The sequence below is a fragment of the Sphingomonas yantingensis genome (assembly GCF_014199325.1).
GTDB lineage: Bacteria > Pseudomonadota > Alphaproteobacteria > Sphingomonadales > Sphingomonadaceae > Sphingomonas > Sphingomonas yantingensis.
In genome coordinates this window covers 113774-338006 of record NZ_JACIJJ010000002.1, presented here as the reverse complement: position 1 = coordinate 338006, position 224233 = coordinate 113774, and the positions used below count along the sequence as shown (strand labels likewise).

Below are 224233 nucleotides of genomic sequence, written 5' to 3'. Positions count from 1 at the left end.
CGCCCGCGCACTGGCTTCTGGGAAGCCAACGACCTGTATTTCGTGATCTTCGCCGCGCCGTCGATCACGCTGCTCGTCGGCGGCACCTATGCCGGTTGGCATCCGGCGACGATCTGGATCGGCGCGGGGATCGCGGCGTACGGCGCGATCTATCTCGGCTTTCACGACATCATCGTCCACCGCCGGGTGCCGTCGCGCTACCTGCCCAAGTCGCGCTACATGAAGCGGATCGTCTCCGCCCACCGCCTGCATCACGCGGTCGAGACGAAGGACGGGACGGTCAGCTTCGGCTTCCTGATCGCACCCAAGCCCGAGGAGCTGAAGGCCGAATTGAAGCGCCGCGGGAATGCGGGCGTGCGCGCCCCGCGCGAGATGGCTTGAGCGTCGGCCGATCGATCGGCCGGATCGCGCTGCTCGTTCTGAGCGGGAGCGCGACGCTGAGCCTGATCGGCGCGATTGCGGAGACCGCAAATACCGGCCCGACCCCGCAGATCGCAGGCGTCACTCGGCCCGGCCCGGTCGTCGAGGTCGCGCCGGGTGAAGTCGTCCCCGCGCGAACCAGCCGGCAAGTTGCGACCGCGCCCGCCCCTGCCCGCGATCGCGACTTCGAACGCTGGCTGCGCGCGATCAGCTATGCGCTGACGGCGCTGGCGGGGTTCGCCGCGGCGGGGCTCGTCGTGCTGCTGCGTATCGCCTCGGCGCTGTCCAAAATCGCCGACCGCGATTGAGCCCGGAAGCCGCGCCGATCGTTGTCCCTTCCCAAGGAGAACCGATCATGGCGCAGCATCCCGAACAGGAAGATCCCGGTTTCGAGCACGACGTGAACGAACTCGATCCGACAAAGACGAACACATCCGAGCACACGACCGAGGAGGACGCCGGAGAAGGCGAGCTTGAGGAGGCGCAGGAAGAGGCTGCGCACGAGCGCGAGGAAGAGGGCGGGTATCAATAAGGCGGCCCCCGAACACGAGCGTCGCCCCAGCGAACGCTGGGGCCGCTTTCGGCTCTAGTCGCGAGCGATCCCAGCTTTCGCTGGGATGACGCCCCTCAGTCGAACAGGCTCGACACCGATGCCTCGTCGGCGATCCGCTTGATCGCTTCGGCGACGAGCGGCGCGATCGTCAGGTGGCGGATGCGCTTCGCCTCCGCGATCACGTCGTGGTTGCCGATCGAATCGGTGATGACCAGCTCCTCGAGCGCCGATGCCTCCACGCGGGCCACTGCGCCGCCCGACAGGACGCCATGCGTGCAATAGGCGACGACGCCCTCGGCCCCCGCCGACTTGAGCGCGGCGGCCGCGTTGCAGAGCGTGCCGGCCGAATCGACGATATCGTCGATGAGGATGCAGAAACGGCCCTCGACCTCGCCGATGATGTTCATCACTTCCGATTCGCCCGGCCGCTCGCGCCGCTTGTCGACGATGGCAAGCGGCGCGTTGTCGAGCCGCTTGGCGAGCGAACGGGCGCGCACCACGCCGCCGACGTCGGGCGACACGACCATCAGGTTGCGGTCGCCGAACCGCGTCAGGATGTCGGTCGACATGACCGGCGCGGCATAGAGATTGTCGGTCGGGATATCGAAGAAGCCCTGGATCTGCCCGGCGTGCAGATCGACCGACAGCACCCGGTCGGCACCCGCGGTGGTGATGAGGTTGGCGACCAGCTTCGCCGAGATCGGCGTGCGCGGGCCCGGCTTCCGATCCTGGCGGGCATAGCCGAAATAGGGGAGCACCGCGGTGATCCGCTTGGCCGACGCGCGCTTCAGCGCGTCGATCATGATGAGCAGTTCCATGAGGTTGTCGTTGGCGGGGAACGCCGTCGACTGGATCACGAACACGTCCTCGCCGCGGACATTCTCCAGCACCTCGACGAAGATCTCCTCGTCGGCGAAGCGGCGCACATTCGCCTTGGTCAGCGGGATTTCGAGATAATCGCCGATCGCGCGCGACAGCGGATGGTTCGAATTGCCCGCGAGGAGTTTCATGCGATCGCCTGTCGATGATGGATGCTCGCGCGCCCTTTAGAGCGGCATCGCGGAATGTGAAAGACGTGTGACGCGATGGACGATCGTCCGCTTACCGCATAGAGCGCGCGGATGACCGTCGTTACCCGTTTCGCGCCGAGCCCCACCGGGCTGCTCCATGTCGGCAACCTGCGCACCGCGATCCTCAACTGGTTGCTCGCGCGGGGCGCGGGCGGGCGGTTCCTGCTGCGCCTCGACGATACCGATACGGCGCGCAGCGAAGAACGGTTCGTCGAGGCGATCCGCCGCGACCTCGCCTGGCTGGGCCTCGATCCCGATGGCGAGGAACGGCAATCGGCGCGGCTGGATGCATATGAGGCGCGGTTCGAGGCATTGGTCGCGGCGGAGCGGCTTTATCCCTGTTACGAGACGCCCGAGGAACTCGACCTTCGCCGCAAGATCCTGCTGGGGCGCGGGTTGCCGCCGATCTATGACCGCGCCGCGCTGGCGCTAACCGATGCAGAGCGCGCGGCGTTCAAGGCGGAGGGGCGGCGGCCGCACTGGCGGTTCCGGCTCGATCACGACGCAGCGATCGAGTGGGACGACGCGATCCGCGGGGCCCAGCGGTTTGATCCAGCGGCAATCAGCGATCCCGTCGTGCGGCGTGCGGACGGGAGCTGGCTCTACCTCCTTCCCAGCGTCATCGACGATATCGACATGGGCGTGACCCATGTGGTGCGCGGCGAGGACCATGTGTCGAACACCGCGACACAGGTGCAGATGTTCGCCGCGCTCGGCGCGACGCCGCCAACCTTCGCGCACGCCGCGCTGCTGACCGGCAGCGAGGGCAAGCTGTCGAAGCGGCTCGGCTCGCTGGGTGTCGAACATTTCCGCGACGAGGGCATCGAGCCGCAGGCGCTGATCGCGCTGCTCGCGCGGATCGGGACCAGCGATCCGGTGGAGCCGGTGGTCGATCCGCTGACGCTTGCCGCGGCGTTCGATTTTTCACGCTTCGGCCGGGCACCCGCGCGGTTCGACGAAGGGGAACTGGCGGCGGTCAATGCGCGGATCGTGCACCAACTGGATCACGCAGCGGTGGCGGATCACCTGCCCGCCGGTATGGGCGCGGAGGCTTGGGAAGCGGCGCGCCCCAACCTGTCGCGTGTCGCCGAGGCGAAGGACTGGTGGCAGGTGATCGAGGGGCCGATCGACGCGCCCGCGATCGAAGAAGGCGACCGCGCCTATCTGGCCGAGGCGGCGCGCGTCGCGGGCGAAATCGACTGGACCGGCGATCCTTGGCACGCGCTAACCGGGACGCTCAAGGAGGCGACGGGGCGCAAGGGCAAGTCGCTGTTCCTGCCACTGCGCCTCGCGCTGACCGGACAGGCGCACGGTCCCGACATGGCGACGCTGCTGCCGCTGATCGGCCGCGACCGCGCCGCCGTGCGGCTTCAGGCGGCGGGCGGGTAGCGCAGGCGACCGACGAAGCGCGACAGGCTGAGCCGCGGGGTGCCGCCGGTCCACTTCGCCTTCGCCGTCTCGAACCGCATCACGTCGTCGATCCGGCGGGCGAGGAACGCGCGCGTGTCCGCCTGCGCCTCGCTCTCGTCGTCGAGGAACACCGTCACCGCCGCGGCATAGATACCCGCGAGCAGCGTGCGCTTGGTATAGTGGTTATAGTCGGTCGCAGTGTCGCCCGCCGCGCGCCACATCACGTCGGCGGCGCGCCAGCCGAGCTTCACGCCCCGCGCGACATTCTGCGGCCGCGCGAGGACGGCGAGCGCGCGGCGCAGCGCCTCCCGATCCGGGGCGACGATATCCAGTCGCGCCTCGACCAGGGCGGCGATCTTCTGGCGGATCTTCATCGCGCCGAGCACCTCGGGCGGCAGGCGGCGCAGCATTTCGGCATCGACATGCGCGAACCAGGCGTCGATCATGTCGACCGGCCCGCCCGGAAAGGCGATGCGCGCCACGTCGCGATCGATGCCCAGCGCATCGGCGGCGGCATCAACCGCGGCCGGTTTCCACCCGTCAAACGCCGCGTTGCTCGCCACCAGCGGGGCCAGCGCCTCACGCATCTCGTCGAGGGTCGGATCGGGCGGCAGGTCGGTCATCGCATCGGCTCCAGTCTCACGCCACCGATCTAGGGTCCGCAGGGTCAGGCGCAAGCGCCTTCGTATCGGGCTTTCGGACCAGGACCAGCGCCGCGGCGATCAGCACCGCGCCGGCGATATCGGGCAGCCCCAGCCGCTCGTCGAACCAGACCCAACCGATCGCCGCCGAAACCACCGGCTGGATGAGCAGCGCAAGGCCGACGACGAGCGGCGTCAGGTGGCCGATCGCATAGATCATCAGCCCCTGCCCGATCAGTTGGCTGCACACCGTCAGCAGGATCAGCGGCGTCCAGTCGCCCGGCATCACCCGCTCGCCCAGCAGCAGCGCGAGGGCTAGCAGCGGCAGCACGCTCGCCGCGGTCGAGAGGCCGAGGGCGGACATCGGCGCCATCGTGGACCGCACGCGCGCCATCAGGATGAAATAGGCGGCATAGAGCACGCCCGCGAGCAGGCAGAACAGATCGCCGACGACATTCTGCGGCGACAGCTCCGCCGACCGGCCGAGCAGCAGCCCGCCGCCCAGTGCCGCCAGCGCCAGCGCCCCCCCTTGCGTCCGCGTCGGCCATGCGCGCGCGACGATGAAGCCGTAGATGGGATAGATCAGCGTCGCCGAATTGCCGAACAGCGTCGAGTTGGCGAGCGTCGTCCCGCGGATGCCGATATGCCAGCTCCCCAGATCGGCGGCGAAGGCGAGGCCGGCGAGCGCGATGACGCCCCACAGCCCCCTCGCCGCGCGCACCGGCCACTCGCCCAATGCCGCCGCGACGGTCAGCAAGACCGGCGCGGCGAGCGCGATCCGCCAGAACGCTGCCGCGACCGGCCCGGTATCGGCCAGCCGCACGAACAGCGGCCCGGTGGCCAGGAACACGTTGGCGGCGATCACCGCGGCGACGGGGACCCAGCTTGGGGGCGGCGTAGTTATCCTTTGGGGCAGGGGGCGATGCATGGCGCCCCTTAGCGCCCTACCTTCCGCCTGTCCTGCCAACAATGGAGTTCCACGAATGGCATCGCTTTACGACCCGATCCGCCTCGGCGCGATCGAGGCGCCGAACCGCATCCTCATGTCCCCCCTGACCCGCGGCCGCGCGACCGAGGGGCACGTCCCGACCGCGATCATGGGCGACTATTACGCCCAGCGCGCGACCGCCGGCCTCATCATCACCGAGGCGACGGGCATCAGCCGCGAGGGTCTGGGCTGGGCCTATGCCCCCGGCCTCTGGACCGACGAGCAGGTCGAGGGGTGGAAGCCCGTGGTCGAGCGCGTGCATCAGGCGGGCGGGCGCATCGTCGCCCAGCTCTGGCACATGGGCCGGATCGTCCATCCCGACTTCCTGGGCGGCGAGGCGCCCCTCTCCTCCTCGGCCACGACCGCGCCGGGCAGCGTGCGGACCTATCTCTCGAACGGCGAGAAGAAGCCCTATGAACAGGCGCGCGCCGCGACGATCGACGATATCAAGCGCGTGCTCGACGATTACGAGACGGCGACGCGCAACGCGCTGGCCGCCGGGTTCGACGGCGTGCAGCTTCATGCCGCCAATGGCTACCTGATCGACCAGTTCCTGCGCGATGGCGCCAACCACCGCGACGACGATTACGGCGGCAGCCCGGAAAATCGCGGCCGCCTGCTGCGCGAGGCGATCGACCGGATCGTCGAGGTGGCGGGTGGCGACCGCACCGGCGTGCGCTTCTCGCCCAACGGCGACACGCAGGGCGTGATCGATGCGAATCCGGAAGCGGTGTTCCTGCCGATCGCCGATTATCTGGAGGGCAAGAAGATCGCCTTTGTCGAACTGCGCGAGCCCGGGCCGGACGGCACCTTCGGATCGACGACGCAGGCCGCGATCTCGCCCGCGTTCCGCAAGCACTGGACCGGCCCGCTGATCCTCAACCAGGATTACGACAAGGCCAAGGCAGAGGCGGCGGTGGCAGAGGGGCACGCCGACGGCATCGCGTTCGGCCGGCCCTACATCGCCAATCCCGATCTGGTGGAGCGTCTGCGCACGGGCGCGCCGCTGGCGAAGGACGACATGGCGACGTGGTACAGCCGCGGGCCGGAGGGGTATACCGACTATCCGGCATTGGAGCGCGCGGACGCCTGACCGACGAGTTATCCTCCCCCGCCCGCGCGGGGGAGGCGCTCACGCAGCCAGTGCGTCGGCCTTGGTGTCGGCGAGGCTGGTGCCGTCGAGGATGCGTGCGGTCTCGTCGCGGACGCGCGCCATCGCGATGCGGATCGAGCACGACGCCTCGTCCTTGCAGTCGGTGCAGGGGCGATAGGCGGTGCGGCTGACGCAGGGGACGAGCGCCAGCGGCCCCTCGATCGTACGGATGATCTCGCCGAGCGAGATGAGATGCGCGGGGCGCGCGAGGCGATAGCCCCCGGCCTTGCCGCGGGTCGAGAAGAGGAAACCCGATTCGCGCAGATCCGCCAGGATCAGCTCGAGGAACTTGCGCGGCACGTTCGCCTCACCCGCGATGCGGGTCATCGGCACGGGGGCGCCGTTGATCGGCTGGCCAGCCAGAAAGATCATCGCGCGGAGCGCGTACCGCGAACGCTGCGTTAACATGATCGATTTCCCATGCCACCGCTTGGGCTTCGGGGAAAGACCCTATTTCCGATCGGAGTTTGCCTGTCGGTCGGGGCTTTTCTTTATTTCCCGGCGGCCTATATCGATCGGTGCCGGCTTGTCCGGCTATGGCGATAAAATGTAGCGTGTCATAGGCGCAGCGGACCCGGGGGCAGTACCCGGCGGCTCCACCAGAAATGGTGGTGTATCTGGACACCGTTTCTGACGGGGCCGAACCAGGATCGACGTGTGTTGAAAAGCGCTGCTTTCGCCCGGAATGGGACCACCGCAACGGCCCATCTCACAAGTGCCAACGATAACGAGGCGCTCGCGATTGCGGCCTAACCCAAGACCTCACGGTCTAGGTTAGATTGACAAAAGCGCGGTTGGACGCACCGGGCAACAGAAGCGTTACGGCGGCCGCCGGGGGGGCCGAGCAACAGAATCCCCCCGGACTTTCCCCGATCTGGGCGCGAGATCGCGTCATCGTCACCCCCGGACTTGTTCCGGGGTCCACCGTGCCACGCGACAAGCGGCCGATGATTGCGAACGGCGGTGAACCCCGGAACAAGTCCGGGGTGGGAGGTACCGGTGCCCCCCCCAAACTGGACCCAAGCCTTCGCCGGTGCACGGCACAGGCGGGCGCGCTTGGCCTTAACCACGTACCCCGGCGACGGCCGGGGTCCAGTCGTGCGACCCTCGCGACTCCGGCCCCGACCGACGCCGCCCTACCCCAGCCAGCCCCCCTTGAACCCCGCCCGCTCCAGCCCGCGACGGATGTACGGGTTCTTGCGCATCGTCTTCCACACGAGCCCCGTGCGGTGATTCTCGATCATCGCGACGATCGGTCCCTGATCGATGCCCAGCCAATCCTTGTCGACCCAGCCCGTCCCTGGCCGTAGTTCGCCATGCTTGAACGGTTCGGGCGGGCGCGACCGGATCGTGGGGTTGAACGAATCGAGGAAACCGTATTTTCCGTACGTACCCGTCCCGAACCGGCGATAGATCGCGCTCACCGCCGGCTCGACGATTTCGGGCGCGAAGGGATAGCTGCCAAGCAAGGCGGTCGGCGCCAGCGTACCGTCGTCGCGCTCGCCCGGCCCGCGCGCGGAATAGCTAAAATAATCGCGCCCGTTCAGCTTGAAATCGCCCGGCCCGTCGCACGCGGTCAGGCCCCACACATTGGCGCCGTACCCCGCCCAGCCGCCGGCATTCTCGATCGCGTACTGCCGCTGGGCATAGGTCGCGCGGCGGCTGTTCTCGAAATAGTCGATGCCCTTCTCGGCCATCAGGGGATCGCGGATGCCTTTGAAATCGATCCAGACATGGCTGTACTGATGTCCGAACATCGGCGCGAAGTGCAGATACTCCTGCCCCCAATGCGTGCCCCAGCTTGCCTCGAAGCGGTCGGTCAGCGCGGCCCACGTTCCGTCCGCCAGCGGGTGCGTCGGCGAACCGAGGCCGAGCACGTAGAGGATCATCCCCTCGTTATAGATGTTCCAGTCGCTGGGGATGAAGCCGCTCTCGGGATGCCAGCCCATCGACACGAAAGGCGGGCGCGGGGTGATCCAGTCCCATTCGATCGCACGATAGAGCCGGTCGGCCAGCGCGCGCACCTCCGCCTCGCCCGGGTCGTCGCGGTCGTACCAGCTTTGCGCGAAGAGGACGCCGCCCATCAGCAGCGCGGTGTCGATCGTCGACAGTTCGCAGCGTGCGAACCGCCACCCCTCGGTCACGCCGAGGAAGTGGTAGAAGAAGCCCTTGTGCCCGCTTCGGCGCGTCGGCTCCGGCCCCATCGGTGCGCCGGTGAGGAACCGCAGCATCGCCAACGTGCGCTGGAGCCCCGCGGCGCGCGTCACCCAGCCATGGCTCTCGCCGATCGGGAAGGCGGTGAGCGCGAAGCCCATCGCCGCGATCGACGCGAAACTGGGCGTCGGCCAGCGATCGGGCGCAAGACCGCGCTCGGTCTCGGTGGTGTCCCAAAAGAAGCGGAACGCACGCTGTTGGATGTCGTCGATCAGCGGCGCGGTCGCGGTATCGGCGCGCGGCGGGTGGCTGGCGATCAGCGGGTCCTCGCCCCGCCGGGGCGCGGCGCAGGCGCCGACCGTCGCCGCGAGCCCGGTGCCCGCGGCGTGGAAGAAACGGCGTCGGTCGAGCAAGGCGACCTCCTCTTGATTACGCGTACGATGTTGCCGGGGCGGACATCAGGGGGGAGAGGGGACCGCCCCGGCAAGGACCGGCATCAGAAGCGATAGCCGACCCTGAACTGGACACGGCGCGGGAGCGTCAGCAGCGCGTTGCCGATCCCGGCGGGATCGAGCGGATCGGTGGCGCTGAAGAACTCGTCGAAGCCGCTGAAGTTCTTGTTGTTGAAGGCGTTGAGCAGGTCCACCGCGACCTCCAGCTCGTGTTTGTCGCCGAACAGCTTGAGCTTGTTCGCCAGCGTCAGATTGACTTCGCAGAAGGCGAAGACGCCCTTGATGCAGTTCTTTTCCGGGTATGCGGCGGTGAACCGCAGCGCGCCGGTGTCGAACCCGTTGGTGGCGTCGGTCACCTGATAGGCGGCGCCCGAGCCGAAGGTGCTCAGCGTCGACAGCTGGAACCCGGCCGGCAGGTCGGCGATCCCTGAGAAGGTGATGCGGTGACGCTCGTCGCCGCGCGTCGGACGCCAGCCATAGGCGTCGGGCGTCAGCCCGTCGAGGCTGAACAGGTCGCCGCCATTCTGCTCGGCCTTGCCGAAGGTATAGGCGATGTTGACGCCCCAGCCCGAGGTCTTGGTGTAATCCTTGTCGAGCGTGAAGAAGAGCGCCTTGTATCGGGTGTCGAGCCCGTCATAGCCGATCAGGATGTTCGAATAGCCGTTGGCGCGCGCCGCATCGGTATTGCAGCAATTGCCTAGGCCGTTGTTCTGCCGCGTCGCGAACAGGTTGGTATAGCCGTTGCGCCCCCGCTGGTACGAGGCGCTGAGCGAGGCGCGGAAGATGCCGATCCGCTGGCGCACGCCGAGCGAGATCTGGTCGTTGACCGGCGGCTTGGCATCGTTCTTGACCGCGAACAGCTCCGGCAGGCCGGTCTCGGGATTGGTGTTGAGCAGCGTCAACAGCCCGTCGCGCGTCAGATAGGCCGGGTCCCACCGCGTCGTCGGCAGGCCCGAGCGCGGCGCACCGTCGGCCGAGAAGCGGAACACGCCAATCGGGTTGATCCGGCGCGACAGCTCGTCGACGGTGTTGTTGAAGTTGTTGCGGTCGTAATAGCGGCCCGCCCCGCCGAAGATCACCGTCGATTCGTCGCCGTTGATATCCCACGAGAAGCCGAGGCGCGGTGCGATCGCGCCGGTGAACGGCTTGCGGTTGTTGCCCGTCGAGATGTAGTTCTCGGGATCGAAATAGTCGGTCTTGGGATAGGCTCGCAGCGCCGCCGCGGCATTGGCGGGCGTCACGTAGTTGTTGTTGACCGCATTGGTTTCGTAATCCCAGCGGACGCCGAGATTGAGCTGGAGCCGGTCGGTCACGTCCCAGTCGTCCTGCGCGTAGACGCCGAACTGCGTGTTCGAACCAAGCACGAGCCCGCTGCCGAGGCCCAGGCGCGCTTCGGCCGGGAAGCTGAAGTTGAGGTTGTTCTGCGCCTCGCGACGGAAGGTGTAGCGCGGCTGGATATAGGCCTGGTTGTCGAAGCTGATGTCGGTGACCTCGACGCGCACGCCCCATTTGAAGACGTGGTTCTCGAGCCCGCTGAACGTCGTATCGTTGCGGATCGTGTAGCCCGACTGAAGCTCGCGCCGGGTCGAATCCTTGCCGCCGAACAGGATCACCGAATCATAGTCGAACGCCGGCAGGTCGGGATTGAGCGACGAGGGATTGAACTCGTAGTTCAGATAGTTGGCGTTGAACTCGTTGATGAAGTTCTCGCCGTTATAGGTCCATTTGAAGAGGTAGGTGTCGACCTTGTTCCGCTTGTTCTCGGCATAGCTGTAGGCGGTGTTACCGCCGAAGCCCTGGATGTCGGTTTCCTGACGGCGGCTGAACGACAGGTCGAACGTCTGGTTGTCGTCCGGAGTCAGCGTCAACTTGCCGAAGTAGAAGTCGCCGCGGAACGGGCTGACGAACGCGCCCTCGAACTCCGACAGGCGGCGGCCGGAGAACTGCTCGAACTCCTGGATCGCGGCGGCCGAACCGGTCGAATCAACGTTGAACGCGCGATCCTGGTCATTGCCCTCATAGGCGAGGAAGAAGAACAGCCGGTCCTTGATGATCGGGCCGCCCAGCGACACGCCGTACTGCTTGCGCTCGAACGCGGGCTCCGGGTTGCCGTTGCGGACATCGAGATAGCTCTTCTGTGTCAGCGACTTGTCGGTATACTGGCCGAACGCTTCGCCGTGGAACTCGTTGGTGCCCGACTTGGTGACCGAGGTGATGATGGCGCTGCCCGCCTGCTCGTACTCGGCCTTGTAGTTCTGCGTCAGGACGCGGAACTCCTGCACGGCGAGCTGGCCGAAGGGATTGCCGCGGCTGTTCTGCTGGCCGGCGACGCCGCCCTCGCGCAGCTTGTTCTTCAGGCTGACGCCGTCGATGAAGACGTTGACCTGGCTGGCGGTCGATGCGCCCGAGCGGAAGCCCTTGTCGGTTTCGCTATCGACATAGCGCACGCCCGGCGCGAGCGCGGCGAAGCTCAGGAAGTTGCGGTCGGTCTGCGGCAGGATGCGGATCTGCGCCTGGCTGACGTTAGTGGCGACTTCGCTGGTCTTGACCTCGCGAAGGGCCGAGCCGGTGACGACGATATCCTCGCCCGAGCTTTCGGTCGTGCCGCCGACGACCTCACCCTCGGCCGGTGCCTCGCCAGGTGCGGGGGCGGCCCCTTCCGCCGGGGCCGGGACGGCGGCGCCGAGCGCCACGTCGAACGTCGCCGACTGGCCGATCGCGACGGTCACGACGCGCTCGAACCGCTGGCCGTTCGCCTCGACCGTCAGCGTGTAGCTGCCGGGGCGCAGGCCGTTGAGGACATAGGCGCCGTTGGCCGCGGTGGTTGTCGTCTGCGTCCGGTTCGTCGCCTGTGCGACGACGGTCACGGTCGCCCCGCCGACGGGGGCGCCGCCCGAACGGACGATGCCGCGCAGGCTCGCGGTGGTGGTCTGCGCCGCGGCGGGCGCGACGAGGACGGCGGTGCTGGCGAGCGCGGTCGCGCTGCCGAGCAGGATGCGGAATGCCCGATGATTCATCATGATGTCGTTTCCCCTGAACCTTGCCCCTCTTGATGGAGGCGTTTCACGTTTCTTGACTTGGCGGTGCTTTCGCGGACCACCAATCGCGGAACCATTTCTTCGACGGAATGATCCTCGACCCCGTCGATCAGGTCGGCGAGCCGGACGATCGCCCGCGCGCCCACTTCGGCGATGCCGATGCGCAGCGTCGTCAGCGCCGGGCTGACCAGGCCGGCGAGCGGAACGTCGTCGAAACCGGCAAGCGCGATTTCGCCCGGCACGTCGATCCCGGTTTCGCGAAGCGCGACCAGCGCGCCGATCGCCATCATGTCGTTGCCGGCAAAGATCGCGTCGCACCGATCGCCCTGCCCCAGCAGCGTCTGGACCGCGGCGGCACCCGACGGCTGCTCGAACGTCCCTTCGACCACCCGCGGCTCGAGCCCGGCGCGCGCCATCGCCTCGACATAGCCGCGGCGGCGCCCCTCGGCGTCGATGTTGCCGCCGGGGCCGGCGATATGGACGATCGCGCGGCGGCCGCCGGCCACCAGATGCTCGACCATCGCCGCCGCGCCCGCGGCATTGTCGACGCGCAGTTCGGCACGCTGCTGTTGATTAGGCGCGCAGTTGACGAGGATCGCGGGCACGCTGGCGGGCAGGTGACTGCCCAGCGCATCGGCATCGACCTGCGGCGCCATGACGACGAGGCCGTCGACCCGGCCGCGCATCGCACGGAGCGCCTCGATCCCCTGCTGCGGATCGGCGTGCATGTTTGAGAGCAGCAGGTGCAGCCCGCGCGACGACACCTCGCGGTCCATGCCGCGCACGAACTCGGAAAAGAACTCGCCGTGAAGATCGGGAAGGACGACGCCGATCGTGCCGGTCCGCGACAGGCTAAGGCTGCGCGCGCCGGCATGGGGGACGTAGCCGAGCTGCGCGGCAGCAGCCTCGACACGGGCACGCAATTCGGGGCGGACATTGTCGCGGCCGTTCAACGCACGCGACGCCGAGGCCACCGACACATCGGCGACCCGCGCGACATCGCGGATGGTGGCGTTGGCCATTTCGGCGGCGATCCTCTTCCCGAACCCTTGTTTGGCATTTGGACGCGGACCCGTTCGTCCGCCCCTCTTGCTGAAACCGGTTACAAGACTCTAAGAGCCGGTGCAAGATTGATTCAGCGGGCGCGCTATCCTGTGTTAGCGGCCGCCCGAAACGAGAGGAGATGCGCCTTGCGCCAAGCACTTACCCTGTCCCGCCGCACCCTGATGATCGGCGCGGGCGCGGCGGCGGCATGGGCGTCCTCGCCCGCGCGCGCATTGATGATGCAGGCGACCGAGGGCGGCATTTCCGCGCGCGTCCGCGACCTGATCGAGAAGATGACGGTCGAGGAAAAGGCGGGTCAGGTGACGCTGATGGCCGCCGCCTGGGCCGGCGGTGCGGCGACGACGCTCAACCCCGCGGGTGCCAGCAGCAACTTCGAGGGCCAGCTCGAAGAGACGCGCAAGGGCCGGCTGGGCGGCGTGTTCAACGGCAACGGCGCGACGATGGCGAAGCGGATGCAGACCGCGGCGGTGCGCGAATCACGGCTCAAGGTGCCGCTGATCTTTGCCGCCGACGTGATCCACGGCTTTCGCACCGTCTTCCCCATGCCGCTGGCCGAGGCGGGCAGCTTCGACCCCGACCTCGCCCGCCGTACCGCGCGCGCGGCGGCGGTCGAGGCGTCGGCGGCGGGCATCGACTGGAACTTCGCGCCGATGGTCGACATCGCCCGCGACCAGCGCTGGGGCCGGGGTATCGAGGGCGCGGGCGAGGACGTTCTGCTCGGCCGGCTGATGGCCGCCGCGCGGGTGCGCGGGTTCCAGGGGGACAGGGGCCTCACCGCCGACGATGCGATGGCCGCCTGTGCCAAGCATTTCGCCGCCTACGGCGCGGCGGAGTCCGGCCTCGACTATAACAGCGTCGACGTGTCCGAACGGACGCTACGCGACATCTATTTCCCCCCGTTCGAGGCGGCGTTCGCTGCCGGCGCGGCGACGACGATGGCGAGCTTCAACGAACTGTCGGGCGTGCCCGCCACCGCCAACAAGTGGCTGCTGACCGACCTGCTCCGCCGCGAGTGGAACTGGGGCGGGCTCGTCGTCTCCGACTATACCGGCGACATGGAGCTGATCGACCACGGCTATGCCGCGGACGAGCGGGAAGCGGCGAAGCTCGCCTTCCTTGCCGGGGTCGACATGTCGATGCAGTCGGGCTTCTACATCCGCCACCTGCCCGACCTGGTGGCCAAGGGCGAGGTGCCGATGACGCGGCTGGACGAGGCGGCGGGCCGGGTGCTGGCGCTCAAGGAAAAGCTTGGCCTGTTCGACGACCCCTTCCGCCGCATCGACCCGCGGCGCGAGAAGACGCGCATCCGCACGAAAGCGCATCTGGCGCTGGCGCGCGAGGCGGCGGCGAAGTCGATCGTCCTTCTGAAGAACGACGGCGACCTCCTGCCCCTCCCCCGCAGCGGCAAGCGGATCGCGCTGATCGGCCCGTTCGTACAGGGCCAGCGCGAGCTGATCGGCCCGTGGAACGTCTATGGCACCGATGCCGAGGCGACCGACCTGCTGACCGGCGTGCGCGCGTCGGTTTCGGACGCGTCGCTCGTCACCGCGGTCGACGGCTCGGGAATCACCGAGCCGCTGCCCGGCGGGATCGAGGCGGCGGTCGCGGCGGCCAATGCGGCCGACGTGGTCGTGCTAGCCGTGGGAGAGGCGCAAAACATGTCGGGCGAGGCGCAGTCGCGTACCGATATCGTCGTACCGCCCGCGCAGATGGCGCTCGCCGAAGCCGTCGCGAAGACGGGCAAGCCGATCGTCGTCGTCCTGCGTCACGGCCGCGGCCTGGCGCTGCACGGCGCGGTGCTCGACGCGCCGGCGATCCTGGCGGCGTGGTTCCTCGGCTCCGAAAGCGGGTCGGCGACCGCCGACATCCTGTTCGGGGTGCAAAGCCCGTCGGCGCGCCTGCCCGTCAGCTTCCCGGTCGAGAGCGGCCAGTCGCCCTATTATTACGCGCACAAGTCGACCGGCCGCCCCAATCCCGGCGACAAGCCCGAGCCGTACAAGGCGCATTTCCGCGAGACGCTGAACCGCGCGCGCTTCCCGTTCGGGCACGGGCTCACCTATGGAAAGATCGCCTATGCGGGGCTGGAGGGCCGCGGTACGACGCTGAGCGCCGGCGGCCAGATCGAGGTCGCGGCGACGATCACCAATTCGGGGACGCGCGAGGCCGAGGAGGTCGTCCAGCTCTATATCCGCGACGTCACCGCCAGCATCACCCGGCCGGTGCGGCAGCTCAAGGCGTTCCGCAAGGTCCGCCTCGCCCCCGGCGCCTCGCAGCGCGTGGCCTTCACCCTGAAACGCGCCGACCTGACCTTCATCGGCACCGACCTGAAACCCATAGTCGAGCCGGGCAGGTTCCGCGTGTGGATCGCCCCCTCTGCCGAGACGGAGGGCGTGTCGGGCGAGTTTACTTTGGCCTAGAATCCTCCCCCGTCAGGGGGAGGGGGACCGCCGTAGGCGGTGGAGGGGGAATTGCACCAGGCGCCGCGCTCGCGGCCCGCCCCCTCTGTCAGCCTGCGGCTGCCACCTCCCCGTAGCCGGGAGGATCAGAGGCTCAACACTCCACCACATTCGCCGCGAGCCCGCCCTGCGCAGTCTCCTTGTACTTCTCGCCCATGTCGAGGCCGGTCTTGCGCATCGTCTCGATCACTTCGTCCAGGCTGACGCGATGGGTGCCGTCGCCGAGCAGCGCGAGCCGCGCCGCCTCGATCGCCTTGATCGCGCCGACCGCGTTGCGTTCGATGCACGGCACCTGCACCAGCCCGCCGACGGGGTCGCAGGTGAGGCCGAGATTATGCTCCATGCCGATCTCGGCCGCATTCTCGACCTGCTCGGGCGTGCCGCCGAGCACCGCGCAAAGGCCCGCGGCGGCCATCGAACAGGCGACGCCGACCTCGCCCTGACAGCCGACTTCCGCGCCGGAGATCGAGGCGTTTTCCTTGAACAGGCTGCCGATGGCAGAGGCGGTGAGGAGGAAATCCTCGGTTCCGCGTGGGCTCGCGCCGGGCACCATCCGCTCATAATAGCGCAGCACCGCGGGCACGATCCCCGCCGCGCCGTTGGTGGGCGCGGTGACGACGCGGCCGCCCGCGGCATTCTCCTCGTTCACCGCCAGCGCCCAGAGGTTGACCCAGTCGATGACCGACAGCGGATCGGCGAGCATCATCTCGCGCCGCGCCATCAGCCGCTCGAACCCCGCCGCCGCGCGCCGCTTGACCTTGAGGCCACCGGGCAGGATGCCGTGCGTGCGCATCCCCCGGTCGATGCAGTCGCGCATCGCCTGCGCGATCCGGTCCAGCCGTTCGGACAGTTCATCCTCACCGATCGCCGCCAGTTCGTTGGCGCGCTGCACCTCGGCGATCGAACCCAGTTCCTTTGCGCGCACGAGCAGTTCGACGCCCGAGCAATAGGGGTGCGGCGGGTCGTCCATCATCGCGGGCGCCGCATTGCCGCGCACCGCATCCGCCTCGATCACCGCGCCGCCGCCGATCGAATAGACGGTGCGCTCCTCGATCAGCGCGCCTTCGGCGTCATAGGCGGCAAGGCGCATTGCGTTGGAATGGAAGTCCAGCCGCTCGAACATCCGCCAGCCGAGGTCGCTCGCCGGATCGAACGCCGCCACGCGGCCATCGGGCAGGACGATCGTCCGATCGACCTCGACCTTTGCCACGATGCCGTCGATCGCGTCGGGATCGACCGTCGCGGGACGACAGCCCGACAGCCCCAGCATTACCGCGCGGTCGGTCGCGTGCCCCCGCCCCGTCAGCGCGAGCGAGCCGTAGAGATCGACCACCAGCCGCGTGACCGGCGCGCCATCCAGCGCCTCGACGAAATCGCATGCCGCGGTCATCGGCCCCATCGTGTGCGAGGAGGACGGCCCGACGCCAATCTTGAACAGGTCGAAAACGCTCGCGACCAATGCCGCCTCCCTCTCCCGCGCCGCTTGGGCGGCAGGGGGAGGATAACCGTATCAACTGTTACTGTCGATCAGGCGAGCGATACCGCACGCTTCTCCCGCATCGAACGATAGATTGCCTCGATGATGCGGATATCGCGAAGCCCCTCCTCGCCGGGTACGATCGGCATGCGGTTGTCGCGGACGCATCGCGCGAAATGGTCGAGCTGGCCCGCGAACTGGTCGGGGCCGCTGGTGTCGATATTGGGAGTGCTAGTCTCCCCGCCCTTGCGGACGCGCATCGCCTGCCCGCGATAGGCGGTGGCGGGTTCGAGCTCGACCCAGCCCTCGCTTCCGATCGCGCGATATTCGTTGTGGTTCGAATTGTAGCTGGAGATGCAGCTCGCCAGCAGGCCCGAGGGGAAGCGGAGCGTGAAGTCCACCCGATCCTCGACCGTGGCGAAACGGGGATCGCGGCGATCGGTGCTTTCCACCGCCGTCACCTCGACGGGCTCGGCCCCCGCCAGATAGCGCGCGGCCTGAAGGCTGTAGATGCCGATATCCATCATCGACCCGCCGCCCGACATCTTCCGGTCGAGCCGCCACTGGTTCGGCTGGATCGGAAAGCCGTGGGCGGTGCGGATCATCCGGAGGTCGCCGATCGCCTTCGTCCGGCACAAGTCGATCGCGGCGACGTTGTGCGGCTGGAAGCGGCTGCGATAGCCGATCATCAGCTTCCTGCCCGCCTTTGCCGCCGCGGCGATCATCGCTTCGCACTCGCGCGACGTGGGCGCCATCGGCTTCTCGCACATGACGTGCTTGCCGGCGCGACTTGCGCGGATCGAGTATTCGGGATGCATCGCGACCGGCAGGATGACGTAGACCACGTCGACGTCCGGGTTGTCTGCGATCCGGTCGAAGGTGGCGTAGCTGTAGCGGTTCTTGTCGGGCACGCCGTACTGCGCGCCGTACTTCGCCAGCTTTTCGGGCGTGCCGCTGACCAGCGCGGTGATCCGCGCGTCTTTGCAGTTGGCGAAGGCGGGCATGATCTGGTTGGTGGCGTAATTGCCGAGGCCGACGATCGCATAGCCGATCTTGCGCGCCGGCTGCGCACATGCGGCCTGCGGCAGCAGCGCGAGGCCCGCGGCGGCGCCGATGCCGATCAGCGCCTCGCGCCGGGTGGTGTCGTTCGTCATGGCGTCGCTCCCAACTCGATCTCGAACGGCACGACGGGCAAGGGCGCCTCGTCGAAGGTGTTGACGACGGGCGCGTCGGCAAAGGCGTAGCGGACCTTCGTCACTGGCTTGCCGTCGCCCCGCAGGATGACGCGGTCGCCCTCGACTCGGCCCTCAGCGAAGCGACAGGCGCCGCCGCCGCACAGCTCGAACCCGATCGGCCCCGCCGCGCTCCACGCATGAAGGCCGCCAGTGACGCCGGTGAAGCGGACGACCACATCGCTGCCCTGCATCGCCGCGCTTTCGATCAGCGGGCCGGACGCCGCGCCCTTGTCGCCGTACGCCACGACATTGGCGGCGCGGACCAGGCGCTGCGCGAGCGTGTTCTTGTTCGCCGGGTGGATGTCGGTCCGCTCGCCGATGTCGATCGCGGTGACGATCGCGGCGTGCGCGTCGTTCTTCGCCGCCAGCCGCTGCTCGTTGCGCACGACGCCCCAGCCGCTGTCGGCGGGGGCAAGCCGCGGTGCGCCATAGTCGGCGAGGCCGACGATCAGGAACGGCAGGTCGGGCGAGGCGAACTGGCGCCGCCACCCCGCCATCAGCGCGGCCATGCGCTTGTCGTAGCCGGGTTTGCCCACGTCGCTCTCGCCCTGGTACCAGGCGACGCCCTTCAATGCGATCGGGCCGAGCGGCGCGATCATGCCGTTGTAGAGTGTGGCGAGGCCAGCATGGCTTTCCCAAGGGGTGCGCGGCGGACTGCCCGCCCCGGGCTCGGTCGCGATGCTATAGCGCCAGCCACTGCCGATCGGGATCGCCGCGCCGCCCGCGGGGGTCAGCGTCATCGCCGCGGCCGGGCCGTTCATGCCGCCGGGGCCATAGGTGTCGGTGACCGCGACGACGATCTCGTTCCGCCCCGCCTTCAGCGCCCGCGCCGGAACCGGATAGCGTCGCGGGCTGCCCCAGCCGAAGCTCGATCCCACCGCCACGCCGTTGACCCAGACGGTATCGAGCTCGTCGATTCCGCCAAGGTCGAGCACCGCGTCGCCGCCCACCGCGGGCAGGTCGACGGTCTTCCGGAACCAGACGGTGCCGTTGAAGCTTGCGAGGTCGGGCACGCCCCACTCCTCCCAGAAGCTTGCCTTTGGCACCGGCTTCCACTGGCGGCGGTCGGGGGCGTTCCACGGCTCCTGCCCCGCCGCGTCGCCGCTCAGCCCACGCCACCACGTCCCCCAACGTTCGGCGAAGTGCCCCGCCCCCGCCGCCGGATCGCGCTGGTAAAGCTCGAGCAGCGCGGCATCCTCGGCATTGCCGGGCAGCGGGGCGGCATCGGCGCTGGCGATCCACGGGCGGATCTGCGTCCCGCCCCAGCTCGAATCGATCGCGCCCATCGGCACCTTGCGATCGGCGGCGAGCTGCTTGACCATCAGGTAGCAGGCGGCGGAGAAGTCCCTGACGCTGTCGGGCGCCGCCGCGACCCAGGCGGGGCGCGGGGTCAGCGACGTGTCGGGCGAGAACGCGACTTTGTGCTCCATCGACAACAGGCGGATGCGGTCGTCGGCCGAGCCGCCGATGATGCCGTCGCCGTTCAGCGTCTTGTGGGTCTCGAACTCCATGTTCGACTGGCCCGAGCAGAGCCAGACGTCGCCGATCAGCAGGTCGGCCATGGTGGCGGTAGTCACCTTGCCCGTCGCGGTCAGCGTGTAGGGCCCGCCCGCCTTCATCGCCGGCAGCACCGCGCGCCACTGGCCGTCGCGGCCCGCCTTCGCGAACGCGCGGGCATTGCCCAGCCGCACGGTGATCGCCTCGCCCGGGTCGGCGCGGCCGGTGACGGTGATCGGCGCGCCGCGCTGAAGGACGGCGTGATCGCTCATCGGCGTGAGGATGACGGGATCGGCCCATGCCGCCCCCGCGCCCGCCAGCAGCACCGCCGCAACGCCCGTCCGCGCCAGGAACCTCTTCATCCCTCACCCTCTCTTCTTTTAAGTTCTGATATCGCTATCATGGCCCCAGGGCGCCAACAAGCGCCGGGGAGAGGACGAAAATGGCGAAGGACGCGCAAGGCTTTACCCGGCGCGGCGCGCTCGGGCTGACCGCGACCGCCACGACGGCGCTCGCGCTGCCGGCGGCGGCGCAGCGGCCGGCAAAACCGAACCCGCGCGAGCTCTGGTACACCGCCCCGGCGACGAAATGGACCGAGGCGCTGCCAGTCGGCAACGGCCGGCTCGGCGCGATGGTGTTCGGCGGGACCGCGAGCGAGCGGCTGCAACTGAACGAGGACACCATCTGGGCCGGCGCGGCACAGGACCCGGTCAATCCGCGCGCGAAAGGGGCGCTGCCAAAGGTCCGCGAACTCATCTTCGCGGGCAAGTACGCCGAGGCGGAAAAGCTTGCCTCCGCCGACGTGATGGCGATCCCGCTCAAGCAGCCGCCCTATCAGACCGCGGGCAGCCTGATGATCGACATGGCCGGCGCCGACACGCAGGTGACCGGCTATCGCCGCAGCCTCGACCTCGGCACAGCGGTGGCGGAGACGCGCTGGACCGCGGGCGGCGTGACCTATCGCCGCCGCGTGCTCGCCTCTCCGATCGATCAGGTGATCGCGGTGCGGATCGAGGCCGACCTGCCCGGCGCGATCGCCGCGCGGCTGGGCTTCACCTGCCCGCTCAAGACGTGGAGGGTCGCGGCGGAGGGGCGCGACACGCTAGTCCTGTCGGGCACCGGCGACCCGCATGACGGGAGGCCGGGCGCGATCCGGTTCGAGGCGCGGCTGCATGTCCTGAACGAGGGCGGACGGGTCGAGGCGGCGGGCGACGCGCTGATGCTGTCGGGCGCGAATGCGGTCACGCTGCTGATCGCGATCGCCACCAATTTCCGCCGCTTCGACGACCTCACGGCCGATCCCACCGCGCTCACCAAGGCCCAGATTGCGAGCGCCGCCGCCAAGCCCTTCGCCGCGATCGAGCGTGCCTCGACCACCGAGCATCGCCGGCTGTTCGACCGCGTGCGCCTCGACCTCGGCGATGGCCCCGCCCTGCCCACCGACAAGCGGATTGAGGCGATGCGGACGGGGGACGACCCGGCGCTCGCCGCGCTCTATTTCGATTACGCCCGCTACCTGCTGATCGGCTCATCGCGGCCGGGGACGCAGCCTGCGAACCTTCAGGGCATCTGGAACGACCTGCCCACCCCGCCGTGGGAGAGCAAATACACCGTCAACATCAATACCGAGATGAACTACTGGCCGGCCGAGCCCACGGGCCTGCCCGAACTAACCGAACCCCTGATCCGGATGGTCGAGGAACTCGCCGTGACGGGCGCTCGGACGGCGCGCGAGATGTACGGCGCGCGCGGATGGGTCTGTCACCACAATACCGACATCTGGCGGGCGTCGGCGCCGATCGACGGGCCGCAATGGGGGCTGTGGCCGACCGGCGGCGCGTGGCTGTCGATGCACCTCTGGTATCGCTGGGAATATGGGCAGGACCGTGCGTATCTGGCGCGCGTTTATCCGGTCATCCACGGCGCGGCGCTGTTCTTCCTCGACACGCTCCAGCGCGATCCGAAGTTGGGGCACCTCGTGACCAATCCGTCGATGAGCCCGGAGAACCAGCACCCGTTTGGCGCCGCGGTCTGCGCCGGGCCGGCGATGGACAACCAACTGCTGCGCGACCTGTTCGACCATGTCGGCGAGGCCGCGCGCATCCTCGGCCGCGAGGACGAGAGCACCCGGGCGATGGCGGCGGCACGCGCGCGCCTCTCGCCCGACAAGGTGGGCAAGGCCGGGCAGTTGCAGGAATGGGCGGAAGATTGGGACATGGAGGTGCCCGAGCCCAAGCACCGCCATCACTCGCACCTCTACGCGCTCTATCCCAGCCACCAGATCGCGCCCGACACCACGCCCGCCCTCGCCGCGGCGGCCAAGCGGACGCTCGAACTGCGCGGGGACGAGGCGACGGGGTGGGCGACGGCGTGGCGCATCAACCTGTGGGCGCGGCTGCGCGACGGCGACCATGCGCATCGCATCCTGCGCTTCCTGCTAGGGCCGGACCGGACATACCCGAATATGTTCGACGCGCACCCGCCGTTCCAGATCGACGGCAATTTCGGCGGCGCGTCGGGGATGCTCGAAATGCTGGTGCAGGATCGCGGCGACACGCTGTTCCTGCTCCCCGCATTGCCGAGTGCGTGGCCGCAGGGTTCGGTCAGCGGCGTGCGGCTGAAGGGCCGCGGGATACTCGACCTCACCTGGCGCGGCGGCCGGCTAGCGAGCGCCTTGCTGCGCAGCGAAATCGCGGGCGAGCGGCGGGTGATGTTGGGCGACAAGGCGAAGACGGTGCGCCTGACGCCGGGGCGTGCGGTGCGACTGACGGCGCGGGATTTCGCTTAAGGCCGCCGCGCCGCACCCCGGCGAAGGCCGGGGTACGGCGCTATTAGATCATATCGCGCTCAGCCCCTGCGCCTTGATCCGGTCGATCAGGTCGCGATGCCGCGGTAGGCCGGCGCGCAGCCTTTCGGTCTGCACGCGATTCTCGCGCCGCGCGCGTTCGGCCAGCCGCGCGTCGGTGCCCAGCGTCACCGGCTCGACCTCGGTCCGGAAACCCATGCCGTACAGGACGTATTGATAGCTCGCCGCGGGAAACACCTCGTCCACCCGGTCGAACTCGTCGTTGAACCAGGGCGACTGCCAGCGCCACAGCTCGAGCAGGTGCGCCAACCGGTCGGGAATACTCTCGCTGCGCACATTGTCGCGCCAGAAGTCGGTGTCGGTCCGCTTGGTCAGCACGTAATGCAGCTTGAGGAAATCGACGATCCGGCCCCAGCGATAGCTCGTCGTCTCGTTGAAGCGGCGGGCGATCGTGTCCATCACCTCGCGCCGCGCGGGCATCTGTTCCGCGATCAGCTTGGCCGACAATTCGATCAGCACGATCGCCGATGCCTCGAGCGGTTCGAGAAATCCCGCCGCCAGCCCGACGGCGACGACGTTGCGCTTCCAGAACACCTCGCGGTGCCCCGCGCGGATCGGGATTTTGCGCACCGACAGCCCGTCGGCAGCGGACCCGAGATAGGCGCGAAGCTCCCGCTCCGCCGTCTCGTCGTCGACATGCGCGCTCGAATAGACATGGCCGGTGCCGCGCCGCGTCGGCAGGCCGATATCCCAGATCCAGCCCGCTGACTGCGCGGTGGAGACGGTATGCGAGGCGATCGGCGCATCGGGCGTCTCGTGCGGCACCTGCACCGCCATCGCGGTGTCGCAGAACAACACGTCCTTCAGCGGCCGGAACGGCACGCCCATCGCCTCTCCGATCAACAGCGCCTTGAACCCGGTGCAATCGACGAACAGATTGCCCTCGATCGTCCCCGCCTGTTCGGTGACGAGGTGCGTGACGTCGCCATCCTCGGCCTGAACCACCTGTTGCACGTCGGCGAGCACATGGCGCACGCCCAGCTTGCCGGTGCAGTGCCGCGTCAGGAAATCGGCGAACTTCCCCGCATCGAGGTGATAGGCGTAATTGGCGACCGCATCCCATTCGCGCGTCGTAATCGTCTTGGGCGCGAGGCCGTCGTCGCAGATTCGCCCCTGCGGACAGACCGCGTCGCAGAAACTCTCGTCGTCATTCGCCGCCAGCCAGTGCGGCACGAGATTGAGATGCTGGAAATTGGTCGGCAGCATCAGCGGGTGGTAATAGGCGTCGCCCTCCGCACCCGTCGTCCACCGCTGGAACTTCGCGCCCTGCTTGAAGGCGGCGTCGCATTCGCGGAAGAAGTCGGTTTCGCTCACGCCCATCTTGGCGAGCGTCGAGCGCAGCGTCGGCCACGTCCCCTCGCCCACGCCGATGATCGGCACGTTGGGCGATTCGACCAGCGTCACGCTGAACGTCCCCGCTTCGATGCGTGGCCGGTGCCGCGCGGCGATCACGCCCGCGGTCAGCCATCCGGCAGTGCCGCCGCCGACGATGACGATGTTTCGGATCGGTCCGGCCATGACCCATTCTCTGGAAAAAGATGGGGCCGGGCAAGCCGTGATGCCCGGCCCCAGTAGGGGATCAGAAGCGGAAGCGGACGCCCCCGGTGAAGCGGCGGCCATAGGCGAACACGTCGAGGAGCTGGTTCGAGAACCGGCCGTGCGTGCTCTGCACCTCGTCGAACACGTTCAGCGCCTCGACGAACACGCTGTAGTTCTTCGTGATATCCCAGCTCGACGACAGGTCGACCTGGATCGCCTCGTTGACGAAGGTGGGCTCCGCGCCGAAGGCCGAGTTGTTTTGCGCCTGGCCGAACTGCGACAGATACTTGTCGCGCCAGTTGACCGCGGCGCGGATCTGGAACCCGTTCTTGTCGTAGAAGCCGACGAAGTTGGCCGAGTTGGCAAGGCCCGTCACGGCGAAACCGGTCGTCGATAGGTCGGTCTCGTCATACGGCTTGTTCGTGTCGACGAAGGTCGCGTTGGCGTTGAAGCCGAAGCCCGAATCGCCGAACACCTGCTGCCACGCGATTTCGACGCCGCGCACCGTCGCGCTCGGTCCGTTGACGCGCTGCGACACGACGAACACCGCCGGGTTGCCGGTGGTCGGGTCGATCACGCCGTTGATCGTCTGCTGCTGCGCGCCGGCGACGTTGAAGTTCGACACGTCCTTGATGAAGCCGTTGACCGCGAAGTACGAGTTGCGGGCGTAATACCATTCGACCGCGGCATCGTAGTTCCACGACAGGAACGGCTGGAGCGCCGGGTTGCCGCCCGTCGCGGTCAGCGCGCCGCGGCGCTGGCCGACACCGATGTTGAGCACCGGGGTCAGCACGTTGAGCGAGGGCCGCGTCAGCGTCCGCGACACGTCGCCGCGGATGTGCAGCGTGTCGGTCAGTTCCAGCTTCGCATCGAGGCTCGGCAGGAAATAGTCGTAGCTGCTGTTGGTCGTCACCGACTGTTCCGGCGTGAAGATCACCGTCAGCAGCGTCGGATCGGTCGTGCTGGTGACGATCGAAGTCGGCAAGCGACCGAAGCCCGACGAGGCAATGTCGGTCTTTTCATAGCGCAGACCCGCATTCAGGCGGAACGCCATCCCACCCAGATCGCCCTTCAGATCGCCGCGGATATAGGCCGCATAGGTCTTTTCCTGGATGTTCTGCCGGCCCGGGTCGAGTGCAAGGTCGAACGTTCCCGTGAACGGCGGCGTGCAGCAGCCGTTGTTGAAGCCCGGAATATTCTGCGTCTGCGGATTGCCGAGCCCTTCCAGATACTTCTGGTAGAGGAACGGGTTGATCGCGATCAGCTCGGGCGGCAGCGAGCCTTCGAAACCGGGGATCCAGTTGCCCGTGGGGATGCGGTTCGCCAGCAGATTGGCCGGGATCAGCACACCGCCGCCCTGACCCGAAGGCGCGCCGTAGCCGGCATAAGCCTGCCAATAGTTGTTCACGAACGTGTTGCGACCGGCGAGGCTGTACTGATCCTCGAGGTACATGCCGCCTGCCTTCAGGCTAAACTGGTCGCGATCCCAGACGACGTTGGCGCGGAACTGTACCACCTCGTCGCGGTTCTGCTGCGCCGTGCGGACGGTGACGTGGCTCCCGATCACCGACGTGTCGGTCCAGCGCGCGGTATTGCCGCTGGGGCCGAAGGTGTTGAGCACCGGGAAGCTGTTCTTGCTGTCCCCCGTCACCGCGACGCCCAGCGTCGTGCCGAGCAGGCCACCATAGCCCACATCGGCATTGTCGCTGCTGATCCGGCCATCGGGGTTGAGCTTCGACAGCGAGTAGCTGGCGTCGAATTCGAAGCGCAGGCTGGGCGTCGCCTGAAGCTTCAGGTTGGCGCCGACCTGGTTGGTCTCGAGCAGCGAGCTGTCGATCGCGCCGGTGAAGTCGGTCGGCGTCCCCGCCTGACGGAAGTCGACCGTCGTGCCGTTCTCGTCGAGCGTGACGTTGCGCAGCTGGTCCTGGTTGAACCACATGCCGAACCCGGCGATGTTCGTGTTGACCGTCTGCCGCGAATAGTTGTCGTCGATCGTCAGCAGCACCGCATCCGACGGCTGCCACTGGAGCGCGAGACGCCCGTCGAGCCGCTCGTCCTTCGTGTAGCGCTGGTCGGCGCCGTATTGCTGCTGATACCAGCCGGTGATGTTGCGGCGGTTGGTCGGGGTCGCCCATGCGGCCGAGTTCTGGTCGGCGGTCGGCTGACACACCGCGGCGGTCGATCCGGCCAACTGGCACGGCGCGTAGAAGCCGCCCTGCCAACCCGACACGAACACGCGGTTCGTCTCGGTATCGCGGCGGGTGTAGATCGCGCTGCCGAGGATGCCGATCGTGTCGTTGGCGAACGTCTTGCTGAACAGCGCGCCGACGGTGGGGACGAAGGTGCCCGCCTTGTCCTGAAGCGAGCCGCCCGCGGTGATCGCGATGCGCTCACCCATCTTGTCGAACGGCTTGGGGTAGCTGATGTTGACGGTCGCGCCGATCGAGCTCGACGACACGGTGACGTCGGGCGTCTTGTAGACCGCGAGCTGGCCGACGAAGTCCGCGCCGACCGTGGTGAAGTCGACCGAGCGACCGCCCGATGCGGTCGACAGGCGGCGGCCGTCGATCAGCGTTTCGTTGAAATCGCCGCCGAAGCCGCGAACGGTGATGCCCTGAGGCTCGCCGCGATTGCCCGAACGGTTGATCGACACGCCCGGCAGACGCTGTAGCGAAGCGGCGACGTTCGAATCCGGGAACTTGCCGATATCCTCGGCCGAGATCACGTCGACGACGCCTGGCGACGTCCGCTTGATGTCGAGGTTGCGCTGGAGCGAACCGCGGATACCGGTAACAATGATGTCCTCGGCATTGGCGTCCGCGTCGGGCACGGCCTCACCCTGGGCGGGGGCCGTCGTCTCGCTGCCAACCTGCTGATCCTGCGCCCAAAGCGGCGTCGCGCACGCGATCGCGGCGATGCTGGCGCCGCCGGTGAGCAGGCGGCGCATCGCGCCGCCACTGATACCGGTAACAAACGCCGACTCGGCAAATCCCTTCATGCTGTCCTCTCCCGTCGCGCATCTATCTAGCGGGGCCGTCCGCTCGTTCACCGGATCGGACCCACGGCCCGACATGAGGGTCGGACAACGCGATCCTATAGGCTTTTTTGGCTGGCGACAATCGCAATTGTCGGTCTAAATCATCGCCGCCGATCCGAAGGACGGCGGGGGAGAGGGATTGGAATGACCGCGCAGCGTCTGGAACTGCTCAATGCCAACGACCATGCCGGGCTGCACCTGGGGCCGGTCGAGGGGGCACCGCCGCCCTTCGTTCAGATCGTGCTGGACGAGTTCGCCAGCGCCGCGACGCTGGCCCCGATCTTCGTCACTCGCGCCGAATCGACCGGCGAATTTTATGCCGGCGCGATCCTGGGGCTGAAGCCGGAGGAGCCGCCGCTCGTCACCCGCGACGACCTGGCCGGCCTGTTCGAGCCGCTCGACTGGAAGCGCCGCGGCTTTCACGTGGTGGACGAACAGGTGGCGATCGACCCCGCCGATCCGCGCTTCGCAGACGCCGCCGGCGAGCCGATGTTCGGCAGCGACGGCGCCCCCTCCCCCGCGCTGGCCGGCATGGCGCAGTCGCTCGGCCGGCTGAAGGTGGGGCTCGATGCGACTCGCGCGTTCATCGACGCCTGCCTGTCGCACAAGCTTATCGAGCCCATCGACGTCGACCTGAAGTTCGACGATGGCGAGCGGCTGACGCTGGCCGGGCTCTATACCGTCAGCCTCGATGCGATCGGCGAGCTGGACGATGCCGCGGCGCTGTCGCTGCTGCGCGCCGGGCACCTTCAGGCCGCCTTCACTATGGCGCAATCGGTGCGCCAGCTCGGCCGCCTCGCGCGCATCCGCAACGCCCGACTGACGGCGGGATGAGCGAGGGAGTCGCCGCGATCGACGCGGGGACGCTGGCCGATCGGGCCGCGTTCGAGGCGGCGGTCGTCGCTCCGTGTCGCCCGGTCGTGCTGCGCGGCGCGGTTGCCGACGGGCCGGTGCTGAAGGCATCCGCAGCGGGTAATTCGGCGTTGATCGAGGCACTTGCGGAATTCGCCGCGCCGGTCTCCGCCGAGCTTTTCGTGGGCACGCCCGAGATCGCCGGCCGCTATTTCTACGCCCCCGGCCTCGACGGCTTCAATTTCGAGCGCCGCTCGATGCCGCTGCCGCAGGCCATCGCCGCGATCGGCAGCGAGGCGGTGGATGGTACCAGTTTCTACCTCGGCTCCATCCCGGCAGAGGTCGGCTTCCCCGCCTTCGCCGCCGCGCATCCGATGCCTTGGCTGCCCGAGCGGGCCGGTCCGCGCCTCTGGCTCGGCACCGCCTCGACCGTCGCCTGTCATCACGATCGCCTGGACAATCTGGCGGTCTGCGTCGCCGGGCGCCGACGCTTCACGCTGTTCCCGCCGGAGGCGATCGGCGACCTCTATGTCGGGCCGATCGACAACACGATGGCGGGCCAGCCGGTGGGTCTGGCGGTCGGCTCCTCGCCCGGCGATCCGCAATGGCCGCGGTTCGAGGCTTGGCGGGATCGCGCGCTGGTGGCCGAACTCAAACCCGGCGATGCGCTCTACCTGCCCAAGCTCTGGTGGCATCAGGTGGAGGCGACGGGCGACCTCAACCTGCTGGTCAATTACTGGTGGGATGCGCATCCGTCCGGCCCCGACGATCCGTTCACCGCAATGCTGCTGGCGATGACGACGATCGCCGAGCGCCCATTGCCGGAGCGGGAGGCGTGGCGGGCGTTCTTCGACCATTATATCTTTCGGCCCGACCGCCATCCGCTCGACCACCTGCCGCCCGAACGACACGGCATCCTGGGCCCGCTCGCCGAAAATCGCGGCCGCATCCGCGCGATGGTGATGCAATGGCTGCGTCGTTGACGGCGGCAATTGTCGGACTAGAGTGACGATCCTATCGAATATCGGGGGAGAGGTCCGAATGTCCGTCCGCGTCGCGATCGCCGCGCTTGCCTGCCTGACGACGCCGCTCCTTGCGCAGGACCGGATGGGCACCGTGCCGGGATCGAACCCGCTGTTTCGCACGGTCTTCACCGCCGATCCCGCGCCGCTGGTCGTCGGCGACACGCTCTATCTTTATACCGGCCACGACGTCGCCCAGCGCGACGAGATGTTCAACATGCAGGAATGGCTCGTCTGGTCCACCAAGGACATGAAAACGTGGCAGGCGCATCCCGCGATCATGAACGTCAAGGACTTCAAATGGGCCAAGAAGGACGCCTGGGCCGCGCAGACCATCCAAAAGCACGGCAAGTTCTGGTTCTATGCCGCGGTCGAGCATGACGACACGGCGCCGGGCAAGGCGATCGCGGTCGCCGTGTCCGACAGGCCGACCGGCCCGTTCAGCGATGCCAAGGGATCGGCGCTTATCACCAATCAGATGACGCCCAAGGGCACACATAGCTGGGAGGATATCGACCCCACCGTCTTCACCGACGACGACGGCGCGACCTACATCGCCTGGGGCAACCGCCAGGCCTATATCGCGAAGCTCAAGCCCAACATGATCGAGATCGACGGCGAGATCACAGAGATCACGCCCCCGCATTTCGAGGAAGGGCCGTGGCTGCATAAGCGCGGCAAGCTCTACTACCTGACCTATGCCTCGCTCGACCGGTCGAAGCATCGGGACGAGCGCATCTCCTATTCGACCGCGCCGTCGATCAAGGGGCCATGGACCTATCGCGGCGAGCTCGCCGATTCGGGCAAGTACAGCTTCACGATCCATCCGGGCATCACCGCGTTCAAGGGGAACTGGTATATCTTCATGCACAACGCCGCGCTCGCGATCGGCGATCAGAACGGCTCGATCGGTCGGCGCGCAGTGACCGCCGAGTACCTGCGCTACAACGCGGACGGTACGTTGAAGCGGGTACCGCACACCGTCGCGGGCGTGACCGCCCCTGCCCCGGCGGACGCCAGGGTTCGTTGAGCCGCCACCGAAACGCACTGGCGCGACGCCCATGTTAGCGCTATCGATGGCGCGATGCGGCAGCGACCGCAAGACAGGAGAGGATGAATGATGCGAGCCCCCCTTAGCCTTGCCGTGAGCGCCGTCGCGCTTGCCCTCGTCGCCTGCTCGGGCGCCGCGCCGCAAGCGGGCAACGACACCGCCGCCGCCGACAATGCCGCCGCGGGCGAGGTGCCGACGACCAACGCCAGCGCCGACGCGACCGGCCCCGATGGCCGCAAATATCTGTCGCAGCCGCTGACGACCGAGATCTTCACCGCCGACCCCTCCGCCCATGTCTGGGGGGACGGCAAGCTCTACGTCTATGGCAGCCACGACATTGACGGTCCGGCCAAAGAGGACGACCTCGGCAGCCATTTCGAGATGCGCGACTATCGTGTGCTGAGCATGGACGAGCCGGGCGGCAAGACCACCGTCCACCCCGTCGCGCTCGACGTGAAGGACGTGCCCTGGGCCAGCCAGCAGATGTGGGCGCCGGACGCCGCATTCAAGAACGGCACCTATTACCTCTATTTCCCGGCCAAGGATAAGGAGGGCGCATTCCGCATCGGCGTCGCGACGTCGAAGTCGCCCGTCGGCCCGTTCAAGGCGAACCCCGAGCCCATCAAGGGCAGCTTCTCGATGGACCCGACGCTGTTCATGGATCAGGGCGGCGAAAGCTATCTGATCTTCGGCGGCATCTGGGGCGGACAGCTTCAGCGCAACGTCACGGGCAAATACGATCCGAATGGATCGAAGACCGACCTCGAAAAGCCGAACGAGCCCGCGCTTTCGCCGAAGATCGCGAAGATGAACGGCGACCTCATGGAATTCGCCGAGGCCCCGCGCGACGTGAAGATCGTCGACGAGGCGGGCAAGCCACTGCTCGGCGGCGATACGCAGCGCCGCTTCTTCGAGGGGTCGTGGCTGCACAAGTACAACGGCAAATATTATCTGAGCTATTCGACCGGCGACACGCACAACATCGTCTATGCGACCAGCGACAACGTCTATGGCCCCTACACCTATCGCGGCGTGGTGCTGAAGCCCGTCAACGGCTGGACCAGCCACCATTCGATCGTCGAATGGAAGGGCAAGTGGTGGCTGTTCTACCACGACGTCCAATTGTCGGGCGACACGCGGCTGCGCAACGTCAAGATGACCGAGCTCAAATACAATCCCGACGGGTCGATCCAGACCATCGACCCGTTCGTGAAGTAAGGGCACCCATGTTCCTCGGCATCGATATCGGCACCTCGGGGGTCAAGGCCGTCGCGCTCGACGAGCGCGGCGGCGTCGTGGCGACCGGGGTGGCGGCGCTCACCGTCCAGCGCCCGCATCCCCTGTGGTCGGAGCAGCATCCTGACGCCTGGTGGGACGCGACGCAGGCGGCGGTGCGCGCGATCGATCCCGCCGTCCGCCGCGCGGTTCGCGGCATCGGCATCGCTGGCCAGATGCACGGCGCGACGCTGCTGGGCGAGGACGACCGCCCGCTCCGCCCCGCGATCCTGTGGAACGACGGGCGCAGCGAGGCGGAGTGCAAGGCGCTGGAGGCCGCAGTCCCGAACCTGCACGCCATCGCCGGCAACCTCGCCATGCCGGGCTTCACCGCGCCCAAGCTGATGTGGGTGCGCGATCACGAGCCGGAGACGTTCGCCGCGACCCGCACCGTCCTGTTGCCGAAGGACGACGTGCGTCTGCGCATGACCGGCGAGAAGGTGTCGGACATGTCCGATTCAGCCGGCACGCTGTGGCTCGACGTGGCCGCGCGCGACTGGTCCGACGCCATCCTCGCGGCCACCGGCCTCACCCGCGACCACATGCCGCGGCTGGTCGAGGGGTCCGAGGTCTCGGGCACCCTGCGCGCCGAGGTGGCCGAGGCTTGGGGCATGGAGCGCGTGCCCGTCGCGGGCGGCGGTGGCGACAATGCCGCGGGCGCGGCGGGCGTCGGCGTGGTCGAGGATGGCGATGCGCTGCTCTCGCTCGGCACCTCGGGCGTCATCTTCGTCGCAACGAAGGACTTCCGCCCCAACCCGGCGCGTGCGGTCCACGCCTTTTGTCACTGTCTGCCCGGCATGTGGCACCAGATGGCGGTGCACCTGTCGGCGGCCGCGTGCATCGACTGGGTCGCGCGCCTGACCGGCACGTCGGGCGCGGCCGAGCTGTTCGCGCGCGCCGAGAGCGTTGGCCCCGCCAGCGGCCCCGAACTCTTCCTCCCCTATCTGTCGGGCGAGCGGACGCCGCACAACGATGCGGAGGTTCGCGGCGGCTTCCTCGGCCTCGACCACGACACCACGCCCGAGCGGCTGGCGCAGGCGGTGCTCGAGGGTGTCGCTTTCGCGCTCGCCGATGGTGTCGAGGTGCTGCGCGAGGCGGGCACCGACCTCACCCGCCTGTCGGTGATCGGCGGCGGTGCGCGCTCGCGCTACTGGGGCCAGACGCTGGCCGCGGCGCTCAATGTCGAGCTGGTCTATGCGCAGGGCGGCGAGGTCGGTCCCGCGCTCGGTGCGGCACGGCTCGCGCAGCTTGCGGTCGACGGCGGCGATCCGGCGAGCGTCTGCACCAAGCTGACCACCAGCCACAGCATCGCGCCCGACCCGACCCTCGTCGAGCGCTTCGCCCCCAAGCTCGCGGCCTTCCGCGCCGCCTATCCCCGCATCACGCCCAGGAGCAGCTAATGGCCACCGACTTCTTCGCCGACATTCCGACGATCAAATATGAAGGCCCGGACAGCGACAACGAACTCGCCTTCCGCTTCTACGACAAGGACCGCGTCGTCCTCGGCAAGCGGATGGAGGACCATCTCCGCTTCGCGCTGTGCTTCTGGCACACTTTCTGCTGGCCGGGCAGCGACGTGTTCGGCGGCGGCACCTTCAATCGCCCTTGGCATGCCGGCGCCAACGACAGCGCAGCGGCGGCGATGAAGCGTGAAGCGGCGTTCGACTTCTTCACGAAGATGGACGTGCCCTATTACTGCTTCCACGACGTCGACGTGATGGCCGACGCACACGACGTGACCAGCCACCGCCGCCACCTCGCCGAGGCAGTCGACCACCTGGAGCAGCTTCAGGGATCGAGCGGGCGCAAGCTGCTGTGGGGCACCGCCAACCTGTTCAGCCACCCGCGCTTCGCCGCGGGCGCCGCGACCAGCCCCGACCCGGAGGTCTACGCCTTCGCCGCGATGCAGGTCCGCGACGTGCTTGAGGCGACGCATCGCCTCGGCGGCGAGAACTACGTCCTGTGGGGCGGGCGTGAGGGGTATGAGACGCTGCTCAACACCGACCTCAAGCGCGAAATGGACAATTTCGGCCGCTTCCTGACCCTCGTGGTCGAGCACAAGCACAAGATCGGCTTCAAGGGCACGATCCTGATCGAACCCAAGCCGCACGAGCCGACCAAGCACCAGTACGACTTCGACACCGCCACCGTGTACGGCTTCCTGAAGCGCTTCGGCCTCGAGAACGAAGTGGCCGTGAATATCGAGGCCAACCACGCGACGCTGTCGGGCCACACGTTCGAGCATGAGTTGGCGATGGCGTCGGCGCTCGGCATCTTCGGGTCGATCGACGCCAATCGCGGCGACCATCAGAATGGCTGGGACACCGACCAGTTTCCCAACTCGGTCGAGGAACTGACGCTGGCGATGCTCGAAGTGATCCGCGCGGGCGGCTTCACGACGGGCGGCTTCAACTTCGATGCCAAGGTGCGCCGCCAGTCGGTCGATGCGGTCGACCTGTTCTACGGCCATATCGGCGGCATCGACACCGTGGCGAAGGGCCTGCTCAACGCAGCCGCGATCATTGAGGACGGCCGCATCGACGGCATCAAGGCCAAGCGCTATGCCGGCTGGACCGATGGCCTTGGCGGCGAGATCGCCAATCTCGACCTCGCCGGCATCGCCGATCTGGCCGTGGAACGCGACCTGAAGCCCGCGCACAAGTCGGGCCAGCAGGAGCGGCTGGAAAACCTCATCAACCGCTTCGTCTGAGGCGTTCGGGGCCGCGGTAACCACCGCGGCCCCTTTTCATTTGCCGAAAGGATCGCCGATGCGCGCCCGCGCTCTTTTGCTTGCCGCGCTCGTCGGCGCCACCCCCGCCGCCGCGCAGGAAGCGCGCTTCGCCGACTTCCGCTACGAAGGCCGCTCGATCGAGCGCGCGGTGCCGAAGGCCGGCGAGTATCGCAATCCGATCCTGTCGGGCTACTACCCCGACCCCTCGATCACGCGGGTGGGCGAGGATTACTACCTCGTCCTGTCGTCCTTCACCCACTATCCGGGCCTGCCGATCTTCAAGTCGCGCGACCTCGTCAACTGGACCCAGATCGGCAACGCGATCGACCGGCCGGGGCAGCTCGACTTTTCGGGGCTGGCGGTCTCCCGCGGCGTGTTCGCGCCCGACATCTCGTACCACGCGGGGACGTTCTACATCGTCAACACCTGCGTCGACTGTAAGGGCAATTTCGTCATCACGGCAAAGGACCCGGCGGGGCCGTGGTCCGATCCTATCTGGCTGCCGTTCGAGGGGATCGACCCGTCGATCACCTGGGAGGGCGACCGCGCGTATATCGTCAACAACCGCGCGCCGAGCGAACCCGCGCGCTACGACGGCCACCGCGCGATCTGGATCCAGGAATATGACTGGCGCGCGGGCAAGATGGTCGGCCCGTCGACCGAGCTCGTCAACGGCGGCGTCGATCTCTCCAAGAAGCCCGTCTGGATCGAGGGGCCGCACATTTTCAAAAAGGATGGCTGGTACTATCTGACCGCGGCGGAGGGCGGAACCAGCGTCAATCACTCGCAGGTGGTTTTCCGATCGAAGTCGCTGACCGGCCCCTACACGCCGTGGGACAAGAACCCGATCCTGACGCAGCGCGATCTCGACCCCGCGCGGCCCGATCCAATCACCTCGGCGGGGCATGCGACGCTCGTCCAGACGCAGGCCGGCGACTGGTGGGCAACGTTCCTCGCGACGCGGCCCTATGAGGGCGATTTCTACAATATCGGGCGCGAGACGTTTCTCCTGCCGGTGACGTGGAAGGACGGCGGGCCCGTCATCCTCGATCCCGGCAAGCCGATCCCGCATGTCGGGGTGAAGCCACGCTTGCCCGCCGGTCCCGCGCCGAAGCTGCCGACCAGCGGCGACTTCGGCTATGTCGACAGCTTCAATGCGCCGAAGCTCGGGATGCAGTGGATCGGCGTGCGGACGCCGAACGCAAAGTTCTGGCGGCTGGACGGCGGCGATCTGGTCCTCAAGGGCGGCGCGGCGCTCGGCGACCAGAAGGGCGTCCCCGCGTTTCTCGGCCGCCGGCAGCAGCATCACGTCGCGACCGTCACGACGACCGTCGCCTTCACGCCGACGAAGGATGGCGACCGCGCCGGGCTTGCCGCGATCCAGAGCGACCAGTCCAACCTATTCTTCGGGGTGACGCGCATCGCCGGCAAGCCGCAGGTCGCGCTCTATACCCGCGACAAGGGCGACGAGACGCTGGTCGCCGCCACCCCCGTCGATCCGCGCAAGCCCGTCACGCTGACGATCCGCGCGAACGGCGGCACGATGGCGTTCGATTATGGCACCGGGTCGGCGAAGCGGACGCTGAAAGACGACCTAAACGCGCGCTTCCTCAGCACCAACCGCGCGGGCGGGTTCGTCGGCACCGTCGTCGGGCCGTTCGCCTACACACGCTGATTGCGGGAAGCGCTTGCCCGATCTATTGTCCGACTTATAAGCTAAGGTACGGCGTTCGCCGCGCGGGAGGGAAACGAACATGATGATCCGTCTGGGAGTCGCGCTCCTGCTCACCGCCGCGGCGGTGCCCGCCCTTGCCGCCGATGCCGAGCGCAAGCCCTTCGGCAAGCTTGCCGACGGCAGCGCGGTCGAGATCGTGTCGCTGAAGAACAAGCGCGGGGTGGAGGCAAGGATCATCACCTATGGCGCGACGCTCCAGGCGCTGATCGGCCCCGACCGCGCGGGCAAGCGGGCCGACGTGACGCTCGGCTACGACACCGCCGAAATGTACGAGCAGAAGCCCAATTATTTCGGGGTGACGGTCGGCCGCTATGCCAATCGCATCAAGGGCGGGCAGTTCGCGCTCGACGGCAAGCGTTACCAGCTCACGCTCAACGACAAGACCAATTCGCTGCACGGCGGGACCAAGGGGTTCGACAAGCGTAATTGGCGGATCGTGTCGGTCGCGAGCGGCCCGACCGCCAAGCTCGTCCTGGCGCTCACCAGCCCCGACGGCGACCAGGGCTATCCGGGCAAGGCGGACGTGACCGTCACCTACACGCTGGACGAGGCGAGCAACCTGACGATCGCCTACGACCTCGCCACGACCAAGCCCACCATCGCCAACATGACCAACCACGCGCTGTTCAACCTGGCGGGCGAAGGCGCGGCGCAGGGTACGTCGGACCATGTGCTGACGATCCCGGCCAAAGCGTACACGCCGGTCGATGCGACGCTGATCCCGGCGGGCGAGCGGCGCGCGGTTGCCGGCGGCGTGTTCGACTTCACCCGCCCGCGCCTGATCGCCGAGGGGCTTCGCGACATGCGCGACGAGCAGATCCGCCTCGGCACCGGCTACGACCATAATTTCGCGCTCGATGCCGGCCTGACGCCAACGCCCAAGCTCGCCGCCCGGCTGGAGGATCCGAAATCGGGCCGCGTGCTGGAGGTGCTGACGACCGAACCGGGCGTTCAGTTCTACACCGGCAATTTCCTCGACGGGTCCGTCGCAGGCAAGAACGGCCACGCCTATCGCCAGGGCGACGGCATCGCGCTGGAGCCGCAGAAGTTTCCCGATGCGCCGAACAAGCCCGATTTCGCCTCGCCGCGCGTCGATCCGGGCAAGCCCTATCGCCACGTGATGATCTATCGCCTGACCACCCGGAAGTGACAGCCAGACCCATGACCGATCCCAACACCCGCAAGCTGCGCTCGCGCGCCTGGTTCGACAATCCCGAGAATGTCGACATGACCGCGCTCTATCTGGAGCGGTACCTCAACTACGGGCTGAGCCTCGAGGAACTGCGGTCGGGCAAGCCGATCATCGGCATCGCGCAGACGGGCAGCGACCTCAGCCCGTGCAACCGCCACCACCTCGTCCTCGCCGAGCGGGTGCGGGCGGGCATCATCGAGATGGGCGGCATCCCGCTCGAGTTTCCCGTCCACCCGATCCAAGAAACGGGCAAGCGGCCGACGCCGGGCCTCGACCGCAACCTTGCCTATCTGGGCATGGTCGAGGCGATCTACGGCTATCCGATGGACGGCGTCGTGCTGACGATCGGCTGCGACAAGACGACGCCCGCCGCGCTGATGGCCGCCGCCACCGTCAACATCCCGGCGATCGCGCTGTCGGTCGGCCCGATGCTCAACGGCTGGTTCAAGGGCGAGCGCACCGGCTCCGGCACGATTGTCTGGAAGGCGCGCCAGCTGCTCGCGGCGGGCGAGATCGACGACGAGCAGTTCATCAAGCTGGTGGCGTCGTCGGCCCCCTCGACCGGCTATTGCAACACGATGGGCACGGCGACGACGATGAACTCGCTGACCGAGGCGCTGGGCATGTCGCTGCCCGGTTCGGCGGCGATCCCCGCCCCTTATCGCGACCGGCAGGAATGCGCGTGGCGCACCGGCCGCCGCATCGTCGAGATGGTCAATGAGGACCTCAAGCCCTCCGACATCCTCACCAAGGAAGCCTTCGTCAACGCGATCCGCGTCAACACCGCGATCGGCGGCTCGACCAACGCGCCGATCCACTTGGCGGCGATCGCGCGGCATATCGGCGTCGACCTGCCGATCGAGGATTGGCAGGCTTACGGCCTCGACCTGCCGCTGCTCGTCAACCTCCAGCCCGCGGGCGAATATCTGGGCGAGGATTATTACCGTGCGGGCGGCGTCCCCGCGGTGGTCGCGCAGCTGATGGGCCAGGGCCTGATCGAAGAGGGCGCGCTGACCGTCAACGGCAAGTCGATCGGCGACAATTGCCGCGATGCGGTGATCGAGGACGACAAGGTCATCCGCCGCTTCGACGCGCCGCTGCTCGAAAAGGCCGGGTTCGCGGTGCTCAGCGGCAACCTGTTCGACGCGGCGATCATGAAGCTCAGCGTCATCTCCGACGAGTTCCGCCAGCGTTACCTCTCCAACCCCGACGATCCCGACGCATTCGAAGGCCCGGTCGTCGTGTTCGACGGGCCGGAGCAGTACCACCACTCGATCGACGACCCCGCGCTCGGCATCACGCCCGAGACCTTGCTCATCATGCGCGGCGCCGGCCCGATCGGCTATCCCGGCGCGGCGGAGGTCGTGAATATGCGTCCGCCCGCTTATTTGATCGCCGACGGGGTCAACAGCCTGCCCTGCATCGGTGACGGGCGTCAGTCGGGGACGAGCGGCAGCCCCTCGATCCTCAACGCCAGCCCCGAGGCGGCGGCGATGGGCGGCCTTGCCCTGCTGCGCACCGGCGACCGGGTGCGGATCGACCTTCGCAAGTTCACCGCCGACATCCTGCTGCCCGCCGAGGAACTCGCCGAGCGCCGCCGCGCGCTGGAGGCCGAGGGTGGCTACCAGTACCCGGCGTCGCAGACGCCGTGGCAGGCAATCCAGCGCGATCTGGTCGGCCAGCTATCCACCGGCGCGATCCTCGAAGGGGCGGAACAGTTCCAGCGGATCGCCCAGACCAAGGGACTGCCGCGCGACAGCCATTGACCTTCGTCGCGGTGCGCGTCCCGGCGGGGGTTGGGATGCGCGCCGCGCCGGCTTGCCACGGCGGGCCGTAAAGGGAGAGCGACGATGACCAAGGCAATGTTGCGCGCGGGCCTTGCCGCCTGCGCGATGGTGTGTGCGTGGCCGCTCGCGGCGCAGGAAGCGGCGGTCCCCGTCACCGTCCAGGCCGACCGGCCCGGCGCGAAGATCGAGCGCGACGTGTTCGGCCAGTTCGCCGAGCATCTGGGCACCGGCATCTATGGCGGCATCTGGGTCGGCGGCAATTCCAAGATCCCGAATGTGCGCGGCATCCGGAGCGACGTGGTTGCCGCACTGAAGGCGATCCGCGTGCCCAATGTCCGCTGGCCGGGCGGCTGCTATGCCGACGAATATCACTGGCGCGACGGCATCGGCCCGCAGGCCAAGCGCACGCGCAAGGTCAACGCCGCCTGGGGCAATGCGCCCGAACCCAATGCCTTCGGCACGCACGAGTTCATGGACTTCGCGCAGCAGGTGGGGGCGGAGGCCTATGTCTCGGTCAACATCGGCTCTGGTACCGTCAAGGAAGCGGTCGATTGGGTCGAATACATGACCGGCGACGCCGCGACGACCAGTGCCGGTGCAGAGCGTGCCGCCAACGGCCGCAAGGCGCCGTGGAAAGTCAAGTTCCTCGGCATCGGCAACGAAAGCTGGTCGTGCGGCGGCGCGATGACGCCCGATTTCTACACCGACCAGATGAAGCTCTACGCCCGCTTCATCCGCAACTATCACCCCGACCAGCGCGAGAAAATGCCGGGCGCGATGCGGCGCATCGCCGTCGGCCCCGGCACCGGCGACACCGCCTATACCGAGGCAGTGATGAAGGCGTGGAAGACCCACGACTGGGCGTGGAACATCGAGGGGCTGTCGCTCCACAACTATACGACGGGCGGCTGGCCGGTCAGCTATTCCTCAACCGATTTCGGCGAGAAGGAATATGCGACCCTCGTCAAGGAAACGCTCGGCATGGACGGGCTGATTGCCAAGCACAGCGAGGTGATGGACCGCTACGATCCCAAAAAGGAGGTCGCACTCGTCGTCGACGAATGGGGCGTGTGGGCCGCGCCGATGCCGGGAACCAATCCCGGCTTCCTCCAGCAGCAGAACACGGTGCGCGACGCGGTGATCGCCGCGCTCAACTTCAACATCTTCGCGCGCCATGCCGACCGGGTGCGCGTCGCCAACATCGCGCAGATGGTCAACGTGCTCCAGTCGATGATCCTCACCGACGGCGCGAAGATGGTGCTGACGCCCACCTACTGGGTCCACAAGCTGTACCTGCCGTTCCAGGACGCGACGGTCGTGCCGGTGGACGTGGGCGCGGGCGTCTATCGCTACGGCGACCTCGCCATGCCGCGGGTCGATGCGGTGGCGGCGCGGGCGACCGACGGGAAGCTCTATCTGTCGCTCGTCAATCTCGATCCCACCCGGCCAGCGACGATCGAGGCGAAGGTGGCGGGCGTGTCGCCCACCCGCGCGGCGGGCGAGGTCTTGACGGGGCCGGCGGTCAACAGCCTGAACAGCTTCGCCGCGCCTGACGTGGTGAAGCCGCGGGCGATCGCGGCGACCGTCGCGAACGGTGCGATCACGGTGACGCTGCCGCCCGCGTCCGTAACGATGCTGGCGGTCGAGTAAGCTCTAATCGTTACCCCGGCCTCGTGCCGGGGTGACGGCCCGAGGCGTCAGAGAACCTTCACCCCCGTCCCCCCCTCCCCCCCCGCCGCGCGTGCGAGCGGGTTGGCGAGCGGCAGCGCGAACGGCGCCGCCTCGATCTCGAACACGTCACCCTCCTGCGTCGTAAAGCCGTCGCTGAACGACAGGGTGGCGGTGCCGAAGAAGTGGACGTGGATATCGCCCGGCCGGCGGAACAGGTCGTATTTGAAGTGGTGGTGCTCGAGATTGGCGAGCGTGTGCGACATGTTCGCCTCGCCCGACAGGAACGGCTTTTCCCACACCGTCTCACCGTCGCGGCGGATGCGGCTGGTCCCGCGCACGTCGGCGGGGGGCGTGCCGGTCAGGATCTCCGGCCCCAGCGCCGCCTGGCGCAGCTTGGAGTGCGCAAGCCACAGGTAATTGTGCCGCTCGGTCACATGGTCGCTGAACTCGTTGGCAAGGGCGATGCCGATCCGGTGCGGCGTCCCGTCCGGCCCGATCAGATAGATGCCCGCGAGCTCCGGCTCCTCGCCGCCGTCCTTTGCAAAGCCCGGCATCGACAGCGCCTCGCCGGGCCCGACGAGCTGGCTGCCGTCACCCTTGTAGAACCATTCGGGCTGCTGCCCCGCAGTGCCGGCGGCGGGCTTCCCGCCCTCGACCCCTTCGAGGAACATCCGCATCGAGTCGGTCTGATGCGCCGCCTCCGCCGCCGCGCGGTGCATCTTGTCGCGTCCCTCGGCCGAGCCGAGATGCGTGAGGCCGGTGCCCGACAGGATCAGGTGTGCGGGATCGTCATGGTCGATCGGCGCAAGCAGCCGGCCTTCGCTGGCCGCAGCCGCCAGATCGACCGCCGCGCCGCGCCCCGCCGCCTCGACCGCCGCGGCCAGCGACTGGCCCGCCGCGATCGCCCTGCCGGCAAGCACGCGCACGCTTGCCACGCCCGTCACCACGAAGGCGCCGCCCTCGTCCGCCGCCACGACCTGTCGCCCCTGGTCCCCGCGAATCTGCACCAATCGCATCTTGAGCCTCTCGATTTATTTACTCCGACTTATTACGCTACCCCGGATTTGGCAACGTTGGATTTGCCCGCCGCCGCGCGGACGATTACCGTCAAGCCTGAAACGAGGGGACCGAACGGGTGGAAGAACAGGCCAGAAAGCCACGCGGCACCGGGCGCCGGCTGCGCGGGGCGGTGGCGAACTATCTCGGCACCGCGATCGTCACGGGCGAGATCGCGCCTGGCGAGCGGCTGTCGGGCGAGGTCGCGAATGCCGAGGCGCTCGACGTATCGCGCAGCGCATACCGCGAGGCGGTGCAGGTGCTGACCGCCAAGGGCCTGGTCGAAAGCCGGCCCAAGGCGGGCACCCGCGTCCTGCCGCGCAGCCGCTGGAACCTGCTCGATCCCGAAGTGCTGGCCTGGGCGTTCGCAAAGGAGCCCGACATGAACGTCGTGCGCGACCTGTTCGAGCTGCGCGCGATCGTCGAGCCCGCCGCCGCACGGCTTGCCGCGGAGCGGCGCGAGAAGGCGGACGTGAAGGCGATGCGCGACGCGCTGGCGGCGATGCGCCGCTTCACGCTGGCGACCGAACCCGGCCGCATCGCCGACCGCGAGTTCCACGACGCGATCCTTCGCGCGACCCGCAACGACGCGCTGGTGGCGCTGAGCGCTGGCATCGGCGCCGCGGTCAACTGGACGACGCAATACAAGCAGCGCGCCCGCGCCCTCCCCCGCGACCCCGTCCCCGACCACATCCGCGTCGCCGACGCGATCGCCGCGGGCGATGTCGAGGCGGCGGACAAGGCAATGCGCGTGCTGGTCGAGATGGCGTTCGACGACACGCGCGCCGCGATGGTGCGCGACTAGCCTCGGCCGCTCAGGATCGTCAGCAGATAGTGGCGCATCCGCTCGGTCCGCTCGGTCCCGGGCGGCCCCATCACGCCCCTCGCATGCTCGGGCAGGTGCGCTGCGGCGTCGGCGGTATCGTCGCCGAAAACTAGATGATCGAACCACGCGCGCCAGGCCCGCTTCTGCGCCGAAGGCAAATCACGCACGCTCATCATCGCGTGGATAAGCGCGGTAAAGGGCGTGCCCGACCGGTCATAGGCCCACCAGTAGTTGACGAGGACGTTCAGCCGATCGAACGCCCGGACATGATGCCACCAGAGCGCCGGGATGAAGAGCGCATCGCCCGGTGCCAACTCGGCCACCTGCGCATGTGGTATCGCGTCGGTGAAGCGCGGATAGCGGGCCAGATCGGGCGCGTCGGGGTCGACCATCGAACTGGGGGGGCCGGCCAGCGTGTTGTCGAGCGGGCCCAGATAGAGATTGGCGACCTGCTCCGGCGGAAACAGTGTGAATCGCCGCCGCCCCGCAACGCACACGGCCAGATTGGGCGAGGCGTCGAAATGCGTCGCCACCTGCGTCGCGTTGCCGATCCACAATCGGGGCACGGCGTCTGCCGGCGCCAGGTCCATCGGATTGGCCCGGTCCCAGCCCGGCAGGTGATCCGGAGCGGCGGCGGCGCTGGCATAGAGGGCTGGCGGTGCCTCGACCCGCTCCTCGGCAAACTTGAGCAGCAGTCCGAGCAGATTGCCGAGTGGCACCCGCTCGCGGCGAAAATTCATGCCACTCAGGTCGTCGCGATAAAAGAACCTACCCCCAATCTGTGGCAGCCCGACCAAGACGTCCAGCGGCTTCCCTCCGCCGAACCGCGACAGGTAAGTCGCGATCGCGCGATCACCCTGCCGGGCCTGTTCGACGGCCTGCCAGCTAGACGCCTGTCCACGCAGAATGACCGGCGCTTCCGCGGCCGCGATCTGATCGGCAAAGACGCCAGCATCGACCGCAGACCGCTCTTCCACGCGTCGATCGGCAAGCGCAGGGAAATCCATCGACATCACACGCAAGGATAGCCGTGTAAGCGCTCCCGATCTACGCCAAACCCCTGTAAGGGCTAATAATCCATAGTCGGATCAACAACGTGGATCGCGATCAGCGTAAATCCCGCCCGATCGCCGCCTTCGCCCGCTCCGCCAGCCTCGCCACCGCCGCTGCGTAGATCGCGGGCGCGGTCGCCAGCACGCCGAACGCCTCGGCCCGCGGGGTGTTGAAAGAGAGCGGCTGGCCGAGCGCGTCGCTGACCGCCGCGCCGCCTTCGCGTGCAATGAGCACGGCGGCGGCGATGTCCCATTCGTGGCCCCAGCGCAGCGTGGCGATCAGGTCGGCCTCGCCCGCCGCGACCATCGCCATTCGCAGCGCGATCGAGTTAGGCTTGGCCACGGTCACGAAATCGCGGTCCGCCTTGGCGAGCGCATCGGCGGGGACGCGCGCGCCGGCCAGCTCGTTGCGGTCGCTCGCATGCAGACGTTCGGTGCCGCGAAACGCGCCCTCGCCCACGACCGCGCGCCAATGCTCGCCGCGCGCGGGGGCGTCGAGTACGGCGATCACCGGCTGCCCGTCCTCGACCAGCGCGATCGACACTGCCCAGCCGGGCCGCCCGCGCAGATAGTCGCGCGTGCCGTCGATCGGATCGACCACCCAGACGCGCCGGCCGCCCAGGCGTTCGCGGCTGTCCACCGTCTCCTCCGACAGCCAGCCCGCGTCGGGCAGCAGCACCGACAATCGATCGCGCAGCAGGGCGTCGACCGCGAGATCGACCTCGCACACCGGATGCCCTGGTGCCTTCTCCCACCGCTTCACGTCCCCGCCGAAGCGCGCCATGGCGAGCGCGCCCGCCTCCGCCGCAATGGCGCTCACCCGGTCGGCGAGAGCGTCAGCCACCGGCGACGGTCATCCCGTCGATGCGGATGGTGGGCGCATTGGTGCCGTACCGGAACTCGAGATCGCTGGCGGGCACCAGCGCCCGGTACATGTCGATGAGGTTGCCCGCGATGGTGATCCCCGCGACCGGGCGGACAAGCTCGCCATTCTCGATCAGGAAGCCGGCCGCCCCGCGGCTGTAGTCGCCGGTCACGCCGTTCACCCCCTGCCCGATCAGCTCGGTGACGTAGATGCCGCGCGTCACCTCGCCAAGCAGCGTTTCGAACGGCACGTTGCCCGCGGCCATGTGGACGTTGGTCGTCGCCGTCCCGCCGCCGCGCGCGGCGTGACCGGTGGGCTCCAGATGCAGCTGCCGCGCCGCCGCGCTGTCGAGCAGCCAGGTCTGGAGCACGCCATGCTCGACCAGATCGACCGGGGAGACCGGCAGCCCCTCCCCATCGAACGGCCGCGAGCGCAGCCCGCGCGGCCGGTGAGGATCGTCGGTGATCGTCACGCCCTCGGCAAATACGGGCTTGCCGAGCCTGTCCTTGAGAAAGCTCGTCCCGCGCGCGACGGCGCCGCCGGCGATCGCGGCGGTGAAATGGCCGATCAGGCTGGCGCTGACCCGCCGGTCGAAGACGATCGGCATCGTCCCGCTTTCGACCTGGACAGGATCGAGCCGCTCGACCGCCCGCTCACCCGCGCGGCGGCCGATCGCTTCTGCGGCCTCCAGCTGGGCGAAGTAGCGCGCCGAGTGGCTGGCGTCGCCGCCCTGCATCCGCTCGCCCGTGCCGGCGATGACGCTGGCGGACAGGCTGTAGCTAGTCGTCTCATAGCCGCCGGCGAAGCCATGGCTGGTGGCGAGCGCCGACACCGCCGCACGCGCCGACGCGCCCGCGCCGTCACTGTTGGTGATCCCCTCGACCCCGCGCGCCGCATCCTCGCACGCCATGGCGAGGTCGCGCAGGCGATCGGGCTCGACCGCGGCATCGTCATGCAGGTCGAGATCGGGCGCAGTGCCGTGCATCAGCCGGTGTTCGGGCGCGAGGCCGGCATAGAGGTCCTCGGGCGCGGCCTTCGCCATCGCCACCACGCGCTCGGCGAGGCGATCGAGGTCGGCGGGCGCGAAGCGCGAGCTGGTCACGCTCGCCACGCGGCGGCCGACGAACGCGCGCAGGGCCAGCGACTCGCCCTCCGACCGGTCGATCTCTTCCAGATGGCCGAGGCGCACGCCGACGCCCGTCGACTGGTCGGCACTGACGCTGGCATCGACCGCATCGGCCCCGGCGGCGCGCGCCCTGTCGACGGCGGCCTGGGCGATGGCGACGGCTTCGGAAACGCTGAGCATCATCCGCAGTTAGGGTGCGGGATGCCCCCCGTCAAAGGGCGGCGGCGGTCCCGACGACGGCGCAGGCGAGGAACATGAGGAACCCCGCCATCCGGTTCGACCGGAACCGCGCCAGCGCACCCTCGCCGTCGGCGGGCTTCAACGTCGCCACCTGCCACGCGAAATGCCCCGCGACGGGCGCGAGCGCCAGCAGCGCCAGCGGATCGGCGAACGTCCGCCAGAACGCCGCCGCCCAGCATCCGACCGCGATCGCATAGAAGATCGCCGTCCCCGCCCGCACATGCCGGCCCATCGCCCGCGCGGAGGATTTGACGCCGACCATCGCGTCGTCCTCGATATCCTGGAGCGCGTAGATCGTGTCGTAGCCGATCACCCACGCGATCGACCCGGCATAGAGCAGCGCGAAGGTCCAGGACGCTGCCCCCGTCACCTCGACCCAGCCGACCGGCGCAGCCCAAGAAAAGACCATGCCGAGCCACGCCTGCGGCCACCAGGTGATCCGCTTCATGAACGGATAGGCGGCGACGAGTGCCAGGCTCGCGAGTGCGACGACCTGTGCCTCGACCCGCAGTTGCAGGAGCACGACGAGGCCGATCAGCGACAGCGCGACCAGCCACACCCATGCCGCCTTCAAACTGACGATGCCGCTGGGCAACGGGCGGCTGCGCGTCCGCTCGACCGCGGCGTCGAGGTCGCGGTCGACGATGTCGTTATAGACACACCCCGCCCCGCGCATCGCGATGCTGCCGAGGAGGAACCAGAGAAGCAGGTCCCAGCGCGCGGGCAATCCGCCGGACAGCGCGATCGCCCAGGCGCCGGGCCAGAACAGCAACCACCAGCCGATCGGCCGGTCGAAGCGGGCAAGGAGCGCGAATGCCCGCGCCTTTGTCGGCAGGCGCGCGACGAGGCCCTTGTGCTCGCTGTCGGGGACGATCGGCTGTGCGGTCATCCCGCCCCCATGCCATCGGCGCGGTGGCGGTGAAAGGGCCTCAGGGCGCGAGCGGGCGCGGTGCCTCGAACCGGGTGCCGCGGCCGCCCGACGTCATCGACACGCCGACCATCCCGCACTCGACCGCCATCAGCTTCATTTCGGCGCAGTTGTTGGGCCGGGCGATCAGCTTCGATCGCTCGGTCGGCACGTCGTCGGGGTCGATCGCGCCGGGATCGGGGGTGACGAAGGGGACGCGCCATTTGTCGGCATCGCGGCGGGCACAGACGGTGATCGCATCCGCGGCCCGCTCCTGCCGGCATTCGACCGTCGCGCGGGTCAGCGCGCCGACGTCGGCCACCAGCCGCGCGGCATCGATCGGCACCGCCTGCATCATCAGCCACAACGCCAGCATCGCGCTTCTCCCGGTCGCCCGGCCGCGATCCAATCACGTCCGGCGCGGTTCGTCCATTGCCCAAACGCCCCCGCCCGCCTATCGCCCGCCCAAAGCAAAATCGACCAAGGGGATTTCGACGTGACGCAATCGGCCAGCCAGAATCTCGACCGCGTGCTTGTCCTCGAAATGGTCCGCGTGACCGAAGCGGCGGCGATCGCCGCCTCGACGCTGGTCGGGCGCGGCGACGAAAAGGCCGCCGATGCCGCCGCGGTCGAGGCGATGCGCGCCGCGCTCAACGAACTCTACATGGACGGCACCGTCGTCATCGGCGAGGGCGAGCGTGACGAGGCGCCGATGCTCTATATCGGCGAGAAGGTCGGCTCGGCACCCGGCAAGGGGCCGAAGATCGACATCGCGCTCGACCCGCTGGAAGGGACGACGATCACGGCCAAGGCCGGCCCCAACGCGCTGGCGGTGCTGGCGATCGCCGAGGAAGGGTGTCTGCTCAACGCGCCCGACGTCTACATGGACAAGATCGCGGTCGGCCCCGGCTATCCGGCGGGCGTCATCGACCTCGAAAAGTCGGCCACCGAAAACGTCCGCGCGGTCGCCGCGGCCAAGGGCGTCGAACCGCACGAGATCATCGCCTGTGTCCTCGACCGTCCGCGCCACGAAAAGCTGATCGCCGAGCTGCGGTCGATCGGCTGCGGCGTCATGCTGATCGGCGACGGCGACGTGGCGGGCGTGATCGCGACCACCGATCCCGACACGACGATCGATATCTACATGGGCTCGGGCGGCGCGCCGGAGGGTGTGCTCGCCTGCGCGGCGCTGCGCTGCGTCGGCGGCCAGTTCCAGGGGCGCCTCCTGTTCCGCAACGACGACGAGAGGGCACGCGCGCACCGCTGGGGGATCGAGGATCTCGACAAGGTCTATACCCTCGACGAACTCGCGAGCGGCGACTGCATCTTCGCTGCGACCGGCGTCACCGACGGCTCGCTGCTCGCGGGCGTCAAGCGAAAGGGGCGGATCATGACGACCGAGAGCGTGGTGATGCGCGCGAGCTCCGGCACGGTGCGCTGGGTCAAGGGCGAGCACCGGATCTGAGGTTCACGTCTCCCCGGACTTGATCCGGGGTTCCGCTGCCTTCTCGACGGTCGAGAACAAGAAGCGGGATCCCGGATCAAGTCCGGGATGACGGCGGCGTTGGGGCAGCCGACGTCACAAGTGCCGCTTCTCCAGCTTCCGTGCGAGCGTGCGCCGGTGCATCCCGAGCCGCCGCGCGGCTTCGGACACGTTGAAGCCGGTGTCGGCGAGCACCTGATGGATATGCTCCCATTCGAGCGTGCGCAGCGACGTGGGCGCGGCAGTGAGATCCGCCTCCGCGTCGCCCTCCACCCGCTCGAAGGCTGCCTCGATATCGTCGGTGTTGGCGGGCTTGGTGAGGTAGTTGGTGGCGCCGAGCTTGATCGCCTCGACCGCGGTCGCGATGCTGGCGAAGCCGGTCAGCACGACGATCCGCATCGCCGGATTGAGCGCGTGCAGTTCCTCGACACAGGCAAGCCCCGACGCGCCGCCCAGCCTGAGGTCGACGACCGCGTGGGTCGCACCATGCTCGCGCGCCGCGGCCTTCAGCCCCTCCGGCCCGTTCAGCACGCGCACCGCATCGCCGCGGCGCTCGAACGAGCGGGCGAGCGTGCGCGCGAACACCGCGTCGTCCTCGACGATCAGGAGCCGCCGTCCGATCATCGCGCGTCCTCCAGCGTGAGCGCCGCGAGCGGCAGGCGGAACACGACCTCCGCCCCCTCCAGCTTGCGGTTGGCGACCGACAGCGTGCCGCCAAGGACGCGCAGCACGTTGACCGCGAGAAACAGCCCAAGCCCCGCGCCGCGCCGATTCTTGCTCGACTGATAGGGTTTTCCCAGATGCGCGAGGATGCCCGGGGGCACCCCGCGCCCGTCGTCGATCACGCTCAGGACGAGCTCCCCGTCCTTGACCGTCGCCGTCACCTCGATCGCGCGCGCGCCCGCTTCGGCGGCGTTGTCGAGGACGTTGACCAGCGCCTGCGACAGCGCGCGGTCGGCGACGATCGCACGGTCGGGGCCGAGGCGATCCTCGAACCGGACGAGGCCCGGATGCCCCTCGTCCCAGCGCGCGACGATGCCGGCCAGGAAGCGGCGCAGCGTCGTCCGCTCGGGCGCGTCGCCCGTCACCTCGCCCGCGGCCAGAAGGATGCCGGACAGGATCGCCTTGCACCGCGCGATCTCCGCGGTCATGTCGGCGAGTTCCTCGGCCCGCGCGGGGTCGCCGGCGATCGCCGGATCGCGTGCCCAGTCGCCCAGCGCCACCGCGACGGTCGAGAGCGGCGTGCCGAGCTCGTGCGCCGCGCCGCTGGCGAGCAGGCCCATGCGGACGATATGCTCGGTCTCCGCCGATTGCTGGCGCAGCGCCGCCAGCCGCGCGTCGCGTTCGGACAGGTTGCGCGCAATCCGTGTAACGAACAGCACGATCAGCACGGCGGCCAGCGTGAAGTTGAACCAGTTGCCGATGAGGTACGGCAGCGAATGGTTGCTCGCCATCATCGGCGGCAGGTCGAGGCGGTGATAATCGACCGTCAGCCCCGCAAACGCCCCGCTCGTCACCGCCACCATCGCCCAGCTGGTAATCGGCTTCAACAGGATCGCGCCGAGCACGACCTGGAGCAAGAACAGGCCGACGAACGGATTGGTCGCGCCGCCCGACAGATAGAGCTGGATGGTCAGTGCGCCTACGTCGATCAGCAGCGCTGCGAACAACTGGTTGTTGGTGACCGCCCGCCGGCGCTCCGACAGGAGCTGTACGAGGTTGAGGCCGATCAGCAGGCCCAATGTCGCGAACATCGGCAGGATCGGCAGCGCGACCCCCAGCCCGAACTGCACGCCCAGGATCGTCGCCATCTGGCCCGCCACCGCCAGCCAGCGCAGCTGAACGAGGAGCAGCAGGTTGCGGCGGCCCGCATCTTCCGGCGACAGCGTGGTCATCGCCGGATCGTAACGCGCCACGCGAGGAAGGCGAGCAGCCCCGCCATCGCGAACCAGGTCAGCGCATATTGCAGGTGAGCGTTGCGGAACGTCACGACCGTCAGCCCGCCGCGTGGCCAGCCGTCGCCGTTCGCGCCGGCATCGAGGAACCAGGGCAGCACTGGCCCCAGCCGCCGCGCCGCCGCGATCGCCGCCACGTCGCGCGAATACCAGCGATCGGCTGCAGGGTCGTTGGCGCGCAGGAAGCCGCCCCCTGGCTCGGTCAGGCGCAGCAGCCCCTCGACCCGCACCGGCCCGGCGGGCGGCGGCGTCCGTCCGCGCCGCGCCGCCGTGACGAACCCGCGATTGACGAGTAGCCGGCCTTGCGGCGTGTCGAGCGGCGTCATCACCCAGAAGCCGCCGCCAAGCTCCGTCACCGCCTGCGTATAGGTATCGCGCCCCTGCACCCAGCGGCCCGTCGCCGCGACGCGGGTATATTCCTCACCCCGCGACGGCGGGGGCACCGGCGGCGCCTTCAGCCGTGCCTCGACCCGCGCGATCAGGTCGAGCTTCCACGCCCGCCGCTCGAGCTGCCAGATCCCCAGCCCGACGAACAGGACGATGAGGGAAAGGACGCCGATCCGGGCGGCGGCGCGCTTCACATGCCGCTCATGTCCGACATCGGCGCCGCGGCGGACGCGGGCGGCATCGGCGGCATCATGTAGCGGTTCATGTTGACCATTACCCACAGCGAGCCGGCAATGGTGATAACCACGATGACCGCGGTGAAGATCAGCGCCATCAGCGTCCAGCCGCCCTCCGACTTGGTATCCATGTGGAGGAAGTAGATCATGTGGACGACGATCTGGACGATCGCGAGCGCCATGACGATGCCCGCGGTGATCCGCATGTCGTCGATGACCCCGCCCATCACCAGCCCGAACGGGATCGCGGTGAGCACGACCGACAGGAGAAAGCCGGTGACATAACCCTTGCGCGTGGCGTGCGCCGCCCCGCCCTCGCCATGATGGCCGTCATGCGCGGCGTGTGCGTCGTGGCTCATTGCATCGACCCCAGCAGGTACACGAAGGTGAAGACGCCGATCCACACGACGTCGAGGAAGTGCCAGAACAGGCTGAGGCAAGCGAGCCGGCGGGTGTTCGCCGCGATCAGGCCCTTCTTCGCCACCTGCACCATCAGCACGGTCAGCCAGATCATGCCGAAGAAGACGTGCAGCCCGTGGGTGCCGACCAGCGCAAAGAAGCTCGACAGGAACGCCGACCGCTGCGGCCCCGCGCCCTCGTGGATCAGGTGCGCGAACTCGTACATCTCGATGCCGAGGAACGCAGCGCCGAACAGGCCGGTGACGGCCAGCCAGCCGAGTGTCGCACGCTTATTGTCCTCCTGCGCCGCGATCATCGCGAAGCCGTAGGTGATCGAGCTGAACAACAGCATCGCGGTGTTGAGCGCGACGAGCTTCAAGTCGAACAGTTCGGGTGCGGTGGGGCCGCCCGCGGCGCTCTGGCCATAGACGCCCCAGCCCGCGAACAGCATCGCGAAGATGAGGCAGTCGCTCATCAGATAGAGCCAGAAGCCGAGCATCGTGCTCGACCCCGCCTCGTGATGATGCGGCTCCGTCTCCCAGAAATGGGGCGCGTCAGCGGTGGTTGCGGTGTGGTTCGCCATCGCCTCAGGCCCCTGCCATCACGCGCCCGGCGCGTTCGGTTTCGGCGACTTCGTCCGCGGTGACGTAGTAATCGCGGTCATAGTCGAAGCTGTGCCAGATCGCGTAGCCCACCACGCCGAGCAGCGCACCGCCCGCCATCCACCAGATGTGCCAGACCAGGCCGAAGCCGGAGACCAGCGACAGGCCGGCGAGGATGACGCCCGCACCCGTGTACCGGGGCATGTGGATGTCCATGTAGCCCTCGGCCGGAACCTTGCCGCCGCGCGACTTCATGTCGTGCCACGCGTCAAGGTCGTGGACCACCGGGGTGAACGCGAAATTATAGTGCGGCGGCGGCGAGGTGGTCGCCCATTCGAGCGTGCGGCCACCCCACGGATCGCCGGTCTCGTCGCGCAGCTTGTCGCGGTTTAGGATGCTGACCGCGATCTGGATCAGGAAGGCGGCGATGCCCACCGCGACGATCGCCGCGCCGATCCCGGCGATGACGAACCAGATCTGCAGGCTGGGATCGTCGAAGGTGCGCAGGCGCCGGGTGACGCCCATCAGGCCGAGCACATAGAGCGGGGTGAACGCGGTCCAGAAGCCGACGACCCACGCCCAGAAGCTGACGAGCCCCCACTTCCTGTCGAGCTTGAACCCGAACGCCTTGGGCCACCAGTAGTTGATGCCCGCGAACATCCCGAACAGCACGCCGCCGATGATGACGTTGTGGAAGTGCGCGACAAGGAACAGCGAGTTGTGGAGGACGAAGTCCGCCGGCGGGACCGCCAGCAGCACGCCCGTCATGCCACCCACGGTAAAGGTCAGCATGAACGCGATCGCCCACATCATCGGCAGTTCGTAGCGGATGCGCCCCTTGTACATCGTGAACAGCCAGTTGAAGATCTTCGCACCCGTCGGGATCGAGATGATCATCGTCGTGATGCCGAAGAAGCTGTTGACGCTCGCCCCCGACCCCATCGTGAAGAAGTGGTGCAGCCAGACGAGATAGGCGAGGATGCAGATGACGATCAGCGCGTAGATCATCGAGGTGTAGCCGAACAGACGCTTGCCCGAGAAGGTCGACACGACCTCGCTGAACACACCGAACGCGGGCAGGATCAGGATGTAGACTTCCGGGTGGCCCCAGATCCAGATCATGTTCACGTACATCATCGGGTTGCCGCCCAGCGTGTTCGTGAAGAAGTTGGTGCCGACATAACGGTCGAGGCTGAGGAAGGCGAGCACCGCGGTCAGCACGGGGAAGGCCGCGACGATCAGCACGTTGGTGACGAGCGCCGACCAGGTGAACACCGGCATCTTCATCAGGCTCATGCCCGGCGCGCGCATCTTGACGATGGTCGCGATCAGGTTGACGCCGGATAGCAACGTACCGACGCCGGCGATCTGCAACGCCCAGATATAATAGTCGACACCGACATCGGGCGAGTAATCGAGCCCCGAGAGCGGCGCCATCGCCAGCCAGCCGGTCTTGGCGAACTCGCCCACGAACAGGCTCGCCATGACGAGGCCGGCGCCCGCGGCGGTCATCCAGAAGCTGAAATTGTTGAGGAACGGGAAGCTCACGTCGCGCGCGCCGATCTGGAGCGGGACGACATAGTTCATCAGCCCCGTGACGAACGGCATCGCCACGAAGAAGATCATGATGACGCCGTGCGCGGTGAAGATCTGGTCGTAATGGTGGGCGTCCAGATACCCTTCGGACCCGTTGAAGGCCATCGCCTGCTGCAACCGCATCATGATCGCGTCGGCAAACCCGCGCAGCAGCATGACGGTGCCGAGGATCATGTACATGATCCCGATCTTCTTGTGATCGACCGTGGTGAACCACTCGCTCCAGAGATAGCCCCAGAGCTTGTACTTGGTGATAAGGCCGAGGAGCGCGAGGCCGCCCAGCGCCACGACGCCGAACGTCGCGACGACGATCGGTTCGTGCAGCGGCAGCGCGTCGAGCGTCAGGCGACCGAAGATCATCTGATAGACTGCGTCGGACATGACTTCCTCACTCACCCTTCTGCGTGGGTGTTTCGCGATTGGCGGCGGCACCGCTGCCGGTGCGGGCGGGCGAGCTCGCGCCCTTGCCCGCCGCGTCGGTGCGCGGGCTCGGCACGTCCTCACCCGGCGCGCGGTCGAAGGCCGGCGGGGTGCGCGGACGAACCGCGTTGTTGGTCGGCTGCGGCAGGCCCGAATTGGCGTGCATGCCGTGCATCGATTCGGTCATGCACGGCTGGTTGGGACGCACGCACATGTTGACGATGCGGCTGAAGATGCCCTGCTCGACCCCGGCGAACTGGCGCGGCGTATCGTCCTCGCTCGGCTGTTCGAGCTGGAGATAGGTCTTGGCATCGAGCCGACCCTGCGCGCCCTTGGCCCTGGAGACCCACTTCTCGAACCCGGCCTCGTCCACCGAATAGGTGCGGAAGCGCATCTTCGAGAAGCCCGCGCCGCTGTAATGCGCGGACATGCCCTCGAAATCGCCGGTCTTGTTGAGGACGGCATGGAGCTTCGTCTCCATGCCTGGCATCGTATAGATCATGCCCGCCATCGCCGGGACGTAGAAGGTGTTCATCACGCTCGACGAGGAGAGGCGGAAGCGGACCTGACGGTCGACGGGGACGACCAGCTCGTTGACGCTCGCCACGCCCTGCTCGGGATAGATGAACAGCCATTTCCAGTCGAGCGAGACGACCTGCACCTCCAGCGGGCGCTGCGTCGCGGGGACGGGCTTGCCCGCCGCGATCCGGCCGATCGGGCGATAGGGGTCGAGCGTGTGCGTCGCGACCCAAGTGAGCGCGCCGAGCGCGATGACGATCAAGAGCGGCGCGGACCAGATGATGAGTTCGAGGCCCGTCGAGTGGTTCCACTCGGGCGCATATTCGGCCTCCTCGTTGCTCGCGCGGTATCGCCACGCGAACACGACCGTCAGCACCATCACGGGGACGATGATGAGCAACATCAGGCCCGTCGACCACAGGATCAGGTCGGCCTGCTGACGCGCGACGTCGCCCGAGGGGTTCATGACGACCATGTCGCAGCCGCCGAGCGCCAGCGAGGCGGCAGCGAGGGTCGCGAGACGGGTGGCCGGGGCGCACGGACAAGTCAGCATGGGATGGAGCTAGGCTTGCGCGGGCCCGCGCGAAATAGGACAAAATGTCCTATGCCGCGCAAGGCACGAAGCGCGTAAGGGACCGGAATCGCGGCTCGCGGGTTGCTCGCCCAAAGGCCCCGCCCAAAGGATATGCCCGTCATGGCCGAAGCCGTCGCCGATTCCAGTTCGCTCGAGCGCGATGCCCGCGCCCTCCATGCCGACGAACATGTCCGGCCGGGTGAGATCGCGATCGGCGTCATCATCGGGCGCACCTCCGAATTCTTCGATTTCTTCGTCTATGCGATCGCCAGCGTGATCGTGTTTCCCGAGCTGATCTTTCCGTTCGCGGATCGCGTGACCGCGACGCTTCTGTCCTTCGCTTTGTTCCCGCTCGCGTTCGTCGCACGGCCGATCGGCACGCAGATCTTCATGGCGATCGACCGGCGGCATGGCCGCGGGACCAAGCTCACCATCGCGCTGTTCCTGCTCGGCACCTCGACGGTGTCGGTGGGCTTCCTGCCGAGCTATCAGGCGGCGGGGATCTGGGCTGCGGTGATCCTCGCCATCCTGCGCATCGGTCAGGGTATTGCGCTGGGCGGCGCATGGGACGGCCTTTCCTCGCTCCTCGCGCTCAACGCGCCCGACGGCAAGCGCGGCTGGTGGGCGATGGTGCCGCAGCTCGGCGCGCCGCTCGGCCTGCTCGTGGCGAGCGGCCTGTTCGCCTTCCTGCTCGGCACGATCGGGGCGAAGGACTTCTTCGCCTGGGGCTGGCGCTATCCGTTCTTCGTCGCCTTCGCGCTCAATGTCGTCGCGCTGTTCGCGCGGCTGCGGATGGTCGTGACCGCGGAATATGCCGACCTGTTCAAGACCCGCGAGCTCACCCCCTCGCGCGTCGCCCCGACGATCAAGGCGCAGTGGCGCAACATCGTCATCGGCGCCTTCGCCCCGCTCGCCAGCTTCGCGCTGTTCCACATGGTGACGGTGTTCCCGCTCTCCTGGGTCTATGTCTACACCGGCGAGAGCATCACCCGCTTCCTCGTGATCGAGATGGTGGGCGCGGGCTTCGGCCTCGCCTCGATCGTCGCGTCGGGGTGGCTGGCGGATCGGATCGGCCGCCGTTCGGTGCTGGGCTATACCGCCGCGGCGATCGCGGTGTTCTCGGGCTTCGCGCCGCAGCTGCTGCGCGGCGGCGCGGTCGGCGAATCGGTTTTCATGATCTCGGGCTTCATCCTGCTCGGCCTGTCGTTCGGCCAGTCGTCGGGTGCCGTCACCAGCAACTTTCCGAAGCGCGCGCGCTATACCGGCGCGGCGCTCACCAGCGACCTGGCCTGGCTGTTCGGCGCGGGCTTCGCCCCGCTCGCGGCGCTGGCGCTCACCCATTATTTCGGGCTCGCGGCGGCGGGCGGTTACCTTTTGTCCGGCGCGATCGGCACGCTGGTGGCGCTCGGCCTCAACAAGGAACTGGCGCGCCGCCTCGACTAACCCGGCTGGATTGATCGGGCGGGGATCGTTACATCCCCGCCCATGATCCTGCTTGTCGAAGACGATCCGGCGCTGCGCGTCCTTACCGCCCGCGCGCTTCAGGAAAACGGCTATCAGGTGCGCGCCTGCGCAGCCGCGCCCGAATTCTGGCAGGCGTTCGAGGGCGGCGATGTCGAGCTCGTCCTGCTCGACATCATGCTGCCGGGCACCAGCGGCATCGACCTGTGCCGCCGCATCCGCCAGCAAAGCGACGTCCCCATCATCTTCATCAGCGCCAAGGGCAGTGAGGTCGACCGCGTCATCGGCCTCGAACTCGGTGCCGACGACTACCTGCCCAAGCCGTTCGGCACGCGCGAGCTGATCGCCCGCGTCCGCGCCGTCCTGCGCCGCTGGGAATCGCGCGGCGGCGGCGGCGAGGACGAGCGGTCGAAGGGAATCGCGACGTTCGAGGGATGGACGATCGACCTGCCCCGCCGTGAACTCCGCTCCCCGACCGACGCGGTGGTTGACCTGACCGGGGCCGAGTTCGACCTGCTCGCCGTCCTCGTCGACCATGCGCAGCGCGTGATCGCGCGCGAGCGGCTGATCGAATTGTCTCGTACGCGCATCGGCGATTCATCGGATCGCTCGATCGACGTGCTCATCAGCCGCCTGCGCCGCAAGCTGTCGACCGAGGAGCGGCCCGCGCCGATCGTCACCGTGCGCGGCGTCGGCTATATGCTGAGTGCGCCGGTCACGCGCGAATGATGCGCCCGCACTGGCCGGCGATGGGCCTGATCGGGCGGCTGGTCGCGATCCTGCTCTTCGCGCTCGCGCTCGAGTTTGTCGCCAGCACGCTGCTTTACGAACGCGCCACCGAATTCTCGGTCCGCGATGACGAGGCGCGGCGGCTGGCCGAGCATCTGGTCATCGTTCGCCGGCTGGTCGGCCAGTCGCCGCCGCCCGCCCGCGCGCGCTATGCCGACGAACTGACCACCGACCGCTACATCGTCCGCTGGAGCGCGGCCGAACCGACGCTGCCGCAGAACGGCCCCGCCCCGAACCAGATCCGCGATCAGGTCATCGCCTGGGAACCCGGCCTCGAGAACCAGCAGGTACGGCTAGCGCTGCTGCGCGTCGGGACCAAGTCGGTCATCACCGGCACGATGCGGCTGCCCGATCGAAGCTGGGTCTATTTCCGCACGGTCGAGCCCGTCCGCTCCGCGGGGGTGCCGGTCGAGCGGATGATCGCCGCGCTGATCCCGGTGTTCGTGGTGATGCTGCTCGGCGGCCTGCTCATCCGCCGCACGCTGAAACCCATTCGCGGCCTGACCGGCGCGGTCGAGCGCTATACGCCGGGCGAGGCGCTGCCCGAACTGGACGAGGCGGGGCCGGTCGAAATCCGCCGGTTGATCGCCGCATTCAACACGATGCAGGCGCGCATCCGCCGGCTGATCGACGAGCGGACACGCGCGCTTGCCGCGGTCGGCCACGACCTGCGCACGCCCCTCGCGCGGCTGCAACTGCGGACCGAAGCGATCCCCGACGAGGGGCTGCGGCGGGAGGTCGCCGCCGATATCGAGGGGATGGAGGCGATGGTGAACTCGCTCCTCGCTTTCTTGGGCGGCGAGGCCGATCCGGAGAAGCCGCGCCGCGTCGATATCGCCGTCCTCTGCGCCAGCCTCGCCGACGATGCGAGCGACCACGGCCACGCCGTGCGCTACGAGGGGCCGTCGCACCTCGAACATTCCGTCCGACCGTCGAGTTTCCGGCGTGCGGTCACCAATCTCGTCGACAATGGCGTGCATTACGGGCGGGAAGTGGTGGTGCGGCTCGAAAAGCGGCCCGGCCATGTCTGTCTGCATGTCGAGGATGACGGGCCGGGCATTCCCGAGGAGTCGCTGGCGCTCGTCCTTGAGCCGTTCGTCCGGCTCGACAATGCGCGCGGGCGCGACACCGCGGGCTTCGGCCTCGGCCTGTCGATCGTCGCCCGGGCAGCGGCGGCGGAGGGCGGTACCCTCGACCTCACCAACCGCGCCGAAGGCGGCCTGCGCGCCACGATCGCGTTGCCGGGGTGAGCCGTTGAGCCCCTCCCTGACAAGGGAGGGGTTGGGGTGGGTTGGCCTGCTCGAGGCCACCCGACCGCGACGAACGGGCCAACCCACCCCCAGCCCCCCCTTCCAGGGAGAGGAGGCGTCACCCCCACCCAGCAATCATTCGTTACACGGCGTCCCCAACGGGAAAGATGCGCGCGGCTATTCCGACAGGTGCGGTGCGCCGGTTGCGCCCGCGTCGTGGGAGGGTGTCATGCGGGCAAGCGTCGAAATCGAAAGCGGAGGCGCGGCATGAACGCCCACGCCGCGATCGCCGCCCCGCCGCCCGCCGCCGCGAAAGCCGGCCTGATGCCCAGCTTTGCCACGTGGAAGCAGGACCTGCCCGCCTCGATCGTCGTTGCGCTGGTCGCGCTGCCGCTCTGCCTCGGCGTGGCGCTCGCGTCGGGCGCGCCGCTCTTTTCGGGGCTTATCGCGGGGATCGTCGGCGGGATCGTCATCGGCGCACTGTCCAAGTCGCCCCTATCGGTCAGCGGACCGGCCGCGGGCCTGACCGTCATCGTCTTCGACGCGATCCAGTCGCTGCCGAGTTTCCAGGCGTTCACGCTCGCCGTCGTGCTGGCGGGCGCGATGCAGATGATCTTCTCGTTCAGCCGCTCGGGTGTGCTCGCCGAGTTCGTGCCGAGTTCGGTCATCACCGGCATGCTCGCCGCGATCGGCCTCATTCTCATCCTGAAGCAGGTACCGCACGCAGTCGGCTATGACGGCGACCCCTCGGGCGAGTTTGCCTTTACCCAGACTGACGGCATGAACACGCTGTCGACGCTGTGGTTCTCTTTCACCGACAAGCTGACGATGGGCGCCGTCGTCATCTCCGTCGTCTCGATCGCTTTCCTGTTCTGGTGGGACGCCAACCGGCCGAAGGAAGGCGCGCTCAAGCTGCTGCCCGGCCCGCTCGTCGTCGTTGCGGGCGCGGTGGGCATGAACGCGCTGTTCGGCGTGATCGCCCCCGCGCTCCAGCTTCAGCGCGAGCATCTGGTCTCCGTACCGATCGCCGACGGCTTCTCGGGCTTCGTCGGTCTGTTCTCGCTTCCGGACTTCGGCCAGGTCGGCAATGCGACCGTCTGGACCGTGGCGATCACGCTGGCGATCGTCGCCAGCCTCGAATCGCTGCTCAGCGTCACCGCGGTCGACGACCTCGATCCCCAGCGTCGCACGACCGACAAGAATCACGAGCTGTTCGCGCAAGGGGGCGGCAACCTGATCTCGGGCCTGATCGGCGGCTTGCCCGTCACCTCGGTCATCGTGCGGTCGTCGGCGAACGTCGATTCGGGCGCGTCAAGCAAGCTGTCGACGATCATGCACGGCAGCTGGCTGTTGCTCAGCGTCGTGCTGATGCCCGCGATCCTCAACCTGATCCCGCTCGCCGCGCTCGCCGCGGTCCTCATCCAGACCGGCTACAAGCTCACCAAGCCCGCGCTGTTCGTGAAGCGCTGGAAGCAGGGCTATACGCAGTTCGTGCCGTTCGTCGCAACGATCGCGGCGATCCTGTTCACCGACCTGCTCAAGGGGATTGCGATCGGGCTGGTCATCGGCTTCGTCTTTGTCGTCGCGCGCAACTTCCGCCCCGCGGTCAGCTTCGTGTGCGACGGCAACAGCTGCATGATCCGCGCGCGCCGCAACCTCTACTTCATTCACAAGTACGAGCTGCAGAAAGCGCTCAATCGCGTGCCGAACGGCGCCGACCTGCTCGTCGACCTGTCGTCCACGTCATACGTCGATCTCGACAATATCGACGTCCTCAACGCCTTCGTCCGCGGGGCGCCGTTCCGCGACATCCGCGTCTCCGTCCGCGGCGACATCGCCGAAAAGAGCGCGCCGCTGGTCAACGCGCCGCGCCGGGAGCTCGTCCACCTATGAACGACACCAAGATGCTGCTCCTCGCCAACAAGGCTTGGGCCGAACAGCTTCGCGAGGAGCGCCCCGACTATTTCGCGCGCCAGGCGGAGGAGCAGAAGCCGAACTTCCTCTGGATCGGCTGTTCGGACAGCCGCGTGGCGCCCGATCAGATCACCAACTCGCCCCCCGGCGTGATGTCGATCCACCGCAACGTCGCCAATCTGGTCTACGAGGACGATCTCAACCTGATGGCGGTGCTCCAGACCGCGGTCGAGCGGACGCGCGTGCGCCACATCATCCTGTGCGGCCATTATGGCTGCGGCGGGGTGGCGCAGGGATGGAAGCGCGAGGGGACCGGCGCGGTCGGCGAGTGGGTGGCGGGCGTCCACGACGTCTATGCCGAGCATGCCGAAGAGGTCGACGCCCTGCCCGAGGGGCAGCGGCTCAACCGCATGGTCGAGCTCAACGTCCGCGACCAGCTCGTCCGCCTTGCCCGCGTGCCGCTGGTGCAGGCGGCGTTCGAGCGGGGGCAGGAATTGATGCTGCACGGCTGGGTCTATGACCTGCGCGACGGGGTGCTGAAGCCGCTGATGACGATCGACGCGGCGACGCGGCTCGACGCGGTGGAGCGGCCGGAGCCCGTGCTGGTCTGACAGGGTCGGGATTTAGAGATCGGACAGGGTGGCGGCGGTAGCTCCAACGCCGGCGTCGCCCTCACCCGGACCGGAGCGCCGCGGTCCCCTCCCCGCTGGCGCTCCGGTCGAACCTTTACCAGTCGCCCGCGGCGGCCATCCATACGGCCGTTGCCGCCGCCGCCGCGGTCTCGGCGCGCAGGATGCGGGGGCCGAGGGTGATCCCGACTGCCGCCGGACACGCCCGGATCACCTCGCGCTCGGCGGGGGTGAAGCCGCCCTCCGGCCCCACCAGGATCGCCGCCGGGCCGGGCCGCGCGCGCATCGCCTCCGCCGCGGGCACGCCGCCGCTCTCGTCGGCGAAGAACAGCGCCCGTTCGGCAGGCCAGTCGGCGAGCAGCGCCGCCAGCTTCACCGGCTCGGCGAGCGAGGGGAGCGCGGTGCGCCCGCATTGCTCCGCCGCCTCGATCATGTGCGCGCGCAGGCGGTCGAGGTTCGGGCGGTCGACGATCGTCCGCTGCGTCAGCACCGGCACCAGCCGGTCGACGCCCAGCTCGCACGCCTTTTCCGCGACCCAGTCGATCCGCCCCTTCTTGATCGGCGCGGCGCACAGCCACAGGTCGGGCACCGCCTCGCGCTCGCGCATCCGGTGCGCGACGGTCAGGGTGAGGTCGCGTTTGCGCACCTCGCTCGCCTCGGCCAGCCACTCGCCGGTTTTGTCGTCGAAGAGCAGGACGGGATCACCGACCTTCAGCCGCATGACCCCGGCCAGATAATGCGCCTGCCCGCCGTCGATCGCCACCGCCGCAGCGTCGGACAACGGCGTCTCGACGAACAGGCGGGGCGTGGAGTCGGGCGGCCAGGCGGGCGTCGCCGCCATCAGCGGCGGCGCTTCGGCACGGGGCGGGCGGTGTCGGCGACGCGCGTCCAGCGCTGTTCGCGGCAGCCGAAATTACCGAACAGGCAACCGCGCCCGACCAGCGTGTTGCGCCCCTCCATCCAGATCGAGCCCGAAAAGCTCTTAGCAAGGTCGGGGACATAGACTTCGCCCACCCACTCGCCATCCTCGGGCGTGAACCCGTCGAAGATGCGCGTGCCGACCAGCCGGTCGGTGCCGCCGGCCGCGGCATCAGCCTTGGCCTGCTCGCTCGCCCAGATGACGGTGCCGCACATCGCGGGGCCGCATCGGCTGGCGCGGATATGGACGCTGTTCGATCCGTTGCGCCACACGCCCGTCCAGTCGGGGGCGTTCTGTGCCGGCGCGGGCGCTGCGGCGAGCATCGTGCTCGCGATCAGGGACATGAGCATAAGCAACCTCGTGAACGAAACGGTCGCTCACATAGGAAGTCAGGCGGGCTTTATCGAGTCGGCGGCTTTTGCCTTGGGCGGCGGCGTCTTGGGCTTGTAGCGGCAGAGGTCCGCGACCGGACATTTCCAGCAGTCGGGCGTCCGCGCCTTGCACACATAGCGCCCGTGCAGGATCAGCCAGTGATGCGCGTGCAGGCGAAAGGGCTGCGGCACGGCCTTCTCGAGCTTCAATTCGACCGCCAGCGGCGTCTTGCCGGGGGCAAGGCCCGTGCGATTGCCAACCCGGAACAGGTGCGTGTCGACCGCGAACGTCTCATGCCCGAAAGCGACATTCATCACGACGTTGGCGGTCTTTCGCCCTACCCCGGGCAGCGCCTCCAGCGCGGCGCGGTCGGCGGGGACCTCGCCGCCATGCTGGTCGATCAGCGCCTGACTGAGCGCGATGACGTTCTTGGCCTTGGTGTTGAACAGCCCGATCGTCTTGATGTGCCGCTTCAGCCCCGCTTCGCCCAGCGCCACCATCTTCTCGGGGGTGTCGACCTCGGCGAACAGCGCGCGGGTGGCGCGGTTGACGCCCGCATCGGTGGCCTGCGCCGACAGGACGACGGCGACGAGCAGCGTATAGACGTTGACCGATTCAAGTTCGGTCTCGGGCGCCGGATTGGCCTCGGCCAGCCGGCGGAAGAACTCGAAAATATCGGCCTTCTTCAAAGACCGAGCACCTGGTCCATCCGGTAGCGGCCCGGCGCGCGGCCCGCGAGCCACAGCGCCGCCCTGACCGCGCCGGCGGCGAAGATCGCGCGATCCTGTGCGTAATGGCCGATCTCGATCCGCTCGCCATTGCCGGCAAAGACGACATTATGATCGCCGACGACGGTGCCGCCGCGAAGGCTGGAAAAACCGATCGTCCCGCGCGCCCGCGCCCCGACGAGCCCCGCGCGACCCTGCACGCCGGTCTCGGCGATCGTCGTCTCGCGCCCCGCCGCCGCCGCCTCTCCCAGCATCAACGCGGTGCCCGAGGGGGCATCGACCTTGTCTCGATGATGCATCTCGACGATCTCGATGTCCCACTCCTGCCCCAGCTTGCGCGCCGCATCGCGGACGAGTGCCATGAGCAGGCCGACGCCGACCGAGGTGTTGCCGGTCTGAAGCACCGCGATCCGCTCCGCCGCTTCATCGATCGCGTCGTGGTGATGCGGCGACAGGCCGGTGGTGCCGATGACGATCGGCGTGCCCGCCGCGATCGCCGCCGCCAGATGCGCGTCGAGCGCGGCGGGGGCGGAGAAATCGACCAGCACGTCGCACTGGCCGGCGAGCGGGCCGGGATCCTCGCCCGCATCGACGCCGCCGGCGTGCACCGCGTCCAGCGCCGGCATCGCCGCGACGATCGCCTGCCCCATCCGCCCCAGGCTGCCGTAGATGCCGATCCGGTTCATGCGCGTCCTCGCTGGTTACGAGCGGCCTTTGCCATGCCCGGAGAGACGGTGACAGGGGTTAAGTGCGGTATTCCGAGACGCTGGATCGTTATCGGTCGCCGCTGTTGCGAAACCAAAGCCACAGTTCGTTCGCGATCCACACGATCGCGAAACCGGCCGGATAGATCAGCCACACCATCCAGCCTTGATCGGGCGGACAATCCGCCGCCCCCGCCGACCGGCAACTCCCAGCCGCGCATGACTGAGCCGTCAAACTGGCAAAGGCGACGAACGCGAAGATCACCGCGCAGCCGCAGCCGACCTTCGCGCCCGTTCGCGAGGGGCGTTGGTACGACAGCTTACCCGTTGCTCGCCTGTGCCGGCGTGTTGACTCCCATCGACTGGAGGTAGCGCTTCACGTTGCGCGCCGCCTGGCGCAGCCGCTGCTCGTTCTCGACCATCGCGATGCGGACATAGCCTTCGCCGTCCTCGCCGTAGCCGACGCCCGGCGCCACCGCGACCTTGGCGTGGGTGAGAAGCTGCTTGGAGAATTCGAGGCTGCCCAGATGCTTGAGCGCGGGGGGCAGCGGTGCCCAGGCGAACATCGACGCCTTGGGCGCGGGGATATCCCAGCCCGCGCGGCCGAACGCCTCGACCATCACGTCGCGGCGCTTGTGGTAGAGCTGGCGGTTGCGCTCGACGATATCCTGCGGGCCGTTGAGCGCCGCGCACGCCGCCGCCTGAATCGGCGTGAACGCGCCATAGTCGAGATACGACTTCACCCGCGTCATCGCCGCGATCAGCTTCTTGTTGCCGACCGCGAAGCCCATCCGCCAGCCAGCCATCGAATAGGTCTTGGACAGCGAGGTGAACTCGATCGCCACATCCTTGGCCCCCGGCACCTCGAGGATCGAGCGCGTCGGCTGGCCGTCGAAATACAACTCCGAATAGGCAAGATCGGACAGCACCCAGACCTGGTTCGCCTTCGCCCAGGCGACCAGCCGCTCATAGAAAGCGAGATCGACGGTCTCGGCGGTCGGGTTCGACGGATAGTTGACGACGAGGATGCTCGGTCGCGGCACGGTGAACGCCATCGCGCGGTCGAGGCTGGCCCAATATTCCTCATTCGGGGTCGTCGGCACGCTGCGGATCGTCGCCCCCGCGATGATGAAGCCGAAGGTGTGGATCGGATAGCTGGGGTTGGGCGCCAGCACCACGTCGCCGGGCGCGGTGATCGCGGTGGCGAGGCTGGCCAGCCCCTCCTTCGATCCCATCGTTACCACGACCTCGGTCTCGGGATCGACATCGACGCCGAAGCGGCGGCCATAGTAATTGGCCTGCGCGCGGCGAAGGCCGGGGATACCCTTCGACTGCGAATAGCCGTGCGCGTCAGGCTTCATCGCCACTTCGCACAGCTTCTCGAGCACGTGCGGCGGCGGCGGCAGGTCGGGATTGCCCATGCCGAGGTCGATAATGTCCTCTCCCGCCGCACGCGCCGCTGCCCGCATCGCGTTCACTTCGGCGATGACATAGGGGGGCAAGCGCTTGATGCGGTAGAATTCGTCGGACATTGCCGTTGCTCCTGAGTGGCCGCGGGCGATTTCGCCGATGCGGCAACCCCGCTATACGGGCGCGGACAGGCGACTGCCAGAGGAGAGGACCATGGCCGACCAACCCGACGGCGCGACCGCGACGCCCACGCCCGACCTGAAGGATATCCAGCACTGGACCTGGGTGATGGGCCGGATGCAGCAGATGATGATGGAGCACGGCCTCGACCTGATCGACGCCGCGCCGCAGCCCTTGAGCGGCTCGCCGTTCGATCCGACGCCCGTCATCCGTGCGCAGGCCGAATTCTGGGGCGACACAATGAAGCTGTGGCAGCGCTTCCTCGACCCCGCGAACGCCGCCCCGCCCGAGGAGACGCCCGAACAGGCGCGCGACAAGCGGTTCAAGGCGCCGCAATGGCGCGAGGACCCGGTCTTCGACTTCATCCGCCAGAGCTATTTCCTGATCGCCGAGCACCTGGTGAAGGGCGTCGACGCGATCGAGGGGGTGGACCCCAAGCAGAAGGAGCAGATCCGCTTCGCCACGCGCGGCTTCATCGACGCGATGAGCCCGACCAACTTCCCAGCGACCAACCCGGTCGTGCTCGAAAAAGCGATCGAGACGCGCGGCGAGAGCCTGCTCAAGGGCCTTCAGAACATGCTCGCCGACATGGCCAAGGGCCAGATGACGCAGACGAGCGAGGGGGCGTTCGAGCTCGGCCGCAACATCGCGGTGACGCCGGGCAAGGTGGTCAAGCGGACGCCGATGTACGAGTTGATCCACTATGCGCCGACGACCGAAAGCGTGTCGAAGATCCCGCTCCTGATCTTTCCGCCGTGGATCAACCGCTTCTACATCCTCGACCTGACGCCCGAAAAGAGCTTCATCCGCTGGGCGGTCGAACAGGGGCTGAGCGTATTCGTCGTCTCCTGGAAATCGGCGGACGCGTCGATGAAGGACGTGGTCTGGGACGATTTCATCGAGCGCGGACAGATCGACGCGATCGACACGGTGCGCGAGCTGCTGGACGTGCCCGCGTTGCACACGATCGGCTATTGCGTGGCGGGCACGACGCTCGCCGCGACGCTGGCGCTGCTGACCGCGAGAGGGCAGGCGGACAAGGTCGCCTCGGCCACTTTCTTCACCGCGCAGGTCGATTTCACCCAGGCCGGCGACCTTCAGATGTTCGTCGATGATGAGCAGATGAAGCTGATCGAGGCGCTGTCGCCCGACGGCTTCCTCGACGGGCGGTACATGGCCGCGACGTTCAACCTGCTGCGCGGGCGCGACCTCATCTGGAACTATGTCGCCAACAACTATCTGATGGGCGCCGAATATACGCCGTTCGACCTGCTCCATTGGAACAGCGACGTCACCAACCTGCCCGCCAAGTGGCACCAGAGCTATCTCGCCGACCTGTATCGCGACAACAAGCTGGTGACGCCCGGCGCGATCGCGGTGGCGGGGACGCCGATCGACCTCACGCGCGTGGCCACGCCCACCTATGTCCAGGCGGGGCGCGAGGATCACATTGCTCCGGCCGAAAGCGTGTGGAAGATCACGCATTACTTCACCGGGCCGCTGCGATTCGTCCTCGCCGGGTCGGGGCATATCGCGGGCGTCGTCAACCCGCCCTCGGCCGGCAAATACCAGTACTGGATCAACGAGGACGGCGCGGACAGCCTGGCCGCCTTTGTTGCCGGGGCGCGCGAGGTAAAGGGAAGCTGGTGGCCCGACTGGCGCCAGTGGATCGCCGCGCTCGACGGCGAAACGGTGCCGGCCAAGGGTGCGCGAATTCCCGGCGAAGGTGCGCTTCCGGCGCTCGAAGATGCGCCCGGGGCGTACGTTCGAACCCGTTGAGAACGCTAACAAGTTTCGCCGCATCGTGACTTTGTTGCACCGCAACATTTCCCTTGCGGCGACTTGCCGAATCGAGTAATCGCTGCACCGCAACATCTTTTGCGAGAGGCGAGTGATGGCGATCAAGGGTCCGAAGTCCAGCACGCCGCGCGGCACCGCGCCGCGCGCCAAGGCCGTCCCCCCCAAGCCCGCGATTCCGGCATCGGCGATTGTCGCCGCGCCGGTCGAGGCTGCGCCCGCGTCAAAGCCGCCTGTCCTGAAACCCCCCGTTCTCAAACCCGTGGTCGAGGCCGCCGAAAAGGTCGCCGACACCGCCAAGGCGACCGCCCAGAATGTCGCCGCCCCGGTCGCCAAGGCCGCCGAGACGATCGTCGAGGCCGCGACCAAGACCGCCAAGGCCGTTGCGGCTGCGGCGGCGCCCACCGCCCAGACCGTGCAGAAGGAAACCGCTCCGATGACCGACCTCAAAACCGCTGCCGACACCGCGACCCACAAGGCGCAGGCCATGTTCGGCGACATGAACGATCGCGCCAAGGCCGCGATGGAAAAGAGCAGCAAGATGGCCGAAGAGATGAACGACTTCGCCAAGGGCAACCTCGAGGCGATGGTCGAGAGCGGCCGCATCGCCGCCAAGGGCGTCGAGACGCTGGGCCAGGAAGCCGCCGAGTACGGCCGCAAGTCGTTCGAGCACGCGACCGCCGCGATGAAGAGCATGGCGTCGGTCAAGTCGCCGACCGAGCTGTTCAAGCTCCAGAGCGACTATGTCCGCTCGGCGTTCGACGCCTATGTCGCCGAAGCGTCGAAGGCGACCGAGCACATGCTGAAGCTGTCGAGCGACGCGATGCAGCCGCTGTCGAACCGCATGGCCGTCGCCGCCGAGAAGGTGAAGGTCGTGGCGTAATCCGCGCCCCGCTCCGGCGGGAACGGATCGAACCAAGGGGGCGGTCGCGATGCGGCCGCCCCTTTTCGTTGGGCCTACGGCCAAACGGCCCTTGCCCCGATGGGGGGGCATCCCCTATTTTCAGCGGCGATGCAGCGTTTCAGCCCCCACATGACCGACGAAGACGAGCAGGGCGGGACCGGCGGCAATGGCACGTCGGTCGGCATCGCCACGCGCACCCGCGCCAAGACGAAGAAGCCCACGCCCTATCGCGTGCTGATGCTCAACGACGACTATACGCCGATGGAGTTCGTCGTCCTCGTCCTCCAGCGCTTCTTCCGCATGAACATGGAGCAGGCGACGCAGGTGATGCTGCACGTCCACCAGAAGGGCGTGGGCGTCTGCGGCGTGTTCAGCTACGAAGTCGCCGAGACCAAGGTCAGCCAGGTCATGGACTTCGCACGCGAGAACCAGCACCCGCTCCAATGCACGCTGGAAAAGGCGTAGGGCCCGGCCACCGATCGTCGTCACCCGGCCTTGAGCCGGACTGACGAGCCTGCAAAGGTCAGTTCGCCGCGGCGATTTCGACCAACACCCGGTCCATGGTCGGCGTGACCGGCGGCGCGGCGCTGGCCATGTCGTTGGCGAAGAACGCGAAGGTCAGCGTCCGCCCGCTCCTGGCGGTCAGATAGCCCGACAGCGCCGACGCCCCGCTCAGCGAGCCGGTCTTTGCGAACAACCTGCCCTCCAGCGCCGTCCCCTTGAACCGCGCGGCGAGCGTGCCGTCGACGCCCGCGATCGGCAGCGACGCCCGGAACGTCGCGGCAAAGGGCTGGCTCGCCGCCCAGCGGAGCAGCGCGACCGAGGCACGCGGGGACAGCCGGTTGTAGCTCGACATGCCCGACCCGTCGGCGAAGTCCCATCCGCGGCGAGGTGCCCCCGCCCCCGCGAACAGCGCGTCGTAGCGGGCGAGCCCCGCCGCCGCCGTTCCCTCGGCCATGTCGCGGCGCAGCAGCATTTCGGCGAACAGGTTCTGGCTCGCCTTCAGCGTCCGCGCCCAGGTCTCGATCAGCGGCCGCGGCGTCAGCCGGGCAATGGCTTGTGGCAGCACGGCCGCAGCCTCCCCCGGCCGACGATGCCGCGCCTTCGCCTCGCCGCCCACCTTTACCCCGCGCGCGCGCAGCATCGCGGCGAAGCGGTGCGCGGCATAGGCGGCGGGATCGTCGACGGGATGCGCGATCGTCACCGACACTGGCCCCGCAATCGTTCCGCGCACGACCAGTGTCCGCTCACCGGGCAGACGCTCGACGCCGAGCGAGGTCGCCGCGCCCGGTTCGACACGATCCTCGATCCGGTACCAGCCGGTCGGTTCGGCGACCGCGCCATCGGGCGTCACAGTCACCGTAACGACATTCTCGTCGAGGCTGAGCGCCGACACCGCCGCACCCGATCGCGTCGGCAGGTTGTTCCAGCTCCACCCCTGTCCCCAGCGCTCGTCGACCCAGCGCCGGTCGTCGCCGATCACGTCGCGCACGCGCTTTGTGCGAGCGGCAACGGCGTCGGCGAGCGTCGACAGGCAATCGCGCGCGCAGTCGCTCGCTCCCGACAGCCACGGATCGCCCGCCCCGATGAGCACCACGTCCTCGCCCTCAATCGCGACGCCCGTCCCCTCGACCGGCGTGGGCGCGGCCATGTCGGCCAGCACGCTCGGCAGCTTGCTGTTCGAGGCGGGGAGGAAGCGCGCGTCCGGGTCGATCGCCACCACCTGACGCCCGGCATCGTCCACGACGAGCAGCCCCCATCGCGTGCCGGCAAGATCGGGCGCCGACAGGATCGCACGCACCCGATCGGCCAGCACCGGCCCATCGGCGCGGGCCGGTACGGCGATAGCGACCAGCAGGAGGACGGCACGCTTCATTCCCGACGCTCCAGCCGATCGACGCACGCCGCCACGGTGAGGTTGGCCGACGCGCTCGGCACGGTCCGCGTCATGTCGAGCAGGCGGTCGAAGGGCAAGACCAGCCCGACGATCAGCGCGGTATCGCCCGGCCCCACGCCCACTGCCGCCAGCACCGCCGCCAGCATGAACAGCGAGGCCGAGGGCACCGGCGCGGTCCCGAACGCCGCAAGCGCACCGGTCGCAAGGATGACCCCCCATTCGGCAAGCGCGATCGGGTGGCCGAGCGCCTGAAGGCTGAAAACACTGAGCAAGCCGACATACATCGCCGTCCCGTCCTTGCCGATCGACGCACCGAGCGGCAGCACCGTCTGCGCGACGTGGCGCGCGATCCGGTGCCGCGTCTCCGCCAGCCGGATCGCAACGGGCAGCACCGCCGAACTCGACGCGGTGGAAAAGGCGATCGCCAGCGCCTCGACACTATCCTTCCAGAAGCGGAGCGGCGATCGGCGCGCGATGATAACCAGCAGCGGCGCATGGACCAGCGCCATCTGCGCCGCCGACCCGATGACGACGGCGAGCGCAAGCCAGCCGATGCGCGCGAAGACCTCGACTCCGCTCGACGCCACGGCATTGGCGATCAGCGCGAACACGCCGAACGGCGTCGCCTCCATCACCAGCCGTACGACCGACAGCAGCACCGCCGACAGGGACTGGAGCCCGCGCGCGAACGGCCGCCCCGCCTCGCCCGCCGCCACCGTACCGACGCCGATCAGGATCGCGGTGAAGATGAGCGCGAGCATGTCGCCCTTGCCCAGCGCCTCGACGATGTTGAGCGGGACGATCCCCGCGACGGTGTCGTAGAGGCTGCGCGGTTCGCCCAGCGCCTGTGCCGCCACGCCCGCCAGCGGCGCGCCGGCGCCCGGCTGCACCAACGCCGCCACGGCCATGCCGATCGCGACCGCCGCCAGCGTCGTTGCAGCGAACAGGCCGATTGTGCGCAGGCCCAGCCATCCGAGCTTCGAGGGTTCGGCCATGCCGGCGATGCCCGCGGCGATCGTCACCAGCACGATCGGCGCGACGAGCATCCGGATCGCTCGCACGAACCACTCGCCGACCAGCGCGACCTTCGCCGCACCGGCGGGCCAGACCAGACCCAGCAACACCCCGAGCGCCAGCCCGCCGAGCACGCGCACCCAGAGCGGAATGGCGAGCCAGCGCGCGATCATGCCGGGCACATGCCCTTGGCCGGCACGCGTGGCAGGGCGCGCCCCGCCGCCGCGCCGGTCAGCCGCCCGCCCTCGACCGCGATCCGCCCGTTAACGAGCACCATCCGCACCCCCGCCGCCGTCCGCTCGGGATCAGAGTAGGTCGCGCGCGCGGCATAGGTGGTGGGATCGAACAACACGAGGTCGGCGAACGCCCCCGGCGCGATCCGCCCGCGATCCGTCAGGCCGAAGGTGTCGGCGGGCAGCGTCGCGCTGCGAGAAACGAACGTCGGCAGGTCGAGCACGTGCCGCTCGCGCACATAGACCGCATATTTGCGCGCGAAGCTGCCGAAGCTGCGCGGGTGCCCAGTCGAGGCGTCGCTGCCCGTCATCACCCAGGGGCGGGTCATGAAGGCGCGGATGTCGCGCTCCGACTGGTTGAAGTTCGCGACGGCGGGGTCCTCGCCCTGGATGACCCGGATCGCAGCGGCCACTGGATCGCCGCCCGCCGCAACCTGCGCCAGCGTTTGCCCGCGAAACGGCCCGCTGGTGAGGAGCAGTTTCTCCGCGCCGCCCCGCCGCCGCAGATTTTCGCGCATCTCTGTAACCGCGTGCGCATCGCCCAGCCGCGCGATCATCGCCGCGCGGCCGTCCGCCTGCGCCCACCCCGGCACCAGCGCGGCGACGAGGCTGGTGCCGGAGGCGTCCCACGGATACTGATCGGCGGTCACGCGCTGACCCTTCGCCCGCGCTGCCTCGATCCGGGCGATCACGGCGGGTGCGCGCCCTTCGACATCGGCACCGAGCGCCTTGATATGCGCGATGTGCACCGCCGCACCCGATGCGCGGCCGATCGCCAGCGCTTCCTCGACCGCCGCCTCGAGCCCGATCGAATAGGAGGATTCGTCGCGCAGATGCGTGTCATAGAAGCCGCCGCGCCGGCCCGCCTCCGCCGCGATGGCCGCGACCTCCTCTGTCTTCGCGAACCGCTGCGGCGCGTAGAACAGCCCGCTGGACACGCCGAGCGCACCGTCGCACATCGCACGGGCGGCGAGCGCCTTCATCCGCGCGAGCTCGGCGGGCGTGGGCACGCGATCGGTCTCGCCCAGCACCGCGCCGCGGATGCTGCCGAAGCCGACATAAGCGGCATAGTTGATCCCGACCGGCCGCGTCGCCGCGCTCGCCAGCACTGCCTTCACGTCGATCGCGCCACCGCCGTCATTGCCGATGAAGGCGGTCGTCACCCCCTGCATCAGGAACCGCTCGACCCGCCGCGCGCGTGCATTGGGGCCGAGCAGCAGCGTCTCGACATGGCTATGCGGGTCGATGAAGCCGGGGGCGACGACCAGCCCCTTCGCCTCGACCGTGCGCGTCGCACGCATCGACAGGCGCGGGCCGACCGCGACGATTCGGTCGCCGCGCACCGCCACGTCGCCAACGAACGGCGCGCGCTGGCCGGTGACGATGGTGCCGCCGCGGATCAGCAGGTCGGCTGGCACCGGCGCGGCGCCGAGCAGCGCCAGCGCGGCAAGGATCGCGGCCCTCATGCCCAGAAGCCCGGCTCGGGCGGGGTCATCACGCCCTGCTCGATCCGCACCCCGCCCGCGCGATCTGCCGCCAGCCACCACGGCCCGTCGAGGTCGACGAACGACGCCCGCCCCGCCAGCCGCAGCGCCGGCGCGATGCCGAGCGAGCTCGCCACCATACAGCCGAGCATCACCCCCACCCCCGCGCGTTCGGCCGCATCGGCGAGCGCCAGCGCCGCAGTCAGCCCGCCGGTCTTGTCCAGCTTGATGTTAATGTGGCTGTAGCGCCCGCGTAGCCGGTCGATGTCGTCGATTCCGTGCGCCGATTCGTCCGCGGCGATCGCGAACGGCGCCTCGAACCCGACCAGAGCATCGTCGGCATCGACGGGTAATGGCTGTTCGACCAGTTCGACGCGCGCCTCGACCAGCGCGGGCGTCACGGCGCGCAGCGTGCCCAGCGTCCAGCTTTCGTTTGCATCGACGATCATTCGCGCGGCGGGGAGCGCGCGGCGGACGGCGCCGACCCGATCCGCCACCGCCTCGCTATCGACCTTGACCTTGACCAGCGGCACCGGACCGAGCGCGAGTGCGGCCGCATGCATCGCGGCCAGCGTGTCGATGCCCACCGTCACCGCTGTCTCGGTCGGCACCGCGCGGGGCAGCGACACGCTACCGAGCTTTACGTCAAGATCCCACAGCGCCGCATCCACCGCGTTTCGCGCCGCGCCCGCGGGCATCAGCGACAGGAGATCATGGCGATCCGCCCCCGCCTCCACCGCGCCGCGCACCGCCTCGACCGCCGCCAGGGCGCCCGCGACGCTCTCGCCGTAGCGTGGATAGGGCACGCCCTCCCCGCGGCCGACGATGCCAGCTTCGACGAGACGTACCTCGACCACCTCGGCCACCGTCTTCACGCCGCGCGCGATGCGGAACGGCGCGCTCAGGGGAAAGGCGCGCGCTTCGGCGGTCAGGCGGCGAAGCAGCGTTCGATCTCCGCGACGATCGGGGCCGCGCCGAAGCGATAGGGGTCGGTCACGGGTAGGCCGAGTTCCCCCTCGACCGCCGCACACGCCGCCCGCGCCGCCGCTTCGTCGAGCGACGCGGTGTTGAGGCACACGCCGACCGCGCGCACATCGGGCGAGGTCAGCCGGGCGGCGCGCAGATTCGCGTCGAGACACTCGGCCAGCCCCGGCACGCGGGAGTGGGAAAGCCCGCGCAGGGTCTCGCGCCCCACCTCATGGCACAGCACCAGCGCATCGGCTTGCGCGCCGTGGAGAAGGCCCGTCGACACGCCCGCGAAGCTCGGATGGAAGAGCGAACCCTGCCCCTCGATCAGGTCCCAGCCGCCATCCTCGCGCGGTGGCGACAGCGTCTCGACCGCGCCGGCGATGAAGTCGGCGACCACCGCATCGATCGCGATTCCCGAGCCGGCGACGAGGATGCCCGTCTGTCCCGTGGCGCGAAAATCGGCCGCGTGGCCGCGCGCCTGCATCGCGCGGGTCAGCGCCAGCGCCGCGTACATTTTGCCCACCGAACAATCGGTGCCGACCGTCAGCAACCTGCGCCCGGCGCGCGGGCGGCCGTTGCCGACAGGCAGATCGGCGGGCGGATCGCGCACGTCGAACAACTGCACCCCCGCCGCTTCCGCTGCAGCGACCAGATCGGGCTCACCGCGCAGCCGCTGGTGCAGCCCGGCGGCGACGTTCAAGCCCGCGCGCGCCGCTGCCACCGCATCGGCGACCACGCGCGCGTCCATCCGACCGCCGGGATTGGCGATGCCGATGACAAGCGTGCGCGCGCCCCGCACGACCCCCTCGTCCAGCGTCACCCGGTCGAGGCCGACCGAGTAGGGGCAGTCATCGTGCCGCCACTCGCCGACGCACTTCTCGGGCGCGAACGTCGCCAGCCCGCGCGCGGTCTTGAGCCCCAGAAAGTCGGTCGCCGCGCCGAGGTAGAGCAGGTACGGCGTCGGGATCGCGCTCATTTGCCGCGCGCCAGTCGTTCCTCGATCGCCGAATAGCCCGAGGTGCCGAGGGGCGCGTCCTGCGCCACCCCCGTCGCCCAATAGGCGGTGACCCCGCCGCCCGGCTCGACCCACAGGCCCGAGCGCAGGCGATAGGCCTCCCCCGCATGGCCGATGCGCGAACGACCGTCGCCGAAGAGGTCGTCGGGGCAGCCGGCGATCCCGCTTCCCGTGAACATGACGGCAAGGCCGTAGCGGCAGTAGAGCCCGCCTTCGGTCTCGCCATTCTTGCCGTCGAAGGTCCAGGCGGGCGTCGTCATCGCACGTACCGACGCGGGCGAGAGCAGCCGTACGCCGTCGACGCTGCCGCCGCCGACGATCAGCCGCCCGATCTTAGCCAGCCCCTGTGCCGAGATGCGCAGCCCGCCTTGTGGGGAGAAGATCGCGCCGTTGCGCCCCGCTTCCCAGCCGGTGAGCGCGCACGATCCGTTGCGCGCGGGCGTGACCGAACAGGCGGGCTTGGTGCCGCGATTGTCGTCGCGGACGGGCGTGCCATCGGGCTCGACCAGCACCACTGCGCGCGCCGCGGTCGCGGCATCGCACGCTTCCCACTGATAGCAGCCGGCGATGCCGAGCGGCTTCAGCACCAGCCGGTCCATCAGCCGGTCGAACCGCTCGCCCGTCGCCCGCTCCATCACCGACGCGATGACCGGGAAGCCGATATTGGCGTAGCGGAAGTAGCCGCCCGGCGCATGAGCTCCCCACGCCTTCGGATCGGCGAGCGCGGTGCGCAGGTCGGCGTCGAGCGGCAACACATAGTCGATCCCGTCGGCGAGGCCCGATCGGTGCGACAGCAGCAGCCGGAGCGTGATCGGCGTGTCCAGGAATTGCGGATGCCGCAGCCGCCAGCCGAGCAGCGTGGATACGTCCGCATCGAGGTCGAGCTTCCCCGCCTCGACCAGCCGCATCACCCCGATCGCGACGACCAGCTTCGAGATCGACGCGACGCGGACCGGATCGTCGGGGGTCGCCCGGCGCCCGGCCGCCGGGTCGGCAAACCCCGCCGCCTGTGCCGCGACGACCTTGTCCCCCGCGACCACGACGCGTGCACCGGCGACGGGTTCGGCGGGCGGCGGTGCGGCTTCCTGTGACAGGGCAAGCGCGAGCAGGAGGGGCAACGGCATCGCCCGAGGCTAATCGAGCGCCGGGGCCGCGTCCACCGGCACGCCGCCAGGTCGGTCGCTACCATGCTCCCCCTGCAAAGATACCAGGAACGGTGGGGCGGTAACATGGGTTAGGCCGGCCGCAATCTTCGATGCCCGCCAAGCGGGCGGAAACGGAGGAAATGGATGGCAAGCGAACTCAACCCGCGCCCCCGCCCGATCGCGGCGGCACGGCGACTGGCGGCAGAGGCGACGGGCGCGTTCTGGCTGGTGCTGGGCGGCTGCGGTGCCGCGGTACTGGCGGCGGGCGCCGACGTGCCGGGGTCGATCGGGCTGGTCGGCGTGTCGCTCGCCTTCGGTCTTACCGTGTTCACGATGGCGTTCGCGGTCGGCTTCATCTCGGGCGGGCATTTCAACCCGGCGGTCAGCATCGGCCTGGCCGTCGCCGGCCGCTTCCCGGCGCGCGACGTGCCCGGCTATGTCGCCGCGCAGCTGGTCGGCGCGACCGCGGGTGCGGGCGTGCTGGCTGTGATCGCGGGCGGGCATCCGGGGTTCGAGCTCGTCGCCAGCGGCTTTGCCGCCAACGGCTATGGCGCGCACTCGCCCGGCGGCTATTCGCTGGCGGCAAGCTTCGTGACCGAGGCGCTGCTGACCGCCGGGTTCCTGATCGTCATCCTCGGCGCCACCGACGAGCGGTCGCCGATGCCGTTCGCGCCGCTGGCGATCGGGCTGGCACTGGCGCTCATTCACCTCGTCTCGATTCCGGTCACCAACACCTCGGTCAACCCGGCGCGCAGCACCGGGCCGGCGCTGTTCGTCGGCGGCTGGGCGCTGCAGCAGCTCTGGCTGTTCTGGGTCGCGCCGATCGCGGGTGCGGTGGTGGCGGGCCTTGCCGGTCGCTGGCTGTTCGCGCACCGCGACGCCGACGTCTCGCCCGGGCCGATCGGCGACATGCCGATCGAGCGGATGGCCGACGAGCGTCGATAGGCTTCGATACGCGGAATTAACCATGCGCCCCTTACCCGGGGGCGCATGGATACACCGGCGCCGATCGCGCGCGACCTGACGTGGGCGAGCGGGCTGGCGGGCGTGATGACGCTCGGCTGGTGGTGGGTGCGCCGCGCCGATCTGTCGCGGCTCGCGCTGCCCGATGGCGACGACGCGGTACGGTTGCAGCAGATCCGCGACTGGCTGGCCGGACAGGCGTTCGGCGATTTGAGTCAGTACCGGATCGGCGTCGACGGCGTCGCGATGCACTGGTCGCGGCTGCCCGACCTGATCCCCGCGGCGATGTTGCGGGCGGGGATGGGCGAGGCGGTCATGCTGGTCCTCTGGCCCGCGCTCCTGTTCGCCGGCTTCCTGTTCGTCACTGCCCGGCTGGCGCGCGCGGTCGGGGCGCGGCCTGTGGATGCCGCGATTATTGCCGCGCTCGCCTATCCGGCGACGACGCTATTCTCGCCGGGGCGGATCGATCATCACGGGCTTCAGATGGTGCTGCTGGCGCTGTTCGCACTCGGTCTCGTCACGCGGCGGGAGCGAGCGGGCGGCATCGTCGCGGGCGTGGCGGCGGCGCTGTCGCTCGGCATCGGCATGGAAACCGCGCCCGTTCTGGCGGTCGGGATCGGCGTCGCGGTGCTGCACTGGACGCGCGCGCCCGGCCCACAGCTTCCTGCGCTGGCGGTCGCACTGTTCCTCGGCCTCGCGCTGCTGGCGATGGTCGTCGCGCCCGGCGACTGGGCCAGCGCGCCGTGCGACGGCTTTGCGCGCGCAAGTTGGCGGGCGGGGTCGATCGGCGCGGCGGCGCTGCTGCTACTTGCGCTTTGCAAGACAGGCCTGCCCACGCCGCAAGCGCGCATCATCGCCGCGCTGGCAGCAGGCAGCGCGGCGGTGGCCGGCATCGCTTGGCTCGTGCCCGCCTGCCTCTCGCCCTATGGCGCGGTCGATCCGGCGCTGGCGAGGGTCTGGCTGACTGAGGTGGGAGAGGCGCAGCCGATGCTCGCCACCGACCCGCGCTGGGCGATCGGCTATGTCGGGATCGGGGTCGTAGGCCTGATCGCCGCCGCCCTGACCGCGCGCCACCGCCCGGCGCTGACGATCGCGGCGCTGGTCGCCGCGGGCCTTGGCATCGCGTTTTTGCAGCTGCGCGGCGCCTATACCGCGGCGGCGCTGGCGCCCCCACTGATCGCATTGGCGCTCGATCGCGCGCGGGGTGTGTCGCCGCTGGCCGCGCTGCCGATCTGGGTGGCGGGGGCGGGTATCGTCTGGCCGATCGCCGCCGCCGCGCTGCCCGTGGCGCAAGCGCCCGCCGCCGGCCCGCCCTGCGACAGGATCGAACCGGCGCGCGCGATGGCTGCGCTGGCACCGGGCCGCGTGCTGGGCCCGGTCGACCTCGGCCCGTGGCTGCTCGTTGCGACGCGCCATCACGCGATCGCCGCGCCCTATCACCGCAATGCCGCGGGTAATCTCGCCAGCTATCGCCTGTTCGCGGGTAGCGAAAGCGAGGCGCGGGCGACCGTCCAAGACCTGCGCGTCGATTATGTCGTCGCCTGTCCCGCTGCCCTTTCGTCGATGCGGATCGATCATGGCTTCGGTCCGGCGCTGGTCGGGGGGAATACGCCAGCATGGCTGTGGCCGACCGGCGTGGCGAACGTCTGGCGGGTCCGGTGACAGACATACCGACCCGGCGGATCGCGTTCCTGCTGCTCGCATGCGCGGTCGCGCCGTTGCTCTGGCCGGCGATCCCGCCGCTCAACGACCTGCCCGGCCATATCGGGCGCTATCACATCGCCGCCACGCTCGCCCAGTCGCCCGCGCTTCAGGCGCACTGGCGCTACGAATGGGCGCTGGTAGGCAATCTCGGCGTCGACCTGCCTGCGATCGCGCTGGCGCGCGTGATCGGGGCGGAGGCAGCGGCGAAGGCGATCGTCATCCTGATCCCCGCGCTGTTCGTCGGCGGGCTGATGATGCTCACGCGAGCCCGCCGGTTGCGCGTGCCGCCGCTGATCGGGTTTGCCGCGACGCTGGCGTACGGACAGGCGTTCCAGCTCGGCTTCGTCAACTTCGCGCTCGCCGCGGCGCTCGCGCTGTGGGCGCTGGCGACGTGGATCGCGCTGGCGCCGCGGCCGACGCTCCGTCTGATGCTGCTGACTCCCGCGGCCTGTGCCCTGTGGGTCGCGCACAGCTTCGGATGGGGGCTGTTCGGGCTCGCCGCCTTTGCCGCCGACACCGCGCTGCGGCGCGAACGGGGGCGCCCATGGCCGCGTGCGCTGATCGAGGCGGGCATGAGCTGCCTGCCCCTCGCGCTCCCGATCCTCGCAATGGTGAGCGGCCATGGCGGGGAGGCGCAGCCGCTGGCCTGGGACTGGCGGGCAAAGGCGGTCTGGGTCGCCGGGCTGCTGCGCGACCGGTGGAAATGGTTCGACGTCGCCAGCGCGATCCTGATCGCCGGGCTGCTCTGGACGGCGATCCGCCACCGCGCGTTCCGCTTCGATCCGGTGCTGGGCGCGGTCGCGGCGATCCTCGTCGCGGCGTTCGCCATGCTGCCGCGGCTCGCGCTCGGCGGGGCCTATGTAGACATGCGGATGCTGGCGCCGGCGCTTGCCGTAGCGCTGATCGCGGTGCGCGTGGCCGAGCCGCGGCTCACCGCCCGGCTGCTGCTATTCGGGCTCGCCTTCCTCATCGTCCGCACGGGTGCGACGACCGCGAGCTTCGCGATCGTGGCACAACGGCAGCAGGCGGCACTCCATATTGTCCCCGCCATTCCGCGCGGCGCGGCGGTGCTCGTGCTGGTGAACGAACCCTGCGCGTCCGATTGGTCGTCCGACCGGCTGGGTCATCTGGCGGGCATCGCGGAGGTGCGGCGCGACATCTTTGACAACGGCCAGTGGACGATCGCCGGGCAGCAATTGCTCGCCCACCGCCATCCGCTTGCCGCCCCTTATGACCGCGACCCGTCGCAGCTCGTCTATCGGAAGGCGTGCGAATATGCGCCCACGGACTTTGCCGCGGCGGTGCGCGATGCCGATCGCCGCGTGTTCACGCACGTCTGGACCATCGGGTTTCCCGCCCGCCCAAGCCTTGCCCCCAACGTGATCCGGGTGGCGAGCGACGGCCCGTCAACGCTTTACCGCATTGCGACAGGGCGTGCGGTGAACCGCTTGTCGCACCCCGCCCCCACCCGCTAAGGACGCGCGATGCAGGGGCACGGTGAGGGCGCGGGGCAGGAACCGCTTCGGTGGTGGCAGACGCGCTGGTTCGTGGCGGCGATGGCGCTGCTGGCGGCAGTGCCGCTGATCTGGCCAGACATCCCGCCGCTGGTCGACCTCCCCGGCCATATGGGCCGGTACCGCGTTCAGCTCGCGCACGGACAGGTGCCGTGGCTGGGCGACTGGTATAATTTCGACTGGCAGCTGATCGGCAATCTGGGCATCGACCTGCTGATCGTCCCGCTCGAGCCGATCATGGGGCTCGAGCTCGCGGTCAAGCTGATCGTGCTGATGACGCCGGTGCTGACCGCGACCGGCCTGCTCTGGATCGCGCGCGAGGTGCATGGCCGCATCCCCGCGACCGCGCTGTTCGCGCTCCCGATCGTCTACAGCTTCCCCTTCCATTTCGGCTTCGTTAATTTCGCGCTGGCGATGGCGTTGGCGCTCAACGCCTTCGCGCTGTGGCTGCGGCTCGCGCGGCTGGGCCGGTTGAAGCTGCGCGCCGTCCTCTTCGTGCCGATCGGGCTGATCCTGTGGGTCTGCCATACCTATGGCTGGGGGCTGCTCGGCGTGCTCGCCTTTGCCGGCGAGCTGATCCGGCAATGGGACCGCCACCCCGGCTGGTCGGAAAAGTGGAAGGCGCCGTTCTGGGCGGGTATCCACTGCCTTTCGCTGTTCCCGCCCGCAGTGCTGATGCTCGCTTGGCGATCGGGGGGGCACGTCGGCGGCCAGACCGCCGACTGGTTCAACTGGCGCGCGAAGATGCAGTGGGTCACGATGATCTTTCGCGATCGCTGGGAATTGTTCGACATGGCGACGCTCGCCACGCTGTTCCTGGTGCTGCTGAAGGGACTGCGCGACCCCAATATCCAGTATTCGCGGCACCTCAGCATCTCGGCGCTCTTCCTCGTCGCGGTCTATGTGCTGCTGCCGCGCATCGTCTTCGGCTCGGCCTATGCCGACATGCGGCTGGCGCCCTTCGCGCTCGGCATCGCGCTGCTGGCGCTCCGGCCCAAGCCCGGCATCCCGATGCGCAATGCCGCGCTCTTGGCGGCGGCGGGCCTCGCCTTTTTCGGGGTACGGATCGCCGCCACCACCTACAGCTTCTGGCTCTATGACAAGAGCTACGACCGCGAACTGGCCGCGCTCGACAAGCTGCCCCAGGGCGCGCGCCTCATCACCTTCATCGGTGAGACGTGCCGCTACGAATGGAAGATGTCGCGGCTGGAGCATCTCCCCGGCATCGCGCTCGAGCGCAAGCTTGCCTATGCCAACGACCAGTGGTCGATGGCGGGGGCGCAGCTTCTCACCGTCAAGCTGCAGGGCGCGCGCGGGTTCAACCACGACCCGTCGCAGATCGTGACCGACGTCAAATGCGCGCGCGAATGGTGGCGACCGATCGCCGTCAGCCTCGCCCGCTTCCCGCGCCAGACCTACGACTATGTCTGGATCGTCCAGCCGCCGAAATACGACCGCCGGCTGGAGGCGGGGCTGATCCCCGTCTGGCGGAACGGCACCAGTGCACTGTTCCGCGTCGACGACGCCGCGCGGGCGCCGCAACTGATGATGCAGGACCTCGGCCCCTACGGGCCGGAGATGAAGACGCGGATGGAAGCGATCAACCGGGCGAACCGGGCTTCCTGAACGGCGTGAGCTCGCCGAGATATTCGGCCTCGCGCTCCACCGCCAGCCGTTCCCGCTCGACGAAATCGGCGACCGCGCGGCGGAACGACGGATCGGGGATGTAGTGCGCGGACCACGTGGCGACGGGCGCATAGCCGCGCGCCAGCTTGTGCTCCCCCTGCGCCCCCGCCTCGACCCGAGCGAGGCCGCGCGCGATCGCCGCATCGATCGCCTGATAGTAGCAAAGCTCGAAATGGAGGAACGGCACGTCCTCGCTGCACCCCCAGTAGCGGCCGTAGAGCGCGTCGGCGCCGATCAGGTTGAGCGCCCCGGCTACGGCCATCCCGTCCCGCTCGGCCAGGATCAGCAGCACCCGGTCGCCCATCGCCTCGCCCAGCATCGAGAAGAAGGCGCGGGTCAGGTATGGCCGCCCCCATTTGCGGCTGCCCGTATCCTGATAGAAGAGCCAAAACGCATCCCAGTGCGACTCGGTGATCTCCGCCCCGGTCAGGTGCCGGATCGTCAGGCCCTCAGTGGCGGCGGCGCGCTCCTTGCGCAGGTTCTTGCGCTTGCGGCTGGCGAGGTCGGCGAGGAAATCGTCGAAGCTCGAATAATCGCGATTGGCCCAGTGGAACTGCACCCCCTCGCGCACCAGCCACCCCGCCGCCTCGAACGCGGGGATTTGTTCGGCCTCAACGAAGGTCGCGTGCGCCGACGACAGGCCGTTCTGGTCCACAACCGCCTCGATCGCGGCGATCAGCGGTGCGGGCTCGGCCCCCTCACGCAGGAGCAGGCGCGGGCCGGGCACCGGCGTGAACGGGACGGCGACCTGAAGCTTGGGATAGTAGCTCCCCCCCGCCCGCTCCCACGCATCGGCCCAGCCATGGTCGAACACATATTCGCCCTGGCTGTGCGTCTTGGCATAGGCGGGGGCGATCGCCGCGGGCCGTCCGTCCGCCCCGTCGACCACGATCGGCAGCGGCGTCCAGCCGCTCCGCCCGCCGACCGAACCCGAGCGTTCGAGCAGCGACAGGAACGCGTGGCTGAGAAACGGATTGTCGCCCCCCGCGCACGCATCCCAGTCGGCGGCGGCGATCTCGCCCACCCCGCGTGCGATCCGCGCCGTTACAGCCACTTGAGCGCCTTGAATCGCAGATAGAGGATCGTGCACAGAGTCGCGATGACGCCGAGCACGACGAAATAGGCGCCCTTCACCTTCAGCTCGGGCATGTAGTCGAAGTTCATGCCATAGATGCCGGCGATCGCGGTCGGCACCGCCAGGATCGCCGCCCATGCCGCCAGCTGCCGCGTGATCGCGCCCGTCCGCTGCTGTTCGAGCAGGTTGGAGACTTCGAACACCTGCCCCAGCACTTCGCGCAGCGTCGCCGTCGTCGATTCGGTGCGGCGCAGATGGTCGAGCACGTCCTTGAAATAGGGTCGGATGTCGCGGTCGATGCAGGGCACGTCGAGGTTGACGAGCTTGGCGACCAGCTCGCTCATCGTCACCGTCACCCGCTGGAACCGGATCAGCTGTCGGCGGAACGTGAACAGCCGCGCGGTCTGTTCGCGGGTCAGGAAGCTGTCGAGCGTCGACTGCTCGATCTCGAGAACCTGTTCCTCGATCTGGTCGATGATCGGCTGATACCCGTCGACGATGAAGTCGAGGATCGCGTGGAGCACATAATCGGTCCCGCGCCTGAGCAGCGCGGGCGAGGTTTCGAGCTCCTTACGCAACTCGGTGTGCGCGCGCGCCGATCCGTGGCGGACGGTCACGACGTGATGCTTGCCGACGAAGATCGCCGTCTCGCCATAGCGGATGTGATCGCCGTCGAGATGCGCGGTGCGCGCGACGACGAACAGCTGCTCGCCGTAAATGTCGAGCTTGGGCAATTGCTTGCCGTTGATCGCATCCTCCACCGCCAGCGGGTGCAGGTGATAGCGATCGGCGATCGTGCGCAATTCCTCCTCGCTCGGCTCATAGAGGCCGATCCACACGAACTCGTCGTCGCCGTGGCATTCGGGCATCGCGTCGATCGAGACGGGACCGACGCATTTGCCGGCGCGATAGAGGGTGGCGGCGACGACGGTCATGCGCGCGCTATCTGGGCGGGCGCGCGACGGTTCGCAATGGCTTCAGGCGCCGGGTACGACCATCAGCCGTACCGATGCGTCGGGGCTGCCCGACAACTGGATCAGATGGCGGCCGGCGGGCAGCTCGAAATCGACGATCTTGCGCATCCCCGAACAGCGCGGGCCATGGCCGTGTCCGATCGAGGCGACGGCCTTGCCGCCCGAAACCAGCTCGATCCACGCGGGCGCCGACAGCGCCACGCGGACCTTGCCCGCGCGGGCCGTGTCGAAGGCGACGAGGCCGCCATGGCTGTCCGCCGCCGCTGCCTTTTGCGGCGGCGCGGGCAGCTTCAGGTGCGCGGCGGGATGCAGCGCCACCTCGACAGGCGTGCCGATAGCGATCGTCGGCGCGTTCGCGTCGGCGGCGGCCGAAACCGGCGCCCCCTGCCCCCATGCGGACAGCGCGGCCGGAACCGGCTCCGCCCCGGCGGGACAGGCGGCGGTCTGGAGCATCAACAGCGCGGCGAGCATCGGCATCGGGGTTCCTCCGGGATCGCCGTCACGCTAGCGTGCGCCATGACACTCGCCAAACTTGCGGCGACAGGTGTATTGATTATCTAATACGGTTGAAGCCGGTGCCGATCGCGGCCATCGTCGCGGGCACCGGACGGAGGATGGAATGGCGACCGAGACGACGACTGCCGAACCCGCACTGAAGCTGACCCCGCCCGATCCCGTGCCCGCGGTCGCACCGACGCAGGCCGCCGGCCTCGTCCCCGTCGATGCGGCCAAGAAGTCCGAGCTCGAACAGCGCGTCGATGCTTTCATCGACGATCTGGTGGCACAGGACGTGAACTCGCCCGAGTTCGGCAAGCGCGTCGATGCGATCAGCGCGATGGGGAACAAGGAAATCCGCGACGCGGCGGGCCAGTCGAACCGCTTCCTCGACCGCCCGGTCCGCGCGATGGACCAGGAAAGCGGCGTCGGCGCCGACCTCCTGGCGCTCCGCCGCACGGTCGAGGATCTCGATCCCGGCAAGAAGGGCGACCTGTTCACCAAGAAGAAACTGTTCGGCATCCTGCCCTTCGGCGACAAGATGCGCGACTATTTCGACGGCTATCAGTCCGCGCAGAGCCATATCGCCGCGATCCTGAAGCGCCTTGCCTCCGGCAAGGACGAGCTCTTGATGGACAATGCCGCGATCGACACCGAGCGCGCAAACCTGTGGGCGGCGATGGGCCGGCTCGAACAGATGATCCACCTGTCCAAGGCGATGGACGCCCGGCTGGAGGACAAGGCCAACGAGCTCGACCACAGCGATCCGGCCAAAGCCAAGGCGATCCGCGAGACCGCGCTCTTCTACACGCGCCAGCGCACGCAGGACCTGCTGACCCAGATGGCGGTGACGGTGCAGGGCTATCTCGCGCTCGACCTGGTCAAGAAGAACAACGTCGAGCTGGTGAAGGGCGTCGATCGCGCGAGCACCACCACCGTCTCGGCGCTGCGCACCGCCGTTACCGTGGCGCAGGCGCTGACCAACCAGAAGCTGGTGCTCGAACAGATCACGGCGCTCAACACCACGACCGCGGGCCTGATCGATTCGACCGGCGCGCTCCTCAAGTCGCAGACCGCGCGGATCCACGAGCAGTCGGCGTCCTCGACCATCCCGCTCGAGACGCTCCAACGCGCGTTCCAGAACATCTACGACACGATGGACGCGATCGACACGTTCAAGCTGAAGGCCCTCGACAGCATGAAGACGACGGTGACGACGCTGGGCAACGAGGTCGAGAAGTCGAAGGGCTATATCGCCCGCGCCGAGGGCGCCGCGCAGAATGGCGCAAGCGGCGGCCAGACCTTCAAGCTGGAGGCGCTGTGAGCGAGGTCGACGCCCAGATCGCGCGCGCGAGCGAAGCGCTGGAGCGCGCGCGGGAGCGCCGGTCCAGCCTGTCGCGTCGAGCGGGTCGGCGGCGCGAGGGCACGGTCATCCGCCGCGTTGGCGCGATCGCGCTGGCGGACGGGCTCATCATCGCGATCGCGCTGATGATTGGCATGGTAACGCCGCTCGGCACGCTGGGCGCGATGATCGTCATGGGCCTGTTGATCGCGACGACGCTCGTCATCGCCTTCGCCCGCACCGACGCCGCGCCGACGCCGGAGAAGCTGGCCGAAACCCCGCTGAAGGCATTGCCGCTCCAGACCGAGCAATGGCTGGAGGGCCAGCGCCTCGCCCTGCCCGCCCCCGCGCGCACGCTGGTCGATTCGATCGGCGTGAAGCTGGAGACGCTCTCGCCCCAGCTCGCCCGCCTCGACGAGCGCGAGCCCGCCGCCGCCGAGGTACGCAAGCTCGTCGCCGAGCAGCTCCCCGAACTGGTGAAGAGCTATCAGCAGGTCCCCGAACCCCTCCGCCGCACCGAGCGCAACGGCGCGACGCCCGACGCGCAGCTGGTCGAGGGGCTGAAGGTGATCGACCAGGAAATCGCCACCATGACCGCCCAACTCGCGCAGGGCGACCTCGACCTGCTCGCGACGCGCGGGCGGTATCTCCAGATCCGCTATCAGGGCGACGAGGCGCTCTGACCGACGTCGCGATCGACCGGCTGGCCCGCGCGGACCTGCCCGCGGCGCTTACGATCCAGGCCGCGGCCTATCCGCCGTTCCTGATTGAGCCCGCCGACGCGTTCGTCAGCCGGATCGACCATCCGGCCGGCTATTGCCTCGCCGCGCGGCGGGCGGGCGAACTGATCGGCTACATCCTCGCCCATGGCTGGCCGCGCGGATCGCCGCCCGCGGTCGGCACGATCCTCGATCCGGGCGCAGCGCGCGAAGTGCTGTTCCTCCACGACCTCGCGCTCGCCCCCGCCGCCCGCGGCCTGCGCGTCGGCGAGCGGCTGGTCGCGGCGGCGCTGGAAGCGGCGCGGCGGGACGGGTTGACCGAAGCCGAACTCATCGCGGTCGAGGGCGCGGCCGGTTACTGGCAACTGCTCGGATTCGTGGAAGCAACCACGACGCCCGCGCTTTCCGCCAAGGTCGCCGGCTATGGCAAGGCGGCGCGGTGGATGCGCCGCCCCCTCGCCGCCGCCTAGCCCGCGCCCAGTTCCGCCTTCACCTCTAGCGCCCGTGCGAACACCGCTTCGAACATCTCGGGCGTCAGGCGGCCGGTGTTCTGGTTGTAGCGCGAGCAGTGATAGCTATCGATCAGCACCTGCCCGCCCGGCATCCGGTGCTCGGCCAGATGCCCGAACTTGGCCTTGGGCAGCTTGCCGCCCAGCACCTTGACCGCCGACTGATGCGCGATCTGGCCTAGCGCCACGAACACGCGGGGAGCAGGAAGTGCGGCGATCTGTCCCTCGAGGAACGGGCGACAGGTGCGGATTTCCTCGGGCGTCGGCTTGTTCTCGGGCGGCAGGCACTTGACCGCATTGATGATGATCGCGCCCTTGAGCGCGAGCGTATCGTCGGGCTTCGCCTCGTACGTCCCCTCGGCCAGCCCGTACTTGCCGAGCGTGTCGAACAGCAGCACACCGGCATGGTCGCCGGTAAAGGGCCGGCCGGTGCGGTTGGCGCCATGCTTGCCGGGGGCGAGGCCGACGATCGCCAGCCACGCATCGGGATCGCCGAACGCATTGACCGGCGAATTCCACCAGTCCGGGTATTCGACCCGTAACGCCTCGCGGAATGCGACCAGGCGGGGGCAGCGCGGGCAGTCGCGCGGGGGTTCGGTATCGGGCAGGGGGCTTGGCGCGAACATCGGCCCGGCATAGGCGGGGGATCGTGGCGACGGCAACAACCTATCTGATCGCGCTCGGATCGAACCGGCCGTCTCGTCATGGCGGCCCGGCGGCGACGCTGGCGGCGGCGTTCGCGGCGCTGCCCGGCCAGGTGGCCGCGCGATCGCCGGTCCTGCCGAGCGCCCCTATCGGCCCGTCGCTGCGCCGCTACGCCAATGCCGCCGCGCTCCTCGACAGCGAGCTGTCGCCCCCGGCGATGCTGGCCGCGCTCAAGGCGATCGAGCGCGATTTCGGGCGGCGGCGTGGACGACGCTGGGGCGCGCGGACGCTCGACCTCGACATCATTCTCTGGGGCGGCGGCCGCTGGCGAACGCGCCCGCTGACGATCCCGCATGCCGCGTTCCGCACGCGCGATTTCGTGCTGACCCCCGCCGTCGCCATCGCCCCCGACTGGCGCGATCCGGTCACCGGCCTCACGCTTCGCCAGCTTCGCACCCGGTTGACCGCGCGCTGCTCCATCCCTAGGTCCGCGCATCGATGGTAGGGGTCCGTAGCTCAGTTGGTAGAGCAAGCGACTTTTAATCGAGAGGTCCCGGGTTCGAGCCCCGGCGGACCCACCATCGTCCCGCCCCCCTCAGTCGACGAAACCGCCGGCGGAGCCGCCACGCGGATATTGACGATCGGCGCGGCGCTGCGCATCGCGGGCCGATGACCGACTGGCACTTCTATCGCCCGGCGGAGGGCCATCGGCTACCGCATGATCCGCTGAACGCGATCGTCGCACCGCGGCCGATCGGCTGGATCAGCACCGTATCAGCGGACGGCACGCGCAACCTGGCGCCGTACAGCTTCTTCAACCTAATCAACTACCAGCCGCCGCTGATCGCCTTTTCCTCGGTCGGGCGAAAGGACAGCGTCGCCAATGCGCAGGCGACGGGCGACTTCGTCTGGAACCTCGTGACCCGCGCGCTCGCCGAGCAGATGAACGCAACGTCGGCGATGGTGGCCAGCGACGTCGACGAGTTCGCGCTCGCCGGGATCGACGCCCTGCCCTCCCGCCTCGTCCGGCCCGATCGCGTGGCGGCCAGCCCCGTGTCGTTCGAATGCATCGTCACGCAGGTGGTGCAGCTTCAGACGAAGGAGCATCGCGCGCTCGACCAGTGGCTGGTGATCGGCGAGGCGGTCGGCATCCATATCGACCGCGCGATGCTGGAGGACGGCGTCTACCAGACGGCACGCGCGCGACCGATCACGCGCGGCGGCGGGCCGGGCGACTATTTCGAGATCCGCGAGGACGCGCTCTTCCGGATGATGCGCCCGCGCTGACCGCAGAACCCGGCAGCCATTTCAAGTAGTGCCGACACTGACCCTTAATAACGATCTAAGATCGACGACCTCGGTATGCCGCCTTAACTTTGGCTTATCGAACGGCGCGTAGATATCGGCGAATGAAAGGGGCGGGCCTCGACCTACGGCGATGGTTGCGATCGGGGTCGGCACCCGACGCCGACGTGTCGGCCACTATCACGGCCCTGCTCTACGCCCTCATCGCCCTCGCCATCGTCACCGCGGTGATCGCCACGACCTTCCTCACTTGGCAGGCGGATCGCGACGCCAACCGGATCGCCGCCGCGACGGTCGCCGGCGCGATCGATCGCGAGCGGTCGCGGATCAGCAACGAGACCTATATTAACGCCGTCTGGGACGACGCGGCCGACCACGCTTACGGCGCGATGGACGCGCGCTGGGTCCAGTCGCAATGGGGCACGCCGATCGGGCGCGGCTATGTCATCGACGCCGCCGGGCGAACGCTGTTCGGCCATATCCCGGAAGGCCCCGCCCCGCCCCTCGACCGGATGATTGAGCCGGCGATGCTGAAGACGCTGCTCGCGCGGCTGCCTGCGACCGAGGCGGAGGTGCGGGCGCGGCGCGATGCACAGGTGCTGATCGGGCGCTTCGGCGGCCGGCCGGCGCTGATCGGCTTCTCGCCGATCGTGCGCGAGAAGGGCCCCGTCCGCCTCGACCGTCGAATCTACCGGATCTTCGTCGACGTCCGCGCGCTCGACGACGCGGTGCTGGCCGAATGGTCGCAGGGTTTCGGGCTGAAGGGACTCGGCTGGCGTGAGGCCGGGGCGTCGGCGGACGACGATGCCTCGACGCTGATCCGCGATTGGCGGGGCCGGCTGCTGGGCGTCATCGTTTGGCAGCGGCTGGTGCCCGCGATCATCGCGCTTCGCTCGATGCTGCCGGTGCTGGCGCTTTGCCTGTTCGCCTTCGTGGCGATCGGCGCGGCTGTGATCCGCCGCGTGCGCCGGCTCAACGATCGGCTGGCCGAACGGACCGCCGCCGCGCTTGCCGCCGCCGACGGGGAGCAGGCCGCGCGCGTCGCGGCCGAGGCGGCGCAGGATGCGGCCGAACGGGCGCTGCACGCGGCCGAGGCCGCCCGGCGAGCGGGTGAGCGGGAGGCCGAGCGCCGCCTCGCCGACGCACTTCGCCACCGCAGCGAGCTTGCGCGATCGACCACGCTGATCGCCGACCAGCTCGAACGTACGATCGGCGCGCTGATCGGCTCCCTGCGCGAAGTCGCCGACGCGCTCGACGACAGTGCCGACCAGACGCTGCTCACCGTGGTCGACCAGCAGCAGCGGGCCGAGGCCGCGGATGCCGTTGCCGCCGACGCCTCCGAAGCCACCGCGTCGCTGCTCGACGGGATGCGCATCCTGGCCGCCGATGCCGAACTGATCGCCAGTGAGGCCGAACGCTCGGCAGAGGCGACGATTGAGGCGGCGGGCCATTCCGCCACCGTCCAGAGCGCCAACGCGGCGCTGGTGCGGACGGTCGCGCTGATCGAGGAGTCGTCGGACCGGATCGCGACGCTCAGCCAGGCGACGAACCTGCTCGCCCTGAATGCCGCGCTCGAGGCGGCGCGCGCGGGCGAGAACGGGCGCGGCTTCGCCGTGGTCGCGCAGGAAGTCCGCAATTTCTCGCAGGCGACCGCCGTCACGACGCGAGAGATCGCCGCACGCGTGGCCGAGATCGGTACCGCGACGCATGCCGCCGTGCGGATGAGCGATGCGCTGAACGCCGCACTCGACACGCTCGCGGCCTCCGCCTCGCAAACCGTCCACTCGGCGACGCAGCAGCATCGCACCAGCGCCGACATCCGCGGCACGATCGGCGCGATCGAGACGAGCACCACGTCGCTGCGCCAGACGTTCCGCGCACTAATCGACACGTTCGAGCGGACCGAAGCCGCCGCGCGGGAAACGCGATCGATCAGCGCGGCGGTCCGCTCGCGCACGCAGGCGCTCCAGAGTGAATGCGACCGCGTCGTCGCCCTATTGCGCGGCGCTGCCTGATCGATCGCCACGGCGGGTGCGCTATCCGCGTGTCAAATCATCGCGATCAATGCGGGTATGCATACGCCGCCGAGAGATGGATGCCCCGCGTGGATTCGAACCACGATTGACGGAGTCAGAGTCCGTAGTCTTACCATTAGACGACAGGGCAATGTCGGCAAGGCGCGCCACATAAGATGCGGTTTCGGGGCGGTCAACCCACGAAAGTGCGGCCCTTGTCGCAAGGGGCGCGCTGCGTTAGCTTGGCACCCAAGCACCGGCGGCAATCTTTGCCGTGACGGATAGAACATAAAGCGAGATACGGCATGGGGGATCCATCCGCCCAGTCGCCGAAGCGGCGCCGACCCGGACCGGCGCCTGCCCGTTCGGCCGACCCGCCCGGCAAGCGTCGCCATCATGGCGGCGAGGCGCGGCATTATGCCGCGCTCGACCTTGGCACCAACAATTGCCGGCTCCTGATCGCGCGGCCGCAAGGGGGCGGGTTCGCGGTCATCGACGCGTTCTCGCGCATCGTCCGGCTGGGCGAGGGGCTGGCGGCCAGCGGCCGGCTATCCGATGCCGCGATCGAGCGGACGATCGCGGCGCTTCGCATCTGTGCCGACAAGCTGAAGCGCCGCAACGTCACGCTTGCCCGGTCGGTCGCGACCGAGGCGTGCCGAAGGGCCAGCAACGGGCCGGAGTTCATTGCGCGCGTCCGCGCCGAAACGGGGATCATGCTCGATATCATTTCCGCCGAAGAGGAAGCGCGGCTCGCCGTGCTCGGCTGTCATGCGCTGCTGGAGCCGGGCGACGGGCCGGCGCTGGTCTTCGACATCGGCGGGGGGTCGACCGAACTTGTCCTCGTCAACAATTCCGAACCCGCGCCGCGCGTGCTCGACTGGCACAGCGCGCCCTGGGGCGTCGTCTCGTTGACCGAGGGGGTGGCCGCGCGCCCCGACGAGCCCCTGCTCGATCATTATGCGCGGATGAAAGGCGCAGTCGCGACCGCCTTTGCGCCATTCGCCGGCCGCGTCGGGCGGCCCACGGGAACGCCGCGCCTGCTCGGCACCAGCGGCACGGTGACGACGCTGGCCAGCGTGCATCTGGGCCTTTCTGCCTATGACCGCTCGGCGATCGATGGCCTGATCGTGCCGGCCGCGGCGATGCGCGAGGTGAGCGGACGGCTCGCCGGCCTCGACCTGGCGCAGCGTTCGAAGGTGCCGTGCATCGGCAGCGAGCGGGCCGATCTGGTGGTCGCGGGCTGCGCGATCCTCGAGGCGATCCTCGACCTGTGGCCGGCCGAACGCCTCGGCATCGCCGATCGCGGCATCCGCGAGGGGATCCTCCGCCGCCTGATGGCGAGCGCGGCATGAGCCGCGGTCCCGGCGGGCGAGTCCGCGTCAAGACCGCGCGCAACCGCACCGCGCAATCGACGCGGTGGCTGGAGCGCCAGCTCAACGATCCGTACGTCAAACGCGCCAAGGCCGAAGGGTATCGCAGCCGCGCGGCCTACAAGCTGATCGAGCTCGACGAGAAGTTCGCGTTCCTGCGCGGGGCGAAGCGCGTGGTCGACCTCGGCCTCGCGCCCGGCGGCTGGAGCCAGGTGGTCAAGCGCCGCCTGCCGAACGCCAGCGTCGTCGGCATCGACCTGCTCCCCGTCGATCCGATCGAGGGGGTGACGATCCTCCAGATGGATTTCCTGTCCGACGCCGCCCCCGACCGGCTGCGCGAGGAACTGGGCGGCGAGGCCGACCTCGTCCTGTCCGACATGGCCGCCAACACCGTCGGTCACCCGCAGACCGATGCGCTGCGCACCGCCGCGCTGGTCGAGGCGGCGCACCTGTTTGCCTGCGAAATACTGCGCGAGGGCGGCACCTTCGTCGCCAAGGTGTTCGCCGGCGGCGGCGACAGCGCGATGGTCGCCGAAATGAAGCGCAATTTCGCTAGCGTGAAACACGCCAAGCCGCCATCGAGCCGCAAGGGATCGGTGGAGTGGTTCGTCGTGGCCGCAGGGTTCAAGGGGCGGCGGGGGTAAGCCCTTTCGTCACCCCGGACTTGTTCCGGGGTCCACCGGTCCTAATGGCGCTGACGTAAGCGGCGGCAGGCCGAGCCCGACCGGAAGATCGTTCCAATCGGGATTGTCGCGCTCGATCAGGTTGCGCTTCCAGTCCCGTCGCCAACGCTTCAATTGCTTCTCGCGCGCTATCGCCGCTTCCATCGTGGCCGCCGTTTCGTACCAGACCAGCCGCTTCACGCCGTATCGTTTTGTGAACCCGTCCAATGTACCGCTTCGGTGCTGGACGATACGGGCAAGCAAGTCGGACGTCACTCCGACGTAGAGAACGCCATTTGTCGCACTCGCCATGATGTAGATGCACGGGACGCGCTCTCGATCCATCCGCCTTGATTGCCGCGAGGTGGACCCCGGAACAAGTCCGGGGTGACGACGGGGCTCAGGCGGCCGCCACCAGCGCCGCCGCTTCGGTCTCGGCAATCCAGCCGCCGCCGAGCACGCGGTCGCCTTCGTAGAGGACCGCCGCCTGCCCCGGCGCGACGCCATATTCGGGCGCGGCGAAGACCACCCGGTCGCCCTCAAGCCGGGCGGGCACGGGCCTGGCGAGCGAGCGGACCTTCACCGTCACGTCGTCCAGCGCCGCGCCCTCGCCCAGCCAGTTCACCCCCTCGATCCGTGCGGCCGACACGGCGAGCGCCGCGCGCGGGCCGACGATGACTCGCTTGGTCGCGGGATCGAGGCGGACGACATAGAGCGGCTCCGACAGGCCGCCGATCTCCAGCCCGCGGCGCTGGCCGACGGTGTAACCGACCAGCCCCGGGTGCCGGCCGAGCACGCGGCCGTCGACATGGACGATCTCGCCCCCCTCGCCCGCTTCCGGCCGCAACTTGCGCACGAGGCCGGCATAGTCGCCGTCGGGGACGAAGCAGATATCCTGGCTGTCGGGCTTGCCCGCCACGCCGAGTCCGAGTTCGGCGGCCAGCGCGCGCACATCGGCCTTGGGCAGGCCGCCCAGCGGGAAGCGCAGGAAGTCGAGCTGGCCGCGCGTCGTCGCGAACAGGAAATAGCTCTGGTCGCGCGCCGGATCGACCGCGCGGTGGAGTTCGGCACCGTTCGCCCCCTCCACCCGGCGGACGTAATGGCCGGTGGCGAGGCAATCGGCGCCGAGCTGGCGGGCGAGCGCGAACAGGTCGGTGAACTTCGGCCCCATGTTGCACTTCACGCAGGGGATCGGGGTGCGCCCGGCCAGATACTCGTCGGCGAAGTCGTCGATCACTTGGGCGCGGAAGCTCGTCTCGTGGTCGAAGACGTAATGCGCGATGCCAAGCTTGTCGCAGACCGCGCGCGCATCGCGGATGTCGCGACCGGCGCAGCACGCGCCCGCGCGGCCCACCGCCTCGCCATGGTCGTAGAGCTGGAGCGTCACGCCCACCGTCTCGGCGCCCGAGCGTGCGGCAAGCGCGGCGACGACCGAACTGTCGACGCCGCCAGACATGGCGACGACGATCCGCTTCGCCGACAAGGGCGCGGGCAACTGGAAATCCGGGACGATCATGATGGCGCCCACATAAGGCGCACGGGCCCGCGATGCAAAATCCGCGGGCTTTTACGGGACCTTCAGCAATCGCCCCTAAGCCCGTCCCCATGACTGGTGTTGTTGATGGCGTCGTACGATGGACCTGAGTGGATCGCGCTTCGCCCCGGCGGTGCTTGCGCCGCCGGGCTTCGCATCGCTTTCGATGCTGCTGGCCAGTGCGGCGGGGCGACAGGCGGCGACGCCGACCGCTCGGCTCGCCGCACGGCTGGCCGCTGGCAACGGCGTCGGTCGCAACTTTGGTGCGTTCGAGCGCGAAACCGCGACGATGCTGCGCCTGATGGGGCAGGGATGAAGGTGATGTTTACCTTGGGATTTTAGCGGTTCTTCAAACGGGTCGCATTAATGAAGGTAGCGTGAGAGGGGGCCCCCGCCCCGATCGAGGTACGAGAATGATCGAGAACCAGAAAATCAGGCCGGCAAAAGTCATCGGGCCGCTCGGCGAGCCGCTGACGCTCGACACGCTGCCGCCCCCAGAAACGACGCGCTGGGTCGTGCGTCGCAAGGCGGAAGTGGTGGCCGCGGTCAATGGCGGCCTCTTGTCCGTTGACGAGGTTTGCGAGCGCTACGGCCTGACGGTCGAGGAGTTCGCCGGCTGGCAGCGCGCGATCGACCGGTCGGGCATGCCGGGGCTGCGCGTCACCCGCATCCAACATTATCGCTCACTCTACGAGCGGCAGCAGAAATACTGAGACTCGGCCCGGAACAGCCGACGCACCTGGGGCGGTCCATCACGGTGGGCCGCCCTTTTTCGTCGCCATTTCATCGCTAAAGTGCCGAAAAGTTCCCTTGACACAAATCAAATCAGTTACGGAACAATCTTTTCCGTAACGAGTCGTGTCATTCCAGAAGCCCGGCGTGAGCGGGCGTAACGGAGGGACGGAAAATGGATCTCGTGGGTCTTATCATCTGGCTGGTCGTCGGTGGTGTCGTGGGCTGGCTCGCCAGCATGGTCATGCGCACCGATGCGCAGCAGGGCATCCTGCTCAACATCGTCGTCGGCATCGTCGGCGCGTTCGTCGGCGGCCTGCTCTTCGGCGGCTCGATCAACGCGGGCGTGACGCTCTACACCTTCATCAGCTCGCTGGTCGGCGCGATCATCCTGCTGGCGATCGTCAACCTCGTCCGTCGCGGCCGCGTCCGCTAAGGACTGCGCCTTCGGGCAAGGAAAAGAAGGGCCGCCGGTTCGATCCGGCGGCCCTTTTCCGTTGTGCTTCGCCGTCACCCCGGACTTGATCCGGGGTGACGAAGCAAATTTGGCTACTTCAGCAGGAACCGGACATTTACCGTGGCAGTCACGTCCTGCTCGCCCGCGGCGATCTGCGTCCGGGGCGCCGCTTCCATCCGCGCCATCATGACGACGGGCATCGGCGGCTGGGGCATGCTCGACCCGCTCTCGCCGATCGCGACGATCCGCTCGACGCGCAGCCCCGCCGCCTTCGCATAGAGTTCGGCCCGTGCCCGCGCGCGGGCGATCGCATCGGTCCGCGCCTCGTCCAGCGCCGCATCGGGGTTGGCGAGGCCGAGCGTCGGGCCGTCGATCTGGTTGGCGCCTTCCTTGACCAGCGCATCGAGGACCGTGCCGCTGCGCGCCACGTCGCGGAAGCGCACCGACACGCGGTTCGACGCCTGATAGCCGGTGATAACCGGCGGCACGTTCTCGCCATAGCGATATTGCGGCTGCAGGCTGATCGTCGCGGTGCGCACGTCGCGGTCAGCGACGCCCGCGCGCTTCAGCGCCGCGAGTACCCGCTCCATCCGCGCGGCGTTCGCCGAAAGCGCCTCGGCCGCGCTTGCCGCCTGGGTGACGACGCCCGCGTCGATCGTCGCCAGGTCGGGCTGGCGCACCGTCCGCCCCTCCGCCACCACGTCGAGCAGCGTGCCGTCGGTCAGGATCGGCCCCTGCACCTGCTGCTGTGCGATCGCCATGGTCGGCAGCGCGGCAGCGGCAGCGACCAGCGTCGCGGTCATCATCCTCATCATCGGTTCGTCGTCCTCCTGCCCCGGTCGGGCGACGACCGTTTCGCACCCATAACCTCAACGCCGCCTGAACGAAAAGCGGCGGAAATGGCTTGTTTCCTATAGCATTTCCTTGCGCGTCGTAGCGGAATCGAGCATGTCCGCAACGAAGCCGGCTTGAGGTCGGTGATTTATTCAGATAACACAGCTTGAACGAACGAGCGTGAAGCCTGCGCCAACTGGGGGGTGACGGGCGGCAAAGGGTGCAGGATGAACTACGAGACTTCGACGATCGATGCCGATGGCCGCCTCCTGACCGACGGCACGCCGCCCCCGCCCTCGCGCCGTCGGCGCTGGATCGTGATCGGCGTGCTGGTGCTGCTCGGCGGATTGCTCGCCTGGTACCTCATGCGGCCCAAGCCCGCCGAGGTCGACCCTCTGAAGGGCGACGGCGCGCGCTCGACCCAGATTCCCTCGATCAGCGTCGCAGTCCCGGGCCGCGACACCGTGCGCACGATCATCTCGGGCACCGGCAGCCTGGCGGCGCGGCGCGAGATGCCGATCGGCGTCGTCGGCGAAGGCGGGCTCGTCACCGCGGTGCTCGTCGAACCGGGCAGCTGGGTGCGCGCGGGCCAGGTGCTGGCGAGCGTCGACCGCTCGGTCCAGACCGAATCGGCCGAGGCACTGGCCGCGCAGGTGCGCGTCGCGCGCGCCGACGCGCAGATCGCCGACAGCGAGCTGAAGCGCGCGCAGCAACTCGTCGATCGCGGCTTCATCTCGAAGGCCGATGTCGAGCGCCGCACCGCGACCCGCGACGCCGCCCGCGCCCGCGTCTCGGTCGCCGAGGCGCAGCTTGGCGAGACGCGCGCGCGCAACCGCCGCCTCGACATCCGCGCGCCCGCCGACGGCCTTGTCCTCGCCCGCGCGGTCGAGCCGGGCCAGATCGTCGGTGGCGGCCAGGCGGTGCTGTTCCGCATCGCCATGGGCGGCCAGATGGAAATGCGCGCGCAGCTCGCCGAAAGCGATCTCGCCCGCATCCGTACCGGTGCCCCGGCCGAAGTAACGCCGGTCGGCTCGACCACGCCGGTTAAGGGCGAGGTGTGGCAGGTGTCGCCGATCATCGACCCGCAGACGCGCCAAGGCATCGCCCGCATCGCCCTGCCCTACAGTCAGAGCCTGCGGCCCGGCGGTTTCGCCGCGGCACAGATCGTGGCGGGTGCCGCGGTCGCCCCGCAGCTACCCGAATCGGCGGTGCTGAGCGACACGAAGGGCAATTTCGTGTACGTCGTCGATGCCAAGAACCAGGTGCAGCGCCGCGATGTCCGCATCGGCGAGGTGTCCGACGGCGGCGTGTCGATCGCCAGCGGCCTCGACGGGACCGAGCGCGTCGTCCTCTCGGCGGGCGGGTTCCTCGCGCCGGGTCAGAAGGTCAAGCCGACGCTCGTCAAGATCGAGCGCTGAGGCAGGGAAGGACGATCGCGATGAACTTCCGCAACATCTCGGCCTGGTCGATCCGCAATCCGGTACCGTCGCTGGTGCTGTTCGCCGCGCTGACCATCGCCGGCCTCGTCAGCTTCATGCGCATGGACGTGAACAACGAGCCCGACGTCGAGTTTCCGATCGCGATCGTCGTCGTCAGCCAGCCCGGCGCCGCGCCGACCGAGCTCGAGACGCAGGTGACCCAGCGCGTCGAATCCGCCGTCCGCTCGCTCCAGGGCATCGACGAGATTTCGTCGAACGTGCAGGAAGGCTCTTCGACCACGGTCGTGCAGCTCGCCATCGGCACGCCGATCGACCGCGCAGTGCAGGACGTGCGAGAGGCGATCACCCAGATCAGGAGCGAGTTGCCCGACGGCATCCTCGAGCCGCAGATCTATCGCGCCAACACCACCGACAACGACCTGGCGAGCTTCACCGCGATCGCCCCCGACATGACGATCGAGCAGCTGTCCTGGTATGTCGACAACACCGTCGCCAAGGAACTGCTGTCGGTCCCCGGCCTGTCGACGGTCGAGCGGATCGGCGGCGTCCAGCGCGAGGTTCGCGTGGTGCTCGACCCCGTCAAGCTCCAGGCGCTCGGCCTGACCGCAACGCAGGTCAACAACCAGCTTCGCCAGGTCAATCTCAATGCAGCCGGCGGCCGCGCGGAGATCGCCGGGTCGGAACAGGCGGTGCGCGTGCTCGGCAACGCCGAAACCGCCTTCAGCCTCGGCCAGCAGCAGATCGCGCTCGGCAACGGGCGCACCGTGCGCCTGTCCGACATCGCCCGCGTGATCGACGGCAATGCCGAGGTCCGCTCGAAGGCCGAATACAACAAGCGCCAGATCGTCGCCTTCGACATCAAGCGTGCCAAGGGCGCGTCCGACGTCAACGTCTATTACGGCGCGGTCGAAAAGCTGAAGGCGTTGCAGGAGCGCAACCCCAAGGTCCGCTTCGAAAAGCTGTTCAACAACGTCAAATATGTCGAGGACCAGTATCACAGCGCGCTGATGGCGATGGTCGAGGGCGCGGTGCTCGCCGTCGTCGTCGTCTTCTTCTTCCTGCGCGACTGGCGGGCGACCGCGATCTCGGCGCTGGCGATCCCGCTGTCGGCGATCCCGGCCTTCTGGTTCATGGACATGCTGGGCTTCACGCTCAATCAGATGACGCTGCTGGCGCTGAGCCTGGTCGCCGGCGTGCTGGTCGACGATGCGATCGTGGAAATCGAAAACATCGTCCGGCACATGCGGATGGGCAAGTCGGCCTACCAGGCATCGATCGACGCCGCCGACGAGATCGGGCTCGCCGTGCTGGCGACGACGATGGCGATCGTCGCGGTGTTCCTGCCCGTCGGCCTGATGCCGGGCATTTCGGGCCAGTATTTCAAGAATTTCGGCCTGACTGTCGTTGCCGCGGTGCTCGTCAGCCTCGCCGTCGCGCGGCTCATCACGCCGATGATCGCGGCCTATTTCCTGAAGGCCAAGGGTCATGCCGAACATGGCGAGGGCCCGATCATGGACGCCTATGTCGGCGTGCTGCGCTGGTCCCTGCGCCATGAGCGCGCAAAGGCGTTCGCGGCGAAGCGCGGCTGGTGGCGAAAGCTGATGGCCCCGGTATTCGACCACCGCGTGTGGGTGGTGGGCGCGGGCTTCTTCGCGTTGGCGCTCACGCTCTTCATGTTCACCGTCCTGCCGCAGACGTTCCAGCCGACGCAGGACGCCGACGACGTGACCGCGCTGGTCGAGATGGTGCCGGGCACCACCCTCGCCCAGACCGATGCCGTGGTGCAGAAGGTGCAGCAGATCCTGGCCAAGGAAAGCATCGTCACCGACACCTATGCCCGCAGCTTCGTCGGCAACGGCCGCGTGACCGCGATGCTTCAGGACGGCCGCAAGGAAAAGAGCAACGAGTTCGAGCGGCGGCTGACCCCGGTCCTCGCCGCGATCCCCGATGCGCGCGTCAATTTCCGTGCGCAGGGCGGCTGGGGCGGCTCGGGTCGCGACCTCACCATCACGCTGGGCGGCGAGGACCCGGTCCTGCTCGCCCAGACGGCGAACAAGATCATGGAGGAAATGGGCCGCCTGCCCAGCGTCGTCGCGCCGCGCGTGCAGGGCGACCTCCAGCGGCCCGAAATCGTCATCCGACCGCGCATGGACCTGGCCGCCAGCCTCGGCGTGACGACCTCCGCGCTGTCGAGCGCGATCCGCATCGCCACGCTTGGCGACATCGACCAGAACAGCGCGCGCTTCAGCCTGAACGACCGGCAGATCCCGATCCGCGTCGCGCTGGACGAGAATGCGCGCGAACGTCTGTCGACGATCCAGAACCTGCCCGTCTCGACCCAGTCGGGCGGATCGGTGCCGCTGTCGGTCGTCGCCGACATCGGCTTCGGCGCGGGTCCCACGCGTATCGACCGCGTCAACCAGCAGCGCCGCCTGAACATCGGTGCCGACCTTGCCCCCGGCGTCGTCAGCGGCACCGCGATGAAGCAGATCGACGAACTGCCGACGATGAAGAACCTGCCGATCGGCGTGAACCGCCTGACGCTGGGTCAGAGCAAGTTCCAGAACGAGATGATCGCCAACTTCATCATCGCGGTGGTGTCGGGCATCCTCCTCGTCCTCGCGGTGCTGGTGCTGCTCTACAAGCGGGTGATGCCGCCGTTCGTGAACATGGGATCGTTGCTGCTGGCGCCGCTCGGCGGGCTGCTCGCGCTCTGGGTCACGGGCCAGCCGATCTCGATGCCGGTCTATATCGGCCTGCTCATGCTGCTCGGCATCGTCGCCAAGAACTCGATCCTGCTGATCGATTTCGCGCTGGAGGAGATGCACAAGGGCGTCGACAAGATGACTGCGATCATCGACGCCGGGCACAAGCGGGCGCAGCCGATCGTGATGACCACCGTCGCGATGGTCGCCGGCATGGTCCCGACCGCGCTGTCGATCTCGGGCGACGGATCGTGGCGCGCACCGATGGGCATCACCGTGATCGGCGGCCTCACGCTGTCGACGATCCTGACGCTTCTGATCGTGCCCGCCACCTTCAGCCTGTCGGTCGCGGTCGAACGCTGGATCGGCCCGCGCCTGTCCAAGCGGCTGCTGACTTATCGCCCCGGCGACGACCATGGCGACGGGCCGCACGTCATCGACCACCAGCCGGGCGGACGCATCGGCTATCGCGGCGACGAGGGCTCGCAGCCGGCCGAGTAGGATCGTGCTCCCGCGAAAGCGGGAGCACGGCGAGCGCTCGCACCCCGGCTGAGCGCTTTGCCTCCATTCGAATGAGACGTCCGCTTGAACCTTCGCCGTGCTCGGGGATTGTTGCGGACATGAATCGTCCGCAGCGCGTCCCCGGGGCAGGTGACGTGGCCCCGATCGCTCTCACGCGCATGAGGCGCGTCGCCACCGGCCTGTTGGTTGCGATGGCGGCGCTGTTCCTGTTCGCGCGGACGCAAGGCGGCGCTCACCCCGTCTGGGGCTATGTCCAGGCCTTTGCCGAGGCGGCGATGGTCGGCGGGCTGGCCGACTGGTTCGCGGTGACCGCGCTGTTCCGCCACCCGCTCGGCTTGCCCATCCCGCACACGGCGATCGTGCCGCGGAACAAGGACCGGATCGGCGACACGCTGGCGGTGTTCCTGCGCACCAACTTCCTCACCCCTGCTGTCGTGGCGCGGCGGATGCGCGGGATCGACATCGCCGCCGCGGCCGGCCGCTGGCTCGCCGAACCCGCGGGCGCGGCGCGCGCGACGCGGCTGCGCTACGGTGCGTCGCGGCTGGCCGCGGACGTGCTTGAATCGCTGGATCAGGAGCGTCTGGGCGGCATGGTGCGCGGCGCGCTGTCGGGTCAGTTGCGCCGGCTCGACGTCGCGCCTTTGCTCGGTCAGGCGCTGGAGGCGGCGATGGCGGACGAGCGGCACGTGCCGCTTCTCGACGGGATCATCCGCTGGGCCGCGAAGATCCTCGAGGCGAACGAGCATCTGGTGCGCGCGATGGTGCACGAGCGGTCGGGCGCGATGATGCGCTGGACCGGCCTCGACGAGACGCTGTCGAACAAGATCATCGACGGCCTCGAAAAGCTGATCCGGGACATGGCCGAGGATCCCGGTCATCCACTGCGCGCCAAGGCAGAGGAGGGGTTGGCGAACCTCGCCCACGACCTGCAGCACGATTCCGAGACACAGGCGAAGGTCGCGGCGTTCAAGGACGAGCTACTCGACAACCCGGCCCTCACCGACTGGTGGCAAGGGGTGTGGGAGCGGATGCGCGGCCGCATGCTGCGCGCGGTCCGCGATCCCGACGCGCTGCTCGGCGGCAAGCTGGGCGAGGCGATGGCGCAGCTCGGGACGACGCTACAGGCCGATCCGCTGCTCGGCCGCACGATCAATCGCTTCGCGCGGCGCGCGGCAGTTGGGGCGGTGTCGGATTACGGCGACGCGATCGTCCGGCTGGTCAGCGACACGATCCGCGGCTGGGACGCGGCGACGATTACGCTCAGGCTGGAAAACGCCGTCGGCCGCGACCTTCAGTACATCCGCATCAACGGAACCCTTGTCGGCGGCTCGGTCGGCGTCCTCCTGCACGCGATCGAGGGCGCGCTGTGAAGCTTTTTGACCCACGCGGAGGCGCGGAGGGCGCAAAGGCAGTCATGCCCATCGCGCGCGAAGCGCCTTTGCCATCCCTTGGAGAGCGCTTCGCGCAACCCGGGCATGGACAGCCTCCGCGACCTCCGCGCCTCCGTATGAAACCAATATGCCGTGCTCCCGCGAAAGCGGGAGCCCAGAGCCCCGAACGCCGCGCCCGTGGCTCTGGATTCCCGCTTTCGCGGGAATACAGGTCAAGACCAGTCGAACACTGGCCAGCCGCGCTCGGTCGCCAGCCGGCGGAGCGGCGGGTGCGGGTTGACCGCGAACGCCTCGTCCGCCGCCTCCAGCATCGGCACGTCGCTGACATGGTCACTGTAGAAGCGGATGTGCGTGTCCGCGCGGTCGATGCCCTCGCTTGCCAGCCACGCCTCGACCATCCGCCGCTTGGCGGGGCCATAGCAATTCTCGCCCGCCACGCCGCTCAGCACGTCGCCCGACGCGTCGCGGCGCACCTCGGTCGCGACCACCGCGTCGAAGCCCAGCCGCGCGGCGATCGCCTCGGCATAATAACGATAGGATGCGGTGGCGAGGACGAGGCGGTAGCCCGCGGCGCGATCGGCGGCGATGCGATCGCGTGCCTTGGCCATCACATCGTCGCTGTCGATCGTCGCGGCGAACGCTTCGACCAGTTCGGCGACCTCCGCCCCGGTCATCCGGCGGCCGAGCATCATCGCCTGCGTGATCCCCTTCAGCCGCGCGCGGTCGATCAGGCGCAGCGGGTGGCCGAGCGCGACCAGCCCGACCAGTGGCAACAGGGCCAGCCGCCACGGCGCCCGCCGCTTCGCGCCCGTGACCAGGAATCGCGTCCAGGTCGGCGCGCGGGTGATCGTCTTGTCCATGTCATAGATGGCGATGCGGACCATAAGCGCGGTCCATACGGCTCTGCGCTTGCCGATCCAGTGCAAATCAACGATGGAAGCGGGCGATGACGGGGCAAGCCGATTTCGCTCGCGACGGCGCGGGCGGCGAAACCATCCGCTTTTCGGGCGACCTGTCGCTCGCGCGGCTCGGCAACCTGCCCGACCGGCTCGATGTCGAGGGAGCGGGCGCCCGCACGCTCGACCTGTCGGGCGTGGAGCGGATCGACACCGTCGGCGCCTGGGTCGTGCACCGTTTCGCGCGCGACCATGACGCGAAGATCACCGGCCTCAGCGAGGATGGCGAGCGGCTGATGGCGCAGGTCGTCCATGCCGACGCCCCCGTCGCCGTGCCGCCGCGCCCCCTCCCCTCGGGCCTGCGCATCCTCGACGAGATCGGCGAGGCGGTGGCGGTCGCGGGACGCACGCTCTACGGTCTGCTGGGCTTCATGGGCGCGACGGCGATCGCCTTCGCGAACGTCGTGCGCCATCCCAAGCGCTTCCGCTTCAACGCGACGGTCCACCGGTTCGAGGTCGTCGGCGTGTCCGCGCTCGGCATCGTCGGGCTGATGAGCTTCCTGATCGGCATCGTCATCGCACAACAGGGCGCGGTGCAGCTTCGCCAGTTCGGGGCGGAAGTGTTCACGATCAACCTGATCGGCCGCATTACCCTGCGCGAGCTTGGCGTGCTCATGACTGCGATCATGGTCGCCGGCCGCTCCGGCTCCGCGTTCGCCGCGCAGCTGGGGACGATGAAGCTGACCGAAGAGATCGACGCGATGCGCACGATCGGCGTCAGCCCGATGGAGGCGCTGGTGCTGCCGCGCGTCCTGTCGGCAGTGCTCTTGATGCCGCTCCTCGGCTTCTATGCCTCGCTCGTCGCGATCATCGGCGGCGGGCTCTTGTGCTGGGCCAGCCTCGACATCCCGCCGATCACCTTCATCCAGCGCATCCGCGAAGTGGTGCCGATCACCGACCTGTATGTCGGGCTCGTCAAGGCGCCCGTGTTCGGCGCGATCATCGCCATGTCGGGCTGTTTCCAGGGGATGCTGGTCGAGAGCGACGCCGAACAGGTCGGCCTGCGCACGACCAGCGCCGTCGTGCAGGCGATCTTCCTCGTCATCGTCCTCGACGCGTTCTTCGCGGTCTTCTTCACCTGGATCGGCTGGATATGAGCGACGTCGCACCCGGCCGCGAGGGCGAGCCGATCATCCGGGTCGAGGGCCTGCGCAACGTGTTCGGCGATCAGGTCGTCCACGAGAATCTCGACCTCGAGGTGCGGCGCGGCGAGATCCTTGGCGTCGTCGGCGGGTCGGGCACGGGCAAGTCGGTGCTGATGCGCTCGATCGTCGGGCTCCAGACCCCCGACGCCGGGCAGATCCACGTCTTCGGCGAGCCCACCATCGGCCGCGAGGAAACCGAGGCGGTCGACGTGCGCAAGCGCTGGGGCGTGCTGTTCCAGGGCGGCGCGCTGTTCTCGACCCTGACCGTCGCGGAGAATGTGCAGGTGCCGCTGCGCGAGTTCTATCGCGACCTGTCGCCGGCGCTGATGGCCGAGATCGCCAATTACAAGGTGGTGATGACGGGGCTGCCGGCAGAGGCCGGCCCGAAATATCCCGCCGAACTGTCGGGCGGCATGAAGAAGCGCGCCGGCCTCGCCCGCGCGCTGGCGCTCGACCCCGAGCTGCTGTTCCTTGACGAGCCGACCGCCGGCCTCGACCCGATCGGCGCGGCGGCGTTCGACGAACTGACGCGCTCGCTCCAGCGCTCGCTCGGCCTCACCGTCTTCCTCATCACCCACGACCTCGACACGCTCCACGCGATCTGTGACCGCGTGGCGGTGCTGGCCGATAAAAAGGTGATCGCGGTCGGCACGATCCCCGAGCTGCTCGCGCTCGACCATCCGTGGATCCAGGAATATTTCAACGGCCCCCGCGGCAGAGCCGCCGTCGACAGCGCCGACCGCGTCGCCGCCGGTCAACCCACTCCTTCCCCCGCGCCAGCGGAACCGAGGTAAGTCATGGAAACTCGCTCCAACCATGTCCTTGTCGGCGCGGTCGTCCTGATCCTGCTGGCGATGCTCGCCTTGTTCACCGTCTGGCTTGCCCGGCTGTCGGGCGGGAACGAGAAGGAGTATGACATCTTCTTCAAGCAGGCGGTCGACGGCGTGAACAAGGGGTCGCCGGTCAGCTTCTCGGGCGTGCCCTCAGGCCAGGTCACCGACATCGCGCTGTTCAAGCCCGATCCGCAGTTCGTGCGCGTGCGCATCCGCGTCAACGACGACGTGCCGATCCTCGAGGGGACGACCGCGACGATCCAGGGCATCGGCTTTACCGGCGTCAGCCAGGTGAGCCTCGACGGCGCGGTCAAGGGGGCGCCGGCGATCGGCTGTCCGCCGGGCGGGTCGACCCAGGCGTGCCCGTTCGGCGTACCCGTCATCCCGACGCGGCAGGGTGGGCTTGGCGCGATCCTCAATTCCGCGCCGCAGTTGCTGGAGCGTATCTCGACGCTGACCGAGCGGCTGACCGAGCTGCTTTCCGACCGCAACCAGAACTCGATCGCGGGCATCCTCGCCAACACGCAGCGGCTGACCGATGCGCTTGCCGATCGCGGGCCGGAAATCGCCGCGACGATGGCCGAGACGCGCATCGCCATCCAGAAGGCGGGCGTCGCCGCGCAGCAGATCGGCGACCTTGCCCAGACCACGAACGGCGTGCTGGCGCAGGACGTGAAGCCCGCCATGGCCAACCTCAACAAGGCGATCGGCGCGGCCCAGAAGAGCGCGGAGACGCTGGATGCGGCGATCGGCGACGCGCGGCCGGGCCTGCAAAGCTTCTCGAAGCAGACGATCCCGGAGGTCGGCCAGCTCGTTTCCGACCTGCGCACGCTGACCGAATCGCTCGCCGACGTGGCGGAAAAGGTCAATCGCGGTGGCGCCGGATCGCTGGTGGGTTCGCCCAAGCTGCCGGACTACAAGGGCAAATAAGGGAGCGTCATGATGAAGAAGCTAGCCATCCTGCTGACGATCCCGCTCTCGGCCTGCATCAGCTTCGGCGCCAAGCCGCCGCCGTCGCTGATGACGCTGTCGCCCGCCTCGCCGGTGCCGGTGGGCGCCGCCGCCAACAGCGGCCAGGCGCGCAACATCACGATCCGCGTGCCATCGACGCCGCAGGAGATCGCCGTGACGCGCGTGCCAGTCCGCGCGACCGACACCAGCATCGCCTACGTCAAGGATGCGCAGTGGATCGAGCCGCCCGCACGGCTCTTCGCCCGCCTGCTGTCCGATACGGTACAGGCGCGGACGGGCTATGTCGTCCTGTCGAACCGGCAGTCGAACGTCGATCCGGGCGCGCAGCTTACCGGCGAACTGCGCAGCTTCGGCCTGGATGCGGCGAGCAACAGCGCGGTCGTCACCTATGACGCGTCGCTGCTGCGCAAGGGCGCGACCACGTTCGACAAGCGCCGGTTCGAGGCGCGCGTGCCCGTGAGCGCGATCGACGCGGCGAACGCGGCGACCGGGCTCAACCAGGCGGCGAATCAGGTCGCGACCGAGGTCGCCGACTGGGTCGGCCGGTAACGGACCGGCGGCGACCCTTCGTTGATGTGGGTCGCCGCCCTCCTCGCTATCAGCGCACAAGTGGCGGATGCGCCGCCCGTCCCGGCGGCGCTGACGCCTTATCTGGTCAATGGCGAGGTCCCCGCGGGCGACTATCGCTGGCTGCGCGGCCGCTTCCCCGGCGCGACCCCGGCCGAGGTCGAGGCCTTCGCCGCCGCCGACCGCTTCAACCGCGCGTGCGAGGCATGGTCGACGGCGGCAGTGCAAACGAACCTCGCCGCGCTGGGCACGAGGGCGGTCGTGCTCGACGGCTTCTACGCCGCACCGAAGCGATGCCAGCAGTTCATGCAGCTCGGCGTCGGCCCCGATGTGACTTGGCCTGCCTTCAGCGCCGCGCTCGACAAGGTGCGCCCCTATGCGCTCGGCGTGGTTCGCGGCGTCGCGCTTGCCGAGGATCAGCTGCTCGAAAAGGGATCGCTCGCCGACCAGCTGGCGACGCGAACCGTCGGCGAGCAGGCACTGCGCTTCGCCTGGATCGAGAGCGGCAAGCATGAGGGGGTTACCGCCGGCTATTCGCCGCTCGAGCGGACGATCTACGACGGCATCGTCACCCGCGCGATGACGGCCCGCGATCAGGTCAACACCGAATGGCTGGCCAAGATCGTGGCGCTCGAGGGCTGGCCGAAACGGTCGAAGGTAGGGCAGAACGCCGCCAACGCCGCCTGGCTGCTTGCGCAGCACGCCGACAACGATCCGGCCTTCCAGCTGAAGGCGCTGTACCTGATGACCCCGCTGGTCGCGCAGAAGGAAGTCGATTCGCAGCAATTCGCGATGCTCACCGATCGCGTCGAGCTCAAGCTGTCGGGCAGGCAGCGATACGGCACGCAGTGGACCTGCGCGGCGGGCAAGCGCAAACCGCTTCCGCTGACGCAGGACGACGCGGCGACCGACCGGCTGCGCAAGACCGCCGGCCTCGACACGATCGCAGAGAATGCGGCGCGGATGGATGAGCTCTACGGCCCCTGCCCGCCCGACCCGGCGCGCTGATGCACACCCGCCTGCCGCATCCGCGGTTCCTCACCTTTCTCGGCATCCTGGTCGCCGGCTTCGTCGGCGGTGCGTTGGCGGGCCTGCCGCTGCGCATCGCGTTCGTTGCGGCGTTCGATCTGGCGGCGCTCACGTTCATCGCCGGCACGCTGCCGCTTTGGCGGATAGGGACGAACACCGCCGCCCTGCGCGAGCGATCGGAGCGCGACGATGGCGGGCGGGGATTCCTGCTGCTCCTCGCCGGCGTCATTGCGATCGCGGTGCTGGTCTGCGTCGTCGGCCTGCTCGGCACGCATCGCCGCGTCATTCCGGGGGCCGAGCCGCTGGCGATCGCGACCGAGGTGATCGCCTGGGGCTTCGCCAACCTCGTCTACGCGTTCCACTATGCACGGCTCTATTACGACCGCGACGAGGATGGCGGCGACCATGGCGGCATCGCGCTGCCCGGCGGGGCGGAGCCGGGCTTCGCCGATTTCGCCAGCTTCGCGCTGGTCATCGGCATGACCTGCCAGACCGCGGATATCGAGATCACCGGCCCGCGCATCCGCCGCGCGAGCACGGTCCACGGCCTGATCGCCTTCTTCTTCAACCTGGGCGTGCTGGCGATCACGGTGAACATCGTCGCCGGCGCGCTTTGAAAGCGGGCGGCACCAGCCCGCTCCCCCACCCGCCTTCCACAGCGTATCCTGATTGGGTGGCCGGGTGGGGGAGCGGGCCAGCGCCGTCTATCCGCGTGAGCGGATCGAAAGCCTATTTCATCGCGCGGATCGGCACCGTCAGGTTGCAGATGTCGACCCCGCCCGCAGGCCGGTTAAAGAACGCATCCCGGCGGTTGGCGCGGGCCGCGGCATAGGCGGCGAAGCTGTCGCTGTCGGTCGCCAGATATTCGAACGCCGGCCGCTGGCCCGCCGGCAGGTCGCTGCCCAGCCTGACGCTTACAATCGGGGTCCGCTCGCCCGGCGTCTTGTAGAAGCCGAGATCGCCGGTGCCGCGCTTTAGGCTGGAAAGATATTCCATCCCCGATATCACCCGACCGACGATCGCGATATTGCGATCGAGGTGGCGGGGCGCTTGGCCGATCACCGTGTAGAGCTCCGCCCCCGTCCCCGTGTCGGGCGACAGGTTCCGGCCGACGCCGACCATGCCGTAGCAATGCGGCATCCACGCGCTCGATTTGTCCGCAGCGATCGGCCAGCCGTCGAGTAGTTCGACCCATTCGGCATAACTATCTCGCTCATGCCAGCCTTGCGGCGCCCGTGGCGTGACGGTGCCGCGGATCGCCGTGTCCAACAGGCGCCTCGCCCGTGCATCCACGTCGGCCAGGTCGCGTGCCTCGATCGACGGGCGCGCATCCGCGACCGTGTCGAGCGGCGTGACATAGGCGCTTTCGGGCACCGGCTCGATCCCGGGGGGCATTGGCTTCTTCTCGGTCGGGTCGCCCCATTGCGTCACGTAATTGTCCTGCACGCGCACGACCGCGGTCCCGTCCCACCAGTGCGCCGCCGCCAGCCGCCGCATGTTCGCGGTCCAGCCCGACGCGAACGGCGCGGGGACGAGCTGGATGACGACGCGGCGCGGCTTGCCGCCTTCCGGCGCGAGATCCATGACGAGCAGGTCGCCCGCCGGGATCGAGCGCCAGTCTGAGCGCGGCGCACCCGCGACGATCGAGGCGGGCGTCGGCGGCTCGGGTGTTTGCGGGGCGGCGGCAGCGGCCTGGATCAGGCCCATCAGCAATGCGGCGGCAATGGTCATCGCCGCAGCGTGGCACGCGGTTGCATCTTCGCGCAATCCCCGCACTTGCGGGCGCGCCCCGCCTCGCCTAAGCGCCGCATTCCAGCGATGCGGAGCGGTGGCCGAGTGGTCGAAGGCGCTCGCCTGGAAAGTGAGTATACGGCAAAACCGTATCGAGGGTTCGAATCCCTCCCGCTCCGCCAAGCCTTTGCTAAAAGGCTCGATTTACAGGCCTTTCCGGCGCGTGGGCTGCTTGCGACCAACATTTCGTCACACAATCGGGAGGTCTTGCAGTGGTTTCGTTGCGACCTGTGCTGCGGTTTGAGCGCAATCAAATCCTTTTCCCGAAACAAATGTGTTGCGGACAGCGCAGCGCGTTCCCCATGATCTTTTCATGACAGAAATTTTGCCCAAGCCGATCTAAATCCTCCCCAGACGGCGCCGGAGGCGGTCGCAGGCGATCGGCACGCAGGCCGCTTGGACGCAGATCGCGATCAACGACATCGCCGTCACCAGCGGCAACGCGACGGTCGCCTTCACGTCGATCGGCTCGGGCGGCCAGACCCTCGATGTCGACGACGTGGTGTTCGAGCGCACGAGCTAGTCGGTCGCGCACGGACGCCAAGGCGCTTCGATCGCCCCGGTGACGGCGCGCATTTCGCCGTCACATGCCGATATCGCCGAGCCAGAGCCGGCCCAGCAGGCGATCGAGCGACGGCGGATCGAAGCGGTCTAGGCCGGAACCGGGATAGAAGGTCAGCTCGCCGAAGCGGGGCGTGCCGGCGATATCGTACAGGTCCACGCGAACGAAGTCGAACCCCGCGCCCAGGATTTCGGCCCCCTCGATCATCCGGGCCAGCGTGGCGGGCGGCCGAATGTCGCCGCCCGCCGCCGCCGACAGCCGACGCCAGCTTCGGTCGTACAATGTCCAGCGATGCGCGGTCGCGCGATCGAGATGGACCTGGATCGCAGCCACGCGGCCGTGGAAGACATAGAGCTTGTAGTCGATCGGCAGCGTCCGGCCATCGCCGATGAGCGGCTCGATCAGCAGGCCGCGCGGGACGTCGCGATAGGCCCATTCGTCGAGCCAACCGCCATAGGGGGACCTGACCCAGCGGGCCGATGCGCGACATATCGCCTTCCAGTCGTCGCGGTCGCTGCGCACGATGCGCATCTGGCGGCAACCGTGGCGCGACTTGACCACGAACGGCGGCGCGCAGGGCGGCCGGTCGGGCAGGATGGTGCCGGACCACAGCGTCGGCGTCGTCCATTGCGGGCCGAGCCGGTCGGCGACGAACGTCTTGACCGACAGCTTGTCGATCAGGCCCGCCATGCGCGGATCGCGATCGATCAGCTTGCGCCGCTGTACCAGTTCGGTGAAGCATTGCGGATCGCGCAGCGACAGGCGGCGGGCGTGCCGCCACAGATAGGTCAGGTGAAGCCGCGCCAGCGTCGCCGCCGACACAGGCTCGGCACCTCCGGGGTGCGCCGCCGGATCGACCGGTCGCTGCGGACCAGCGACGCTCGCCGCCGTCGCGGTCATGCAGGCACTCGCCGGATCGTCTCGTCGAGGCTGGCGACGGCGATCCCGAATTTGGTGACGACCATCCGGTTCCGCGCGACATGGCCCCCGGGCAGCAGATAGAGCCATTGCTGCGCGCGCAGGCCGCCGGCCATGGCGAACGCCAGATGCAGGCGGTTGCCAGCGACCTCGCCGACGACGGGACCCGCCGCGTCGCTGAGCGTGCCGGCGTAACGGCCCGGCGCAGTGCGGCGCAGGTGCCAGATGCGGTGTTTCGATCGCCCGCGGGTGCGGCGGACGTCCTGCTCCAGCACGATGGTCCCGTCGGCGGTGACGGTCCCTCGCCCGGCGACCGTGATCGCCTCGCGCAGCCGCGTCAGCACCTTCAATACGCCGTCGCCCCTCGTGGCCCCGGCGAAGAACACGATGGGGTCGAACACCGGCGACGGCGCCCGCAGCGTGGTGAGATGCCCGGCCGGCACGCATCCGCCCAGCACCGACGCCGCCAGCACGATCGACGCCGGGACCCGAAACCGAGGCCCCGCCGCCGGCGATCGGAACATCGGCAGGAAAAGGCGCACGGGCTGTCCTCTCGTCGGGGGCGATCCCTCACGTCGCCTGTGGTCGTGACAGATACGTTCGACCGCGCGCGAGGTTGTCTAAACTCGCGTTCAGCATCCCGCGTCCGGCAAATCCGATCGCGGGAAGCCCGGTCGCGCCGCTCACCCCAGCGACCGCAGCAAGTCCTCCCACCAGACGACGCCCGGATCGATCGTCGCGACCGGCACCCGCTCGTTCAGCCCGTGCGCGAAGATTTCGCCCGGCTTCATAAAGACCGGCCCGACGCCGAAACTGGGGATGCCGTGCGCGCGGAAATGCATCGAATCGGTCGCCCCCGCTTCCTGCTGCGGCAGCACCTGAAGGCCCGGCGACCGCTTCGCGGCGGCGGCCTTCACCGCCGCCAGCACCTTCGGGTCGAGCGGTGAGGCGCCGGCCTCGATCGTGCCGTTGTCGGCAAAGCTCACCTTGATCTTCGGATCGGCGACCAGAGCGGTCAGCTTCTTTTCGATCTCCGCGCGGGGGGTGCCGGGGAAGATGCGGCAATTGACGTTCGCCATCGCGCGCTGGGGCAGCGCGTTGGGCGCGTGGCCGCCGTTGAACATCGTCGTGACGCAGGTCGTCCGCACCTGTCCGATATAGCGCGGGTCGGCGGAGATCGTGTCCGCTGCCGCCTGATCGCGCGGGTTGGCCGCGAACGCCTTCATCGCCGCGCCGAGCGGGCCCGGCGTGCCGGCGGCGGTGCCGGCGAGCGATGCCCTGGTGATCTCGTTCTGCTGCGGGGGGAAGCGATAGGCGGCGATCCGCCCGACCGCCGCCGCCAGGCTGACGATCGCATTGGTCGGGCCAGGGCGGCTCGAATGGCCGCCGGGATCGGTGATCGTGAGGTGCCAGTCGCCATAGACCTTTTCGGCGGCCTGAAGGCCATAGGCGATCGGCTTGCCATCGTCGCCGAGCGCCCCGCCGCCGGCATCGGCGTTCAGGACCAGCCCCGCGCCCTTGAACGCCTCGGCCGCGGCCTGCGTCGTCTTCATGCTGGTCTCTTCGTCGCCGGTCAGGACGAGCACGAGGTCCCGCTGCGGCACCCAGCGCTCGCGCTTCAGCTTCATCAGCGTCGCGACCGCCAGCGACAGCCCCGCCTTGTTGTCGAGGCTGCCGCGGCCATAGACATAGCCGTTCTCGACCACGGGCGTGAACGGATCGCGGGTCCAGTCCTTCGGATCGGCCTCCACCACGTCCATGTGCGCCAGCACGACGGTCGGCTTCGCCTTTCGATCGCGCCCCGGATAGCGCGCGGTCAGATACCCGGTCTCGCCGATCGGAACGAACGTCACGTCGGCCTCGGCAAAGCCGGCGGCGACGAGCTGCTGCTTCAGATAGGCGGAATAGGCGGGCACCTGGCCTCGGCCGGCGACGGTCTGGAAGGCGATCCCCTTGGTCAGCAGCGTCAGCGCTTCCTTGCCGGCGGGCGTGGTCGGCGTGTCCTGAGCAGTAGCGGCGGCAGGGACGAAAGCAGTGGCGGTGGCGGTGGCGGCGACGATAATCGGCAAGTGGCGCATGATGTTCTCCCGGCGCCATTGGTGTGCGGTTCGGTGGCGGCGCGCAAGCGCGAGTGTCGCGCGTCACGCGTGAGGTTGCGACGTACCCTCGATGGCGATCACGACCCCCCTGACCCCGAACGTCGCCAGCGGCGCGAATCGAGACACTCGGGGTCCGCAAGCCGAAAGCCGGCACGAGCGCCATCAGCTCGGCCTCGCCGAACGACCGGTGCGTTTCCGACTTGCCGCCGAACAGCTTCGCAATCGCGCTGCCCGCGGTGACATAAGCGACGAAGCGTCCGTCCGGGCGCAGCACACGGCGAAGCTCGCCGAGGATCGCCGCCTCGTCATGCCAGAAATAAAGCGTGTTGCAGGCCAACACGGCATCGACGCCGGCGTCGTTCAGCGGCAGCCGGTCGAACCGCGCCGCCGCGATCGTCGCGCGGTCGCCGCAGCGGCGACGGGCGATCTCGACCATCAGCGGGCTGTGGTCGATGCCGGTCACCCGCGCGCCCGTCCGCGCGATCGATGCGGCCGCCCTGCCCGTGCCGCAGCCGAGGTCAAGCACATGCTCCCCCGGTTGCGGCGCGAGCGCGGCGATCGATGCGGCCACCGCCCTTCGGTTGGCGAGGTCCATCGCCGCCGCGACGACGCCGCCCGCCCGGCCGCTCGGCCGCGCGAGCTGGCGGGCAAACGCGGCGCGATCAGCCACCGTAGCCGATCTTGGCAAGGAGGTCGCGGATCTCGGCGCGGCGACCCGCGTCCCACACCGGCCGCTTCGGATCGACGGGTGCCTTCAGCGCGCGCTGGAGGAAGACGCGCGCCCTTGTCGTTGCCCGTCGAGTGGAGGAAATCGCCGTAGAAGAAATTGTTGTCGAGGCCGGCCGGCTCCTGCACCAGCGCCTGCTGGAAATAGGTGCGCGCCCGCTTGGTGCTGCCGAAGCCGATCGGGAAGCCGGGGACGCGGTAATAGAGGACGCCGAGGCTCATCGCCGCGCCGCCATCGGCGACCTTCGGATTGATGGTGTATGCCTGTGCCAGGATATCGCGCGCCCGCGTCGCGAGGCCGAGCTGCTTCAACAGCGTCGCTCGCGCCGCCTACTCGCTGACGACGATCCCTTCCCACAGCAGCGGTTCGGCGCGGCCGGGATAGCGCGCGGCGACCTGTGCCGCCTGTCCCTCCAGCGCGGACAGCTGGCGGTACTGGTCCTCGCGATTGGGCACTTCGTAGCGGATGTGCGCCCACTGGTCGTTGATGCGCTTCACTGCGGCATCCATGGCCGGGTTGTCGCTGGCGACCGCGGGCGCGGCGGCGGCGAAGAGGGCGAGGCCGGCGATGAGCATACGGATCACGATTGGGCTCCTGTTGGGCTGGGTCGGAAAAGGGCGCGCGCGGCATCGACCTGTCCGGCGATGCCGCGGTCGACCAGGCGCGGGGCGATGGCGTTGAGCTGTGCGAACAGGCGCTCGGCGATGCCGACCAACACGTCGCCCGCGCGCCGTTCGATCGCCGACAGGATGCGGCCAGCGACTCAGTCGGGATCGTCGGCGTGCATCTTCGTTGCGACCATGAACCGCTGGATCGCCTCGGTATTGAGCGGCGTGCGCATCGCCCGCGGCGCGACATGGGTGACGGCGATGCCCGACCCGGCGACCTCGCGGCGAAGCGCCTGGCTGAAGCCCTTAAGCCCCGCCTTTGCGCTCGAACAGGCCGTAAAATAGGGATAGGGGACCGCCCCCATCATCGAGCCGATATTGACGATCTGTCCATCGCCGCGCAGCCGCATCTGCGGCACCATCGCCGCGCTCAGGACCGTCGGCGCGATCAGATTGACGGCGTAGCCGAGGCGGAGGCGATCGGTCCCCTGATCCTCGATCGGCCTGGAGCACGTCGTCGGCGTCGTCCGCGCTGCCGGTGCGCGCGACAAGGAAACGGCGCAGCGCGGCGCGCTCCTCGGCAAAGACCGCGGGCAGCCCGGCGCTCATCCCCACTCCTACAGCAACGCTCGCCCCTGGCCGTAGCCGCCGCCGCGGCGTTTAGAAATGCCCTTCCTCATGAACGATGCGGGCAAGTGTATTGCCGCCGACGGACACAGACGCTAGCTGTCGTATATGACTAATACAGTTCTCGGCCGTTTCGGCCGGATCGTGGCGGGCGCCCTGCTCGCGCTCCTTGCCTTCGCCCCGGTTGCAAAGGCCGGATCGCGGGCGGCGCTGCCGGACATGACCGCTATCCTGCGCGAGCAGCGGGTCGAAAGCGCATCGGTCGCACTGGTCCGCGGCGGCCGGATCGTCGCGGCGGCGGCATGGGGCGCAGCCGGTCCGAACCGGCAAGCGACCGCCGCCACGCCCTACAACCTCGCCTCGCTGACCAAGCCGTTGACGGCGGAAGTGGTGCTGCGGCTGGTGTCGGCGGGCAGGCTGTCACTCGACGAAGTGATGGACGCGTATTGGAGCGATCCCGATCTGGCGCATGACCCCCGCCGCGCGCTGCTGACGCCGCGCATGGCGCTCAGCCATCGGACCGGCTTTCCCAACTGGCGCGACGCAAAGGGTCTGTCGTTCGATCACGACCCCGGCACGACGACCGGCTATTCGGGCGAGGGCTATCAATATGCAGCGCGCTATGCCGAGCGTCGTACCGGAACCGCGTTCGAGACGCTGGCGCAGCGCTGGCTGTTCGCCCCGGCGCGGATGCGCGCGTCGGGCTATGTCTCGGCGCAGGGCGCGGCGAAGCCGCTCGCGGTGCCGTACGACGCGTCGGGGAAACCGCTGCCGGTCGAGGCGGTGACGCACTACAACGCCGCCGACCTCGCTCACGCGACCGCAAGCGACTATGCCCGCTTCCTGATCGAGGTGCGGGGCGATCGCCGCCTGACCCCCGCGGTGGCGGCGGAGCGAAGCCGGTCGCAGGCGGACCTGACGCCGCAGGCGTGCGCGGGCGCGAAATCGGCGAGCTGTCCGCCCTGGACCGGTTTCGGCCTCGGCTGGCAGCTGCTCGGCTTTCCCGGGGAAACGACGATGCTGCACACCGGCAAAGACGCCGGTGCCTTCACCTTCGCCGCGATCAACCGGACGAGTGGCGACGGGATCGTCATCCTGACCAACAGCGACAATGGCTGGCGGGTGATCCTGCCCATCCTCGAACGGACGCGCAGCGATCCGAAGCTTGTCGCCTTCCTTCGCGGGCAGATGAGCTGAAGACTAGGCGCGCCGCGAGACAGCGCCGCGGCCGGGCGATATGGGTCGGGGATGTCTCGCCTGCTCCTGTTCAACAAGCCTTATGGCGTGCTGTCGCAATTCACCGACCGCGGATCGCCGACGGTGCGCGCGACGCTGTCGGACTTCATCGAGGTGAAGGGCGTCTATCCCGCCGGCCGGCTCGATCGCGACAGCGAGGGCCTGTTGCTGCTGTGCGACGACGGGCGGTTGCAGGCGCGCATCGCCGATCCGCGGTTCAAGATGCCCAAGACCTATCTCGTGCAGGTCGAGGGCAACCCGGATGCGCCGGCGTTAGACCAGTTGCGCCGCGGCGTCCGGCTGAAGGACGGCATGACGCTGCCGGCCGAAATCGCGCGCATCGACCCGCCCGACCTGTGGCCGCGCGATCCGCCGATCCGCGTGCGCAAGGCGGTGCCCGACGCCTGGCTCAGCATCACGATCCGCGAGGGGCGCAACCGCCAGGTGCGCCGCATGACCGCGGCGGTGGGTCTGCCGACGCTGCGGCTGGTCCGCTGGTCGATCGGCGACTGGTCGGTCGCGACGATTGCGCCGGGACGGTTCGAGACGCGGTCCGGCCTCGATGCGGTTGCCGCCGGCCGCGAAACTTGATTTGAGGCGTCGCTCCATCCGCAGGGTTTCCCGACTTCGATGAATTACCGCCACTCCTTCCACGCCGGCAACAGCGCCGATGTGGTGAAGCACAGCCTGCTGATCGCGCTCGTCCGGGCGTTGCAGCAGAAGCCGGGTGCACTGACGCTGATCGACACGCATGCCGGCTGCGGACTCTACGACCTGGGCGGCGAGCAGGCGCAGCGCACCGGGGAAGCGGCGGAGGGGGTCGTGCGGGCCTTTGCCGATACGAACCCGTTGCTCGACGATTATCGCGCTGCCGTACGATCGGTGAATGCCGGCCCGGCGCCGGATCTCTATCCCGGCTCGCCGCAGTTCCTCGCGCAGTTGCTGCGCCCGCAGGACGTGCTGATCCTCAACGAAAAGCACCCCGAGGATGCGCGCGCGCTGCGCGGCGCGATGCGCGGCACGCCCGCGGCGGTGCACGAGCGCGACGCGTATGAGCTCTGGCTGGCGATGCTGCCGACCCGCACCCCGCGCGGCGTGGTGGTCGTCGATCCGCCGTACGAGCAGCTCGACGAGCGCGACCGCATCGTCGCCACGCTCGCCGCGGCACACCGCAAATGGGCGCACGGCGTCACGGTAATCTGGTACCCGCTGAAGGACCGCGCCGCGCACCAGCAGTGGAAGGGCAAGCTGCGCCGGCTGGGCATCCCGAAGGTCCTGGTCGTCGAGCATTGGCTGTACGACGTCGATCGCCCCGGCCTCTACAACGGCGCGGGGCTGTTCATCGTCAACCCGCCCTATGCGTTCGTGCAGGATCTGCCGCCGCTGCTCGAGGCCCTGCGCAGCGCGCTCGCGCCGGCGGGGCAATGGGGCAGGATCGGCGCCGACTGGCTGGACGACCGAGGCTGACGATCCGAAGGCTTCAGGCCGACTGGTCGGAGCCGAGCAGCGCGCGGGAGATCGCGGCGGCGGCGATGCGCAGTTCGGCGATCGCCGCGTCCGCATCGTCGCGGTCGCGCGGTTTGAGGAAGGGCATCGCCAGTGCCGCCTCCACCGCATCGCCGCGGCGAATCGGCGCGGCGAGGTCGCGCACCCCCTCGGTATAGCGGCTGGGCTGGTCGGCATAGCCCTGCGCGACGATCGCGTCGGCTAGCTCGGCCAGCCGGGCGCGCTCGGCCGCGTCGGGTGCGGGATCGAACAACGCCGCCCATTCGGCGCGCCGCGCGGGCGGCTGAAAGGCGTAGAGGCACAGCCCCGAGGTGCTACGGTGGAGCGGCCGGCGATAGCCGACCCGGACGGAGAAGCCGAGCTGCTCGGGCGATTCGACGCGCGCGAGCACGACCATGTCGCCGCCGATCGCGATGGCGAGATGGCACGACTGGCGCACCCGCTCGGCCAGGTCGCGCATGATCGGCAACGCGGTTTCGGTGAGGTCGCGGACGGGCGCGCGCGCGATGCCGACCTCGAACAGGCGTGGGCTGAGCACATAGCCGCCGCGCCCCTGGGTGATGTAGCCGCGCCGTTCGAGCACCTGAATGATGCGGAAAAGCTCGCCCGTCGACCGGCCGAGCCGCTGGACGATCGCCGTCGCGGTCAGCGGCTCGCGAATGCCCGACAGCGCCTCGAGCACGTCGAGCCCCTTTTCCAGTGCGGGCGCCCGATACAGGTCGCGCCCCTTCCCCTCATCCGCTTCCGCCGTCACTGTCCGCATCCTCCCGCGCTGTCTCGCCGTGCCTCCGAATACGCACACAGCGACGGTCCGCGTCCAGCCATAGCGTCACGTCGGCACGGGCGGGCAGATCGCGCAGCAGCCGGCGCGTGATCCGCTCGTAATGCGCCACGAAGCGGTCGATCTCGCCGCGGCTCATCACTGCCGCAGCCCCCGGAAGCGCACGGGCGAGCGCCGCTTCCTGCTGCCAGCGCCAGTCGGCGACGGTTTCGAACGACGGTGCGGCGAGGAAGATCAGCAGGTCGATTTCGCCGAACAGCGCGGCATAGGGACCGGCGAGCGACGCCTCCACCCGCGCACGCCAGCGGCCATCGGGGTCCTCGTCCCGCTCCAGCGAATTGATCGGCGCGTCCGCCGGTGCCGGCTCCGCGCCGAGGCACCAGCCCTCGAACAGCAGCAGCTTCGCGCCGGCGGGCACCGGCTCAGCCCCGTCCGCGCGGTCGTCGGTCGCCTTGTCGAACCGCGGCAGCGACAGCGCCTGGCCCCGGCGAAAGCCTGCGATCAGGTCGAGGCCGAGCGCGACGTCGTGCGTCCCCGGCACCCCGCGCGTGGCGAAGAGCGGATGCACTTCTGCCGCCAATCGCCGCCGCTCGGCGCGGCAGAGATAGAGGTCGTCGATCGACAGCACCGGCGCATCTTCGAACCGCGCCGAAAGCGCCGCGGCCAGCGTCGACTTGCCGCTGCCCTGCGCCCCGCAAATCCCGACGACGAGCGGGCGCCCCTCGGCAGCGGCCAGCACATCGGCGACGAGCGGTGTCAGGATCGCTTCAGGCGACACGGTCGGGCGACTCGCGGCCGTCGAAAAAGGCGTCGAGATTGTCCGCCGCCTGCATTCCCATCGCGGTACGCGCCTCGACCGTGGCGCTGCCCAGATGCGGGAGCAGCACCGCGCGCTCGCTGGTGATCAGGCCGGGATGCACCGCCGGTTCGTGCTCGTACACGTCTAGGCCGTCCGCCCCTCGGCCAGCGCGGCGGCGAGCGCCGCCTCGTCCACCACCGATCCGCGCGCAGTGTTGATGAGGATCGCGTGCACCGGCATCGCCGCCAGCAGCGCCGCGTCGACGAGGTGATGCGTCGCAGCCCCGCCGGGCACGTGCAGCGAGAGGACGTCGGACGACGCCGCCAGCGCCGCGAGCGAGGGCGCGCGGGTCGCCGCAACCTCGCGCTCGACCTCCGGCGCGACGGGCGAGCGGCTATGATAGCGGATGTGCATCCCCATCGCCCGCGCGCGCCGTGCCGTCGCCTGCGCGATCCGGCCAAAGCCCACCAGCCCCAGCGTCCTGCCGCCCAGCGTTGCGCCCATTAGGTGCGTCGGCCGCCAGCCCGTCCAGCGACCGGCGCGAAGCTCGCGCTCACCCTCGCCCGCGCGGCGCAGTGTCATCAGCATCAGCGTGAGCGCGAGTTCGGCCGTCGCCTCCGTCAGTGCGCCCGGCGTGTTGGTGACGACGATGCCCGCGTCGCGCGCGGCGGTCAGGTCGACATGATCCACCCCCGCGCCGAAATTGGCGACGATGCGCGCACGGCGGGGTGATGCCTCCAGCAGCGCGGCGTCGATCCGGTCGGTGATCGTCGGCAGGATCGCGTCATGATCCGCCATCGCCGCCGCCAGCGCCGGGGGATCGGCCGCATCCTCGCCCAGTTGGAACGTTGCCTCGTACCGCTCGGCCAACCGCGCCCCGACCGCTTCGGGCAGGCGGCGAGTGACGAACAGCCGTGGCCGGCTCATGCCGCGAGGCAGGCGGGGCCCGCGGGGCCGCTTGCCTTGTAGGTCAGGACGAACTCCTGATGGCCGAGCGCCTCTGAACAGGTCTGCGCGCCCGCGGCCACCGCCTCGATCAGCGCGACGATCTCCTGCGCGATGCCGTCGATCGTCGCCTCGCCGACCAGGATGCGGCCGGCGTCGACGTCCATGTCGCCCTTCATGCGGGCGTAGGTTTCGGGATTGGCGCAGATCTTGATCACCGGCGCGATCGCCGATCCGACGACCGATCCCCGGCCGGTGGTGAACAGCGTGACGTGCGCGCCGCACGCCATCAGTTCGCCGATTTCGGCATTGTCGACGATGTTGGGGAAGCCGAACTTCGGGTCGCCCGGCGGCACCACGTCGAGGAGGTAGAGACCCGGTCCCCGCGGCATCTCGGCCGGCAGGATCACGCCGTCGATCGGCCGGCTGCCCGACTTGGCATAGGCGCCCGCCGATTTCTCCTCCTGGCTCGACAGCCCGCCCTCGGCATTGCCGGGTGCGAAGCTGCCATAGCCCATCGCGCGATAGTATCGTTCGGCATGCTCGACCGAGGCGATCAGCGCATCGGCGACGGCGGGGGTGGCAGCGCGCTCGGCCATGTGCCCCTCGCACCCGACCATCTCGCCCGTCTCCTCGAAGATGCAGGTCGCGCCGGCATCGACCAGCGCATCGAAGACGCGGCCGACCGCGGGGTTCGCGGTGATGCCGCTCGTCCCGTCGGACCCGCCGCAGATCGTGCCGACGACCAGTTCGGACAGCGCCATCGGCACCCGCCGCACCCCAGCATCCGCCGCATCGCGCACGCGGCGGACCGCCTCGACGCCCGCGGCGATCGACGGGCGCGTGCCGCCCGCCTGCTGGATCACCACCGTCTCGACCGGACGCCCGGCGGCGGCGGCGTTGGCGGCCAGTGCCTCCCGGTTGAAGCTCTCGCACCCCAGCGACACCAGCACGACGCCGCCGACATTGGGATGCGTCGTCAGCGCCTTCATCATCGAAAGCGCATAGTCGTTGGGGTAGCAGCCGGGAAAGCCGATCAGCTGGACGCGCGGATCGCCTGCTGCCTCGACGATCCGGCGCGCGACGTGATGCGCGCACTCGACAAGGTACACGACGACGATCGCGTCGCGAATGCCCTTGCGGCCATCGGCGCGGAGATATCCCTGGATCATGCGCTCTCTCCCACCGCGTCGCGCAAGTGCGCGGCGATATAGTCGCTCTTCATATTGTGCATGTGCACCCAGCCGCCCGCCTGCACGGGCGCGGTCATGGAGCCGATCGGCATCCCGTATTTGACGACCTTGTCGCCCGGCGACAGCGCCATGAGCGCGATCTTGTGGCCCAGCGCCACCCGCTCGGCGATGATGAGCGTGCGGCCGGCAAGCTCGATCGTCTCCCCTGCTTCGACCGTCCGGCAACAGACCGCGACGTTGTCCGCAGGGGACAGGACGATAGCGGCAACGGTCATGCGAGCTCTCCGGGCAGCGGCGCCTCGGCGCGGACGAGGCCGCTGGCGCGCAGGTCGGACCAGAAGCCGGCCGGGATCGGATGCGCCGCCAACGCCGCCGTCGCCTCGACCCGCGCGGCGCTGCCCATGCCGGGAATGACGCTCGCCACCGCCGGGTGCGCGAGGACGAAGGCGAGCGCGGCGGCGGGGAGCGGAATGCCGTGCGTGTCGGCGATCGCCTCGATTCGGGCGGTGCGTTCGACCACCTCGGCGGACGGCGCGGCATAATCGTAGTGGAGCGGCCGGCCCGATCGCACGCCTGTCGCGAGGATGCCGCTGTTATAGGGCCCGCCGATCACCACCGCGGTCCGCGCGGCGATGCAGGCGGGGAAGAACGCGTCGAGCGCCTGCTGGTCAAGCAGCGAATAGCGCCCGGCGAGCAGGATCACGTCGAGTTCGGCGACCCGCATCGCATCGAGGCACACCTCGACCTCGTTGACGCCGAGGCCGAAGCCGCGGATCACCCCCTCGTGGCGCAGCCGCTCCAGCGCGCGAAAGCCGCCGCCGTCGGTCAGCTGCGCCCAGTAATGCGCGGCCGCATCGCCATGCGTCAGCCCGCCGATATCGTGGACGAAGAGGATATCGACCTTCGCCAGGCCCAGGCGGTGCAGGCTCGCCTCATGGCTGCGCAGGATGCCGTCATGCGTGTAATCGTACACCGCGCGGAACGGCATGGCCGAGCGGAAGCCATCGCGCTCGCGGTCGTCGGTCACGCTGTCGTCGGGGACCATCAGCCGCCCGACCTTGGTCGAGACGACGACATCGCCCGCCCCGCGCAGCGCGTCGCCCAGCCGCCGTTCGCTAAGGCCGCGGCCGTAATGCGGGGCGGTGTCGAAATAGCGGATCCCCGCCGCCAGCGCCGCCGCCACCGCGCCATGCGCCGCCGCGTCGTCGACGGGCTTGTAGAGATTACCGAGCGAGGCCGCGCCGAAGCCCAAAGTCGTGAGGGCAAGGCCCGTCCGCCCCATCGTCCGCGTGTCGATCGTCGTCACAGCTTCAGCCCCAGTCGATAGAAACAATTGGCGGTGCCGCCCCAGATCGCGCGCTGCGCCGCCGCCGGCAGCGGATCGAGCAGCGCACGATAGGCGGTAAGCGTCGCGTCCATCGACGCGAACAGGCGGTCGGTGGGAAAATTGGTGGCGATCATCACGCGGTCGGGGCCGAAGACATCGATCACTTCCGCGACGATATCGGCAAAGGCGGCGGGGTCGAAGGGGCTGGCGATGAAGCCCGCGCCCGACAGCTTGACCGCGACATGCGGCATCGCGGCGAGCGCGCGCATCCCCACGCGCCACGTCGCCAGCCCCTCGGCCGGCCGCGGCAGCCCGAGGTGATTGATCGCAAGCGGCGTGCCCGGATGCCGCTCGGCCAGCGCGGCGAGCCCGGCGAGTTGCGGCGGGTGGCCGTGGAAGTCGAAGCTCAGTCCATGATCGCCGAGCCGCGCATAGCCCCGCTGCCACGCCGCATCGCGCGTCAGGTCGTCGGGATAGGCCGAGCCGCCGGGATCGGCCGGATGCCAGTTGATAAGGTGGCGGATGCCGCGCACCAGCGGCCGCGCCGCCTGCCAAGCGAGGCGTGCATCGACCTCCGCATCATGCAGTTCGACGCGCGCCACGATCGCGGTCGGCAGGCCGCGGCGTATCGCCTCGCCCTCCAGCCACAGCGTCTCCGCCTCGCCGTCCTCGGGATGCGCGCCGGCATCGACATGCACCGCGGCGACGGGGCGCCAGCCCGCCGCCTCCGCGCAATAGTCGGGCACGCCATAACCGCCCGCGATCGCCGCCGTCTCCGCCGCTTCGAGCCAGGGGTAGCGTAGCTGCCCCCGGTCCCACAGGTGCAGGTGCGCATCGACGAAGGCGTGCGGTGCGCTCACCGATCCGCCGCGACGAAGCGCTGGCGCTGGCGACCGAGCTTCTCGATCCCGAGCTCGACGACGTCGCCGGCCTTGAGATAGCGCGGTTCGGGCTTCTGCCCCAGGCCGACGCCCGGCGGCGTCCCCGTCGTGATGACGTCGCCGGGCAGCAGCGTCATGAACCCCGAGCAATAGGCGACGATCGCCGCGACGCCGAAGATCATCGTCCGGCTGTTGCCCGTCTGCATCCGCTCGCCGTTCACGTCGAGCCACATGTCGAGCGCCTGCGGGTCGCCCACCTCGTCGGGCGTGACGAGCCAGGGGCCGATGGGGCCGAAGGTCGGAAACCCCTTGCCATTGTCCCAGGTCATGCCGCGCTCGAGCTGCCAGTGCCGCTCCGACACGTCGTGCACGACGCAATAGCCGGCGACATGATGGAGCGCGTCCGCCTCGGCCACGTTCGACGCGGCCGTGCCGATGACGACGCCCAGTTCGACTTCCCAGTCGGTCTTGGTCGAGCCCGCGGGGATGACGACGTCATCGTCCGGCCCCTGGATGCAGCTGACCCATTTGTTGAAGACGACGGGCTCGTCGGGGACCGGCAGGTTCGATTCGGCGGCGTGGTCGGCGAAATTGGTGCCGATCGCCACGAACTGCCGCGTGCCGGTGACGCACGGGCCATAGCGGACCTCGCCCTCGATCAGCGGCAGCCCGGCGGGGTCGATTGCCGCCAGCCGCGCCAGCCCCTCGCGCGACAATGCCGCGGGGCCGAGATCGTCGACATGACCGGACAGGTCGCGCAGGCCCCCGTCGGCGTCCACCAGCGCGGGCCGCTCCTGACCCGGTGCGCCGATACGGCAAAGCTTCATTTCGTGTTTCCTTCAGGCGATGCGCCGACCTGTTCGGCCAGCGCGAAGATGCGGGTCATCGGCGCCCATTTCTCGTCCCCCGCGCTCGACAGGCGGCGCTGGAAGCGGTCCATCGCCGCCTGCCAGTGCGCGTCGACCGCGGCGAGTTCGGGGGCGATCGGGCGGGGGTAGTCGGCCTCCACCTCCGCGATCATGAACAGGCGATCGGCGGTGCGCCAGATCTCCATGTCGAGGACGCCCGAGGCGCGAATGCCGGCGATCACCTGCGGCCAGACAGCGCCGGGGGCATGCGCCGCCTCATACGCGGCGACGAGGTCAGCGTCGGCGACGAGGTCGAGCGCGAAGCAGCGGCGATGCGTCATGCCATCGTCCACCCGCCGTCGATCGCGTGCAGCCCGCCGGTCGTGTACGCGCTCTCGTCCGACGCAAGGTAGAGCGCGAGCGCGGCGACTTCTTCCGGTCGGCCGATCCGCCCCATCGGCTGGCGCGCGATGAACGCGGCGCGTGCCGCATCCGCATCGCCCGTCGCCGCCAGCCGCGCGTCGAGCGACGGCGACTGGACGGTGCCCGGACAGATCGCGTTGCAGCGGATGCCCTGGGCCACATAATCGACCGCGATCGAGCGGGTGAGCCCCGCCACCGCCGCCTTCGACGCGCAATAGGCATATCGGTTGGCGACGCCGATCATCGCCCCCGCAACCGAGGCCATGTTGACGATCGACCCGCCGCCGCGCGCGATCATCGCGGGCAGGAACGCCGCGATCATCCGCGTGGTCGAACGGACGTTGAGATCGAACGACAGGTCGAACCCGGCCTCGCCGGTTTCGAGCAACGCCCCCGCATCGACATAACCGGCGCAGTTGAACAGGATGTCGACCGGGCCGATGTCCGCGGCGAGCGCCGCGATCGCCGTCCCGTCGAGCAGATCTATGACACGCGTCTGGCAGCCCGACAGCGTCGCCAGCGCCGCCGCGTTGAGGTCGACGGCGATCACCGACGCCCCCTCGCGCACGAACAGTTCGGCGGTCGCACGGCCGATCCCCTGCCCCGCGGCGGTGACGAGCGCCCGCTTTCCCGCCAGTCGCCCGCGCCGCTCGTCCGCCATCGCACTGTCTCCCGCACCTCTCACATACGCAGCATATTTCACATGTGAGACAATCCAGCAAGGTGCGGTCGGTCACGCAAAGGCCGCGGGAACGCTCGGTCCCCGCGGCCCCTGAGTGCCGGGATGGCTTAGCGGCGTGTCGCCCCGGGCGTGGGGGCGGGTGCCGGGGCGGGCGGCGGCGGCGGCGCTCCTTCGGGACCGGCCGCCGGCGCACCGGCGACGCCCGGCGGCGGGGGCGGAGGCGGCGGGGGCGCACCCGGACCGGCGGGGCCGGCGGGGGCGGGGCCGCAACCGGGCGGCGGCGGCGGGGGACCGGCACGGCCGGGACCGCGATGCGGACCCACGCCGCCCGGTTCGGGTCCGCGCGGGCCGACCGTGGCGACCTGTCCGCCGGCATCGACGATATAGCTTGCGCGCAGCTGCCCTTCGTCGAAATGGCCCTGTACCGTAACCGGCTGGCCCACGCCCACCGCACCGCGACCCTCACGCCCCGCGGCGACCATCGCCCGGCCGCTCGTATCCTGGACGACGAAACGGTCGCCATAGACCTCCGCCACGCGGCCCTTCACCGTCACCACGCCGCTTGTCGCCGACAGGCGCGCGATCGGGGTGGCGACGGTCGGCGCCATCTCGACGCTCGGCCGCGTCGCCTGCACCGCGCCGGCGCCGCCGGCCGCGCCGACGCCCAGCAGCACCGCCGCGCCGATACCGAGCGCGGTCCGGCTGTTCTTCCACTTCGAGAAATCGACCATCGATCTGCTCCTTTGCTTGTCGATGGCGAGTCTCTACGCCCCCGCCGCCCCCGCCCCGCTGAACCCGGCGGTTCAGTTTGGGTTTAGGCAGGGGAGGTAGCCGACACGCATGCGCATCCTGTTGATCGAGGACGACCCTGACCTCGGCCCTGCCATCGCCCGGGCGCTGAGGGCCGAGCAATGCGCGGTCGACCTGTTCGCGAACGGGATCGACGGCGGCCATGCCGGCGCGACCGAGGCCTATGACGCCGCGGTCCTCGACCTCGGCCTGCCCGCGGTCGACGGCGTCACCGTGCTGCGCGAGTGGCGGGCGGCGGGCCGCGACCTGCCCGTCCTGATCCTGACCGCGCGAGAGGCGTGGTCGGACAAGGTGGCGGGGTTCAAGGCGGGCGCCGACGACTATCTGGTCAAGCCGTTTCGCATCGAGGAACTGCTCATGCGCCTGCGCGCGCTGGTCCGCCGCGCGGCGGGGCACGCGGCATCGCGGCTCGACTGCGGGCCGCTGGCGTTCGAGGTGCAGACGGGCCAGTTCGAGCTCGACGGCCTGCCGCTCCGGCTGACCGCGCTCGAATGGCGGGTGCTGTCGGCGCTGATGCTCCGCCGCGAAGCGGTTATCGAGCGGCTCGACCTGCTCGAGAAAGTCTATGAGGGCGACGCCGACACGGATTCGAACAGCCTGGAGGTGATCGTCGGCCGCCTGCGCAAGAAGATCGGCGCGCATCTGATCGAGACGGTGCGCGGGCGTGGCTATCGCCTGACCGCGGGGGGCGCATGAGGCTCGTCCCGCGCTCGCTGTTCGGGCGGCTGTTCGCCTCGTCGCTGCTGGCGACGCTCGCCGCGCTCGTGCTGGCGGGGGTGGCGATCGGCGGGGTGATGCAGCGATTCGTGACGGCAGGGATCGACGGCCGGCTGTCGGACCGGGTCGCTGCCCTGCAAAGCGCGGTGCGCGCCGACGGAACGCTCGACCGGGCGCAACTGGAGCAGGTGAGTGCCCGGATCGAGGGCGACGCGCCGTGGCGGATCGACCTGCCCGGCGGCGCGACCATCGGCACCGCCGCGCTTCGGATCGAGGTCGAGCGTCCCCGCCCGCCATTTCCCCCCGGTCCCCTCGACCGCCCGCGCGGCGGCGAGCCGTTCGAGGGCTGGCGCGGCGACGAGCGTGTGCATGGCCTGAGCGCCGTGGTGGACACCGATGCCGGCCCGGTGCGCGTGAGCGCCGCGGTGCCGCGCCGCGAGATCGACCGCCCGGTGCTCGCCGCGCTCGCGCCGCTCGCCGCCTCGCTCGCGATCCTGGGGCTTGCGCTCGGCGGCGCGGCGCTGGTGCAGCTTCGACTCGGCCTGCGCCCGTTGCGCGACCTTCAGGCCGCGGTCGAGGCGATCCGACGCGGCGAGCGCGCGCCGGTGCCAGAGCGGCTTCCCGACGAGCTTGCGCCGCTGGCGCAGGAGCTCGATGCGCTGGCGACCGAGACCGCCTCGGCGCTCGCGGGCGCGCGGCAGTCGGCGGCGAACCTCGCGCATGCGCTCAAGACGCCAGTGGCGACGCTGGCGCTGCACCTGCGCGACGATCCCGCCGCGACCGCGCAGCTTGCGCGGATCGACGCGGTGTTGCGCCACCATCTCGGCCGCGCGCGGGCGGCGGCGGCGGATCGGCGGGCAGCGACGCTGCTTGCCCCTGCGCTGACCGACCTAGCCGCCGCGATCGGCGAGATTCACCAGCGCCGGGTGGCGATCACGGTCGACGTGCCGGCGGACCTGACCGCGGCGATCGGCGCGCAGGACCTCGACGAGCTCGCGGGCAACCTGATCGACAACGCTACCCGCCATGCCCGCGGCCAGGTGCACGTCTCGGCGGCGGCGGAGGGCCGGATGATCCGGCTGATCGTCGCCGACGACGGGCCCGGCATCCCCGCCGCCGACCGCGCCCGCGCCGCCGCGCCGGGCAGCCGCCTCGACGAGCGGGGCGACGGCCACGGCTTCGGCATCGGCATCGCGCGCGAGATCGCCGAGCTGCACGGCGGCACGCTCACCCTCGGCGATGCGTCGGCGGGCGGGCTGCTCGCCGCAGTAACGCTCCGGCGCGGTGGCTAGGGTTAGGCGACCGTCACGCCGACATCGACATTGCCGCGCGTCGCATTCGAATAGGGGCAGGTCTGGTGCGCAAGCTCGACCAGCCGCTCGGCATCCGCGCGGTCGAGGCCGGGCAGGTCGACGACGAGGTCGGCAGTGATGCCGAACCCGCCCTCCGACCGCGGGCCGATGCCCACCGTGGCGGTGACGTTGGTCTCGGCGGGCACCTTGAGCTTGAGCTGCTGGCCCGCGACCTTGAGCGCGCCGATGAAGCATGCCGAATAACCCGCGGCGAACAGCTGTTCGGGGTTGGTCCCCTCGCCGCCCGCGCCGCCCAGTTCCTTGGGCGTCGACAGCGACACGTCGAGCGCGCCGTCCGCCGACTTCGCCGTGCCGTCACGCCCGCCGGTCGCGGTCGCCTTGGTGGTGTATTTCACATCGACTGCCATGGGATGCTCCTCGGATTTGGTTGAACTCGTTATCGCGATAACGAATATCGAGAGCCCCGTAAAGCGGAAACGTTATCGCGATATGGGATTTCATGCTAAGCCCCGGAAATGCCAGCCGCCCTCCCCCTCGACGACCAGCTCTGCTTCGCGCTCTATTCGGCGTCGATGGCGGTTTCGCGCGCGTACAAGCCGATGCTCGACGCGCTCGGGCTCACCTATCCGCAATATCTCGTCCTCCATGCGCTGTGGGAAGAGGACGGCCGCACGATTGGCGCGATCGCCGACCGTCTGGCGCTCGAATCGAGCACGATCACGCCGCTGGTGAAGCGGCTGGAGGCGGCAGGGTTTGTGATGCGCGAGCGGAGCGTGGCGGACGAACGCCGCGTCCTCGTTCGCCTGACGCCGAAGGGCCGCGATATGCGCGAGGCATGCGGGTGCCTGGGCGAGGCGCTGGCCGCGCGGGCGGGAATGACGCCCGACCGTCTCGCCGCGCTCAACCGCGACGTGCAGCGGCTGCGCGATGCGCTGGCCAGGCGAGACCAGGGCCTGTAACGGGCAGCGCCATGAAGGCGATGATCTGGCACAATCCGCGCTGCGGCACCTCGCGAAAGACGCTGGCGATCCTCGAGGAGACGCCGGGCGTCGAGGTGAGCGTGATCGAGTATCTCAAGACCCCGCCGACGCGCGAGGAACTGCTGCGCCTCTATGCGCGGGCCGGCATGACCCCGCGGGACGGACTGCGTGCCAAGGAACCGCTGGCGGCGGAGATGGGCCTGCTCAACGCCGACGATGCCACCATCCTCGACGCAATGATGGCGCACCCGATCCTGATCGAGCGGCCGCTGGTCGAGACCGACAAGGGCGTGAAGCTGTGCCGCCCGCAGGACAAGGTGCGCGAGATCCTGTGAGCGAGGTTGCCGGTGAGTTCGGGCGCATGGTCGCCGGCGAACGCTACGACCCGTTCGCGCCCGACATTGCCGCGGCGCTCGCCCGCGCCGGCGAGTGGATGGCGCGCTACAACGCCAGCTATACCCAGCCCAGCGATGTGCGCGAGGCGCTGCTGCGCGAGGGGCTGGGCGCGGTCGGCGCGGGCTGCGTCGTCCGCCCGCCCTTCTTCGTCGATTACGGCGTCAACGTGCGTCTCGGCGAGCGCGTGTTCCTCAATTTCGACTGCGTGATCCTCGACGTGTGTCCCGTCGTCATCGGCGACCGGACGCAGATCGGGCCGAAGGTGCAGATCTATGCCGCTGACCACCCGCGCGACGTGGCCAGCCGCGCGGCGGGGATCGAGTTCGGGCGGCCGGTGACGATCGGCGCGGACGTGTGGATCGGCGGCGGCGCGATCCTGTGCCCCGGCGTCACCGTGGGCGACGGCGCGATCGTCGGCGCGGGGGCGGTCGTCACGCGCGACGTGCCGCCGGGCGCCACCGTCGTCGGCAATCCAGCGCGCATCCGGGGATGACGAAAGGATCGTGCGGCGCTAGAGCGCGCGCATGACCCAGATCACGCCTGAAGTCGTCGCCGAGCACGGCCTGTCCGCGGAAGAATATGCGCGCGTCCTGAAGGCGCTCGGCCGCGAGCCGAACCTCACCGAACTCGGCATCTTCTCGGTCATGTGGTCCGAGCATTGCAGCTATAAATCCAGCCGCATCCACCTGAAGAAACTGCCGACCGAGGCGCCATGGGTCATTTGCGGCCCCGGCGAGAATGCCGGCGTGATCGACATCGGCGACAACCAGGCCGCGATCTTCAAGATGGAGTCGCACAACCACCCGTCCTACATCGAGCCCTATCAGGGCGCGGCGACGGGCGTCGGCGGCATCCTGCGCGACGTGTTCACGATGGGCGCGCGGCCGGTCGCCAACATGAACGCGCTGCGCTTCGGCCGGCCCGATCACCCGAAGATGCGCCACCTGATCGCCGGTGTCGTCCATGGCATCGGCGGCTACGGCAATTGCGTCGGCGTGCCCACCGTCGGCGGCGAGGTCAATTTCCACCCCGCCTATGATGGCAACATCCTCGTCAACGCGATGACGGTGGGCGTCGCGCAGCAGGACAAGATCTTCTATTCCGCCGCCGCGGGCATCGGCAATCCGGTGGTTTATGTAGGGTCCAAGACCGGCCGCGACGGCATCCACGGCGCGACGATGGCCTCGGCCGATTTCGACGAGAAGTCGGACGAGAAACGGCCCACGGTGCAAGTCGGCGACCCCTTCACCGAAAAGCTGCTGATCGAGGCGTGCCTCGAACTCATGGCCTCCGACGCGATCGTCGCGATCCAGGACATGGGCGCCGCGGGCCTGACCAGCTCCAGCGTCGAGATGGCGTCGAAGGGCGGCGTCGGCATCGAACTCGTCATGGACAATGTGCCGCAGCGCGAAACGGGGATGACCCCGTACGAGATGATGCTGTCGGAGAGCCAGGAGCGCATGCTCATGGTGCTGAAGCCCGGCCGCGAGGGCGAGGCCGAGGCGATTTTCCGCAAATGGGAGCTCGACTTCGCGGTCATCGGCACCGTCACCGATACGGGCCGCATGGTGCTGAAGTGGCAGGGCGAGACCGTCGCCGACATCCCCCTCGCCCCGCTCGCCGACGAGGCGCCGCTCTATGACCGCCCGCACGTGCCGACGCCCAAGCCCGCCGAGCTCGAAGATGCGCCGGAAAGCACTGACGTCGCCGCCGACCTCCTCAAGCTGATGGGCACGCCCGACCTCGCCAGCCGGCGCTGGATCTGGGAGCAGTACGACCACATGGTCGGCGCCGACACCGTCCAGCGCCCCGGCGGCGATGCCGCGGTGGTGCGCGTCCACGGCACCGACAAGGCGCTGGCGATCACCACCGACTGCACGCCGCGCTATTGCTTCGCCGATCCCGTGGAAGGGGGGAAACAGGCGGTGGCGGAGGCATGGCGCAACCTGACCGCGGTCGGCGCGACGCCGCTCGCCATCACCAACTGCCTCAACTTTGCCAACCCGCAGCGCCCCGAGATCATGGGCCAGATCGTCGGCTGCCTCGAGGGGATGGGCGATGCCTGCCGCGCGCTCGACTTCCCGATCGTCAGCGGCAACGTGTCGCTCTACAATGAATCGAAGGCGACGGGCGGCGGCTCGGCGATCCTCCCCACCCCCGCGATCGGCGGCGTGGGCCTGATGCAGGACTGGCAGAAGTCGGTCGGCATCGGCTTTCGCCGTACCGGCGACGCGATCATGCTGGTGGGCGAGCGCGCTGGCCATCTCGGCCAGTCGCTGTGGCTGCGCGAGCTGCACGGACGCGAGGACGGCCCGCCGCCGGCCGTCGACCTCAAGGCCGAGCGCCGCACCGGCGACTTCATCCGCGCACAGATCCAGAAGGGCGCGATCCGCGCTTGCCACGACGTGGCGGACGGCGGCCTGGCGGTCGCGGTCGCCGAGATGGCGCTGGCGAGCGGCATCGGCGCGCTGATCGATTCGGTGCAGCCGTTCGGGCTGGCCGAGAGCTTCTTCGGCGAGGATCAGGGGCTCTACGTCGTCACCGTCTGCGACCAGTGCATGGCCGACTTCATGGCCGATGCCGAGCGCGCCGACGTGCCCGCCGACCTGCTCGGCCGCACGATCAAGGACCGGCTGGTGTTCGAGACCGAGGACGGCGACTATGCGGTCACGCTCGACGCGCTGCGGTCGGCGCATGAGGGGTTCTTCCCGAAGCTGATGCAGGGCGAGGTCGCCGCCTGACGCATAACGCCGCTGCACGCGTCCCCGGCCTCGACGTCGCGCGGGGGGCGGCGGTGATGGGCATCCTCCTGCTCAACATCGTCTCGTTCGCGATGCCGGGGGATGCGTACATCAATCCGCTGGCATGGGGATCGGGTCGGCCGGTCGACCTCGCCGTCTGGGCGATCAACCAGTTGCTCTTCGAAGGACGGATGCGCGGGCTGCTCGCGCTGCTGTTCGGCGCGGGCGTCATCCTCGGCGCGGCGCGGGCCGAGCATCGGCTGCGGCGACATTATGCGCGGATGGCGGTGCTGGCGCTGTTCGGCCTCGCGCATGGCTATCTCGTCTGGAACGGGGATATCCTGCTCCATTACGCGATCCTCGGCTGCCTGTTGCCGATCGCGTGGGACTGGTCGGAGGGGCGGCTGGCGCGCGCAGGGATCATCGTGCTGCTCGTCTTTTCCGCGCTGCTAAGCCTGCAATTCGCCGGGCTACTCGGCTTGCAGGCAGCGGCCACCGCACCGGATGCCCCCGCATCGCTGGTCGCGAGCTATCGCGCGATGCTGGCGACGTTTCCGCAGCCGGGTAGCGCGGTCGCCGCCGCGGACCTTGCCGCCTATCGCGGCGACTGGCTGACCATCACCGACTATCGCGTGAACGTGCGCGGCAGTACGCCGCTTCGCCTGCTCGAACTCGCGGGCGGAGAGACGCTAGGCTATATGCTGATCGGCATGGCGCTGGCCCGCGCGGGAATGTTGACCGGCGGGTGGAGCGAGCGCGGCCTGCGGCGGATGATGGTCTGGGGATACGGCATCGGCCTGCCCGTCATCGCCGGCCTGACGATCTGGGCGTTCGCCAGCCGCTTCGATCCGATCGTCCTCATGGGCAATTTCCTCGCTTGGTCGATCCCGTTCCGCGCCGCGACCGCGCTTGCGCATCTGGCGCTGATCCTGTGGCTGGCGCGGCGGTTCGCGGACCGACCGATCGTGCGGCGGATCGCTGCCGTCGGGCGGATGGCGTTCACCCACTACCTCCTCACCAGCTTTGTGATGACGACGATCTTCTATGGCTATGGCCTCGCGCTGTTCGGCCGGGTCGGGCGCGCCGAGCTCTATCTGTTCGTGGCGGGGATGTGGGCGATCATGCTGACCGTATCGCCCTGGTGGCTTGCGCGGTTCGGCATCGGGCCCCTCGAGCGGCTGTGGCGGCTGCTCGCCGCCAGAATTGCGAACGCGACGCAATAGGGCTTGCGCAGCCCGTCCGGCGTAGTTAGAACGAGTCGCAATAGCGAGGAAGCCGATGGTCGTCTGCGTCTGCAATGCCCTACGTGAGCGTGAGGTCCGCGAAGCCGCCCGTGGTGGCGCGATGAGCGCTTGCCAGGCGTATCGCGCGCTGGGATGCCAGGCGAAATGCGGCCAGTGCGTCCCGTTCGCGCGAGCCATTATCGACGCCGAACGCGCGGCTGCCTGACACTCGCAACAGCGCAAAGTCGAGGATTTCAGCCGTTTCCGGCTATCGCCCAAGGCCACTTCGGGCTATCCTAGCCGCCTGTTTCCATCACGGTAAAAGGCCGCGCGCATGAAGGGCGACCCCAAGGTCATCGAGTTTCTGAACACCGCGCTCAAGAACGAGCTGACCGCGATCAACCAGTATTGGCTGCACTATCGCCTGCTCGACCATTGGGGCGTCTACAAGCTCGCCCAGTTCGAGCGGAAGGAATCGATCGAGGAGATGGAGCACGCCGACTGGCTGTCGGAGCGCATCCTGTTCCTCGACGGGCTGCCCAATTTCCAGCTGCTCGGCCGCCTGCGCATCGGCGAGACGGTCGAGGAAGTGCTGAAGGGCGATCTCGCGCTCGAAGAAGAAGCGATCCCGTTGCTGCGCGATGCGATCGAACATTGCGAGAAGGTGCGCGACTATGTCAGCCGCGACCTGTTCCGCCGCATCCTCGACAGCGAGGAAGAGCATCTCGACACGCTGGAGCGTCAGTTCGACATGATCGCGCGCATGGGCATCCAGAACTACGTCCAGCTCAACTCGCAGTCCGAGGCCGACGCCAAGCGCGAGGATTGAGCTCAGTATCGTCGCCCGGCCGCCGCGCCGGGCGACGTTCGAATAGCCTGACCCCTGATCCAAAGGCGCATTGAACGCCGCGTGCGCTGACGCGTTCGCACGCCATCCACGTTCAAGGTCGCCCGTCATTTTTCAGCCAGCCGACGCCGCCCCCCCCGCCACGCGCCCCGAACCCGCCGCCGACGGCCTGCCGATGCCGCGCCGCGCGGTCGCGATCGCGGCGATCTCGTTCGGCACCGCGCTGTTCGTCATCGACGGGGCGATCGCCAATGTCGCGCTGCCGACGATCGCGCGCGACACCGGCGTCGGGCCGGGATCGGTCGTCGCGGTTGTCACGCTCTATCAGCTTGTGCTCGTCATGGGCCTACTTCCCTTCGCCAATCTGGGCGACCGGCTGGGGCATCGGCGGCTGTATCAGATCGGGCAGGTGATCTTCCTCGTCGCCTCGGCCATGAGCCTGCTCGTCACCGGCTTTGCCTCGCTGCTGGCGGTGCGCGTGGGTCAGGCGCTGGGCGCCGGCATGGCGCTCAGCGTGTCGGCGGCGATGCTGCGGTCGATCTATCCCGCCAAGCGCCTCGGTTCGGGCCTCGGCATCAACAGCGTGATCGTCGCCTCGGCCAATGCGCTTGCGCCGACATTGGGCGGCTTCATCGTCGGGCATGCCGACTGGCGCTGGGTGTTCTGCGCCGCGGTGCCGTTCGCGCTCCTGTCGATCCTGCTCGGCCGCGCGCTGCCCGATCCGAAGCCCGTTCCCGGTCATTTTGACTGGACCGGCGGGGTGTGGAGTGCCGCCACGATCGGCGCGATCATCGGCGGGATCGAGCTGGCCGCGCATAGTGCCGCGGTACCGGGCGGCGTGCTGATCGCGGCGGGGGTGATTTCCGCGATCCTGCTCGTCCGGCGTGAGCGCGCGCGGACGCGGCCGGTGCTGCCCGTCGATCTCCTCGGACAGCCGGTGATCGGCCTGTCGGTGCTGGGCGCGATCAGCGGCTTCCTCGCCTCCGCCTCGCTGATCGTCCTGCTCCCCTTCCGGTTCGAGCAGGGGATGGGTTATTCGCCCGAACAGGTGGGGTTGCTGATCCTGCCGGTGCCGCTCACGCTCCTGTTCGTCGCGCCGCTGGCGGGGTGGCTGTCGGACCGGGTGAAGCCTTCGTTCCTCGGCATTGGCGGGTGCGTCATTGCTATCACCGGTTTCATCCTGATCGCGACGATGCCCGCGGATCTCGCCTGGCCGCACATCGCCTGGCGGCTGTCGCTCACCGCCTGCGGCTTCGGCCTGTTCTTCGCGCCTAATTCGCGGCTCATCATCGGCAGCGCGCCGCGCGACCGGGCGGCGGCGGCGGGGGGCCTGCTGTCGACCGGACGACTGCTCGGCCAGACGCTCGGCGCGTCGGTGGTGGGCGTGATGCTGGCGCTCGGCCTTGGTCTCGGCCCCGTGCCCCTGATCGTCGCCGCGTGCTTCTCCGCGCTTGCCCTCCTGTGCAGTGCACTCCGCCTAAAGGCCGGGTGACGCAACCCACGGGAGCGCGGGCCGTTGTCGAGGCCTACCCAATGGAGGATGCACGATGCAGGTCGATCAGCAGGAAGATACCCGGATCCGCGAAGACATGTGGAAGGCGATGGCGAAAAGCCCGTTCGTGATGGTCGGCTTGGTCGGCAGCCACGAGCATTCGGAACCGATGACCGCGCAGCTCGACGAGGATGCCAACAGCGAGTTCTGGTTCTATTGCAACCGCGACAACCGCGTGGCGAAGGGCGGCGAGGCGATGGTGCAGTTCGTCGCCAAAGGCCACGACCTGTTCGCCTGCATCCACGGGACCCTGACCGAGGAAACGCGCCCCGAAATCTTCGACAAATACTGGTCGAAGCCGGTCGAGGCATGGTTCGAGGGTGGCAAGGACGATCCCAACGTCATGATGCTGCGCTTCGACCTCAAGGACGCCGAGATCTGGGAAGCCGACATGTCGCTGACCGGGAAGCTCAAGATGCTGACCGGCCACACGATCCGTCCGCAGGAAGCCGGATCGCACGCCGAAGTGAGCCTCTGAATCGAACGGCGGCGCGGATTCAGTCCGCGCCGCCGCCCTCGATCTCTTCCTTGACCTGTCCGTGCGCGATCAGCGCGAACAAGCCGCTGCCCCCGATCACGTTGCCGAGGAACGCGGGCAGCACGAAGCCGAATGCGACCCAGGCGAGGCTCGCCCGGCCCGAAAGCCACAGCAGCCACGCCTCCGCCGACCCCACCACGACATGCGCAAACCCGCCCGCCGAGACGAGCCAAGTGATCGCGACCACCACCCACAACGCATTCTCGCGCGCATTGGGCAGCACCCAGGCGAGGCTGGCGATCAGGAAGCCCGCAGGAATGCCGAGCACCAGCGTGCGCCCGAAGCTGTTCTCCATCAGGTGCGACGAGAAGGCGATCGCGCCCTCCAGCGTCTCGCCATCGACGATCCACCCTTGCGCGATCATCGCCGCGACGACCAGCGTCCCGATCAAGTTGCCGACCAGCACGATTCCCCATAGGCGGCCCAGCCGCCAGAAATTGCGCGGGCTCGGTTCGGCCACGACCGGGACGACGGCGGTAACGGTCGCCTCGGTAAAGAGCTGCAAATTGCCGAGCACGACGATGATGAAGCCGATCGTGTAGCCCATCGCCACGACCAGTTCGGTCCATTTGGCTTCGGGCAAATCGGCGCGGATCGTCGCCACCGCGATCAGCGATGCGCAGACGGCAATGCCTGCCGCGAGCCCAGAGAAGAACAAGCCGCTCGCCGGGCGCTCGAGCTCTTCATCCCCGGCTTTACGAATGACTTCGTAGATGACGACGGCGGAACCCGTCTCGCGTTCGGCCACGGCCTCCCGCTCGCCCGGGTCGAGGTGCGCGGGCGCGGGTTCCTCGCTCATTCGGCGTGCGCCGCCATCCATTCCTCGACGACGGGCGCGATGCGCGTGCGCCACTTCGACCCGTTGAAGATGCCGTAATGGCCGACGCCCTCGGCCAGCAGATATCGCTTGTGCGCGTCGGGCAGGTTGGTCGCGATCGTCAGCGCCGCCTTGGTCTGGCCGATGCCCGAGATATCGTCGCGCTCGCCCTCAATAGCGAGGATGCCGACGTCGGTGATCGCGCCGGCATCGACTGGCCGCCCGCGATGCGTCATCGTCCCCATGGGCAGCGAATGCTGCTGGAACACCACGTCGATCGTCTGGAGATAGAACTCGGCGGTCATATCACAGACCGCGCGATATTCGTCGTAGAAGCGCATCGTTGCACCCGCGCTCTCGCCGTCGCCCTGCACCAGATGCTTGAACATCTCCCAGTGCGAGATGAGGTGGTTGCCGAGGTTCATGGTCATGAAACCGGCCAGCTGGAGGAAGCCCGGATAGACGCGGCGGCCGGCGCCGGCATAGAGCGACGGCACGGTCGCGATCACGTTCTGCGCGAACCAGGCATGCGGCCGCTCGGTCGCGAGCGTGTTGACCGCGGTCGGCGCCTCGCGCGTGTCGATCGGCCCGCCCATCATGGTGAGCGTGCGCGGGCGGTTGGGATGCTTGTCCGCACTCATCAGCGCGACCGCGGCGTAGCAGGGAACCGAGGGCTGGCAGACCGCCAGCATGTGCGGGCGGGCGTCGCCCTCCGCGCCGATCACGGCGCACCAGTCGGTGACGTAATCGATATAGTCGTCGAGGTCGAAGCGCCCGTCCGCCATCGGCACCAGCTTCGCATCGCGCCAGTCGGTGATGTAGACGTCGGCGACCGGCAGCATCCGCTCGACCGTGCCGCGCAGGAGCGTGGCATAGTGACCCGACATCGGCGCGACGATCAGCAGCTTCGGACCGCCGGTCACCCCCTCTCGCACGAAATGCTTGAGCTGGCCGAACGGCTTGCGCGCGACGATCTCCTCGTGGACCGCCACCTCGCGGCCTTCGATGGTGGTGGTCGTCAGCCCGAACTCGGGCTTGCCGCGCGGTGCGGCGGCGTGGGCGAACACCTCGAGCGCCGAGGCGAGCACCGGGCCGCCGCCGAAATAGGAAAACGGGTTCGCTGGATTGTTGAGCAGCCCTGCGCTGAAATTGGCAAACGCGCTGGCCCCGGCCAGCATCGAGCGTTGCATCTCATAGGCGTCGTAGAGCATTCGGTATCCTTCCTCGCCCCTGCCACCGCGGCGGAAAGGGTTGGGTGACATAGCGCCTGCGAGCGGTAACTCGCAACGACGCCGCGACGATACGCACGTAACACTTTCGTTCGGGTATCGTAACGCCCGTCTTGCCGAGACGTTCAGCGCCTCTGTTTATCTGGGAGCGAGACCGTGGCGCAGAAAGTCCGCCATCTCGGATGCGATGGCCGCTGCCGGACGATCCTCCTCCCACACGCCGAAGCGCAGGCCGAGGAACACGTTCATCCCCATGATCGCCCAGGCATGCGCCGCTCCCACGTCGGCGCGCACCTCGCCCCGGTCGGCGGCGGCGCGCAGCCGCGCCTCGATCCGCTCGGCGGTGACGGCGTAGTGCAGGCGGAAGCTCTCGGCATCGACGAACTCGGCCTCGTCGATGATGCGGTAGATTTCCTTGTGTGCACGCACGAAGTCGATGAAATGGCTGAGCCCCGCCTGTTCGGCGGCGATGCCGTCGGGCGCGGCGCGGATCGCGGGGGCGACGTGGTCGCGCACCTGCGCCGACATGTCGCGCACCAGCGCGCGGAACACCGCGTCCTTCGAGTCGAAATAGGTGTAGAAGCTGCCCAGCGCCACGCCCGCCCGCCGGGTGATCCCGCTGATCGACCCGTCGTGAAAGCCCTTCTCGCCGAACTCGGCGGCGGCGGCGTCGAGGATCGCGCGCAGTGTCCGCCGGCCCCGCTCGGTACGCGGCACCTTACCCTCGCTCGCGGCCTCCGCCTCTTCCATCGCCTCCCCCATTTTCCCAAGTTGAAACCCGGTTCAGGTTTCAGTATAGCCAAAGCGAACCACGCACAACCCGCCGGCAATAGGCGGGATGCGACATAGGGAGGGGATAAGGCCGATGGCTCGCCTGAACACGCGTTTCGTCCAGTTTCTGACGCTCACCGCGGCGCCCGCCGCGCTCTTCGCCATGCCCGCCCACGCGCAGGACGTGCCCGCCGAGCCCGAGGCGCAGGCCGCCGCGACCGAGGCCGGCTCCGCCGCGATCGGCGACCAGGACATCGTCGTGACGGCCCAGCGCCGGTCCGAATCGCTGCTGCGCGTGCCGATCGCCGTCACCGCCTATTCGGGCGAGGCGCTGGAGGCGCAGGGCGCGACCGACCTGTCCGATATCGGCGACACGACGCCCAACGTGACGCTGGAGCCGTCGCGCGGCACCAACTCGACGCTCACCGCCTTCATCCGCGGCGTCGGGCAACAAGACCCGGTGCCCGGCTTCGAGAGCGGCGTCGGCCTCTATCTCGACGACGTGTATCTCAACCGGCCGCAGGCGGCTTTGCTCGACATCTACGACGTCGAGCGGATCGAGGTGCTGCGCGGCCCGCAGGGGACGCTTTACGGCCGCAACACGATCGGCGGGGCGATCAAGTATGTGACCCGCCGCCTGCCCAATGACTTCTCGGTCAATGCCCGCGCCACCTATGGCAGCTACGATCAGGCCGACGGCGTGCTCAGCATCTCCGCACCGCTGACCGACGGCATCCGCGTCGGCGTCGCGGGCGCCCGCATGTCGCGCGGCGGGTTCGGCGAGAACACGACGCTCGGCATCGAGAACTACAACAAGGACGTGTGGGCCGGCCGCGGCACGATCGAGTTCGAGACGCCCGACAGCCGGCTGTTCGTCCGCCTATCCGGCGACTACACGCACGACAAGTCGAACGCGCGCAACGGCCATCGCCTGCTCCCCGGCCTCCTGTCGGGCGCGCCGGTGCTCGAGAATGTGTACGACACCCGCGCCGGCCTCGCTTTTCCGAAGAACGATATCGAGGCGGGCGGCCTCGCCATGAACATCAGTGCGGAGATCGCCACCGGCCTGACGCTGCGCAGCATCAGTGCGTGGCGCCAGGACCGCAGCCTGACGCCGATCGACTTCGATGCGCTGCCTTCGGTCGATGTCGATGTGCCTGCGGTCTATCGCAACGAGCAGCTGAGCCAGGAATTCCAGCTCGCCTATGAAAGCGACCGGCTGAAGGGCCTTGTCGGCTTCTACTATCTCGACGCGCGCGCCTCGACCCGGTTCGACGTGATCCTTGCGACGACCGGCCCGGCGCTCGGCCTGCCTGTCTCGGCCGGGTTCGGGCAGCAGACCGCGGGCGACGTGCGGACCGATACCTGGTCGGGCTTTGCCGACTTCACCTTTGACGTGACCGACTGGCTCGCAGTGACGGGCGGCATCCGGTACACCAGCGACACGCGCAAATCGACGATCTTCAAGGCCAACCGCCTGGGCGGCGCGGACCCGCAGTTCGGCGGCGCGGGCCGCAACCTCGGCAATCCGATCACCAACTTCACCGGCGAGGCGACGTTCGAGAAATGGACGCCCCGCGCGGTCGTCACGGTGACGCCCAGCGACACCTTCCTCGCCTATGCCTCCTACTCCAAGGGGTTCAAGGGCGGCGGCTTCGACCCGCGCGGATCGGCCAACATCGCGCCCAACAACAACGGCGTGCCCGGCATCCAGTATGACGATATCTACGACTTCTTCCTTTTCGATCCCGAAGAGGTGAACAGCTATGAAGTGGGCGTGAAGGGTTCGTTGTTCGACCGCGCCTTCACCTATGCGGTGACGGGCTTCTACGCGGACTACAAAAACGTGCAGGTTCCGGGATCGGTCGGCGTCGACGCCAATGGCGACGGCATCTTCGAGGGATTCGCCGGCGTCACCACCAACGCCGCCGCCGCGACGCTGAAGGGTATCGAGGCGGAGCTCTTCGCCCGCCTCGCCCGCGATTTCGCCGGCGCGGGCAGCCAAGTCACGCTGTCGGGCACGCTCGGCTATATCGACGCCAAGTATGACAGCTTCATCGGCCCGGCGGGCAATCAGGTCGCCGATTTCCGCCGCATCCAGAACACGCCCGACTGGACGGTGTCGGGCACGCTCGGTACGATCCTGCCGATTGGGCCGGGCGAGCTCAACGCCTCGACCACCGTCAGCTATCGCAGCGACACGACGCAGTTCGAGGTGCCAAATCCGTTCCTCGACCAGCCGGGCTATGCGCTGTGGGATGCTAGCATCAACTATCGCTTCGGCCCCGACAATCGCTACTCGATCGGCCTGCATGGCAAGAACCTGACCGACGAGCGGTACATCACCTCGGGCTACCTCTTTGCCGTGTCGAACCCGCAGACCGGCTTGCCGATCATCACCCCGGCGGGCGGCATCACCCCGTCGCTGGGGCGTGAGGGGGTGGCGACCGCCTTCTACGGCAATCCGCGCCAGTTCTACGTGACGCTCGGGCTCAAGTTCTAAAAGGGGGAATGGGCGGGCGGCTTCGGCCGTTCGCCCGTTTTGTTTCAAGACGCTTGGCATCGCGCGCGGTTCGCGTAAGCTCTGCCCAAACATTCGAGGATCGGGTATGGCGAGCAGCGCAGTGGACGCACGGGGCCGGTTGACGGAGGTGACGCCCGGCTATCGCGCGCTGGTTCTCGCGATGCTGCTGGTCGTCTACACCTTCAACTTCCTCGACCGACAGATTCTCGGCATCCTCGTCCAGCCGATCAAGGCCGAACTTGGCCTCACCGACACGCAGCTCGGCGCGCTCGGCGGCATCGCCTTTGCCATGCTCTATTCGACGCTTGCCATCCCGCTTGCGCTGATCGCCGACCGGACGAGCCGCAGCTGGGTCATCACCATCTCGCTCGGCATCTGGAGCGCGTTCACGGCGCTGTGCGGCATGGCGACCAGTTTCTGGCAGCTCTTCGCCTTCCGCATCGGCGTGGGCGTGGGCGAGGCGGGCGGCGTCGCCCCCTCCTATGCGATGATCTCCGACTATTTCCCGCCCAACCGCCGCGCCAAGGCGCTGGCCATCTACTCGCTCGGCATCCCGATCGGGCTGGCGGGCGGGTCGATCCTCGGCGGATACATCGCCGCGACGGTCGACTGGCGGACCGCGTTCCTCGTCGTCGGCGTGGCGGGCGTCGTCATCGCGCCGATCTTCCGCCTGATCGTGCGCGAGCCGGCGCGGGGCATGAGCGATCCCGTGCCCCCCGCGACCGAGCGCGTGCCAGTCGGCCGCGTCTTCGCGATCCTCGCGAAGAAGCCGAGCTTCTGGCTGATGGGCTTCGCGGCGGGGTTCAGTTCGATGTGCGGCTACGGCCTCGCCTATTGGATGCCCTCGGTCCTCATCCGCAGCTTCGGGTTCGAGCTGTTCGACGCGGCGCTTTACATGGGGTCGGTGCTGCTGGTGGGCGGCAGTGCGGGCGTGCTGCTCGGCGGCGTGCTTGCCGACAAGCTAGGGGCCGACAAGGGCGTCTATGCCAAGCTGCCGATGATCGCGTGGCTCATCACCGTGCCCTTGTTCGCGGGCGGGCTGCTGGCGAGCGGATCGCCCCGGCTCGCCTGGGCGCTGCTCCTCATCCCCAACGGGTTCAACATCCTGTGGCTGGGGCCGGTGACGACCGCGGTACAGGGCCTCGTCCCCCCGCCGATGCGCGCGACGGCAAGCGCGTCGTTCCTGCTCATCAACAACCTCGTGGGCCTCGGCCTCGGCTCATGGATCATGGGCGCGATGGCCGATTCGATGAAGGCGAGCCTCGGCGACGATGCGCTGCGCTGGGCAGCGATCGCGGCGCTAGGCTTCTATCTCGTGGCGGCTGGACTGATGGCGCTGGCGATCAAGCACCTGCGCCGGGATTGGCACGCGGCCTAACGCGCCCCGCCCCACTTCCGCTTCGTCTTCCCGAACCGGTCCTTCCTCGTTCCCGGCTTGCCCTCGTTCGACCGCCCCATGATCGGCGCCTTCTTCTCATGATCCGGTAGCCCCAGTTCCTCCGCCTCTAGCGAGCGGATTTCGTCGCGGATGCGGCCGGCTTCCTCGAACTCGAGGTCTGATGCGGCCTTGCGCATCTTCTTTTCGAGCTCCTCGATGTACGCGCGCAGGTTGTGGCCGACCATGTGCGGGCGGTCGTCGCCGATCTCGACCGTGACCTGGTCCTGCTGCGACACGTGCTTGATGATGTCGCCGATGTCGCGGCGGATCGTCTGCGGCGTGATGCCGTGCTCGGCGTTGTACGCCTCCTGCTTCTCGCGCCGGCGGCCAGTTTCGTTGAGCGCGCGCTCCATCGATCCCGTCATGCGGTCGGCATAGAGGATCACGCGCCCGTCGACGTTGCGCGCTGCGCGGCCGATCGTCTGGATCAGCGACGTTTCGGAGCGGAGGAACCCTTCCTTGTCGGCATCGAGGATCGCGACTAGCCCGCATTCGGGGATATCGAGCCCCTCGCGCAGCAGGTTGATGCCGATCAGCACGTCGTACACGCCCATGCGCAGGTCGCGGATCAGCTCGATGCGCTCCAGCGTCTCGACGTCGGAGTGCATGTAGCGGACCTTGATCCCCGCCTCGTGCATATATTCGGTCAGGTCCTCGGCCATCCGCTTGGTGAGCGTGGTGACGAGCGTGCGATAGCCGGCCTCGGTCGTCTTGCGCGCCTCGACGATCAGGTCCTGCACCTGCTCCTCGACAGGCTTGATCTCGACCGGCGGGTCGATGAGGCCGGTGGGGCGGATGACCTGTTCGACGAAGACGCCGCCGGTCTGCTCCATCTCCCACCCGCCGGGCGTCGCGGAGACGCAGACGGTCTGCGGCCGCATCGCGTCCCATTCGTTGAAGCGCAGCGGCCGGTTGTCGATGCACGACGGCAGGCGGAAGCCATACTCCGCCAGCGTGATCTTGCGCCGGTGATCGCCGCGCGCCATCGCGCTGATCTGGCCGATCGTCTGGTGGCTCTCGTCGACGAACAGCATCGCGTTTTCGGGCAGATATTCGAACAGCGTCGGCGGCGGCTCGCCGGGCAGGCGGCCGGTCAGGAAGCGGCTGTAATTCTCGATCCCCGCGCACGACCCCGTGGCGGCGATCATCTCGAGGTCGAAGTTCGTCCGCTGCTCCAGCCGCTGTGCCTCGAGGAGCTTGCCCTCCGCCTGCAACTCCTTCAGCCGCTCCTCCAGCTCGTGCCGGATCGCGTGCGTGGCCTGCTTCATCGTGGGGCCGGGCGTCACATAGTGGCTGTTGGCATAGATGCGGATCGAATTGAGGCTGGCGACCTTCTGCCCGGTCAGCGGATCGAACTCGGTGATCTCCTCGATCTCGTCGCCGAAGAAGCTGATCCGCCAGGCGCTGTCCTCATAGTGCGAGGGGAAGAGTTCGAGGCTGTCGCCGCGCACCCGGAACGCACCGCGCTGGAACGCGGCGTCGTTGCGCTTGTACTGGAGCGCGACAAGCTTGCGGATGATCTCGCGCTGGTCGTGCGTCTCGCCCTTTTTCAGGTCGAAGATCATCGCCGAATAGGTCTCGACCGAGCCGATGCCGTAAAGGCACGACACCGAGGCAACGATCAGCACGTCGTCGCGTTCGAGCAAGGACCGGGTGGCCGAGTGGCGCATCCGGTCGATCGCCTCGTTGATCGAGCTTTCCTTCTCGATGTACGTGTCCGACCGCGGCACATAGGCTTCGGGCTGATAATAGTCGTAATAGCTGACGAAATATTCGACCGCGTTGTCGGGAAAAAACGACTTGAACTCGCCGTAGAGCTGCGCGGCGAGGATCTTGTTGGGGGCAAGGATCAGCGCGGGGCGCTGCACCGCCTCGATCACCTTGGCCATGGTGAAGGTCTTGCCCGAGCCCGTGACACCGAGCAGCACCTGATCCCGCTCCCCTGCCTCCGCCTGCTCGACCAACTCCTTGATCGCGGTCGGCTGGTCGCCGGAGGGGGTGTATTCGCTGACGAGCTTGAACCTTTTGCCCCCTTCCGCCTTAGGCGGCCGCGCGGGGCGGTGAGGGACGAAGCTCTGCCCGGTTTCGGGCTCGGCCAGGCTGGTGCGGATCTGGATCGCCATGGCCGAGATATGAGAACGAAGCGGGGACGGGGCAATGGGGGGGGCCTTCTACCTCCCCTCCCTTCCAGGGAGGGGAGAGGATCAGTTGAATTCCGTCCCCTCGAACTTCAGCGGCTCGCCCTGTGCCGTTCCCACCAACGCATCCTCCCACATCGCCGTCTGCCCGCGGATGATCGTGCCGATCGGCTTGCCAGTCAGGTCCCAGCCCTCGAACGGAGACCAGCCGCAGCGCGACGCGAGCCAGTCGGCGCTCACCGTCCAGCGGCGCTTCAGGTCGACGACGGTGAAGTCGGCGTCATAGCCCATCGCGATCCGGCCCTTCCGCACCAAGCCGAAGATGCGCTGCGGCCCCGCGCTGGTCAGGTCGATCAGCCGCTGGAGCGTCAGCCGCCCCTCCGCCACATGGTTGAGCATCAGCGGTAGCAGCGTCTGTACGCCGGGCATGCCGCTGGGGCTGGCGGGGTAGGCGCGTTCCTTCTCCGCGATCGTATGCGGCGCGTGGTCGGAGCCGATGACGTCGGGCACCCCCTGCCCCATCCAGTGCCACAGGCCGTCACGGTGTGCGCCCGATCGGATCGGCGGGTTCATCTGCGCATAGGTGCCGATCCGCGCATAGGCTTCCTCGCCCGCCAGCGTCAGGTGTTGGGGCGTCACCTCGCACGTCGCGATGTCCTTGTGCTGGGCGAGCAGTTCGAGTTCGGCCGGCGTCGAGATGTGGAGGACGTGGATGCGCCGCTTGGCTTCCCGCGCCAGCCGCAGGATGCGGCGCGTCGCCAGCATCGCGCTCTCGTCGTCGCGCCAGACGGGGTGCGATGCGGGGTCGCCGTTGATGCGGTGCTCTGCCGCGCGCTCGTTCATCCGCGCCTCGTCCTCGGCATGGATCGCGACGCGGCGGGTGCCGGAGGCGAGGACGCGCGACAGCGCCTCGTCCTCCGCGACCAGGAGGTTGCCGGTGGAGGAGCCCATGAAGATCTTGACCCCCGCGGTGCCCGGCATCCGCTCCAGCGCGCGCAGTTCCTCGGCATTCTGGCCGGTCGCGCCGACATAGAAGGCGTGGTCGCACCACATGCGATGATGCGCACGCGCGAGCTTGTCGAGGATCGCGCCCTCATTGTCGGTATTGGGGTTGGTGTTCGGCATCTCGAACACCGCGGTCACGCCGCCCATCACGGCGGCGACACTGCCGCTTTCGAGGTCTTCCTTGTGCTCGAGGCCGGGCTCGCGGAAATGGACTTGGCTGTCGATGACACCGGGCAGCACGTCGAGGCCGGTGACGTCGATCGTGGCGCCCGCGTCGCCGCTCCCGCCGATCGCCGCGATCCGGCCCTCGCGCACGAACACGTCGACCTGCGCCGGCCCGCCGGGCAGATGCACGGTGCCGCCGGAAAGCTTCAGGTCGTAGGTCATGGCCGCCTCTTTCGCTGTCGTCGCGGACCTCTTACGTCCTGACCATGAGCGATGCCACCCACCTTGCCGACCGTTCGATCATCCGCCTGTCGGGGGAGGACGTGCGCGGCTACCTCCAGGGCCTCGTCACCCACGACGTGCGCGAGCTCGTGGAGGGCCACCCGGTCTGGACCGCGCTGCTCAGTCCGCAGGGCAAGGCGCTTTTCGACTTCATCCTCTGGGCCGAGGGCGACGACGTGCTGGTCGATGCCGAGGCGGCGCGGGCCGAGGCGCTGGCGAAGCGGCTGACCCTCTATCGCTTGCGCCGCGCGATCACGATTCAGATTGAGCCTGCGCGTTTCGTCCACTGGTCGCCCGCGGGGCTCGACCAGCCCGCCGATCCGCGGCTGGCGGCTCTCGGCCATCGCTGGCTGTCGGAAGAGGCCGGGGCGGATGCCAGCGACGCGTGGCGCGCGCATCGCCTGTCACTCGGCGTGACCGAGGGGGTTGGCGAACTCGGCGACGCCGAGACGCTGTGGCTGGAGGCGAATGCGCGCGAGCTGAACGGCGTGAGCTTCACCAAGGGATGTTATGTCGGGCAGGAGAATACCGCCCGGATGCACCACCGCGCGAAGGTCAATCGCCGGCTGGTCGTCGCACCGCTGGGCGAGCCGGGACCACGGACGCGGGCGACCTACCCCGACCTCGGCCTGATGGTCGAGCATCGCCGGGTGGAGGGGCTGGGCGATGCCCTCGTCCCCAATTGGCTGGCGGCGGCGCTGCGCGAGGACGGCGCCGCCTGATCGTTCAGCCCGCCACCACCGCCTGCTCGATCGCGCCGAAGATCGAGTGGTGCCTGTCGTCCTCGGCCCAGATGCGGACGGTGTCGCCAGCCTTCAGGAACGGCGTCGTCGCCGCGCCGCCCTTGATCGTCTCGACCGTGCGGATCTCGGCAATGCAGGAATAGCCGACGCCGCCCTCGGCAATGGGCTTGCCCGGCCCGCCATCGGCGTCGCGGTTCGAGACGGTGCCCGACCCGATGATCGTCCCAGCCCCCAGCGCGCGCGTCCTGGCCGCGTGCGCGATCAGCGTGCCGAAGTCGAAGGTCATGTCCTGGCCCGCCTCCGCCCGGCCGAAGGGCTGGCCGTTGAGGTCGACGTTCAGGCGGCGGTGGAGCTTGCCGTCCTGCCACCAGTCGCCCAGTGATTCGGGCGTCACGAACACCGGCGAAAATGCGCTGGCAGGCTTGGACTGAAAGAAGCCGAACCCCTTGGCGAGTTCGCCGGGGATCAGCCCGCGCAGCGACACGTCGTTGGTTAGCCCGACGAGGCGAACGGCGGCCAGCGCCTCCTCCCGGTTCGCGCCCTGCGCCACGTCGCCGGTCACGACGACGACCTCGGCCTCGAGATCACAGCCCCAGCTTTCGTCGGCCAGCGGGATCGGATCGCGGGGGGCGAGGAAACCGTCCGAGCCGCCCTGATACATCAGCGGATCGTGCCAGAAGCTCTCGGGCATCTCCGCCCCGCGCGCCTGCCGCACCAGCGCGACATGGTTCACGTACGCGGAGCCGTCCGCCCACTGATACGCGCGCGGCAGCGGCGAGGCGGCGTCGCGCTCGTGGAACCGCTCGCGCGGGATGACTTCGTGATCGAGGTCGGTTGCCAGGTTCTGAAGATCGCCCGACACGCGGTCCCAGTCGTCGAGCGCCGCCTGCAGCGTGGGCGCGATCTGGCTGGCATCGGCGTACCAGGCAAGGTCGCTCGACACGACCACCAGACGACCGTCGCGTCCCGCTTTCAGGCTTGCCAGTTTCATATGTCTCTCCACATCCTCTGCCCCATCCTTAGCCCGCTCTCGCCCCATGTCGAGCGACCCTGCGTGGGTGATTGACAAGTCCCTGAAATCCCCGTCATCGCTGACGCATGCATTCGGGGCTGCGCTTTCTGGACCATCCGGGCGAGATGGCGGCGCGCATCCGCGAAAAGGACTGGCGCGGCCATCCGCTCGGCCCGCCGGAGACGTGGCCGCAGGCGCTGCGATTCAGCCTCAATCTCTGTCTAGCCTCGTCCTTCCCGATGGCGATCTATTGGGGGCCGGACTTCCACCTCCTCTATAACGACGCGTGGTCGGCGATCCCGGCCGACCGGCACCCCTGGGCGCTGGGGCGGCCGGGGGCGGAGGTCTGGGCCGACATCTGGGACGTGGTCGGCCCGGCGTTCGACACGGCGATGCGCGACGGCACTCCGTTCGCCAGTTTCGACCAGCTTCTGATGATGGAGCGGGACGGCGTTCCGCAGGAGACCTACTGGAATTATTCGGGCACGCCGATCCGCGACGAGTTCGGCCACGTCGCCGGTGTGCTCAACCAAGGCAACGAGACGACGCGCTTCGTGCTCGCCGAGCGCGAGAGTCGGGCCGAGATCGAGCGGCTGAACGAATTGTTCCAGCAATCGCCGGGCGCCGTCGCGCTGGTCGCGGGTCCGGACCATCGGTTCGAGATGGCGAACGACACGTACCTCGAACTGATCGGCCGGCGCGACGTGATCGGCCGTGCGGTGCGAGAGGTCGTGCCCGAAGTGGTCGAGCAGGGCTTCGCCGACCTGCTCGACAATGTGCGCCTAACCGGCAAGACCTATCGCGCGTGGGGCGCGCGGATCATGCTGGCACGCGGCGGCAGCGCGCCGCTCGAGGAACGGATCGTCGATTTCGTCTATCAGCCGATCCGTGACGGCACGGGCGAGGTCGCGCGCATCTTCATCGAGGCGACCGACGTTACCGACCGCGCCGTCGCCGAACGCGCGCTTGAAGAGAGTCAGGCACGCCTCGAACTCGCGCTACAGGCGGCACAGGGCGTCGGCGTCTGGGACTGGGACGTGGTCAACGACCGCGTGACCGCCGATGGCAGCTTCGCGCGGCTTTACGGTGCGGAGGGCGGCGATCCGGCCGAAGGCGCGCCGCTCGAAGACTTTTTCGCCGCGATCCATCCCGACGATGCCGAGCGGGTCCGTGCCTCGATCGACGCAACCTTGCTCCACGGCACCGCGTTCTCCGAGGAATACCGCCTCGTCCAGCCCGACGGCTCGATCCGCTGGGTGATGGCTGAGGGGCGGGCGATGCGCGGCGAGGGCGGCGCGATGGTGCGCTTCCCCGGCATCACTTTCGACATCACCCAGCGCAAGGCCGCTGAGGAAGCGGCGCGGGCGACGACCGAGGAACTGCGCCAGGCGACCGAGACGCAGGCGTTCATCTACTCGCTCGCCGAACGGCAACGTGGGCTCGACACTCCCGATGCGATCATGCGCCTGACCGCGGCGGCGCTGGGCCGGCGGATGGAGCTCGACCGCGTCGGCTTCTACCGCATCGCCGCGGACGGCAGCGCCTGGTTCGGTCCTGGCTGGACCAGCGGGCGCCTGCCGCTGATGCGCGGGTCCCTGTCGGCGGACGAACTCGGTCTGCCCATGACCGAGGCCTATCGCGAGGGTCGGACGCTCGTCAGCGCCGATTGTGCCAGCGACGAATGCGTCGCGGGCAGCGCGGTCAGCCGGCTGACCGCCGCAGTCATCGGCGTGCCCCTGCTGCGACAGGGGCGCTGGCTTGCCACCCTCTACGTCAATCAGGCGGAACCGCGCGCCTGGAACCCGGAGGATATCGCCTTCGTCGAGGCGGTGGCCGAAATCTCCTGGGATGCGGTCGAGCGCGCCAACGCCGTCGCCGCGCTGCGCGAGAGCGAGGCGCAGTTCCGCGCGATCACCGATTCGATCGACCACATGGTCTGGGCCGCGACACCCGACGGCGCAATCGATTATTACAATGCGCGCTGGTACGAATATACCGGCAGCGCCCCGGGCAGCACCGATGGCGATGCCTGGGACCGTGTGCTCCACCCCGACGACCGTGACGGCGCGTTCGCCGCCTGGGGCGAGGCGGTCGAAACCGGCCACGACTATCAGCGCGAATACCGCATCTGGCACGCGCCGAGTGGCAGCTATCGCTGGGCGATGGGCCGCGCGGCGGCGGTGCGCGACAGCGACGGGCGCGTCACCCGCTGGTTCGGCACTACGACCGATATTCAGACCGTGGTCGAGGCGCGCGACGTCCTCGCCCGCTCGCGCGAGGATCTGGAACGCGCGGTCGAGGAACGGACCCGCCAGTTGATGGCCGCGGAAGAACAGCTGCGTCAGGCGCAGAAGATGGAGGCGGTCGGCCAGTTGACCGGCGGCATCGCGCACGACTTCAACAACATGCTCGCCGTCGTCATCGGCGCGCTCGACCTGCTCGAGCGGCGGGTGGCGCAGGGATCGACCGATATCGCCCGCTATCTGACCGCGGCGCGCGATGGCGCGACGCGGGCGGCAGGGCTGACGCAGCGGCTGCTCGCCTTTGCGCGCCAGACGCCGCTGGCGCCGCGGCCGATCGACCTCGACGCGATGGTGAAGGGGATGCTCGACCTGCTCGTCCGCACGATCGGCGACGATATCCGGGTCGAGACGCATCTGGCCGGCGACCTGCGCCCCGCGGTCGCCGACCCCAGCCAGCTCGAAAACGTGGTCCTCAACCTTGCCGTCAACGCGCGCGACGCGATGGCCGGCGGCGGCACGCTGACGATCGCGACCAGCCAGCACCGCGTCGAGGGGGAGGAGGCCGAACGCTACGGCGTCGCCCCCGGCGATTTCCTGCGCCTCTGCGTCGCGGATACCGGCGCGGGCATGCCGCCCGACGTGGTCCGCCGCGCGTTCGAGCCGTTCTTCACCACCAAGGCGGTGGGCAAGGGCACGGGCCTAGGCCTCAGCCAGGTATTCGGCTTCGTGCGTCAGTCGGGGGGGCATGTCCGGATCGATTCGACGCCGGGCGAGGGGACGTCGGTGCACCTCTACCTCCCCTGCGCCGCGGCCGAAGCGACGGCCCCGCGCGATCGCGCGGCGGCCGATCGCGAGCCGCCGCGCGCGCGGCCGGGCGAGCGCGTGCTGGTGGTCGAGGACGAGGAGCGCGTCCGCAGCTTCTCGGTCGAGGCGCTGCGCGACCTCGGCTACGGCGTCGATGCTGCAGCGAGCGGGCCGGAGGCGCTGGCGGTGATCGACGCGGGGCTGCGACCCAGCCTGCTCTTCACCGACATGGTGATGCCCGACATGACCGGCCGCGAGCTGGCCGATGCCGCGCGCCGACGCGTGCCGGAACTGCGCGTCCTGTTCACCAGCGGCTATACCCGCGAGCAGCGGGCCGAGGGGGTCGCAGGCGGCCCACCACTCCTGCCCAAGCCGTTCAACCTCCAGCAACTGGCCGACCGCGTGCGCGAGGCGCTCGACCGCTGATCCCACCACGGGTGGACGAACCGCCCCCCTCGCGATAGGGCGGCGGCTTCTCTTCAAACAGCATCGGATGGGCTGAGTGGCGAACGTGGCGGTGATCGGCGCCCAATGGGGCGACGAGGGCAAGGGCAAGATCGTCGACTGGCTGGCGGAGCGCGCCGACGTCGTCGTCCGCTTCCAGGGTGGGCACAATGCCGGCCACACGCTGGTCGTCGGCGACAAGACCTACAAGCTGTCGCTCCTCCCCTCGGGCATCGTCCGCGGCACGCCGAGCGTCATCGGCAACGGCGTCGTCCTCGACCCCTGGGCCTTGAAGGCAGAGGTCGAGCGGCTGCGCGAGCAGGGGGTGGAGGCGACGCCCGACACGCTGATGATCGCCGACACCTGTGCGCTCATCCTCCCCTTCCACCGCGACCTCGACGGACTGCGCGAGGATGCAAGCGGCGCGGGCAAGATCGGCACCACCCGCCGCGGCATCGGCCCGGCGTACGAGGACAAGGTCGGTCGCCGCGCGATCCGCGTTTGCGACCTCGCCCATCTCGACGATCTGGGGCCGCAGCTCGACCGGCTGACCGCGCATCACGATGCGCTCCGCGCCGGGTTTGGCGAGCCGCCAATCGACCGCGAGGCGCTGGTGGCCGAACTGCGCGAAATCGCCGGCTTCGTCCTGCCCTTCGCGGCACCCGTGTGGCGGATGCTCAACGACGCGCGATCGGCGGGCAAGCGCATCCTGTTCGAGGGCGCACAGGGCGTGCTCCTCGACATCGACCACGGCACCTATCCGTTCGTCACCTCGTCCAACACCATCGCCGGCACTGCCGCGGGCGGTTCGGGCGTAGGCCCGGGCGCGGTCGGTTTCGTCCTGGGCATCGCCAAGGCGTATACCACACGCGTCGGCTCCGGCCCCTTCCCCACCGAGCTTGCCGACGAGACCGGCGAGCGGCTGGGCGTGCGCGGGCACGAGTTCGGCACGGTCACGGGCCGCAAGCGCCGCTGCGGCTGGTTCGACGCGGTGCTGGTGCGCCAGTCGGCGGCGGTCAGCGGCATCACCGGCATCGCGCTCACCAAGCTCGACGTGCTCGACGGGTTCGAGGAGATCCGCATCTGCACAGGCTATCGCCTCGGCGATCAGACGCTCGACCATTTCCCCGCGCACGCCGCCGACCAGGCACGTGTCGAGCCGATCTGGGAAACGATGGAAGGCTGGACCGAAACGACCGCGGGCGCGCGCAGCTGGGCCGACCTGCCGGCACAGGCGATCAAATATATCCGGCGGATCGAGGAGCTGATCCGCTGCCCGGTGACGCTGGTATCGACCAGCCCGGAGCGGGAGGACACGATCCTGGTACGCGATCCGTTCGCGGACTAAGGCACTCTGCGTCGCCCCAGCGAAGGCTGGGGCCGCTGGCGGTCAGGACCCGCGCTGTCCTCGACCGATCCCGGCCTTCGCTGGGATGACGTAGGCGCCGCACAAAAAAGAAACCTCGCGCCGGGGTGGCGCGGGGTCCTTTTCCGTAGTGAGCCGTGTGCGGGTCAGCCCTGCGGCGGAGTCGTGCCGGTGGGAGGCGTTGTGGTCGTCCCGGTCGGCGGCGTGCCTGCATCCGGGGCGGGCGTCGTCTCGGGTGCCGTCGGGTCCGTCGGCTCGGTCGTGGTCGTTTCCGCCGGCTGCTGATTGTCGTCGGCGGGGTTCGTCGGGGCCTGCTGACCGGGCATCGGCTGGGTCTGCGTCTGCGGGGCCGGCTGTGTCTGCGGCGTCGTCTGGGCGATCGCAGCGGTCGATCCGGCAAGGATCAGAAGCCCTGCAAGAGCGTGCTTTTTCATGGTGTTACCTCTCCGTCTGTATCTCGGGAAAGAAAACGAGGCAGCGCGGGAAAAGACCCTCGGCTGAACGCTGGCTTCGCTCGGCCCGCCCCATTCTCGCCTTATTCGGCGCTCAGCCGCATTGTGCGCGGTGGAGCAGCTTCTGGTCGGCGAGCACCAGCGCCAGCATCGCTTCGACCACCGGCACTCCGCGGATGCCGACGCAGGGGTCGTGTCGCCCCTTGGTCATGATCGCTGCCGCGGCGCCGTCGCGGTCGATCGTCTCGACTGGGGTCAGGATCGAGCTGGTCGGCTTGAACGCGCAGCGCAGGCGAACCGGCTGCCCGGTCGAGATGCCGCCCGCGATCCCGCCGGCATGATTGGCGAGGAACGCGGGGCCGTGCTCGCCCGGCCGCATCGGATCGGCATTCTGCTCGCCGGTCAACCGCGCCGCGTCGAACCCGTCGCCGATCTCGACGCCCTTGACCGCATTGATCGACATGACCGCCGCCGCCAGTTCGCTGTCGAGCTTGGCATAGAGCGGCGCGCCCCAGCCCGCCGGCACGCCCGTCGCCTCCGCCGCGACGACCGCGCCCAGCGACGAGCCTGCCTTGCGTGCCTCGTCGACCAGCGCTTCCCAACGCACGGCGGCGTCGGGGTCGGGACAGAAGAAGGGATTGCGGCCGATCTCGGCGGCATCGAACTTCGCATAGTCGATGGCGTCGCCGCCGATCGCCTCGACCCAGGCGGTGATCGTCACCTCGGGGATCACTGCACGCGCGACCGCGCCCGCCGCCACCCGGCTCGCGGTCTCGCGCGCCGAGGATCGCCCGCCGCCGCGATAGTCGCGAAAGCCGTATTTGGCGTCGTAGGCATAATCGGCATGGCCGGGGCGATAGGCCTTGGCGACCTCCGAATAGTCCTTCGACCGCTGGTCGACATTCTCGATCATCAGGCTGATCGGCGTGCCGGTGGTCCGCCCCTCGAACACCCCCGACAGGATGCGCACCTCGTCGGGCTCACGCCGCTGCGTCGTGAAGCGGCTGGTCCCCGGCCGGCGCGCATCGAGGAACGGCTGGATATCCGCCTCACCCAGCGGCAACCCCGGCGGGCACCCGTCGACGACCGCGCCGATCGCCGGCCCGTGGCTCTCCCCCCAGGTGGTGAAGCGAAACACGCGGCCGAAGGTGTTGAAGCTCATGCGTCCTCCGCCAGCATCGCAAAAGCCGGCGCGTGCGTGGCGGCCCCGCGCACCCCGCACGGCATCCCCGCCTGCTGGAGCGGCAGCGCCATCAGATGCTCGCCGGCATACGGGCTCTCGAATCCCTGTGTGAGATCGGCAGCATAGCCGAACCGCCCGTAATAGGCCGGGTCGCCAAGTACGAAGCTCAGCACCCACCCAGCCTTCGCCAGCGCATCATGCCCCGCGGCGACCAGCGCCTCGCCCACCCCTTGTCGCCGCCACGACCCCGCGACCGCAAGCGGCGCCAGCGCGACCGCGGCGATGTTACTGCCGTTCACGTCCACCGCCATCCGGCTGAACACCGCCGCACCGACCAGATCGGGGTCGGTCGCGACCATCGTGAGCACCATGTCGCCGTCGATGCACAGCCGCCGCACCAGATCGGCCTCGCCCGCGCCGAAGCTCTGGCGCAGGAAGCTGTCGAGCGCGGGCACGTCCTCGGGCCGGGCGGGGCGGATGTCCATCGGGTGGCCGGGCGTCAGCTCAGCGCGATATCCGGCGCGTCCTCGGCCTTCATGCCGATGACGTTGTAGCCGGCGTCGACATGATGAATCTCCCCCGTCACGCCCGAGGCGAGATCGGACAGGAGATAGAGGCCCGCGCCGCCCACATCCTCGATCGTCACGTTGCGGCGGAGCGGCGCGTTCAGTTCGTTCCACTTGAGGATGTAGCGGAAGTCGCCGATGCCGCTGGCCGCCAGTGTCTTGATCGGCCCGGCCGAAATCGCGTTGACGCGGATGTTGTCGCGGCCGAGGTCGACCGCCAGATACTTGACCGACGTGTCGAGCGCCGACTTGGCGACGCCCATCACGTTGTAATGCGGCACGACCTTTTCCGAGCCGTAATATGTGAGCGTCAGCAGCGACCCCCCGTTCGGCATCATCGCATGGGCACGCTGCGCGACAGCGGTAAAGGAATAGACGCTGATGTTCATCGTCATCAGGAAATTGTCGAGGCTGGTGTCGTAGTACCGCCCGCGCAATTCGTTCTTGTCCGAAAAGCCGATCGCGTGGACGACGAAGTCGATCGTCTCCCACCGCTCGCGCAAGCTCGCGAACGCGGCGTCGAGCGAGGCCATGTCCGAGGCATCGCATTCAAAGGTGAAGTCCGACCCCAGTTGCTCGGCCAGCGGCTTCACCCGCTTGCCCAGCGCCTCGCCCTGATAGCTGAACGCCAGCTCGGCGCCGTGGTCGGCAAGCTGCTTGGCGATGCCCCAGGCGAGCGATCGGTCATTGGCGAGGCCCATGATGAGCCCACGTTTGCCCTGCATCAATCCGGTCACGACGCCTGTATCTCCCTGTCGACGATCTCAGTGCCGACGTCGGCGGGCTCTAGACCGTTTTCGGGCACTTCCGCCAGTGCGGCGTTCAATTCCGCGCCAACGACCAGCCCAAGGCCGACGACAAAGAAGAAGATCAACGCGATCATGACACCCGCGAGGCTGCCATAGGTAAGGTCGTAGTTGCCAAGACTGCCGAGAATTGCGGGAAGCAGCGCCGTCGTCGCCATCCACCACACGGTGACGATCGCCGCGCCCGGCCATTTCGGACATTTCGAATAGCGCCAGCGCGACGGGGTCAGCGAGTAGAACAACATGTAGAGCGCGCCGAACAACGCAAAGGCGGGCGCGATTCGAGTGATCGACACGATCTGCGCCACGTCACCGGCGAATGGCAGGACGCGGACGATGAACGCCTCCGCCCCCGTCAACACCACCTGAAAGCTGAAAGCGATGAGGACGAGTAGAACCGAGGCGATGATGAGCCCGATCGACCCCAGCCGATATTCCCAGAAGGGCCGCGACAAGGTGACGCCATAGGCCTGGCGAAGAACGCCGCGTACTGTCTCGATGAAGCTCGCCGTCGTCCACAGGCCGACGATGACGCCGAACCAGACGAGGCTGCCCGCCCGCGCGGCCAGCACGTCGGTGATCGGCTTCTGCAGCACCTCCGCCACGTCGGGCGGGACGGTGTTCAGAAACCCCTGCAGCGCGCGCAGGCCGTCGCCGGTCCGCCCGAACACCCGCGCAATCGAGGCGGCGACGATGAAGAACGGGAACAGCGTCAGGATCGACAGATAGGCAAGATTGCCCGCGTGCGTGAAGCCGCTGGTGAAAGTGCCGACCGCCACCCGTTTCGTCACCTCGATCGCGCGCGCGCCGATGCCCAGGCTGGCAAGGTGCCGGCGCACGGCACCCTCCTTCGCGCGCCCCTCGGGCGTCAGATCGTGCGGAGTCCCCTTCATCGCCGGGTCAGACGCCAAGCCGGCCCCGCGGGTTCCCCTTGCGTCCGGCGTCCCAGCCCTCGACGAACTCGATCAGCGCATCGTCGGGGGCGGGCAGATCGACCATCAGCGTGACATAAAGGTCGCCGCGCCCGCCGCCCGCCTTCTTGTGAAAGCCGCGCCCGCGCACGCGTAGCGTCTTGCCCGAGGTCGAGCCCTTCGGCACCTTGAGCATCACCGCGCCGTCGGGGGTGGGCACGCGCACCTCTGCCCCGAGCACCGCCTCGGCCAGGCTGACGGGCAGGTCGAGGCGCACGTCGTCGCCGTCGCGGGTGAAGAAGGCGTGCGGCTGCACCTCGATCGTCACGATCGCGTCGCCGTTTCCGCCGGGCCCGGCCTGGCCCTTGCCGGCGAGGCGCATCTGCGTGCCGCTCTCGACCCCGGCGGGCAGCTTGACCTCGATCGTCCCGCCGTCGGGCAGCGTAAGCCGCTGCGGCGCGAGCGTCACCGCGTCGACGAACGGCACCGCGACGCGATAGGCGACGTTCGCGCCCTTCGGCGCCGCTCGCCGGCCGAAGCCGCTGGCGAAGCCGCCGCCGCCGCCGCGGCCGCCACTGAACAGCCCCTCGAAAATGTCGCTGAAATCGCCGCCCTCGCCGCCGAAATCGGGACGAAAGCCGCCCGCGCCGCCGCCGGCCCCCGGCCCGCCGCGCCCAAAGCCGAAGGGCGCGGCCGGATTGCCGTCGCCGTCGATCTCTCCACGGTCGAAGCGCGCGCGCTTGTCCTTATCGCTCAGGAGATCATAGGCGTTGGTCACCTGGCTGAAACGCTCGGCAGCCTTGGGATTGTCGCGGTTGCGGTCGGGGTGCAGTTCCTTGGCGAGCTTGCGATACGCCTTCTTGATCTCGTCCTCGCCCGCACCGCGCGCGACGCCCAGGATTGCGTAAGGATCGGCCACTTGTTTCCCCGTTTATTCGTTTGATCCGCTCACGCGGATGGGCGGCGCCCGCCCGCTTCCCCATTCGCTGAATAAGGAAACGACCCGGCACCTTTGGCCCTTAAATGGGCGTCGGTAAGCGGATTGGCAATTCGTCAATCCTGCGGCGCCACGTCCACCGAGACGTGCATATCCTGCGCGCCCGAGCCGAGGACGATGCCGTCGATCGGCGCGATGTCGCCGTAATCGCGGCCGATCGCGACGATGACGTGATCCTCCGCCATCCAGATGCCATTGGTGGGATCGACCCCGACCCAGCCGCGCGCCTCCCCCGCCCAGACCAGCACCCAGGCATGGGTGGCGTCCGCGCCCACCAGCCGCGCTTCTCCCGGCGGCGGCAGCGTGCGCAGATAGCCCGAGGCATAGGCGGCGGGCACGCCCGCGGCGCGGAGACCACAGAGCATGATCTGCGCAAAGTCCTGACACACCCCGCCCCGCTTGGCGAAGGCTTCGGCCGGGGGCGTGTCGACCAGCGTCGCGGTGGGATCGAAGGCGAACTCGCGCTGGATGCGGCGGGCGAGCTCGATCGCTGCCTCCAGCACGCCCCGCTCGGGCGGCAGATCGGGCGCGCACCACGCGGCGATCGCCTCGTTCACCGGGATGCGCGGGCTCGGATAGCAATAGGCAGCGGGCGATAACGGCGACAGGTCGCGGCTCGCGCGGGCCAGCGCGCCGACCTCGGCGATCGTCGGGTCGCTCGGCTCGGGGATCGGGATCGGCCGGTCGACGGTCATGTGCGCGACGCTCTCGATCTCGAGTTCGCGCGTCGGGCGGTCGAGAACGAGGCGGGTGACGTGCGCCAGTCCCGCCTGTGCCCGCGCCGGCGCGGTGCGGCCGCCGGGGGTGACGTTGAGCGCATAGTCCTCCACCCGCTGCCCCGGCCAGTCGATCGGCTGGAGGCGGAGGTTGCAGCGCGCGAAATCGACCGTCTCGGCATAGTCGAACCGCGTCACGTGCCGGATGGCATAGCGCATCATGCCAGCGTCAGCCCGGCGGCGCGCAGCGGCTCGGCCCCTTGCAGGAAGTAACGCCGTGCCACTTCCTCGGTGAGCGTAACCAGCCGCGCCTCGATCCGGAGCAGCGTTTCCGCGCCCAGCGTGCCGGCATCGGCGGTGGCGATCATCGCGGTAAGGTCGGCGGCGACGCGCTGCTGTGGCTCGGCCAGCCCGTCGTCCTTCAAGACCGGCAGCGCGGCCAGATGCTCGGCGATCCGCGCGATCTGGAACGCCAGCGCGCGCGGATTGCCCGGATCGAGCGCGACAAGGTCGAGGACGGCGATCCGCGCGATCCCGGTCAGGTAACGCTGGCGATAGCTGATCTGGCTGTCGGCGAGGTCGAGCAGGACGGAGAGGTCGTCGGCGCTCGACGCCTCGATCCCGAAAGACAGGATCGCGCGGACGATCTTGAGCGCGCGCTCGATCCGGCGGCCGAGGTCGTGGAAGCGCCAGCCGTCGGTGCGGCCCATATGCTCGGCGCTGAGGCCCGCAAGCGCGGCATAGCGGCGCTGGAGCGAGCCCGCACGGTCGAGCACGCCGCCGCGCGTCGGGTGCGGCGCATCGAGCAGGCGGATCATGTCCGCCGACAGCCGGTCGCGGCTGACCGCACCCAGCCCGCGCGCCTGTCGGTTGATCGCGCGGACCGAATACCAGCCGTTCTCGACGCTCTCCATCGCGGTGCGCGCTGTGGCGACCAGTTCGGCGCGGCGATGGCCCGCGGGCACGGGGGCGGCGCCCACCTGCACCAGCGCGTCGGCGATCCGTGCGACGGTCGAGCGGTCGAGCGCCGCGCCCGCATCGGCGCTGATCGAATGGCCGAGCAGCACGCGGATCAGCCCGAGCAGTGCCTCGCCGCGCTCGAGGTAGCGGCCGAGCCAGAAGAGGTTATCGGCGGCGCGGCTCGGCAGCGTGCCGGGATTGCGGCGAAGGTGGAGCGAGTCGACCGCGGGAAGCAGTGACACCGGCTCGACCGGGGCGGGGCCGTGGACGATAACGTCGGCGGACCACTCGCCCTCGCCAATCGCGGTGATGCGCGGGTCGGCATGTTCGCCGATGCGCGCGAAGCCGCCGGGCAGCACCTGCCACGCTCCGCCCTGCCCGCGCGCAGCGAAGACGCGCAGCGTGAAGGGGCGGGGCGTGAGCGCCCCCTCGACCACCACGGGCATGGTCGAGAGGTGCACGACCTCCTGCCCCACATAATCCTGCGGCCGCGCCTCCAGATCGGCGAGCAGCGCGGCGCGGCGGGCGTTGGACAGTTCGGCACCGATCACCGGCTTGCCATCGGGCAGCGCGCGGGTGGGGACGCCGAACGCAGGGGCGACGATCATGCTCGGCAGCTCGTCGATCACCTGCGCCGCCTCCGCCGGCTGGCCGCACCACCAGGTGGCGATGTTGGGCAGGTGCAGCCCCTCCCCGGTCAGCCGCGCCGACAGCGCGGGGAGGAAGGCGGAAAAGGCCGGCGCCTCGACGACCGCGGCGCCGGGCGCGTTGGCGACGACGACGTTGCCCGCCGCCATCGCGTCGATCAGGCCGGGGATGCCGATCGTCGAAGTCGAATCGAACGCCAGCGGATCGAGCAACGTCGGGTCGGTCCGCCGCCATAGCCCGTCGACCCGCTTCAGCCCCGCGATCGTGCGGACGTACAGCCGGTCCTCGATCACTGCGAGATCCGCGCCCTCGACCAGCAGGAAGCCGAGATAACGTGCCAGATGCGCCTGTTCGGCATAGCTCTGGTTGAGGCGCCCTGGGGTCAGCAGGCCGAGGCGCGGTTCAGCCCGCTCGCACGCGGCGCAAAGCCCCTCGCGCAGGCTGGCGAAGAAGGGGGCGTGCCGCTCGACGTTCAGCCGCGCCTGAAGCCCGCCGAGCGTGCGCGCGATGGCGAGCCGGTTCTCCAGCGCATAGCCCGCGCCCACCGGCCCGCGGACATGATCGGCGATGACGCGCCACTCTCCCGTGGGGCCCCGGCACAGATCGACCGCAACGATGTTGAGATGGTGGCCGCCCGGCGGCACCAGCCCCTGCATCGGCCGAAGGAAATAGGGGCTGCCGGTCACGACCGCGGCAGGGAGCAGGCCCTGAGCCACCAGCCGGCCGGGGCCGTAGAGATCGGCGACGATCATCTCGAGCAGGTCGGCTCGCTGGATCACGCCGCGGCGGATGCCCGCCCACTCGTCGCTGCCCAGCATCAGCGGGATGGGCGAGAGCGGCCAGGGGCGCTCGTCGCTGTCGCCCGCCACACGAAAGCCCGTGCCGATATCGTCGGCCTGACGCTGCGCCCGCTCGCGCGCGTCGGTCAGGGATTCGCCCGCGCTTGCCGCCAGTTCCTCGAACACCACGCGCCACGCGTGGGCGTCGGCGGCATCGACCATCGCGTCGCCGCGCGTGCGCCCCGCGCCATAGGCGGCGATCCAGCGGTCGGCGATGACCCCCGCGTCGAACAAGCTGGCCGTGCGCGTCGCCATTCCGTGCCCCCGTCGCCCTCCCCCTTTCCCCAAAGCGGGCCGCCGCGCAATGGCCCGCGGTCAGTTCCCGTCGGAGATCAGCGTACCCCCGTCGACCACCAAAGTCTGGCCGGTGACGAACCCGCCCGCATCGCTGGCGAGGAACAGCGCGGCGGCGGCGACTTCCTGCGGGGTGCCGACGCGGCGGAGCGGCGTGGCAACGAGCCGGCGCTCGGTCCGCTCGGGGTCCGACAGGATCGCGCTCGCCCAGTCGGTGGCGATCAGGCCGGGGGCAATCGCATTGGCGCGCACGCCCGCGGGGCCGAACTCGACGGCGAGGTTGCGGGCAAGCTGCGCCAGTGCCGCCTTGGTGATCCCATAATGACCGAGGCCCGCATTGCCGCGGAGTCCGGCGAGGCTGGAGAGGAGGACGATGCTCCCCCGCCCCCGCGCCGCCATCGCCGGGGCGATCCGCGCGGTCAGGCGGATCGGGTGGTCAAGGTTGATCGCATAGAGCGCGGCGCGGGTCTCCTCATCCATGCCGTGCATCGGCCCGGCCGGCCCCGCGATCCCGGCGTTGCAGACGAGGATCTCGGCGGCCTCGTCCCCCAGCGCATCGACCTGCCCCGCGTCGGCGAGGTCGGCGACGACGCCCCGCCCGCCGAGGTCGGCGGCGATCCCCTCGATCGCCGGATCGCGGTCGGCGAGGATCAGGCTCGCCCCCGCGCCCGCGAACAGCCGCGCGATGGCGAGCCCGATCCCACTCGCCGCGCCGGTGACGAGCGCCGTGCGGCCGTCGAGGCGGAAGAGGCCAAGCGGATCAGTCATCGAATGCCGCCTCGATCAGTGCGTCGAGATCGACGTCGGCGCGAAAGCCGAGCGCATCGGCGCGGGGCGTGGCAAGCGGCGGATAGCTGCCGAACACGGCGCGCAGCCCGGTATCCTCGGCATAGGTAAAGCCGCCTGTGTCGCCGATGCGGCCCAGCGCCTCGACCAGCGCGCCGATACGGACATGGCGCGCGGGCAGCGTGATCGCGTCCCCCTCGGTCGTGCCGGACAGCAGCGCATCGACGAGCATCCGCACAACCGCCCTTGCCGACAGAAGCCAGCTCGTCGCCTCGGGTGCGACGGGGACGACATACGCCTCGTCCTCGCGGGCGGCGTGGAACAGGTCGCTGAGGAACGCCGAACCGAAGCCCCCGGCCCCGCGCGGCCGCGCGACGATGCCGGGCAGGCGCAGCGCCATCCCCTTCACCGCGCCACGTCGCGCCGCGTCGGCGAACGCAAGCTCGGTCATCCGCTTGTGCGTGCCGTAGACGCTCGTCGGGGTCGGCACCGTCGCGTCGTCGACCGGCGCGGCAAGCCGCCCGCCGAACACCGCGATCGAGCTGGCAAGGATCAGCCGCCGCCCCGCCATTCCCTCGATCAGCCAGAGCGGCAGGTCGAGATTGACCGCCCGCGATGCCGCCGGATCGGCCTCCGCCGCCGCGCCGGGCAGCGCGGCGAGGTGGAGGACGGCATCCACCCCGATCACGCGGGCGAACACAGCCGGATCGGCAAGCTCGCCCGGCAGCGCCTCGAACGGCGGCGGCGTAGCAAAGGCGCGGTCGGTCAGCAGCACGTCGGCGATCCCGCGCGCCGCCAGCTCGCGCACCACCGCACGGCCGACGAACCCGTCGGCGCCGGTGACGGCGATCCGCATCAGCGAAGCTCGGGCGCGTATTCGCCGTCGATCAGAACGAACGCCACGCGGCAATTCGCGTCCGAGCGGTTCGACCAGCCATGATTGGTGCCCCGCTGCACGACGATATCGCCCGCGCGCACCACCGTCTCGCCCACGTCCATGATGAGCGTCAGCTCGCCTTCGAGCACGATGCCATAGTCGATCGTCTCGGTCCGGTGCATCAGCGCATGGCGGCCCTCGCCGCTTTCGTGCCCTGCCGCCTCGACCGCGCCGATTTCGGCGAAGTGCGCGCGCGCCGCCTCGGGCGACATGGTGCGGATCTCGTCGCCCTCGGGCGGGATGTCGAGGACACGCAGCCGCGTGCCGCGCTTTGGCGGCGCGAGGACCAGCGCGCCTTCGTCGGGTGCGCTCGCGGCCTCGATCGGGGCGGGGGTGTCGTGCGTCGCCCATACTTCGTGGAACAGGGGGCCGATCGCGCCGCCGACGCGCTGGACGAAGGCGACGGGCGCGTCGGATTCGATGACCGCGCGCCCCTCGCCGTCATGGCCGGTAACGATGCGGCGGACGGGGCGGTGCGCGTCCATCAGATCGGCTCGGCCACGACCTGGAACATCGCGTGCGTCGCCTTGGCATTGTCGACCGGCGGTCCCTTGCCGAGCTGGCCCATGCAGATCGCCAGACTCTCGCGCACGATATAGGCGCAGCGGTCGAAGCGGCGGTCGCGGAACGCGGTCAGCGCGGTTTCTACGTCGTCCGCCTTTTCGAGTTCGTCGGCGAGGACGATGCTGTCCTCGATCGCCATCCCAGCGCCCTGTCCCAAGTGCGGCGTCGTCGCGTGCACCGCATCGCCGAGCAGCACGACGCGCCCCTCGTGCCACGGCCCCTCGACCAGATGCCCCTCGAGCGGGCGATATACCACGCCGTCGTCGTCGGTGATGTGCTCGGCCAGCGCGCGGATCGCGGGGGCGCAGTTCGCCAGCTTGCCGCGCATCACCGCCGCCAGCCCCTCGCGCGGGTAGCGTGGATTGTCGGGCTCGGGCGTGGTCATGTACATGTACATGAGGTCGGTGGAGATCGGCACCAGCCCCACCCCGATCGGCCCGTTATAGGCGTGCATCGCATCGAGATCGGCGGGGCGCGGCAGGTTGTAGCGCCACACCGACTGGCCGGTGAAAACCGGTCCCGGCGCCTCGGGCAGCACGGCGGCGCGCGTCTGCGAATAGACGCCGTCCGCCCCGATGACGAGATCGTAGCGCCCGCTGCTGCCATCGGAAAAGGTCACGTCGACGCCCGCCCCGTTATCCTCGATCGCCGTGGCGGTGATGCCCAGCCGCACCTCGGCCCCGCTGGCGATCGTGCGGTCGCCCAGCACCTTGTGCAGCGCGGGGCGCGGTACGCCCATGCTGGCCGGATAACCATCGACCAGCCGCGGCACCGGTACGCGCGCCACCCGGTCGCCGGCGGGCGTGTAGATCTCCACCGCGTCGAAACCGACGCCGGCGGCCAGATACTCGTCGATCAGCCCGAGCTCGGCCATCGCGCGGATGACGTTCGACTGCTGGATGATGCCGACGCCGTAGACCGACCAGTCGGGATCGCGCTCGATCACGGTGACGCTGTGGCCCTTGCCGCGAAGCGCGATGGCGGCTGTCAGCCCGCCGATGCCGCCGCCGATGACGAGAATGTCGAGGTTACGCATGTCGATCCTTCAGAAACGGTCGAGGTCGTTGGCAAGCGCCAGCCTGCCCCGGAAACCCTTGGCGATACGAGCGCGATAGTCGGCGGTGCGCGCCGGATCGCTGCCGCCCGCGAAATGCGTCACCGCCACCGCCCTCACCCCCGCCGCACCCGCAAGCGCGCCGACGGCCTCGGGCGTCAGATGATGCGTCGACAGGTGCTGGACCAGCTTTGCGCGGGCGGGCGCGGGCATGTTCGGTGAATTCTGCGCCACCTTGGCGAGCGTGAGGTCGAGGTCGATCATCTCGCTCACCAGCAGGTCCGCGCCCTTCGCCAGCGCGGTCACAGCCGGGCTGGGGCCGGTGTCGCCGGTATAGGCGATCGACCGGACGGGCGTGTCGAAGCGATAGGACAGCGATTTGTAGGACCCGTCCTCGGCGCTGCCGGGCGCGAAGTCGTAATGCGTGTTCTGCGCGGTCCGCACCGTCATGTCGCCGACCCGGACGCTCGCGCCGCCCGCCAGTTCGACCACGCGCACGATGCTGTCGGGCGCGGGCCAGGACTGGCCGGGGATGCCGTAGCCCGCCGCGGCGGCGGGTCTGAGCGATGCGATGATGCCGTCCACCAGCGCCTTTGTCCCCGGCGGGCCGTAGATCGTCAGCACCGCGCGCACGTCGGTCTGGTCGCGCAGGCCGATGATCGCGGCGAGCCCACCGGTATGATCGACGTGCAGGTGGCTGAGAAACACCGCCTTCACCTGCGGCAGGCGCAGCCCCGCCTTGGCGAGTTGCTGCGCGGCGCCGTCTCCGGCATCGACCAGATAGACCTCGCCCCCGCGCACCAGCGCGTTCGCCGGCTGTGCCCGCTCCGCCGCGCCGACCGGCCCGCCCATCGTGCCGAGCGTGATCCAGGCATCAGCGGGCGCCTGAACGCCCGCCAGCAGCGAAAGGGCGAGGCCGAGCATCAGAAGTCGAACCCGACGCGGACGCCATAGGTGCGCGGCGGGCGCAGCGTGCCCACGGGGAAGTCGAGGATCGGCCGCGTGCCCGCGCGCGCCAGTACCTCCGCATCCTCAATATTGTTGATGAAGCCGGTGAGGCTCCAGCCTTCCGCGCGCAGCGTCACATAGGCGTCGGACATCATGAAGCCGTCCTGCTTCTCCTCAGGCCGGTAGTTCGAATTGAGGAATCGGCTGGTCTCGATATTGGTGCGCGCGCCGAAGACGAGGTCGAGCGTGGACCCCAGCGGGAAGGTCCGCTCATAGCCCAGGTTGAACGCCCATTCCGGCGACTGGACCGTCGGCTTGCCCGAACAGTCGATATCGTAGAAGCGCGCGCCGTTGATCCCCGGATTGGCCGCGCGGCTGCCGATGGTGGTGCACCCCGTCGCCACCGGCGCGCCGGTGGGCGAGAAGTTCGCCGTCGTCAGCTCGTCGTACCGCCCGTTCAGATATTGCGCGACCGCGGTGAACAGGTCGTTCCGGCTGGGGGCGAAGCGCATCTCGACCTCACCGCCATAGATGCGCGACTTGCCCGCGTTGACGGTGATCGAACCCTGCGCGATCAGCCCGGTGCCGGTCGGCACGCCGCCGACGAAGGTGATCTGCTGGTCCTTGTAATCCCAGTAGAATGCCTCGACGTTCAGTTGCAGTTTGTTGCCGAAGAAGCGGTTCTTGGCGCCCGCCGTGTACGCGGTCAGCGTCTCGGGCGCGAAGGTGTTGTTCGGCGGCTGGGCGACGAAGAAGCCGCCCGATTTGAAGCCCGTCGCGACATTGGCGTAAAGGAGCGAGGCAGGGCCGGCGTCGAACTCGACACCTGCCTTCCACGTGAACTTCTCGAACGTGAGCTCGCCGGTGAACGGCGCACCGAGCGCGGGCTCGATCGGGCCGGGCAGGCCGCCTGCCGCGGTCCGCGTCCGCTGGCGCTTGTCCTCGCGCGTGTAGCGACCGCCGGCAACGAGGCGAAAGGCATCGGTGACGTCGAAGGTCAGCTGGCCGAAACCCGCGATGCTCTCGGTACGCAGGTTGGGCGCGAACCGCGTCGTCGACAGATTGCCCTGGCGGAAGAAGTTCACCGCCTGCTGCTTTTCGTCGAAGAAGAACGCGCCGACGACGTAGCGCAGCCGCTGGTCCTCGTTCGACGAGAGCCGCGCCTCCACCGACATCTGCTCGGCCAGGTCGGTCACGTCGCCCTGGAACCCCGGCAGATAGGTGCGGAAATTGGTGTCCGACCGGCGCCACGCGGGAATGATCGTGAGCTTGCCGAAGCCCATGTCGCCCTCGACCGTCGCCGACAGGCCGTAGAACTTGTTGTCGAGGAAGCCGTCGCTGCCCGCCTGCGCGATGCAGCCCGAGCGGACGAAGCCGCCGAACCCGCCGCAGAAGGGCGGTGCGAAGATGCCCGCGGCGAACTGTGCCACCGCTGCCTGGGCCCGCGGGTCGGAGACGCTGACGCGATCCTCTAGCGGCGGGGCATTGAGGCCGGCATAGGGGAGCAGCACCGCCCCCGCGCCCTTGCCATGCTGGTTGTAGTAATCGCCGACGATCGTCATCGACCAGAGGTCGGACGGCTGGATCAGGATCGACGCGCGCACCGCCTCGCCCCGTTCGTCGTCATAGCCGTCGCTGATATAGCCGTCGCGGTCGACCACCTGTCCCGCGACGCGCAGCGCCACAACTTGTCCCAGCGGCAGGTTGATCGCGCCCGACGCCTTCTTCGCATCGTAATTGCCGTATTCGAGCAGGCCTTCCACGCCGAACTTGCCCAGCACCGGCTTGCGCGGAAGGACGTTGATCGCGCCGCCGGTGGCGTTGCGGCCATAGAGCGTACCCTGCGGCCCCTTCACCACCTCGACCCGCTCGAGGTCGTAGAAGACGCCCGCGGGCGCGGTCGGGCGGCCGACATAGACGCCGTTGAAGTTGAACGCGACGGCGTTCTCCGAAAACGAGTTCTGCGAATTGGTGCCGACGCCGCGCAGGAAGAAGCTGGTCGTGCCGCCGGTCGGCTGGACGACGAGTGCGGGGACGAGCTTGCCGAGGTTCGCGGTCTCGGTGATGCCCGCATTGGCGAGCGCATCGCCGGTTACGGCGGTGACGGCGACGGCGGCGCGCTGGAGCGACTCCGACCGGCGCTGCGCGGTCACGACGATATCCTGAAGCCCCTCGCCCTCGTCGGGGGCCGGTGCGGCCTGCTCGACCGGGTCGGCGGGGGCCGAGTTGGTAACCTGCTGCGCCCATGCCGGCTGCGCTGCCAGTGCCAGCGCCATCGCGGTCCCGAGACCCAAAGTCCTTCGCATCGCATCCTCCCGTCTGCCGCCCGATACGATGCCGGGCGTGTTCGTGGGCGGGAGGATGGCGCGGGGCAAGCAATCGGTCTAACGCATTGTTCTGATCGTCTGCCACAAACGAAAGTGATCGATGATGCGGCTCGACCAGTTCGATCTCAACCTGCTCGTCGCGTTCAACGTGCTGGTCGAGGAACGCAACGTGACCCGCGCCGCCGCGCGGATGAACGTTACGCAATCGGCGATGAGCGCGGCACTGAAGCGCCTGCGAGAGGCGTTCGCCGACGAGATCCTCGTCCAGCATGGCCGGCGGATGCTGCCCACTTCGAACGCGCTGGCGCTCGCGCCTCAGGTGTCGGCGGCGATCGTCGAGCTGCGCAGCATCCTGTCGACCGGCATGGCGTTCGATCCGGCGGAAGCGCGGCGGGTGTTCCGGCTGGTCGCGTCGGATTACATCGCCACCGTCCTCATCTCGCCGCTACTCGCCCGGCTGGAGGCGGAGGCGCCGCACGTTCGCCTCGACATCACACTCCCGCGCAGTTCGATCGGCGCGATGCTGCAGGACGGGGAGATCGATCTCATCATCTCGCCCGAGACGTTCCTTGAGGCGGAGCATCCGCGCGAGCTGGTGTTCGAGGAGCGGCACGTCGTCGTCGGCTGTGCGTCGAACCCGGTGTTCACAGCGTCAATGACCCCGGACGCCTTCTACGGCTGCGGCCATGTGGCGGTCAGCGTGTCGCGCGACGGCACCTTCATCGACAACTGGCTGCGCCAGCAGGGCGACCGGCGGCGAATCGAGGTGACGTGCGCCTCCTTCATCCAGGCGCCGTGGATGTTGCCGGGGACGCGGCGACTGGCGCTGATGCACGAGCGGCTGGCGCGGGTGATGGCCCCAGGCCTCGGCCTCGCGATCGCGGAGGCGCCGTTCGACCTGCCGGTGATGCGCGAGATGATGCAGCACCACCGTGCGCGGAGCACCGACCGCGGGCTGGCATGGCTGCGCCAACGGATCGTGGAGCAGGTGACCGGATAACACCGCCGTGGTCCCGCGGGAGCGGGAGTACGGCGCGCTAGGCCCGCACCACGCGCTGGTCGATCGCGCCGAACGGCCCCGCGCGCATCGCGACGCGCGTGCCGAAGCGCAGGAACCCCGTCTCCGGCTTGCCCCCCGCGATCATCTCGATCGCGCGGCGCTCCGAGATACAGGTCGAGCCGACCGTCGCATGCTCGGCGTTGGAGACGGTGCCCGAGCCGATGATCGTGCCCGCGGGCAGGTCGCGCGTCGCCGCCGCATGCGCGACCAGCTCGTGAAAGCCGTATGCCATCGCCCGGCCGCTCGGATGCCCGAACCACGTCCCGTCGACCTCGACCGTGAGCGGCAGGCAGACGCGGCCGTCGGCCCATGCCGTGCCCAGCTCGTCTGGCGTCACCGCGAACGGCGCGGCGCTGCACGCGGGCTTGGCCTGCACCCAGCCAAAGCCCGTCTTCATCTCGGCCGGCGCGAGGGTGCGCAGCGACCAGTCGTTGATGAGGACGATCAGGCGGATGTGATCCAGCGCATCCGTGGCGGAGACGCCCATCGGCACGTCCCCCGTCACAACGCCGAACTCGCCCTCGAAATCGATGCCGTCCGCCTCGCTCGGCAGGGCCACGTCATCGGTGGGCGCGATGAAGCGGTGGCTCATCCCCTGGTACATCAGCGGCTTGGTCGTCTCGATCGGCGGCAGGTTGAACGCCGTCTGCATGAGGTCGCCGTGCGTCGGGAAGGCCGAGCCGTCGAGCCATTGCCACGCGCGCGGCAAGGGCGCGGCGAAGTCCTCCGCCGCCACCGCCTCGCCCGTCTCGGCGGCCTCGGTCGCGGCGGCGAGCGCGTCCTGCGCCGCGTCCCAGGTATCGAGTGCGGATTGCAGCGTCGGAAAGCCCGTCACCGGCGCGACCCGCGTGCCGTCGCGGGCGACCGCGACCAGCGTCCCGTCGCGCCCGCCGCGCTTCAGCGTCGCGAGCCTCACGGCGTTTCCCCCTCGAAGATCGCGACCGCGCGCGTCCAGCCGGCCGATCCGCGCTTCACCTTGGCGGGGAAGCAAGAGACCATGAAGCCCGACGGCGGCAGCTGGTCGAGATTGGTGAGCTTCTCCATGTGGCAGTACCCGATCTCGAGCCCTGCCTTGTGCCCCTCCCAGATCAGGGAGGTATCGCCGGTCTCGGCCACGCGCTTCGCGGTCGCCTCGAACGGCGCGTCCCAGCTCCAGGCATCTGTGCCCGTCACCCGCACGCCGCGGCTGGTTAGGTACAGCGTTGCCTCGCGCCCCATGCCCACACCCTTGGCGAGGAAGTCCGGCCCGCCCAGCGCCGCCCCCGCGGCGGTGTTGACGAGGACGATCTCCAGCGGTTTCAGCTCATGCCCGATCCGGGCGAGCTCCGCCTCGACCTCGGCCGCGGTCACGACATGGCCGTCGGGCAGGTGGCGGAAGTCGAGCTTCACGCCGGGCTGGAAGCACCAGTCGAGCGGCACCTCGTCGATCGTCATGGCGGGTTTTCCGCCATCCTGCGTCGGGTGATAATGCCACGGCGCGTCGAGGTGCGTGCCGTTGTGCGTGGTCAGCGTCAGCGTCTCGGACGCGGCGAACCCCTGTCCCCCGACCATCTGCTCGGCGGTCAGGCCGGGAAAGAAGTTCTGCACCTCCGCCACCGTCTCGGCGTGCGTCTGGTACTGGATCGTCGGCCGCATGAACGGCGGATCGGTGACGACGTCGGGATCGAGCGTGATCGACAGGTCGAGGATGCGGCGCGTCATGCCGTATGCCCGCCCAGCGTCTCGGCGAACCAGTCCGCGATGTAGTCGCGGCCGTAGCTCATATTGTCCGCGCCGACATGCTCCACCCCGCCCTCGCGCGCGGTAAAGAGCTTCAATTCGCGCTTCGGCGAATTGACGAGCTGGTCGTAGCAGTCGTGCGCATATTGCACGCTGATCTGGCGATCCTCCGCCCCGTGGGTGACGAGGAAGGAGACCTTCACCCCGTCCATATGGCCGTTGAGGTTCATGCCCTCCGCCTTGGCGAGGAAGTCGTCCATATCGCTCGCGCCGAACGCCCACATGACGTGCGCCCAGTAATGCGGCACGGGGTTCTCGCCCTCGCGCTTCAGCCGCTTCTGCTGCACCTCGGCCCAGTTGTGGTTGGCGCCCCACACCGCGCCGCTCGCGAAGCGGGGCTCGTAGGCGACCGCGCGCGGTGCGAAGTGACCGCCGAGCGAAATGCCGGTCATGCCGATGCGGTCGGGATCGACGTCCGGCTGCGCCTCCAGCCAGTCCACCGCCTTCGACGCCCAATGCTCGCTGTGCGGATCGACGGGCAGGTTCTGGAGGCGAAGCGCCTCGCCCGAGCCCGGCTGGTCGACGCAGAGGGTGGAGACGCCGCGCCGCGCCAGCGCCTCGGGCAGGCGCGACCAGTAGAGCAGTTCCTTGCAGCTATCGAGGCCGTTGCAATAGACCACCACGGGATGTGGCCCCGGCCCCGCCGCGCGGGTGTAGAGCGCGGGCATCGTGCCGGTGTCGAGCGGCACTTCGACCCGCTCGCGGTTGATCTTGCCGAGCGCGGTCGACTTGTCGAACGTCTCGCGCGCCTTGCGATAGGTTTCCATCCGGCCCGGATGGCCGTGCCCCTGCATCCGCTCGGCCGTGAAGAGATAGAGCGATGCGCGTTCCAGCTTGTCCGACGCCGACAGCGCGCGGCCCCTGGCTTCGTCCTCGGCGGCGAGTTCGATCAGCTTGTCGCCCATCGCCGCCCACTGCTTCATGAAAGCAGGCGTCCCGGCATCGCCGCCGCCGGCCGCGGCGTCCTTGATCGGCTGGCACATGTCGACGATCTCGCCGATCCGCCCGCCGCTCTCCATCGCGATCGCGACGCTCAGGTTCCAGATATAGTTCGGGAACATCTCGAACAGCGCCATGGATCAGGCCTCCGCCGCCACGAACAGGCCCTTGTCGGCCTCCGGGTGCGGCATCGTCTGCGGACCGCCGACGCCGATGCCCCACTGGTCCATCACCTGCGGGCCGGGGACATGCACCTTGTGCTCGTGCGTTTCGAAATCCACGTCCTCCAGCTCCGAGGTATATTCGACCGCGAAGCCGTTCGGCGTCGTGAAATAGCTGAAGGTGTTGTTGCCCGCGGTATGGCGGCCGGGTCCCCAGCGCAGGTCGGTGCCCTTCTTCTTCAGCCGGTTGATGCCGCGCATCATGTCGTCGACCGTCAGCATGTCGTAGGCGACGTGGTTGAGGCACGGCGGGCCGGGCAGGAAGGCGAAGCGGTGATGCGCCGAATTGCAGCGCAGGAACGCCATGAAATCGCCCAGCCAGTCCGACAGGCGGAAGCCGAGCACGTCCTCGAAGAACTGCACCGCCGCCTTGTGGTCGGGCGAATGGAGGACGATGTGGCTGATCTTCTGCGGCACGCCGTCCCAGCGCTGCATCTCGCGCGCGGTGCCGCGCTCGACGCCCGCCGACACCTCGAACGGCAGGCCGTCGGGCGAGAAGAAGCGGAAGCCATAGCCGCCGCCCAGCGTCGTCAGCGCGCGCGGGGCGAAGATCACCTTGCAACCGGCGGCCGCGACCTTGTCGTGCAGCGCGTCGACATCGGCATCGCTGTCGGCAGCGAGCGCGATCACGTCGATGCGCTTCTCTTCCGCTGCGCGCAGGCGGACGACGTAAAGTTCGTCATTCCCCTCGGCGGCGAAGTGCCACATGCCGTCCTGCTCACCGACTTCCTTGAGGCCCCAGACGTCGCGGTAGAAAGTGCGCTCGGCATCGAGGTCGGTGACGCCATAGCCGACATAACGGATTTCGGTGACGCGGCTCATGTTCGCTCTCCTGTTGACTGGTTGCGCGCTGGATAACGGGCAGCAGAGCGATTGAGAAAATCTTTGTTTCGATGCATTCCCATTCAGATCGTGAATGGGAGGGCATATTGCGCTTCAAGGGCCTCGACCTCAACCTGCTCGTCGCCTTCGACGCGCTGCTCGCCGAGCGGAGCGTGTCGCGTGCCGCCGCCCGCGTGAACCTCAGCCAACCGGCGATGAGCAACGCGCTCAATCGGCTGCGGAGCTTCTTCGCCGACGACCTGCTCGTCGCCAGCGGCAAGCGCATGTATCCGACGCCCCTGGCCGAGGCGCTAGGGCCGCAGGTGCGCGCCGCGCTCGGCACGATGGAGGGGCTGATCGCCGCTTCCCGCCACTTCGACCCGGCGACGTCAGCGCGCAGCTTCCGGATCATGGCGTCGGACTATATCGCCACCGCGGTCCTGTTCCCGCTGATCGCGCGGTTGGCGGTGGAGGCGCCCAACGTCCGCATCGACCTGCTCCTGCCCAGCGAGCGACGGTTCGAACTCATCGAGAGCGGCGGCATCGACCTGCTCATCACGCTCGAGCCGTACCTCACGCCCGAGATGCCGTCGGATGCGCTGCTGGAGGACGAATATGTCGTGGTCGGGCGCGCGGGGCATCCGGCGCTGGCGGGGCCACTCTCGACCGAGGCGATGCTGGCTTGGCCGCACGTGCTCGTTGCAATCGGCGAGGGTCGGCTGCCGAGCTTCGGCGACGCCTATCTGGAGCGGCTGGGGATCAGCCGCCGGGTGGCGGCGGTGGCGCCGTCGTTCACGCCGCTGCCGTGGCTTTTGATCGAAACCGACTGGCTGACGTTGATCCAAAAGCGGCTCGCGACGCTGCTCGCCGAACGGTTCGAGCTCGCCATCGCTGCGCCGCCGATCGCAATCCCGCCGCTCACCGAAATGGCGCAGTACCACCTGACCCGCCGCGGCGATCCGGGGCTGCGCTGGCTGATCGAGCGGATCAGGGCGGCGGGATAGGCGTCGGCAGCGGCCGGCCGGCAAGGAACGCGTCGATATTGTCGAGCACCAGCGCCGCCATCGCCGCGCGTGTCTCCACCGTCGCACTGGCGATATGCGGTGTCAGCATCGTGCGGTCGCTGTCGACCAGCACGGGCGGCACGTTCGGCTCGTCGGCGAACACGTCGAGCGCAGCGCCGGCGATGCGCCGTTCGGCGATCGCGGCCACCAGCGCGTCCTCGTCCACCACCGACCCGCGCGCGACGTTGACGAGCACGCCGCCCGGCCCGAGCGCTTCGAGCACGCGCGCGTCGATCAGGTGCCGCGTCTCCGCCGAAGCGGCGGCGGCGACGATTAGCACGTCGCTCGCCGCCGCGAGCGAGGCGGCATCGAGGTGGAATGGCAGGTCCACCGGCTTCCGCGTCCGACCGGAGTAGGCCACCGGCCCGAACGCCTCGAGCCGGTCGGCGATCGCCGATCCGATCCGCCCGAGCCCGACGATCCCGAACCGCCGCCCGGTCACTTTCCGCGCCAGCGGCAGGTCGCCGTTCGTCCAAGCGCCGCTGCGCACATGCGCGTCGGCACGCGGGAAGTCTCGGAGCAGGCCGATGACGAGCCCGATGGCGAGGTCGGCCACATCGTCGGTCAGCACGCCCGGCGTGTTGGTGACAGTCACACCGCGCGCAGCGGCATGGGCGATATCGACCTTGTCGAACCCGACGCCGTTGATCGCGATCAGGCCGAGATTCGGCAGCGCCTCGACCAGCTCGCGCGGCGCGCCGGTTTGGCCACCGGTCACGATGATGCGCACGTCATCGGCGTTAGCGGCGAGCCAGTCCGCATCGGGCTCGACCCGTACCCGCTCGCCCCGCGCGTCGAGCGCAGCCTCGAGATCGGCGGACATGGGCGAGAGTTGGAGGATCATGGGATGGGTCATCACCTCAAAAAACCCCCTCACCCCGGACTTGATCCAGGGGCCGGGGTGACGTGTACGGCGAGCTGCGGGCCGGAACCGCGGCCGCCGACACTGGTTGAGCGGAAAACTGCTTTGAAAGGAACGACATGGCCGCGCTCGACCGCAATTCCAACCTGCCGCTGATCGCCGCCGCTATCGGCGTGCTCGCCGGCGCGGCGGGCATCGCCGCCTGGACGCTGGCGGCGCGGCGCTCGCCCGACGAGGGCCACTCGGCCCCTGATCTCGACCGGGACACGCCGCGACCCACCGCCGAAGATCGCGCGCCCGAGCATTTCCGGCCCGATCCGACCGCGCCGGTCGCTGCCGAAGATCGAGAGGCGCTACGTCCTGCCACCGGCCCCTCGCCCAGCCTCGTCGCCGATCGCGGCGCGGTGCGCAGCGAACCCTGAAGCCTCACCCCGCCAGCGCGATGACGTCGCCCGTCACCGCGCACCGGTTGGCGTCGACACGGTCGGGGCATGGGCCGTCGTGCAGCACCACCAGCCGCCGCCCGGCCCCGCCCGGCAGCCAGTCGATCGCCTCGGGCCGATCGACACCCATCCGCACGGGCAGGTCGAACAGGTGGCGCGGGCGGTGGACCACTGCCTCCTCAGCATCAGCGGGCAGGTCGTGGCGCCACCCCTCCCACCGGAACACCGCGCAGCGTCCGTCGATCGCCTGGGTCGGCCCGGCAAGGATGACGAGGTCGTCGCCATCGACCTTCAGATCGCGGATGCCCATGCCGTGCAAGTCGACCAGCCGGATCGACAACCCGGGTGTCACGTGCAGCCGCCCGCGCTTCTTAGGCACGATATTGGGCTCGGCGATCAGCGCGAAGTCGGCGATCACCGGCCCGCGCATGCCGAGTGCGACGCGCCCGCCCGCCACCGCGATCCCTTCGATATCCAGCCCGCCCTCCTTCGCCGCGATCTGTGTGAAGGGGCCGGTCAGCGGGTGCTCGGCGAACAGGCGGGCGAGCCTGCTGCCATGCGCCTTGGTCAGCTTGACATGCCCCGCCCGCCGCTTCCCGTCGCGCGCGACCGGCTCGACGCGGCCATCCGCGCCCACCGCCAGCGGCAGCCGCGCGAGCACGCAGCGCGCGCGCGTGTCCTTGAGGTTCGCCATCTTCGCCACGTCGATGCGCGGGGCACCGTCCTCGCCCTCGCGCCGCTTGGGCTTGGGCCGGGTGCGCGCGTGGCTGCCCGTCACCCACAGCCAGTCGTCCTCGGCATAGGCAAGCCCCTCGACGTCGATCTCGCCCTCGTCCTCAAGGCCCAGCAGCGCGACGAGGTCGAACGCGCGGTGCTCGCCCCAGACGCCCGGCGCGGTCGGCACCAGCCGCTCCAGCCGCGCGCCCTCGTCCCCCGCCACGAACAGCGTCGTGCCGACGAACGCCGCACCTGACAGGTCGTGCATCGGATGGTCGTCGTCGGCCGCGCCCCGGAACTCGAGGCGGATATGCCCCACCGCGGCGCGCGGGGCGGGCAGGCGATCGGCGGTGAAACTCTGGCGGGGAAGCATGGGGCGACCTCTCGTTACGGCGGCGAAGCGTCGCACGACCGCGCGCAAGCTGCTAGGGGGTTAGGCATGAGCAAAGGCACGATACGCGTCGGCATCGGCGGCTGGACCTACGAACCGTGGCGCGGCGGCACCTTCTATCCGGAGGGGCTGGCGCAGAAGCGCGAGCTCGAACACGCCGCGAGCGCGATGACCGCGATCGAGATCAACGGCACCTATTATTCGAGCTTCAAGCCGGCGAGCTTCGAGACCTGGGCAAAGGCGGTGCCCGACGGCTTCGTATTCACCGCCAAGGCATCGCGCTACGTCACCAACCGCAAGGTTCTGGCCGAGGCGGGCGAATCGATCGAGCGGTTCCTGGGTCAAGGGATCACCGCGCTTGGCGACAAGCTCGGCCCGATCCTGTGGCAGTTCATGGCGACCAAGAAGTTCGATGCCGACGATTTCGGCGCGTTCCTGAAACTACTGCCGGCCGCGCAGGATGGGGTGAAGCTGCGCCACGCGGTGCATGTTCGCCACGAGAGCTTCCGCGACCCCGCCTTCGTCGCGATGGCGCGGGCGGCGGGGGTGGCGATCGTCAATGCCTGGTCCGACGACTATCCGGGGCTCGGCGACGTGAGCGGCGACTTCGTCTATGCGCGGTTCGAGAATGCGATCGCGGACGAGCCGCAGGGTTTTCCCGCGGCGACGATCGACCGCTTCGCCGACTGGGTGCGCGCCTGGGCCGCGGGCAAGCCGGCGGGCGACCTGCCGACCGCCGGCGATCCGGCGCCAGCGAAACCGCGCGACGTATTCGCCTTCATGATCAACGGTGCGAAGGAGCGCGCCCCCGCGGCGGCCCAGGCGCTGATCGAGCGCGTCGGCCGCCCCTGACCCCGTCATCCCGGACTTGATCCGGGATCCCGCTTCTTTCTTCTTCGACGCGCGCAAGAAGAAGCGGGACCCCGGATCTAGTCCGGGGTGACGAAGAAGGAAGGACGCTCGCACACCCCGCCCCTTTCGCAATCGCGGCAAATAGGCTAAGCGCGCGCCCGATGCCTGCGTAACGGGCGCGGCCAACCCAAACCCAACGGAACACGTATGAACCTCCGCAACGTGGCGATCATCGCCCACGTCGACCATGGCAAGACCACGCTCGTCGACCAGCTCTTCCGCCAGTCGGGCACCTTCCGCGACAACCAGCGCGTCGAAGAGCGCGCGATGGATTCGAACGACCTCGAAAAGGAGCGCGGGATCACCATCCTCGCCAAGCCCACCTCGATCGAGTGGGAAGGCACGCGCATCAACATCGTCGACACCCCCGGCCACGCCGATTTCGGCGGCGAGGTGGAGCGCATCCTGTCGATGGTCGACGGCGTCGTCCTGCTGGTCGATTCGTCCGAAGGCGCGATGCCGCAAACGAAGTTCGTGACCGGCAAGGCGCTGGCGCTCGGCCTGAAGCCCATCGTCGTCGTCAACAAGGTGGACCGCCCCGACCAGCGCATCCAGGAAGTGCTGGACGAGGTGTTCGACCTATTCGTGTCGCTCGACGCCAATGACGAGCAGCTCGACTTCCCGGTCCTCTACGCCTCGGGCCGCAACGGCTATGCGAGCGAGGATCCGGACCGCCGCGAGGGCACGCTGACGCCGCTCTTCCAAAAGATCGTTGACCACGTCCCGCCGCCGGCGCTCGATGCGGAGGCGCCGTTCACCTTCCTCGTTACGCTGCTCGACCGCGACAACTTCCTCGGCCGCGTGCTGACGGGCCGCGTCACCAGCGGCAAGGTCAAGGTGAACCAGGCGATCCACGCGCTCGACATGGACGGCAACGTCATCGAGACGGGCCGCGCGTCGAAGATCATGACCTTCCGGGGCCTTGAGCGCGTGCCGACCGAAGAGGCGCAGGCGGGCGACATCATCAGCTTGGCCGGCCTCACCGTCGCCACCGTGTCGAACACCATTGCCGACGTATCGGTCAGCGAGCCGATCCAGGCGCAGCCGATCGACCCGCCGACGCTGTCGATGCGCTTTGCCGTCAACGATTCTCCGATGGCGGGGCGTGAGGGCACCAAGGTGACCAGCCGCATGATCCGCGACCGCCTGATGCGCGAGGCCGAATCGAACGTCGCGATCAAGGTGACCGAGAGCGCCGACAAGGACAGCTTCGAGGTCGCCGGCCGCGGCGAGCTTCAGCTCGGCGTGCTGATCGAGACGATGCGCCGCGAGGGCTTCGAGCTCGGCATCAGCCGTCCGCGCGTGCTGTTCGGCACCGACGAGAATGGCGGCCGGACCGAGCCGTACGAGACCGTCATCATCGACGTGGACGAGGAGTATTCGGGCTCGGTCGTCGAGAAGATGAACATCCGCAAGGCCGAGATGACCGACATGCGTCCCTCGGGCGGCGGCAAGACGCGCATCACCTTCTCCGCGCCCAGCCGCGGCATGATCGGCTATCACGGCGAGTTCCTGTCGGACACGCGCGGCACCGGCATCATGAACCGCCTGTTCGAGAAGTACGGTCCCTACAAGGGCCAGATCGAGGGTCGTAAGAACGGCGTCCTCATCTCGAACGGTTCGGGTGAGGCCAATGCCTATGCGCTCGGGCCTCTGGAGGAGCGCGGCGTGCTGATGGTCGGCGTCGGCGAGGCCTTGTACGAGGGCATGATCATCGGCGAGAACGCCAAGCCCGAGGACCTCGAAGTCAACCCGATGAAGTCCAAGCAGCTCACCAACTTCCGCGCGTCGGGCAAAGACGATACCGTCCGCCTGACCCCGCCGTGGAAGATGACGCTGGAACAGGCGATCGCCTATATCGACGACGACGAGATGGTCGAGGTGACGCCCAAGACCATCCGCCTGCGCAAGCGCTTCCTCGACCCGCACGAGCGCAAGCGCGCGAGCCGCGCCAAGGCGGCCTGATCGGAGGGCCGTCGCTTCGGACTTCGGGTCGGGAGCGACGGCCAACCTCACTCTTCACGTCACCCCGGACTGGTTCCGGGGTCCCCGGCCCCGCCAAAGCGACGATTACGGCGCTTGGGGCACGGTGGACGCCGGAACAATTCCGGCATGACGGCTCGGCTGCATCGTTTCCGCCACTGTCATCCCGGTCTTGTGCCGGGATCCCGCTTCTTCTTCCCGCCGCGCAGGTAGCAGAAGAAGCGGGACCCCGGATCAGGTCCGGGGTGACGTGAGGAAGGGGCGCGCACCCCGTTGCCGCTCCTCGCAACCGCTGCTAATCGGCGCGCCATGATCGCGCCGCCCGAACTCATCCGTACCGCCAATACCCGCGTCGCCTGTGACGGTGCGGGCGATATCGAGCCTGCGCTCGGCCATCCGCGCGTGTGGCTCCAGATCGACGATACCGGCTATGTCGATTGCGGTTACTGCGACCGCCGCTTCGTCCTGATCGGCGGGCCGGCGGATGGGGCGGACCACGCGCAGCTTCGCGACCACGGCGACGGCGCGGGGCGGTAAGGCGCGCGCCGTGCTCCGCGAAAGCGGGAGCCTAGGGCCACGAGCGTAGCGCCTGCGGCCCCGGACTCCCGCTTTCGCGGGAGTACGGGCTGATATCACTCTTCATCCCCACCCCAGTCGTACTCCGGCGAAGGCTGGGGTCCAGTTGGGAAGGTCGCCGTTGTCCCGCGTGACCATTGCCGTTCCACAACTGGACCCCGGCCTTCGCCGGGGTACTGCGGGCTCGGGAGTACGAGCGCGCGTCGGGGTGCACCCCTCCCCCTTCGACATCGCAGCCGCCGCGCCTATATCGGGCGCATGACCACCCTCAACGATCCGCGCGCGTTCCTCTATGGCGATGCGCTCGACCCCGACGCCGCCCTCCGGCTCACTCGCGACGCGCTGACCCGCGCCGAGGATGGCGAGCTCTACCTCCAATATTCGCATAGCGAGGCGTTCGGGTTCGACGACGGGCGGCTGAAGACAGCCTCGTACAACAATCATTCGGGCTTCGGCCTGCGCGCGGTGTCGGGCGAGCAGACCGCGTTCGCGCAGGGCAATGCGCTGTCCCCCGACGCGATCGCGCGCGCCGCATCGACCATGGCGCTGATCGACCCGGCCCGGCAGGCCAAGGCACCGCCGCCGCGCGGCAACAACCGGCACCTCTATACCGCGGCCGATCCGCTCGACCTCGTCCCCTTCGCCGACAAGGTGGCGCTGTGCCAGACGATCGACGCCGCCGCGCGTGCCCGCGACCCGCGCGTCTGCCAGGTCAGCGTCGGCCTGCTCGGCTCGTGGAACGTGGTCGAGATCGTCCGCCCCGACGACTTCGTCGCGACCGACGTGCGCCCGCTCGTCCGCCTCAACGTCTCGATCGTGGTCGAGGCGAACGGTCGGCGCGAGACGGGCAGCTTCGGCATCGGCGGGCGCGAGCTTTACGACCGGATCATGGCCCCGGAAACGTGGAACCGCGCGGTGGACGAGGCGCTTCGACAGGCGCTCGTCAACCTGGAGGCGGTCGCCGCGCCGGCGGGGGAGATGCCCGTCCTGCTCGGTTCGGGCTGGTGCGGCGTCATGCTGCACGAGGCGGTGGGCCATGGGCTGGAGGGCGATTTTAACCGCAAGGGCAGCTCGGTCTATGCGGGCCGAATCGGCGAGCAGGTGGCCGCAAAGGGCGTGACCGTCGTCGACGACGGTTCGATCGCCGGCCGCCGCGGCTCGCTGTCGATCGACGACGAGGGAACGCCGACGCAGGAAAACGTCCTGATCGAGGACGGCGTGCTCAAGGGCTATATCCATGATCGCCTGAACGCCCGCCTGACCGGCGTCGCGCCCACGGGCAACGGCCGGCGCGAGAGCTTTCAGCACGCGCCGATGCCGCGCATGACCAACACCTTCATGCGCGCCGGCAACGACGATCCGGCCGAGCTCCTCTCGCGCATCAAGCGCGGCATCTATGCGACCAGCTTCGGCGGCGGACAGGTCGATATCGTGTCGGGCAAGTTCGTCTTCTCCTGCACCGAGGCGTACATGGTCGAGAACGGCAAGCTGGGCGCGCCGATCAAGGGCGCGATGCTGATCGGCGACGGCCCCACTGCGCTGACGAAGGTCGAGGGGATCGGCAACGACTTCGCGCTCGACGAGGGCGTCGGCATGTGCGGCAAGGGCGGACAGGCCGTGCCCGCGGGCGTCGGCCAGCCGAGCGTGCTGATCGGCGCTCTGACGGTGGGTGGGACGGCGTTGAACTAATTCACTGCCCGTCACCCCGGACTTGTTCCGGGGTCCACCGGGCCGCAGGCGAAGCGGGCGCATTGGCCGCTTCGCTTGATCTTCGAGCGGTTCGGGCGCGGCAAGGTGGGCCCCGGAACAAGTCCGGGGTGACGATGTGCTCTACCGCCCCCGCTCGGCCATCAGTGCGCGCATCGCGATCGTGCCGCGCACGCGCGCCAGCGAATCGTCGATGTCGCCATTGTCATCGCTTTGCCCGAGCGCCGAATATCCCCGCTCCGCCCCGGCGTAGTCGTCCGTCGCCTCGGCACACAGCGCGCGATTGTAGAGCGTGGAGGGATGGTCCGGCAGCGCCGCGAACTCCGCGCAGGCGGCGGGGAGGTCGCGCTGGGTCAGGCGGATCGCCGCCTTGAACCGCTCGGCCGTTTCCTTGTCCATGCCCTTGCGCCCCTCGCGGAAGCGGACATTGCCGGTCCAGTCGTCGGGCGCGAACTTCTCGGTCGCCTCGTCGGCGATACTGCGCAGCATCTCGTCGACCTGGCTTTCCACGCCGATCGGCCGCGATTCGCCTGGGCACCAGCTCGCCTCGTTGCTTCGGGTGAGGCGCGCGCCCCAGCCGATGCGGCCGCTCTCCCCATCGACGACGCGCAGGTCGCTCGCCACGTCGATCCGGCGGCGGGTGCAGTCGAGCTCGACGTCACCCTTCTTGGTGCATTTGTCCTCGGGGCCCTCGATGCACCGCCGGCGCTTCAGCGTCACGGGCCCTTCGTCCACGTCGGTGATCGCGGTGCCGTCCAGGATCATGTCGGCGCGTGCTTCCCCCGCCCGGCCGCCGAGCAGATCGAACCACGGACGCCCGCCGACCGTGCGCCCCGCCAGCGACCGCTCGAGCGCCGGGCCGAGCCGGCTGCCGTCATTGCCGCCGATGCGGCCGACGGCGATGCTGCGCGCCGCCGCCACGCCCATTGCCTCGGGCGCACGCAGCGCGGCGATCCGCACCGCCTCTGCACTTGCCGCCCCGCTCATGCCGATCAGCGCCGCCGCCAGCGCGATTCGCCCCCGTTTCATCGATGACACCCCCATGCCCCTGTGCTTGTCCGAAAGGATAATCGCCGCCGCGCGGGAGGCAAGCAGCGCCCCCGCCGACTTGCACCCGCGCGGCAAGGATGCTAGCCGCGCGCCCATCCCGACCGGACCGCACCCGCTGCGGTCCTGTTCGCGCACCCGGCGCGAGTGGGATACCCAAGGTTCGCGAAAAGGAACGCGCGTGGAGACTTCCGGCGGTATTCAGGCCAGCCTCAGTGGACGCTATGCGACCGCGCTGTTCGACCTGGCGCGCGAGCAGACCGCGCTTGGCCCGGTCGAGGCGAGCCTCGCGGCCGTGCGCCAGGCGCTGGCCGATTCGGCCGACTTCCGCGCGCTGACGACCAGCCCGCTGATCGGGCGCGCCGATGCCGGCCGCGCGATCGCCGCGGTCGCGCAGGCGCTGGACCTCGACAAGATCACCACGAACTTCCTCGGCGTTCTCGCCGCCAACGGTCGCCTACGCGACCTGCCCGCCATCGTCAGGACGTTCGCCGCGCTCGCGGCCCGTCACCGCGGCGAGACGACGGCCGAAGTCGTCTCCGCCCACCCGCTCGCCGCCGATCAGGTGGACGCGATCAAGCAGCAGCTTCGCGCCCGCGTCGGCCGCGACGTGAACGTAGAGCTGTCGGTCGACCCCAGCCTGCTCGGCGGGCTGGTCGTCCGCATCGGCAGCCAGATGATCGACAGCTCGATCAAGACCCGCCTCAACTCCCTCGCACATGCCATGAAGGGCTGAAAATGGACATCCGCGCCGCAGAAATCTCGAAGGTCATCAAGGACCAGATCGCCAATTTCGGCACCGAAGCGCAGGTGTCCGAGACGGGCCAGGTGCTGTCGGTCGGCGACGGCATCGCGCGCGTCCACGGCCTCGACAACGTCCAGGCGGGCGAGATGGTCGAGTTCGCCAACGGTGCGCAGGGCATGGCCCTCAACCTCGAGGCCGATAATGTCGGCGTCGTGATCTTCGGCTCGGACGCCGAGATCCGCGAGGGCGATACGGTCAAGCGCACCGGCACGATCGTCGATGTCCCCGTCGGCCGCGGCCTGCTCGGCCGCGTCGTCGACGCGCTCGGCAACCCGATCGACGGCAAGGGCCCGATCGTCGCCGAGAAGCGCAGCCGTGTCGAGGTGAAGGCGCCGGGCATCATCCCGCGCAAGTCGGTGCACGAGCCGATGCAGACCGGCCTCAAGGCGCTCGACGCGCTCGTCCCCGTCGGCCGCGGCCAGCGCGAGCTCATCATCGGCGACCGCCAGACCGGCAAGACCGCCGTCGCGATCGACACCTTCATCAACCAGAAGGAGGTCAATCAGGGCGGCGACGAGTCGAAGAAGCTCTATTGCATCTACGTCGCGGTCGGCCAGAAGCGCTCGACCGTCGCGCAGATCGTCCGTCAGCTCGAAGAGAATGGCGCGATGGAATATTCGATCGTGGTCGCCGCGACCGCGTCGGAGCCCGCGCCGCTCCAGTTCCTCGCGCCCTATACCGGCACCGCGATGGGCGAGTATTTCCGCGACAACGGCATGCACGCCGTGATCGTCCATGACGACCTGTCGAAGCAGGCCGTCGCCTATCGCCAGATGTCGCTGCTCCTTCGCCGTCCGCCGGGCCGCGAGGCGTATCCGGGCGACGTGTTCTATCTGCACAGCCGCCTCCTTGAGCGCGCGGCGAAGATGTCGGACGAGATGGGTGCCGGCTCGCTGACCGCGCTGCCGATCATCGAGACGCAGGCCGGCGACGTCTCGGCCTACATTCCGACCAACGTGATCTCGATCACCGACGGCCAGATCTTCCTCGAAACCGACCTGTTCTTCGCGGGCGTCCGCCCGGCGATCAACGTCGGCCTGTCGGTCAGCCGCGTGGGCTCGGCCGCACAGACCAAGGCGATGAAGAAGGTCGCCGGCAGCATCAAGCTCGAGCTCGCCCAGTATCGCGAGATGGCGGCGTTCGCGCAGTTCGGTTCGGACCTCGACGCCTCGACGCAGAAGCTGCTCAACCGCGGCGCGCGCCTGACCGAGCTTCTGAAGCAGGCGCAGTTTTCGCCGATGCCGTTCGAGGAGCAGGTCGTGTCGATCTTCGCGGGGACGCAGGGCTATCTCGACGCCGTCGCGACCACCGACGTGGTGCGCTACGAAGCGGCGATGCTGGCCGAGATGCGCTCGAAGCATGCCGATGTGCTCGCCGCGATCCGTGATACCAAGGATCTGTCGGACGACACCAAGGGCAAGCTCAAGAGCGCGCTCGACGGCTTCGCCAAGACGTTCGCGTAACTGCCGTCACCCCAGCGAAAGCTGGGGTCTCCGGCCGCAAGGGTGCGGTCTGTGGCACGCGATCCCAGCGTTCGCTGGGATGACGGGATGAATTGAATGGCTAGCCTCAAGGCGCTCAAAATCCGGATCGGGTCGGTCAAGTCGACCCAGAAGATCACCAAGGCGATGAAGATGGTCGCCGCCGCCAAGCTGCGCCGTGCGCAGGAAGCGGCGGAGGCCGGGCGCCCCTATGCCGAGCGGCTGGAGGGCGTCGTCGCGCGCCTCGCCGCCAAGGTGGGCGGTGCGGACAACGCCCCGCTGCTGCTCTCGGGCACCGGCAAGGATCAGGTCCACCTGTTCGTCGTCGCGACCAGCGACAAGGGGCTGGCAGGTGCGTTCAACACCAACATCGCCCGCCTCGCCCGTCGCCGTGCCGACGAGCTCATCGCGCAGGGCAAGACGGTCAAGTTCTACACGATCGGCCGCAAGGGTCGCGGCGTGCTGGCGCGGCTCTATCGCGACCAGATCGTCCATTCGGACGAGCCGGGCGATCTCGGCAAGCTGACGTTCGAGAGCGCGCGCGCCTATGCCGACGACATCATCGCGCGGTTCCAGGCGGGCGAGTTCGACGTCGCGCACCTGTTCTACGCCACCTTCAAGTCGGTGCTGACGCAGGAGCCGACCGAGCAGCAGATCCTGCCCGTGAAGGTGCCGGCCAAGGCGGTCGGCGACGACACCGACGGCGGCGCGGTGATGGAGTATGAGCCCGACGAGGAATCGATCCTCGCCGATCTGCTCCCCCGCGCGATCGCGATCCAGATCTACCGTGCGCTGCGCGAGAATGCCGCGTCGGAGCAGGGGTCGAAGATGACCGCGATGGACAACGCCACGCGCAACGCCGGCGACCTCATCAAGCGGCTGCAGATCGAATATAACCGCAGCCGCCAGGCGGCGATCACGACCGAGCTGGTCGAGATCATCTCGGGCGCCGAGGCGCTCTGAGGCCGATGCGCAGCGCCCTCGCCCTTCCTGCACTCGTCCTGCTCGCCGCCTGCGGCGGGAGCGGGCCGACCGTGCTCGAGAACGAGGCGAAGGACGCAGCGACCGCGGCGACGATGCAGGGCTGGGACCGCGCGTTCGGCGCCCCGCGCGAGACGATCGGGCGGGTCAACCAGTTCGGCTATCGCGCCACCGACTATGCCGCCGACGGGCCGACCTTCCTGTCAAAGGGCGGCCCGATCACGCTGTCGCAGTCGGATGCCAAGGCGCCGAACACCGGCACGTTCGAGGCGGCGGGCGCGACCGAAGCGAAGATCGACCGCCTTGTCTTCACGCTGTCGCTGACCGATGCCGCGAATGCGGACACCGCCAAGAAGCGTTTCGTCGAAGTGCTGCGCGGCTTCCTGTCGCAATATGGCATCGACGACGAGGGCGGCTTCGACGCGATCACGTCCGAACAATCGGCCGACGGCCCCATCGGCGGTGCGCCGAGTTCGATCGACGTGACCAAGGGCGCTGACGGCCGCCCCATCATCACCGTGACTTTCAATCGCCCGACCGGTACGACGCCGGTATTCCCAGACCAAGGACAAGCTGATGGCAACCGCGCCTGAACTCCTCCGCCCCGCCGGCGGTACCAACAATGTCGGCCGCATCTCGCAGGTGATCGGCGCCGTCGTCGACGTCGCGTTCGACGACACGCTGCCCGCGATCCTGTCGGCGCTCGAGACCGACAATAACGGCAACCGCCTTGTGCTCGAAGTCGCGCAGCATCTGGGCGAGAACACCGTCCGCACGATCGCGATGGACTCGACCGAAGGTTTGACCCGCGGCCAGACCGTGACCGACACCGGCAACCAGATCCAGGTGCCGGTCGGCCCCGCGACGCTCGGCCGCATCCTCAACGTCATCGGCGAGCCGATCGACGAGCGCGGCCCGGTCGCGACGGACCTCAAGGCGCCGATCCATGCCAAGGCGCCGGAGTTCATCGACCAGTCGACCGACAGCGCGATCCTCGTCACCGGCATCAAGGTCATCGACCTGCTGGCCCCCTATGCCAAGGGCGGCAAGATCGGCCTGTTCGGCGGCGCCGGCGTCGGCAAGACCGTGCTGATCCAGGAGCTCATCAACAACATCGCCAAGGGTCATGGCGGCACCTCGGTGTTCGCGGGCGTGGGCGAGCGGACGCGTGAGGGTAACGACCTCTATCACGAGTTCCTCGACGCGGGCGTCATCGCCAAGGACGAGGCGGGCAACGCGATCAGCGAGGGCTCGAAGGTCGCGCTGGTCTATGGCCAGATGAACGAGCCCCCCGGGGCACGCGCCCGCGTTGCGCTGTCGGGCCTGACGATCGCCGAATATTTCCGCGACCAGGAGGGCCAGGACGTGCTCTTCTTCGTCGACAACATCTTCCGCTTCACCCAGGCGGGTGCAGAGGTGTCGGCGCTGCTCGGCCGTATCCCGTCGGCGGTGGGCTATCAGCCGACGCTGTCGACCGACATGGGCGCGCTGCAGGAGCGTATCACCTCGACCAACAAGGGGTCGATCACCTCGGTCCAGGCCGTGTACGTGCCCGCCGACGATCTTACCGATCCGGCGCCGGCGACCTCGTTCGCGCACCTTGACGCGACGACGGTGCTCAACCGCGCGATCTCCGAGCTCGGCATCTATCCGGCGGTCGATCCGCTCGATTCGACCAGCCGCGTGCTTGAGCCGCGCGTCGTCGGCCAGGAGCATTACGAGACCGCGCGTGCGGTCCAGTCGATCCTCCAGAAGTACAAGAGCCTTCAGGACATCATCGCCATCCTCGGCATGGACGAGCTTTCCGAAGAGGATAAGCTGACCGTGTCGCGTGCGCGGAAAATCCAGAAGTTCCTCAGCCAGCCGTTCCACGTGGCCGAGGTCTTCACCGGCATCCCCGGCGCGTTCGTGCAGATCGAGGACACCATCAAGTCGTTCAAGGCGGTGGTGAGCGGCGAGTACGATCACCTGCCCGAGGCCGCCTTCTACATGGTCGGCGGCATCGACCAGGCGGTCGAAAAGGCCAAGAAGCTGGCCGAGAACGCCTGATCCCCTCCACCCCTCCCCGTTCATCGGGGAGGGGGTCTAGGACTTACCGATGCCCCTGCACTTCGAACTCGTGACCCCCGAAAAGCTCCTCCGCTCGGAGGAAGTCCACATGGTCGTCGTCCCCGGCAGCGAGGGCGATTTCGGCGTGCTCGAAGGGCATGCCCCCTTCATGTCGACGATCCGCGACGGCGAGATCATGGTCCACAAGACCGCCGGCGGTACGCCCGAAGCGATTCGCGTAGAGGGCGGGCTGGCCGAGGTCACGACCAAGGGGCTGACGGTGCTCGCCGAAAAGGCGGGCTGACGCGCTGCCGTTGAGGCGGCGTTAACCGGCTTCGTTCATGAAATGGCGCGTGGATCGGCTCCGCGCGCCATTTTCGTTTTCCGCCAGCATCGGGCGCGCCGCTTGGCAGCCCCGCTGGATCGACGCGGCATTGATTCTATGCGGCGCGGCACTGATCCTGCGCTGGGGGCTGATCGGCGATCCGCTCGCCGGTTATGACGAGCAATTCTATCTGCTCGTGGGGCAGCGCTGGCTCGACGGCGCGCTTCCCTATGTCGACATCTGGGACCGCAAGCCGCCCGGCCTTTTCGCGCTGTACGCGGCTGCAGCGGCGCTGGGCAGCGGCGGCGTGCTGGCCTATCAGTTACTGGCCACCGGCGTCGCGGCGGCGACGGCGCTCATCATCGCCGCGATCGTCGCCCGGCACGAAGCTCGATCGGTCGGCATCGCGTGCGGCCTCCTCTACCTTCTGTACCTCACCCCCCTGCGCGGCGATGTCGGACAGGCGCCGGTCTTCTACAACGCGCTGATCGCGGCTGCGGCCTTGGCGGTGTTCGCCGCGTGGCCGCGATTGGAGACGCAGCGCGGACATGCCCTTGCCGTTGCGGCGATGCTCGCGTGCGGCGCGGCGCTGACGATCAAGACGACGGTGATCTTCGAAAGCGCCGCGTTCGGCATCGCGCTGCTGATCGGATCGCGGCGCGCGGGGCTCGGCTGGCCGGCGATCGCAAGGCGCGCGGGTCTCTTCATGGCGATCGGCGCCACTCCCTTCCTGCTCTTCGCCGCCTGGTTCGCCGCCCATGGGGCGCTCGATGCCTTCTGGTTCGCCAATGCCCGCTCGGCGATGCTGCGCAGGCACGACTGGGCATGGGCGGATGCGATCCAGCTCGGCTTTCTCCTCGCCAGTCTCGCGCCGCTGGCGCTGCTGGGCATGCTCGGCTGGCGGCACCGATCCGTGTCGCAGCGCGCGGAGCAGGAACTGATGCTGGGCTGGCTTGCCGCCGCGGCGATCGGCGTCGTGTCGGTCGGTATCTATCACGAGCATTATGCGCTGCCGATGCTGGTACCGCTGGCGATCGTCGCCGCACCGTTCATTGCGCGGGGGCCGCTGCGCCTGTCGCTCCTCGCGCTCATCGCCGCCGCGCCGCTTTACGCCGCGCTGGTCGAGGCGCCGCGGCAGGGCGCGCGCGACCGGGCCGACTGGCAGGCGATCGCCGCCGCCATTCCGGCCCGCGTCCGGCACGAATGCATGTTCGTCTTCGCCGGGCCGCCGATCCTCTATCAGGCGACCGACGCGTGCCTCGTCAGCCGGTTCGCTTTCCCCGATCACCTCGCCTCCGCCGGAGAGGCGGGCGCGCTCGGCATTGATCCATCGGCCGAACTGGACCGCGTGCTGGCCGCGCGCCCGGCGGTGATCGTCACCGACGACGACCCCTATGCACTGATGCGCAGCGCCGCGGCGACGGCGCGGGTCGATGCCGTGCTGGCGCGCCACTATCGCCTTCGCGCACGCATACGGACCCGGTTCTTCGAGCATGACCGCACGCTGCTGATCTGGGTCCATAATGGTTAGGCAATTGTCAAACCTTCGCCGCTAGACCGCAGGCTACGGAATAAGCGGACAAACAAGGGCTTTGGCATGAGCGCATTCGGGCGGCGAAGCGGTACAGGGAGCGGCGGCGGACGGCCGTCCTTCGGCGTCGCACGGCCGATGCATGGGCCGGGCCGGGCCGAACCCGATCATGGCGAGCAGTTCCCGCCGCTCGAATCGATCCCGCTGCCGGGCGCCAGCCTGTCGCCCGAGCCCGATCTGTCGAACTCGTCGGTCGCCGTCGATGCGATGCAGCGCCTAGCCGATCGTCAGGCCTCGTCCGGTGATGCCGCGCAGAGCCGGACCGAGGGCTTCGAAAGCTCGATCCACCGGATCAAGGAACAGGTGCTTCCGCGCCTCCTTGAACGCGTCGATCCCGAGGCGGCGGCGACGCTTTCCAAGGACGAGCTGGCCGAGGAGTTTCGCCCGATCATCGGCGAGGTGCTTGCCGAGCTGAAGCTCACCCTCAACCGGCGCGAACAGTTCGCGCTCGAAAAGGTGCTGGTCGACGAACTGCTCGGCCTCGGCCCGCTCGAAGAGCTGCTGAGCGACCCCGCGGTAAGCGACATCATGGTCAACGGCCCCGAACAGACCTTCGTCGAAAGGAAGGGCAAGCTCGAACTCGCCAACATCCAGTTCCGCGACGAGGAGCATCTGTTCCAGATCGCGCAGCGCATCTGCAACTCGGTCGGCCGCCGCGTCGACCAGACCACGCCGCTTGCCGACGCGCGCCTCAAGGACGGCAGCCGCGTCAACGTGATCGTACCGCCGCTGTCGCTGCGCGGCACCGCCATCTCGATCCGTAAGTTCTCGGCCAAGCCGATCACGCTCGACATGATGGCGGGCTTCGGCTCGATGAGCCAGAAGATGGCGACCGCATTGAAGGTCGCGGGCGCGTGCCGGTTCAACATCGTCATCTCGGGCGGTACGGGTTCGGGCAAGACGACGATGCTCAATGCCCTGTCGAAGATGATCGACCCGGGCGAGCGCGTGCTGACGATCGAGGACGCGGCCGAACTCCGGCTCCAGCAGCCGCACTGGCTACCGCTCGAAACGCGGCCTCCGAACTTGGAGGGAGTGGGCGAGATCACGATCCGCGACCTCGTCAAGAACGCGCTGCGTATGCGCCCGGATCGCATCATCCTGGGCGAAATCCGTGGCAGCGAGTGTTTCGACCTGCTCGCGGCGATGAACACCGGCCACGACGGCTCGATGGCGACGCTTCACTCCAACTCCCCGCGCGAATGCCTCGCGCGAATGGAGAACATGGTGATGATGTCGGACATCAAGGTGCCGAAGGAAGCGATCAGCCGGCAGATCGCCGATTCGGTCGACCTGATCGTCCAGGTCAAGCGCCTGCGCGACGGCAGCCGCCGGGTCACCAACATTACCGAGGTGATCGGCATGGAAGGCCCGGTGATCGTCACGCAGGAGCTGTTCAAGTTCGAATATCTGGACGAGAGCGCCGACGGCAAGATCATCGGCGAATACCGCTCGATGGGCCTGAGGCCCTACACGCTCGACAAGGCCAAGCAGTTCGGCTTCGACCAGGCGCTGCTGGAGGCGTGCCTCTAACGCTTCTGCCGACAGCGGTCGGAGCAGAACTTCACCTGATCCCAGTCGCGCGCCCATTTCTTGCGCCACGCGAACGGGCGACCGCAAGCCTCGCAGATCTTGGTCGGCAGGTTAGGCTTCTTGTGGGCCATCAGGCGCGCCGCCGCTCCCATTCGGCAAGCTCATAGGCGATCGACGCCTCGACCAGCGTTTCCCACATCGCGCCGATCGCCTCGGCGGGAATGCCCGCTGCCCGCGCGGCGGCGACGGCATTGTCGATGACCGCGGTCTTGCGCGCCTCGTCGCGGACATGGCCGCGCTCGGGCTTGATGCGGGCGGCGGCGCGCATGTAGCCGAAGCGGCGGGCGAGCAGCGCCACCAGTTCGGCATCGAGCGCGTCGACGCCGGCGCGCACTTCCATCATCGTCGAGCAGTCGTCGGGGTTCATCACGTCCGCCCGACTAGCCGATCCGCGGCGGTTCGTCATCGCCCCTGCCCGCGATGCTTGTCGAACCGCCGAAGCTGCGGCACAACCCGCTGATCTTCCTGACGGAGTCGCCTTCGATGCTGTTCGCGTTGCTTCTGACCGCCACCCTTCCCGCGCCGCAGGAGGCGCAAGCGCCCACGCCCAAGGCCGAGAAGATCTGCAAGGGCCGGGTCAACACCGGCTCGCGCCTGCGCTCCAAGCCCGTCTGCAAGACGCAGGCGGAATGGGATGCGGAGGCGGCGGCCAACGCCGATTCGACGCGCAACATGGGCCAGACGCAGAGCCGTTGAGCCCCGCCGCCTTGACTCGCGCGGCGGTTGGCGCTAGCCGCGCGCCTTCGCAATGAGGCCCCGCACCCCGGTGAAGCGGTGGTCACGGCATCGATGATGCCGGGCGATGACCGGGATCGCGATCATGATCGGTTTGCCGTCAGGGTGTTCCGCTCAGGGTCAACGTCGTTGGCAATTGCAAGGAAGTTACCATGTCGAAGCGCTCCAGCGCCAAGTACAAGCTCGACCGTCGTCTCGGCGAGAACATCTGGGGTCGTCCCAAGAGCCCGGTGAACAAGCGCGAATACGGCCCCGGCCAGCACGGCCAGCGCCGCAAGGGCAAGATGTCGGACTTCGGCATCCAGCTGCGCGCCAAGCAGAAGCTCAAAGGCTATTACGGCGACGTCACCGAGAAGCAGTTCAAGAAGGCCTATGAAGAGGCGTCGCGCATGAAGGGCGACACCAGCCAGAACCTGATCGGCCTGCTCGAGCAGCGTCTGGACGCGGTCGTCTATCGCGCCAAGTTCGCGCCCACCATCTGGTCGGCGCGCCAGATCGTCAACCACGGCCACATCCGCGTCAACGGCGTGAAGTGCAACATCGCCTCGCGCCGCATCAAGCCGGGCGACGTGATCTCGCTGGGTGACAAGGCCAAGGAAATGGCGCTGATCGTCGAGGCGCAGAGCCTGTCGGAGCGCGACATCCCCGATTACGTGGCGCCCGACGGCAACGCGGCGGTGACCTTCACGCGCGTCCCGACGCTCGACGAAGTGCCCTATCCGGTGAAGATGGAACCGAACCTGGTGGTCGAGTTCTACTCGCGTTGATCCCGCGGCGCAGCGACGCTGCGCCGGAAAATCAACGCGAGCGGCCGGCGGTGCCGAAAGGCACCGTCCGACGACGCGGCTCCGCCGCGGCGCTCACGAAACAGAAAAGGGGCGGCATCCTCCGGGACGCCACCCTTTTTCGTGTCTATTTCGCGGGCATCGCGGCGTCGAAGAACGCGCCCGCCTTGGCCAGCATCGCCGCGCGGACCTCGCCATCCTCGAGATAATGGTCGAGCCCTTCGTAGACGACGAGCTCGCTCCTCTTGCCCGCGCCCTTCAGCTTCGACTGCATCGCCTTTGCCTGCGCGACGCCGACATTGCGGTCGAGATCGCCGTGGAACATCAGGACGGGCGCCTTGAAGCGGTCGGCGTGGCGCGTCGGCGACCCTTCGGCCAGGTGCGGCCCCTCGCCGATGAAGTCGCGCATGATCTTGTAGTTCGAAAACATCTCCCCCTCCCGGCGCAGGCGCGACAGGTCGGTAACGGGCGCGACTGCGATGATCGCCTTGAACAGGTCGGGATCGAGCACCGCGGACTGGAGCGCGGCATAGCCGCCATAGGACCAGCCGAAGATGCCGAGCCGGCCGGCATCGGCCCCCTCGGCCACCAGCCACTTGCCCGCATCGTTGACGTCGCCGATCGCGGTCTTCCAGCCCTTGAACCCGTTCTTTTGAAACCACGCGTCGCCATAGCCGGTGGAGCCGCGGAAATTGGGCTGGAGCACGGCATAGCCCTTGGCCGCGAAGAACTGTGCCAGCCAGTCGAAGCCCCACACGTCGCGCGCGCCGGGGCCGCCATGCGGCATGACGATCGCGGGCAGCCCCTTCGCGCTATCATGGCCGGGCGGCAGCGTCAGATAGCCGGGGATCTTCGTCCCGTCCGCGGCCGGATAGACCATCGGCCGCATCGCCGCGAGCTTCATGCCCGACAGGTCGGGGCGGTCGCTGGCGATCGGGTGCAGCTTTCGCCCCTTGCGATCGAACAGGTAATAGCGCCCCGGATTGGTGTCGGCGCCCGCCCAGAGCAGCATCACATTCTCGTCCTCGCTCGAATCGAGGAAGCGGATGATCGGCGTCTCCGGCAACGCCTTGGCAAGGCTGGCGGCGAGCTTGGCGAGCGCGGGATCGAAATACTGCACCTGCCGGCGATCGGTCACGTAATTGACCCCGACGATCCGCCCGCGCCGGCCGATCGTCGCGAAGCTCGACACATCGACATCGGGGTGCGCGAAGACCAGCTTCTCGGCACCCGATCCGTCGAGCGCCTTGCTGTAGGCGGCGAGGCGCCCGTCGGTGCGCTTGAGGCCATAGGCGATGTTGGTCGCGGCATCGACGCCGTACGGGTCGAAGCCGTTGCCGTCGCCGTCGACGGTGCTGAGCGCGCTCCAGCGGTCCGACCCCGCGGCGCGGTAGAAATAGTTGCGGCCCGGCATGTCGTAGCCCGAGGCGGTATCGGTCTTCACCCGCCCGATGATCCGCACCCGTCCGGCGCCGTCGGTGATGTATTCGCGCGCATCGGCATCGGCGCGCTCGACCGGTGAGATCTTCAGCGACAGCGTGTCGACCCGATCGACGCGGTAGCCGCCGCGCCCCATGCCGTCGGCATTGCCGTCGCCCAGTTGCTGACGCATCAGGAGGACGCTGTTCTCGACGCCCGGATTCCAGTCGATCACCGACCCGCTCGACAGCGCGATGCCGACGCCGCGCGGCATCGGCATCCCTTTCGGATTCTTGCCGTCCGAATCGATCGCGAAGATGCGCGAGCTGTAGGCGATCTCACCCCCGTCGACGCGGACGATACCATAGATGGTGCACATCAGCCGGCTCGATCCAACCCAGCGACAGCCGGACAGCCGCTCGGGCTTGCCGTCGAACCCGCCGATGATCATCGGCTTGGCATTCTCGTCCGTCACGTCGAGGACGAGGATCACCGCCCCCTGCCCCTTTGACGGGCTGATGAAGGCAAGCTTGGTCCCGTCGGGCGACAGGCTGCCGTTCTCGATATTCTCGCGCGCGCCGAAGGCGACCGCCAGCTTGTCCGGCTCGGCGCGGGCGACGCCCGTACCCATCACGAGCGCTGCCATCGCAGCTCCCGCCATCATGCACCGCATCGTCCAACTCCCCCGTTTTTCGTTCCCCGCGAACAGGTTGGCGCAGGCCCCGTCGCTTGGCAAGCAGCCCGCTTGCCCCGCAGGCGCGGCGGTGCGAAACCCGCCCATCCCTCTTCCATGGAAAGTGTGCCGATGCGTCGCCTCGCCCCCCTGCCCCTGATCGCTCTCGCCTTCGCCGTGCCTGCCGCCGCCCAGACGGTGCCGATCGACACGTTCCGCGAAGCGGTGAAGACGCTTTCGTCGGACGACTATGAGGGCCGCGCGCCGGGCACCGCGGGCGAGGAAAAGACGCTCGCCTTCCTCGTCGAACAGTTCAAGGCGGCGGGGCTTAAGCCGGGCAACAAGGGGTCGTGGTTCCAGGACGTGCCGATGGTCGAATTGACCGCGAAGAACGTGACCCCGCTGACCTTCACCGGCGGCACGGGGGCGGCACAGTCGCTCGCATACGGCCCGCAGATGGTCGTCGGCAGCTATCGCGTGACCCCGCGGGTGGACGTGAAGGCGTCGGACGTGGTGTTCGTCGGCTACGGCATCAACGCGCCGGAACGGGGATGGAACGACTATGCCGGGCTCGACGTCCGCGGCAAGACCGTCGTCATCCTCGTCAACGATCCCGACTGGCAGACGCCCGACCTGAAGGGGCCGTTCGGCGGGCGGGCGATGACCTATTACGGGCGCTGGACCTACAAGTTCGAGGAAGCCGCGCGGCAGGGCGCCGCCGCCGCGCTGATCGTCCATCAGACGCAGCCCGCCGCCTATGGCTGGAACGTCGTCCAGTCGAGCTGGACGGGCGCGCAGCAGGTCGCAGCATCGAAGGACGACGGCGCGAGCCAGAGCGCGGCGATCGGCTGGATCCAAGATGCACAGGCAAAGGCGCTGTTCGCACGCGCGGGGCAGGACTTCGACCGGCTTGCCGCCGCCGCCAAGGTCAAGGGGTTCAAGGCGGTGCCGCTGACCGGCGTGAAGGCCAATGTCGGCTTCGACATGCAGGTCCGCCGCCATGCCTCGAAGAACGTGATCGGCATCCTGCCCGGCACGCAGCATCCCGACGAGGTGGTGCTCTATACCGCGCACTGGGACCATCTCGGCCGGTGCGAGGCGGCGCCCGACGGCGACGACATCTGCAACGGGGCGATCGACAATGCCACCGGCACCGCCGCACTGATCGCGATCGCCAAGGAAGAGGCGGCGAAGGGCGCGACCCCGCGCAGCCAGGTGTTCGTCGCGGTGACGGGCGAAGAATCGGGCCTGCTCGGCAGCGACTATTACGGCAGGAACCCGGTCTTCCCCCACGCCAAGACCGTGGGCGGGGTCAACATGGATGCGCTTTCGATGGCGGGGCCGGCGAAGAACGTCGTCGTCGTCGGCTATGGCAAGTCGGACCTCGACGGCTACCTCACCCGCGCGCTCGCCGCGCAGGGCCGCGTCGCCTCGCCCGAACCCACGCCCGAAAAGGGCTTCTACTATCGCTCCGACCATTTCAGCCTGGCGAAGCACGGCGTACCGATGCTGTATTTCGACGGCGGCGACGATCTGGTCCAAGGTGGCAAGGCGGCGGGCAAGGCCTATGCCGAAGCCTATGAGAAGAACGCCTATCACGGGCCGAAGGACGAGTTCGACCCGAACTGGAACTATGCGGGCGTGCAGCGCGACCTCGACCTCTATGCCGCGGTCGGACGGGCGCTGGCGAGCACGACCGAATGGCCGAACTGGAAGCCCGGCGACGAATTCCGCGCGATCCGCGACAAGAGCCGGTCGGGACAATAACCCGTCATCACCCCAGACTTGATCCGGAGTTCCGCTTCTTACTTTTCTAGGGTCAAGAAGCGGGATCCCGGTTCAGGACCGGGATGACGGACGAGGATCAATCCGCCCAATAAAGCCGCGTCGGATTGTCCACCAGCAACGCCTGCTGAAGCGCCGCCGTCGGCGCGATGCGCGGGATCATGTCGACGAGCGCGCCGTCGTCGGGCACCGCGTCCTGCATGTTCGGGTGCGGCCAATCGGTGCCCCAGAGGACACGGGTCGGATAGTCGGCGACCAGCGGCGCGACCGCCGCGGCGAACGCGTCCCAGGGCGGGCCGGCGGGGTCGAGCCGGTCGGGGCACGTCGCCTTGAACCAGATGTCGTCGCGGGCGTCGAGCAGCGCCCGGAACGCGCGCATGTCGGGCCCGTCCGGTCCCTGCGTCACGTCGGGGCGGCCCATGTGATCGACGACGACCGGCACCTCGATTGCGTCGAGGAACGGGCGGAGTTCCTCGAGAATGTCCGCCTCAAAATAGATGACGACGTGCCAGCCGAGCGGGGCGATCCGGCGCGCGATGTCGAGAAATTTGTCCTTGGGCGCATCGTCGACCAGCCGCTTGAGGAAATTGAACCGCACGCCGCGGATGCCGCCGTCGTGCAGCGCCTCAAGCTCGGCATCGCCGATCGCCGGATCGACCACCGCTACGCCGCGCGCGCGCGCGTTCGAGGCGGCGATGGCGTTCAGGGTCGCGGCATTGTCGGTGCCGTGGCAGCTTGCCTGCACGATGACGTTCCGTGCGAAGCCCAGCCGGTCGCGAAGCGCGAACAGCATGTCCGGTCCCGCATCGGCGGGCAGATACTTGGCCTTGGCCGAGAAGGGGAAGCGGTCGGCGGGGCCGAACACGTGGCAATGCGCGTCGACCGCGCCCGGCGGCGGCGTAAAGCGCGGGACCGAGGGGTCGGGGTGCCAGCTGACGATACGATCTCCGGTCACGCGAACACCTCTCCATCCATCAGTTTCCGCGCAGTGCGCAGCAAGGCCGCGGTCGCCACCTGACCCTCGTCGTCCAGTTCGATGACGACGGTCATCTCGCCGGTCGGATGCTCGACCGACAATGTGCGGCGCTGCCCCTCACCCGCATGTGCGACCTCCGCGGCGGGGGTGCCCGGGAGCAGGCAGGCGGTGGCGACGCTGACCGCGCCGAGCACGCCGATCGTCGCGTGGGCGCGGTGCGGGATGAAGCTCCTTACCGTCACCGCGCCGCCGTCCCGCGGGGCCGCGACCAGCATCATCTTCGGCACCGACTTGTCGGTCACGTCGCCGAGGTTCATCGCCTCGCCGACCGCCAGCCGGATCTTCTCGATCCGGCCTTTCAGCGCATCGTCGGCGTCGAGCGTCTCGCGATCCTCGTACCCGGTGATGCCGACATCCTCGGCCTTCATCACCACGCACGGCATGCCGTTGTCGATCAGCGTGACGCGCACGCCCTCGACCTCGTCCACCGCATTGCCGCTGGGCAGCAGCGCGCCGCAGGTCGAGCCGGCGGTGTCGCGGAATTCGAGCGGCACGGGCGCCGCGGTCCCCGGCACGCCGTCGATCGCCGCGTCGCCGGCATAGGTGACGCGCCCGCCCGGCGTCTGCACCGCCGCGACGGCGATCTGGCCGGTATTCTCCATAAAGATACCGACGCGCGTTTCGCCGTCCTGCGCGTCGACCAGCCCGCGCTCGATCGCAAACGGGCCGATGCCGGCGAGGATGTTGCCGCAATTCTGCTGGTCGGTGACGACGGCCTTGTCGACGAAGACCTGGAGGAAGAGGTAGTCGACGTCGACGCCCTCTCGGTCCGACTTCGAAACGACCGCAACCTTTGACGTCAGCGGATCGGCGCCGCCCATCCCGTCGGTCTGACGCGGGTCGGGCGAGCCCATGATCCGCAGCAGCAGCGTGTTGCGCGCGGCGGGATCGGCGGGCAAGTCGTCCTTGAGGAAGTATCCGCCCTTCGACGTGCCCCCGCGCATCCACATGCAGCGAATGCCGTCAGACATATTTCAGCCCCATCGCCTCGAGCTTGCCGCGCATGTTGTAGATGTCGAGACCGAGTTCGCCCGCTGCCAGCCGCACCCGCTTCGCCTCCTCCGCCGCCTCTCGCGCCTGCGCCCTCTCCAGCACCGCAGCGGCTTCTGCGCGGGGGACGATGCAGACGCCGTCGTCGTCGGCAACGATCACGTCGCCGGGGTTCACCAGCGCGTTCGCCGCGACGACGGGCACGTTGACCGATCCGAGCACTGCCTTCACCGTCCCCTGCGCGTGCACCGCCTTCGACCAGACGGGGAAGCCCATCGCGGTCAGGTCGCGCACGTCGCGCACGCCCGCGTCGATCACCAGCCCACGGCACCCGCGCGCCATCGCGGAGGTCGCGAGCAGGTCGCCGAAATAGCCGTCGGTGCAGGGGCTGGTGGGCGCAAGCACGAGAATATCGCCCTCGCGCAGTTGCTCGATCGCGACATGCACCATCCAGTTGTCGCCAGGCGGGGCCGAGATCGTCACCGCCGATCCGGCGATCCGCGCGCCGGCGTAGATCGGGCGCATGTGCGGTGCCATCAGGCCGGTTCGCCCCTGCGCCTCGTGCACCGTCGCCACGCCCGCGGCGGCAAGCCCGTCGATCACCGAGAGGTCCGCGCGCTCGATATGCTGCACGACGACGCCCATCCGATCCGCTCCTGTCCGAAGTTACCCGCCCGTCCTGCCCCCCGCCACCGGACGCCACAATTCTGAATTGCCATCGGGGCATAAGTTTCGCTTATGTCCGGGGATGAGCACGCCCGTCCACGACCTCAACCTGCGCCACCTGCGCGCCGCGCTCGCGGTGGTCGAGACGGGGACCGTCATCGCCGCCGCCGACGCGATCAACCTGTCGCAGCCGGCGCTGACACAGGGGCTCGCCCGGCTGGAAGCGGCGCTCCAGACCTCGCTGTTCACGCGTCGGCCCGACGGGATGACGCCCACCCTCGCCGGCCTCGCGCTCGCTGCCCGGGTGGAGGCGGTACAGCGGTTGCTGGCCGACGCGATGAAAGGGCTGCGCAAGGGCACGCGTGGCTTCGCAAGGGCCGACCTGCTGCTCACGATGGCCCAGCTTCGCGCACTGGTCGCGATCGCGCGCGGGGGCAGCTACGTCGCCGCCGCCGCCGCGACGGGGGTGTCGCAGCCAGCAATCCACCGTGCGATCCGCGACGTCGAGCGCATCTGTGGCGTGGTCCTGGTCGAGCGGCGCGGGCGCGGCGTCGCGCTGACCGCGGCGGGCATCCGCCTCGCCCGCGCGTGTCGCCTCGCGCTCGGCGAACTGCGCGCCGCTGTCGAGGAGATCGCGGCGATCGACGGGCGGGACGAGGGGCGGATCGCGATCGGGGCGATGCCGCTCGCCCGCGCCTGGCTGCTCCCCACCGCGATCGCGCGCTTCCACGCCGCCGAACCGGGTGTCGCGTTCGACGTGGCGGAGGGGTCGCATGCGGAACTGCTCGAACCCCTGCGCGACGGCGAGTTCGATCTGCTGGTCGGGGCGATCCGCGATCCCTCGCCGGGGCCGGACATTGCGCAGGAAGCGTTGCTGGTCGATCGCCTTGCCATCTTCGGCCGGGCCGGGCACCCGCTTGCGGGCACGGCACCCGATGCGGCGACGCTCGCGCGGCAGCCTTGGCTGGTGCCTCGAGCGGGCACGCCGCTGCGTGCGCTGTGGGAAGGGCTGTTCGCCGGCCTGCCGCTGCCCCCCGTCCGCATCGAGTGCGGATCGGTGATGATGCTGCGCAATCTGATGCGCGAGGGCGATTACCTAACGCTGCTTTCGCCCGAGCAGTTGTGGGTGGAGATCGAGGCGGGCATCCTCACCCGCATCGCCGATGTGCCCGGCAGCACGCGCGTCATCGGCATCACCACCCGCGCCGCCTGGCACCCCACACAGTCGCAGGCGCGTTTCATCGCCAGCCTTCGCGAGCTGGCCGCGACGCGCACACTTTCGGCGAATCAATAATGGAACGCCGCTACCGATTGGCGCGATAGCCAGCCGCGCGGCACCAGCGAACCGTCCGACAAGGGAGAGGTTCGCGTGACGCTCGTCATCGATTGCCACGGCCATTACACGACGGCGCCCGAGCCGCATAACCAATGGCGAGAGGCGCAGAAGGCCGCGTTCAAGGCGGGCGAGGCGCCACCCCCCTATCCCGCGATCAGCGACGACGAGATCCGCGAGACGATCGAGCAGAACCAGCTCCGCCTGATCCGCGAGCGCGGGGCGGACATGACGATCTTTTCCCCCCGCGCCTCGGCGATGGCGCATCATGTCGGCGACGAGGGCGTGTCGGTCGCCTGGGCGCGCGCGTGCAACGACCTGATCGCGCGCGTCGTCGGCCTCTACCCCGAGGTATTCGCCGGCGTGTGCATGTTGCCGCAATCGCCGGAGGCGGGGCTGGACGGCTCGATCGCGGAGCTTCGACGCTGCGTGAACGAGCACGGGTTCATCGGCTGCAACCTCAACCCCGATCCGGGCGGCGGTCACTTCAAACATCCCCCCCTCACGGATCGCTATTGGTATCCGTTCTACGAGACGATGGTCGAGCTCGACGTGCCGGCGATGATTCACGTGTCGGGCAGCTGCAACCCGGCGATGCACGCGACCGGCGCCTTCTACATCGCCGCTGACACGATCGCATTCATGCAGCTGATCGAGGGCGACCTGTTCCGCGACTTCCCAACTTTGCGCTTCATCATCCCGCATGGCGGCGGCGCGGTGCCCTACCATTGGGGGCGCTATCGCGGGCTGGCCGACATGCTGAAGAAGCCGGCGCTCGCCGATCACGTCATGAACAACGTGTTCTTCGACACCTGCGTCTATCACCAGCCGGGCGTCGATCTGCTCGCCAAGGTGATTGATTCGAAGAACATCCTGTTCGGGTCGGAAATGGTCGGCGCGGTGCGTGGCATCGACCCGGAGACGGGCCAGTATTTCGACGACACCAAGCGCTATGTCGATGCGCTCGACGTCAGCGAGGATCAGCGCCACGCGATCTTCGAGGGCAATGCCCGCCGCGTCTTCCCCCGCCTCGACGCGATCCTGCGCGAGCGGGGGCTGTGAAGACGCAGGTCGCGATCGTGGGGGCCGGCCCGGCGGGGCTGCTGCTCGGCCACCTGCTCCGCGCCGAGGGGATCGCGGTCACGATCATCGAGCGGGCCAGCCCCGACTATGTCCTCGGCCGCATCCGCGCCGGCGTGCTCGAGCGGACGACGACCGACCTGCTCCATCGCCTCGGCATTGACGCGCGGCTGAATGCAGAGGGGCTGCCGCATGACGGCTTCATGCTGGCCGATGGCGAGCGGCTGATCCGCATCGATGTGAAGGCGCTGACCGGCCGCAACGTCACCGTCTATGGCCAGACCGAGGTGACGCGCGACCTGATGGCCGCCGCCCCCGAACGCGGGCTCGAGGTCATCTACGACGCGGGCGACGTGGCGCTGCACGACATCGAGGGCGACGCGCCGTATCTGACCTTTACGAACGACGGGCGCGAGGAGCGGCTCGATGCGCGCTTTATCGTCGGCTGCGACGGTTTCCACGGTCCCTCGCGAAAGGCGATCCCGGCGAGCGTCGGGCGCACGTACGAGAAGGTCTATCCGTTCGGCTGGCTGGGCATCCTCGCCGACGTGCCGCCGTGCGATCACGAGCTGATCTACGCCAACCACGACCGCGGCTTCGCGCTCGCGTCGATGCGGTCGGAGACGCGCAGCCGCTATTATGTTCAGGTCGCGCTCGACGAAAAGGTCGAGGACTGGCCGGACGATCGCTTCTGGGACGAGCTGATCGTAAGGCTGGGGCCGGAGGCGGGCGGGCGCGTGACGCGCGGGCCGTCGATCGAGAAGTCGATCGCGCCGCTCCGCTCCTTCGTGTTCGAGCCGATGCGCCACGGTTCGCTGTTCCTCGCCGGCGACAGCGCGCACATCGTGCCGCCGACGGGGGCGAAGGGGCTGAACCTCGCGGCCTCCGACGTCGCCTATCTGGCCGAGGCACTGACGGGCTTCTTCAACCGCGCGGACCATGACGGCGTGGCCGGCTATTCCGACCGCGCGCTGGCGCGGGTGTGGAAGGCGGAGCGGTTCAGCTGGCAGCTCACCACGCTGATGCACCGCTTTCCGGGGCAGACGGCCTTCGACCGCCGCATCCAGGTCGCCGAGCTCGATTACATCGCACGGTCGAAGGCGGCGCGGACGGCGATTGCGGAGAATTACATCGGGTTGCCACTGTAAGGGGGAAGAAGCGGGATCCCAGGTCGAGCCCGGGATGACGTAGCGGTTAGGCCATTCCTTCCCCAGCCACGTATCCCCGGACTTGATCCGGGGTCCCGCTTCTTCTTCCGGCCGCGGGGTGACGGAGCGATGCGACTGTTCTAAACGCCCGCCCATGCCCAGCCGCTCGCTCTTCGCCACACAATTCTACGAAGGTCGTATCGACGACGCCGACCTGATCGCCGAGGTCGAGGCGAGCGTCCGCGCGCTGGCCGAGGACGACCGCGCCGGCCGCGGCTGGTCGAAGGCGAACGGCTATCGCGGCTATACGAGCTATGCGTCGCTCGACGACCTGCCGGTGCGCGATCCGGTGTTTGCCGACCTGAAGCGCGCGCTCGACAAGCATGTGGCAGCGTTCGCGCGCGATTGCGCGTTCGATCTCGGCGGGCGGCTCAAGCTCGACAGCCTGTGGGTGAACGTCCTGAAGCCCGGCGGCACGCATTCGGGGCATATCCATCCGCACAGCGTCGTGTCCGGCACCGTCTATATCGCCGTGCCGCCGGGATCGGGCGCGTTGAAGCTAGAGGACCCCCGACTGCCGATGCTGATGGCCGCCCCCGGCCGCACCGACGACGCGCCGGAGCCGCTGCGCCCCTTTGTCTATGCCGAGCCGGCGGTGGGTAGCGTCTTCCTGTGGGAAAGCTGGCTGCGGCACGAGGTGATGCCGAATGCGGCGAAGAGCGACCGGATCAGCGTGAGCTTCAATTACCGGATGTAAGCCGCCGCTCGGCCGCATCGATCGCGGCCGAGGCCGCTCGCTCGCTGGCCCAGCCGATCGCCGCACCGACCACCACGTCGCTCACGAAATGCTTGGCGCGCGGCAATTGTACCAGCGCCACCGCCGCCGCGAAGAGCCGCATCGGCGCGGCCAGCGCCGGCGCCTCGCGCGCCACCGCCTCGGCCACCGCCACGGCGCCTGCGGTGTGGCCGGAGGGGAAGGAGGACAGCTCGTGCGCCTCGCTGTCGCCCGGTTCGGCGCGATAGCCCTCCTCCAGCGCCTCGTCTGGCCGAGTGCGGTCGATCGATCGCTTGATCGTGGTCTTCACGCCCGTCGCCAGCAGATGCGCGGCCAGCATCCGGCCGCCCGTCCGCGCGACCCCGGCACGGCGTATCACCAGCCCCGCGACCAGCACCCCCGCGGAGATCGCGATCAGCGGCGGCTGGTCGGCGATCTCGCTCCACCGCCCCGCCTCGCGTACCTCGGGCTTGTGGCGGTGCGGGGCGAGCGCGCGGGTGACGCGCAGGTCCGCCGCCTCGACCGCCGAAACCGTGTCCTTCAATGTCTCGACGATCTTCATGCCGGGCCAACGCGCCCGCGATGCTGGCGTTGCACGCCGCTTGTCGCTAACGGGACGCCAACTCCCTTTCACATCATCGAGACGGCATCATGGGTTTTCGCTGCGGCATCGTCGGGCTTCCGAACGTCGGCAAGTCGACGCTTTTCAACGCGCTCACCGAAACGGCGGCGGCGCAGGCGGCCAATTATCCCTTCTGCACGATTGAGCCGAACGTCGGCAACGTCGCCGTCCCCGACGAGCGGCTGGTCAAGCTGGCCGATATCGCCAAGTCGGCCAAGGTGATCGAGACGCAATTGGGCTTCGTCGACATCGCCGGCCTGGTCCGCGGCGCGTCGAAGGGCGAGGGGCTGGGCAACCAGTTCCTCGGCAACATCCGCGAGGTGGACGCGATCGTCCACGTGCTGCGCTGTTTCGAGAACGACGACATCCAGCATGTCGACAACCGCGTCGATCCGATCGCCGATGCCGAGACGGTCGAGACCGAATTGATGCTCTCCGACCTCGACAGCCTCGAAAAGCGCGTGCCAAACCTCGTCAAGAAGGGGCAGCAGGGCGACAAGGAGGCCAAGGCCGCCGCCGTCATCCTCGGCCGCGCGCTCGACCTCTTGCGCGACGGCAAACCCGCGCGGCTCGCCGTGCCGAGTGACCCCGACGAGGCACGGCACCTGGAACAGGCACAGCTGCTGACCGGCAAGCCCGTCCTCTACGTCTGCAACGTCAACGAGGAGGACGCGGCCGAGGGTAACGCCTATTCCGCTCGCGTGTTCGAAAAGGCGAAGGCCGAGGGGGCCGAGGCGGTCGTCGTCTCCGCTGCGATCGAGGCGGAGATCGCGACGATGCCGGCGGAGGATCGCGCGGAGTTCCTCGCCGAACTGGGTCTCACCGAAACCGGCCTCGCCCGCGTGATCCGGGCAGGGTACAAGCTGCTGAAGCTCCAGACCTTCTTCACCGTCGGGCCGAAGGAAGCACGCGCCTGGACCGTGGAGGTCGGCGCCAAGGCGCCGCAGGCGGCGGGCGAGATCCATTCGGACTTCGAGCGCGGGTTCATCCGCGCCGAGACGATTGCGTTCGACGACTATGTCCGCCTGAACGGCGAGGCCGGGGCGCGCGAGGCCGGAAAGCTTCGCCAAGAGGGCAAGGAATATGTCGTCCAGGACGGCGACGTGATGCTGTTCCGCTTCAACGTGTGACGCTTCGTCACCCCGGACTTGATCCGGGGTCCCGCTGCCTTGGAAGAAGGAAGAAGCGGGACCCCGGGTCGAGCCCGGGGTGACGAGTGAGGGAAAGTTCGAGCAGGAAGCCCGATCATGAAGCTCCTCCCCCGCCTCCTCGCCCTGGCCGGGCTCGCTGCGCTGCAGGCGTGCATGACGCCGCCGGTCGAGGCACCCGCCACCCGTGCGGTCGCCGAAACCCGCGCGCCGGTGACGCTGCTCGTCTCGATCGACGGGTTCCGTCCCGACTATCTCGACCGTGGCGACACGCCGGTGCTGTCGCGGCTGGCGGCCGAGGGCGTGCGGGGCACGATGCAGCCGTCCTTCCCGACCAAGACCTTTCCCAACCATTATGCGCTCGTCACGGGCCTGCATCCCGACCGCAACGGCATCGTCGCCAACAAGATGGAGGATGCGCGCCGGCCGGGCGAAACCTTCACCATGGCGACCACCGACGCCTTCTGGTGGGACGAGGCCGAGCCGATCTGGGTCAGCGCCGAACGGGCCGGCATCCGCACCGCGACGATGTTCTGGCCGGGCTCCAACGTGCCCATCCACGGCCGCTATCCCGACGACTGGCAGCAATTCGCGCAGGCCATGCCCGAGCGTAACCGCATCGCCGCGATCGTCGACTGGCTGCGCCGTCCCGCGGCCACACGCCCGCACCTGCTGACGCTCTATTTCGACAGCGTCGATACCGCCGGGCACAAGTTCGGGCCGGACTCGCCGGAGGTTCGCGCGGCGATGCGCGGCGTCGATGCGCGGATCGGCGAGATGCTGGGCGAGCTCGCCGCGATGGGCCAGCCGGTCAACCTGATCGTCGCCGCCGACCACGGCATGGCGCCGATCGACGCGAGCCGCACGATCGACTTCAACGCAGCCTTCCCCGCCGGATCGACGCGGGTGATCGAGGACGGCCCCTATGCGGCGTTCGAGGCGATGCCGGGGCAGGAAGCCGCCGTGCGCGCTACACTGCCCAAGGCAGGGCCGCACATGCGCTGCCGGGACAAGGCGGACCTGCCCGCCCGCCTTGCTTATGGTCGCAACCCGCGCGTGCCCCGCTTCCTTTGCATCGCCGACAGCGGCTGGATGATCCTGTCCAAGCCGCCGAAGGAACCGATCAAGGGCGGCGCGCACGGATACGACAACGCCGATCCGCTGATGCGCGCGGGCTTCGTCGCCAACGGGCCGGCTTTCGCGCGCGGGACCGTTGAGGGGCGCAACGTCGACGTCTACGCGCTGGTCCGCCGCCTGATCGGCATGCCGCCCGCCGCCGGGATCGACGGGACGATCGCACCGTTCGAACGCGTGCTGAAATAGCGCTTGCATCCGGCCGGTTTCGAACTGAAACTGATCTTATGCGCTATTTCGAGGATCTGGCGGTCGGGGAGACCGCTTCGTTCGGCCGGTACGAGGTGACACGCGAGGAAGTGCTCGACTTCGCGCGTCGCTACGACCCCCAGCCGTTCCACCTGTCGGACGAAGGTGCGGCCGACACGCATTTCGGGCGGCTGGCGGCGAGCGGCTGGCACAGCTGCGCGATGACGATGGCGATGCTGGTCGAACAGATGAAGGCGGTGCCGACCGCCAGCTTGGGCGCGGGCGGGATCGACGAACTGCGCTGGCTGAAGCCCGTTTATCCGGGCGATACGCTGCGCTGTCAGACCGAACTGCTCGACAAGCGTAAGTCGGCCACCAAGCCGCACGTCGGCTTTACCCGCCAGCGGATGACGGTCTTCAACCAGCATGACGAGCCGGTGATGACCTTCATCGCCAACGCGCTGATCCGTCGGCGCGGCGACGGGGACACCGCCCCCGCCGCCTGATACCTTAACGCGGGCGGTTGAAGCCGCCGCGTGCGCCGCGGTCGCCTCGTCCGCCGCCGCGGTTGCCGAAGCCCTCGCGCCGGGCGCCCCAGTTGCCGCGATCGACGCGGTTCTCACGGCGAAGCTCGCGTCGGTCGCTGCGATATTCCTGTCGGTATGCACGGCGATCGTCGCGGCGCTCGGCGCGGAACTCGGGCCGCGTCACCTCGCCGTTGCGGAACGCCTGGCGATCGCGGAAGCGGTCCTGCCGAAACGCGCGGTCGTCCTGCCGCCGGTCGCGGCGGAAGTCGCGCCAGTTGTCGGCGACGCGCGGGTTACCGCGCCAGCCCTGCCGGCGCCCTTCCCAATAACGCTGTTGCGCGCCGTTCCAGCGATAGGGTCGGCGATAGCTGTCATAGACGTAATAGCCGGTACCCGGATAATAATAGCCGTCGTTCCAGCCCCAATAGGGGTTGCCGAACCCGCCGACACCATAGCCGGCATAATAGGGGTCGTCATAATAGCCGCCAGCGTAACCGCTGCCATAGCCGACGTTGAGCCCGCCATAGCCGTAGCCATAATCCGAACACGCCGACAGTCCCAACGCGGCGGCGATCGCGATCCCGGCGATCTTCACTTGCCTTGCGAACATCCTGAATCTCCTCGATACGCAGGAGTGACGGTCGATCAGGCACGCTTCGTCTTGAATGCGGCGTGAACCGTCGCTGCTAGAACTCGAAGCGCCGCGACGGCGACTTGGTTCCGTCAGTGTCCCGCGAACGCCGTCAGCGCGTGGACGGCGATGCCGTCACCCGCGAGCGCCGCCGCCCCGCCAAGGTCGGGCAGGTCGATCACGAACGCCGCCTGATCCACGACCGCCCCCGCCTTGCGGATCAGGCGCACCGCGGCCCGCGCGGTGCCCCCGGTGGCGATCAGGTCGTCGACGAGGAGGACGCGGGCGCCCGGCGCACAGCCGTCGGCGTGCATCGTGATCCGGTCGGTGCCGTATTCGAGCGCATAGTCCTCGGCGATCGTCGCGCCGGGCAGCTTGCCGTCCTTGCGGATCAGCAGCACGCCGGCGTTGAGGTGCAGCGCGAGCGCTGGGGCGAAGACGAAGCCGCGCGCCTCGATCCCGGCGACCAGATCGACCGGGCCGGCGATTCTCGCCGCCATCGTCTCGACCGCCAGCCGCAACCCGGCGGGATCGAGCAGCAGCGTGGTGATGTCGCGGAACTGGATGCCGGGCTTGGGAAAATCGGGGATGGTGCGGATCATCGCGGCCAGCCGCGCGGCGGGATCATCGGTCATGCTCGTCTCGCTACAAAAGAAAAGGCCCCGGAGTCGCTGGACTCCGGGGCCGGATCAGGATCGGCGCGGCCGATCAGTGCTTCACGTTGCGCCAGACGCTCTTGTAGGCGCCGATCGTCAGCCCGATGAAGATCAGGAGGAAGATCACCGAGGCGAGGCCCGCGGTGTGGCGCGCCTCGAGCTTGGGCTCGGCCGTCCAGACGAGGAACGCGGTCACGTCCTTGGCCATCTGGTCGACGGTCGACTTGGTGCCGTCGGCATAGGTCACCTGCCCGTCACTGGCGAGCGGCGGCGGCATGGCGAGGTTCAGCGTCGGGAAGTAGCGGTTGAAGTACAGACCGTCGGGGGTCGTGAACTTCGGGAACTCCTTCTGCACCTCGGCCGGGCTCTCGCCATAGCCGGTCAGCAGCGAGTGGACATAAGCCGCGCCGTTCGGGCGCGCCTTGGTCATCAGCGACAGGTCGGGCGGGATCGCGTTGTTGTTCGCGGCGCGCGCGGCGGTGTCGTTGGCATAGACCTTGGGGAACTTGTCCGAGGGGAGGTTCTTGCGCGTCGCCGGCTCGCCCGTCTCCGGGTTGGTGCTCGGCTGCTCGGTCGTCCACTGCTGGGCGATCGCCTTCACCTGGCCCTCGTTATAGCCGAGGTCGGCGAGGTCGCGGAACGCGACGCGGTGGATCGAGTGACAGGCCGAGCAGACTTCCTTGTAGACCTGAAAGCCGCGCTGGAGTTGCTGCTTGTCGAACTTGCCGAACACGCCGTTCGAGGCAAGCTCGAGCGGCTTGGGGGCCAGGTGGAACTCGTGCTCGGCCGTCGCCGGCTCCGACGCCGTCGTGATCGTGCCGAACAGGCCGAGCACGAGGACGAAGGCGAAGCCCAGCCCGATGAGCGGTGCGATGATGCGGGTCATGTCGTTATCGCGTCCTTATTCGGCCGGCATCGGGTTGGGGCTACCCTCGATCGCGCTCTTGGCCGGGGCGGTGCCGCCCTTGCCCTTGAGCACGGCCTCGGTGATCGAGTTGGCGACGGGCTTGGGACGCTCGGTCGCCGAGACGATCGGCAAGATGACCAGGAAGTGGAGGAAGTAATAGGCCGTCGTGATCTGACCGATCAGCACGTTGGTCTTCGACGCTTCCGCACCACCCACATAGCCGAGGATCAGCACGTCCACGAGCAGGATGATGAGGAACATGCGGTAGCGCGGACGATGGTTCGCGGTCCGCGCCGGGCTGGTGTCGAGCCAGGGCAGGAAGAACAGGAGCAGGATCGAGCCGAACATCGCCAGCACGCCCCACAGCTTCGCCGGCAGGATAAAGTCGACGGTGAACGACTTCAGGATCGCGTAGAATGGCAGGAAGTACCATTCGGGCACGATGTGCGCCGGCGTCGAGAGCGGGTTGGCCGGAATGTAGTTGTCCGGGTGGCCCAGCATGTTCGGCGCGAAGAACAGGAACAGCGCGAAGACGAGCAGGAAGACGCCGAGGCCGATGCCGTCCTTCGCGGTGTAGTAGGGGTGGAACGGCACCGTGTCCTGCTCGCCCTTCACCTCGACGCCCGCCGGGTTCGACGACCCCGGAATGTGCAGCGCCCAGATATGGAGGATGATGACGCCCGCGATCACGAACGGCAGCAGATAGTGGAGCGAGAAGAAGCGGTTAAGCGCCGCGGCGTCGGGGGCATAGCCGCCGAGCAGCCACACGCGGATCGTCTCGCCGACCACCGGAATGGCCGAGAAGAAGCCGGTGATGACCTGCGCCCCCCAGAAGCTCATCTGACCCCAGGGAAGGACATAGCCCATGAAGGCGGTGGCCATCATCAGGAGGAAGATGACCACGCCGAGCAGCCACACCATCTCGCGCGGCGCCTTGTACGACCCGTAATAGAGGCCGCGGCAGATGTGCGTATAGACGACGATGAAGAACATCGACGCGCCATTGGCGTGCGCATAGCGCAGGAACCAGCCGGCATTGACGTCGCGCATGATCGCCTCGACCGAATCGAACGCGGTGTTCGCGTCGGTCGAATAGTGCATCGCCAGGACGATGCCCGTGACGATCTGGATGACCAGCGCCGCGCCCGCGAGCACGCCGAAGTTCCAGAAATAATTGAGGTTGCGCGGCACCGGATAACCGGCACCGACCGCGTTATAGACGAGGCGCGGGAGCGGCAGGCGGTCGTCCAGCCACTTCATGACCGGCGCCTTCGGCTCGTAATGCTTGGCCCAGGGGAAGCTCATCTTGCCAGTCCTCAGCCGACCACGATCGTGGTGTCGTTGGAGAATACGTACTCGGGCACCGCCAGGTTCTTTGGCGCCGGACCCGAGCGGATGCGGCCAGCGGTGTCGTAGGCCGACCCGTGGCAGGGGCAGAAATAGCCGCCGAACGGCCCCTTGTTCTCGCCCTCGCCCGCGCCGAGCGGCACGCAGCCGAGGTGCGTGCAGACGCCAAGCGTGACGAGCCAGTTGGTCTTGCCCGCCTTGGTCCGGTCCTTCAGCGACTGCGGGTCGCGCAGGCTGGCGACGTCGACGGCGTTGGCCTGGTTGATCTCGTCCGGCGTCAGGTTGCGCACGAACAGCGGCTGCTTGCGGAAGCTGGCCTTGATCGCCTGGCCCGGCTGGATCGCCGAAACGTCCACCTCGGTCGTCGACAGCGCGAGCACGTCGGCCGAGGGGCTCATGGAATTGATGAGCGGCAGGGCGATCACGCCCGCACCGACACCCGCCCATGCGACGGCACCGATCGCGAGGTAATCGCGGCGGCGCGGATCGGCGATGGTGTCTTCATGTACGCGGGGCGATTCGCCCGGCGGAACCGTGTTTTCAGCGCTTGCCATGCCTCAGCCCTTGAAATCGTCTGTTATCGCGTCCCATCTGCCGCGGTGTCCGGGGCTCCCAAAGGCCCGGCGGCAAAAGGACGCACGCTCGGTTCGGCTCCGAAACCGGGCGCCATGGCCTGATAGACACGGGCGGTGCGGTTTGCCAACACCCCTTTTCGTCCCGGTCACTTACCTCAAGGCCCCGCCCGCTTGCGCATCGCCCTTTACGAGCCCGACATCGCGGGCAATGTCGGCACCATCCTGCGCACCGCCGCGTGCATGGGCCTCGGCGTCGACCTGATCGAGCCGATGGGCTTTCCCTTCGGCGCGCGGGCGCTGGCGCGGTCGGGCATGGACTATGCCGCGGCGGTCGACGTGCGGCGCCATGCCGACTGGGACGCGTTCGTCGCGGGCGTGACCGGCCGGATCGTGCTCGCGACGACGAAAGGCGCGGTACGGCTGGACGAGGCGTTGTTCGAGGCAGGCGACACGCTCCTGTTCGGCAGCGAAGGCGCGGGCGTGCCGCCCCATGTCCACGCCCGCGCCGACGCACGCGTGCTGATTCCGATGGTGCCGGGCATGCGGTCGCTCAACGTCGCGGTGAGCGCGGGCATTGTCGCGGCTGAGGCGCTGCGCCAGACGCGGGGCTGGCCCGCCCCCTGACGCCCGGCTAGCAAGGGGCGACCGCCAACGGAAGGAAGCCCCCATGCGCCGATCGGCCCTGTTCGCGTTGACCCTGACCGTCGCCCTCGCCGCCGGCGCACGGGCACAGGACACGTCCACCGATGCGATCACCGCGCGCGGCCGCGCGCTGTTCGCCCATGATCGCGCCGCCTGGGTCGCGACGGATGCACTGACGGACGATCTGCCCAAAGCGCAGGCGGCGACGGTGCGCGGCTGGATCGTCGAACCGGCGGGCGAGGATCGCCTGCGCGTCAGCTTCCTGTCGAGCACCGGCGACGATCGCCGGGTGATCTACACGGCGGAGGTAGCGAAGGGCGCACTCGGCCAGCATGCGCCGCTCGCGGCGCCGGCCGCGCTCACGGCACCGCAACGCGCCATCGCGACCGCCATCGATGCCGCAACCGCCGAAGCAGTGCGCCAGGGCTGGCGCCCCTGCGGCAAGGCACCGTTCAACGTCGCGGCGATCCCGACGCCGACGGGTACGAGCGTCTATCTGACCACACCGCAGACGCGGACGGATGCGTGGCCGATGGGCGGGCATTTCCGGGTCGATGTCGACACGGCGGGACGGGTCGCGTCCAGCCGCCGCTTCGCCAACACCTGCCTCGAGATCGGATCGCCGCCGAAGCAGGCCAAGGCGGCCATGCTGGTCGTGACGCACGTACTCGACCCGACACCGACCGAAATCCACGTCTTCGCCAGCCTTTCCGCCCGGATGCCGGTCGCGGTGGTGACGGGCAAGGACAGGATCTGGATCACCAACGGCGCCGAAATCCGTTCGATGCGCTAGCGCGAGCGGCTTGAGCCAGACGTGGGGCTGGCAGCGGGCGTAACGACGTCGGACAAAACGCCCACTTGCGTTGCCGCGCCGCCATGCTCCACACCGGCGCCCATGCAACCGCTCGACGAACAGCAAACCGCCGCCCGCCACTGGTTCGAAAGCCTGCGCGACCGCATCTGCGCCGCGTTCGAGGCAATCGAGCGGGAGGCGGGGTCGGACGCCGCGTTCGAATACACGCCCTGGGACCGCATCGATCCCTCGGGCGAACCGGGCGGCGGCGGGGTGCGCGGCGTCATGAAGGGTCGCGTGTTCGAAAAGGTCGGCGTCAACGTCTCGACCGTCGGCGGCACGTTCGAGGGCGAGTTCGCCAAGTCGATCAACGGCGCGAGCGAGGATCCGCGCTTCTTCGCCACCGGCATCAGCCTGGTCGCGCACATGGCCAATCCGCACGTGCCCGCCGTGCACATGAACACACGCTTCCTCGTCACGACGAAGCGCTGGTTCGGCGGCGGCGCCGACCTCAACCCGCCGATCCCCTATGACGAGGATACCGCCGACTTCCATGCCGCGATGAAGGCGGCGTGCGACGCGCATCCGGGCGTCGGCGACTATCCGCGCTTCAGGAAATGGGCCGACGATTATTTCTGGCTGCCGCACCGAAAGGTGCATCGCGGCGTCGGCGGCATCTTCTACGATCATCTGGAGGGCGAGTTCGAACCCGCCTTCGCGCTGACCCGCGACGTGGGCGAGGCGTTCCTCGACATCTATCCGGCGCTCGTCCGCCGGCGGATGGACATGCCCTTCGACGAGGCGGATCGCGCGCGCCAGCTGGAATGGCGGGGGCGCTATGCCGAGTTCAACCTCGTCTATGATCGCGGCACGCTGTTCGGGCTGAAGACCGGGGGCAATATCGACGCGATCCTGATGAGCCTGCCGCCGCTCGCCACCTGGTCGTAACATGGGGCTGATCCCGGTGCCGCCGGGGCATGTCGCGGCGGTGGTGACGACGCTGGAAATGCACGAGCGTCCGCGGGCGCGGCCGATGCCGCCCTCGCCGCTGCGCCTCGTCCGCTGGCCGGCACCCGACCCGGCCAAGTACCGCGCGCTGTTCGAGCGGGTGGGCGGCCCGTGGCTCTGGTACTCGCGCCTCGTCATGGATGACGCGCGGCTGATCGCCGCCACGCACCGGGCGGAAACGCAGCTGCACGTCGTCGAGGACCGACAGGGGCTGGAAGTCGGAATGCTGGAGCTGACGCATCCCGAGCCCGACTGGTGCTCGATCGACTATTTCGGGCTGGTCCCGGCGCTGACCGGCGCGGGGCACGGACGCTGGCTGATGGCGATGGCGATGGCGCTCGCGTGGAAGCCGGAAACACGACTGGTGCGGGTCAACACCTGCTCGCTCGACCATCCGCGCGCGCTCGGCTTCTACCGTGCGCAGGGGTTCGAGGCGGTGTCGCGGTCGGTCGAGACGTTTCCCGACCCGCGGCTGATCGGCGTACTACCCGCCGACGCCGCCCCTCACGTCCCCCTGGTGAGTGCGCGATAGACGGCGATCTTGACCAGCATCAGCAGCACCCAGGTCGCCGTTGTCGCCGCCGCCGCCGCCCCGTCGAAGACGACACCAAGCACCGCATTGTCGCCCGAGGCGTGGCCGATCCCCGCCGCGATCGACGTCGCTGCCTGACCGGCGAAGAACGGGATCGCGGTCGCGACGAAGCACCACCAGCCGCGTCCCGCGGTCAGCGCGAAGGACCGGGCGATCGCCTCCACCGGCCCCGTCCGCGGCTCGGCCGCGAGGACCGAGGTGACGAGGAAGAACCGCCCGATCAGATAGAGCGCGGGCAGGATCAGCAGCGCGCCGATCATCAGCGCTCCCCACATCAGCAACCCCGCCGCGACGAACGCGATCATTCGCCCCGCCGCCAGCCGCAGCGCCTGTGCCAGCGACGGACGCTCGGGCGCGAGGAACAGCGACAACAGGATCGCGCTGGCCGCCAGCTGGATCAGGTTGACCGTCAGGATCGGGCCGGCATTGGCGCGGGCATAGGCGAGCAGCGCCTGGACCGCCGCCTCGTCGTTCCCGCCCTGCACCGGCTGCGCCTCTGGCAGCAGGAACAGGAGCGCGAGCGTCGGCACGAAATAGAACAGGCCGGCAAGCGGCAGGATCAGCGCGCGCTCGGCCCGCCACAGCATGCCTGCCGCGGCGAAGACCCGGCCGAGATTGAGTTTCAAGCGAAGATGTCCTCGAGATCGGTGGCGGGCGCGAGCGCGGTGTAGAGCTTGCCGGTGAAGGCGCTCTGAACGACGCTGAGGACCGCGGAGATGACCGCCATCACCACCGCGACGAGCACCGCGCCGACGGAGAGGCCCGGCTGGCCCGCCCCGAGCAGCGCCCCGATTGCGCCGATCGCCGCGCCGATCCCGCCGGTCAGCACCGCGACCACGATCCCGTAGAGAAGGAGAACGCCGACTATCCTGAGCGCATGGCCGCGCGTCAGGCCCCAGGCACGGCCGATCGCGCCGAAACCGTGCCGCTCCGCCACGACCACCGGCAGCAGCACGATCAGCCGGGCCGATGCCCAGATCGCCAGCACGAACAGGACGAGCATATAGCCGACTAGCGCGACCGCGGTGCCGGTGCCCATCTCCGGCGCCGTGATCGCAGCCCCCGACAGCGCCTCCAGATCGACACCCGATGCCACCAGAATCGCGACGATCGGGATCACCGCGACGAACACGACCGCCAGCACCGCGATCGAAATGCCGATGAACGGAAGCAACCGCCGCGCGCCGATGCCCGCCGCCTCGCCCGGCCGCATCGGCCGGATCGCCAGCGCAGTGATCGCCAGCGCGCCCGCCGCGCTCACCAGCGAAAGGGCGATGCCGATGAACTGCACCGCGACCATGCCCGGCGAATTCGGCGCCACCGATCGCTCGAGCACCCCCGACACCAGTCCGGGCAGGAAGATCATGCCAGCGGCGACCGCGAACACGGCGCTCGCCCGCTCGTTCAGAAACTCGGTCGTCGCGTCCCACACGCGCGTCATCTTGACCGTCACGCCACGCCCCCTCACTTGAACCAGGCACCCCTGTCCCGTTTGCCGAGCCCTAGCCCAAGCCGCATGTCGATACTACCGCCCAAACCCCTGCTCGCGGGCATTCCCGACGAGATCGAATGGCGCGTCGAGCCCGGCCTCGTCGACTATGACGCCGCCGTCGAGACGATGACCGCGCGCGCCGCCGCGATCCGTGCCGGCACCGCGCAGGAACTGATCTGGCTGCTCGAGCATCCGCCGCTCTACACCGCCGGGACCAGCGCCGATCCGGCCGAGTTGATCGACCCGCGTTTTCCCGTGTTCAAAAGCGGGCGCGGCGGGCGCTATACCTATCATGGGCCCGGACAGCGGATCGGCTATGTCCTGCTCGACCTGACGAAGCGCGGACGCGACGTGCGCTGCTATGTCCACGCGCTGGAGCAATGGGTGATCGCCGCACTCGGCCATGTCGGCATCACGGGGTTCGCGGTCGACGGGCGCGTCGGCATCTGGACGCGCGACGGCGGGCCGGAGGCGAAGATCGGCGCGATCGGCGTGCGCGTGAAGCAGTGGGTGACGCTGCACGGCCTTTCGGTGAACCTTACCCCCGACCTTGCCCATTTCGGGGGAATCGTTCCCTGCGGACTGCCCGAATTTCCGGTCACCAGTGCCAAGTCGCTTGGAAAGAACGTTAATCCTGCAACCTTTGACGAGGCACTGGCGTTATCGTTGCCGGCGTTCCTGCGAGCGCTCGACGGCGCCGCCCCGATTTGTAGGCTTGAGGGGCGCTCGCATAGCGATTAATGTCTATCTCGGTTTGGGTATTAACGGCTGAAAAGGCCAGCCAAATCCTTTTTCTAGGGAGCTCTAAATGCGTGCACTCATCTCCAAGGTCGTTACCGGTTCGATGATCGCCAGCGCGGCGCTTCTCGTGTCGGCCTGCGGCGGCAACACCGAGAACACCACCGACAACACCGTCGTCACCGACCTGAACACCACCGACCCCATGATGGACGGCACGATGACCGACAACATGACCGCGGTCGACGGCGGCGCGACGATGGGCAACGACGCGATGATGATGAACGACACCATGATGTCGAACGACATGATGATGTCGAACGACACGATGGCGACCACGAACGCGATGTAATCGCGTTCGGCCGCGCATTTCGCGCGGCTGGCGAGTTCGGAAGGGGGCCGCGGCACCATCGGTGTGGCGGCCCCTTTTTCGTGGCCCCCACCGCCCGCGCTGAATTTTGCGCAGCAATCGTTGCGCCGGCGTGCCTAAAAAACCCTTCTGCCGCGCGGAAAAAAGCCTTAACGATTTGGCTCGCCTGTCATGGGCCTGTTCAGTGCCGAGGGGATGAAATGAAGCGGTTCGCGGTTATCGGGGGCGCCGTGGCGGCGGCGGTGTTGGGCACGGCGGCGACGCCGGCCAGCGCACAATTCTATTTCAAGCCGAAGGTCCTGCCGACCGGGCGCATCACCGGCGAGGAGCCCGGCATGCTGGGCGCACCGCTGCCCGGCGCCACGCGCGAGGAGCTCGACGCGGCGATGGTCTGGAACATGCGCGCCGCGCTCAACGTCGCCGCGCTCCAGTGCCAGTTCGAGCCGACCCTGCTGACGCTGCGCAACTACAATGCGATGCTCAAGGATCACGAGGGCGAGCTCGCCGCCAGCTTCGCGACGCTCGGCAAGTATTTCCGCCGCATCAACAAGACGCCGAAAGAAGGCCAGACCGCGTTCGACCAGTACGGGACCAAGGTTTATTCGGGCTATTCGACCGTTTCTGCGCAGCGCATCTTCTGCCAGACCGCGGGCAATATCGGCGAGGACGTGGTGCACACCCCGCGCGGCAAGCTCGCCGATCTCGCCGCCGAGCGTATCCGCGAGATGCGCGGCGCGCTGATGTCGTGGGGCGAGCAGCAGTTCGCCTATGGCGGGTACAGCTACACGCTGTCGAACTTCCAGCCGCGCCTGCCCGACTTCGCCAACGCCCAGTGCTGGCGCAAGGACGAGTGGCAGGTGAAGAAGTGCGGCATGCCGGCCGAGGGCCTGGTCCGCACCGCCGCGCGCCCCGATCCGATGGCAAGCGCGCAGAACTGACGCGTCAGGCGGGCCGTCGCAGCACGGCCCGCCAGGCATAGCCGCGATAGAGCGACGTGAAGGCAAGCGACAGCCCCCGCGCCGCCGCCGCCTCCTCGAGCATTCGCGGCAGATCGGCGCGCGGTTCCACCTCGAAGCGGGCGAGCCACGCGAACAGCGCGTGGCGGAAACCGGGGGGCAGCCGCTCCTGCTGACCGAAATCGACGATGTGGAGCGCGCCGCCCGGCGCCAGCCCATCGCACGCCGCCTCGATCGCGCCCCGCCAGTCGGGGATCATCGACAGCGTGTAGCTCATGAAGATCGCGTCGGCCGCCTCGATCCCGAACAGCGCCCGCGGCGACCAATCGGTCGCGTCGCCGCGCGAGAGCGCGATCCGTGCGTCGAGACCTGCGCGCGCCACCTTCGCACGGGCGGTAGCCAGCATCGCGCTCGAAATGTCGAAACCGAGGCACCGCGCCTGCGGCCAGCGCTGCGCCGCCAGGATCAGGTTGCGACCCGTCCCGCATCCCACCTCGACCACCCCCCCGCCAGGCGGCGGCGCGAGATCGTCGATCAAGCGGTCGCGGCCGAGCAGGTAATATTTGCGCGTCACGTCGTAGATATGACGCTGGCCGGCATAGATCGCGTCCATCCGCGCGGCATGGGCAGCGGCGCTCATCCCCGCAGCACGTAGAGGTGAACGCCGCCATAGATGGCCGAACGGTCGCGGCGGGTGAAATCGAGCGACTCCGCCTCGCGATAATACCAGCGGTCAAGGATGGCATCCGGCACCCGCCCGGGCAGCAGCGTCGGCGCGGCGGCGGTACGGAACAGGACGCGCGCGCCCGGCTTCGCGGTCCGCGTGATCGCGGTCCACAGCCGGGTCAGCAGCGCATCGGTCATCCAGTCCTGTGCGTCGAGGAGGACGTAGCGGTCGAGCGAGGCATCGGGCATCGCGTCGAGATAGTCGCACATATTGGCGTGCCGAACCTCGACTCGATCGACGCGCTCGCGGACGGCGGCATGGTTTTCGGGCCGCAGATAGGGCGGCAGCGGTGCCGCCGGCCCCTCGCCATAGCCGCGCCCGAACGCCTGCCACGCGAAGTAATTGTCCTGAAGCGAGAAGTTGCAGGCCAGCTTTTCGAGGCGGTGGCGCAGCACCGCGCCGATCCCCTGCGGGTCGTCGCTCGCCAGCGCCTCGTACTGCGCGGGCGGGATGCCGAGGCCGAAGAGCGAGGCGGGCTGATGCGTCAGCCAGCGGACGAACCTGCGGTCGAAAACCGGCGCGAGCCGCGTATCGAAGATCGCGCGCTGCTCCTCGATCGAGCGCGCCGCCAGCATCTCGCGCGGGTCGACGCCGTGCAGCTTCGCGACGAGGTGCGCCGCGCCGATAAAACCGCCGAGCAGGCCCTTGCGATAGAAGCCGTGGCGGAAGCCGGCGATACGGCGGCGTCCGATCAGGTCGCGCCCCTCCCAGTATCGCCGCGTCGGCTCGTCAAGGTGCGGGCGGACGTGATGTTCGTACGCCTCGACATTTTCCGGCCGGTTCGCCTGACCGAAGAAGCGGTGGAAGGCGGCATGGTCGGGCAAGTGGCGCGCGGCGGCGAGCTTGAGCTTGTTGAGGGCGATGTGCGCGGTGTTGAGGTCGACCGCGGTGATCCGCGCGGGGTCGGCGGTGAGGTAGGACAGGACATTGCACCCGCCGCTCGCGATCGTGACAAGGTGGCAGTCCGGCGTCAGTGCCAGCGCCTCCAGATCGACCTCGGGATCCTCCCAGATCTGCGCGTAGACGAGGCCGCGGAACGCGAAGGTGAAGGCACGCTCGAGCAGGCCGTGCTTGCTCCAATGGTCGTGGCGATGGACCGCGCCGCGCACGGCACGATTGGCGGGGGCTTTGGCGGGTCGCAGCATGGCCGCGCCCTAGGCCCGCACTGTGACCGGCCGATGCCGCGGCGGTGACAGGGTCATGTCATCGCGGCGACAGCTTCAAGTCAGTCGCGGCAATATCCCTCGCCCGAAGCGACGGTCAGGCAGTCCTTCTTGCCGGCGAGATATTTGAGGCCCGTGGCATCGCCGTCGGTCGGCCGCAGCACCTTCTCGCCGTCCGGCCGGGTGAAGGCGATGCCCTCCGCCGTCGCGACGCCGGTGAACTTACCCTTGTCGTCGAGCGAATATTGCATGTCGAGCGTGTAGTGGCCGGGTGCCGAGTCCTTCGCGATGACGAGGTTCAGCCCCTCGACCCCGCGCCAGCGACCGACCCACTTGTCGGCGCGCGCAGTCGCGGCGGCATCGGGCTCGCCGGCGCCGGGCTTGACCGCTTCGTTGACGACGGCGTCCTCGCCCTCGCCTTCCCCGGCCGGCAGTTCGACAACGTCGCCGTCGAGGCCCGCCTTGTTCTCCGCCGCCGCCGCCTCGTTGTCGGTCGCGTTCGGCGCCTCGCTCGCGCCGCTGCACGCGGCGAGCGACAGGGCGAGAGCCGGGATCAGGGCGATGCGTTTCATCTTCGTCACTCCTTCGATCAACAGGCAAGCTAGGCAGTCGGGGCGGCGGGCGCTAGGGCGTCCTTGTACCCATGCCGCTGACGGACGCACCGATGCCACAGACGATCCTGCTCGCCTCCGACCATGCCGCGATCGAGTTGAAGGCGGCGCTCGCCGACTGGCTGCGCGCCGAGGGGCATGAGGTTCGCGATCTGGGGCCGGAAACGGCGGACCGGGTGGACTATCCCGATTATGGCTACAAGCTCGCGACGGCAGTCGCGGCGGACGACACGGCGGTGGGGATCGCGCTTTGCGGATCGGGGATCGGCATCTCGATCGCAGTGAACCGCGTCGCGGGGTGCCGCTGTGCGCTGGTAAACGAACCGCTGTCGGCGGCGCTTGCGCGCGAGCACAACGACGCCAACGTCATCGCGATGGGTGCGCGGCTGACGGGGATCGACATGGCGAAGGCGTGCGTGTCGGCGTTCCTCGCCACGCCGTTCGGCGGCGGCCGGCATGGCCCGCGTGTCGAGAAGCTGTCGAACCCGCCGGCCTAGGCCGCGATCCCCGCGACCAACGACAGCGCGCCCAGCCCGATCGACAGCGGCAGGCGAAGCCCCAGCCACCATCGCGGTGCGATCCCCATCCGGTCGAGCCGCAAATCCACCAGCAGGCTCGCGAGGATCGCAAGCCCCAGCGCGACCAGCGACGGCCCCGGCCAGTCGGTGCCGATCGACCAGGGAATGCAGGTCGCCAGCGCGAACAGGCTCGGCACCACCGCCACCCAGTAGAGCCAGTCGGGCACTCGCCGCGCCGCCGCAGCCAGCCCCCACCACAGCCCGCCGAGGAAGCTCAGGATCAGCGCCGCATAAGCAAAGGCAAGCGCCAGCGCGGTGAACCGCCATTCGAGCGGCCCGCCGACCACCAGCAGCGCCGCGGCCGCTTGCGGCAGCAACCCCGCCAGCCCCAACAGCTTTGCGGGTGCCGGCACCTCGTTCCAGCGGTCGCGAAATGTCGGGCGGGCGTTCTGGTCCATACCGCCATCATGGGAGGTGGCATTCGCGTTCGCCAGTCTTTAAGTGGGCGCCGAACGGGCGGGACGCCGCCCCGCCCCACCGACTCGGAAAGGCCCCTTGGCGATGAGCACCAACCCCCGCACGCTGGCGGATGTCCAGCCCGACGGCTTCTTCACCCGCACCCTGGCCGAGGCCGACGCCGAAGTGTTCGCCGGCGTCGAAAGCGAAATGGAGCGCGAGCGGCACCAGATCGAGCTGATCGCCAGCGAGAACATCGTGTCGAAGGCAGTGCTCGAGGCACAGGGCTCGGTGTTCACGAACAAATATGCCGAGGGCTATCCCGGCAAGCGTTATTATCAGGGTTGCGCGCCGTCCGATCAGGTCGAGACGCTGGCGATCGAGCGGGCCAAGGCGCTGTTCGGCTGCGGCTTCGCCAACGTCCAGCCGCATTCGGGCGCGCAGGCGAACGGCGCGGTGATGCTGGCGCTGACCAAGCCGGGCGACACGATCCTCGGCATGAGCCTCGATGCCGGCGGCCACCTGACCCACGGCGCCAAGGCGGCGATGTCGGGCAAGTGGTTCAACGCGATCCAGTACGGCGTGCGGCGCGAGGATCACCTGATCGACTTCGACCAGGTCGAAAAGCTGGCGAAGGAGCATAAGCCGACGCTCATCATCGCGGGCGGTTCGGCCTATCCGCGCCAGATCGACTTCGCCCGCTTCCGCGCGATCGCGGATGAGGTGGGCGCGAAGTTCATGGTCGACATGGCGCATTTCGCAGGCATCGTCGCGGGCGGCCTCCACCCCTCGCCGTTCGAGCATGCGCATGTGGTGACGACGACGACGCACAAGACGCTGCGCGGCCCGCGCGGCGGCATGGTGATGACCAACCACGAGGATATCGCCAAGAAGATCAATTCGGCGGTGTTCCCGGGGCTCCAAGGCGGCCCGCTCATGCACGTCATCGCGGCGAAGGCAGTGGCGTTCGGCGAGGCGCTGCGTCCCGACTACAAGAGCTATATCTCGGCCGTCGTCGAGAATGCCAAGGTGCTGGCGGCGACGCTGGCGGAGCGGGGTGCGAACCTCGTCGCCGGGGGCACCGACACGCATCTGGCGCTGGTCGATCTGACCCCATTGGGCGTCACCGGCCGAGATGCGGACGAGGCGCTGGAGCGCGCGGCCATCACCTGCAACAAGAACGGCATCCCCTTCGATCCGCTGCCCCCGGTCAAGACCAGCGGCATCCGCGTCGGCAGCCCGGCCGGCACCACCCGCGGCTTCGGCACCGGCGAGTTCCGCGAGATCGGCAACATGATCGCCGACGTGCTTGATGGTCTCAAGGCCAAGGGCGAGCATGGGGACCCTTCGGTCGAGGCGGACGTTCGTGGCCGCGTGCGCGCCCTGTGCGAGCGCTTCCCGATCTATTGAAGGAACCGGACATGAGCCTCGAAGACAAGATCAACGCTGTCCCCGAGACGGTCAAGAACACCCCGGGCCTGGGCAAGTCGATGGCGAAGTGGGCGGCGCTGGGCGCCGTCGTCGCCATCCCGCTCCCCTTCACCATGCCGCTCGGCGCGGTGGTGGGCGCGACCTATGCCTATTGGAAGCGGAACAAGCGGGGCTGAATGCGCTGCCCTTTCTGCGGCCATGACGACAGCCAGGTGAAGGATAGCCGCCCGTCCGAGGACGGGTCGGCGATCCGGCGACGGCGGCAATGCTCGGCCTGTGCCGCGCGCTTCACGACGTTCGAGCGTATTCAGCTTCGCGATCTCGTTGTCGTGAAGTCGGGCACCGAGGGCGCGCGGCGCGAGCCGTTCGACCGCGAGAAGCTGCTCCGCTCGGTCTCGATCGCCTGCCGCAAGCGGCCGATCGATCAGGTGCGGATCGAGCAGCTCGTCTCCGGCATCCAGCGCCAGCTGGAAACCGCGGGCGAAGGCGAAGTCGCCTCGACCCGGATCGGCGAGATGGTGATGGACGGGCTCAAGGGCCTCGATTCGGTCGCTTATATCCGCTTCGCCAGCGTCTATAAGGATTTCCGCGAGGCCCGCGATTTCGAGGAGTTCGCCGGGAGCGTGAGCGAGGTGGCGCGCGGGTGAAACGCGCGCTAGTCGGCCCGGCA

At 68.9% G+C, this 224233-nt stretch carries 216 protein-coding genes, 3 tRNA genes, 1 other RNA gene and 2 pseudogenes (2 of these 222 cut by a window edge); 110 read left to right on the top strand and 112 right to left on the bottom strand.

Translation table 11 applies throughout. From position 1 onward, the window contains the following. The 3 genes in view from FHR19_RS07835 to FHR19_RS07825 are tightly spaced (at most 47 nt apart) and all read left to right on the top strand, a layout consistent with a single transcriptional unit that may run on beyond the window. On the top strand, positions 1-381 hold the 3' portion of the coding sequence (locus FHR19_RS07835; protein WP_425505954.1) for a sterol desaturase family protein. The gene continues 132 nt to the left of window position 1, outside the view; the window shows 381 of its 513 coding nt (coding positions 133-513); the start codon falls outside the window, past its left edge; it ends in the stop codon at positions 379-381. Continuing rightward, positions 378-728: a hypothetical protein gene (locus FHR19_RS07830; RefSeq protein WP_184026680.1), complete on the top strand. Its 351-nt coding sequence runs from the start codon at positions 378-380 to the stop codon at positions 726-728. The genes FHR19_RS07835 and FHR19_RS07830 overlap by 4 nt, the downstream gene beginning before the upstream one ends. A 47-nt stretch (positions 729-775) precedes the next feature. Then, entirely contained in the window at positions 776-952 is a 177-nt protein-coding gene (locus FHR19_RS07825) for a hypothetical protein (protein ID WP_184026677.1), read from the top strand. Positions 953-1047: 95 nt separating this feature from the next. On the opposite strand, the gene FHR19_RS07820 is transcribed toward FHR19_RS07825, so the two are convergent. Continuing rightward, positions 1048-1983, bottom strand: coding sequence for a ribose-phosphate pyrophosphokinase (locus FHR19_RS07820; RefSeq protein WP_184026675.1), 936 nt, complete (start codon positions 1981-1983; stop codon positions 1048-1050). Between the two features lie 111 nt (positions 1984-2094). Here FHR19_RS07820 and gltX point away from each other — a divergent pair, with 111 nt between their 5' ends. Further along, the gene (gene gltX / locus FHR19_RS07815) at positions 2095-3432 is read left to right on the top strand and encodes a glutamate--tRNA ligase (protein WP_184026673.1); all 1338 of its coding nucleotides are present in this window, start codon (positions 2095-2097) and stop codon (positions 3430-3432) included. Here gltX and FHR19_RS07810 read toward each other — a convergent pair. Beyond that, positions 3414-4076, bottom strand: coding sequence for a COQ9 family protein (locus tag FHR19_RS07810; RefSeq protein WP_184026671.1), 663 nt, complete (start codon positions 4074-4076; stop codon positions 3414-3416). The two genes, gltX and FHR19_RS07810, sit on opposite strands and share 19 nt — an antisense overlap. Positions 4077-4092: 16 nt before the next feature. After that, positions 4093-5022, bottom strand: coding sequence for a DMT family transporter (locus tag FHR19_RS07805; RefSeq protein WP_184026669.1), 930 nt, complete (start codon positions 5020-5022; stop codon positions 4093-4095). A 55-nt stretch (positions 5023-5077) separates the two neighbouring features. Here FHR19_RS07805 and FHR19_RS07800 point away from each other — a divergent pair, with 55 nt between their 5' ends. After that, a complete protein-coding gene (locus tag FHR19_RS07800; RefSeq protein WP_184026667.1) occupies positions 5078-6175 on the top strand; it encodes an alkene reductase in 1098 nt (365 codons plus the stop codon). Between the two features lie 39 nt (positions 6176-6214). Here the strand turns inward: FHR19_RS07800 and FHR19_RS07795 are convergent, their stop codons facing one another. Continuing rightward, positions 6215-6643: an RrF2 family transcriptional regulator gene (locus tag FHR19_RS07795; RefSeq protein WP_184026665.1), complete on the bottom strand. Its 429-nt coding sequence runs from the start codon at positions 6641-6643 to the stop codon at positions 6215-6217. 73 nt (positions 6644-6716) lie between these two features. Here FHR19_RS07795 and ssrA point away from each other — a divergent pair. Continuing rightward, positions 6717-7059: a transfer-messenger RNA gene (ssrA, locus tag FHR19_RS07790) on the top strand. Positions 7060-7371: 312 nt separating this feature from the next. Here the strand turns inward: ssrA and FHR19_RS07785 are convergent. The 3 genes from FHR19_RS07785 to FHR19_RS07775 all read right to left on the bottom strand — a co-directional run bounded on the left by FHR19_RS07785 (position 7372) and on the right by FHR19_RS07775 (position 12901). Beyond that, positions 7372-8802, bottom strand: coding sequence for a glucoamylase family protein (locus FHR19_RS07785; protein WP_184026662.1), 1431 nt, complete (start codon positions 8800-8802; stop codon positions 7372-7374). A gap of 83 nt (positions 8803-8885) precedes the next feature. Beyond that, positions 8886-11861 carry a TonB-dependent receptor domain-containing protein gene (locus FHR19_RS07780; RefSeq protein WP_184026660.1) on the bottom strand — a complete coding sequence of 992 codons (2976 nt, stop codon included), beginning with the start codon at positions 11859-11861 and terminating at the stop codon, positions 8886-8888. Beyond that, on the bottom strand, positions 11858-12901 hold the full coding sequence (locus tag FHR19_RS07775; RefSeq protein ID WP_184026658.1) for a LacI family DNA-binding transcriptional regulator: 1044 nt from the start codon (positions 12899-12901) through the stop codon (positions 11858-11860). The genes FHR19_RS07780 and FHR19_RS07775 overlap by 4 nt, the downstream gene beginning before the upstream one ends. Positions 12902-13105: 204 nt before the next feature. Between FHR19_RS07775 and FHR19_RS07770 the strand changes: the two genes are divergently transcribed. Beyond that, the gene (locus tag FHR19_RS07770) at positions 13106-15361 is read left to right on the top strand and encodes a glycoside hydrolase family 3 N-terminal domain-containing protein (protein WP_184027636.1); all 2256 of its coding nucleotides are present in this window, start codon (positions 13106-13108) and stop codon (positions 15359-15361) included. Between the two features lie 133 nt (positions 15362-15494). Here FHR19_RS07770 and FHR19_RS07765 read toward each other — a convergent pair whose 3' ends face one another. The 3 genes from FHR19_RS07765 to FHR19_RS07755 all read right to left on the bottom strand — a co-directional run bounded on the left by FHR19_RS07765 (position 15495) and on the right by FHR19_RS07755 (position 19971). Continuing rightward, positions 15495-16859 (bottom strand): L-serine ammonia-lyase, encoded by a 1365-nt coding sequence (locus FHR19_RS07765; RefSeq protein ID WP_184026656.1) that lies wholly within the window; start codon positions 16857-16859, stop codon positions 15495-15497. 68 nt (positions 16860-16927) lie between these two features. Then, positions 16928-18031: a Gfo/Idh/MocA family protein gene (locus FHR19_RS07760; RefSeq protein ID WP_184026654.1), complete on the bottom strand. Its 1104-nt coding sequence runs from the start codon at positions 18029-18031 to the stop codon at positions 16928-16930. Next, positions 18028-19971: a sialate O-acetylesterase gene (locus FHR19_RS07755; protein WP_246359398.1), complete on the bottom strand. Its 1944-nt coding sequence runs from the start codon at positions 19969-19971 to the stop codon at positions 18028-18030. The genes FHR19_RS07760 and FHR19_RS07755 overlap by 4 nt, the downstream gene beginning before the upstream one ends. A gap of 80 nt (positions 19972-20051) precedes the next feature. On the opposite strand from FHR19_RS07755, the gene FHR19_RS07750 reads away from it, so the two are divergent. Beyond that, a complete protein-coding gene (locus FHR19_RS07750) occupies positions 20052-22397 on the top strand; it encodes a glycoside hydrolase family 95 protein (RefSeq protein ID WP_184026651.1) in 2346 nt (781 codons plus the stop codon). Positions 22398-22445: 48 nt separating this feature from the next. On the opposite strand, the gene FHR19_RS07745 is transcribed toward FHR19_RS07750, so the two are convergent. Together FHR19_RS07745 and FHR19_RS07740 are read right to left on the bottom strand one after the other, a co-directional pair. Continuing rightward, positions 22446-23993: a tryptophan halogenase family protein gene (locus FHR19_RS07745; protein WP_184026648.1), complete on the bottom strand. Its 1548-nt coding sequence runs from the start codon at positions 23991-23993 to the stop codon at positions 22446-22448. Positions 23994-24054: 61 nt separating this feature from the next. Continuing rightward, complete coding sequence (locus tag FHR19_RS07740) at positions 24055-27012, bottom strand: TonB-dependent receptor (RefSeq protein WP_246359397.1); 2958 nt, start codon at positions 27010-27012, stop codon at positions 24055-24057. A gap of 183 nt (positions 27013-27195) precedes the next feature. On the opposite strand from FHR19_RS07740, the gene FHR19_RS07735 reads away from it, so the two are divergent. From FHR19_RS07735 to FHR19_RS07690, 10 genes are all read left to right on the top strand, one after another. Beyond that, on the top strand, positions 27196-27885 hold the full coding sequence (locus FHR19_RS07735) for a SapC family protein (protein ID WP_184026646.1): 690 nt from the start codon (positions 27196-27198) through the stop codon (positions 27883-27885). Beyond that, the gene (locus tag FHR19_RS07730) at positions 27882-28886 is read left to right on the top strand and encodes a cupin-like domain-containing protein (protein WP_184026644.1); all 1005 of its coding nucleotides are present in this window, start codon (positions 27882-27884) and stop codon (positions 28884-28886) included. The genes FHR19_RS07735 and FHR19_RS07730 overlap by 4 nt, the downstream gene beginning before the upstream one ends. Positions 28887-28944: 58 nt before the next feature. Then, entirely contained in the window at positions 28945-29955 is a 1011-nt protein-coding gene (locus tag FHR19_RS07725; RefSeq protein ID WP_184026642.1) for a glycoside hydrolase family 43 protein, read from the top strand. Positions 29956-30042: 87 nt separating this feature from the next. Continuing rightward, positions 30043-31194 carry a glycoside hydrolase family 43 protein gene (locus FHR19_RS07720; RefSeq protein ID WP_425505952.1) on the top strand — a complete coding sequence of 384 codons (1152 nt, stop codon included), beginning with the start codon at positions 30043-30045 and terminating at the stop codon, positions 31192-31194. Positions 31195-31202: 8 nt separating this feature from the next. Continuing rightward, complete coding sequence (gene xylB, locus FHR19_RS07715) at positions 31203-32651, top strand: xylulokinase (RefSeq protein ID WP_184026640.1); 1449 nt, start codon at positions 31203-31205, stop codon at positions 32649-32651. Next, on the top strand, positions 32651-33961 hold the full coding sequence (gene xylA / locus FHR19_RS07710; RefSeq protein ID WP_184026638.1) for a xylose isomerase: 1311 nt from the start codon (positions 32651-32653) through the stop codon (positions 33959-33961). The genes xylB and xylA overlap by 1 nt, the downstream gene beginning before the upstream one ends. A gap of 58 nt (positions 33962-34019) precedes the next feature. Beyond that, positions 34020-35657 (top strand): glycoside hydrolase family 43 protein, encoded by a 1638-nt coding sequence (locus FHR19_RS07705; protein WP_184026636.1) that lies wholly within the window; start codon positions 34020-34022, stop codon positions 35655-35657. 79 nt (positions 35658-35736) lie between these two features. Then, positions 35737-36867: an aldose epimerase family protein gene (locus FHR19_RS07700; protein ID WP_425505951.1), complete on the top strand. Its 1131-nt coding sequence runs from the start codon at positions 35737-35739 to the stop codon at positions 36865-36867. Between the two features lie 11 nt (positions 36868-36878). After that, complete coding sequence (locus tag FHR19_RS07695; RefSeq protein ID WP_184026634.1) at positions 36879-38675, top strand: IlvD/Edd family dehydratase; 1797 nt, start codon at positions 36879-36881, stop codon at positions 38673-38675. 84 nt (positions 38676-38759) lie between these two features. Then, positions 38760-40346: an alpha-N-arabinofuranosidase gene (locus FHR19_RS07690; RefSeq protein ID WP_184026632.1), complete on the top strand. Its 1587-nt coding sequence runs from the start codon at positions 38760-38762 to the stop codon at positions 40344-40346. 47 nt (positions 40347-40393) lie between these two features. Here the strand turns inward: FHR19_RS07690 and araD1 are convergent, their stop codons facing one another. Further along, positions 40394-41383, bottom strand: a complete 990-nt coding sequence (araD1, locus tag FHR19_RS07685; RefSeq protein ID WP_184026630.1) for an AraD1 family protein — start codon at positions 41381-41383, stop codon at positions 40394-40396. A 119-nt stretch (positions 41384-41502) separates the two neighbouring features. Here araD1 and FHR19_RS07680 point away from each other — a divergent pair, with 119 nt between their 5' ends. Then, positions 41503-42228: an FCD domain-containing protein gene (locus FHR19_RS07680; protein ID WP_184026628.1), complete on the top strand. Its 726-nt coding sequence runs from the start codon at positions 41503-41505 to the stop codon at positions 42226-42228. Here FHR19_RS07680 and FHR19_RS07675 read toward each other — a convergent pair. From FHR19_RS07675 to FHR19_RS07655, 5 genes are all read right to left on the bottom strand, one after another. After that, positions 42225-43262, bottom strand: a complete 1038-nt coding sequence (locus FHR19_RS07675; RefSeq protein ID WP_246359396.1) for a cupin-like domain-containing protein — start codon at positions 43260-43262, stop codon at positions 42225-42227. The two genes, FHR19_RS07680 and FHR19_RS07675, sit on opposite strands and share 4 nt — an antisense overlap. Positions 43263-43356: 94 nt before the next feature. After that, positions 43357-44145 carry an inositol monophosphatase family protein gene (locus tag FHR19_RS07670; protein WP_184026626.1) on the bottom strand — a complete coding sequence of 263 codons (789 nt, stop codon included), beginning with the start codon at positions 44143-44145 and terminating at the stop codon, positions 43357-43359. Beyond that, positions 44138-45472: a TldD/PmbA family protein gene (locus tag FHR19_RS07665; RefSeq protein WP_184026623.1), complete on the bottom strand. Its 1335-nt coding sequence runs from the start codon at positions 45470-45472 to the stop codon at positions 44138-44140. Before FHR19_RS07665 ends, FHR19_RS07670 begins: the two co-directional genes overlap by 8 nt. A 31-nt stretch (positions 45473-45503) precedes the next feature. Further along, positions 45504-46421: a 4-hydroxybenzoate octaprenyltransferase gene (gene ubiA, locus FHR19_RS07660; RefSeq protein WP_184026620.1), complete on the bottom strand. Its 918-nt coding sequence runs from the start codon at positions 46419-46421 to the stop codon at positions 45504-45506. A 40-nt stretch (positions 46422-46461) separates the two neighbouring features. Next, positions 46462-46815, bottom strand: coding sequence for a hypothetical protein (locus FHR19_RS07655; RefSeq protein ID WP_184026618.1), 354 nt, complete (start codon positions 46813-46815; stop codon positions 46462-46464). A gap of 120 nt (positions 46816-46935) precedes the next feature. Here FHR19_RS07655 and glpX point away from each other — a divergent pair, with 120 nt between their 5' ends. Further along, a complete protein-coding gene (glpX, locus tag FHR19_RS07650) occupies positions 46936-47904 on the top strand; it encodes a class II fructose-bisphosphatase (protein ID WP_184026613.1) in 969 nt (322 codons plus the stop codon). A gap of 114 nt (positions 47905-48018) precedes the next feature. Here the strand turns inward: glpX and FHR19_RS07645 are convergent, their stop codons facing one another. Genes FHR19_RS07645 through cyoA form a run of 7 tightly spaced genes read right to left on the bottom strand, consistent with a single transcriptional unit; the run spans position 48019 to position 54589 of the window. Beyond that, positions 48019-48546 carry a response regulator transcription factor gene (locus FHR19_RS07645; RefSeq protein ID WP_184026610.1) on the bottom strand — a complete coding sequence of 176 codons (528 nt, stop codon included), beginning with the start codon at positions 48544-48546 and terminating at the stop codon, positions 48019-48021. Then, entirely contained in the window at positions 48543-49817 is a 1275-nt protein-coding gene (locus tag FHR19_RS07640) for an ATP-binding protein (RefSeq protein WP_184026607.1), read from the bottom strand. Before FHR19_RS07640 ends, FHR19_RS07645 begins: the two co-directional genes overlap by 4 nt. Then, positions 49814-50458: an SURF1 family cytochrome oxidase biogenesis protein gene (locus tag FHR19_RS07635; RefSeq protein WP_184026604.1), complete on the bottom strand. Its 645-nt coding sequence runs from the start codon at positions 50456-50458 to the stop codon at positions 49814-49816. The genes FHR19_RS07640 and FHR19_RS07635 overlap by 4 nt, the downstream gene beginning before the upstream one ends. Beyond that, positions 50455-50859, bottom strand: a complete 405-nt coding sequence (cyoD, locus tag FHR19_RS07630) for a cytochrome o ubiquinol oxidase subunit IV (protein WP_184026601.1) — start codon at positions 50857-50859, stop codon at positions 50455-50457. The genes FHR19_RS07635 and cyoD overlap by 4 nt, the downstream gene beginning before the upstream one ends. After that, on the bottom strand, positions 50856-51482 hold the full coding sequence (gene cyoC, locus FHR19_RS07625; protein ID WP_184026598.1) for a cytochrome o ubiquinol oxidase subunit III: 627 nt from the start codon (positions 51480-51482) through the stop codon (positions 50856-50858). Before cyoC ends, cyoD begins: the two co-directional genes overlap by 4 nt. A 4-nt stretch (positions 51483-51486) precedes the next feature. Further along, positions 51487-53478, bottom strand: coding sequence for a cytochrome o ubiquinol oxidase subunit I (gene cyoB, locus FHR19_RS07620; RefSeq protein WP_184026595.1), 1992 nt, complete (start codon positions 53476-53478; stop codon positions 51487-51489). A gap of 7 nt (positions 53479-53485) precedes the next feature. After that, entirely contained in the window at positions 53486-54589 is a 1104-nt protein-coding gene (cyoA, locus tag FHR19_RS07615) for a ubiquinol oxidase subunit II (RefSeq protein ID WP_184026592.1), read from the bottom strand. A gap of 141 nt (positions 54590-54730) precedes the next feature. Here cyoA and FHR19_RS07610 point away from each other — a divergent pair, with 141 nt between their 5' ends. From FHR19_RS07610 to FHR19_RS07590, 5 genes are all read left to right on the top strand, one after another. Continuing rightward, on the top strand, positions 54731-56053 hold the full coding sequence (locus FHR19_RS07610) for an MFS transporter (protein ID WP_184026589.1): 1323 nt from the start codon (positions 54731-54733) through the stop codon (positions 56051-56053). A 42-nt stretch (positions 56054-56095) separates the two neighbouring features. After that, positions 56096-56800, top strand: coding sequence for a response regulator (locus tag FHR19_RS07605; protein ID WP_184026586.1), 705 nt, complete (start codon positions 56096-56098; stop codon positions 56798-56800). Further along, complete coding sequence (locus FHR19_RS07600; protein ID WP_246359395.1) at positions 56800-58110, top strand: ATP-binding protein; 1311 nt, start codon at positions 56800-56802, stop codon at positions 58108-58110. Before FHR19_RS07605 ends, FHR19_RS07600 begins: the two co-directional genes overlap by 1 nt. A 267-nt stretch (positions 58111-58377) precedes the next feature. Beyond that, entirely contained in the window at positions 58378-60003 is a 1626-nt protein-coding gene (locus FHR19_RS07595) for a SulP family inorganic anion transporter (RefSeq protein WP_246359394.1), read from the top strand. After that, positions 60000-60635, top strand: coding sequence for a carbonic anhydrase (locus FHR19_RS07590; RefSeq protein WP_184026581.1), 636 nt, complete (start codon positions 60000-60002; stop codon positions 60633-60635). Before FHR19_RS07595 ends, FHR19_RS07590 begins: the two co-directional genes overlap by 4 nt. Before the next feature lie 115 nt (positions 60636-60750). Here FHR19_RS07590 and FHR19_RS07585 read toward each other — a convergent pair whose 3' ends face one another. From FHR19_RS07585 to FHR19_RS07565, 5 genes are all read right to left on the bottom strand, one after another. After that, positions 60751-61494 carry a 16S rRNA (uracil(1498)-N(3))-methyltransferase gene (locus FHR19_RS07585; RefSeq protein ID WP_184026579.1) on the bottom strand — a complete coding sequence of 248 codons (744 nt, stop codon included), beginning with the start codon at positions 61492-61494 and terminating at the stop codon, positions 60751-60753. Then, positions 61494-61922 (bottom strand): DUF2147 domain-containing protein, encoded by a 429-nt coding sequence (locus tag FHR19_RS07580; RefSeq protein ID WP_246359393.1) that lies wholly within the window; start codon positions 61920-61922, stop codon positions 61494-61496. Before FHR19_RS07580 ends, FHR19_RS07585 begins: the two co-directional genes overlap by 1 nt. Before the next feature lie 39 nt (positions 61923-61961). Continuing rightward, positions 61962-62633 (bottom strand): endonuclease III, encoded by a 672-nt coding sequence (gene nth / locus FHR19_RS07575; RefSeq protein WP_184026577.1) that lies wholly within the window; start codon positions 62631-62633, stop codon positions 61962-61964. Then, positions 62630-63358: a 4-hydroxy-tetrahydrodipicolinate reductase gene (gene dapB, locus FHR19_RS07570; RefSeq protein ID WP_184026575.1), complete on the bottom strand. Its 729-nt coding sequence runs from the start codon at positions 63356-63358 to the stop codon at positions 62630-62632. Before dapB ends, nth begins: the two co-directional genes overlap by 4 nt. A gap of 338 nt (positions 63359-63696) precedes the next feature. Next, positions 63697-64908: an LL-diaminopimelate aminotransferase gene (locus tag FHR19_RS07565; RefSeq protein ID WP_184026570.1), complete on the bottom strand. Its 1212-nt coding sequence runs from the start codon at positions 64906-64908 to the stop codon at positions 63697-63699. A gap of 91 nt (positions 64909-64999) precedes the next feature. Here FHR19_RS07565 and FHR19_RS07560 point away from each other — a divergent pair, with 91 nt between their 5' ends. The 3 genes from FHR19_RS07560 (at position 65000) to clpS (ending at position 68132) form a co-directional block, all read left to right on the top strand. Continuing rightward, positions 65000-66745, top strand: a complete 1746-nt coding sequence (locus FHR19_RS07560) for a PHA/PHB synthase family protein (RefSeq protein WP_184026566.1) — start codon at positions 65000-65002, stop codon at positions 66743-66745. Between the two features lie 115 nt (positions 66746-66860). After that, the gene (locus FHR19_RS07555; protein ID WP_184026563.1) at positions 66861-67646 is read left to right on the top strand and encodes a phasin family protein; all 786 of its coding nucleotides are present in this window, start codon (positions 66861-66863) and stop codon (positions 67644-67646) included. A 150-nt stretch (positions 67647-67796) separates the two neighbouring features. After that, a complete protein-coding gene (gene clpS / locus FHR19_RS07550) occupies positions 67797-68132 on the top strand; it encodes an ATP-dependent Clp protease adapter ClpS (RefSeq protein ID WP_184026560.1) in 336 nt (111 codons plus the stop codon). A 58-nt stretch (positions 68133-68190) separates the two neighbouring features. On the opposite strand, the gene dacB is transcribed toward clpS, so the two are convergent. The 6 genes from dacB to FHR19_RS07520 are packed head-to-tail and all read right to left on the bottom strand — an operon-like array spanning position 68191 to position 75403. Next, the gene (gene dacB, locus FHR19_RS07545) at positions 68191-69543 is read right to left on the bottom strand and encodes a D-alanyl-D-alanine carboxypeptidase/D-alanyl-D-alanine endopeptidase (protein WP_184026557.1); all 1353 of its coding nucleotides are present in this window, start codon (positions 69541-69543) and stop codon (positions 68191-68193) included. Next, entirely contained in the window at positions 69540-70751 is a 1212-nt protein-coding gene (locus tag FHR19_RS07540; RefSeq protein ID WP_184026554.1) for a dicarboxylate/amino acid:cation symporter, read from the bottom strand. Before FHR19_RS07540 ends, dacB begins: the two co-directional genes overlap by 4 nt. After that, on the bottom strand, positions 70748-72277 hold the full coding sequence (locus FHR19_RS07535) for an N-acyl-D-amino-acid deacylase family protein (RefSeq protein ID WP_184026551.1): 1530 nt from the start codon (positions 72275-72277) through the stop codon (positions 70748-70750). The genes FHR19_RS07540 and FHR19_RS07535 overlap by 4 nt, the downstream gene beginning before the upstream one ends. Further along, positions 72274-73200: a dipeptide epimerase gene (locus FHR19_RS07530; RefSeq protein ID WP_343053228.1), complete on the bottom strand. Its 927-nt coding sequence runs from the start codon at positions 73198-73200 to the stop codon at positions 72274-72276. The genes FHR19_RS07535 and FHR19_RS07530 overlap by 4 nt, the downstream gene beginning before the upstream one ends. Before the next feature lie 23 nt (positions 73201-73223). Continuing rightward, a complete protein-coding gene (dgcN, locus tag FHR19_RS07525) occupies positions 73224-74240 on the bottom strand; it encodes an N-acetyltransferase DgcN (protein ID WP_184026548.1) in 1017 nt (338 codons plus the stop codon). Continuing rightward, positions 74237-75403 carry a serine hydrolase domain-containing protein gene (locus tag FHR19_RS07520; RefSeq protein ID WP_184026545.1) on the bottom strand — a complete coding sequence of 389 codons (1167 nt, stop codon included), beginning with the start codon at positions 75401-75403 and terminating at the stop codon, positions 74237-74239. The genes dgcN and FHR19_RS07520 overlap by 4 nt, the downstream gene beginning before the upstream one ends. A gap of 165 nt (positions 75404-75568) precedes the next feature. On the opposite strand from FHR19_RS07520, the gene aqpZ reads away from it, so the two are divergent. Genes aqpZ through FHR19_RS07500 form a run of 4 tightly spaced genes read left to right on the top strand, consistent with a single transcriptional unit; the run spans position 75569 to position 81231 of the window. Then, positions 75569-76369: an aquaporin Z gene (aqpZ, locus tag FHR19_RS07515; protein ID WP_221228438.1), complete on the top strand. Its 801-nt coding sequence runs from the start codon at positions 75569-75571 to the stop codon at positions 76367-76369. Between the two features lie 45 nt (positions 76370-76414). After that, positions 76415-78049 (top strand): hypothetical protein, encoded by a 1635-nt coding sequence (locus FHR19_RS07510; RefSeq protein WP_184026542.1) that lies wholly within the window; start codon positions 76415-76417, stop codon positions 78047-78049. Then, positions 78046-79566: a hypothetical protein gene (locus FHR19_RS07505; RefSeq protein WP_184026539.1), complete on the top strand. Its 1521-nt coding sequence runs from the start codon at positions 78046-78048 to the stop codon at positions 79564-79566. The genes FHR19_RS07510 and FHR19_RS07505 overlap by 4 nt, the downstream gene beginning before the upstream one ends. Before the next feature lie 9 nt (positions 79567-79575). Beyond that, positions 79576-81231: a hypothetical protein gene (locus FHR19_RS07500; RefSeq protein WP_184026537.1), complete on the top strand. Its 1656-nt coding sequence runs from the start codon at positions 79576-79578 to the stop codon at positions 81229-81231. Here the strand turns inward: FHR19_RS07500 and FHR19_RS07495 are convergent. From FHR19_RS07495 to FHR19_RS07490, 3 genes are read right to left on the bottom strand one after another with little or no spacing between them, the layout of a single operon-like run. Further along, on the bottom strand, positions 81206-82345 hold the full coding sequence (locus FHR19_RS07495) for a GNAT family N-acetyltransferase (protein ID WP_343053203.1): 1140 nt from the start codon (positions 82343-82345) through the stop codon (positions 81206-81208). The two genes, FHR19_RS07500 and FHR19_RS07495, sit on opposite strands and share 26 nt — an antisense overlap. After that, a complete protein-coding gene (locus FHR19_RS17655; protein WP_246359392.1) occupies positions 82336-83301 on the bottom strand; it encodes a magnesium and cobalt transport protein CorA in 966 nt (321 codons plus the stop codon). Before FHR19_RS17655 ends, FHR19_RS07495 begins: the two co-directional genes overlap by 10 nt. A 42-nt stretch (positions 83302-83343) precedes the next feature. Next, positions 83344-83817, bottom strand: a complete 474-nt coding sequence (locus FHR19_RS07490) for a hypothetical protein (protein WP_184026531.1) — start codon at positions 83815-83817, stop codon at positions 83344-83346. Positions 83818-83959: 142 nt separating this feature from the next. Here FHR19_RS07490 and FHR19_RS07485 point away from each other — a divergent pair, with 142 nt between their 5' ends. The 3 genes from FHR19_RS07485 to FHR19_RS07475 are packed head-to-tail and all read left to right on the top strand — an operon-like array spanning position 83960 to position 86366. Continuing rightward, positions 83960-85159 (top strand): toxic anion resistance protein, encoded by a 1200-nt coding sequence (locus tag FHR19_RS07485; RefSeq protein WP_184026528.1) that lies wholly within the window; start codon positions 83960-83962, stop codon positions 85157-85159. Next, positions 85156-85860 (top strand): hypothetical protein, encoded by a 705-nt coding sequence (locus tag FHR19_RS07480; RefSeq protein ID WP_184026525.1) that lies wholly within the window; start codon positions 85156-85158, stop codon positions 85858-85860. The genes FHR19_RS07485 and FHR19_RS07480 overlap by 4 nt, the downstream gene beginning before the upstream one ends. Then, positions 85857-86366, top strand: coding sequence for a GNAT family N-acetyltransferase (locus tag FHR19_RS07475; protein ID WP_184027606.1), 510 nt, complete (start codon positions 85857-85859; stop codon positions 86364-86366). Before FHR19_RS07480 ends, FHR19_RS07475 begins: the two co-directional genes overlap by 4 nt. Here FHR19_RS07475 and FHR19_RS07470 read toward each other — a convergent pair. Continuing rightward, entirely contained in the window at positions 86363-87031 is a 669-nt protein-coding gene (locus tag FHR19_RS07470) for a uracil-DNA glycosylase (RefSeq protein ID WP_184026522.1), read from the bottom strand. The two genes, FHR19_RS07475 and FHR19_RS07470, sit on opposite strands and share 4 nt — an antisense overlap. Positions 87032-87054: 23 nt before the next feature. Between FHR19_RS07470 and folK the strand changes: the two genes are divergently transcribed. The 4 genes from folK to FHR19_RS07450 all read left to right on the top strand — a co-directional run bounded on the left by folK (position 87055) and on the right by FHR19_RS07450 (position 90370). Further along, complete coding sequence (gene folK / locus FHR19_RS07465; RefSeq protein ID WP_343053202.1) at positions 87055-87555, top strand: 2-amino-4-hydroxy-6-hydroxymethyldihydropteridine diphosphokinase; 501 nt, start codon at positions 87055-87057, stop codon at positions 87553-87555. Further along, a tRNA-Lys gene (locus FHR19_RS07460) sits at positions 87556-87631 on the top strand. Positions 87632-87719: 88 nt separating this feature from the next. Beyond that, positions 87720-88337: a flavin reductase family protein gene (locus tag FHR19_RS07455; protein ID WP_184026517.1), complete on the top strand. Its 618-nt coding sequence runs from the start codon at positions 87720-87722 to the stop codon at positions 88335-88337. Positions 88338-88522: 185 nt separating this feature from the next. Further along, positions 88523-90370: a methyl-accepting chemotaxis protein gene (locus FHR19_RS07450; RefSeq protein WP_184026514.1), complete on the top strand. Its 1848-nt coding sequence runs from the start codon at positions 88523-88525 to the stop codon at positions 90368-90370. A 77-nt stretch (positions 90371-90447) separates the two neighbouring features. On the opposite strand, the gene FHR19_RS07445 is transcribed toward FHR19_RS07450, so the two are convergent. Beyond that, positions 90448-90521: transfer RNA gene (locus FHR19_RS07445), tRNA-Gln, on the bottom strand. Positions 90522-90675: 154 nt separating this feature from the next. On the opposite strand from FHR19_RS07445, the gene FHR19_RS07440 reads away from it, so the two are divergent. After that, positions 90676-91722 (top strand): Ppx/GppA phosphatase family protein, encoded by a 1047-nt coding sequence (locus FHR19_RS07440; protein WP_184026511.1) that lies wholly within the window; start codon positions 90676-90678, stop codon positions 91720-91722. Continuing rightward, positions 91719-92384: an RlmE family RNA methyltransferase gene (locus FHR19_RS07435; RefSeq protein WP_184026508.1), complete on the top strand. Its 666-nt coding sequence runs from the start codon at positions 91719-91721 to the stop codon at positions 92382-92384. The genes FHR19_RS07440 and FHR19_RS07435 overlap by 4 nt, the downstream gene beginning before the upstream one ends. Before the next feature lie 9 nt (positions 92385-92393). On the opposite strand, the gene FHR19_RS07430 is transcribed toward FHR19_RS07435, so the two are convergent. After that, the gene (locus FHR19_RS07430) at positions 92394-92747 is read right to left on the bottom strand and encodes a GIY-YIG nuclease family protein (protein ID WP_184026504.1); all 354 of its coding nucleotides are present in this window, start codon (positions 92745-92747) and stop codon (positions 92394-92396) included. Positions 92748-92802: 55 nt separating this feature from the next. Then, a complete protein-coding gene (gene mnmA / locus FHR19_RS07425) occupies positions 92803-93918 on the bottom strand; it encodes a tRNA 2-thiouridine(34) synthase MnmA (protein ID WP_184026501.1) in 1116 nt (371 codons plus the stop codon). Between the two features lie 118 nt (positions 93919-94036). On the opposite strand from mnmA, the gene FHR19_RS07420 reads away from it, so the two are divergent. The 3 genes from FHR19_RS07420 to FHR19_RS07410 all read left to right on the top strand — a co-directional run bounded on the left by FHR19_RS07420 (position 94037) and on the right by FHR19_RS07410 (position 95104). Then, on the top strand, positions 94037-94252 hold the full coding sequence (locus FHR19_RS07420) for a hypothetical protein (protein ID WP_184026498.1): 216 nt from the start codon (positions 94037-94039) through the stop codon (positions 94250-94252). A 97-nt stretch (positions 94253-94349) separates the two neighbouring features. Beyond that, positions 94350-94649, top strand: a complete 300-nt coding sequence (sciP, locus tag FHR19_RS07415) for a CtrA inhibitor SciP (RefSeq protein WP_116839339.1) — start codon at positions 94350-94352, stop codon at positions 94647-94649. Between the two features lie 203 nt (positions 94650-94852). Continuing rightward, positions 94853-95104 (top strand): GlsB/YeaQ/YmgE family stress response membrane protein, encoded by a 252-nt coding sequence (locus FHR19_RS07410; RefSeq protein ID WP_184027603.1) that lies wholly within the window; start codon positions 94853-94855, stop codon positions 95102-95104. 113 nt (positions 95105-95217) lie between these two features. Here FHR19_RS07410 and FHR19_RS07405 read toward each other — a convergent pair whose 3' ends face one another. Beyond that, positions 95218-95937, bottom strand: a complete 720-nt coding sequence (locus FHR19_RS07405; RefSeq protein WP_184026495.1) for an SIMPL domain-containing protein — start codon at positions 95935-95937, stop codon at positions 95218-95220. A gap of 249 nt (positions 95938-96186) precedes the next feature. Between FHR19_RS07405 and FHR19_RS07400 the strand changes: the two genes are divergently transcribed. From FHR19_RS07400 to FHR19_RS07390, 3 genes are all read left to right on the top strand, one after another. Beyond that, positions 96187-97377 carry an efflux RND transporter periplasmic adaptor subunit gene (locus FHR19_RS07400; RefSeq protein WP_184026493.1) on the top strand — a complete coding sequence of 397 codons (1191 nt, stop codon included), beginning with the start codon at positions 96187-96189 and terminating at the stop codon, positions 97375-97377. 20 nt (positions 97378-97397) lie between these two features. Further along, positions 97398-100604: an efflux RND transporter permease subunit gene (locus tag FHR19_RS07395; protein WP_184026490.1), complete on the top strand. Its 3207-nt coding sequence runs from the start codon at positions 97398-97400 to the stop codon at positions 100602-100604. Positions 100605-100783: 179 nt separating this feature from the next. Next, positions 100784-101995 carry a DUF445 domain-containing protein gene (locus FHR19_RS07390; RefSeq protein ID WP_184026487.1) on the top strand — a complete coding sequence of 404 codons (1212 nt, stop codon included), beginning with the start codon at positions 100784-100786 and terminating at the stop codon, positions 101993-101995. A 233-nt stretch (positions 101996-102228) separates the two neighbouring features. Here the strand turns inward: FHR19_RS07390 and FHR19_RS07385 are convergent, their stop codons facing one another. Continuing rightward, positions 102229-102900, bottom strand: a complete 672-nt coding sequence (locus FHR19_RS07385) for an HAD family hydrolase (RefSeq protein WP_184026484.1) — start codon at positions 102898-102900, stop codon at positions 102229-102231. Positions 102901-102962: 62 nt separating this feature from the next. Here FHR19_RS07385 and FHR19_RS07380 point away from each other — a divergent pair, with 62 nt between their 5' ends. The 6 genes from FHR19_RS07380 to FHR19_RS07355 are packed head-to-tail and all read left to right on the top strand — an operon-like array spanning position 102963 to position 108135. Then, positions 102963-104069 (top strand): ABC transporter permease, encoded by a 1107-nt coding sequence (locus FHR19_RS07380; protein ID WP_184026481.1) that lies wholly within the window; start codon positions 102963-102965, stop codon positions 104067-104069. After that, a complete protein-coding gene (locus tag FHR19_RS07375) occupies positions 104066-104911 on the top strand; it encodes an ABC transporter ATP-binding protein (RefSeq protein WP_184026480.1) in 846 nt (281 codons plus the stop codon). The genes FHR19_RS07380 and FHR19_RS07375 overlap by 4 nt, the downstream gene beginning before the upstream one ends. Before the next feature lie 3 nt (positions 104912-104914). Next, entirely contained in the window at positions 104915-105880 is a 966-nt protein-coding gene (locus FHR19_RS07370; RefSeq protein ID WP_184026478.1) for an MlaD family protein, read from the top strand. A 12-nt stretch (positions 105881-105892) separates the two neighbouring features. Then, on the top strand, positions 105893-106471 hold the full coding sequence (locus FHR19_RS07365) for an ABC-type transport auxiliary lipoprotein family protein (RefSeq protein WP_184026477.1): 579 nt from the start codon (positions 105893-105895) through the stop codon (positions 106469-106471). 24 nt (positions 106472-106495) lie between these two features. After that, positions 106496-107497: a DUF6624 domain-containing protein gene (locus FHR19_RS07360; protein ID WP_184026475.1), complete on the top strand. Its 1002-nt coding sequence runs from the start codon at positions 106496-106498 to the stop codon at positions 107495-107497. Continuing rightward, the gene (locus FHR19_RS07355; protein ID WP_184026474.1) at positions 107497-108135 is read left to right on the top strand and encodes a DUF1345 domain-containing protein; all 639 of its coding nucleotides are present in this window, start codon (positions 107497-107499) and stop codon (positions 108133-108135) included. Before FHR19_RS07360 ends, FHR19_RS07355 begins: the two co-directional genes overlap by 1 nt. Before the next feature lie 112 nt (positions 108136-108247). Here FHR19_RS07355 and FHR19_RS07350 read toward each other — a convergent pair whose 3' ends face one another. Then, on the bottom strand, positions 108248-109249 hold the full coding sequence (locus tag FHR19_RS07350; RefSeq protein WP_184026472.1) for a peptidylprolyl isomerase: 1002 nt from the start codon (positions 109247-109249) through the stop codon (positions 108248-108250). Positions 109250-109340: 91 nt separating this feature from the next. Between FHR19_RS07350 and FHR19_RS07345 the strand changes: the two genes are divergently transcribed. Next, a tRNA-Ser gene (locus FHR19_RS07345) sits at positions 109341-109431 on the top strand. Between the two features lie 217 nt (positions 109432-109648). Here the strand turns inward: FHR19_RS07345 and FHR19_RS07340 are convergent. The 9 genes and pseudogenes from FHR19_RS07340 to FHR19_RS17635 form a co-directional block, all read right to left on the bottom strand. Continuing rightward, entirely contained in the window at positions 109649-109825 is a 177-nt protein-coding gene (locus FHR19_RS07340; protein WP_184026470.1) for a hypothetical protein, read from the bottom strand. Positions 109826-109892: 67 nt separating this feature from the next. After that, the gene (locus FHR19_RS07335; RefSeq protein WP_184026468.1) at positions 109893-110771 is read right to left on the bottom strand and encodes an ATP-grasp fold amidoligase family protein; all 879 of its coding nucleotides are present in this window, start codon (positions 110769-110771) and stop codon (positions 109893-109895) included. Continuing rightward, the gene (locus tag FHR19_RS07330; protein ID WP_343053201.1) at positions 110768-111331 is read right to left on the bottom strand and encodes a DUF3833 family protein; all 564 of its coding nucleotides are present in this window, start codon (positions 111329-111331) and stop codon (positions 110768-110770) included. The genes FHR19_RS07335 and FHR19_RS07330 overlap by 4 nt, the downstream gene beginning before the upstream one ends. A gap of 141 nt (positions 111332-111472) precedes the next feature. Further along, positions 111473-112867: a M20/M25/M40 family metallo-hydrolase gene (locus tag FHR19_RS07325; protein ID WP_184026466.1), complete on the bottom strand. Its 1395-nt coding sequence runs from the start codon at positions 112865-112867 to the stop codon at positions 111473-111475. Between the two features lie 313 nt (positions 112868-113180). Next, positions 113181-113414 (bottom strand): annotated as a pseudogene (locus FHR19_RS17650) (class I SAM-dependent methyltransferase); the annotation flags it as partial. Next, positions 113348-113926 (bottom strand): tetratricopeptide repeat protein, encoded by a 579-nt coding sequence (locus FHR19_RS17960; RefSeq protein ID WP_343053200.1) that lies wholly within the window; start codon positions 113924-113926, stop codon positions 113348-113350. The pseudogene FHR19_RS17650 and the gene FHR19_RS17960, both read right to left, overlap by 67 nt. Positions 113927-113944: 18 nt before the next feature. After that, positions 113945-114199 carry a hypothetical protein gene (locus FHR19_RS17645; RefSeq protein WP_246359390.1) on the bottom strand — a complete coding sequence of 85 codons (255 nt, stop codon included), beginning with the start codon at positions 114197-114199 and terminating at the stop codon, positions 113945-113947. Next, the gene (locus tag FHR19_RS17640) at positions 114196-114333 is read right to left on the bottom strand and encodes a hypothetical protein (RefSeq protein ID WP_246359389.1); all 138 of its coding nucleotides are present in this window, start codon (positions 114331-114333) and stop codon (positions 114196-114198) included. Before FHR19_RS17640 ends, FHR19_RS17645 begins: the two co-directional genes overlap by 4 nt. A gap of 45 nt (positions 114334-114378) precedes the next feature. After that, positions 114379-114774 (bottom strand): SDR family NAD(P)-dependent oxidoreductase, encoded by a 396-nt coding sequence (locus FHR19_RS17635; protein ID WP_246359388.1) that lies wholly within the window; start codon positions 114772-114774, stop codon positions 114379-114381. A 184-nt stretch (positions 114775-114958) separates the two neighbouring features. Between FHR19_RS17635 and FHR19_RS07305 the strand changes: the two genes are divergently transcribed. The 3 genes from FHR19_RS07305 to FHR19_RS07295 are packed head-to-tail and all read left to right on the top strand — an operon-like array spanning position 114959 to position 117553. Further along, positions 114959-116047, top strand: a complete 1089-nt coding sequence (locus FHR19_RS07305) for a serine hydrolase domain-containing protein (protein WP_184026464.1) — start codon at positions 114959-114961, stop codon at positions 116045-116047. A gap of 51 nt (positions 116048-116098) precedes the next feature. After that, positions 116099-116677, top strand: coding sequence for a pseudouridine synthase (locus FHR19_RS07300; protein ID WP_184026462.1), 579 nt, complete (start codon positions 116099-116101; stop codon positions 116675-116677). 39 nt (positions 116678-116716) lie between these two features. Beyond that, on the top strand, positions 116717-117553 hold the full coding sequence (locus FHR19_RS07295; RefSeq protein ID WP_184026461.1) for a 23S rRNA (adenine(2030)-N(6))-methyltransferase RlmJ: 837 nt from the start codon (positions 116717-116719) through the stop codon (positions 117551-117553). A gap of 13 nt (positions 117554-117566) precedes the next feature. Here the strand turns inward: FHR19_RS07295 and FHR19_RS07290 are convergent, their stop codons facing one another. From FHR19_RS07290 to FHR19_RS07240, 11 genes and pseudogenes are all read right to left on the bottom strand, one after another. Further along, on the bottom strand, positions 117567-118346 hold the full coding sequence (locus tag FHR19_RS07290) for an IclR family transcriptional regulator domain-containing protein (RefSeq protein WP_184026459.1): 780 nt from the start codon (positions 118344-118346) through the stop codon (positions 117567-117569). Continuing rightward, a complete protein-coding gene (locus FHR19_RS07285; protein WP_184026457.1) occupies positions 118327-119151 on the bottom strand; it encodes a kinase in 825 nt (274 codons plus the stop codon). The genes FHR19_RS07290 and FHR19_RS07285 overlap by 20 nt, the downstream gene beginning before the upstream one ends. Beyond that, positions 119141-120099 (bottom strand): annotated as a pseudogene (locus FHR19_RS07280) (NAD(P)-dependent oxidoreductase). Before FHR19_RS07280 ends, FHR19_RS07285 begins: the two are co-directional and overlap by 11 nt. Continuing rightward, entirely contained in the window at positions 120096-121289 is a 1194-nt protein-coding gene (locus FHR19_RS07275; RefSeq protein ID WP_184026455.1) for a UxaA family hydrolase, read from the bottom strand. Before FHR19_RS07275 ends, FHR19_RS07280 begins: the two are co-directional and overlap by 4 nt. Beyond that, on the bottom strand, positions 121286-121585 hold the full coding sequence (locus FHR19_RS07270) for a UxaA family hydrolase (protein ID WP_184026453.1): 300 nt from the start codon (positions 121583-121585) through the stop codon (positions 121286-121288). The genes FHR19_RS07275 and FHR19_RS07270 overlap by 4 nt, the downstream gene beginning before the upstream one ends. Then, positions 121582-122616, bottom strand: coding sequence for an aldo/keto reductase (locus FHR19_RS07265; protein ID WP_343053199.1), 1035 nt, complete (start codon positions 122614-122616; stop codon positions 121582-121584). Before FHR19_RS07265 ends, FHR19_RS07270 begins: the two co-directional genes overlap by 4 nt. Then, positions 122613-123497 carry an amidohydrolase family protein gene (locus tag FHR19_RS07260; protein ID WP_184026451.1) on the bottom strand — a complete coding sequence of 295 codons (885 nt, stop codon included), beginning with the start codon at positions 123495-123497 and terminating at the stop codon, positions 122613-122615. The genes FHR19_RS07265 and FHR19_RS07260 overlap by 4 nt, the downstream gene beginning before the upstream one ends. Continuing rightward, entirely contained in the window at positions 123494-124345 is an 852-nt protein-coding gene (locus FHR19_RS07255; protein ID WP_184026449.1) for a fumarylacetoacetate hydrolase family protein, read from the bottom strand. The genes FHR19_RS07260 and FHR19_RS07255 overlap by 4 nt, the downstream gene beginning before the upstream one ends. Further along, entirely contained in the window at positions 124342-124707 is a 366-nt protein-coding gene (locus FHR19_RS07250) for an L-rhamnose mutarotase (protein ID WP_184026447.1), read from the bottom strand. Before FHR19_RS07250 ends, FHR19_RS07255 begins: the two co-directional genes overlap by 4 nt. Beyond that, positions 124704-125450, bottom strand: a complete 747-nt coding sequence (locus tag FHR19_RS07245; RefSeq protein ID WP_184026445.1) for an SDR family oxidoreductase — start codon at positions 125448-125450, stop codon at positions 124704-124706. The genes FHR19_RS07250 and FHR19_RS07245 overlap by 4 nt, the downstream gene beginning before the upstream one ends. Before the next feature lie 128 nt (positions 125451-125578). Next, entirely contained in the window at positions 125579-126202 is a 624-nt protein-coding gene (locus tag FHR19_RS07240) for a hypothetical protein (RefSeq protein ID WP_184026443.1), read from the bottom strand. A 109-nt stretch (positions 126203-126311) separates the two neighbouring features. Here FHR19_RS07240 and FHR19_RS07235 point away from each other — a divergent pair, with 109 nt between their 5' ends. Both FHR19_RS07235 and FHR19_RS07230 read left to right on the top strand, forming a co-directional pair. Continuing rightward, on the top strand, positions 126312-126977 hold the full coding sequence (locus tag FHR19_RS07235; protein WP_184026441.1) for a response regulator: 666 nt from the start codon (positions 126312-126314) through the stop codon (positions 126975-126977). Further along, the gene (locus tag FHR19_RS07230) at positions 126974-128290 is read left to right on the top strand and encodes a sensor histidine kinase (RefSeq protein ID WP_184026439.1); all 1317 of its coding nucleotides are present in this window, start codon (positions 126974-126976) and stop codon (positions 128288-128290) included. Before FHR19_RS07235 ends, FHR19_RS07230 begins: the two co-directional genes overlap by 4 nt. Positions 128291-128292: 2 nt before the next feature. Here the strand turns inward: FHR19_RS07230 and FHR19_RS07225 are convergent, their stop codons facing one another. Continuing rightward, positions 128293-128718 (bottom strand): organic hydroperoxide resistance protein, encoded by a 426-nt coding sequence (locus FHR19_RS07225; protein ID WP_184026436.1) that lies wholly within the window; start codon positions 128716-128718, stop codon positions 128293-128295. A 108-nt stretch (positions 128719-128826) separates the two neighbouring features. Here FHR19_RS07225 and FHR19_RS07220 point away from each other — a divergent pair, with 108 nt between their 5' ends. The 9 genes from FHR19_RS07220 to FHR19_RS07180 all read left to right on the top strand — a co-directional run bounded on the left by FHR19_RS07220 (position 128827) and on the right by FHR19_RS07180 (position 136528). Beyond that, the gene (locus tag FHR19_RS07220) at positions 128827-129270 is read left to right on the top strand and encodes a MarR family winged helix-turn-helix transcriptional regulator (RefSeq protein WP_184026434.1); all 444 of its coding nucleotides are present in this window, start codon (positions 128827-128829) and stop codon (positions 129268-129270) included. An 11-nt stretch (positions 129271-129281) separates the two neighbouring features. Continuing rightward, complete coding sequence (arsC, locus tag FHR19_RS07215; RefSeq protein WP_184026432.1) at positions 129282-129626, top strand: arsenate reductase (glutaredoxin); 345 nt, start codon at positions 129282-129284, stop codon at positions 129624-129626. Further along, on the top strand, positions 129623-130180 hold the full coding sequence (locus tag FHR19_RS07210) for a sugar O-acetyltransferase (RefSeq protein ID WP_343053198.1): 558 nt from the start codon (positions 129623-129625) through the stop codon (positions 130178-130180). The genes arsC and FHR19_RS07210 overlap by 4 nt, the downstream gene beginning before the upstream one ends. A gap of 31 nt (positions 130181-130211) precedes the next feature. Then, the gene (purL, locus tag FHR19_RS07205) at positions 130212-132428 is read left to right on the top strand and encodes a phosphoribosylformylglycinamidine synthase subunit PurL (protein ID WP_184026430.1); all 2217 of its coding nucleotides are present in this window, start codon (positions 130212-130214) and stop codon (positions 132426-132428) included. A gap of 56 nt (positions 132429-132484) precedes the next feature. Beyond that, positions 132485-133651, top strand: a complete 1167-nt coding sequence (locus tag FHR19_RS07200) for a DUF418 domain-containing protein (protein ID WP_184026428.1) — start codon at positions 132485-132487, stop codon at positions 133649-133651. Between the two features lie 55 nt (positions 133652-133706). Beyond that, positions 133707-133877 (top strand): (2Fe-2S)-binding protein, encoded by a 171-nt coding sequence (locus tag FHR19_RS07195; protein WP_096343456.1) that lies wholly within the window; start codon positions 133707-133709, stop codon positions 133875-133877. 108 nt (positions 133878-133985) lie between these two features. Beyond that, the gene (bfr, locus tag FHR19_RS07190; RefSeq protein WP_184026426.1) at positions 133986-134480 is read left to right on the top strand and encodes a bacterioferritin; all 495 of its coding nucleotides are present in this window, start codon (positions 133986-133988) and stop codon (positions 134478-134480) included. A gap of 193 nt (positions 134481-134673) precedes the next feature. Continuing rightward, a complete protein-coding gene (locus FHR19_RS07185) occupies positions 134674-135990 on the top strand; it encodes an MFS transporter (RefSeq protein WP_184026424.1) in 1317 nt (438 codons plus the stop codon). A 55-nt stretch (positions 135991-136045) separates the two neighbouring features. Further along, a complete protein-coding gene (locus FHR19_RS07180; protein ID WP_184026422.1) occupies positions 136046-136528 on the top strand; it encodes a pyridoxamine 5'-phosphate oxidase family protein in 483 nt (160 codons plus the stop codon). A gap of 19 nt (positions 136529-136547) precedes the next feature. Here FHR19_RS07180 and FHR19_RS07175 read toward each other — a convergent pair whose 3' ends face one another. The 3 genes from FHR19_RS07175 to FHR19_RS07165 form a co-directional block, all read right to left on the bottom strand. Further along, positions 136548-137387, bottom strand: a complete 840-nt coding sequence (locus tag FHR19_RS07175; RefSeq protein WP_184026420.1) for a formate/nitrite transporter family protein — start codon at positions 137385-137387, stop codon at positions 136548-136550. Next, positions 137384-138616, bottom strand: a complete 1233-nt coding sequence (locus FHR19_RS07170; protein WP_184026418.1) for a polyhydroxyalkanoate depolymerase — start codon at positions 138614-138616, stop codon at positions 137384-137386. The genes FHR19_RS07175 and FHR19_RS07170 overlap by 4 nt, the downstream gene beginning before the upstream one ends. Positions 138617-138772: 156 nt before the next feature. Then, positions 138773-139384 (bottom strand): TetR/AcrR family transcriptional regulator, encoded by a 612-nt coding sequence (locus tag FHR19_RS07165; RefSeq protein ID WP_184027591.1) that lies wholly within the window; start codon positions 139382-139384, stop codon positions 138773-138775. A 115-nt stretch (positions 139385-139499) separates the two neighbouring features. Here FHR19_RS07165 and FHR19_RS07160 point away from each other — a divergent pair, with 115 nt between their 5' ends. Continuing rightward, positions 139500-141908, top strand: a complete 2409-nt coding sequence (locus FHR19_RS07160) for a TonB-dependent receptor (protein ID WP_184026416.1) — start codon at positions 139500-139502, stop codon at positions 141906-141908. 106 nt (positions 141909-142014) lie between these two features. Next, a complete protein-coding gene (locus FHR19_RS07155) occupies positions 142015-143307 on the top strand; it encodes a spinster family MFS transporter (RefSeq protein ID WP_184026414.1) in 1293 nt (430 codons plus the stop codon). Here FHR19_RS07155 and uvrB read toward each other — a convergent pair. Together uvrB and FHR19_RS07145 are read right to left on the bottom strand one after the other, a co-directional pair. Beyond that, complete coding sequence (gene uvrB, locus FHR19_RS07150) at positions 143304-145490, bottom strand: excinuclease ABC subunit UvrB (protein WP_184026412.1); 2187 nt, start codon at positions 145488-145490, stop codon at positions 143304-143306. The two genes, FHR19_RS07155 and uvrB, sit on opposite strands and share 4 nt — an antisense overlap. Before the next feature lie 81 nt (positions 145491-145571). Continuing rightward, the gene (locus FHR19_RS07145; RefSeq protein ID WP_184026410.1) at positions 145572-146897 is read right to left on the bottom strand and encodes a dihydroorotase; all 1326 of its coding nucleotides are present in this window, start codon (positions 146895-146897) and stop codon (positions 145572-145574) included. 44 nt (positions 146898-146941) lie between these two features. On the opposite strand from FHR19_RS07145, the gene ygfZ reads away from it, so the two are divergent. After that, a complete protein-coding gene (gene ygfZ / locus FHR19_RS07140; RefSeq protein WP_184026408.1) occupies positions 146942-147679 on the top strand; it encodes a CAF17-like 4Fe-4S cluster assembly/insertion protein YgfZ in 738 nt (245 codons plus the stop codon). 4 nt (positions 147680-147683) lie between these two features. On the opposite strand, the gene FHR19_RS07135 is transcribed toward ygfZ, so the two are convergent. Next, complete coding sequence (locus FHR19_RS07135) at positions 147684-148691, bottom strand: fumarylacetoacetate hydrolase family protein (protein WP_184026406.1); 1008 nt, start codon at positions 148689-148691, stop codon at positions 147684-147686. A 107-nt stretch (positions 148692-148798) separates the two neighbouring features. Here FHR19_RS07135 and FHR19_RS07130 point away from each other — a divergent pair, with 107 nt between their 5' ends. After that, the gene (locus FHR19_RS07130) at positions 148799-152185 is read left to right on the top strand and encodes a PAS domain-containing protein (protein ID WP_246359386.1); all 3387 of its coding nucleotides are present in this window, start codon (positions 148799-148801) and stop codon (positions 152183-152185) included. Positions 152186-152261: 76 nt separating this feature from the next. Further along, positions 152262-153551, top strand: a complete 1290-nt coding sequence (locus FHR19_RS07125; protein ID WP_184026403.1) for an adenylosuccinate synthase — start codon at positions 152262-152264, stop codon at positions 153549-153551. A gap of 164 nt (positions 153552-153715) precedes the next feature. On the opposite strand, the gene FHR19_RS07120 is transcribed toward FHR19_RS07125, so the two are convergent. The 14 genes from FHR19_RS07120 to FHR19_RS07055 form a co-directional block, all read right to left on the bottom strand. Then, positions 153716-154003: a hypothetical protein gene (locus tag FHR19_RS07120; RefSeq protein WP_184026401.1), complete on the bottom strand. Its 288-nt coding sequence runs from the start codon at positions 154001-154003 to the stop codon at positions 153716-153718. Between the two features lie 112 nt (positions 154004-154115). Then, entirely contained in the window at positions 154116-155183 is a 1068-nt protein-coding gene (aroC, locus tag FHR19_RS07115; protein WP_184026399.1) for a chorismate synthase, read from the bottom strand. Beyond that, a complete protein-coding gene (locus FHR19_RS07110) occupies positions 155180-155689 on the bottom strand; it encodes a GNAT family N-acetyltransferase (RefSeq protein WP_184026397.1) in 510 nt (169 codons plus the stop codon). The genes aroC and FHR19_RS07110 overlap by 4 nt, the downstream gene beginning before the upstream one ends. Positions 155690-155703: 14 nt before the next feature. Beyond that, positions 155704-156507, bottom strand: coding sequence for an enoyl-ACP reductase FabI (fabI, locus tag FHR19_RS07105; protein ID WP_184026394.1), 804 nt, complete (start codon positions 156505-156507; stop codon positions 155704-155706). Further along, positions 156504-157469, bottom strand: coding sequence for a YihY/virulence factor BrkB family protein (locus tag FHR19_RS07100; RefSeq protein WP_184026391.1), 966 nt, complete (start codon positions 157467-157469; stop codon positions 156504-156506). Before FHR19_RS07100 ends, fabI begins: the two co-directional genes overlap by 4 nt. 7 nt (positions 157470-157476) lie before the next feature. Next, positions 157477-158406: a DnaJ C-terminal domain-containing protein gene (locus FHR19_RS07095; RefSeq protein WP_184026388.1), complete on the bottom strand. Its 930-nt coding sequence runs from the start codon at positions 158404-158406 to the stop codon at positions 157477-157479. A 134-nt stretch (positions 158407-158540) separates the two neighbouring features. Then, positions 158541-159419 (bottom strand): transglutaminase family protein, encoded by an 879-nt coding sequence (locus tag FHR19_RS07090; protein WP_184027585.1) that lies wholly within the window; start codon positions 159417-159419, stop codon positions 158541-158543. Further along, the gene (locus tag FHR19_RS07085; protein WP_184026384.1) at positions 159419-161902 is read right to left on the bottom strand and encodes a circularly permuted type 2 ATP-grasp protein; all 2484 of its coding nucleotides are present in this window, start codon (positions 161900-161902) and stop codon (positions 159419-159421) included. The genes FHR19_RS07090 and FHR19_RS07085 overlap by 1 nt, the downstream gene beginning before the upstream one ends. Positions 161903-161962: 60 nt before the next feature. Beyond that, positions 161963-162709, bottom strand: coding sequence for an SDR family NAD(P)-dependent oxidoreductase (locus tag FHR19_RS07080; RefSeq protein WP_184026381.1), 747 nt, complete (start codon positions 162707-162709; stop codon positions 161963-161965). Continuing rightward, a complete protein-coding gene (locus FHR19_RS07075) occupies positions 162702-163583 on the bottom strand; it encodes an NAD-dependent epimerase/dehydratase family protein (RefSeq protein WP_184026378.1) in 882 nt (293 codons plus the stop codon). The genes FHR19_RS07080 and FHR19_RS07075 overlap by 8 nt, the downstream gene beginning before the upstream one ends. After that, positions 163583-164149 (bottom strand): cupin domain-containing protein, encoded by a 567-nt coding sequence (locus FHR19_RS07070; RefSeq protein ID WP_184026375.1) that lies wholly within the window; start codon positions 164147-164149, stop codon positions 163583-163585. Before FHR19_RS07070 ends, FHR19_RS07075 begins: the two co-directional genes overlap by 1 nt. Continuing rightward, positions 164149-165264 (bottom strand): FAD-dependent oxidoreductase, encoded by a 1116-nt coding sequence (locus tag FHR19_RS07065; protein WP_184026371.1) that lies wholly within the window; start codon positions 165262-165264, stop codon positions 164149-164151. Before FHR19_RS07065 ends, FHR19_RS07070 begins: the two co-directional genes overlap by 1 nt. A 9-nt stretch (positions 165265-165273) precedes the next feature. Further along, complete coding sequence (locus FHR19_RS07060; protein WP_184026368.1) at positions 165274-166206, bottom strand: MBL fold metallo-hydrolase; 933 nt, start codon at positions 166204-166206, stop codon at positions 165274-165276. Then, entirely contained in the window at positions 166206-168536 is a 2331-nt protein-coding gene (locus FHR19_RS07055; protein ID WP_184026365.1) for a TonB-dependent receptor, read from the bottom strand. Before FHR19_RS07055 ends, FHR19_RS07060 begins: the two co-directional genes overlap by 1 nt. A gap of 121 nt (positions 168537-168657) precedes the next feature. On the opposite strand from FHR19_RS07055, the gene FHR19_RS07050 reads away from it, so the two are divergent. Next, entirely contained in the window at positions 168658-169557 is a 900-nt protein-coding gene (locus tag FHR19_RS07050) for a LysR family transcriptional regulator (protein ID WP_246359385.1), read from the top strand. A gap of 37 nt (positions 169558-169594) precedes the next feature. On the opposite strand, the gene FHR19_RS07045 is transcribed toward FHR19_RS07050, so the two are convergent. Genes FHR19_RS07045 through FHR19_RS07030 form a run of 4 tightly spaced genes read right to left on the bottom strand, consistent with a single transcriptional unit; the run spans position 169595 to position 173378 of the window. After that, the gene (locus FHR19_RS07045) at positions 169595-170533 is read right to left on the bottom strand and encodes a fumarylacetoacetate hydrolase family protein (protein ID WP_184026361.1); all 939 of its coding nucleotides are present in this window, start codon (positions 170531-170533) and stop codon (positions 169595-169597) included. Continuing rightward, positions 170530-171318: a cyclase family protein gene (locus FHR19_RS07040; protein ID WP_184026358.1), complete on the bottom strand. Its 789-nt coding sequence runs from the start codon at positions 171316-171318 to the stop codon at positions 170530-170532. The genes FHR19_RS07045 and FHR19_RS07040 overlap by 4 nt, the downstream gene beginning before the upstream one ends. After that, positions 171315-172472 carry an alpha/beta hydrolase family protein gene (locus FHR19_RS07035; RefSeq protein WP_184026355.1) on the bottom strand — a complete coding sequence of 386 codons (1158 nt, stop codon included), beginning with the start codon at positions 172470-172472 and terminating at the stop codon, positions 171315-171317. The genes FHR19_RS07040 and FHR19_RS07035 overlap by 4 nt, the downstream gene beginning before the upstream one ends. A 3-nt stretch (positions 172473-172475) precedes the next feature. Continuing rightward, complete coding sequence (locus FHR19_RS07030) at positions 172476-173378, bottom strand: VOC family protein (protein WP_184026352.1); 903 nt, start codon at positions 173376-173378, stop codon at positions 172476-172478. Between the two features lie 71 nt (positions 173379-173449). Between FHR19_RS07030 and FHR19_RS07025 the strand changes: the two genes are divergently transcribed. Next, complete coding sequence (locus FHR19_RS07025) at positions 173450-174382, top strand: LysR family transcriptional regulator (RefSeq protein ID WP_246359384.1); 933 nt, start codon at positions 173450-173452, stop codon at positions 174380-174382. Here FHR19_RS07025 and FHR19_RS07020 read toward each other — a convergent pair. Continuing rightward, the gene (locus FHR19_RS07020) at positions 174366-175265 is read right to left on the bottom strand and encodes a 2-hydroxyacid dehydrogenase (protein WP_246359383.1); all 900 of its coding nucleotides are present in this window, start codon (positions 175263-175265) and stop codon (positions 174366-174368) included. The genes FHR19_RS07025 and FHR19_RS07020 overlap by 17 nt on opposite strands. Positions 175266-175423: 158 nt before the next feature. Here FHR19_RS07020 and FHR19_RS07015 point away from each other — a divergent pair, with 158 nt between their 5' ends. Continuing rightward, positions 175424-175726 (top strand): hypothetical protein, encoded by a 303-nt coding sequence (locus FHR19_RS07015; protein ID WP_184026346.1) that lies wholly within the window; start codon positions 175424-175426, stop codon positions 175724-175726. Positions 175727-175730: 4 nt separating this feature from the next. Here FHR19_RS07015 and FHR19_RS07010 read toward each other — a convergent pair whose 3' ends face one another. Next, positions 175731-176837, bottom strand: a complete 1107-nt coding sequence (locus tag FHR19_RS07010) for a DUF3616 domain-containing protein (RefSeq protein WP_184026343.1) — start codon at positions 176835-176837, stop codon at positions 175731-175733. Between the two features lie 66 nt (positions 176838-176903). Here FHR19_RS07010 and FHR19_RS07005 point away from each other — a divergent pair, with 66 nt between their 5' ends. The 4 genes from FHR19_RS07005 to tldD all read left to right on the top strand — a co-directional run bounded on the left by FHR19_RS07005 (position 176904) and on the right by tldD (position 182015). Further along, the gene (locus FHR19_RS07005; RefSeq protein ID WP_184026340.1) at positions 176904-177707 is read left to right on the top strand and encodes a DUF72 domain-containing protein; all 804 of its coding nucleotides are present in this window, start codon (positions 176904-176906) and stop codon (positions 177705-177707) included. 207 nt (positions 177708-177914) lie between these two features. Further along, positions 177915-179732 (top strand): translational GTPase TypA, encoded by a 1818-nt coding sequence (gene typA, locus FHR19_RS07000; protein WP_184026338.1) that lies wholly within the window; start codon positions 177915-177917, stop codon positions 179730-179732. 327 nt (positions 179733-180059) lie between these two features. Then, positions 180060-180287, top strand: coding sequence for a zinc-finger domain-containing protein (locus FHR19_RS06995; RefSeq protein ID WP_184026335.1), 228 nt, complete (start codon positions 180060-180062; stop codon positions 180285-180287). Between the two features lie 297 nt (positions 180288-180584). Then, positions 180585-182015 (top strand): metalloprotease TldD, encoded by a 1431-nt coding sequence (gene tldD, locus FHR19_RS06990; protein ID WP_184026333.1) that lies wholly within the window; start codon positions 180585-180587, stop codon positions 182013-182015. Positions 182016-182156: 141 nt separating this feature from the next. Here the strand turns inward: tldD and FHR19_RS06985 are convergent, their stop codons facing one another. Continuing rightward, positions 182157-183062, bottom strand: a complete 906-nt coding sequence (locus FHR19_RS06985; RefSeq protein ID WP_184026330.1) for a hypothetical protein — start codon at positions 183060-183062, stop codon at positions 182157-182159. Between the two features lie 199 nt (positions 183063-183261). Between FHR19_RS06985 and FHR19_RS06980 the strand changes: the two genes are divergently transcribed. The 8 genes from FHR19_RS06980 (at position 183262) to FHR19_RS06945 (ending at position 191845) form a co-directional block, all read left to right on the top strand. After that, positions 183262-183816 carry a F0F1 ATP synthase subunit delta gene (locus tag FHR19_RS06980; RefSeq protein WP_184026328.1) on the top strand — a complete coding sequence of 185 codons (555 nt, stop codon included), beginning with the start codon at positions 183262-183264 and terminating at the stop codon, positions 183814-183816. Between the two features lie 2 nt (positions 183817-183818). Continuing rightward, on the top strand, positions 183819-185348 hold the full coding sequence (gene atpA, locus FHR19_RS06975) for a F0F1 ATP synthase subunit alpha (RefSeq protein ID WP_184026325.1): 1530 nt from the start codon (positions 183819-183821) through the stop codon (positions 185346-185348). A gap of 96 nt (positions 185349-185444) precedes the next feature. Next, a complete protein-coding gene (locus FHR19_RS06970) occupies positions 185445-186329 on the top strand; it encodes a F0F1 ATP synthase subunit gamma (protein ID WP_184026323.1) in 885 nt (294 codons plus the stop codon). Positions 186330-186334: 5 nt separating this feature from the next. Beyond that, positions 186335-186940, top strand: a complete 606-nt coding sequence (locus tag FHR19_RS06965) for a hypothetical protein (protein ID WP_184026321.1) — start codon at positions 186335-186337, stop codon at positions 186938-186940. Beyond that, positions 186924-188396, top strand: coding sequence for a F0F1 ATP synthase subunit beta (atpD, locus tag FHR19_RS06960; protein ID WP_184026318.1), 1473 nt, complete (start codon positions 186924-186926; stop codon positions 188394-188396). The genes FHR19_RS06965 and atpD overlap by 17 nt, the downstream gene beginning before the upstream one ends. Before the next feature lie 49 nt (positions 188397-188445). Beyond that, a complete protein-coding gene (locus tag FHR19_RS06955; RefSeq protein ID WP_184026315.1) occupies positions 188446-188700 on the top strand; it encodes an ATP synthase F1 subunit epsilon in 255 nt (84 codons plus the stop codon). A gap of 49 nt (positions 188701-188749) precedes the next feature. After that, a complete protein-coding gene (locus tag FHR19_RS06950; RefSeq protein ID WP_221228435.1) occupies positions 188750-190252 on the top strand; it encodes a hypothetical protein in 1503 nt (500 codons plus the stop codon). A gap of 66 nt (positions 190253-190318) precedes the next feature. After that, on the top strand, positions 190319-191845 hold the full coding sequence (locus tag FHR19_RS06945) for a TadA family conjugal transfer-associated ATPase (RefSeq protein WP_184026310.1): 1527 nt from the start codon (positions 190319-190321) through the stop codon (positions 191843-191845). Here the strand turns inward: FHR19_RS06945 and FHR19_RS06940 are convergent. Then, positions 191842-191976, bottom strand: a complete 135-nt coding sequence (locus FHR19_RS06940; protein ID WP_184026308.1) for a DUF2256 domain-containing protein — start codon at positions 191974-191976, stop codon at positions 191842-191844. The genes FHR19_RS06945 and FHR19_RS06940 overlap by 4 nt on opposite strands. Further along, the gene (locus tag FHR19_RS06935; RefSeq protein ID WP_184027579.1) at positions 191976-192272 is read right to left on the bottom strand and encodes a chorismate mutase; all 297 of its coding nucleotides are present in this window, start codon (positions 192270-192272) and stop codon (positions 191976-191978) included. Before FHR19_RS06935 ends, FHR19_RS06940 begins: the two co-directional genes overlap by 1 nt. Positions 192273-192388: 116 nt before the next feature. Here FHR19_RS06935 and FHR19_RS06930 point away from each other — a divergent pair, with 116 nt between their 5' ends. Both FHR19_RS06930 and rpsD read left to right on the top strand, forming a co-directional pair. Next, complete coding sequence (locus tag FHR19_RS06930) at positions 192389-192601, top strand: hypothetical protein (RefSeq protein ID WP_221228434.1); 213 nt, start codon at positions 192389-192391, stop codon at positions 192599-192601. A gap of 191 nt (positions 192602-192792) precedes the next feature. Continuing rightward, on the top strand, positions 192793-193407 hold the full coding sequence (rpsD, locus tag FHR19_RS06925) for a 30S ribosomal protein S4 (protein ID WP_184026302.1): 615 nt from the start codon (positions 192793-192795) through the stop codon (positions 193405-193407). Between the two features lie 145 nt (positions 193408-193552). On the opposite strand, the gene FHR19_RS06920 is transcribed toward rpsD, so the two are convergent. Further along, on the bottom strand, positions 193553-195490 hold the full coding sequence (locus FHR19_RS06920; RefSeq protein WP_246359382.1) for an alpha/beta hydrolase family protein: 1938 nt from the start codon (positions 195488-195490) through the stop codon (positions 193553-193555). Between the two features lie 159 nt (positions 195491-195649). Here FHR19_RS06920 and FHR19_RS06915 point away from each other — a divergent pair, with 159 nt between their 5' ends. Further along, positions 195650-197284 carry a M28 family peptidase gene (locus tag FHR19_RS06915; protein ID WP_184026297.1) on the top strand — a complete coding sequence of 545 codons (1635 nt, stop codon included), beginning with the start codon at positions 195650-195652 and terminating at the stop codon, positions 197282-197284. Positions 197285-197381: 97 nt separating this feature from the next. Here the strand turns inward: FHR19_RS06915 and FHR19_RS06910 are convergent, their stop codons facing one another. From FHR19_RS06910 to ligK, 3 genes are read right to left on the bottom strand one after another with little or no spacing between them, the layout of a single operon-like run. After that, complete coding sequence (locus FHR19_RS06910) at positions 197382-198257, bottom strand: amidohydrolase family protein (RefSeq protein ID WP_184026294.1); 876 nt, start codon at positions 198255-198257, stop codon at positions 197382-197384. Continuing rightward, a complete protein-coding gene (locus FHR19_RS06905) occupies positions 198254-199309 on the bottom strand; it encodes a 4-oxalomesaconate tautomerase (protein WP_184026291.1) in 1056 nt (351 codons plus the stop codon). Before FHR19_RS06905 ends, FHR19_RS06910 begins: the two co-directional genes overlap by 4 nt. Next, positions 199302-199973 (bottom strand): 4-carboxy-4-hydroxy-2-oxoadipate aldolase/oxaloacetate decarboxylase, encoded by a 672-nt coding sequence (gene ligK, locus FHR19_RS06900; RefSeq protein WP_184026289.1) that lies wholly within the window; start codon positions 199971-199973, stop codon positions 199302-199304. Before ligK ends, FHR19_RS06905 begins: the two co-directional genes overlap by 8 nt. A gap of 103 nt (positions 199974-200076) precedes the next feature. Between ligK and FHR19_RS06895 the strand changes: the two genes are divergently transcribed. The 4 genes from FHR19_RS06895 (at position 200077) to FHR19_RS06880 (ending at position 204312) form a co-directional block, all read left to right on the top strand. Beyond that, complete coding sequence (locus tag FHR19_RS06895) at positions 200077-201288, top strand: LysR family transcriptional regulator (protein WP_184026286.1); 1212 nt, start codon at positions 200077-200079, stop codon at positions 201286-201288. A 75-nt stretch (positions 201289-201363) separates the two neighbouring features. Continuing rightward, complete coding sequence (locus FHR19_RS06890) at positions 201364-202389, top strand: amidohydrolase family protein (RefSeq protein ID WP_184026283.1); 1026 nt, start codon at positions 201364-201366, stop codon at positions 202387-202389. Beyond that, entirely contained in the window at positions 202386-203555 is a 1170-nt protein-coding gene (pobA, locus tag FHR19_RS06885) for a 4-hydroxybenzoate 3-monooxygenase (protein WP_184026280.1), read from the top strand. Before FHR19_RS06890 ends, pobA begins: the two co-directional genes overlap by 4 nt. Positions 203556-203709: 154 nt before the next feature. Next, complete coding sequence (locus tag FHR19_RS06880; protein WP_184026277.1) at positions 203710-204312, top strand: TIGR02466 family protein; 603 nt, start codon at positions 203710-203712, stop codon at positions 204310-204312. On the opposite strand, the gene FHR19_RS06875 is transcribed toward FHR19_RS06880, so the two are convergent. After that, positions 204296-204892 carry a phosphatase PAP2 family protein gene (locus tag FHR19_RS06875; protein ID WP_184026274.1) on the bottom strand — a complete coding sequence of 199 codons (597 nt, stop codon included), beginning with the start codon at positions 204890-204892 and terminating at the stop codon, positions 204296-204298. The two genes, FHR19_RS06880 and FHR19_RS06875, sit on opposite strands and share 17 nt — an antisense overlap. 89 nt (positions 204893-204981) lie before the next feature. Here FHR19_RS06875 and ychF point away from each other — a divergent pair, with 89 nt between their 5' ends. The 3 genes from ychF (at position 204982) to FHR19_RS06860 (ending at position 207929) form a co-directional block, all read left to right on the top strand. Continuing rightward, the gene (gene ychF / locus FHR19_RS06870; RefSeq protein ID WP_184026271.1) at positions 204982-206082 is read left to right on the top strand and encodes a redox-regulated ATPase YchF; all 1101 of its coding nucleotides are present in this window, start codon (positions 204982-204984) and stop codon (positions 206080-206082) included. Between the two features lie 117 nt (positions 206083-206199). Beyond that, on the top strand, positions 206200-207423 hold the full coding sequence (locus FHR19_RS06865; protein WP_184026269.1) for an alkaline phosphatase family protein: 1224 nt from the start codon (positions 206200-206202) through the stop codon (positions 207421-207423). A 38-nt stretch (positions 207424-207461) separates the two neighbouring features. Further along, positions 207462-207929 (top strand): MaoC family dehydratase, encoded by a 468-nt coding sequence (locus FHR19_RS06860; protein WP_184026266.1) that lies wholly within the window; start codon positions 207462-207464, stop codon positions 207927-207929. Between the two features lie 4 nt (positions 207930-207933). On the opposite strand, the gene FHR19_RS06855 is transcribed toward FHR19_RS06860, so the two are convergent. The 5 genes from FHR19_RS06855 to petA all read right to left on the bottom strand — a co-directional run bounded on the left by FHR19_RS06855 (position 207934) and on the right by petA (position 212045). Further along, the gene (locus FHR19_RS06855; protein ID WP_184026263.1) at positions 207934-208560 is read right to left on the bottom strand and encodes a hypothetical protein; all 627 of its coding nucleotides are present in this window, start codon (positions 208558-208560) and stop codon (positions 207934-207936) included. Between the two features lie 113 nt (positions 208561-208673). Further along, positions 208674-209216: an adenine phosphoribosyltransferase gene (locus tag FHR19_RS06850; RefSeq protein WP_184026260.1), complete on the bottom strand. Its 543-nt coding sequence runs from the start codon at positions 209214-209216 to the stop codon at positions 208674-208676. A 73-nt stretch (positions 209217-209289) separates the two neighbouring features. Next, positions 209290-210123: a cytochrome c1 gene (locus FHR19_RS06845; protein ID WP_184026257.1), complete on the bottom strand. Its 834-nt coding sequence runs from the start codon at positions 210121-210123 to the stop codon at positions 209290-209292. 15 nt (positions 210124-210138) lie between these two features. Beyond that, entirely contained in the window at positions 210139-211449 is a 1311-nt protein-coding gene (locus tag FHR19_RS06840; RefSeq protein ID WP_184026254.1) for a cytochrome b, read from the bottom strand. A gap of 11 nt (positions 211450-211460) precedes the next feature. Beyond that, on the bottom strand, positions 211461-212045 hold the full coding sequence (gene petA / locus FHR19_RS06835; RefSeq protein ID WP_184026251.1) for a ubiquinol-cytochrome c reductase iron-sulfur subunit: 585 nt from the start codon (positions 212043-212045) through the stop codon (positions 211461-211463). Positions 212046-212237: 192 nt separating this feature from the next. Here petA and FHR19_RS06830 point away from each other — a divergent pair, with 192 nt between their 5' ends. From FHR19_RS06830 to FHR19_RS06815, 4 genes are all read left to right on the top strand, one after another. After that, positions 212238-212690, top strand: a complete 453-nt coding sequence (locus tag FHR19_RS06830) for a tRNA (cytidine(34)-2'-O)-methyltransferase (RefSeq protein ID WP_184026249.1) — start codon at positions 212238-212240, stop codon at positions 212688-212690. A gap of 43 nt (positions 212691-212733) precedes the next feature. Beyond that, complete coding sequence (locus tag FHR19_RS06825; protein WP_184026247.1) at positions 212734-213501, top strand: hypothetical protein; 768 nt, start codon at positions 212734-212736, stop codon at positions 213499-213501. Positions 213502-213603: 102 nt separating this feature from the next. Beyond that, the gene (hemF, locus tag FHR19_RS06820; RefSeq protein WP_184026245.1) at positions 213604-214449 is read left to right on the top strand and encodes an oxygen-dependent coproporphyrinogen oxidase; all 846 of its coding nucleotides are present in this window, start codon (positions 213604-213606) and stop codon (positions 214447-214449) included. Position 214450: 1 nt separating this feature from the next. Beyond that, a complete protein-coding gene (locus FHR19_RS06815; RefSeq protein ID WP_184026243.1) occupies positions 214451-215041 on the top strand; it encodes a GNAT family N-acetyltransferase in 591 nt (196 codons plus the stop codon). On the opposite strand, the gene FHR19_RS06810 is transcribed toward FHR19_RS06815, so the two are convergent. Next, entirely contained in the window at positions 215014-215727 is a 714-nt protein-coding gene (locus tag FHR19_RS06810) for a hypothetical protein (protein ID WP_184026241.1), read from the bottom strand. The two genes, FHR19_RS06815 and FHR19_RS06810, sit on opposite strands and share 28 nt — an antisense overlap. After that, positions 215724-216554 carry a glycerophosphoryl diester phosphodiesterase membrane domain-containing protein gene (locus FHR19_RS17955; protein WP_184026240.1) on the bottom strand — a complete coding sequence of 277 codons (831 nt, stop codon included), beginning with the start codon at positions 216552-216554 and terminating at the stop codon, positions 215724-215726. The genes FHR19_RS06810 and FHR19_RS17955 overlap by 4 nt, the downstream gene beginning before the upstream one ends. Before the next feature lie 63 nt (positions 216555-216617). On the opposite strand from FHR19_RS17955, the gene lipB reads away from it, so the two are divergent. The 3 genes from lipB (at position 216618) to FHR19_RS06790 (ending at position 218639) form a co-directional block, all read left to right on the top strand. After that, positions 216618-217334 (top strand): lipoyl(octanoyl) transferase LipB, encoded by a 717-nt coding sequence (gene lipB, locus FHR19_RS06800; protein ID WP_184026237.1) that lies wholly within the window; start codon positions 216618-216620, stop codon positions 217332-217334. Between the two features lie 67 nt (positions 217335-217401). Further along, positions 217402-217683: a hypothetical protein gene (locus FHR19_RS06795; RefSeq protein ID WP_184026234.1), complete on the top strand. Its 282-nt coding sequence runs from the start codon at positions 217402-217404 to the stop codon at positions 217681-217683. A 218-nt stretch (positions 217684-217901) separates the two neighbouring features. Next, positions 217902-218639, top strand: coding sequence for a hypothetical protein (locus tag FHR19_RS06790; protein ID WP_184026231.1), 738 nt, complete (start codon positions 217902-217904; stop codon positions 218637-218639). A gap of 4 nt (positions 218640-218643) precedes the next feature. Here FHR19_RS06790 and FHR19_RS06785 read toward each other — a convergent pair whose 3' ends face one another. The 3 genes from FHR19_RS06785 to FHR19_RS06775 all read right to left on the bottom strand — a co-directional run bounded on the left by FHR19_RS06785 (position 218644) and on the right by FHR19_RS06775 (position 221119). Continuing rightward, complete coding sequence (locus tag FHR19_RS06785) at positions 218644-219297, bottom strand: class I SAM-dependent methyltransferase (RefSeq protein ID WP_184026228.1); 654 nt, start codon at positions 219295-219297, stop codon at positions 218644-218646. Then, positions 219294-220529, bottom strand: a complete 1236-nt coding sequence (locus FHR19_RS06780) for a BtaA family protein (protein ID WP_184026225.1) — start codon at positions 220527-220529, stop codon at positions 219294-219296. Before FHR19_RS06780 ends, FHR19_RS06785 begins: the two co-directional genes overlap by 4 nt. 80 nt (positions 220530-220609) lie before the next feature. Further along, a complete protein-coding gene (locus FHR19_RS06775; protein ID WP_184026223.1) occupies positions 220610-221119 on the bottom strand; it encodes a hypothetical protein in 510 nt (169 codons plus the stop codon). 92 nt (positions 221120-221211) lie between these two features. Here FHR19_RS06775 and rpiB point away from each other — a divergent pair, with 92 nt between their 5' ends. Then, positions 221212-221655 carry a ribose 5-phosphate isomerase B gene (gene rpiB / locus FHR19_RS06770; RefSeq protein ID WP_184027577.1) on the top strand — a complete coding sequence of 148 codons (444 nt, stop codon included), beginning with the start codon at positions 221212-221214 and terminating at the stop codon, positions 221653-221655. Here rpiB and FHR19_RS06765 read toward each other — a convergent pair. Next, entirely contained in the window at positions 221652-222134 is a 483-nt protein-coding gene (locus FHR19_RS06765) for a DUF3429 domain-containing protein (RefSeq protein WP_184026220.1), read from the bottom strand. The two genes, rpiB and FHR19_RS06765, sit on opposite strands and share 4 nt — an antisense overlap. Before the next feature lie 103 nt (positions 222135-222237). Here FHR19_RS06765 and glyA point away from each other — a divergent pair, with 103 nt between their 5' ends. The 4 genes in view from glyA to FHR19_RS06745 are tightly spaced (at most 22 nt apart) and all read left to right on the top strand, a layout consistent with a single transcriptional unit that may run on beyond the window. Then, on the top strand, positions 222238-223542 hold the full coding sequence (gene glyA / locus FHR19_RS06760) for a serine hydroxymethyltransferase (RefSeq protein ID WP_184026218.1): 1305 nt from the start codon (positions 222238-222240) through the stop codon (positions 223540-223542). A gap of 11 nt (positions 223543-223553) precedes the next feature. After that, positions 223554-223739 carry a hypothetical protein gene (locus tag FHR19_RS06755; RefSeq protein WP_184026215.1) on the top strand — a complete coding sequence of 62 codons (186 nt, stop codon included), beginning with the start codon at positions 223554-223556 and terminating at the stop codon, positions 223737-223739. Then, a complete protein-coding gene (nrdR, locus tag FHR19_RS06750; RefSeq protein WP_184026211.1) occupies positions 223740-224210 on the top strand; it encodes a transcriptional regulator NrdR in 471 nt (156 codons plus the stop codon). A 22-nt stretch (positions 224211-224232) separates the two neighbouring features. After that, position 224233, top strand: a 1-nt sliver of a protein-coding gene (locus FHR19_RS06745) for an RNA methyltransferase (protein ID WP_184026208.1). 728 nt of this gene lie beyond the right edge of the window; a 1-nt sliver of its 729-nt coding sequence is all that appears in the window; the start codon is cut by the window's right edge — 1 of its three bases falls inside, at position 224233; its stop codon lies off the right edge, out of view.

Bases quoted from the DNA above. Each gene is read 5' to 3' on its own strand.
- FHR19_RS07010 (WP_184026343.1), bottom strand. From the start codon at position 176,837: ATGCTTCCCCGCCAGAGTTTCACCGCCGATCGCCTGCCCGCCCCGCGC.
- FHR19_RS07110 (WP_184026397.1), bottom strand. From the start codon at position 155,689: ATGGACATCCGCCCCGCCCGGCCCGAGGACGTGCCCGCGCTCGACAGC.
- FHR19_RS06790 (WP_184026231.1), top strand. From the start codon at position 217,902: ATGAAGCGGTTCGCGGTTATCGGGGGCGCCGTGGCGGCGGCGGTGTTG.
- FHR19_RS07085 (WP_184026384.1), bottom strand. From the start codon at position 161,902: ATGGCGACGCGCACGGCCAGCTTGTTCGACGCGGGGGTCATCGCCGAC.
- FHR19_RS07375 (WP_184026480.1), top strand. From the start codon at position 104,066: ATGAGCGACGTCGCACCCGGCCGCGAGGGCGAGCCGATCATCCGGGTC.
- FHR19_RS06955 (WP_184026315.1), top strand. From the start codon at position 188,446: ATGCCCCTGCACTTCGAACTCGTGACCCCCGAAAAGCTCCTCCGCTCG.
- atpD (WP_184026318.1), top strand. From the start codon at position 186,924: ATGGCAACCGCGCCTGAACTCCTCCGCCCCGCCGGCGGTACCAACAAT.
- ychF (WP_184026271.1), top strand. From the start codon at position 204,982: ATGGGTTTTCGCTGCGGCATCGTCGGGCTTCCGAACGTCGGCAAGTCG.
- FHR19_RS07695 (WP_184026634.1), top strand. From the start codon at position 36,879: ATGACCGATCCCAACACCCGCAAGCTGCGCTCGCGCGCCTGGTTCGAC.
- FHR19_RS06875 (WP_184026274.1), bottom strand. From the start codon at position 204,892: ATGAAGATCGTCGAGACATTGAAGGACACGGTTTCGGCGGTCGAGGCG.
- FHR19_RS07295 (WP_184026461.1), top strand. From the start codon at position 116,717: ATGAATTACCGCCACTCCTTCCACGCCGGCAACAGCGCCGATGTGGTG.
- FHR19_RS06965 (WP_184026321.1), top strand. From the start codon at position 186,335: ATGCGCAGCGCCCTCGCCCTTCCTGCACTCGTCCTGCTCGCCGCCTGC.
- FHR19_RS07485 (WP_184026528.1), top strand. From the start codon at position 83,960: ATGGCGACCGAGACGACGACTGCCGAACCCGCACTGAAGCTGACCCCG.
- purL (WP_184026430.1), top strand. From the start codon at position 130,212: ATGACCCAGATCACGCCTGAAGTCGTCGCCGAGCACGGCCTGTCCGCG.
- FHR19_RS06850 (WP_184026260.1), bottom strand. From the start codon at position 209,216: ATGACCGATGATCCCGCCGCGCGGCTGGCCGCGATGATCCGCACCATC.
- FHR19_RS07740 (WP_246359397.1), bottom strand. From the start codon at position 27,012: ATGAAGGGATTTGCCGAGTCGGCGTTTGTTACCGGTATCAGTGGCGGC.
- FHR19_RS07770 (WP_184027636.1), top strand. From the start codon at position 13,106: ATGATCGGCGCGGGCGCGGCGGCGGCATGGGCGTCCTCGCCCGCGCGC.
- cyoD (WP_184026601.1), bottom strand. From the start codon at position 50,859: ATGAGCCACGACGCACACGCCGCGCATGACGGCCATCATGGCGAGGGC.
- FHR19_RS07395 (WP_184026490.1), top strand. From the start codon at position 97,398: ATGAACTTCCGCAACATCTCGGCCTGGTCGATCCGCAATCCGGTACCG.
- FHR19_RS06915 (WP_184026297.1), top strand. From the start codon at position 195,650: ATGCGTCGCCTCGCCCCCCTGCCCCTGATCGCTCTCGCCTTCGCCGTG.
- FHR19_RS07120 (WP_184026401.1), bottom strand. From the start codon at position 154,003: ATGAAAAAGCACGCTCTTGCAGGGCTTCTGATCCTTGCCGGATCGACC.
- FHR19_RS06920 (WP_246359382.1), bottom strand. From the start codon at position 195,490: ATGGCAGCGCTCGTGATGGGTACGGGCGTCGCCCGCGCCGAGCCGGAC.
- FHR19_RS07690 (WP_184026632.1), top strand. From the start codon at position 38,760: ATGACCAAGGCAATGTTGCGCGCGGGCCTTGCCGCCTGCGCGATGGTG.
- clpS (WP_184026560.1), top strand. From the start codon at position 67,797: ATGACCGACGAAGACGAGCAGGGCGGGACCGGCGGCAATGGCACGTCG.
- FHR19_RS07305 (WP_184026464.1), top strand. From the start codon at position 114,959: ATGACTAATACAGTTCTCGGCCGTTTCGGCCGGATCGTGGCGGGCGCC.
- ygfZ (WP_184026408.1), top strand. From the start codon at position 146,942: ATGAGCGATGCCACCCACCTTGCCGACCGTTCGATCATCCGCCTGTCG.
- FHR19_RS07500 (WP_184026537.1), top strand. From the start codon at position 79,576: ATGCAGGGGCACGGTGAGGGCGCGGGGCAGGAACCGCTTCGGTGGTGG.
- tldD (WP_184026333.1), top strand. From the start codon at position 180,585: ATGACCACCCTCAACGATCCGCGCGCGTTCCTCTATGGCGATGCGCTC.
- FHR19_RS07075 (WP_184026378.1), bottom strand. From the start codon at position 163,583: ATGCGGATCGCCGTCACCGGCGCCGACGGGTTCGTCGGCCGTGCGGTG.
- FHR19_RS07435 (WP_184026508.1), top strand. From the start codon at position 91,719: ATGAGCCGCGGTCCCGGCGGGCGAGTCCGCGTCAAGACCGCGCGCAAC.
- FHR19_RS07725 (WP_184026642.1), top strand. From the start codon at position 28,945: ATGTCCGTCCGCGTCGCGATCGCCGCGCTTGCCTGCCTGACGACGCCG.
- FHR19_RS07825 (WP_184026677.1), top strand. From the start codon at position 776: ATGGCGCAGCATCCCGAACAGGAAGATCCCGGTTTCGAGCACGACGTG.
- FHR19_RS06845 (WP_184026257.1), bottom strand. From the start codon at position 210,123: ATGACCCGCATCATCGCACCGCTCATCGGGCTGGGCTTCGCCTTCGTC.
- FHR19_RS07160 (WP_184026416.1), top strand. From the start codon at position 139,500: ATGGCTCGCCTGAACACGCGTTTCGTCCAGTTTCTGACGCTCACCGCG.
- FHR19_RS07605 (WP_184026586.1), top strand. From the start codon at position 56,096: ATGATCCTGCTTGTCGAAGACGATCCGGCGCTGCGCGTCCTTACCGCC.
- FHR19_RS07350 (WP_184026472.1), bottom strand. From the start codon at position 109,249: ATGACCATTGCCGCCGCATTGCTGATGGGCCTGATCCAGGCCGCTGCC.
- FHR19_RS07090 (WP_184027585.1), bottom strand. From the start codon at position 159,419: ATGCGCTATGCCATCCGGCACGTGACGCGGTTCGACTATGCCGAGACG.
- FHR19_RS07230 (WP_184026439.1), top strand. From the start codon at position 126,974: ATGAGGCTCGTCCCGCGCTCGCTGTTCGGGCGGCTGTTCGCCTCGTCG.
- FHR19_RS07610 (WP_184026589.1), top strand. From the start codon at position 54,731: ATGGCCGAAGCCGTCGCCGATTCCAGTTCGCTCGAGCGCGATGCCCGC.
- FHR19_RS07705 (WP_184026636.1), top strand. From the start codon at position 34,020: ATGCGCGCCCGCGCTCTTTTGCTTGCCGCGCTCGTCGGCGCCACCCCC.
- FHR19_RS06935 (WP_184027579.1), bottom strand. From the start codon at position 192,272: ATGAACCCCGACGACTGCTCGACGATGATGGAAGTGCGCGCCGGCGTC.
- FHR19_RS06755 (WP_184026215.1), top strand. From the start codon at position 223,554: ATGAGCCTCGAAGACAAGATCAACGCTGTCCCCGAGACGGTCAAGAAC.
- xylB (WP_184026640.1), top strand. From the start codon at position 31,203: ATGTTCCTCGGCATCGATATCGGCACCTCGGGGGTCAAGGCCGTCGCG.
- FHR19_RS07135 (WP_184026406.1), bottom strand. From the start codon at position 148,691: ATGAAACTGGCAAGCCTGAAAGCGGGACGCGACGGTCGTCTGGTGGTC.
- FHR19_RS07470 (WP_184026522.1), bottom strand. From the start codon at position 87,031: ATGTTCGCGCCAAGCCCCCTGCCCGATACCGAACCCCCGCGCGACTGC.
- atpA (WP_184026325.1), top strand. From the start codon at position 183,819: ATGGACATCCGCGCCGCAGAAATCTCGAAGGTCATCAAGGACCAGATC.
- FHR19_RS07175 (WP_184026420.1), bottom strand. From the start codon at position 137,387: ATGAGCGAGGAACCCGCGCCCGCGCACCTCGACCCGGGCGAGCGGGAG.
- FHR19_RS07510 (WP_184026542.1), top strand. From the start codon at position 76,415: ATGGATACACCGGCGCCGATCGCGCGCGACCTGACGTGGGCGAGCGGG.
- FHR19_RS07030 (WP_184026352.1), bottom strand. From the start codon at position 173,378: ATGAGCCGCGTCACCGAAATCCGTTATGTCGGCTATGGCGTCACCGAC.
- FHR19_RS07455 (WP_184026517.1), top strand. From the start codon at position 87,720: ATGACCGACTGGCACTTCTATCGCCCGGCGGAGGGCCATCGGCTACCG.
- FHR19_RS06795 (WP_184026234.1), top strand. From the start codon at position 217,402: ATGCGTGCACTCATCTCCAAGGTCGTTACCGGTTCGATGATCGCCAGC.
- FHR19_RS07780 (WP_184026660.1), bottom strand. From the start codon at position 11,861: ATGATGAATCATCGGGCATTCCGCATCCTGCTCGGCAGCGCGACCGCG.
- lipB (WP_184026237.1), top strand. From the start codon at position 216,618: ATGTCGATACTACCGCCCAAACCCCTGCTCGCGGGCATTCCCGACGAG.
- FHR19_RS07555 (WP_184026563.1), top strand. From the start codon at position 66,861: ATGGCGATCAAGGGTCCGAAGTCCAGCACGCCGCGCGGCACCGCGCCG.
- FHR19_RS07050 (WP_246359385.1), top strand. From the start codon at position 168,658: ATGATGCGGCTCGACCAGTTCGATCTCAACCTGCTCGTCGCGTTCAAC.
- FHR19_RS06765 (WP_184026220.1), bottom strand. From the start codon at position 222,134: ATGGACCAGAACGCCCGCCCGACATTTCGCGACCGCTGGAACGAGGTG.
- FHR19_RS07040 (WP_184026358.1), bottom strand. From the start codon at position 171,318: ATGACGCGCCGCATCCTCGACCTGTCGATCACGCTCGATCCCGACGTC.
- FHR19_RS07355 (WP_184026474.1), top strand. From the start codon at position 107,497: ATGCACACCCGCCTGCCGCATCCGCGGTTCCTCACCTTTCTCGGCATC.
- mnmA (WP_184026501.1), bottom strand. From the start codon at position 93,918: ATGATCGTCCCGGATTTCCAGTTGCCCGCGCCCTTGTCGGCGAAGCGG.
- FHR19_RS07180 (WP_184026422.1), top strand. From the start codon at position 136,046: ATGCAGGTCGATCAGCAGGAAGATACCCGGATCCGCGAAGACATGTGG.
- FHR19_RS07400 (WP_184026493.1), top strand. From the start codon at position 96,187: ATGAACTACGAGACTTCGACGATCGATGCCGATGGCCGCCTCCTGACC.
- FHR19_RS07025 (WP_246359384.1), top strand. From the start codon at position 173,450: ATGCATTCCCATTCAGATCGTGAATGGGAGGGCATATTGCGCTTCAAG.
- FHR19_RS07100 (WP_184026391.1), bottom strand. From the start codon at position 157,469: ATGAAGGGGACTCCGCACGATCTGACGCCCGAGGGGCGCGCGAAGGAG.
- FHR19_RS07240 (WP_184026443.1), bottom strand. From the start codon at position 126,202: ATGGTCGATTTCTCGAAGTGGAAGAACAGCCGGACCGCGCTCGGTATC.
- xylA (WP_184026638.1), top strand. From the start codon at position 32,651: ATGGCCACCGACTTCTTCGCCGACATTCCGACGATCAAATATGAAGGC.
- FHR19_RS06775 (WP_184026223.1), bottom strand. From the start codon at position 221,119: ATGAAACGCATCGCCCTGATCCCGGCTCTCGCCCTGTCGCTCGCCGCG.
- FHR19_RS06985 (WP_184026330.1), bottom strand. From the start codon at position 183,062: ATGAAACGGGGGCGAATCGCGCTGGCGGCGGCGCTGATCGGCATGAGC.
- FHR19_RS07220 (WP_184026434.1), top strand. From the start codon at position 128,827: ATGCCAGCCGCCCTCCCCCTCGACGACCAGCTCTGCTTCGCGCTCTAT.
- FHR19_RS07520 (WP_184026545.1), bottom strand. From the start codon at position 75,403: ATGCCGTTGCCCCTCCTGCTCGCGCTTGCCCTGTCACAGGAAGCCGCA.
- FHR19_RS07755 (WP_246359398.1), bottom strand. From the start codon at position 19,971: ATGAAGAGGTTCCTGGCGCGGACGGGCGTTGCGGCGGTGCTGCTGGCG.
- FHR19_RS07645 (WP_184026610.1), bottom strand. From the start codon at position 48,546: ATGATCGGACGGCGGCTCCTGATCGTCGAGGACGACGCGGTGTTCGCG.
- araD1 (WP_184026630.1), bottom strand. From the start codon at position 41,383: ATGCGATTGGTGCAGATTCGCGGGGACCAGGGGCGACAGGTCGTGGCG.
- FHR19_RS07155 (WP_184026414.1), top strand. From the start codon at position 142,015: ATGGCGAGCAGCGCAGTGGACGCACGGGGCCGGTTGACGGAGGTGACG.
- FHR19_RS07070 (WP_184026375.1), bottom strand. From the start codon at position 164,149: ATGGACGCGCACCGCCCCGTCCGCCGCATCGTTACCGGCCATGACGGC.
- ligK (WP_184026289.1), bottom strand. From the start codon at position 199,973: ATGGGCGTCGTCGTGCAGCATATCGAGCGCGCGGACCTCTCGGTGATC.
- FHR19_RS07565 (WP_184026570.1), bottom strand. From the start codon at position 64,908: ATGTCCGACGAATTCTACCGCATCAAGCGCTTGCCCCCCTATGTCATC.
- FHR19_RS07165 (WP_184027591.1), bottom strand. From the start codon at position 139,384: ATGGAAGAGGCGGAGGCCGCGAGCGAGGGTAAGGTGCCGCGTACCGAG.
- FHR19_RS07335 (WP_184026468.1), bottom strand. From the start codon at position 110,771: ATGACCGCGACGGCGGCGAGCGTCGCTGGTCCGCAGCGACCGGTCGAT.
- FHR19_RS07405 (WP_184026495.1), bottom strand. From the start codon at position 95,937: ATGAGGATGATGACCGCGACGCTGGTCGCTGCCGCTGCCGCGCTGCCG.
- FHR19_RS07595 (WP_246359394.1), top strand. From the start codon at position 58,378: ATGAACGCCCACGCCGCGATCGCCGCCCCGCCGCCCGCCGCCGCGAAA.
- FHR19_RS07655 (WP_184026618.1), bottom strand. From the start codon at position 46,815: ATGCTGGCGTTGTGGCTGATGATGCAGGCGGTGCCGATCGATGCCGCG.
- FHR19_RS06865 (WP_184026269.1), top strand. From the start codon at position 206,200: ATGAAGCTCCTCCCCCGCCTCCTCGCCCTGGCCGGGCTCGCTGCGCTG.
- FHR19_RS07700 (WP_425505951.1), top strand. From the start codon at position 35,737: ATGATGATCCGTCTGGGAGTCGCGCTCCTGCTCACCGCCGCGGCGGTG.
- arsC (WP_184026432.1), top strand. From the start codon at position 129,282: ATGAAGGCGATGATCTGGCACAATCCGCGCTGCGGCACCTCGCGAAAG.
- FHR19_RS06880 (WP_184026277.1), top strand. From the start codon at position 203,710: ATGCCCAGCCGCTCGCTCTTCGCCACACAATTCTACGAAGGTCGTATC.
- FHR19_RS07200 (WP_184026428.1), top strand. From the start codon at position 132,485: ATGGGCATCCTCCTGCTCAACATCGTCTCGTTCGCGATGCCGGGGGAT.
- FHR19_RS07820 (WP_184026675.1), bottom strand. From the start codon at position 1,983: ATGAAACTCCTCGCGGGCAATTCGAACCATCCGCTGTCGCGCGCGATC.
- FHR19_RS07600 (WP_246359395.1), top strand. From the start codon at position 56,800: ATGCGCCCGCACTGGCCGGCGATGGGCCTGATCGGGCGGCTGGTCGCG.
- FHR19_RS06780 (WP_184026225.1), bottom strand. From the start codon at position 220,529: ATGCTGCGACCCGCCAAAGCCCCCGCCAATCGTGCCGTGCGCGGCGCG.
- FHR19_RS07225 (WP_184026436.1), bottom strand. From the start codon at position 128,718: ATGGCAGTCGATGTGAAATACACCACCAAGGCGACCGCGACCGGCGGG.
- FHR19_RS07145 (WP_184026410.1), bottom strand. From the start codon at position 146,897: ATGACCTACGACCTGAAGCTTTCCGGCGGCACCGTGCATCTGCCCGGC.
- FHR19_RS06930 (WP_221228434.1), top strand. From the start codon at position 192,389: ATGCTGTTCGCGTTGCTTCTGACCGCCACCCTTCCCGCGCCGCAGGAG.
- FHR19_RS06840 (WP_184026254.1), bottom strand. From the start codon at position 211,449: ATGAGCTTCCCCTGGGCCAAGCATTACGAGCCGAAGGCGCCGGTCATG.
- ubiA (WP_184026620.1), bottom strand. From the start codon at position 46,421: ATGACCGCACAGCCGATCGTCCCCGACAGCGAGCACAAGGGCCTCGTC.
- dapB (WP_184026575.1), bottom strand. From the start codon at position 63,358: ATGAACCGGATCGGCATCTACGGCAGCCTGGGGCGGATGGGGCAGGCG.
- FHR19_RS07535 (WP_184026551.1), bottom strand. From the start codon at position 72,277: ATGAGGGCCGCGATCCTTGCCGCGCTGGCGCTGCTCGGCGCCGCGCCG.
- FHR19_RS06785 (WP_184026228.1), bottom strand. From the start codon at position 219,297: ATGAGCGCCGCTGCCCATGCCGCGCGGATGGACGCGATCTATGCCGGC.
- FHR19_RS06860 (WP_184026266.1), top strand. From the start codon at position 207,462: ATGCGCTATTTCGAGGATCTGGCGGTCGGGGAGACCGCTTCGTTCGGC.
- FHR19_RS07370 (WP_184026478.1), top strand. From the start codon at position 104,915: ATGGAAACTCGCTCCAACCATGTCCTTGTCGGCGCGGTCGTCCTGATC.
- bfr (WP_184026426.1), top strand. From the start codon at position 133,986: ATGAAGGGCGACCCCAAGGTCATCGAGTTTCTGAACACCGCGCTCAAG.
- FHR19_RS07585 (WP_184026579.1), bottom strand. From the start codon at position 61,494: ATGGCGGCGACGCCCGCCTGGCCGCCCGACTCCACGCCCCGCCTGTTC.
- FHR19_RS07730 (WP_184026644.1), top strand. From the start codon at position 27,882: ATGAGCGAGGGAGTCGCCGCGATCGACGCGGGGACGCTGGCCGATCGG.
- FHR19_RS07365 (WP_184026477.1), top strand. From the start codon at position 105,893: ATGAAGAAGCTAGCCATCCTGCTGACGATCCCGCTCTCGGCCTGCATC.
- FHR19_RS07250 (WP_184026447.1), bottom strand. From the start codon at position 124,707: ATGACGCATCGCCGCTGCTTCGCGCTCGACCTCGTCGCCGACGCTGAC.
- FHR19_RS06825 (WP_184026247.1), top strand. From the start codon at position 212,734: ATGCGCCGATCGGCCCTGTTCGCGTTGACCCTGACCGTCGCCCTCGCC.
- FHR19_RS06905 (WP_184026291.1), bottom strand. From the start codon at position 199,309: ATGTCTGACGGCATTCGCTGCATGTGGATGCGCGGGGGCACGTCGAAG.
- FHR19_RS07745 (WP_184026648.1), bottom strand. From the start codon at position 23,993: ATGGCCGGACCGATCCGAAACATCGTCATCGTCGGCGGCGGCACTGCC.
- rpiB (WP_184027577.1), top strand. From the start codon at position 221,212: ATGCCACAGACGATCCTGCTCGCCTCCGACCATGCCGCGATCGAGTTG.
- cyoA (WP_184026592.1), bottom strand. From the start codon at position 54,589: ATGCTGACTTGTCCGTGCGCCCCGGCCACCCGTCTCGCGACCCTCGCT.
- FHR19_RS07590 (WP_184026581.1), top strand. From the start codon at position 60,000: ATGAACGACACCAAGATGCTGCTCCTCGCCAACAAGGCTTGGGCCGAA.
- FHR19_RS07720 (WP_425505952.1), top strand. From the start codon at position 30,043: ATGATGCGAGCCCCCCTTAGCCTTGCCGTGAGCGCCGTCGCGCTTGCC.
- FHR19_RS07390 (WP_184026487.1), top strand. From the start codon at position 100,784: ATGAGGCGCGTCGCCACCGGCCTGTTGGTTGCGATGGCGGCGCTGTTC.
- FHR19_RS07055 (WP_184026365.1), bottom strand. From the start codon at position 168,536: ATGCGAAGGACTTTGGGTCTCGGGACCGCGATGGCGCTGGCACTGGCA.
- FHR19_RS07195 (WP_096343456.1), top strand. From the start codon at position 133,707: ATGGTCGTCTGCGTCTGCAATGCCCTACGTGAGCGTGAGGTCCGCGAA.
- FHR19_RS07665 (WP_184026623.1), bottom strand. From the start codon at position 45,472: ATGCTCAGCGTTTCCGAAGCCGTCGCCATCGCCCAGGCCGCCGTCGAC.
- FHR19_RS07490 (WP_184026531.1), bottom strand. From the start codon at position 83,817: ATGCCGATGCTCGCCGCGCTGTTGATGCTCCAGACCGCCGCCTGTCCC.
- FHR19_RS07560 (WP_184026566.1), top strand. From the start codon at position 65,000: ATGGCCGACCAACCCGACGGCGCGACCGCGACGCCCACGCCCGACCTG.
- FHR19_RS07430 (WP_184026504.1), bottom strand. From the start codon at position 92,747: ATGGATCGAGAGCGCGTCCCGTGCATCTACATCATGGCGAGTGCGACA.
- sciP (WP_116839339.1), top strand. From the start codon at position 94,350: ATGATCGAGAACCAGAAAATCAGGCCGGCAAAAGTCATCGGGCCGCTC.
- FHR19_RS07130 (WP_246359386.1), top strand. From the start codon at position 148,799: ATGCATTCGGGGCTGCGCTTTCTGGACCATCCGGGCGAGATGGCGGCG.
- uvrB (WP_184026412.1), bottom strand. From the start codon at position 145,490: ATGGCGATCCAGATCCGCACCAGCCTGGCCGAGCCCGAAACCGGGCAG.
- FHR19_RS07800 (WP_184026667.1), top strand. From the start codon at position 5,078: ATGGCATCGCTTTACGACCCGATCCGCCTCGGCGCGATCGAGGCGCCG.
- FHR19_RS07325 (WP_184026466.1), bottom strand. From the start codon at position 112,867: ATGCGCCACTTGCCGATTATCGTCGCCGCCACCGCCACCGCCACTGCT.
- FHR19_RS07640 (WP_184026607.1), bottom strand. From the start codon at position 49,817: ATGACCACGCTGTCGCCGGAAGATGCGGGCCGCCGCAACCTGCTGCTC.
- aqpZ (WP_221228438.1), top strand. From the start codon at position 75,569: ATGGCAAGCGAACTCAACCCGCGCCCCCGCCCGATCGCGGCGGCACGG.
- dacB (WP_184026557.1), bottom strand. From the start codon at position 69,543: ATGAAGCGTGCCGTCCTCCTGCTGGTCGCTATCGCCGTACCGGCCCGC.
- aroC (WP_184026399.1), bottom strand. From the start codon at position 155,183: ATGAGCTTCAACACCTTCGGCCGCGTGTTTCGCTTCACCACCTGGGGG.
- FHR19_RS07020 (WP_246359383.1), bottom strand. From the start codon at position 175,265: ATGTCCGCCGATCTCGAGGCTGCGCTCGACGCGCGGGGCGAGCGGGTA.
- typA (WP_184026338.1), top strand. From the start codon at position 177,915: ATGAACCTCCGCAACGTGGCGATCATCGCCCACGTCGACCATGGCAAG.
- FHR19_RS07440 (WP_184026511.1), top strand. From the start codon at position 90,676: ATGGGGGATCCATCCGCCCAGTCGCCGAAGCGGCGCCGACCCGGACCG.
- FHR19_RS07735 (WP_184026646.1), top strand. From the start codon at position 27,196: ATGACCGCGCAGCGTCTGGAACTGCTCAATGCCAACGACCATGCCGGG.
- FHR19_RS07235 (WP_184026441.1), top strand. From the start codon at position 126,312: ATGCGCATCCTGTTGATCGAGGACGACCCTGACCTCGGCCCTGCCATC.
- nrdR (WP_184026211.1), top strand. From the start codon at position 223,740: ATGCGCTGCCCTTTCTGCGGCCATGACGACAGCCAGGTGAAGGATAGC.
- FHR19_RS07270 (WP_184026453.1), bottom strand. From the start codon at position 121,585: ATGACCGTTGCCGCTATCGTCCTGTCCCCTGCGGACAACGTCGCGGTC.
- FHR19_RS07795 (WP_184026665.1), bottom strand. From the start codon at position 6,643: ATGTTAACGCAGCGTTCGCGGTACGCGCTCCGCGCGATGATCTTTCTG.
- FHR19_RS07420 (WP_184026498.1), top strand. From the start codon at position 94,037: ATGGACCTGAGTGGATCGCGCTTCGCCCCGGCGGTGCTTGCGCCGCCG.
- FHR19_RS07360 (WP_184026475.1), top strand. From the start codon at position 106,496: ATGTGGGTCGCCGCCCTCCTCGCTATCAGCGCACAAGTGGCGGATGCG.
- FHR19_RS07170 (WP_184026418.1), bottom strand. From the start codon at position 138,616: ATGCTCTACGACGCCTATGAGATGCAACGCTCGATGCTGGCCGGGGCC.
- FHR19_RS07805 (WP_184026669.1), bottom strand. From the start codon at position 5,022: ATGCATCGCCCCCTGCCCCAAAGGATAACTACGCCGCCCCCAAGCTGG.
- rpsD (WP_184026302.1), top strand. From the start codon at position 192,793: ATGTCGAAGCGCTCCAGCGCCAAGTACAAGCTCGACCGTCGTCTCGGC.
- FHR19_RS07300 (WP_184026462.1), top strand. From the start codon at position 116,099: ATGTCTCGCCTGCTCCTGTTCAACAAGCCTTATGGCGTGCTGTCGCAA.
- FHR19_RS07005 (WP_184026340.1), top strand. From the start codon at position 176,904: ATGAGCAAAGGCACGATACGCGTCGGCATCGGCGGCTGGACCTACGAA.
- hemF (WP_184026245.1), top strand. From the start codon at position 213,604: ATGCAACCGCTCGACGAACAGCAAACCGCCGCCCGCCACTGGTTCGAA.
- FHR19_RS06945 (WP_184026310.1), top strand. From the start codon at position 190,319: ATGAGCGCATTCGGGCGGCGAAGCGGTACAGGGAGCGGCGGCGGACGG.
- FHR19_RS06815 (WP_184026243.1), top strand. From the start codon at position 214,451: ATGGGGCTGATCCCGGTGCCGCCGGGGCATGTCGCGGCGGTGGTGACG.
- FHR19_RS07810 (WP_184026671.1), bottom strand. From the start codon at position 4,076: ATGACCGACCTGCCGCCCGATCCGACCCTCGACGAGATGCGTGAGGCG.
- gltX (WP_184026673.1), top strand. From the start codon at position 2,095: ATGACCGTCGTTACCCGTTTCGCGCCGAGCCCCACCGGGCTGCTCCAT.
- FHR19_RS07385 (WP_184026484.1), bottom strand. From the start codon at position 102,900: ATGGTCCGCATCGCCATCTATGACATGGACAAGACGATCACCCGCGCG.
- cyoB (WP_184026595.1), bottom strand. From the start codon at position 53,478: ATGTCCGACGCAGTCTATCAGATGATCTTCGGTCGCCTGACGCTCGAC.
- FHR19_RS07380 (WP_184026481.1), top strand. From the start codon at position 102,963: ATGACGGGGCAAGCCGATTTCGCTCGCGACGGCGCGGGCGGCGAAACC.
- FHR19_RS06895 (WP_184026286.1), top strand. From the start codon at position 200,077: ATGAGCACGCCCGTCCACGACCTCAACCTGCGCCACCTGCGCGCCGCG.
- FHR19_RS07275 (WP_184026455.1), bottom strand. From the start codon at position 121,289: ATGATCCAGGGATATCTCCGCGCCGATGGCCGCAAGGGCATTCGCGAC.
- FHR19_RS07065 (WP_184026371.1), bottom strand. From the start codon at position 165,264: ATGCGTAACCTCGACATTCTCGTCATCGGCGGCGGCATCGGCGGGCTG.
- FHR19_RS06940 (WP_184026308.1), bottom strand. From the start codon at position 191,976: ATGGCCCACAAGAAGCCTAACCTGCCGACCAAGATCTGCGAGGCTTGC.
- FHR19_RS07675 (WP_246359396.1), bottom strand. From the start codon at position 43,262: ATGTCGATGGATTTCCCTGCGCTTGCCGATCGACGCGTGGAAGAGCGG.
- FHR19_RS07775 (WP_184026658.1), bottom strand. From the start codon at position 12,901: ATGGCCAACGCCACCATCCGCGATGTCGCGCGGGTCGCCGATGTGTCG.
- FHR19_RS06995 (WP_184026335.1), top strand. From the start codon at position 180,060: ATGATCGCGCCGCCCGAACTCATCCGTACCGCCAATACCCGCGTCGCC.
- FHR19_RS07255 (WP_184026449.1), bottom strand. From the start codon at position 124,345: ATGAAGCTTTGCCGTATCGGCGCACCGGGTCAGGAGCGGCCCGCGCTG.
- dgcN (WP_184026548.1), bottom strand. From the start codon at position 74,240: ATGAGCGCGATCCCGACGCCGTACCTGCTCTACCTCGGCGCGGCGACC.
- FHR19_RS07580 (WP_246359393.1), bottom strand. From the start codon at position 61,922: ATGCTCATGTCCCTGATCGCGAGCACGATGCTCGCCGCAGCGCCCGCG.
- FHR19_RS07185 (WP_184026424.1), top strand. From the start codon at position 134,674: ATGCCGCGCCGCGCGGTCGCGATCGCGGCGATCTCGTTCGGCACCGCG.
- cyoC (WP_184026598.1), bottom strand. From the start codon at position 51,482: ATGGCGAACCACACCGCAACCACCGCTGACGCGCCCCATTTCTGGGAG.
- FHR19_RS07750 (WP_184026651.1), top strand. From the start codon at position 20,052: ATGGCGAAGGACGCGCAAGGCTTTACCCGGCGCGGCGCGCTCGGGCTG.
- glyA (WP_184026218.1), top strand. From the start codon at position 222,238: ATGAGCACCAACCCCCGCACGCTGGCGGATGTCCAGCCCGACGGCTTC.
- petA (WP_184026251.1), bottom strand. From the start codon at position 212,045: ATGGCAAGCGCTGAAAACACGGTTCCGCCGGGCGAATCGCCCCGCGTA.
- FHR19_RS07035 (WP_184026355.1), bottom strand. From the start codon at position 172,472: ATGGCGCTGTTCGAGATGTTCCCGAACTATATCTGGAACCTGAGCGTC.
- FHR19_RS17655 (WP_246359392.1), bottom strand. From the start codon at position 83,301: ATGACCGTCGTCGCCGCCACCCTCTATCGCGCCGGCAAATGCGTCGGT.
- FHR19_RS07760 (WP_184026654.1), bottom strand. From the start codon at position 18,031: ATGACGAACGACACCACCCGGCGCGAGGCGCTGATCGGCATCGGCGCC.
- FHR19_RS07540 (WP_184026554.1), bottom strand. From the start codon at position 70,751: ATGATCGCGCGCTGGCTCGCCATTCCGCTCTGGGTGCGCGTGCTCGGC.
- FHR19_RS07015 (WP_184026346.1), top strand. From the start codon at position 175,424: ATGGCCGCGCTCGACCGCAATTCCAACCTGCCGCTGATCGCCGCCGCT.
- FHR19_RS07060 (WP_184026368.1), bottom strand. From the start codon at position 166,206: ATGCTCGGCCTCGCCCTTTCGCTGCTGGCGGGCGTTCAGGCGCCCGCT.
- FHR19_RS06970 (WP_184026323.1), top strand. From the start codon at position 185,445: ATGGCTAGCCTCAAGGCGCTCAAAATCCGGATCGGGTCGGTCAAGTCG.
- FHR19_RS07080 (WP_184026381.1), bottom strand. From the start codon at position 162,709: ATGACTGATCCGCTTGGCCTCTTCCGCCTCGACGGCCGCACGGCGCTC.
- FHR19_RS06855 (WP_184026263.1), bottom strand. From the start codon at position 208,560: ATGTTCGCAAGGCAAGTGAAGATCGCCGGGATCGCGATCGCCGCCGCG.
- FHR19_RS07245 (WP_184026445.1), bottom strand. From the start codon at position 125,450: ATGGCGGACGAGCGGCGCGGGCGACTGGCGGGAAAGCGGGCGCTCGTC.